The organism is Streptomyces sp. NPDC029151, from assembly GCF_055564315.1.
The window spans coordinates 467,103-688,194 of record NZ_JBVHWQ010000004.1 but is presented as its reverse complement, the minus strand read 5'-3'; the positions used below and the strand labels follow the sequence as shown (position 1 = coordinate 688,194).

The window sequence follows — 221,092 nt, the reverse complement described above, 5'->3', positions numbered from 1 at the left end:
GCTCCCCGGACCGCTCTGCACCACGGCGTCCGGGCACAGGGCGTAGTGCTCGGCGGCCAGCGTCTCGGCGTCGGCCAGGGTGCCGGGCGGCGCCGCCACGGACACCACCAGGGCGTCCGGGCCGAGCGCCACGACCCGGACACCGAATCGGTCCTCCCACGACCGCAGCACCGCGCTGATCCGCCCCACGTCCGCCTCGTAGTTCAGCGAACCCGTCCAGCCGATCGCCGCCGGTATGTCGGCGGATCGACGGGCCGGCACCAGCGCCAGATGCGGTTCCTCGATCCGCTCGGCCCACATGCCCCGGTCGCTGTGCAGTGCGTCGGCGATCTGCGCGGCACGGCTCCCCGGGTCGGCGGACAGCACACCGGCGGACGCGAGCCCGGGCCACTCGGGCCCGAACGGTTCGCTCTCGGCGGTGAGCTGACCGCCCGTCTCCTCCTGCCAGTACTCCGCGAGGATCTCCTCTACGTCGTGGTCCCCCGGATACGAGGCATCCCCGGGCGCCAGTGCCCAGTCCTCGATCCCGGACCGGCAACCGGCCAGGTCCACCAGCACCGGCACCAGCCCGGCCCGGGCCGCAGGCGCGCCCAGCGCCTGCCAGGTGCCGGGCGCGGACACCTTCTCCGCATGCCACAGCAGCGGTTCGTGCCAGTGCCCCTCGTCCGTTTCGTCCACGAGCCTGCCGGGCGGCAGCCGAAGCCCCAGGGAACGCCCACTGGGGTCGGTGGCCAGCCTGGGCAGCGGGTTGGGAAGAGTCGCCATACCCGTGACTGTAGGGCCGGCCACTGACAACGCCCTTGACCTGCCGGTTCGTTGACGACGAGGGGGGTCGGCCGGCCGTCCGCGGGTCAGACCAGCGTGGTGATGCAGAACGGGTGGCCCGCCGGGTCCAGCAGCACCCGCCACCGGTCCGGCTGCGGCTGGGACTCCGGCTTGGTCGCGCCCAGGGTCAGCAGGTGGGCCTCGGCCTCGTCCAGGTCGTCCACGCCCACCTCGATGTGGGCCTGCTTCTCCTGGGCGGGGTCCGGCCAGGTGGGACGGCGGTAGTCGGCGAGGCGGTTGAAGCCCAGGCCCGCCGTGCCGTCCTTGCCGCCGAGGAAGACGAAGTCGTCGGAGGAGAAGGCGACGGACAGGCCGAACATCTCGCCGTAGAACCGGGACAGTTCGACCGGGTCGGCGCAGTCGAAGGTGACGGCGGCGTAGCGGAACAGGGGTGCGGAAGCGGTGTCTGTGCTCATGGGGACGACCGTAGGACATGACCCGGACAGGAACGGTCCTGGTCGTGCGGCCGGTGTGGAAGACTTCCGCCGTGCTGAGCGCGTCCGCCCGTCTGCTGCGTCTGCTCGCGCTGCTCGCCGCCCGGCCCTCCTGGACCTGCGCCGAGCTGGCCGAACGGATGGCCGTCACCGACCGCACCGTGCGGCGGGACGTCGCCAGGCTGAGGGAGCTGGGCTACACCGTCGACTCCGACCCCGGCCCCTGGGGCGGTTACCGGCTGCGGGCCGGCTCGCGCGTGCCGCCGCTGATCCTGGACGACGAGGAGGCGCTGGCCGTGGCCGTGGGACTGCGGGAGGCCGCATTCGGCGGAGGACTCGGCGGGGACCAGGCCGCGCTGTCCGCGCTGCTGAAACTGCGGCAGGTGCTGCCGCCCCGGATCGCCGAGCGCCTGGGGGAGTGGGACGACGCCCTGGTCCGGCTGCCCTGGCCCGACGCGCCCCGGCTGCGGCCCGGCGTGCTGCTGGAACTGGCCGCCGCCTGCCGGCGCGGCGAACGCAGCCGGCTGTCGTACCGCGACGGGCAGGGCCGGAACACGGTGCGGGACGTCGACCCCTACCGGCTCGTGCACACCGGACGGCGCTGGTACTTCGTCGCCCGGGACGTGGACCGGGGCTGGCGCACCTTCCGCGCGGACCGGGTCGAGCGGCTCCAGCCCACCGGCCGGCCGGTGGAGATCACCGACCCGCCGGACCCGGCGCGGCTCGTCTCCCGCAACACCGCGAACGGCCCCTACCCGATGTCGGCCAGCATCCGGCTGCCGCTGCCCCTGGCGGACGCCCTGCGGGTCGTGCCCGCCACCGTCGGCACCCACCGCGCCGACGGACCGGACGCCACCGTCGTGGACATCGGCGGTCCGGACGCGGACGGCCTCGCCCGCTACCTGCTGGGCCTCGCCACGCCCTTGCGGGTCCTGGGCCCGGACGCCGTACGGGAGGCCTTCGTGCGCCGCGCGCGGGAACTCCTCGCCGCGCAGACGGCCGACGGCCCGCCCCCGGAGTGAGGGCGGGCCGCCGGCGTCGTTCCGTGCCCGGTCAGAGCTTCTCGGGCGTGCGGATGCCCAGCAGGGCCATGCCCTGGTGCAGCGTGCGGGCCGTCACGTCGCACAGGAACAGGCGGTTCTCCACCTGCTCGGGCGACCCGGCCTTCAGGACCGGGCACTTGTCGTAGAACGACGTGTACAGCGACGCCAGCTGGTACAGGTACGCCGCCAGCTTGTGCGGGGCGTACTCCGTGGCCGCCTCCCGGACCGTCTCCGCGAAGGAGTCCAGGTGGAGGCCCAGGGCGCGCTCGGCGTCGGCCAGCTCCAGCTCCGGGTGGGCCGCCGGACGGACCTCGCCCGCCTTGCGCAGGATCGACTGGATACGGGCGTAGGCGTACTGGAGGTAGACGGACGTGTCGCCGTTCAGCGAGACCATCTGGTCCAGGTCGAACTTGTAGTCCCGGTTCGCCGACGTCGACAGGTCCGCGTACTTCACCGCGCCGATGCCCACCTGGGCGCCGCGCTCGGCGATCTCCTCCTCGGACAGGTCCTGCGCCTTCTCCCGGACCACCGCCGAGGCGCGGTCGATCGCCTCGTCCAGCAGGTCGACCAGACGGACCGTCTCGCCCGCACGCGTCTTGAACGGCTTGCCGTCCTTGCCGAGGACCGTGCCGAAGGCCAGCTGCACCGCCGTCACGTCCTCGTTCAGCCAGCCGGCCCGGCGGGCGGTCTCGAAGACCATCCGGAAGTGCAGGGCCTGCCGGGCGTCCACCACGTACAGCAGGGTGTCCGCCTTCAGGTTGAAGACGCGGTCGCGGATCGCGGAGAGGTCGGTGGCCGCGTAGCCGTAGCCGCCGTCCGACTTCTGCACGATCAGCGGGACGGGGTTGCCGTCCGGGCCCTTGATGTCGTCGAAGAAGACGCACAGGGCGCCCTCCGAGCGGACCGCGACACCCGACTCCTCCAGGAGGCGGCAGGTCTCCGCCAGCATGTCGTTGTAACCGGACTCGCCGACGATGTCCGCATCCCGGATCTCCATGTCCAGCTTCTCGAAGACGGAGAAGAAGTAGATCTTCGACTCGTCCACGAACTTCTGCCACGTCGCGAGCGTGGCCGGGTCCCCCGCCTGGAGGTCGACCACCCGGCGGCGCGCCCGCGTCTTGAACTCCTCGTCGGAGTCGAACAGCTTCCGCGCGGCCTTGTAGAGGCGGTCGAGGTTCGACATCGCCTCCTCGCCGCTCACCTCGGACCGCTTGTGGTCCAGCTCGTGCGGGTGCTCGTCCAGGTACTGGATCAGCATGCCGAACTGGGTGCCCCAGTCGCCGATGTGGTGCCGCCGGACGACGTTCTCACCGGTGAACTCCAGCAGCTGGACGACGGAGTCACCGATCACCGCGGACCGCAGGTGCCCGACGTGCATCTCCTTCGCCACGTTCGGCTGGGCGTAGTCGATCACCGTCGTGCCCGACCGCTCGGCGTGCGGCACGCCGAGGCGGCCCGTCTCGTCCGCGTACCGCGCGGCCAGGTTCCCGGTGATCGCCCGGTCCGCGACCGTGATGTTGAGGAAGCCGGGGCCGGAGACCTCGACGTCCTTGATCACGTCACCCGTCGCCACCCGGGAGACGACCTGCGTGGCCAGCTCCCGGGGGTTCGCCTTCGCCTTCTTGGCCAGGGCCAGGATGCCGTTGGCCTGGAAGTCGGCCCGGTCGCTTCGTCGCAGCAGCGGGTCCGCGCCGGCGGCCTCCGGCAGGGTGGCCGAGAGAGCGGACGCGAGGTGCTGCTGGACGTTGTCGCTGAGGGACGTGACCGAGGCCATAGGAATGGGTGCCGTTCTCCTCGTGGGGATGGATAGACCCGCCCAGTATCCCACGGGGGGTAAAGCCGTTTTCCCGGGCGCGATCCGGTCTGTGAGAATGGAGTGTCACCCCGTTCAGAAAGAAGGACGTGCCGATCGTGGCTCAGAGCACCGAGACCACCGACTGGGTCTCCCGTTTCGCGGATGAGGTCATCGAGGAGTCGGAGCGCCGGGCCCCGGGCAAACCGGTCGTCGTCGCGTCCGGACTCTCACCCTCCGGCCCGATCCACCTCGGGAACCTCCGCGAGGTCATGACCCCGCACCTCGTCGCCGACGAGATCCGCCGCCGCGGCCACCAGGTCCGGCACCTGATCTCCTGGGACGACTACGACCGCTACCGCAAGGTCCCGGCCGGCGTCGCCGGCATCGACGAGTCGTGGGCCGAGCACATCGGCAAGCCGCTGACCTCCGTCCCGGCACCGCGCGGATCGTCGCACCCCAACTGGGCCGAGCACTTCAAGGCCGCGATGATCGAGTCGCTCGCCGAGCTGGGCGTCGAGTTCGACGGGATCAGCCAGACCGAGCAGTACACCTCCGGCGCCTACCGCGAGCAGATCCTGCACGCCATGAGGCACCGGAACGACATCGACGCGATCCTCGCCCAGTACCGCACCAAGAAGGCCGCGCCCAAGAAGCAGCAGAAGCCGCTGGACGAGGCCGAGCTGGAGGCCGAGGAGGGCTCCGGCGCCGCGTCCGAGGACGACGGCAGCTCCGGCGCCGCCGGGTACTTCCCCTACAAGCCGTACTGCGGCGCCTGCGGCAAGGACCTGACCACCGTCACCTCCTACGACGACGACACCACCGAGCTGGCCTACACCTGCGACGAGTGCGCCTTCGCGGAGACCGTCCGGCTCAGCGAGTTCAACCGCGGCAAGCTGGTCTGGAAGGTCGACTGGCCGATGCGCTGGGCGTACGAGGGCGTGATCTTCGAGCCGAGCGGCGTCGACCACTCCTCGCCCGGCTCCTCGTTCCAGGTCGGCGGCCAGATCGTCGGCATCTTCGGCGGCAAGCAGCCCATCGGCCCCATGTACGCGTTCGTCGGCATCTCCGGCATGGCCAAGATGTCCTCCTCCCGCGGTGGCGTGCCCACCCCGGCCGACGCACTGAAGATCATGGAGCCGCAGCTCCTGCGGTGGCTCTACGCCCGCCGCAGGCCCAACCAGTCCTTCAAGATCGCCTTCGACCAGGAGATCCAGCGCCTCTACGACGAGTGGGACAAGCTCGCCGCCAAGGTCGCCGACGGCTCCGCCCTGCCCGGCGACCTGGCCGCGTACACGCGTGCCGTCGGAACCGCCGCCGGCGAGCTGCCGAAGACCCCCCGTCCGCTGCCCTACCGCACCCTCGCCTCCGTCGCCGACATCACCGCCGGCCACGAGGACCAGGCCCTGCGGATCCTCTCCGAACTCGACCCCGAGCAGCCGCTCGGCTCCCTCGACGAGGTACGGCCGCGCTACGACCGCGCCGAGGCGTGGATCAACACGCACGTCCCCGCCGACCAGCGGACCATCGTGCGCGACGAACCCGACGTCGACCTGCTGAAGTCCCTCGACGAGGCGTCCCAGCAGTCCGTACGCCTGCTCCTCGACGGTCTCGCCGACCACTGGTCCCTCGACGGCCTCACCCACCTCGTGTACGGCGTGCCCAAGGTCCAGGCCGGCTTCCCCGCCGACGCCACGCCCAAGGAACTGCCGCCCGAGATCAAGACGGCCCAGCGGACGTTCTTCGCCCTGCTGTACCACCTGCTGGTCGGCCGCGACACCGGCCCCCGGCTGCCCACGCTGCTGCTGGCCGTGGGCCAGGACAGGGTGCGCAAGCTGCTCGGCGCCTGACGCACGAGCGGTGACGGAAGAAGGGGCCCTCCGCAGCGGCGGAGGGCCCCTTCCTTTGGTCGTTCACACCGTCACGCGATGTGGTCCTCCTGCAGTTCCGCGGTGTGGCGGTTGGTGAAACGATTGACCATCCGCTCCGCCTCCCCCTTCGGCAGCGCCACGCCGAAGGTCGCCTCCACGTCGTCCCTGAACTGACCGGCGGTCGGATAACTGCCGTCGATCGACTTCCGGAACACCAGGTAGAAGTCCTCCTCCGTCGGCTCCGCCACGGGACCACCGCCGCCTTCGCCCAGTTCGCGTGTACGGTTCGGACCCACCGGGATGGGGAAGCTGCCGGTCTCCTCCGGGGACGGCTGCTGGAACTGCTCCGGCGGCTGGTCCTCGTACCAGTCCTCGTACTGCTCCTCCGGGGCGTACTGCGGCTCCTGGAGCATCGGATCGTAGGTGGGGTCGTAGCCGCCGTGGTACTCCACCTCGCGCGGAGCCTGGAACCAGGGGCTCTGCTCGTCCGCCTGGGGCTCCTCCGACGGGCCCGGGTGCTGGCGGGGGAGCTCGGGGCGCGCCTCGCCGTGCGGTGCCGCCGGCCGCGGGGCGGGGACCGCCGCCGCGGTGGGGGCGCTCGCGGCGACGGCGGGGACCAAGGTCGCCTCGATGCCCGCCGCCGCCAGGCCCGCCGGAGCCGTCTCCGCCAGCGGCACGCCGTACCGAGCCAGCCTCAGCGGCATCAGCGACTCCACCGGAGCCTTCCTGCGCCACGCCCGGCCGAAACGGGAGCGCAGCCGCGCCTGGTAGACGAGACGTTCCTGCTCCAGCTTGATGACCTGGTCGTAGGAACGGAGCTCCCACAGCTTCATACGACGCCACAGCAGGAACGTGGGCACCGGAGAGAGCAGCCAGCGGGTGAGACGCACCCCCTCCATGTGCTTGTCGGCCGTGATGTCGGCGATGCGGCCGACCGCGTGACGGGCCGCCTCCACCGCCACGACGAACAGCACTGGGATCACCGCGTGCATCCCCACACCCAGCGGATCCGGCCAGGCGGCGGCACCGTTGAAGGCGATCGTCGCCGCCGTCAGCAGCCACGCCGTCTGGCGGAGCAACGGGAAGGGGATACGGATCCACGTCAACAGCAGATCCAGGGCGAGCAGCACACAGATGCCCGCGTCGATGCCCACCGGGAACACGTAGGAGAAGTTCCCGAAGCCCTTCTTGATGGCCAGCTCACGGACGGCCGCGTACGAACCGGCGAAGCCGATGCCGGCGATGATCAGCGCGCCGGTCACGACCACGCCGATGAGCACGCGGTGCATCCGAGTCAGCTGCAGTGGCGCGGCCACTCGCACTCCCCTCCCCTTGCGTGATGTTGCGCGCAACAGAGTGGCACACGTGTGCGGCGAACGTGGTGCCGGTCGGCCGCCACGGCCGTCCGGTCAGCTCTTCTTCGCGGCCGACTTGGAGGGGGACGCGCTGGACGAGGCCGACCCGGACGGCGACGACGAGGACCCGGAAGACGGCTTCGACGACTTCGACGGCTTCGGCGACGAGGACGACGAAGTCCCCGATCCGCCCGACCCGTTGGCCGACGACACCGCCGCCACCACTTCCTTGAGCGCCTTCTCCGCCGCCTTCGTCAGATCGTCGGCGTCAGGGGTCTTCTCGCCCGCGAGACCGGCACCGTTGTAGTCGAGCGTCACGACGACGTTCTCCACCCGGGCCACCACCGTCTGCTGCTTGAAGAGGCCTTCCTTCTTCTTCAGGTCGTACCGCACCGCCGACGCCTCCGCGCCCGTACCGGACAGCGGCACCACCTTGGTGTTCTTCGCACCGTCCACCGACTGCGCGTCCTTGACCTGCTGCCCGTAGTACGCGTGCGCCTGGTCGTCGGCGGAGCCGCGCGTGGCGTCCGAGTCGAAGCGGAGCAACGAGACGTTCAGCCAGCGGAACTGGGAGCCCTTCACACCGTTGTTGTCCAGACTGTTCCAGGCACACGAGCCACGCGCCGACAGATCGTCCGAGCCGCCCTTCTTCCCCGACCCGGCGCCCTTGGGAACGAGATCAGACAGCGTGCCCTTCGACAGCACCCCGCACGGATCGGGAAGCTTCCGGTACGCCGCCGCCCGCACCGTCGGGGACGCGCTCGCCGACGGCTGCGTGCTGCCACCGCTGGTCGCCGACGAAGCGCTCTCCGCACCGGACTTGGCCTTGGAATCGCCGGAGTCGGAGGAGCAGGCGGCCGTGATCAGGACCGCCGGGACGGCCGCCGCGCAGACAAGAGCGCGGCGAAGGCGCCTGGCTCCCCCGCCTCCCATGGCTCGCCGGGCACGGACGTCTCGCTGGGCTGCTCGCTGCATGGTTCCTTCACTCATGACGCTCGGTGTTCGTGCGGGTTCCTGCGGGGCCACGGTACGCGGTGGAGGAGCCGTGCGGATTCCGTTCTCGCGCTTCACCGGCAGGGGCGGGTGGGGCCGGCCGGGACGTCAGCCGCCCAGCGCGTCGTCCAGCCGCGAAGCCAGATCACGGGCCCTGTCCTGCATTTCCTTGCTGTCCGGGACCGCTCCCGTGGCCATCGGCTGCTCCTCGTACTGGATCGTGACGACGACGTTGGACGTGCGGAACACCACAGTCACCGTCCGCTGTTCGGCCGTCGAACCCGACGAGTTCAGCTGGTCGTCCAGATACGCCTCGTCACCGAGGTCGGAGAGCACGCGGGGCTGGAGATCGGCGGGCGCGACGCCCGACGAGGACGCGGACGAGCCCCCCGGCTCCGCCGACCCCGCCGGCGACGACGCGTCCGAGGACGGTTCGGTCCCGGCGGCGGAGGCACCGGCCTTGCCCGCGGAGCCCTTCGAGGACGCGGACGCACTGGGTGTGGCCTGCGGCGGAGCCGACGAGCCGGCCGGCTCCGGGAGATCCGCGGCCGTCTGCTTCTCCTCGAACAGCCGCTGCGCCTCGTCGTCGTCGCTGACCGCGTTGTCGTACGACACCACACGCTCGAAATCGACGGACAGACGGTCCGTGGCGTCGGTCGACTCGACCTTCCAGCGGCAGCCGACCTTGCGGTCGGTGTCGTAGGTGAGAGCGGCCTCGCCCCGGTAGGCCTTGTCCCGCTGGACCGGGTCGGTGATCTGCTGGATGCCCGGCAGCAGCCCGTCCAGGGCGTCGTGGCCGACCGCGCCACAGGGCTCGGGGAGCGTGCTGTACTTCCCCGGCTGGGCGGCGACCGTCGCCGTTCCGGCGTCGCCCGGGTTGGCGTTGTCCGTCGGACCGTCGTCCCCGGACCCGCTCGTGCAGCCGGCCAGCAGCGCCGCGAGGAGGGCGGCGGTGCCGGTTACGTACGCCTTCCGCTGCACGGTCGGGCTCCTCTCGACGGTGTGCTCGCTGGTGTCCGCTTGCTCGGTGCTCCAGTGTCCCCGCTGGTTAATCGCTTGCCGCAGCGGGGCGGTCCCCGGAGACAATGTGTATCGCACGCACCGCCGTGGACGCCGGTCCCTTGTCCTTTTCATCGACCTTGGCGCCGTTTTTGCGTTTTGCTGCTTTCAAGCCTTTTGTTGTTGCTTCCGGGGGAATGAGGAACACATGTCGTACGTGGAGATGCCGGGCGCCAAGGTCCCGATCCGGATGTGGACGGACCCGGCGACGGTCGAGGACGTGGCCCTGCGCCAGCTCCAGAACGTGGCCACCCTGCCGTGGATCGAGGGCCTGGCCGTGATGCCGGACGTCCACTACGGGAAGGGCGCGACGGTCGGCTCGGTCATCGCCATGCGGGGCGCGGTGTGCCCGGCGGCGGTCGGGGTGGACATCGGCTGCGGGATGTCGGCGGTGAAGACGTCCCTGACGGCGAACGATCTCCCCGGGGACCTGTCCCGGCTGCGGTCGAAGATCGAGCAGGCGATCCCGGTGGGGCGGGGGATGCACGAGGAGCCCGTGGAGCCGGGGGACTTCCACGGGCTGGCGACGGCCGGGTGGGACGAGTTCTGGGGGCGGTTCGACGGGGTTGCGGAGGCGGTCAAATTCCGTCAGGAACGCGCCTGGAAGCAGATGGGCACGCTCGGAAGTGGGAACCACTTTGTCGAGGTGTGCACGGATACGGACGGTTCCGTGTGGCTGATGCTCCACTCCGGCTCCCGCAACATCGGCAAGGAACTCGCCGAGCACCACATCGGCGTGGCTCAGAAGCTCCCGCACAACCAGGGCCTGGTCGACCGTGACCTCGCGGTCTTCGTCTCGGACACCCCGCAGATGGCGGCCTACCGCAACGACCTGTTCTGGGCGCAGGAGTACGCCAAGTACAACCGTACGCTCATGATGGCGCTCCTGAAGGACGTGATCCGCAAGGAGTTCAAGAAGGCCAGGCCGACCTTCGAGCCGGAGATCTCCTGCCACCACAACTACGTGGCGGAGGAGCGGTACGAGGGCATGGACCTGCTCGTCACCCGCAAGGGCGCGATCCGGGCCGGCTCCGGCGAGTACGGGATCATCCCGGGCTCGATGGGCACGGGGTCGTACATCGTGAAGGGCCTCGGCAACGAGCTGTCCTTCAACTCGGCCTCGCACGGCGCCGGCCGGCGGATGAGCCGCAACGCGGCCAAGCGGCGCTTCTCGACCCAGGACCTGGAAGAGCAGACCCGGGGCGTGGAGTGCCGCAAGGACTCCGGCGTCGTGGACGAGATCCCGGGCGCCTACAAGTCGATCGACCAGGTCATCGACCAGCAGCGGGACCTGGTGCAGGTCGTGGCGAAGCTGAAGCAGGTCGTCTGCGTCAAGGGTTAGGCACGGTGAGGGGCGCGACGGACACTCGTCGCGCCCCTCGCGTGCTCACAGCGGCTGTGGTGACAGCGAGTCCAGCCACCGCACCAGGCGGTCTCCCTCGCGGGTCATGACGGACGGGTCGCGCAGGGCGTTGGTCAGGAGGGACATGCCCTGGTAGGCGGAGACGAGGGTGAGGGCCAGGTCGTCGGGGGCGGGGTGGCCGAGTTCGCGGAACTGGGCGGCCGTCCAGTCCAGCAGGCGGCGGATCACCGCGCCGGCCTCCGCGTCGAGGGTGCCGTCCGCGCGTTTGCCGAGTTCGACGGCCAGGGTGCCGGTGGGGCAGCCGTGGCGGGCGGCCGTTTCGCGCTGGGACACCCAGGCTTCGACCAGGGCCTTGAGGCGCTCACGCGGGTCCGGTAGCCGGTCGAGGGTGCCGGTGAGTTCGTCGAGGTGGGCCCGGTGTTCCGCGAGGGCGGCCTGGACGAGCTCGTCCTTCGTCTTGAAGTAGTAGTAGACGTTTCCCACCGGGACGCCGGCCTCGCGGGCGATGTCGGCGAGCGTGGTGCGTTCGATGCCCTGTGCGTGCAGGACCCGGGCGGCCGCCGCCGTGAGTCGTCGGCGCTTCTGCGACGCTTGTGCCCGCCGATCCACTGAGTTCGTCACCTGACTGACTATAGGCAGGCGGGGTGGGGTGGTAGTGTCGTCGTTGTTAGTTAGTCGACTAACTCAATCAGGGGGTTCTGATGATCGTCGTGACGGGTGCCACCGGGAACATCGGTCGGGTGCTGGTGCGGTTGCTCGCCGGGAGCGGTGAGGAGGTCGTGGCCGTCTCGCGCGGAGAGCGGGCGGGGGAGGGCCCGGCCGGTGTGCGGTGGGCGCGGGGCGGGGTGGGGGATGCGGGGAGTCTGCGGCCCGCCCTCGAAGGGGCGCGGGCGGTGTTCCTGGTGCTGGGAGGGGAGCTGAACTTCCGGGGGGAGGCGCCGGACGTGCTGGTGGAGGCGGTCGTGGACGCCGGGGCCGAGCGGATCGTGCTCGTGTCCTCGCAGGTCGCCGGCACCCGGCCCGACGCGTCCTCGCACGACCGGCTGCGGGGGTTCGAGCGGGCGGTGCGGGCGTCCGGGCGGGAGTTCACCGTGCTGCGGCCGGCGGGGTTCGCGTCCAACGCGTTCGCCTGGGCCGGGTCCGTCCGGGCCCGGCGTACCGTCCACGCGCCCTTCGGCGAGGTCGCGCTGCCCGTGGTCGACCCGGCGGACGTCGCCGCCGTGGCCGCCGCCGCGTTGCGCGAGGACGGGCACGCGGGACGGGTGTACGAGCTGACCGGGCCGGAGCTGATCAGCCCCCGTCGGCAGACCGAGGTGATCTCGGCGGCCCTCGGCGAGCAGGTGGGGTTCGTGGAGCTGTCGCGTGCGGAGGCGCACGCGGGGATGGCCCGGTCGATGCCGGAGCAGGTCGTCGCGGGCACGCTGGACGTGCTCGGCGACCCGCTGCCCGCCGAGCAGCGGGTCGGCTCGGACGTGCAGGCGGTGCTGGGCCGGCCGGCGGCGCCGTTCTCGGCGTGGGTCGCGCGCCACCTGCCGGCGTTCGCCTAGGTGCTACTTCGCGTGCCGTACCGCGTAGATCATGATGAACGCGACGATGTGGATGCCGAACAGGAAGTAGGCCAGGAAGTACCAGACCTGGCGTTCGTCCTTGGTCTCCTGGGCCAGGCGCCGCTTCTCCGGGGAATCCGGGGAGTCCTGGGCGTTCACCGCTGTTCCCGGTGCACCTTCGTGTTGGACGCCTGGGCGCGCGGGCGCAGGACCAGGAGGTCGACGTTGACGTGGCTGGGGCGGGTCACCGCCCAGGTGATGGTCTCGGCGACGTCGTCGGCGGTGAGGGGTTCGGCGACGCCCTGGTAGACCTTCTCCGCCTTCTCCTGGTCGCCGCCGAAGCGGGTGAGGGCGAACTCCTCCGTCCGGACCATGCCGGGAGCGATCTCGATCACGCGGACGGGCTGGCCGACGATCTCCAGGCGGAGGGTCTCGGCGAGGACGTGGGCGCCGTGCTTGGCGGCGACGTAGCCGGCGCCGCCCTCGTAGGTGCCGTGGCCGGCGGTGGAGGAGACGACCACGACGACGCCGTCGCCGCTCGCGACCAGCTTGGGCAGCAGGGCCTGGGTCAGGTTCAGAGTGCCGATGACGTTGGTCTCGTACATCGTGCGCCAGTCGGCGGGGTCGCCGGTGGCGACCGGGTCGGCGCCGAGGGCGCCGCCCGCGTTGTTGACGAGGACGCCGATCGTCTCGAAGGCGGTGGCGAACTCGTCGACGGCGGCGCGGTCGGTGACGTCCAGCTGGTAGGCGACGGCGGAGTGGCCGGCCTGGGTGAGTTCCTCGGCGAGGGCCTCGATGCGGTCCTTGCGGCGGGCGGTGAGGACGACGCGGTAGCCGGCCGCGGCGAGCTGCCGGGCCGTGGCGGCGCCGATGCCGCTGCTCGCGCCGGTGACGACGGCGATGCGGGAGGCGGCGGACGGGGCGGCGGTGGCCATGGCTGCTCCTGGGGCTGCGTCGGGGTGTGCGACCTGGGTTCCGTCCAGCCTAAGTGACCTTCAGCCGCCGTTCCGCGGCGCCCACATGATCACGGCCATCCCGGCCAGGCAGATCAGCGCGCCGGCGATGTCCCAGCGGTCGGGGCGGTAGCCGTCGGCGACGACGCCCCACAGCAGGGAGCCGGCCACGAAGATCCCGCCGTAGGCGGCGAGGATGCGGCCGAAGTGGGCGTCCGGCTGGAAGGTGGCGACGAAGCCGTACGCGCCGAGGGCGAGGACGCCCCCGGTGATCCACAGCCCGCCGCGGTGTTCCCGGACGCCCTGCCAGACCAGCCAGGCGCCGCCGATCTCGAAGAGGGCGGCGACGACGAAGAGGGCGGCGGAACGGAGGACCGGCATGGGGCCAGCTTCTCAGGCGGGGGAGGTGTCACCTGTTGGAGGGCGCCTGACGGGCGGCGCGCGTGGCATACATCCGTACGACAGTCGTACCCGCGTCGGTGCGGCGCGTGAGCGAGGAGTGGTGAGGGCGTGCGGATGCGGGCGTGGGTGTTGTCCGGGGTGTGTGCCGGTGCCGTGCTGGTGCCGGGGATCGCGGTGGCCGCTCCGGCGCCGGGGGCCGATCTCGCCTTCCACGGGAGCGTGGTGCTGGAGGGGGACCGGGCGGAGGTGCTGCTGACCCCGCGCAACAACGGGCCCGACGAGGTCGCGGACGCGACGGTCCGGCTGCGCTGGTCGGTGGAGCTGGCCGACGCGCAGGAGCTGCCCGCCCGGTGTGCGCGGGAGGACGCGCGGACGGTGGTGTGCGGGACGGGGGCGCTGGCCGTGGACGCGGCGGGGGAGCGGCTGCGGGTGCCGGTGCGGCTGCGGGAGCGGCCTGCCGAGCTGACGCTGGAGATCGACACGGCGTGGAGTGCGGGGGCGGCGGACGGGGACCGGACGAACGACCGGATGGCGGTGCTCGTGCTGGCGACGGGGGACTCGTACGCCTTCTGACGCCTTCTCGGGGCGTTCTAGGCGGGGTTCTCCGCGTCGTAGCGTTCGCGGGCGGTGCGGACCTCGTCGAAGTGGGTCTCGGCCCAGTCCTTCACCGCGGTGAGCAGGCCGGCGAGGCTGGCGCCGAGCGGGGTGAGGGCGTAGTCGACGCGGACCGGGACGGAGGGGGTGACCGTGCGGCTGATGATGCCGTCCCGTTCCAGGGCGCGCAGGGTCTGGGTGAGCATCTTGGGGCTGACGCCGGCGATCTTGCGGCCGAGGTCGCTGTAGCGCAGGGGGCCGGGGGCCAGGGCGGAGACGACGAGGCTGACCCACTTGTCGCTGAGGCGTCCGAGGAGCTGGTTGGTGGGGCAGCCGCGGATGAAGGCGTCGTAGGCGGCGCGGGCCTGTTCGCGGCGCTGGGCGGCGGTCATGGTGGCCATGGCTCTCCTCCGGGTCGGCTACGCACTCCGAGGTAACTACTTACCGATGGATAGTAGCTCTCCTACGGTTGGTGGTGCGGCCGGAAAGGTGCCGCGGGAATCATCGACTGGCTTGTTATCCAGGGGAGTTGTCATGCGTGCTGCGGTGGTGAGGACGTTCGGCGGTCCGGACGCGGTGGAGATCGCGGAGGTGCCGGTGCCGGAGCCGGGGGCGCGTCAGGTGCGGATCAAGGTGGCCGCGGGGGCGCTGAACCCCGTGGACGCGGGGGTGCGCGCGGGGTTCTTCGGCGGGGCCGGCAAGACGCTCGGCCTCGGCTGGGACGTCGCCGGGACGGTGGACGCGGTGGGGGCGGCCGCGGCCTGGCAGGTCGGCGACCCGGTGGTGGCGCTGGTGCCGGGAGTGGCCGAGCCGCTGGGGGCGCACGCCGAGTACGTCGTCGTGGCCGCGGACGCGGCGGCGAAGGCGCCGGCCGCGGTGGACGCCGTGCATGCGGGCACCCTGCCGCTGAACGGGCTGACCGCGCTCCAGGCGCTGGATCTGCTGGATCTCGCGCCGGGTGGGTCCCTGCTGGTGACCGGGGCGGCGGGCGCGGTCGGCGGCTTCGCCGTGCAGCTGGCCGCGCACCGGGGGCTGGAGGTGACCGGGCACGCCCGGGCGGGCGACGAGGGGCTGGTGCGCTCGCTCGGTGCCGCGCGCTTCACGTCGGACGGGGTCGCGCCGGGGAGCGTGGACGCGGTGCTGGACGCGGCGGTGCTGGGCGGGGCGGCCCTGGAGTGGGTGCGGGACGGGGGTGCGTACGTCGGGGTGCGGCCGGGGGCGCAGCCCGGGCCGGTGCGCGGGGTGCGGACGGGGGCCGTGGAGGTGGCCGCGGACGGGGCGGGGCTGGCGGAGCTGGTCCGGCTGGTGGACGAGGGGGTGCTGACCCTGCGGGTGGCCGGGACCTACGCGCTGGAGGAGGCGGCCGGGGCGCACGCCCGGCTGGCGGAGGGCGGGGTGCGGGGGCGGCTGGTGCTGGTGCCCTGACCCCTGGCGGGGGGCCGGAATAACCGGGGAGTGCGGGCCGTTCCGGGGGTATAGTTGAACGGTCAACAACCTGGAGGGTGAGCGACCATGCAGTTCGGGATCTTCACGGTCGGCGACGTCACGCCGGACCCCACCACGGGGCGGACCCCGACCGAGCGCGAGCGGATCAAGGCCATGGTCGCCATCGCGCTCAAGGCCGAGGAGGTCGGCCTGGACGTCTTCGCGACCGGCGAGCACCACAACCCGCCGTTCGTGCCGTCGTCGCCGACCACGATGCTCGGTTACATAGCCGCGCGGACGCGGAAGCTGGTCCTCTCCACCTCCACCACGCTGATCACCACCAACGACCCGGTGAAGATCGCGGAGGACTACGCGATGCTCCAGCACCTGGCGGACGGGCGCGTGGACCTGATGATGGGCCGCGGCAACACCGGGCCGGTGTATCCGTGGTTCGGCCAGGACATCCGGGAAGGCATCAACCTCGCCGTCGAGAACTACGCCCTGCTGCGCCGGCTGTGGACCGAGGACGTCGTCGACTGGGAGGGCAAGTTCCGCACCCCGCTGCAGGGCTTCACCTCCACCCCGCGCCCGCTGGACGACGTACCGCCGTTCGTCTGGCACGGCTCCATCCGCTCGCCGGAGATCGCCGAGCAGGCCGCGTACTACGGCGACGGCTTCTTCCACAACAACATCTTCTGGCCCGCCGACCACACCCGCCGGATGGTGGAGTTCTACCGGAAGCGGTACGCCCACTACGGGCACGGCACCCCGGAGCAGGCGATCGTCGGCCTGGGCGGCCAGGTGTTCATGCGCAGGAACTCGCAGGACGCGGTGCGGGAGTTCCGGCCGTACTTCGACAACGCGCCGGTGTACGGCCACGGACCCTCGCTGGAGGACTTCACCGAGCAGACCCCGCTGACCGTGGGCTCGCCGCAGCAGGTGATCGAGAAGACCCTGTCCTTCCGCGAGTACGCCGGCGACTACCAGCGCCAGCTGTTCCTCATGGACCACGCGGGACTGCCGCTGAAGACCGTGCTGGAGCAGCTCGACATGCTCGGCGAGGAGGTCGTGCCGGTGCTGCGCGAGGAGTTCGCCAAGGGGCGTCCCGCGGACGTGCCGGAGGCACCGACCCACCAGTCCCTGCTCGCCGCGAAGGAGAAGGAGGCGGCCACCGTATGAACGAGCGCATGAACGAGCGCATGAACGAGCGCATGAACGAGCGCGTGAGCGAGCGCGTCAACGGCAGCGACCGTGCCAACGGCGGCGCGGACGGCCGTGCGCGGGACGACCGCATGAAGCTGGTCGTGGTGTCCGCGGGGCTGAGCGTCCCGTCCTCCACCCGGCTGCTCGCCGACCGGCTGGCCGCCGCGGTCGGCCGGCACACGCCGGTGGACGTCGAGGTGGTCGAGCTGCGGGAACTCGCGGTGGAGATCGCGCACCACCTCACCAACGGGTTCCCGGGCAGGGGTCTCGCCGCCGCGCAGGACGCGGTGGCGGCGGCCGACGGGCTGATCGTCGTCACGCCGGTGTTCAGCGCGTCGTACAGCGGGCTGTTCAAGTCCTTCTTCGACGTGCTGGACAGGGACGCACCGGCCGGGAAGCCGGTGCTGATCGCGGCGACCGGGGGCACGGGACGGCACTCGCTCGTGCTGGAGCACGCGCTGCGGCCGCTGTTCGCCTACCTGCGGGCCGTGGTCGTGCCGACGGCGGTGTACGCCGCCTCCGAGGACTGGGGCGCGGAAGGACTGGCCGAGCGGATCGAGCGGGCGGCGGGGGAGCTGGCCGCGCTGATGCCGCTGACTCCGCGGGGAACGGAGGAGACCGTGGTGCCCTTCGCGGAACAGCTGGCCAGGCTCGGCGGGCCGGCCCGGTGACCGGGCGCCGGTGAGAAGACGGTAGGGCGGTGGGCCGGGTTGTCCCCGTGACGGTGAGAGGCCGGTAAAAAGCGTGATCGTAGGCCCGGCGCCCCCGGTCCGACCGCCCCCGGCCTTGGCACACTGACTACGTGCCCCAGACTGTGCTGCTCGCCGAAGACGACCGTGCCATCCGTCATGCCCTGGAGCGTGCCCTGACGCTGGAGGGGTACCAGGTGACGGCGGTCGCCGACGGCGTGGAAGCGCTGGCGCAGGCCCACACGAACCCGCCGGACGTCCTCGTGCTCGACGTGATGATGCCGGGCATCGACGGCCTCCAGGTCTGCCGGGTGCTGCGCGCCGAGGGCGACCGGACCCCGATCCTGATGCTCACCGCGCTCGTGGAGACCGCCGACCGCATCGCGGGCCTGGACGCCGGCGCCGACGACTACGTGGTCAAGCCGTTCGACGTCGAGGAGGTCTTCGCCCGGCTGCGGGCCCTGCTGCGCCGCACCAGCCCGGTGCCCGCCGCCGGTGCCGTGGCGGAGAGCACCGGGCGGGAGGCGCAGGTGACCGACCGGCAGGTGGAGGCCGCCGGCATCCGCATGGACCTCCAGGCCCGCCGGGCCTGGCGGGGCCGGCGCGAGCTGGAACTGACCCGCACCGAGTTCGAGCTGCTGGAACTGCTCGCGCGCAACGCGGGCATCGTCCTCGACCACTCCACGATCTACGACCGGATCTGGGGCTACGACTTCGGGCCCGGCTCCAAGAACCTCGCCGTCTACGTCGGCTACCTGCGCCGCAAGCTGGACGAGCCCGGCGCCCCGCAGCTGATCCACACGGTGCGGGGCGTGGGTTACGTGCTGCGGGAGGACTAGGTGGGGCGCCGCTGGCGGCTGCCGGCCGGGCCCCGGCCGAAGCTCGTCTCCCTGCGCACCACGTTCGCGGTCTCCTTCGCGGCCGTCACCGCCGCCGTGACGATCCTCGTCGGCATCCTGTCGTACAACTCCGCCGCCCGGCTCGTCCGCGTCGACCAGCAGTCGGTGTTCACGCAGGTCGTGCAGGACGTGCGGGACGAGGTGCGGCAGCACGCGATGAGCCCGGACGACTTCTCCTCCTCCCGTCCCGGGCACGACGTGGTCCGCCCCGCCCGCACCGACGTGCAGGTGCTCGGCGCGCAGGGGCAGATCGTGGACCACGGCAGCCCGGTGCTGCCGGTCACCGCCCCGGACCGGGACATGGCCGTCGCGCGGACGGCCGGGCGGGTGGTCCAGCACAAGGACGTACGGGTGGACGCGGACCTGTTCCGCATCGCCACCGTCTCCCTCGGCGACGGGCGCGGAGCCGTGCAGGTGGCGCAGGAGTTCAGCGACACCGAGGACCTGCTGCGGGCGCTCCAGCGGCGGACGCTGATCCTGATGGCGGCGGTCGTGGTGGCGGCGGGGCTGTTCGGATGGTGGCTGGCCCGGCGGATCACCCGGCGCCTGGTGGTCCTCACCTCGGCCGCCGAGGACGTCGCCCGCACCCGGCAGCTGGGCATCCAGGTGCCGGTGGCCGGTCTGGACGAGGTGGGGCGCCTCGGCCGCGCCTTCGACCGGATGCTGGGGCGGCTCGCGCAGTCGGAGGAGGACCAGCGCAGGCTGGTGCAGGACGCCGGGCACGAACTGCGCACCCCGCTCACCTCCCTGCGGACGAACATCTCCCTGCTCCGGCGCATCGACGAACTCCCGCCCGGCAGCCGGGAGGAGCTGGTCGCCGACCTCTCCCAGGAGGCGAGGGAACTGACCGACCTGGTCAACGAGCTGGTCGACCTCGCTGCCGGGCAGTCCGACGCCGAGCCGCCCCAGCGGGTGGATCTCGCCGACCTCGCCGAGGACGTCGTCGGGCTGGCCAGACGCCGAGCCGGCCGGGACGTCGTGCTGAGCGCGAGCGGTGACACCACGACCGACGGACGGCCCGGGATGCTCCAGCGGGCCATCTCCAACCTGGTCGAGAACGCGGCCAAGTTCGACCGGGGCGGCAAGGCGCCGATCGAGGTCGCCGTCACCGGCCCGGCCCGGCCCGGCACGGTGCGGGTGGAGGTGCGGGACCGGGGGCCGGGGATCGCCGAGGGCGACCTCGTCCGCATCTTCGACCGCTTCTACCGCGCCGCCGACGCCCGCTCCCTGCCCGGCTCGGGCCTCGGCCTCTCCATCGTCCGCGAGGTCGCCATGGCCCACGGCGGGGCCCCGTTCGCCTACCGGCGCGAGGGGGGCGGCGCGGTCATCGGGTTCACGGTCGGGGGCGGGATCGTGCCGGGCGCCGGCCGGGGTGAGTAGGCGTGCCTGCCCGGCGACCGGTGGGCACGCACCCGCGCGCGCTCCCATCCCGGCCGTAGCGTTGCCGGTGCCCCGGGAGAGCCCGCCGGCCGCGACCACGCCCGGGGCCACGCCGTGCACGTCGACCGGGTCCGCGGCCATGCCCGGGACCATGCCGTGCACCTCGACCGGGACCGTGGCCACGCCGGGGACCATGCCGTGCAGCCCGACCGGGATCGCGGCCACGCCGGGGACCCCGCCGTGCACCCCGGACCGCGGCCACGCCCGGGGCCATGCCGTGCACCCCGACGGGGACCGCGGCCACGCCGGGGACCCCGCCGTGCACCCCGGACCGCGGCCATGCCCGGGGCCATGCCGTGCACCCCGACGGGGACCGCGGCCACGCCGGGGACCCCGCCGTGCACCCCGACGGGGACCGCGGCCACGCCGGGGACCCCGCCGTGCACCTCGACCGGGACCGCGGCCATGCCCGGGACCCCGCCGTGCACCCCGACGGGGACCGCGGCCATGCCCGGGACCCCGCCGTGTACGCCGACCGGGACCGCGGCCATGCCCGGGACCATGCCGTGTACGCCGACCGGGACCGCGGCCACGCCCGGGACCCCGGCGGCGACCGCCGCCGGACCGGCCCGTTGCGGTGTCCGTGCCCTCGGCCTCGGCTGTTCCGGATGCGGCGGGCTCGTGTTCGTCGCGGCGGCGGCCCTGTTCGTCCAGCTCGGCGTGCCGCCGGGGCCGAGCGCACCGGCGTCGGCACGCAGGACACCCTGGACGCCGGCTTGCCACGACGGTGGTCCGCTCGGACTGGAGGAGACCGTCGACGGCGCCTACCGGACGGCCCACGACCGGGCGCTGGACCACGTGCCCGCGAGCCAGGCGTGCGCGGGCTGCACCGGCGGCTGCCGGACGAGGGCTGGGAAGTCTCGTCGTACCGCGGGGGCGGCAAGAGCGGGTACTGGTCGCCGTACGTCCGGCGGGACGGCGACGAGCCGGCCCCGGCCGGCCGGGCGGCGAGGACCCCTGCCACCCCGTGACGCCGCCCGCTCCCGGGCCGGGGAGGCGGTGAGCGGTCCGGCCGCGCTCAGTCGGCCTGTCCGCGCCGGGCCGCCGTCAGGTGCCAGGCCAGATTGCCCACCGCCGCCCCGGCGGCCACGGCGGCGACGATCACCCCGCCGGTCGCGAGGCCGTCGCTGAACAGGTGCGGGCGCCGGTCCAGGCTGTGCAGCCCGAAGCCGCACAGCTCGTACACGCCGACGGCGGCGATGACCAGGCTGACGACCAGCACGGCCAGCGTCGGCGCCAGATCGCGGGCGCAGACCTCCGTACCGGGCTCCGCTTCCGTGGTGTCCTGCATGGGTCCCCCGTTGAACAGACGTGTGAACAGCCCGGTGGGCGCTGGCGATTGGGAACCTACAATACGTAGGGTCGGATAGGGTCGACGCCGTGCGGATCTACATCAGCGCGGACATGGAAGGCATCACCGGACTCGTCGACGCCGACGACGTCCAGCCGGGCGGCCGGGACTACGAGCGGGGCCGCACCATGATGGCCGAGGACGTGAACGCCGCCGTGCGGGGCGCCTTGGCCGCCGGGGCGAGAAGCGTCCTCGTCAACGACGCCCACGGGCCGATGCGCAACCTGCTCCCCGAGGCCCTGCACCCGGCGGCCCGCCTGGTCCGGGGCAGGCCCAAGCAGCTCAGCATGCTGGAGGGCCTGACCGGGGAGTACGACGCCGCGCTGTGCGTCGGCTACCACTCCCGGGCCGGGGCGCCGGGCGTGCTCAGCCACAGCTTCATGGGGCACGAGATCGAGGACATGTGGCTGGACGGCCGCCCGGTCGGCGAGATCGGCCTCGCCCATGCCACGGCGGCGGCCCTTGGGGTGCCGGTGGTGGTCCTCACGGGTGACGACGCGGCGTGCGCGGAGATGACGGAGTGGGACGCGTCGGTCGTGACCGTCCCGGTGAAGTACGCCCGTGACCGGTTCGCGGCCGAGCTGCGGCCGGCCGCGGAGGCGCGCGAGGCCGTCGAGGAGGCGGTCACCCGGGCGCTGACCCCGGCCCCGGCCCGCCCCGAGCCGTCCGCCGCCGAGGCGACCCTCACCGTGCGCTGGCAGTCCGCCTCGGTCGCCGTCACCCTGCTGGGCGTCCCCGGCGTGACCGCCGAGGACGCGCGGACGGTCCGGGCGAGCGGACCGCTGCCCGCGCTGTTCCGGCAGTTCGGGGTGTGGATGCGGGTGGCGGCCTCGCTCACGAACCAGGCGCCGTACTGCTGACCTCGTCGTGGCGGTGCCGGGCGGTGCCGGGCGGTGCCGGGCGGTGCCGGGCGGTGCTGCGGGCGCCGTAGTGGGTGGAGCACCGGTGGCGGCGGCCGTGGCGGAGCAGACAGCGGTCGCGGGGCGGTGAGCCGCAGGCGGTGAGGCGCTCGGCGTCCGGCCCGGTGAGCAGGCCGGCGGTGTCGGCGGTCGGGGCGCGCTCCACGATCCGGGGGCGGGCCGCGCTCCGGTCGGCCGGGACCGCCGGCCGTCGCGTTCACGCCTGCGCGCCGGCCCCCAGGACGTCGAGCATGGCCCGGGTGGCCGGGCCGGGGTTGAAGCGGCTCCACGCCAGACACTCCACGCGGCGCGGCCCGTCGGCCACCGGGACCAGCGCCAGCGCGGGATCACCGGCGGCCAGCGGCCGGATGAACGCCGAGGGCAGCAGCGCGACACCGAGCCCGCGCGCCACCAGCCGGGTGATCAGCTCCACCACCCCGGCCTCGTACGCCACGTCACGGACCAGGCCCGCCGCCGCGAACGCCTGATCCGACTGGGCCCGGGCGGGCGTCCCGGCCACGAAGTCCACGAACGTCTCGTCGGCGATGTCCCGCAGTGTCACCCGTCCCGCCCCCGCCAGCCGGTGCCCGGCGGCCACGACCAGGACGTGCGCGTCGTGCGCGAGGACCAGGCTCTCCACCCCGGAGGGCCGCTGGTCCTCCGGCAGTCCCAGGAAGGCGATGTCCAGGTCCCCCGCCCGGATCGCCGCCGCCAGCTCGTCACTGCGCCCGGACCGGAGCATCACCCGGACCTGCGGGTGCCGGGCCCGGTACCGCTGCAGCACCTCCGCCACGTCCACGGCGGCCGTGGTCACGATCACGCCGACGGCCAGCCGCCCCCGGACCACCCCGGCAGCGGCGGACGCGTCGGCCATCGCCCGGTCCGCCGCGGCCAGCGCCTCCCGCGCCCGGGCCACGAACGCCTCCCCGGCACTGGTGATCTCGACCCGTCGGCTGGTCCGCGCGAACAGCCGTACCCCCAACTCCCGCTCCAGCGCGCCGATCCGGTGACTGAGCGAGGACTGCACCACGTAACAGCGCTCGGCGGCCCGGGTGAAGTTACGGGTCTCGGCGACGGCGACGACGTACCGCATCTGCTGGAGGTCCACGCCGTCCATCGTTGTCGTTCATGGCTGCGATGACAACCATGTCCTGGACGCATGACGGGCCGTCCGCCGAGACTTTCCGACATGTCCCCGCCACCGCCCACCCACCGGCCGGCCACCGTCCTGCTGACCGCCCTCGCCCCCGCCGCCTGGGGCACGACCTACGTCGTCACCAGCGAACTCCTCCCGCCCGGGCACCCGTTGTTCGCCGGCCTCATGCGCTCCCTGCCCGCCGGACTGCTCGGCCTCGCCCTCACCCGCGTCCTGCCGCGCGGGGACTGGTGGTGGAAGGCCGTCGTCCTCGGCCTGCTCAACATCGGCGGGATGCCCCTGCTGTTCGTGGCCGCCCAGCGGCTCCCCGGCGGTGTCGCCGCCACCCTCGGCGCCGCCCAGCCGCTGCTGGTCGCCGCCCTGGCCATCGCGGTGCTCCACGACCGGCCGACCGCCTGGCGCTGGGCCTGGGGCGTCCTCGGCGTGGCCGGCGTCGGACTCGTCGTCCTGGGTCCGCACGCCCGGCTGGACGCGCTGGGGGTGCTCGCCGGTCTCGGCCATACGGCGACCATGGCCGGCGGGGTCGTCCTCACCAGGCGCTGGGGCCGGCCTGCGGGGGTCGGACCGCTGACCCTGGCCGGCTGGCAGCTCACCGTCGGGGGACTGCTCCTGCTCCCGCCGACCCTGATGTTCGAGGGGCTGCCCGAGCGGATCGACGCGGGCGCCGTCGGCGGTTACCTGTGGCTCGGCAGCATGGGCGGCCTGATCGCGTACACCCTCTGGTTCCGCGGCCTGGCCACCCTCCCGGTCGGCGCCTCCGCGCCCCTGGTGCTGCTCTCCCCGCTGGTCGCCACCGTCATCGGCACGGCCCGGGGCGAGTCCCTGACCCTGGCGCAGAGCTGCGGCTTCGCCCTGGCCCTGGCGGCGCTGCTGGCCGCGCAACTCGACCCACCGTGGACGAGAGGTCCAGGCGGCCCACCGCGGACGGCCGGTGACCCGAGAAGGCTCGACCATCCACCGCGGACGGGGAGATCCCTTCCGCCGCGGACGAGAAACGGAGAACGGACCCCATGAACGCAGCCATGACGATCGCGGTCCTCGGCGCCACCGGAACGGTCGGCAGCCGGGTCGCCACCGAAGCCGTCGCACGCGGCCACCGGGTGCTGGCCCTGTCCCGGAAGCCGACGAGCGAGCACCCGGCGGTGACACCCGTCCCGGTCGACGCCCGCGACCCCGACGCCGTACGCGCGGCGCTCGCGGACTCCGGCGCGGACACCGTCGTGATGACCGTACGCACCGACCCGGTGGACGAGGACTTCCTGCTCGGCACCACCCGCGCCGTCCTGGACGCGGCCGCGCGGCTGGGGGTGCGCGTCCTGGTGATAGGCGGGGCCGGCGCCCTGCGCAGCCCCGGCGCGGCCGGCCTCCTGGTCGCCGACGACCCGGCCCACGTCCCGCCGCAGTGGCGGCCGGTCGCCGCCGCCGGAGTGGCCCAGCTGCGGGCCTGCCGGGCCCACGCCCACACCGACTGGGTCTACCTCAGCCCTCCGGCCCTCCTCGAACCCGGCACCCGTACCGCCCGTTACCGGCGTGGCACCGACACCCTGCTCACCGCGGCCGACGGCCGGTCCTGGATCAGCACGGAGGACCTGGCCGTGGCCGCCCTGGACGAGCTGGAGAACCCGGGCGGCGACCGGCACATCACGGTCGTCCACGCCGGGGAGTGAGGCGCGACCGGCTTGCGCCGGCCCCGGTGGGCGCGACGGAGACGACCGTGCGGGCTCCGGCTCGCAGAGGGTCGTAGCCCGGCGCTCAGTCGACCGGCGCGCGCCCCTGGCGCGCGCTCGGCGCATCAAGTGAACCCTCCGCGCACTCTGCCCTGCTGTCCTGACAACTGCTTGTCTGGAAACAGCTGATCCGCACGGATCGGAAACGGATCACCGTTGGTGCGGAGAAGGAGAGGAGCGCCCTTGATGACGCAGTCCGAACCCCTGGACCTGGAGGGGTGGCCCGCGCGCAGCTTCCTCGGTGGCCTGCCGGAACCCGTCCGTACCGAGCTGCTCGGGATCGGGACCCGCTGTCGTTACCTGGCCGGGGACGTTCTCATCCACGAGGGTGACCTCTCCAACCACGTGGTGCTTCTGCGCTCGGGATTCGTCAAGGTCACCGCTCGCCTGGACAACGGCCACGAGGCGTTGCTCGCCATACGGGTCGGAGGGGACATAGTCGGCGAGATGGCCGCCATGGACGACGGCGCGCCGAGGTCGGCCACGGTCACCGCCTGCGGCGAGATCGTCGCCAGTATCGTCCGCGAGTCCGACCTGCGGTCCTTCCTCGCGTCCCACCCGGAGGCGGCGCGCGCCGTCAACCGGATCGTCGTGCAGCGGCTGCGCTGGTCGAACCAGCGGCGGGTGGAGTTCGGGGGCTACCCGGTCAAGGTGCGGCTCGCCCGCGTGCTCGCCGAGCTGGCGGCCTCCTACGGACACCCGGTGCCGCGCGGGCTGGTCATCAAGGTCAACCTCACCCAGCCGGAACTGGCCGCGCTCACCGGCTCGGCGGAGGTCACCATCCACAAGGCGCTCGCGGAACTGCGCAGGGACGAACTCATCACCACCGGCTACCGCCGTACCACCGTCCTCGACATGAACCGGCTGCGCGAGACCGCCCGACTGGGTGCGGCCGTCCCGTAGACGGCCCTCCCGCACCACGGGCGCCACCCCCACCGCCCGCCGAAAACCGTATTTCTACGACCCACTCGGTGTTCCCCGTCTCCGGGCGCACAGTTGACGCCCGAGCCAGCTCGACCGGCAGAAGGGTGACCCGAGTCCATGACAGCGCAACCCCATTCACAGGAGATCGTCACGCGCCATCTGTGCATGGCCGCCGACGTGGAGAAGTACAGCCGCCTCGACACCCCGGACCAGGAGGCCTTCCAGGCCGACCTGGTGCGGGTGCTGGAGGAGGCGGCGGTGCTCAGCGGCCTGGACCGCACGGCCTGGCAGCGTCAGCCGCAGGGCGACCAGGAGTTCGCCGTCCTGCCGGCCGGCACCCACGAGCCGCTGGTGCTCGGCGGCTTCGTGCGCAACCTCGCCGTCCGGCTCGGCGAGCGCAACGCCAACCGCGCCGAGGGGGAGCGGATGCGGCTCCGGCTCGCGATCGACTACGGCGTGGCGCGCACGGCCGCTCTCGGCTACAGCGGGCCCGCCCCGGTCTCCGTGGCCCGCTACCTGAACGCGGCACAGCTCAAGCGGGTGCTGGAGGTCCTGAGGTCGACGGACCTCGCGCTGATCGTCTCCGACCACGTCTACCAGGACGTCGTACGGCTCCGCGGCGAGGGCCAGGGCCTGGACCCCCAACGGTACGTCCAGGTGCACGTACGCCAGAAGGAGTTCAGCGGCTACGGCTGGATCCACGTACCGGAGCACGGCCGGGAGGAACTCCTGCCGCTCGTGACCGACCCGGAGCCGGACGACACCGCGGCCCCCGCACCCGGCACCGTGGTGCAGGGGAACACGGACGGCGTCTTCCACTTCGGCAGCGGTGACGCGGCCAGGACCATGCACAAGAAGTACTACGGGTGACGGTGCGCCAGGCATGGACGAAGAGACCGAGCTCGTGAACGAGCTCATGGACCCGCTCCCGGCCGCATCATCCGCCGACGAGGAGGAGGCCGGGCCGGCACCCGCCGGCCCGGAGCCGACCGACGAACAGGCCGATCACATCCGGCAGCTGCGGGAAAGAGGTCTGCCGCAGACCGCGGTCGACGGGGGCGTCACGGCGAGAGTCGTCGGCTTCGGCAGCGGTGACGCGGCCGGGACCATCTACAAGACCTACTACGGCACCCCGGCCGTCGACCCGGTCGACGGCCGGGTCCCGGAGGACGACCTGGACCGGCTGCGCGAGCTGTACGTGGCACCCGCCACGCACACCGCCCTGGTCGACCACCTGGTCCAGCACGGGGTCGCGGTGCTGCGCGGAACCCCCGGCACGGGGCGTTACACCGCCGCACTGCTCGCCGCGCGGCAGGCGATGGACACCGGCGTCGTCGTCCTGGACGCGGAGGCGGGCGTGCGCCGGCTGGTGACGGAGGAGGGAGGACTCCGGCCGAGCCGGGGGCACGTGATCGAGGGCGACGGCACGGAATGGGCGAACGAACTGCGCCCGCAACTGCTCATACGCCTGCGGGCAGCGACGTACGGCCGTTCCCCCCTGGTGATCGTCGTCGACGACCACGTGCCCGTCGGAGGTCTGGCCGAGCACGTCGTCACGCACGAGGTGGCGGACGGCATGCCGTTCCAGGTGCTGGAGCGGCATCTGACGGTGCTGCTCGCCGACCGGCCGCTGGACTGCCGCAAACTGCTGGAGCACGAGGGCCTGCGCGAAGACCTGCGCGGGCGCAGGTCCATGGCCGAGGTGGCCGGTCTGGCCGCTCAGCTGGCGCGCCGGGTCCGCGACGGCGACGACGTCGACCAGATCGTGCAGGGGCTGGGAGCCGAGCTGCGGGCCAAGGCGGTGAAGCTCCTCGGGCCGTCGCGGAAGAGCGCGGGCGACGGGGCCGGCCGGCAGGAGCTGTCCCTCTGGTCGCACGCGTTCCTGCTGGCCTGTGTCGTGCTCGACGGGACGACGCTGAGCCGGGTCAGCCGGGAGTCCCACCGGCTCGCGGAGCTGCTGCACGGGGTGCGCTCCCCCTCCTCGGCCCCGTCGATGCCGCTGTTCGAGGAGAGCGTGCGGGACTGGCTCGACCACTCCGACGTGGAGTTCACCGACCGGGCCGGGCAATCGGTGGGGGCCCGGCACCCGGAGTGCCTGGTGCGGCTCAGCCAGCGCGGTCTCGGCGAGGCCGTCCTGGAGGTGCTGTGGCACGACCACAGCGGGGCCCGTGGCCCTCTGCTGGAGTGGCTGGACGGCCTCGTCGTCCGGGGCGAGGAGGACATCCGGGTGTCCGCGGCCCAGACGGTCGGCCTGCTCGCGACCTTCGACTGGGCCTACGTACTGGAGGAACTCCTCGTGCGCTGGGCCTCCGAACGGGGGGAGCACGCCGACCGGCGGCGGTTCGCGGCGGCCTGGGCACTGGAACGGGCGGTGACCGATCCGCTGCTCGCCCCCCGGGTCCAGCGCCTGCTGTCGCGCTGGTCCCAGCGCCGCGATTTCCAGGCGTGCGCCCAGGCCGCGTACGGCACCCGGATCGGTGCCAGGTTCCCCGCGGAGGCGCTGACCGGCCTGGAGCGGATCGCCGGCGCGGGGACGAAGAGCGTGTGGACCGCGGTACGGGAGATCTACGCGGCCGGATCACGAGCCCAGGTCCTGGAACGGCTGGCCACCTGGTCGGCGTCGCCCCGGCACTGGCTGCGCGACGACGCGGCGAAGTGCTTCCAGGGGCTCGGCAGGTTCCGCGGCGAGCGAGCGGTCACCGCCTTCTTGAAGGAACCCGGGCCGCGCGCCCACCTGTTGCTGCTGAGCCGGCGGACTCTGCTCAGCACCAGCCGCGTGCACCGCCAGTGCGGCTGGAACTGCATGCGGCTGTGGGTGGAGCGGGCCGGGGACGAGCCGGGCCTCGACGAGCTGACGGCCGGGTTCTTCGCCGAGCTGCCCGAGCCGGGCGCCGAGGGCGACCGGCTGCGGGAGCAGCTGTTGTTCCACCTGCGGCTGTGGACCCACCAGCTCCCCGACGGTGAAGCGGCCGTACGTATCAAGTCCCTTCTGGAGGAGAGGTGGTCGATGTGAGCAGGACACCGCGTCGAGGCCGGTTCGCCTGGCTGCGAGGTCTGTTCGGCGGCCGGCCGGGGCCCGAGGTGCCCTTCGAGGCCGTGACGGTGGACGTGCCGGAGATCGTGTCGGTGCACCGCACCTCGACCGTCATGTTCGAAACCCCGGCCAGGGGCGACGGGTTCGGCTTCCGGGTCGAGATCCGCTGTGACTGGTGCGCCGAGGGGCGCCTGGACCGGGCGACGCTCGACCGTGCCGTCGAGGGCTACCAGGCGGCCATGCCCGTCCGGCTCGAGGAACGGGTCCGCGACGTCGCCCGCCGTTACGAGCCGTTCCGGGCCGAGGAGGCCGAGCACGCCGTCAACGACGTCCTGCGGGAGGGAGAGTGCTTCGAGAACGGGCTGGTGAACTGCCGTACGGTCGCCCGTCTCCAGCCCGCACCGGAGGTGCTGGAACAGCAGCGCAAGGCCGCCCTGGAACTCCAGGCGATCGAGCACCGGTACGCGAAGTCCGCGCTCCAGGTGCAGCTGCTGAGCGAGGTCACCGAGAAGTGGCGGGCGTTCCTCGCGGGCGGACTGGCGGGGGTGCGGCAGAACGGTGACGCGCTCGCCTGGCTGACGCCGTGGGCGGTGCTGTTGGCCGAGCAGCCGGACAAGGCGGCCACCGAGGTAGGCGACATGTTCCGGCAGCGACAGAACCAGGTCGACGGGTTCGTCAAGCTCCTGGAAAAGCAGTCCAAGGCGTATCAGGCACAGGACCTCTTCGAGTTCGTCGTCACCAACGAGCGGCAACTCGGCCATGCCATGCGGCTGTTCGGACTGCCGCTGCCGGGCGAGCTGGACTCCGGGCGCGGGACGGAGGAGCCCCTGCCCCGGGCCCGGCCGGCCCGGGACTGAGGTCGTGGCGCGCGGGGATCAGGCCAGCAGCGAACCGGCGAGGAAGGCGAGCCCGGCCGTCACCGCCATCAGCCCCGTCCAGACGACCCCCCTGGCGATGTACCGGTGCTTGGCCATCACCACCTGGGCGAGCACCGGGATGAGCTGCCAGATCTCCTTGCGTTCGCTGCCCTCGTCCGCCGGCGGAGGACTGCCGTCGGCGGTGGCCAGCAACGGCAGGCTGAACCTGTTGGGGGTGGGCGGCGGCCCCAGTCGGGGGCGGAGGGCCTGGACCACGCAGTACACGGCGGGCAGGAACGCCGCCACGTGCAGCGCCAGCAGGACGGGCAGGACCCAGGCGCCGGGCCCGCCCCGCTCCCACGCCTCGCGCACCACGCCGCCCTGCGGCAGGGCCGCGGCCATCAGCCCCGCTTGGACGGCACCGAGGATGCCGACCTTGGTGTCGGCGAACTGGGCCGAGGCGTGGAGCGACGTGTACACGGCCAGCCCCGACCTGAGATCGGTGCCTTGCTCCTCTCCTGCGGTGGCGTTTCCGGCGGACTGAGCGGAACTGGGCACGAAGGACCTCCTGGCACCGACGGGTCGAGACGGTCGAGGGCTTCCAGTAACTCCCCTGATGACGCCGAACAACAGTCACAAATGTGCATTTCCCTCCTTAGGAGTCCTCGTGAGCCTCTTGACCCTCCTACGCCCCGCCCGGGCCCTCGCCATGGCGTGCGCGCTGGCCGCCGTCGTGGCCGGCAGCGGCTGCGGTGCGTTCGACACGCCCCGAGCGCGGCCCTGTGCCTGGCTGGACCGCGGCCCCGACGACACCCACGAGACCCGGTCGCAGACCATCGTGCTCGTGGACCGCAGCCCGTCCGCCCGGCCGGACCGGACCACCCCGCCCGGAAGCCGGGTACCGGACTGGGCGGGCACGGCGCTGACCGCCCGCGAACTGGCGCCCCGGGCCTGGGAGGGCGGGACTCTCTCCCTCGCCTCCTTCGACGGCACGCGGGCCACCGTCGGCTGGGGGGTGGACGGTGCCTTCGCCACCCCTGTGAAGGGCACCGCCCCCCGGAAGAAGGACCGACGCGGCAAACGGCGTGACTGCCTGGAACGGCGGCTGCGGGAGCTGGCCGCCGAGGCGCCGGGCACCGGACGGACCGACGTCCTCGGTGCGCTCGCCGCGGCCGGCGACCAACTCGGCTCCCGGCGCGGCCGCCGCAGCGTCGTCGTGGCGACCGACGGGCTGACCAACACCGGCTGTGCCGACCTGCGCACCGCCGGGTTCGACGGCACGGCGGAGATCAAGGCGATGGTGGAGCGCTGTCGTACGGCAGGCGAACTGCCCGACCTTTCGGGCACCGCCGTGCATCTCGTCGGCATCGGTCACCCCGCCCGGAGCACGGCACCGTCCTCTCCGCAGATCGCCTGGCTGACGGCCCTGTGGAGCAGCCTGTGCCACGCGACGCGTGCTTCCTCCTGCGAGGTGACGGCCGCCGCCCGGGTCCACCCGGCGGGGAGGACCTCCCGGCCCCCGAAGCCGGAACCGGAGGTGACTTTCCCCGCCGTCGCCGAGCGGCGGTCCGGGCGGCAGACCACGATCGTCCTGCCCGGCTCCGTGCTGTTCGCGACGGACCGGGCGGAACTCTCCGGGTCGGCGCAGAAGGTGCTGGACGACGCCGCCCGCCGCATCACCGACCTCCACCCCGTCTCGGTCGCCGTCTCCGGCCACACCGACTCGCGTGGCAGCGAGGAGAGCGGCAGGCGGCTCTCGCTGGCCCGCGCCGAGACCGTCCGGGCCGCCCTCGTCCAGCGCGGGATCACGGTGACGTCCGCCCGTGGCTACTCCGACGACCGGCCCAGCTGCACCCCCGAGTACCACGACGGCGTACCGGACTACGCGGCCATGGCGTGCAACCGGCGCGTGGAGATCGCCGTGACGGTGCGCGGCTGATCACCTCGGCGCCGACCGCACCCCCTGGAACAGCACATCGCAGAAAAGGACGTCGTTCATGTCCCAGAACCATCGAGGCATACCCTGCCACCACGGCTGCGGATGCGATATCCGGCACCTGGTGAAAAGCGCGGAGCACGGTCCCGAACGGGACCCGGAGCACCTGGACAACGGTGAGATGCGCATGCTGTTGCGCGCGGCCCGCGAGGTCGCCGAGCTGGTCGGCCGCAACCGCGGGCAACTCGCCGCCGCCCGGGCTCGTACGATCGACACCTACGCGCGGACCGAGGAGACGATCCAGTCGCTGGCCCGTTTCGAGGCGGCCGCCTCCCTCCGCAGGACCCGGGTGGCCCAGGAGACGGTCGAATCCCGCCACGCCGAGGACGGGGCACACGACCGGCGCCGCCGTGAGATGTGGATCCGGGTCCTGCGCTGGCCGGTCGTCATCGCCATGGCCCTGTTCGACGCCTGGTACTTCATGCGGGTCTTCCAGTACCTCACCCTCGACGAGGAGGACGTCTCGACGGTCGAGCAGATGGTCTCCTTCCTGCCCGGCGTCGTCCTGGCCCTGGCCCTGATGCTGTCCGGCCACGCGATCGCGGCCCCGCTGTACCGGGTACGCGAGCGGCTGCACGCTCTCCGCGACGACCGCCCGGTAGCGGCCCTGCTCGGTTCGCTCGTCCTGCCCGTCCTCTACCTGGTCGCGGTGTTGTCCACGGTCGCCGTGTGGGCGGCGGTGAGGGCCGGTGACCCGGGAACGGACGAGTCCGACGGCGCCCGCTACGCGCCCGGCTGGGTCGCCGTGCTGCTGCTGGTGCTCGCGATCACCGCGATGGCGATGAAGGTCGTCGCCCACAACCCCTACGCCGACAGCGCGGCCGAGGCCCGCCGAGGGCTCCTGCGGGCCAGGCTGACGTACGCCTGGCTGGTACGGCGCGTCGGCGACGCCCTCCGTGAGCACGAGCGGGCCTGGAGCGACCTGTGCGCGCTGCGCGACGAACTCGCCTCGCAGGTACGTCTGGAGAGCATGCGGGTCTGGGAGGCTGCCATCCTCACGGCCCGCATGGTCCACGGTCAGGCCGGCCACCTTCCGCCCGCACCGGCCGTCTCGGCGGGCGGGGCGGAGGCGCAGGCGCCGGCGGCCACGTGGGCGGCGCCGCTCTTCTCCGGCGTCGTCGAGCCCCCACCGGAGCTCGGCCCCCTGGTCGAGGCCCACCGGATCGCCGTCACCTGTGCCCCGGTCGAGCTGCGCGCCCGTCGCACCGAGCTGATCAGCCGCCTCGACTGTCAGTTGGTCCAACCGTAGGAGCAGCGGCCGGGCCGGGCCGGGGGCCGATGAGCGGGCGGCCGGCGACCCGCTCCGGCCGGTCCGTGGCGGCTGACCGTGGAAACGCCGAAGCGGGCCCTCGGACGGCGAGGACCCGCTTCGGTGTCGCGAGGAAACGCGTCGTCAGTGCTTGAACGCGTCCTTGGCCTTTTCCTTGGCCTCGCGGGCGTCACCGGTGCTCTTCTTGGCCTGCCCCTCGGCAGCCATGCGCTCGTTCCCGACGGCGCTTCCCAGCGTCTCCTCGACCTTGCCCTGCGCCTGCTCGGTCTTCGCCTTGGCCTTCTCGCCGGCAGTCATGGAACACGCCTCCTCCTAGTTGCTGTTCCGCTGTCGCGGTGACTCGCTGGTGCCCCGGCTTTCACGGCACAAACAAGGCGCCCACCGAGGAATGGGCGGGAAATCGCAGGGCACACGCCGGTCAGGAGGTCGATAACTATGGTTCCCCTGCTTCTCGTTCTACTGCTGGCCGTGATCCTTTTCGGTGCCGGCTTCGCCGTCAAGATCCTCTGGTGGGTCGCCCTCGCCGTCCTGGTGGTGTGGCTCCTCGGCTTCGTCATGCGCTCCACCAGCGCCGGCGGCGGCCGCGGCCGCTGGTATCGATGGTGACCTGACCCGCGAGCACAACCCCCCGACAGGGCCCGGCCGTCACGGCCGGGCCCTGTGGCGTGCCGCGTCGTCGAAGGCTCGGACCGCCGTACCTCCGGAGCCGCCGGACCGCCCGGCCGACGACGCGGCCATCGCATGGGCATGAGCGGAACATGTGGGGGTAGGCGGGCTGTCGTCGGCTCGTGGCGGGCCGGCACCGTTCGGGGGCGTGACAGGGAGGGAATGCATCATGGCGACGACAGTGATCGCGTCCGGCACGGACACGGAGACGGTGAGCCTGCCGGAGGTCGCCGACCCCTCCAAGGTGGCCCCCAAGGACGCCCGTGAACTGTCCCGGCTGTTCTTCGACCAGCTTGCGGTGCTGGAGGAAGGCACCCCGGAGTACAGCTACGCGCGGAACACGCTGATCGAGATGAACATGTCCCTGGTCCGCTACGCCGCCGGCCGGTTCCGCAGCCGCGGGGCGGAGGAGATGGAGGACATCGTCCAGGTCGGCATGATCGGCCTGATCAAGGCGATCGACCGGTTCGACCTCGTACGCGAGGTGGAGTTCACCTCGTTCGCGATCCCCTACATCGTGGGTGAGATCAAGCGGTTCTTCCGCGACACCACCTGGGCCGTGCACGTGCCGCGCCGCCTGCAGGAGGCCCGCGTCCAACTGGCCCGCGCCACCGAGGAACTCCGCAGCCGCCTGGACCGCGATCCGACGGTCAAGGAGCTGTCGGAACTGATGAGCCTGTCCGAGGAGGAGGTCGTGGAGGCCCGGCTCGCCTCCAACGGCTACAACTCCGCCTCGCTCGACGCCGCGCTGAGCACGAGCGAGGACGGCGAGGCCGCCCTGGCGGACTTCATCGGCGCCGACGACCAGGCGCTGGAACTGGTGGAGGACTTCCACGCGCTCGCCCCGATGATCGCGGCTCTCGACGAGCGTGACCGGCAGATCATCCACATGCGGTTCGTCGAGGAACTGACCCAGGCCCAGATCGGTGAGCGCCTCGGCGTCTCCCAGATGCACGTCTCCCGCCTGCTCTCCCGCTGCCTGGCCCGGCTGCGCGAAGGCATGCTCACCACCAGCTGACCCGCGGCGGGCACCGCCCCTCCGCCCGTGAGGCCGCACCGGGGCCCTTCCCCGCCACGGCGAGTGCCGCACCGGAGGGGGAGCGGGACCCGGTTGCCGGCCGCGGAACGGGCCGTACCCACCCGGTCGCAGCACCTGTACGCCCTGACGGCCGCCCCCGCGACCGCGGTCACCCTCTCCGGGGTCGCGCGGGCCGTCCGGGAGGCCGCGCCGGCCGCCGCAGAACTCCACCCGCACACCGCACGCCTGATGCCACCTCCGCGACCGGGAGGACACCACCTCGGGGCGGCGGTGGACTGGACGGACCTCGGCATGGCGGCACCCGCTGCCCCGCGCCGTACGCTCCCGGGGACCGGAGCCGGACGCCTTCACCCTGCCGCTCGAGGCGGACGGCACGCATCCGGGCCGGCCGCCCGCCCACGGCGTCCGTGCGCCACGCCGCCGCCGGCACCTGCCACCGCTGCTTGTCCACGCCGACGGCAGCGGCACCCGCCACCGCTGCTCGTCCACGCCGACGGCAGCGGCGCCTGCCTCGATCGGGCCATCCGGCCACCCCTGGGCCGCCCCGTCCCGGCACCGCGTACCGCCGGCCCGCCCTCACCCGCCGAAGAAGACACCCCGCTCCGCCACACCGACGGACTGATCGAGCGCCGCCGCGCAGTCATCTCCCCTGGGGGCTGCGACGGCCGGCCGCGTGCGCCCGCACCACCACCGGCCCGTCGCCGGACGAACTGCGCGACCGCTGCCCGCACCACCACCCCGGCACCGCCTTGCCCGACGGCCGCGCCCTGCTCGCGGCACGCTTCCTCGCACCCGGATGACGCCGGTGCGCAGGCCGCGTCAGCCGGTGAGCGCGTCGGGGAGAGTGGAGCGGCAGTCGATGATCGCGTCGACACCGACGATCTGCAGGGTGCGCAGGACGGAATCGGTGGGTGCGGCCAGCCGCAGCCAGCCGCCGGCCTCGCTGAGGACGCGGTGCGCGAGCAGGAAGATGTTGATGCCGCTGGAGTCCATGAAGGCGACCTGCCCCAGGTCGGCGACGACCCGTGGGCGGTCGGTGCCGCGGACCTCCAGCGCTTCGCGCAGCGTTCCGCCGCTCTGGTGGTCGATCTCCCCGACCACCGTGAGGACACGAATGCCGTCACCGGTGACCGCGGTGCGGACCGACAGCGGGCCGGGTCGCCCGGCTTCCTCGGTATCCGCCATTGCTCCCTCAGTCATGTCGGCGATACTGGCACACCATGATCCGGGATCGGAGCATTCCCCGGGACGGCACGGACGATGCTCCGTGTGGGGAAGGCGGCAGGACCACGGGGACTTTCCCGCGTCTGCTCGGGTATGCGTGATGATGGCGGAAGGCGGCCGGTGACCGTGATGGAACCAGACCGTGGCTGAGGGCACGTCGGCACCGCACGAGCATCCCCTCCTCGCGATGACGGTCGCCTTGGACGGGGACGGCGCGGGCATCGCGCGGGCACGGCATCTGGCCACGGAATTCCTCACGCGGGCCCGGGCCGAGCACCGGCTCCCCGTCTCGCGACGCGCCGTCGATCTCACCCAGCTGGTCGTCAGCGAACTGGTCACCAACGCGTGCAAGTACGCGCCGGGCCCGGCACGGATGGATCTGCGCATCGCCGACGGCATGGTGGAGATCGCGGTCTGGGACTCCGACCCGGTGCTGCCGGTCGCGAGGGCCTCCGACGCCGGTCGGGTGGGACAGCACGGCCTGGAGATCGTGATGGCCGTCGTCCAGAGTTTCGAGGCCCGCTCGGCACCGGGCGGCAAACACATCACCGCCCGCATCGCCCTGCACGACGCTCCGCTCCCCACGCCGGAGGACTCCTCCGGGCAGTAGAACGCGGGCCCAGTACCCGGGGCCCCAGTGCCCGGGGCCGGGCCGGCGCCGGCTGACGGGCCCTCCCGGCACACGACGAGGGGGGGCTCCGAGAACCCCGCCCCTCACCCGGGACATCCCAACTCGGGGACGTACAAGGCGATAAGGCCGATGTGCCCGGGCACGTGTCCTCGGGACACGTGCCCGGGAGGCGCTCATGCCGAGCTTTCGCCTCTCGCCGGCGCCCAGGAGTCCGCCAACTGCTTCCGCGCGGCAGCGGCCTGCAGCTGCCCCGCCTGGAACGCAGGCACCCACGCCGACGGGTCCGACGGGTCCGTGCCGAGCGCCGCCGCCGACGCCTCGTCCGGGAACAGCGACACCACCGCCTCCGCGCCCGGCACGGCGATCGCTTCCTGACGCGCCATCGGCTCCACGACGACCAACGTACGTGCACCAGCCGCGAGGTCGACGTTGGTGCCTGCCCGTAGCGCGCCGTCGATGTAGTGACGTCCGCCGATCGAGACGGGAGGCGCCGCGCCCGGGAACGCGCTGGAGGCCGCGACGGCAGCCGCCAGTGGAACGCCACTGTCGCGATCCCAGACCACCGGCTCGCCGCTTTCCGCCTCCACGGCGGGGATGAGCAGGCGACGCTCGGCCGGCCAGGCGTCCGTGCCGACGAGCCGGCGTCGCACCGCGACCAGGGCCCGCTCTGCCTCCGGATCGGCCGCGTCGAGGGCGATCCCCCCGACCCGCCGACGGGCCTCCTCCGGTGGCAGGCCGGCACCGAGGACCGCGAAGACCTCACCCATGCGCTGCCGGTCGGCCTGCGGCGGCCGGGGACCGTCGCCGCCGGCGGGGTCGGCGAGGTGCGCGAGGTCCTGGCCGGCGGCCAGCGCGGCCCCCACGATCGCGCCGGCCGAGGTGCCGACGACCAGATCCGCCGCGCCCAGGTCGACGCCCAGGCCGCGCAGGCCGTGGGCGAGCCCCGCCATCCAGGCGGCACCAACGTGTCCGCCCGGGCCGAGCACGAGCGCACTGTCCACTAAATGCATCGTTCCCCCATCCGTCGCTGTGGCGGTCTCGACCCTGACGATCAACCAGCCCCTCGATGGCCGGCTCGACCCGGGCCGGCGGCGCGACGGAGCGCTTCAGCAGGGAGAAAGCACGGGACTTTCCGGAGCCTGTGGCCGGCACGGAGCGGTGACTCGGTCGTGTCACCTGGCAAGAAGGTGTGTCCCGATGGCCGACGGCCCCTCTCAGGCACCAGCGAGAGCGGAACCCGAAAGCCCCGCCCGGCCTCTCGAAACCCCGGCTCAGGGCCACACAAGGCAATAAGGCTGATGCCCCGCCTCATGCAGCCGGTGGGAGAAGTCCTGCCACTCGTGCAGCAACTGGTACACGTTGAACGCGTCCCGCGGCCCGCCCCGGTCCGGGACCGTCGACCAGATGAACGCCGCCGCGCCCACCGCCTCCTCGCCGATGCCGCGCAGGGGGTCGACGACCGTCATGGGGAGCTTGACCACGGCGTAGTCGGGGTGCAGGACGACCAGTTCCAGCGGGGGCACCTTGTGGAGCGGGACGCCCTCGATGCCGGTGAGGACCATCGCGGCCATCGTCTCCGGCTTGATCTTGGTGAACATGCCGTTCATGCCCAGCTCGTCGCCGCCGAGTTCCTCGGGGCGCATCGAGATGGGGACGCGGGCCGCGGTCGCGCCGTCCGGCGCGCCGAAGTATTTGTACGTCACCCCCACCCGACCACCATTCCTGCTCCCCGCCCGGAGACGGTCGGCCCGGGGGTCGAGCCGGCGGTCGGCCGGCCGGTCCGGCCCGCGCTCACGGCGCTGGCCGGGCTCGCTGTCGAGCTCCCGGTCGATCTGCCGGTCGTACCGCTCGGGCTCACTCGGTACACCCTGTGTCTGACGTGCGTCGCTCTGCCGTGTCTCGGTCGTTTCCTCCGCGTCGCGCCGGTGCCTTCCCCGCCGGGCACGCCGAGGACCCAGGTCATCAGTCCCCTCGCCCAGTCCGCCACCGCGATGCATATCTCCACCCGACTGCTTTTCTAGGACGCGTGGCCCCCGCCGCGCAACCCGATCATCGTGTCAGTGACCTCCCCCACGGCCGCCCGCCGAAACGTGCGGTGGAACAACAGTCCACGCGGGAAAAGCCCGGCCCCTGATCATTACGTGCGTATGAGCTGTGTGTATCAGGTCTCAGTCTCGCAGATGAGCGATGACGCCACGCGCGGCCGGGACACCGCCCCGTTCGCCGCTCCGATCCCGAGGCCGACCGCGGTCCGCCCGGGCCGCGGCCTACCCTGAGGAGGTCACCTCGCAACCAGAGTCGGAGAACCCGGAGAAGCCGCACGTCATGAGTGTCATGAGCGAAACGCCCTATCCCTACGACGCGCCCGCCTCACAGGCGCTCTTCGACCGCGCCTCCGTCGTCACCCCGGGCGGGGTGAACTCCCCGGTGCGCGCCTTCCGCGCCGTCGGCGGCACCCCCCGGTTCATGGTGTCGGGCAAGGGCGCCTACCTCACCGACGCCGACGGGCGCGAGTACGTCGACCTGGTCTGCTCCTGGGGGCCCATGATCCTGGGGCACTCGCACCCGGAGGTCATCGCCGCCGTACAGGAGGCCGTGGGCCGCGGTACGTCCTTCGGCACGCCCGGTGAGGGCGAGGTCGAGCTGGCCGAGGAGATCGTCGCCCGGGTCGAGCCCGTCGAGCAGGTACGGCTGGTCAGCAGCGGCACCGAGGCGACCATGTCCGCCATCCGGCTCGCCCGCGGCTTCACCCGGCGGTCCAAGGTCATCAAGTTCGCCGGGTGCTACCACGGGCACGTGGACTCGCTGCTCGCCGCGGCCGGCAGCGGTGTCGCCACCTTCGCGCTGCCCGACACCCCCGGTGTCACCGGGGCCCAGGCCGGCGACACGATCGTGCTGCCGTACAACGACCTGGAGGCCGTCCAGGAGGCCTTCCACCGGCACCCCGGTGAGATCGCCTGCGTGATCACCGAGGCGTCCCCGGGCAACATGGGCGTCGTGCCGCCGGACCCGGGGTTCAACCAGGGCCTGAAGGACGCCTGCCGGAAGAACGGCGCCCTCTTCATCTCCGACGAGGTCATGACCGGCTTCCGCACCAGCCGCGCCGGGTGGTACGGCGTGGAGGGCGTGAAGCCGGACCTCATGACCTTCGGGAAGGTCATGGGCGGCGGGTTCCCGGCGGCCGCCTTCGGCGGGCGCGCCGACGTCATGGCGCACCTCGCCCCCGCCGGGCCCGTCTACCAGGCCGGCACCCTCTCCGGTAACCCCGTCGCCACCGCCGCCGGCCTCGCCCAGCTGCGGCTGCTCGACGACGCCGCCTACGACAAGGTCGACGCCGTTTCGGCGCAGATCCAGACCCTGGTCACGGAGGCGCTGAGCAAGGAGGGCGTCGCGCACCGGCTGCAGACGGCCTCCAACATGTTCTCCGTGTTCTTCACGGACCGGCAGGTGCGCACCTACGAGGACGCCAAGCGGCAGGAGTCGTACCGCTTCACCGCGTTCTTCCACTCGCTGCTGGCGAACGGCGTGTACCTGCCGCCGTCGTCCTACGAGTCCTGGTTCGTGTCCACGGCCCATGACGACCGGGCCATCCAGAAGATCGCCGACGCCCTGCCGGCGGCGGCCCGGGCGGCTGCGGAGGCCACGGCGGAATGAGCACTGCACCCGAGAACCCCGTGAACAAGGACGTCACCGTCGTCCACGTCATGCGGCACGGCGAGGTCGAGAACCCGGACGGGATCCTGTACGGGCGGCTGCCCGGCTACCACCTGTCCGAGCTGGGCCGGAAGATGGCCGAGCGGGTCGCCGAGCACCTCGCGCCGCGGGACGTCACCTACGTCTGCTCCTCCCCGCTGGAGCGGGCGCAGGAGACCGCCGCCCCGATCGCCAAGGCACACGGGCTGGACCTGGACACCGACGCGCGGCTGATCGAGGCCGAGAACGTGTTCCAGGGCAAGACCTTCGGTGTCGGCGACGGCGCGCTCCAGCGGCCGGAGAACTGGAAGTACCTCGTCAACCCGTTCCGGCCGTCCTGGGGCGAGCCGTACGTGGACCAGGTCGTGCGGATGATGGGCGCGCTGAACGCGGCCAAGGACCGGGCGCGGGGCCACGAGGCCGTGCTGGTGAGCCATCAGCTGCCGATCTGGATCGTGCGCTCGTACGTCGAGCGGCGGCGGCTGTGGCACGACCCGCGCAAGCGCCAGTGCACCCTGGCCTCCCTGACGACGTTCACGTACCTGGGTGACAAGATCGTGTCGGTGGGCTACGGCGAGCCCGCCATCGATCTGGTCCCGGCCCATCTGCGGGCCGGCGCCCGGCCGCAGAAGGGCAAGGGCACGGTGCAGGGGAAGGCCTTCGGCGCCTGACCGGCCGGCCTCCGGTGCACTGACAGTCCGTTTGGTGTGACTTAGGGTGTTTTTGCCGGGAACCTTGCGAAAAACATAAGAATCACTGGAACCTCCCCGATCTTCACGCCCTCTTGCCGGGTGACCACCAGCAGGCGTGACGAATCGGGGTTTTCCATGCGCACCTTCTCCCGGACCCTCTCCCGGCGGGGGGCACTCGGCCTGGGCACGGCCGCGGCCGCCGCCTCGCTCGCCGGCTGCGGGAGTCTCACGTCCTCGGACGGCGGCAAGCGCCCGAACGGTTCCGGCCAGGGCCGGCCCGGTCACGGTGGTGGGAAGGGCGCGCGTCCGGCGCGGCCCATCGGCGACGGCTCCACCTCCTTCACGGGCGCCCAGCCGCACCAGCCGGCCAAGCCCGAGCCGCTGGAGCCGGGGCAGACCCCGCCGCAGTTCGTGATCTTCTCCTGGGACGGCGCCGGCGAGGTCGGCAACGGCCTCTTCCCGCGCTTCCTGGACCTGGCCAAGGAGCACGGCGCGAGCATGACCTTCTTCCTCTCGGGGCTGTACCTGCTGCCCGAGGCGAAGAAGCGGATGTACGAGCCCCCGAACAACCCGCGCGGCGCCTCCGACATCGGCTACCTCGCCGACGACCACATCAAGGCCACCCTGGAGAACGTGCGCCGGGCCTGGCTGGAGGGGCACGAGATCGGCACCCACTTCAACGGGCACTTCTGCGCCGGCACGGGCACGGTCGGCAACTGGACCCCGCAGCAGTGGGCGAGCGAGATCGAGCAGGCGAAGTCGTTCGTGAAGCGGTGGCGGACCAACACGGGCTGGACCGACCTGCCGTCGCTGCCGTTCGACTACGACAAGGAGCTGGTCGGCGGCCGTACGCCCTGTCTGCTCGGCCAGGGCAACCTGCTGCCGACCGCCCGCAAGCTGGGCTGGCGCTACGACGCCTCCTCGCCGGGCGGCCGTCAGACGTGGCCGGAGAAGAAGCTGGGGATCTGGGACCTCCCGCTGCAGCAGATACCTTTCCCCGGACGTTCCTTCGAGGTCCTGTCGATGGACTACAACATGCTCGCCAACCAGTCCGTGAACTCGACCAAGGCGCCCTCCTACAACTACCCGGGCTGGCGCAAGCAGTCCGCGCAGGCGTACATCCAGGGCTTCCAGCGGGCGTACGAGACGAACCGGGCGCCGTTCTTCATCGGCAACCACTTCGAGCAGTGGAACGGCGGCATCTACATGGACTCCGTCGAGGAGGCCTTCAAGCACATCGCGCGCGACAAGGAGAAGGGCGCCGACGTCCGGCTGGTCTCCTTCCGGCAGTTCGTGGACTGGATGGACGTCCAGAAGCCGGAGGTGCTCGCCAAGCTGCGCACGCTCGGTGTCGGGCAGCGGCCGGCGGGCGGCTGGAAGGAGTTCCTGCGGGACGGCAAGGGTGCCGCGTCCAACGCTGCCTGATGTCCCGAATGTCCCGTGTAAATACGCCCTGAAATGCGGTTTTCCGCCCGGCAGGGGGGCGCGCGAGATCCCCGGAACAGGCATGCGAAACTTTTCACATGAGTACCCGTAGCCGCGCCGTCCTGCTCAGCGCTGTGGCCGCCGTCGCGGCCCTGACCCTTTCCGCGTGCGGTAAGGGCGGCATCTCCGGTGGGGGTGGCGACACCAACTTCGTCACCGGCAACAACGGCATCGACACCGTCCCGGCCGGCAAGCGCGCCGCGGCCCCGGACCTGTCCGGCAAGACCATCGACGGCAAGACCCTGGACGTCGCCGACTACAAGGGCAAGGTCGTCGTCGTCAACGTCTGGGGCTCCTGGTGCGGACCGTGCCGGAGCGAGGCGGAGTACTTCGCCAAGGTCTCCAAGGAGTACGAGAACAAGGGCGTGCAGTTCGTCGGCATCAACACCCGCGACAACAGCACCACCCCCGCGGTCGCCTTCGAGAAGGAGCACGGGGTCGCGTACCCGAGCCTGTACGACCCCGCGGGCAAGCTGATGCTCCGCTTCAAGAAGGGCACCCTCAACCCGCAGCTCATCCCCTCGACCCTCGTCATCGACCGGCACGGGAAGGTCGCCGCGCGCGCCCTGGAGGCGCTCGACGACGCCACCCTGCTGAAGATGATCAAGCCGGTGCTCGCGGAGAAGTGACGTGAGCGCACTCCTCACGCTCGCCGCGGAGACGGGCAAGAACCAGACCGTGCTGCACGGCGCCCTGCTGGCCGCCCTGCCGGTCGCCCTGTTCGGCGGCCTCGTGTCGTTCTTCTCACCGTGCGTGCTGCCCCTGGTCCCCGGCTACCTCTCCTACGTCACCGGCGTCGCCGGCACCGACCTGGCCGAGGCCCGGCGGGGCCGGATGGTCGCCGGTGCCTCCCTGTTCGTCCTCGGGTTCAGCGCCGTGTTCGTCTCCGGCGGGGCGCTGTTCGGCTCCTTCGGCTGGACCCTCCAGGCGCACAAGGACGTCCTGTCCGAGGTGCTCGGCGTCCTCATGATCCTGCTGGGCGTCTTCTTCATGGGGCTGATGCCCTGGTTCACGCAGCGCGAGTTCCGCTTCCACAAGCGGCCGACCGCCGGCCTGGTGGGCGCGCCGATCGTCGGCGCCCTGTTCGGCATCGGCTGGACCCCCTGCATCGGTCCGACCCTCGCGGCCGTGAACGCCCTCGCGATCGAGCAGTCCAGCGCCGGGCGCGGCGCCACACTGATGATCGCCTACTGCCTGGGCCTCGGCGTGCCCTTCGTGCTCGCCGCCGTGGCCTTCCGCAAGGCGCTCGGCGCCTTCGGCTGGGTCAAGCGCCACTATGTCTGGGTGATGCGTATCGGCGGCACGATGATGATCGGCACCGGTCTGCTGCTGCTGACCGGCGCCTGGGACGGCCTGGTGCAGCAGATGCAGACCTGGTCCAACGGCTTCAGTGTGGGGATCTGATCGATGAGCAAGACCGACACCGACACGAGCCGGGACCGGGAGGACCTCGGAGCGGCGGGCTCCCGGCTCTCCACCGCCCCGCGGGAGGAGACCTCCCTCCCGCCCGCCTTCGGCGTCATCGGCTGGGCCCGCTGGTTCTGGCGGCAGCTGACCTCCATGCGGGTCGCGCTGCTGCTGCTCCTGCTGCTGTCGCTCGGCGCGATCCCCGGCTCGCTGATCCCGCAGACCGGAGCCGACGCCGCCAAGGTCGAGGACTTCCGCGCCGCCCACAGGACGCTCGCGCCGGTCTACGACAAGCTCGGCCTGTTCCACGTCTACAGCTCGGTGTGGTTCTCCGCGATCTACATCCTGCTGTTCGTCTCCCTCATCGGCTGCATCGTCCCGCGCACCTGGCAGTTCGTCGGCCAGTTGCGCGGCCGCCCGCCGGCCGCCCCCAACCGGCTGACCCGGCTGCCCGCCTACACGACCTGGCGCACCGAGGCCGACCCCGAGCACGTCCGCGAGGCCGCCCTCGCGCTGCTGAAGAAGCGCCGCTTCCGCGCCCACGTCGCCGGTGACGCCGTCGCCGCCGAGAAGGGCTACCTGCGCGAGCTGGGCAACCTGGTCTTCCACATCGCGCTGATCGTGCTGCTGGTCGCCTTCGCCTCGGGCCAGCTGTACAAGTCCGACGGCAACGTGCTGATGGTGGAGGGCGAGGGCTTCTCCAACACGCTCCCGCTGTACGACGACTTCAAGTCCGGCAGCCTGTTCGACACCGACGACCTGGTGCCGTTCAGCTTCCACCTGAAGGACTTCGAGGGCACCTACGAGGCCAGCGGCCCCAACAAGGGCACCCCGCGCACCTACGAGGCGAAGATCCGCTACAGCGTGGGCGCGTACGGCAAGGAGAAGCCGACCACCGTCAAGGTCAACCAGCCGCTGGAGATCGACGACTCCAAGGTCTACCTCGTCAGCCACGGCTACGCGCCCGTCGTCACCGTCCGGGACGGCAAGGGCACGGTCGTCTTCCACGCCCCCGTCCCCCTGCTGCCCCTGGACGGCAACGTCTCCTCGCAGGGCGTCGTCAAGGTCATGGACGGCTACCGCGACGCCCGCGGCAAGAAGGAGCAGCTCGGCTTCCAGTCGTTCTTCGTTCCCACCTTCGACGCGCGCAGCGGCACGATGCTCTCCCAGTTCCCGGCGCTGCTGAACCCGCTCCTCGCGGTGAACGCCTACCACGGCGACCTGGGCGTGGACTCGGGCACCCCGCAGAGCGTGTACCAGATGGACAAGAAGCACATGAAGGCGTTCAAGGACGCCAAGGGCCGGCTGCTGAAGAAGCTGCTGAAGCCGGGCGACACGCTGACGCTGCCGAACGGCGCCGGGTCCGTCACCTTCGAGAAGGACATCAAGGAATGGGCCGGCTTCGAGATCGTCCAGGAGCCGGGCGGCGGCTGGGCGCTCGGCGGTGCCCTCGCCGCGATCCTCGGTCTGGCCGGGTCCCTGTTCATCCAGCGCCGCCGGGTGTGGGTGCGCGCGGTGACCGGCCCCGACGGCGTGACCGTGGTCGAGATGGCCGGGCTCGGCCGCAGCGAGTCCGCGAAGGTGCCCGAGGAGCTGGGCGCCCTCGCCGGAATCCTCTACGACCAGGCGCCGGGGGCCCCCGATCCCGACGACGCCTCCGAATCCCCAGTCGTACCTGCCGAAGGGGCTGAGAAGTGACCCTCGCCGCCGCAACGAACGAACACCTCGCGAGCATCAGCAACACGCTGATCTACTCGTCGATGGCCGTCTACACCCTGGCCTTCTTCGCCTACATCGCCGAATGGCTGTTCGGCAGCCGCAGCAAGGTGGGCCGTACGGCCGCCGCGCTCACCGCCGACGGCGAGCGCAAGGCGGCCGCGCCGGCCGTCACCGTGCAGCGGGCCGGCGGCACCGCCGTGCTGGAGCGGCCCCGGGTCGTGGTCCGCTCGACGTCCGGCGCCCGCGACGTGCCGGACGGGCCCGGCGCGCACGGCGGCGACGAGCAGGGCGACCTGTACGGCCGGATCGCCATCTCCCTCACCGTGCTCGCGTTCCTCGTGGAGCTGGGCGGTGTCGTCACCCGCGCGGCCTCCGTGGAGCGGGCGCCGTGGGGCAACATGTACGAGTTCAACATCACCTTCTCCACGGTCGCCGTCGGCGTGTACCTCGCGCTGCTGGCCCTGAAGAAGAACGTGCGCTGGCTCGGCCTGTTCCTCGTCACGACCGTCCTGCTGGACCTGGGCCTCGCGGTCACCGTCCTGTACACGGCCAGCGACCAGCTGGTGCCGGCCCTGCACTCGTACTGGCTGTACATCCACGTCTCCACGGCGATCTTCTGCGGCGCGGTGTTCTACGTCGGCGCGGTCGCCACGATCCTGTACCTGTTCAAGGACTCGTACGAGAACAAGCTCCAGACCGGTGGCAAGCCCGGGAAGTTCGCCTCCTCGGTGCTGGAGCGCCTGCCCGCCTCCGCGTCCCTGGACAAGTTCGCCTACCGCGTCAACGCGGCCGTCTTCCCGCTGTGGACGTTCACGATCATCGCGGGCGCGATCTGGGCGGGCGACGCCTGGGGCCGGTACTGGAACTGGGACCCGAAGGAGACCTGGTCCTTCATCACCTGGATCGCCTACGCCTGCTACCTGCACGCCCGGGCCACGGCCGGCTGGAAGGGCCGCAAGGCCGCCTACCTGGCCCTGCTCGCCTTCGGCTGCTGGCTGTTCAACTACTACGGCGTGAACATCTTCGTCAGCGGCAAGCACTCCTACGCGGGCGTGTGAGTCGCCGGTCCCACACACTGGGAGTATGAGCGGTTCCATCGAACAGGGCACCAGCCAGACCCACGGGAACACGCACATCCTCCACTTCCTGGTGCGGCTCCCCAGGCCCATGGAAGAGGTCTGGCCGGCGGTGGCCACCCCCGAGGGACTCGCGGGGTGGTGCACCGCCGTCGACGTCCTCGAACCCCGGCTGGACGGGCTGGCCGGCCTGGGCGACCTGGGCACCGGGCGGGTGACGGCGTGGGACGTGGACCGCGTCGCGGAGTACACCCTGGAGGGCGGCGGCCGCATCCGGTTCCACCTGGAGCGGCACGGGGACGCGGCGAGCGCGCTGCGGTTGACCCACGAGTTCCAGGGCGAGGGGGAGACCGACCAGCGCTGGCGGAGCCGGCTCGAACGGCTGATCGAGATCCTGGCACCCTCGGAAGCCGTGCCCGGGGAGGGCGCGGAACCCCTCCCCGGACAACTCACCTAGGACGGCGGCAGACACTCCTTCCCCGGCGGCTTCCCCTCCGGCCAGGCGATCCGCACGAAGTGCGAACCACCCCCCGGGGTCAGCTCCACCACCGGCACCGCCTTGTCGTACGGGTTGCCGTGCACGTCCAGGCAGATCCAGCCGCTCGCCCCGTCCACCCGCAGCGAGCCCTTCACCTGCGGCCACTGCAGGCCGACGTCCGCGAGTGCCGGGACGGACCCGCCGGAGGGCACCGCCTCGCGGATGCCGTGCACCGCGAGCCGCAGCGCGTCGTAGCCGATGATCAGCTGCCCGTCGTCCAGGGCGGCCGTACCGATCGGACCCACCGGCTCCCGGTCCGCGTCCGCCAGCAGCCGCCGCAGCGCGGTGAAGTCGGCCGCCGAGCCGCCCGTCCGCTCCGCCGCCCTCAGCCAGGTGTCCGGGTGGGCGAGGGAGGTGTAGCGGACGGACAGGTTGTGCCGCAGCGCGCCCCGGTCCAGGTCCTTCTCATGGGTGAGGTACGACGCCTCGTCCCCGGTCAGCACCGTGAACTTCCGGTCCTGGCAGCCCCGCCCGCCCAGGGCGTTGATGAACTGGCGCAGCTGGGTGTGCCGGCCCGCGAACAGGATCGTGTCCGTCTCCCGGGACGTGTCGCACACCAGGTGCGTGATCTGCCGGAAGGTGTTCGCGGTCGTGCCCTCCTCGGTGCGGTCGGCGGGCGGCGTGAACGGCTGCGGCTCGTACGGCGACCCCTTGATCAGCGCCGCGAACGACTGCTGCAGGGTGCGCGTGTACGGGTCGCCGGGCTTGTCGTACACCAGCAGCGCCCGGCCCGCGCTCACCTTGGCGAAGGAGGCCAGCGCGCGGGCCTCGTCGGTGTTGGTCGGCGCCACCCGGGCGAGCCCCGGGAAGGGGTCCTCGCCCCGCTGCCCGTTGGCGAGGTCGTCGGCGGTGATGCTGGAGCCGACCACCGGGATCCGGTGCCGGGTCAGCTCCCGGACGGCCAGCTTGGCGGCGTTGGTGCTCTGCCCGATGCCGGCGACCGCGCGCAGCCGGTCCCCGCTCGTCGTCATCGCCGTCAGCTGCTCGACCGTCCGCCGCCAGTACGCGCCGGTCGCCCCCGGATTGGCGAGCACCAGCCGGATCCGCGGGCGTTCCCCGTTGGCGTCGTGGTTGGCCTGGTACTGGGCCAGATAGGCGCCCTGGAGCTGGTGCCGGATGTCGTTCAGGCTGGTCGTCGACGTGGAGGTGTACGGCAGCAGCAGCGCCACCGTCACGTGGTCGCCGGGCTTGAGCCGGTCGTTCTCCCGGCCGATCGCCGCGACCACGTCCCGCAGCCGGGGCTGCCCGAAGTCGTACGGCCCCGTCGCCACGCCCACGCACTCGTCGCTGCCCTCCGGCCGGGCCACCCCCGGCCCGCAGGACCGGTCCTCGTGCAGCAGCACCCGGACCGCGAACACCAGGCCGGCCACCAGCGCCGCCGCCACCAGCAGGGCCGTGTAGCGGCGCAGCGGGATCTCCCACACGCCCTCGCGGATCCACGTGCCCACACCCCTGCGCGCCATCACGCCTCCCCGCTGTCGTCGTCCGGCCCGCCGTCGCCGCCGTCCCCGCCGTCCCCGCCGTCCCCGCCGTCCGTGTTTCCGGGGTCCTCCATCGGGCGCCCGGCCAGCGCCGCCGCCGGCCAGTCCCGGGAGGCCCGCCACAGCAGCGCGTTGCCCGCCGGCCGCAGGTTGGACAGCTGCTCCAGCTCGAAGCGGAGCCGGTCGCACACCTGCGGGTCGGGCAGCACCAGCGGATCCGCGAGCAGCCACACCGCGTGCAGCAGCCGGCGTATCCGCAGGTGCAGGACGGCGTCCGCGCCCGGCGGCACCGCGTGCCCGGCGTCCGTGCGGCCGAGCGCGACCACGGTGCGCCGGTCGCCGCGGCCGGCGAAGTCGCGGCCCTCGGCGTCGTGCGCGTGGAAGTAGGGCGCGGACGCGACGAACCGCAGGCCGCGCAGCCAGGCCCGGGGTTCCGCGGTCGGGAAGGTGTCGCGGAGGTGGGCGACCGCGCCCTCGGTGTCCCCGAGCGCGAGCTCGTGGTGCAGCCGGTACGGCGCGTGCCGCTCGTCGGGGTAGTGGGCGATCAGCGTCTCGTGCGCGGTGCGCCAGGACGCGTGGTCGGCGTCCCGCAGGTGCAGCCGCAGCAGCAGCAGGGTCCGTACGAACGGGTCACCGACGAACCGGCCCGGCACGTCGGGCAGCCCCTCCTCGGCGAGCAGCGTCTGCAGCTCCCGGACGCTCGCCGGGCCGAAGGTGTCCGGCAGCAGCGCCGCCGCCAGCGCGCACGCCGACGCGTGGTCGTGGGCGGCGGCCAGCACGGTCAGCGCGTCCAGGTGCTCGGCCGGCACCAGCCGGGCCAGCAGCGCCTCGTAGGCGGGCACGGCCGGCAGGTCCTCGGCGGGCCGCACGCCCGACGTGAGCAGGCCGGCCGGCGCGGACGCCCCGGCCCCGGCCTGCGCGGCCGACTCGGCGAGCAGCACGATGCCCAGCGGGTTCCCTCCGGTCAGCCGGTGCGCGGCGGCCGGCAGGTGCGGCGGGACCGCGGTGTCCCCGCAGACCGCGCCGACGATGTGCAGCGCGTCGTCCGCGCTCAACGGCGGCAGCGCCAGCAGCAGCGCCCGCGAGGAGGGCGTCGCCTCCGGCACCCAGTCGCAGCGCCGGGCCACCTCCGGCAGCGCCCGCCGCACCGCGCCCGGCAGCTCCGCACGGCCCTCACCGCGCCGGGCCGCGACGAACGCCACCCGGTCCGCGACGCCCTCGGTGCGGTCCCGCAGCACGGCCGCGACCAGCCCCGGACCCGGCGCCGTCTGCGCGTTGTCCAGCAGCACCAGCGGCCGCCCCAGCCGCTGCATCCGCGGCAGCACCCCCGCGTACGCCTCCGTCAGGTCGGCCAGCAGCGCCCGCACCAGGTACCGCTCGGCGTGCTCGCGTGAGCTGCCGCCGTCCCGGAAGTGCTGGGAGAGCAGGATCAGCCCGCGCTGGGCGTTGCCGCCCGCGTTCGGATACGTCCGATACCACACCGACGCCTTCTGGTGCCGGCGGTGCGTGAACCCCTCGGCGAGGGACTCCAGCGTCGCCTCGATGGCGCCCGACACCAGCGGACCGGTGCCGGTGGCCGCGGCGACCACCTTGGCCGCCACCTTCCCGGCCCAGCGCCCTGCCACGGAGCCGATCCACGAGCCGCTCTCGTTCAGCAGCAGGATCCGCTCGACCTCCCGGCGGATCCGCTCCGAGTCGGCGTCGCCCCAGCCGCCGGCGGCCACCGCGACCAGCCCCGGCATCAGCCGCGGGAAGGTGATCCGCCCCGCGCCCGTCACCGGCGCGGCGAGCTGCTCGGCGAGCACCAGCAGTGCCTGCCCGAGCGGCGACCAGGAGGCGGCGGGCCGGTCCGCGGGCGGCGCCCGGAACTGCTCCTCCGCGCAGTCGACCAGCGCGACCGGCGTGTGGCCCCGGTAGGCGTCCCGAAGCTCCGCGAGCACCGCGCTCTTGCCCAGCCCGCGCGCCCCCGTGAGCACCACGAACGGCGGTTCGTCCGGATGCTCGTACGGATGTGCGCGGTGTTGGTGCGGGCGCAGGCCCACGAGTCGTGGCGCGAGGCCGGCCGGATCGACGTCGAACAGCGCTCCGCGCCCGTGCAACCGTCTGTGCACCGCATTCCCCCCTCAACGGCAGTGTAGGAAGGGGGAGTTGCTTCAGGCCAGGGCTGGTGTGTGCCGGCGTGGTGACCGTTGGGTCACGAAACCGCAGGGGATCATGAAACGGCCGGGAGGCTCCCGTCGGCCACCGAGGCGATCCGGTCCCGCAGCCGTTCCACGTACAGCCGCACGGTCTTCGCCGCGACGTCCGTGTCCGGGTACCTGCCCGCCAGCCACAGCCCCTCCGGCAGCCGGTTCACCCACACGCACACCTGGTCCCCGTACGACACCCGCATCAATCCGTACGCGTTCCACTGCGCCCACCGCCCGGCGCCCGGGATGGCGCGGGCGTCGACGTAGGACACGATCGAGTACAGGTCCGGGGAGGTCGGCCGGAAGTCCGCGCCGAGCAGGCGCAGCACCCGGGCCAGCGGCATCCGGGCCAGCGACCGGTTGGCCTGCAGCTCGGCACGGACCGCGCGCAGCGCCTCCGGGAAGCCGCGGGTGCGGCCCACCGGCACCTCGATCGGGGCGCCGCCCACGTACCAGCCCACCGAGTCGCTCCACCGCGACTTCACCCGGGTGTGGAACGGCACCACCGTCCGGTACACCGGTTGCCCGCCGAGTTCGTGCACGATCAGCCCGGTCGCGGCCAGCACCCCGACCAGGCTGCCGCCGTACGGCCGGCAGTACGCCTCGAACGCCGCCGCCGCGTCCGCGTCCGCCAGCGGCTCGCACAGCATCTGCTGCCGGGGCAGCGGGCCGTCCGGCGCCAGCCCCAGGTCGACCGGGAAGCCCGGCAGCGTGCCGTCGCAGCGGTGGATGAACTCCCGCCAGCGGTCCACGATCGCGTGCCGGTCGTCGATGCCGTCCGCGCCGGCCCGCTCGATCTCGCAGAAGTCGACGTAACTCGCGGGTGGGACACCGTGGTCCGGCTCGCTCCCGGACAGGCCCGCCGCGTACAGCTCGTGGATCTCGGAGGCGATCCGCTGGAGGGAGTAGGCGTCGACGTTGCTGTGGTCGAACGCCATGTACACGCTCGCGCCGTCGTCGCGCACGACCGCCGTGTAGATGAGGTTGGGCCAGCGCAGCGCGTCCGCGACCGTGTCGAAGCGGTGCTGGAGGTGCCGGACGAGACCGTCCGCGTCGGGGAAGTGGCCGCCCTCCTCCCGGCGCAGGGACACGTCGGCCGGGTCGAGCGTGAACCGGCGCAGCTCCTCGCCGGCCCAGCGGAAGCCGCTGCGCAGCGTCTCGTGCCGCAGGGTCCAGGTGTGCAGGGCCCGTTCCAGCACGTCGAGGTCGACGGGGCCGGGCAGGTCGAAGGCGGTACCGAGCCAGGTCGGCACGAACAGCCCGTCCTCCCGGACGGACCTGGCCGTCCTGATGTGCGACTCCTGGATGTAGGCGGGCGGCCGGGAGTCCTCCGGGAGCGCCGCCGCCGCCGCGACGGTCGCCGGGCTCAGCGTCCACTCGACGAGCCGTCCCGGCCGGACCTCGCAGCGCTGGATGTCAGTGATTCGCACGCGTCTCCCATCACAGAAGGGGGCCCCTGGATGCGGGCCCCCCCTTTAAGGCAATGCCGTGGGACGCGGCCGGGACATGCCCGTCCGGTTCATTTCAACGGAACGGGTGGCAGGCCGAACGCGGAAGTGATTAACCGTCGGTGACCACGGGGGGATCCGAGGGCCTAGCCGCCCAGCAGACCGATGACCGACCGGACCGCCTCGGCCACCGGCCGGCCGACCGTGCCGACGGTGGCGGCGATCCCGGCGATCGCCATCAGCGCCCGGTGCCGCTCCTGCGCGGGCACGGCGGCCTCGGTGCTCAGCGCGGGCAGGGACTCCTCGAGCAGCTGGGCGCTGGGGGCCGGCACCCGGGCGCGCAACTCGGCGATCTGCCGCTGCAGTTCGGCGAGGGCCGCGACCAGCGCCGGGTCGGCGCCGGCCGGGCCCGCGCCCGTCTGGGTCTTGACGATGCCCTGGTTGCCCTGGCCGCCGTACATGTTCACGTTGTCGCCGTAGTGGTAGGTGTTGCCGCTCATCGCGTGATCCCCACGTTTCCGTTGCCGCCGTACATGTTGACGTTGTCGCCGAAGTAGTAGTTGTTCGGTGAGACGGTGAGGCGTTCCACCGTCACCCGGAACTCGGCGTCGGGGTGGTCGATGGCGTACGAGATCTGCCCCACGAGCTGGTCCAGATGGCGCGGGTCCCGACTGGTGACCAGCCCGGTGGAGGCGCCGGACGTCTCGACGGCCAGCACGTAGTGGGGCGGGGCCGTCAGCACGGACATCATGTCCACGAAGAAGTAGATCGCGGCGCCGAGCGCCAGGAGCCACACCCAGGCGACATAACCCGCCCCGCCGGAGTCGGGCCCCTGGAACGTCAGCGAGGGCAGGCCGGGCAGCATGGCGATGAACCCGACGACCAGCGTCCCGGCGGCGTACCGCAGGAACCGCAGCACCGCCTCCTTGCGCCGCGGCCGCATCACGAAGGTGTAGACGCGGGCGATGCTGTGCAGCGGGTAGACGGCCGAGCCGATCCACAGGATCCGCTTGCTGACCCGGAGCTCGATCGGGGCCGGCGGGGCGGTCCGGGCCGGCGGTGGCACGTCCGGCATGGGCGGCCCCGGGTAGCCGGTGCCCACCGGCCCGGCCGGCGCACCGGACGACGGCCCGGAGGACGGCCCGGACGGCGGGCTCGCGGGCGGGGCGGCCGGTGCGGACGGCGGTGAAGGCGGCGCGGACGGCGCGTGGTCCGGGTGCTCGGGCGGTGTGCCGGTCTCCAAGAGTCCCCCAGAGGTCGAAGATCGTTTTTACTCGGTGTCGACCATTAACCCTGCTCCCGTGACCTGCCGTCCAGGGACTTACCGGAACCCGGGCCGGCTCCGCGGCGACCCGGTGACGGGGCCCGGGCAGGCGGTGGTCGATACTGGGACACATGGCTTACGACGATCTTCGCTCCCTGCTGCGGGCGCTGGAGCGCGAGGGAGACCTCAAGCGCGTCAAGACCGAGGTCGACCCGTATCTCGAAGTCGGGGAGATCGTCGACCGGGTGCAGAAGTCCGGCGGCCCGGCGCTCCTCTTCGAGAACGTGCGCGGCTCGGACATGCCCCTCGCCATGAACGTGTACGGCACCGACCGCCGCCTGCTGAAGGCGCTCGGCCTGAAGTCGTACGGCGAGATCTCCGAGAAGATCGGCGGCCTGCTGCGGCCCGAGCTGCCGCACGGCTTCGTCGGCGTACGGGAGGCCTTCGGCAAGCTGGGCGCGATGGCCCACGTCCCGCCGAAGAAGGTGAAGTCCGACAACGCGCCGGTCCAGGAGGTCGTCCTCCAGGGCGACGACGTCGACCTCGACCGGCTCCCCGCGCTGTTCACCTGGCCGAAGGACGGCGGGTCCTTCTTCAACCTGGGCCTGACCCACACCAAGGACCCCGAGACCGGCATCCGCAACCTCGGCCTGTACCGCCTCCAGCGCCACGACCGGCGCACGATCGGCATGCACTGGCAGATCCACAAGGACAGCCGCAACCACTACCAGGTCGCGGCCCGGCGCGGCGAGCGCCTGCCCGTGGCCATCGCCTTCGGCTGCCCGCCCGCCGTGACCTACGCCTCGACGGCGCCGCTGCCCGGCGACATCGACGAGTACCTGTTCGCGGGCTTCGTCTCCGGCAAGCGCATCGAGATGGTCGACTGCAAGACCGTCCCGCTCCAGGTCCCGGCGCAGGCCGAGGTCGTCCTGGAGGGCTGGCTGGAACCGGGTGAGATGCTGCCCGAGGGCCCCTTCGGCGACCACACCGGCTTCTACACCCCGCAGGAGCCCTTCCCGGCGCTGACGATCGACTGCGTGACGATGCGGAAGCGGCCGCTGCTCCAGTCGATCGTCGTCGGCCGGCCGCCCACGGAGGACGGCCCGCTGGGCCGCGCCACCGAGCGCTTCTTCCTCCCGCTCCTCAAGATCATCGTCCCGGACATCGTGGACTACCACCTGCCCGAGTCCGGCGGCTTCCACAACTGCGCGATCGTCTCGATCGACAAGAAGTACCCCAAGCACGCGCAGAAGGTCATGCACGCGATCTGGGGGGCCCACATGATGTCCCTCACCAAGCTGATCGTCGTCGTGGACGCCGACTGCGACGTCCACGACCTGCACGAGGTCGCCTGGCGGGCCCTTGGCAACACCGACTACGCCCGGGACCTCACGGTCGTGGAAGGCCCCGTCGACCACCTGGACCACGCCTCCTACCAGCAGTTCTGGGGCGGTAAGGCGGGCATCGACGCGACCCGCAAGTGGCCCGAGGAGGGCTACACCCGCGACGGCGGCTGGCCGGACATGGTGGAGTCCGACCCGGAGACGGCGGCCCTGGTGGACCGCCGCTGGAAGGAGTACGGACTGTGACCACCGCTGCCCTCACCCAGCCCGGCCGCACCCGGGCCTTCCTGCGCCTGGTGATGATCGAGCACTCGGTCTTCGCGCTCCCGTTCGCCTACATCGCCTCCCTCACGGCGATGTACGAGTGGGACCGGAACATCCACTGGGGCCGGCTGCTCCTGGTCACGGTCTGCATGGTCGGCCTGCGCACCTTCGCCATGGCGGTCAACCGGATCATCGACCGCGAGATCGACGCCCGGAACCCGCGCACCGCCCAGCGCGAGCTGGTGACGGGCGCGATGTCGGTCCGGCACGCCTGGACGGGCGCCCTGGTCGCCCTGGTGGTCTTCCTCGGCGCGGCGGCCCTGCTGAACCCGCTCTGCCTGGCCCTGGCGCCGGTCGCGGTGATCCCGATGGTGGTCTACCCCTACGGGAAACGCTTCACCAACTTCCCGCAGGCCATCCTCGGCCTCGCCCAGTCCATGGGCCCCATCGGCGGCTGGCTGGCGATCAGCGGCGAGTGGTCCTGGACGGCGGTGATCCTGGGCCTGGCCGTCGGCGTCTGGATCGGCGGCTTCGACCTGATCTACGCCTGCCAGGACGTGGAGACCGACCGCGAGATCGGCGTGATGTCGGTCCCGGCCCGCTTCGGGGTCCCGGCCGCGATCTGGGGCGCGCGGGTGTGCCACACCGTCACGACGGCCCTGTTCGTCTGGTACGCCCTGGCCACCCACGCCGGTGCGTTCTTCTGGCTGGGCCTGCTGGTCGTCGCCGGCGCGTTCCTCTACGAACACACCATCGTCCGCCCGCACGACCTGTCCCGGGTGAACAGGGCGTTCTTCAGCGTCAACGGGTTCATCGGCATCGCCCTGTTCGTGTGCGCGCTGCTGGATCTCCTCGTACGGGGTCTGACCGTCTGAGGCGGTCGGCCCCACCCGGCCTGAGCACGGTCGGGCGCGCCGGTACGCTCAAGGTGTGAACGCAGGAGAAACGCAGCGCGTGCCTTGGATCGTGGGGGTGTCCGGAGCTTCCGGTACGCCGTACGCGGCCGCCGTGCTGCGCGCGCTGCTGGAGGCCGGCGAAGCGGTGGACCTCGTGGTCAGCCGGGCCTCGCGGCTGACGCTGCTGGACGAGACGGGCATCGCGTTCCGGGACGCCCACTGGCAGGACGACCTGCGGGAATGGCTCGCCCGGGGCGCCGACGGCAAGCCGGGCACCTTCGACCCGGACATCGGCGGTGTCCGGTACTGGAACGCGGGCGACCTCGCCGCGGGCCCGTCCTCGGGCTCGTACCCGGCGAAGGGCATGCTCATCGTGCCCGCCTCCACCGCCTGCGTCGCCGGTGTGGCCCTCGGCCTGTCGAAGGACCTCCTCCAGCGCACGGCGAGCGTCACGCTGAAGGAACGCCGGACGCTGGTCGTGGCCGTACGGGAGACCCCCCTCAACGGCCAGACGCTGCGCCACCTCGTCGCCCTGGACGACGCCGGCGCCACGGTCGTCCCGGCCTCGCCCGCCTTCTACGCCGGCGCCACCCACATCCAGGACCTGGTGGACTTCGTGGCCGGCCGGGTGCTGGACGCGGCCGGTGTCACCCACGGCCTGTACCGGCGCTGGCACGGCGAGCTGGGCGGCGGCTCGGCGGCCGGCCGGCCGGGCACGTAGCAGTACGCACGCACCTCATCACTTCAGGAACTTTCACCGGAAGGCTTCGATCGCATGGACGCGGTGGACAGGCAGCTCATCCAGGCCCTGAGGGAGAACGGCCGGGCCTCGTACGCGGAGCTGGGGCGCCTTGTCGGCCTGTCCGGCCCCAGCGTCACCGACCGCATCAACCGGCTGGAGGCGGCCGGTGTCATCACCGGCTACCGCGCCACGGTGAACGCGGCCTCCCTCGGCCTCGGCGTCACCGCCCTGATCGGCATCTCGCTCTCCGACGCCGCCGACCACGAGGACGTCGCCCAGCGGCTGCGGGACCTGCCGGAGATCGAGGACTGCTGGTTCATCGCCGGCGACGACTCGTACATGCTCAAGGCCCGGGCGACGGACGTGGACGGCCTGGAGCGGATCATCCGCCGGCTCAGCGGGACCAAGGGCGTCTCCCGCACCCGCACCACGATCGTGCTCTCCACGAAGTGGGAGAACCGGGTGGGCGAGCTGCCCGAGGAGGTGTAGGCGCGCGGCGCCACCGGGCGCACCGCCCGCGCGGAAAGCGGGGGAGTACCGTTGGTCGAGTTGTCGGAGAAAGGTGTTGGCATGGACGTCGGGCTCAAGCGCGAGCTGGAGGAGAAGGTCCGCTCCGGTGAGCGGCTGACCCGCGAGGACGGCATCGCGCTGTACGAGTCGGACGACCTGGCCTGGCTCGGCGGTCTCGCCCACGAGGTGCGCACCCGCAAGAACGGTGACGTCGTGCACTTCAACGTCAACCGGCACCTCAACATGACCAACGTGTGCACGGCCTCCTGCGCCTACTGCTCGTTCCAGCGCAAGCCGGGCGAGAAGGACGCGTACACGATGCGCATCGAGGAGGCCGTCAAGCTCGCCAAGGCGATGGAGTCGGAGAACCTCACCGAGCTGCACATCGTCAACGGCCTGCACCCGAACCTCCCCTGGCGGTACTACCCCCGCTCCCTGCGCGAGCTGAAGGCGGCCCTCCCGCACGTCTCCCTGAAGGCGTTCACCGCCACGGAGATCCACCACTTCGAGACGATCAGCGGCCTGTCGGCGTCCGAGATCCTGGACGAGCTGATCGACGCGGGCCTGGAGTCCCTCACCGGCGGCGGCGCGGAGATCTTCGACTGGGAGGTCCGGCAGCACATCGTGGACCACCGCACCCACTGGGAGGACTGGTCCCGCATCCACCGCCTGGCGCACGAGAAGGGGCTGAAGACCCCGTGCACCATGCTGTACGGCCACATCGAGGAGCCGAGGCACCGCGTCGACCACGTTCTCCGGCTCCGTGAGCTGCAGGACGAGACGAACGGCTTCCAGGTCTTCATCCCGCTGCGCTACCAGCACGACTTCGTGGACATGAAGGACGGCAAGGTCCGCAACCGCCTCCAGGCCCGCACCCAGATGGCCACGGGCGCGGAGGCCCTGAAGACCTTCGCGGTGTCGCGGCTGCTGTTCGACAACGTCCCGCACGTCAAGGTCTTCTGGGTCATGCACGGCGTCCAGACCGCCCAGCTGGCCCTCCAGCACGGCGCGGACGACATGGACGGCTCGGTCGTCGAGTACAAGATCACCCATGACGCGGACAACTACGGCACGCCGAACAAGCTGACCCGCGAGGACCTCCTGGAACTGATCCGCGACGCGGGCTTCCGCCCGGTGGAACGGAACACGCGCTACGAGATCATCCGCGAGTACGAGGGCCCGGACCCGGCGCGCCGGGAGTCTCCGCAGCCGATGCGCGTCTGACTTCCCCCGCCCACCCGGCCGGCCCGGCCGGTGACAGGGGGACGGCTCGGGGTACTCGTCCGGCATGCCGGCGACGAAGGCCCCCGAGGACGCCTACACGGCCGCGCCCTTCGTACCCGAGGGCGCCGATCTCACCGCTCTGCGCCGCGCGGCGGCGGGCTGCCGCGGCTGTCCCCTGCACCTCCCCGCCACCCAGACGGTGTTCGGCGCCGGGAGCACCGACGCCCGCGTGATGCTCGTGGGGGAGCAGCCCGGTGACCAGGAGGACCGCCAGGGCACACCCTTCGTCGGCCCGGCGGGCAAACTGCTCGACCGGGCGCTTGCAGAGGCCGGTATAGACCCCGGCGAGGCCTATGTGACCAACGCGGTCAAGCACTTCAAGTTCACCCGGGCCGAGCCCCGCAAGCGCCGGATCCACAAGGCGCCGAGCCTCAGGGAGATGACGGCCTGCGGCCCCTGGCTGGCGGCCGAGCTGGCGCTGGTGGAGCCGGAGCTGATCGTGGTGCTCGGCGCCACGGCCGGGAAGGCGCTGCTGGGGTCGTCGTTCCGGGTGGGCGAGGTGCGCGGGACCGTGCTGGAGCGGGAGATCCACGGCCGGCCGGAGCGGCTGCTGCCCACCGTGCACCCGTCCTCGGTGCTGCGCGCGCGGGACGAGGAGCGCAGGGCGGCGTACGAGGGCCTGGTGGCCGACCTGAAGGTCGCTGCACGCGCCCTCGGGTAGGCGGTACGCGCCTTCCCCGTCGGCGGAGGCGCGGTATCCCCGGTGACCGGGACCCGGTAATGGATACACTCCCTCCGTGCCTCTTACCTTCACCCTGGACCCCGCCATCACCCCCGCCCTCCGCGACGGCGTCCTCGACCTGTGGTCGGACGTCTCCGAGGCGGGCGGCGCCGTCGGTTTCGTCGCCCCGGTGACCCGTGAGGAGATACGCCCGGAGCTGGTCCGGCACTTCGTGCAGATGGCCGAGGGGCGCACCCGGCTGCTCGTCGGCCACGACGAGACCGGCGAGGTCGCCGCGGCCGCCTTCCTCACCCGCAACACGCACCGGCTGATGCCGCACTGGGTGTGGCTCTACACGGTGATGGTCCACCCCCGGCACCAGGGCAGGGGCTACGGCCGCGACCTGCTGGCCGCCGCCGCGGACGCGGCCCGCGCGATGGAGGGCGTGGAGGCGATACGGCTGACCTGCCGGGGCGGGCACGGGCTCGAGCGGTTCTACGCCTCCTGCGGCTACAAGGAGGTCGGCCGCGTCCCGGACGCCATCCGGGTGGCCCCGGGCGACGACCGGGACGAGATCGTCATGCTCCTGCCGCTCGGCTGACACCGGCCCCCGCCCCACCCCCCTGCGTGATCGCCCGCCGTCCGTGCTTCACTGGACGATGACCCCTTTTGGAATCTGACGACTGGATTGAGATGCTCCGCTACACGCTGATGCGCCTCGGTATCTTCGCGGGCTGCCTCGTGGTCGTCTGGGGTGCCGTCTACTCGGGCATCTTCCCGCGCGGCTTCGGCGACTCCAACGGCCTGTGGGTCCTGCTGCTCTCCATGGTGCTCTCGGCGCCGATCAGCTGGGTGGTGCTGCGCAAGGAGCGGGACCGGGCGTCGGCGCAGATCGTGAACAAGGTCGACCGGGTGAAGGCCAACCTCGATGCCAACCGCAGCCAGGAGGACGTGGCCGACGACCGGTCGCGGACGCAGGACGGGGCTGCCGCGTCCAGCTAGTCCGGGCCCCCGGCCCCACTAGTCTTGCCGTCATGGGTGCGGTCAGGACCAAACGGATGCCGAGGGCGGTGCGGGAGCAACAGATGCTCGACGCCGCCGTACGGATCTTCGGGCAGCGCGGGTACATGGCCGCCTCGATGGACGAGATCGCCGAACTCGCGGGCGTGTCCAAGCCGTTGGTCTACCTGTACCTGAACTCGAAGGAAGACCTCTTCACCGCCTGCATCCGCCGCGAGGCCGCCGCGCTCACGGCGGCCGTGCGCGCGGCGGTCCGGTCGGGACTGCCCGCCGACCGGCAACTCTGGGACGGCCTGCGGGCGTTCTTCGCGCACACCGCCGAGCACCCCGACGGCTGGTCGGTGCTGCACCTCCAGGCCCGCACGCACGGGGAGCCCTTCGTGGCCGAGGTCGCCGCGATGCGCGCGGAGATCGTCGCGTTCGTGACCCGGCTGGTCGCGGTGGCGGCCCGGGAGGCGCACCGCGACCCCGACCTCCCCGAACACGAGGTGGCCGGCCTCGCCGAGGCCCTGGTCGGCGCGGCGGAGTCCCTGGCCGCCTGGGCCAACGCCACACCCGGGGCCACGGCCCGCCAGGCAGCGACCACGCTGATGAACTTCGCCTGGGCGGGACTGGGCAACCTGATGCGGGGCCACGTCTGGACACCGCCGGCCGATCCCGCCTGAGGGCGCGGGGCCGCGGCGGGTGCCCGCACCGCGCGGCCGCCCGCGACCCCCGTGCACCCGCACCGCGCGAGGGCGCTCACTTGCCCCGCACCTCCCCGCTCAGGTGCACCCGCCCGCCCGCGCCCCGCAACTCGAACCGCCCGCTCCCGTCGGCCCCGTACGCCACGGTCCCCGGCAGCGGCACCGGCGCCCGGAACCGCGCCCGCACCTCGGCCGCGTCGGGACTGCCGTGGGCGGCCAGGCAGCGGGCGACCGTCCACATGCCGTGGGCGATGGCCCGGGGGAAACCGAAGAGGCGCGCGGTGAGCGGAGACAGGTGGATCGGGTTGCGGTCACCGGAGGCGGCGCCGTACCGCCGCCCCACGTCGTCGCCGAGGCTCCACTCGGCCAGGACCGGCAGCCGCGCACCGGCGTCCTCGCGCGGTCGGGGTGCCGTCACCGTGCCGGTGCGGTGCCGCGCCAGATAGGTGCTCCGGGATTCCCACACCGGTTTCCCGTGCGCGTGCAGTGCGGTCGCCACGGTCGCCTCGGTGCCCCGCCGGTGCGGTACCAGCCCTTCCACCCGGACCTCCACGTCGTACACCCCGTCCGCGGCCAGCGCGGCGCTCCGCTCGATCGCGATCGACGTGTGGACGAGGCCGAGCAGCGGCAGCGGGAAGTCCCGGGCGCTCATCAGTTTCATGGCCAGCGGGAATCCGAGGACGTGCGGATAGGTGACCGGGAGGTCGGGCTCGCCGGTCGGGAAACCGCACACCCGCTCGTAGGCGGCCAGCTTCGCCAGGTCGACGCGCACGCCGGGAAGGACCAGTCGGGCGGGCGGGAAGGCGGCGCCGGGGGCCGGACGCCTGACGAGGGAGCGCAGGGCGCCCCGGGCGAGCAGGGGGGCCAGCGCGGGCGCGGCGCTGAGGGTGACGGTGTCCGTCGGGCCGCTGAGGCGGCGGTCGGCCATGCGCAACTCCCGCGCGACTCGGTTCCGGAGGGCTGAGAACTGCTTACTCCGGAGTAAGGTTACCGGAGGTAAGCCGCAACCCGCACGGTCCGTACGCCGCACGGTCCGTACGGCCGGCACCGCCCGCACGCAAAGCTGAACACCCGTCACATACCCCCCGAGGCTGCACACCCCCGGCCCCGGACCATCCCCGAACCCGCACAACCCCCTCACAGCGGAGCCGTACGATCACCTGCCTAACCAGCGGTAACCCCTTCCCCGGGCTCACCGCAGGCGCACGCACGCCAGAGGAGCCGCCCGTGACCACGCCGTACCCCACCCCGCCCGCCTCCTCCGGCACCCCGGTCTCCGCCACCGACTACGACGGCCGCCCGGTCCTCGTCGAGCCCGAGGTACGCCGGCTCGACGGAGCGGTGCGCGAGGCGGCCGTCCCCCCGTTCGCACCCCCGGTCACCCACGGCTCCCTCGCCGACCTGCCCTACGACAACGCGGAGACGGACCCCGACAAGGCCGTCCTCAGCCGCAGGCTCTCCGACGGCCACTGGCGGGACGTGACGGCGGCCCGGTTCGCCGCCGAGGTGGAGGCGGTCGCCAAGGGCCTGATCGCCGAGGGCCTGATGCCCGGGGACCGCATCGCGGTCATGGCCCGCACGACCTACGACTGGACGCTGCTCGACTTCGCGGCCTGGGCCGCCGGCCTGGTCACCGTCCCCGTCTACCCCACCTCCTCCGTCTTCCAGACCCGCTGGATCCTGCACGACTCCGGCGCCGTCGCCCTGGTCACCGAGACCCCCGCCCAGGCCGCCGCCCTCGGCCCCGAACTCCCCCACCTGCCCGACCTGCGGCACGTGTGGGTGATGGAGAAGGACCACGTGGCCCGGCTGGCGGAGGCGGGCGCACCGGTACCGGACGGGGAGGTCGGCGTACGCCGGGGCATGCTGGGCCCCGACACGCTCGCCACCCTCATCTACACCTCCGGCACCACCGGCCGCCCCAAGGGCTGCGCCCTCTCGCACGGGAACTTCTTCGCCGAGGTCGACAACGCGATCGAACTCCTCCACCCCGTGTTCAAGGCCAAGGACGACGACCTCTCGGTCCTCCTCTTCCTCCCCATGTCCCACGTCTTCGGCCGCATGGTCGCCGTCGCCTGCGTCCGCGCCCGCGTCCGCCTCGGCCACGCCCCCAGCCTGGCCCCGGCCGACCTCCTCCCGGACCTGGCCGCCTTCCGGCCGACCTGCCTGCTGACCATCCCCTACATGCTGGAGAAGATCTACAACTCCGCGCGGGCCAAGGCGGAGTCGGGCGGCCGGGCGGGCACCTTCGACCGGGCGGCGGACATCGCCCGGCGCTACGGCGAGGCGCTGGAGGCCCGCCAGACCGGCACCGGGAACGGCCCGAGCCGCGCCCTGAAGACCCAGCGCACCTTCTACGACCCCCTCGTCTACCGCCGCATCCGCTCCGCGATGGGAGGCCGCGTCCGCCACGTCATCTGCGGCGGCTCCCCGCTCGGCCGGAGCCTCGCCGCGTTCTACGCCGGTGCCGGCATCGAGATCTTCGAGGGCTACGGCCTCACGGAGACCACCGGCGCCTCGACGGTCACCCCGCCCCTGAAACCCCGCCTCGGCACGGTCGGCTGGCCGCTCCCCGGCACGAGGGTCCGCATCGCGGCGGACGGCGAGATCCTCCTCTCCGGCGACCACGTCCTGCGCGGCTACTGGGACCCCCAGGCCGGAGGCGTGGTCCCCGCGACCCGCGACGGCTGGCTCGCCACGGGCGACCTCGGCGAACTCGACGACGACGGCTACCTGACCATCACCGGCCGCAAGAAGGAACTGCTCATCACAGCGGGCGGCAAGTCGGTGGCCCCGGCCCCCCTGGAGAACTGGCTCCGCCAGCACCCCCTGATCAGCCAGGTGATGCTGGTGGGCGACGCCCGCCCCTTCGTGGCGGCCCTCATCACCCTGGACCCCGAGGGCATCACACACTGGCGCCAGATGATCGGCAAGCACCCGGTACCGCCGGAACTCCTGGTCGGGGACGAGGAGTTGCACGCCGTCCTGCAACGGGCCGTGGACGAGGCGAACCGCATGGTCTCCCGCCCCGAGTCCATCCGCCGCTTCGCGGTCCTCCCGGTGGACTTCACGGAGGCGGCCGGCCACCTGACCCCGTCCATGAAGCTCCGCCGCGACCGGATCCTGCGGGACTTCGCGGCGGAGGTGGAGGGGTTGTACGAGCGCTGAGGCAAGGGCCGTTGCCAAGTGGCGTCAAGGTCGGCACCCGCTCCGTGCTGGTCCCACCTCCTCCGGACTCGGTGGGGCGCGGAGCGGGTTGCCGCCGGGGTCGGATGCGGCCCGTTCACGATCCTCGCGCGCGGTGCCGAGCCCAGTCAATCCTTGGGTTTCCTCGCCATCCCCCAGTGCTAGCTTGGGTCTTGTGACCCTGGAAGACCTCCGCGTGTTCGTCGCCGTGTGCCGTGCGGGCAGCCTCAGTTCGGTCGCCCGTGACCTCGGCCGGACCCAGTCCGCCGTCAGCCAGCACGTCAAGCGACTGGAACGGGAGACGGGCGTGGCCCTGCTGGAACGCCGGCCGCGCGGGGTCCTGCCGACCCAGGCCGGCCGGATACTGGAGGCCGCCGCGGGCGAGGGAATCAACGCCCTGGACGTCGCCGTACGACAGCTCCGCGACCTGGTCGACGGCCACAGCGGGTACGTCCGCGTGGCCACCGGCGCGACGACCGTCCGGCACTTCATGTCCGACGCGGTCGTCACGTTCCGCCGCCGGCACCCCAAGGTCAACCTTGAGTTCCGCACGGTCAGTTCCGGCCGGGGCAGCTTCGACGCCCTCGCCGACGGCACGCTGGACCTCGCCTGGATCACCATCGGCCCACCGGTCCGGGGCATCGAGCAGCGGACGGTCGTGGAGCTGCCGTGGCTCCTCGCGGTGCGGGCAGACGACCCGCTGGCCGACCGTCCGCACCTGGACCCGGCGGAGCTGGCCCACGCCCGGGTCATCAGGCTCCCGCCGAACTCCACGTCCGCCGCCCACCTGGAAGCGGCGTGCGCCGAGCGGGGAGTCAGGTTCGCCTACGAGCCGAGCGTGGCCGACTGGGACACGGCCCTGCTGCTCGCCGAGCTGGGGATCGGAAGGGCGGTCGTACCGGCCGTACCGGGCCTGCCGGTCCCGGGCGACGGCCCCCTGCGGCTGGTCCCGCTTCCCGGCCTCCGTCCCCTCCCCGTCGGCTGGGCCGTGCGCCGCTGGGACGCGCTCAGCCCGCCGGCCCGGGCCTTCGCGGACACGGTCGCCGCGTTGCGCTGAGCGCCAACTCCACCCAGACCGTCTTGCCGACGTCCCGCTCCGCCACGCCCCACAGCTTCGCCAGCACCTGTACGACCACGAGACCGCGGCCGTTCTCGTCCTCCGGCCGCCCGTCCAGGAAACGGAGGGCGCGGTCGCCCCGGGCGTCGCTGACCTCGATACGCAGGGTGTCCTTCTCCGCCAGCAGTCTCAGCCGCAGCTCGAAGTCCCGCCCGGGCACGCGACCGTGGGTGACGGCGTTGGCGGCGAGTTCGGCCACGACGAGCTGAGCGGTGTGGCTGAGGTCGCCGTCGTACGGATACCCCCAGGCCGCCAGGGCGGTACCGGTGAGCCGACGGGCCAGACGGGCGCCACGGGGGGTGGCGCTGAGCCGTTGGACGAGTTCCGTTGCGGGGGTGGAGATTTCTACGTTCACCTCACCGAGCGTGGTCGGTTCTCCCTACCCTGACCAGGGGAGACCCGGCGACTGTGCGTAGTCGTACGGGTACGGGTCGCGTGTGTACGGGTTGGTCGGAGGTTCGTGTGACGGAGGAGCGGAGGCCGGAGACTCCGGCGGAGGAGAACGGGGCGGCAGCGGTCTTCGTCGTCATCGGCAAGCAGCTGAAGCTGCTGCGGGAGAGGGCGGGACTCAGCCAGCGGGAGTTCGCCGAGCTGATGGGGTACGGCCCGGACCTGGTCTCGGCCATCGAGCGAGGGGTACGGACACCGAGGCCGGAGTTCCTGCGCCGGGCCGATGAGATCCTCCAGGCGAACGGCCTGTTCACGGCGGTCATCCCTCAGGTGGAGGAGGCGATGTCGAGGGCACGGACGCGGCATCCCGAGTGGTATCGCAGCTATGCCGAGTTGGAAGCGGTATCCGTCGAGCTGCACTTCTATGCCAATCAAGGAGTGCCAGGTCTCTTGCAGACCGAGGACTATGCTCGGGCTGTGTTCTCCCGCCGCCGCCCCTTGCTGGATGAGGACGCCATCGAGAAGCGTGTCGCCGACCGATTGGCCCGTCAGCAGGTTCTGGAGCAGTGGCCACTGCCGATGTGTAGCTACGTCCTGGAAGAGGTGGTGCTGCACCGGCCCATCGGCGGTACGAAGGTACACAAGGAGCAGCTTCGGCGGTTGTTGCGGATCGGCGGCATGCGCAACGTGGAGATCCAGGTGATGCCCTCCAAGATGGCGGAACACCCCAACATGGACGGCCCGTTCAACCTCCTGACGCCCAACAAGCGAGCGCAGGTCGCTTACGTGGAGGCCCAGGGATACCCACGGCTGATCGCTGACCCGGAAGAAGTCCGCAAGATCGCGGACCGCTATGGGATCATGCGCGCCATGGCACTCAACCCGACGGAGTCACTGGCCATGATCGAGGAGCTGGTGGGGGAATGATGAACACCAAGGAACTCGCCTGGTTCAAGTCCAGCTATAGCGGCGGTGAGGGAGGCGAGTGCCTCGAACTCGCTTACAGCTGGCGCAAATCCAGCTACAGCAGCGGCGAGGGCGGCCAGTGCCTCGAAGTGGCCCTGCACCCCACCGCCATCCACATCCGAGACTCCAAGCGACCCACCAGCGCCCACCTCACCCTCACCCCCGAAGCCTGGTCAGCCTTTCTTCTGGGCGAGAAGGAACGCCTGCGGGACCGGTGATTCGCCGCGCGTGACCTCCGGCTCGCGCACCGTGCTGGACCGGAGGGTGAAACCGGCTCCCGCCAGCAGCTCGGCCATCCGCTCGGGGCGGCGCCGGTGGTAGTCCAGGGTCACCTCGTGGCCGAACGGGCGGTCGAGGCGGAGCGGTACGTCGCCCACCTGGAAGGCGAGCAGGAGCCGGCCGCCGGGAGCCAGTACGCGGTGGAATTCGGCGAAGAGGTCGGGGAGTTCGTCCACGGGTGTGTGGATGCTGGAGTACCAGGACACGACCCCGGCCAGGGTGCCGTCGGCCAGGGGCAGCTCCCGCATGGAGCCCTGCCCGAAGCGCAGGCCGGGAAAGTCGCGGCGGGCGACGGCGATCATCGACTCGGAGAGGTCCAGGCCGAAGACGGACAGCCCCAGACCGGCCAGGTACGCGGTGACCGCGCCCGGCCCGCAGCCGAGGTCGGCGACCCGGCCGCCCGGGCCGACCTGCTCGGCGTACGCGGCGAGCAACGCGCGCTCCAGGGGCCGTTCGGCGAGGGGGTTCCGGAAGTGCGCGGCGTAGTCCTCGGCGATGGTGTCGTAGAAGGCGCGGGTGTCGGTCATGGAGGGACGGTAGCGGGTGGCACCGACACCGCCCCTTGCCCGTTCACCCGGCGCGTTTCATCCACTGCTGGTCCTGGTCCCCGTACGCGCACTCGACGAGCTGCACCGGGCCGTTGACCCGGGTGGCGGCGAGGCACTTGTACCGGGCGGCGTTCCGGTAGACCCAGCGGTTGCCGCCCACGGCGATCTGGTGCCACCGCGTCACCGCCCCGTTGCCGTTGCAGTCCTGCATGGTCACTTCGGCGATGCCGTTGAACACGGCGGCGGCGCACAGTTCCTGCCCGCCGATCCGTTGCCTGATCTGGACGGTGTTGCCCCCCTCGGGGTTCACCTCCCACAGCTGGTTCGGCCCACCGTGCCGGTCGTAGGCCAGGACGCTGGAGTCCCGCCCCATGCCGGCGTCGTTGTCGAGGACGTAACCGGGGTTGGCGACGTTCTCCAGCACCAGCCGTGACTGTGCCGCCGCCTGACCCGTCAGGGCACTGGAGGCGAGAAACCCCGCGCATATCAGACCGACGACCGTTCCTGTCCCTGCCTTGTTCATGGATGGCTCCCTCGCTCCCGAACTGTTGCGCTACTACACGGTGAGTTTTGCCCGTGAGTCGACGGGACCGGGTGACTCGCTCTGTATGTCACCTGAAGTCGGTATTTGCCAGGACCGGGTGGAGCCGTGAGGTTGGCACCGCAGGAGGCCGCCGATCGGTGCGGCGGCTGGGGCCGGGAGGGGCCGGGCGGGAGGGAGCCTCAATTAGGCTGCTGCCCTTGGCCAAAGCATCACAACGGGGGGTACGGGGCCGATGGACCAGGCGACGGATGTCTTCCAGCCACTTCAGGCGGAAGACCCCCCGGTGGTGGGGGGTTACCGGCTCGCGGCCCGGCTGGGCGCCGGTGGCATGGGCCGGGTGTATCTGGCGCACACGCAGGGCGGCCGGCCGGTCGCGCTGAAGGTCGTACGGCCGGAGCTGGCGGACGATCCGGACTTCCGGCGGCGGTTCCGGCGGGAGATCACGGCGGCCCGGCGGGTCAAGGGCGCCTACACCGCCGAGCTGATCGACGCGGACGCGGACGGGACACCCCCGTGGCTGGCCACGCTGTACGTGCCCGGGCCGTCGCTGGCGGAGGCCGTCGTACGGCGGGGGCCGCTGCCGGTGTCGGCGGTGCTGTGGCTGATGGCGGGGGTGGCGGAGGCGCTCCAGGCGATCCACGCCGAGGACATCGTGCACCGGGACCTGAAGCCGTCGAACGTGCTGCTGGCCGCCGACGGGCCCCGGGTGATCGACTTCGGTATCGCGCTGGCCGCCGACGGGACGTCGTACACGGCCACCGGGGGGACCATCGGCACGCCGTCCTTCATGGCGCCGGAACAGGCGGCCGGGAACGAGGTGACGGCGGCGACGGACGTCTTCGCGCTCGGGCAGACGGCGGCGTTCGCCGCGCTCGGCCGGCCGTTGTACGGCGACGGTCCCGCCGTGAACGTGCTGTACCGGATCGTGCACTCCGAGCCCGACCTGGAGCTGCTGCCCGAGCCGCTGCGGCCGCTGCTCGCCCGGTGCCTGGCCGCCGATCCGGCGGAGCGGGCCACCGCGGCGGAGGTGGTGGAGTGGTGCCGGCAGCGGCTGGGCGCGGACGCCGACGGGGGCGGGGGGCCGGCCGTGTGGCGGGAGATCGCCGGGCCGGAGGTCGCGGTTCCGGCACCGGTCCCGGAGCCGACCCCGGCCTACCCGCAGCCGCTCGTCGGCTACCCGCAGCCCCCGACGGCCTGGCCGCAGCCGACGTCCGAGGAGCGCAGGGTCCGCAGACGGCGGACCGCGCTGATCTCGGTCGCCGGTGTGACGGGCGGGGCGCTGCTGGCGGCGCTGCTGGCGTGGTCGGTCCTGGACGCCGAGGGCCGGGCGGGAGCGCGGGACACGGCGGGCGCGGGTTCCAAGCCGTCGGCCACGGCACCGTCGGGGCGGTCGTCCTCGCCGGCGTCCGCAGCGGGCTCCTCGTCGGACTCCTCTTCTTCTTCCTCGGACGCGTCGTCGGACGGGTCCGGCCCGTCCGTGGAGGAGGGGACCGCGTCGGCCTCGCCCCGGGACCCGAAGCCGGAGGGGTACCCCCAGGTGTGGCTGGACGCGAAGAACTCGCTGAGCCTCAAGGACGAGGACCCCCAGCGCAAGGACCACAAGGGGGACATCCGGTTCGACTGCCGGGACCGCAGCTGTGAGCTGAAGAGCGACAGCGCCTCGTTCGTCCAGATCATGGGCGGACACGGCACCACCCTCGCCATGTGCCGTCTCATGCTCGGGAGCGGCAAGTACCACAGCTGGGGGCTGGCCGCCGCGGCGGCCGGAACCGAGATCTGCATGAAGGACGACGAGGGCAACATCGGGCTGTACGTGATCCAGACGAAGTCCACCGCGTTGCCCGACATCGCCTTCCTCACGGGCGACCTGACCGTCTGGCGGAACGCCGCCTAGTACCGACCGGCCGACGCGCCCGCCTGGCAGCCGAGGAGGCAGACCCAGAGCTGGAACGGCTGTCCTCGGTGACGTACCTCACCGAGGACCCGCCCGCTCGCTCCCAGCGGACGGGCGCAGAGGGCACACTCCATGGCCATCTGCTGGCGGGGGCGGAGCCGGGCGACGTCGGGGAGGGAGGAGGGCGCCGTGTCACGACTCTTCATTCATCACCCCCCGGTGTCCGTCCTTCGCGCCGCCGTCCTTCGTCTTCGCCTCGTCGGTGGCCGCCTCGGCGGGTTGGACCCGGTGCCGGGGCACGGTCCGCCGGGGCGGCCGGGTGAAGGTGATCTGGCGCACCACCTGCTGGAAACAGGCCAGCGAGGCGAAACTCGGCAGGGCGGCGGCCGCGGTGTCGACGATGTGTTTCGGCGCCTGTGCGATGCACAGGGTCATGGCAATCATCGAGAAAATCAGAAGTACCGACCAGGAATGGAAGGCCCGGCGCTGGTGCAGTGCCGCCCGGAGAATGGAGAGTGACGACACCAGCCAGGGGCCGAAAACCAGCAGGGGCCACCAGGAGACCACGTCGTCCGGCATGCGGGACGCTGCCACGAAACGCAGCGGGTCGTAGGAGATCAGGCCGCCGAAGATGCTGACGGCGGAAGCGATGACGGCCACCATCGCGGCGATGAGATGACTGGCGACGCGTGTGGTGCTCGGGCGTTGCCGGACCTTGCGGTGGCCCCGCGGGGGAGTCTTCACCGGGGGCAGCTCCGCGGTGATCTCCACCAGGGCGTCGCGATGAGGATCAACCCCCTGACCTGCGAGGTCCTCCTCCCTGCGGGCGGCCGGGATCCTCGGCTGCTGCTCCATGGAGTCCCGCAGCATGAAGGCCAGCTCTTCGGCGGGGTCCCAGGCCGAGTCGGGAGGGACCAGGGGCGGGTAGAAGGCTCCCGCGGGCCCCGTGTACTCAGGATGCATGAGCCCAGCGTTTCGAGACGTGTGTTTCCAGGGAACTCATTGCATCCATGAATTCCTGGAGGATTTCCTCGGTCACTTCAAGAGTGACGGAGAGACCCCCCTTCATCAGGACTCCTTTGCTGGGGCCCGTTCTGTCCGGTGCGGGCAGGTAGGTGTGGGAGCCTAGCCGCACGGGCCGCCGAGGAAGTTCCTTCGTCATGCTGCGAATAACGCGGCCATTCGATGATGGATGCGCGGCGAACGGGTGAAGGGATTAGCCGGACAAGCACTTTGTGCCGGAAAATCCGCCGAGCAATCTGTCCTGCAAGCAGATCAACGGATCTGATCTCCTCAGGCCGGTCCCGCCAGCCGCAGCAGCGCCGTCGCCGCCGCCGCGCCCAGCACCACCACGGCGAACGGCGCCCGGCGCCAGGCGAGGACGCCGCCGACCAGGACCCCGGCGGGGCGGGCCCAGCCCGCGAAGCCGCCGGACTCGGTCAGGGCGCCCGTGGCGAGCAGGGCGGCCAGGAGGACGACCGCTCCGGCGGAGGCCAGCTCCTGGACGCGCGGCGGGATCGTGACCCGGCCGTGCAGCACCGGACCGACCAGCCGGAAGGCGTACGTGCCGGCGGCCAGGGCGAGGATCACGGTGACGGTGGCGTTCACGCGGCGGCTCCCCGGGGGCTCGTGGGGCGGCGGTGGAGGAACAGGCCCGCGAGGGCGAGCAGGACCGGGACCCCGGCCGGGACGGCGGGGGTGACCGCCAGCGCCAGGGCGGCGCCGGGCAGCGCGCACCGCCGTACCGCCGCGTCCGCGCGGAGGGTGGGCAGGACCAGGGCGACCAGGACGGCGGGGAAGGCGGCGTCCAGGCCGTAGCGGGTGGTGTCGCCCAGCGCGCTGCCCGCCGCCGCACCGGCGAGGACGCCCGCGTTCCACACGGCGAACAGGCCGAGGCCGGATATCCAGAACGCCCGGCGCTGCCGTACCGGGTCGGACTGGGCCAGGGCGAAGGCGACCGTCTCGTCCGTGACCAGGTGGGCGCCGAGGAGACGGGCCGCCCGGCCGGTGCCGAGGATGTCGGCCACCGCCAGGCTGAAGGCCGCCGTCCGGGTGTTGAGCAGGAGCCCGGTGGCCACGGCGGCGGCCGGACCGCCCCCGGCGAGCAGGACGCCCACCGCGCTGAACTGCGCCGACCCCGCGTACACGACCAGGGACATGAGGACCGGTACCCACATCGGCAGGCCGCCCGCGACGGAGACCGCGCCGAAGGAGACGCCCACGACACCGCTGGCCAGCCACACCAGCGAGCTGTCCCGGAGGAGGGAGCGGTCGGTGGGGGAGACGAGTGTTGTTCGGTGTGGCGAACGCATGTTCATTAGAATGGACAGCGCCCAGCCTGTCCGTCAAGGCGAACGATCGTACCGATGGAGCGAACGAACATGTCCGAGGTGCCCGCCCGGCTCCCCCTGGAGTGGATCGCCGCGTCGCTGAAGCGCGAGCGCGGCCGTGCCGGACTGTCCCTGTCCGAGCTGGCCAAGCGTGCCGGAATCGCCAAGTCCACGCTGTCCCAGCTGGAGGCGGCGAGCGGGAACCCGAGCATGGAGACGCTCTGGGCGCTCGCGGTGGCGCTCGGTGTGCCGTTCAGCGCGCTGGTCGAGCCGCCCGCGCCGGCGGTCCGGGTGATCCGGGCGGGGCAGGGGCCAACGGTCCACTCCGACCAGTCCAGTTATCTGGCCTCACTGCTGTCCGCCTGTCCGCCCGGTGCCCGCCGGGACCTGTATGCCGTGTGGCTGGAGCCCGGGACCGTACGGGATTCCGACCCTCATATCCCGGGCACCGTGGAGCACATCGTGGTGAGCGAGGGCGCGGTGAAGGCGGGGCCGCACGGGGAGGCCGTGGAACTGGGGCCGGGGGATTACCTGTCGTACCGGGGTGACGTGCCTCACTCGTACGAGGCGCTGGCGGCCGGGACCAGGTTCGTGCTGGTGATGCAGCACGTGTGAGCGTTCACCGACAGGAAATGCTCGGGGGCAAGGCAGGAGCCCCGTCGCCGAACGGCGCGGGGCTCCTTGGGTACTGCACTCAGGTTCTGCGATCAGGCAGTGATCAGACGGGAGTGACGTTCTCCGCCTGCGGACCCTTCGGGCCCTGCGTCACGTCGAAGCTCACCTGCTGGTTCTCCTCGAGGGAGCGGAAGCCGGTGGCGTTGATCGCGGAGTAGTGAACGAAGACGTCGGGGCCGCCGCCCTCCTGGGCGATGAAGCCAAAGCCCTTTTCGGCGTTGAACCACTTAACGGTTCCGGTAGCCATAAGCCCTCCTTGGGCTCAAAAGGGTTGCCCTGCTCCAGAACCTGCAAGTGCGAAACGGTGCTGCACGACTGCATTCGTCTGAAAACGACGAGAGCCTGCGGTTACATGCTCCGCAGGCTCTGTACTGCAAGGGAAACCAAACTGCAACTTGCGGGCAAGCCTAGCATCCGGGCGGCGGAAAGCAATAGAGGTCAAGATCACTTCACCCGGAGGTTTGAACGCCCGCTAGCCCGTTTGGAGGTGGGGCCGGTCCCAGCACCGTAGCGCATGGGGTCTAGTCTCGCGATGTGGACAATTCTCGCACCCGGCCGCGTGTCGGCCACATCCAGTTCCTGAACTGCCTGCCCCTGTACTGGGGGCTCGCGAGAACCGGCACGCTCCTCGACTTCGAGCTGACCAAGGACACCCCGGAGAAGCTCAGCGAACAGCTCGTGCACGGCGACCTGGACATCGGGCCCGTCACCCTCGTCGAGTTCCTGCGCAACGCGGACGACCTCGTCGCCTTCCCCGACATCGCCGTCGGCTGCGACGGCCCGGTGATGTCCTGCGTCATCGTCTCCCAGGTCCCGCTGGACCGGCTGGACGGCGCCCGGGTCGCCCTCGGCTCGACCTCGCGCACCTCCGTCCGGCTCGCCCAGCTCCTGCTCGCCGAGCGGTACGGCGTGAAGCCCGACTACTACACCTGCCCGCCCGACCTCGGCCTGATGATGCAGGAGGCCGAGGCCGCCGTCCTCATCGGCGACGCGGCGCTGCGGGCGAACCTCCACTACGGCCCGAAGCTGGGGCTGGACGTGCACGACCTCGGCGCGCTGTGGAAGGAGTGGACCGGCCTGCCGTTCGTCTTCGCGGTGTGGGCGGCCCGCCGCGACTACGCCGAACGCGAGCCGTTCATCACCCGCAAGGTCCACGAGGCCTTCCTCGCGTCCCGCAACCTCTCCCTCGAAGAGGTGCACAAGGTCGCCGAGCAGGCCGCCCGCTGGGAGGCGTTCGACGAGGACACGCTGGAGCGGTACTTCACCACCCTCGACTTCCGCTTCGGCACCCCGCAGCTGGAGGCCGTCGCCGAGTTCGCCCGCCGGGTCGGGCCGTCCACCGGCTTCCCCGCCGACGTGAAGGTCGAACTGCTCCAGCCGTGACCCGTCGCGCTCCCCGCCCCGACCCGTCACCACCGTGTCCGCGTCGGCCCACGCGTCGACCCACGCGCCGCGCGCGCCGGTGACGGACGGGGAAGGACGGGGAACTCCGCGAGGGAGATGCTTCCGCTGGACGATCCGCGGGAGTTGGGCACCTGCCGGGTGCTGTGCAGCAGACCGGCGCCACCCGCCGGACCCTGTCCCCGGCGGACCGCCGGGGCTTCCGCACCCCCGCCGTCGTCGACGGCGTCCTCTCCGCCGGCGGCCACGACCGCGGCATCCGGGCCGTGGACGTCCGCACCGGCAGGAAGAACCGGCTCCGCGGGGAGAACGACCGGGGCGTCCGGACCGGCCGCGAGCGGTGGAGCCGGATCGGTGACAAGGGCACCGGCGCCCCGTGGCAACCCGCCCTGTCCGGCGGCCGGCTGCCGATGGCCAACGGCGAACACCCTGACGCGATGCCGGGCGTCCGAACCGGGTAGGACACGACAGACGTGAGGGGGGTGGGGCGCGTGGGCGGGGTGACCACGGGGATGCTCGTGCTGGTCGGCGTGGTGTGGGGGGCGTCGGCGGGCGCGCTGCTGCCCCGCGCCGCGTACCGCTTCGCCGTGCCCTCCGGCGACCCCTGGCGCGACCGTTGCCCGGACGGCCGCCATCCGGTCCGGGGCTGGCTGGGCGGAGCACGGTGCCGGCGATGCGCGGGGGGTGCTCACGGGGCGCCTTCGCCGTCGTACGCCCCCTCCGCGCTTCCGTTCGCCGCCGCCACGGCCCTCGTCTCGGCCGCCCTCGCCGCCGCCACCGGAACCCGCCCCGAGCTGGCGGTCTGGCTGCTGCTCGCCCCGGTCGGCGTGCTGCTCGCCGCGGTGGACCTCCGGGTGCGACGGCTGCCCGACCCGCTGACCCTCCCGCTCGCGGCCACCGCCCTCGCCCTGCTGGGACTCGCCGCCCTGCTCCCCGAACACGCCGGTCACTGGCGGACCGCCTGCTACGGCGCTCTCGCGCTCGGCGCCGGCTACTACCTGCTGTACCGCATCAACCCGGGCGGCATGGGCTTCGGCGACGTGAAGCTCGCGGTGGGGGCGGGTGCCGTCCTCGGCTGGTACGGCTGGCCCACCGTGCTGCTCGGCAGCTTCGCCGGGTTCCTGCTCGGCGCGCTCTACGGCGGCGTGCTCGTGCTGGCCCGGCGGGCGGACCGGAAGACGGCCGTACCGTTCGGCCCGTTCCTCCTCGCCGGTGCCCTCGCCGGACTGCTGATCGGCGCGTACGCGGCCTGAGGTCCGGGGGCCGAAACGGCTGGCGTAGGCTGGTTCGGTCCGTCCACACCCCTTGACGAAAGGGACCCCCTGGTGACAGAGAAGGCCGACCTCCAGTCTGTCCTCGACCGAGCCGCGGCGGGCGGACGGATCACTCCCGAGGAGGCGCTCGTCCTCTACCGCGACGCGCCCCTGCACGCCCTGGGCGCCGCCGCCGACGCCGTACGCCGCCGCATGTACGCGGGCACCGAGCACATCGCCACGTACATCATCGAGCGGAACATCAACTACACGAACGTGTGCGTCACGGCGTGCAAGTTCTGCGCCTTCTACGCGGCCCCCAAGGACACGGAGAAGGGCTGGACCCGCGACCTCGACGACATCCTGCGCCGCTGCGCGGAGACCGTCGAGCTGGGCGGCACCCAGATCATGTTCCAGGGCGGCCACCACCCGGACTACGGCGTCGAGTACTACGAGAAGCACTTCAAGGCCATCAAGGACGCCTTCCCGCAGCTGGTCATCCACTCCCTCGGCGCGTCCGAGGTCGAGCACATGGCCCGCATCTCGGGTGTCTCGGTCGAGGAGGCCATCACCCGCATCCACGAGGCCGGACTGGACTCCTTCGCGGGCGCCGGTGCCGAACTGCTGCCCGAGCGGCCGCGCAAGGCCATCGCCCCGCTGAAGGAGAGCGGCGAGCGCTGGCTGGAGATCATGGAGACCGCGCACCGGCTGGGCGTCGAGTCGACGTCGACGATGCTGATGGGCACGGGCGAGACGAACGCCGAGCGGATCGAGCACCTCCGCATGATCCGCGACGTCCAGGACCGCACGGGCGGCTTCCGCGCCTTCATCCCGTACACCTACCAGCCCGAGAACAACCACCTGAAGGGCCGCACCCAGGCGACCCTCTTCGAGTACCTCCGCATGATCGCCATCGCCCGCCTCTTCCTGGACAACGTCCGGCACATCCAGGGCTCGTGGCTCACCACCGGCAAGGAGGTCGGCCAGCTCTCGCTGCACTACGGCGCGGACGACCTCGGCTCGATCATGCTGGAGGAGAACGTGGTCTCCTCGGCCGGCGCCAGGCACCGCTCCAACCGCCTGGAGATCATCGACCTGATCCGCAAGGCCGGCCGGGTCCCGGCGCAGCGCGCCACGACGTACGAGCACCTCCTCGTCCACGACGACCCGGCGAACGACCCCGTCGACGACCGCGTGGTCTCGCACATCTCCTCCACGGCCATCGAGGGCGGCACCGCCCACCCCGAGCTGAAGCTGCTCGCTTCCAACTGAGGTGCCCGTGCTGACGATCCACGCCGACTCCAGAGGGCACGCCCTCGCCGTCGAGGGGGCGTGGATCGCCGACGCCGGGCCGCTGGAGGAGATCGTCGCCGCCCATCCACGGGCGCGGGTGCGCACGTGGCCGGGCATCCTGACGCCCGGGCTGGTCAACCCCCACGGCAACGAGCTGTTGGAGGAGGCGTACCACCCGGATCCGCGCGAGGCCGACGAACTCGGCACCGAGCCGCTGACCGGACAGGCCCTGGCGGCACTCGACATGGACGACGTCCGCTGGGGTGCGAGCGCCCGGCGGGCGGTGCAGCGCATGCTGGCGAACGGCACGGTACGGGCGGCCTGCGAGGAACTGCGCAACCGCGCGGTGCGGGACGCCGTGCGCCGCTCCGGTCTGGCGGTCACGAGCCGCCCCGGCCGCCCCGGCGGGACGCCCGCGCTCGATCCGTACGACTCCGGCCTGCCGGTGGAGTTCGCACCCCCGACCGAGCGCCGCTCCGCCGCCCGGTTCGCCGTGTTCGACGTCCGGGACGAGGCCGAGCTGGCGGAACGCGGCGCCGGCACGTGCGTGGCCACGGTGGCGGAGGGCCGGCTGGTGTTCCGGCGGCGGTGAACCCGTTGCCCCGGGCAGGCGTGCCCGCTCGGTGCGGCACGGGTGGGCCCGGCGGCGCCTCCCGGCGAGCAGCGCCGCCCCCCTTCGGCCGGAGAAGGCGCGCGCGAAGGCGCCGGGGCCGCTCTGGCTCACCCCACCGCAACGCGTCGAGGCGTCCTCCGCCGGGGATCCCTCCCCGCACGGCCGGTCCGGGAACGCCGACCACTTCGAGCCGTACCGGCCGTACCGCCGTTGCGGCCGCCGTACCGGGCCGTACCCGCCGTCCCGGCCGCCGTACCGGGCCGTACCGCCGCCCGGCCGGGAAGTCCTCCGCACGCGGACAGCTACCGGTCCTGGTCGTCGCCCTCTCGCTCGCCGCCCTCGGCCACGGCGCCTGGCACGCCTTCGCGCAGCAGGCCGGCTTCGCGACGTACGGCCTGGACGAGAACCCGCTCGCCCAGCCATCTGGTCCGCCGGGTACGCGACGCCGCCGACGCGGGCGAAGGCGTACGTCCGGATCGACTTCGCGTGGCCCACCCGGTTGCGACGCCTGGACCACACGGTCACCGCCGCCCTCAACACGCGCGCGGTGACGGTCCGCCCGCGGCGCGAGACCGCGCTGGTCCTGGCGGTCCCGCCGATCGGCCGGTGCCGGCGGGTGCCGGCCTTCGAGGCCCATCCGCCGCTGGACGGCCAGTGGTTCGTGTCCGGCGCCGGCTGTGCCCTGACCGCCGGGTTCGTGCTGCCGTGCGGGTGGGTGGAGGACGTCGCGGCACGCAGAAGCCGACGCTCCCGCCGTGAGAGGGGGCTGCAAGAATGGGCGGGTGACCCGCGCTTCCCTGAACAAGCAGCCGCACGAAGTCGCCTCGATGTTCGACGACGTGGCGGAACGGTACGACCTGACGAACGACCTGCTCTCGCTCGGCCAGGACAGGCGATGGCGCAAGGAGGTCGCGAAGGCGGTCGACGCGCGCCCCGCGCAGAAGGTCCTGGACCTCGCCGCCGGCACGGCCACCTCCTCGCTGCCCTTCGCGCGGACCGGCGCGTACGTCGTCCCCTGCGACTTCTCCCTGGGCATGCTCCAGGTCGGCAAGAAGAAGCACGCCTGGCTGCCGTTCACCGCGGGCGACGCGACGAGGCTGCCTTTCAAGGACGACACCTTCGACGCGGTGACGATCTCGTTCGGGCTGCGCAACGTGCAGGACACGGACGCGGCGCTGCGCGAGATGTACCGGGTCACCCGGCCCGGCGGGCGCGTGGTGATCTGCGAGTTCTCCCACCCCACGTGGACGCCGTTCCGCACCGTGTACACCGAGTACCTGATGCGGGCGCTGCCGCCCCTCGCGCGCGCGGCGTCCTCCAACCCGGACGCCTACGTCTACCTCGCCGAGTCCATCCGGGCCTGGCCCGACCAGCCCGCGCTCGCCGAACGGCTGCGCGAGGCGGGCTGGTCGAAGGTGGCCTGGCGCAACCTCACCGGCGGCGTCGTCGCGCTGCACCGCGGATTCAAGCAGAGCTGACGACGGCGTACGGGTCGCCGCCCGGCTCGCCCAGTTCGCGTTGCAGGCCGCCGGTGGGCGGCCGCGGGATGCGCGGTTCCCGCACGCCTCCGCCGCCCTCGCCCTCCCCGAAGTCGAACCACACGTACACCAACGAGTCCCGCGGCACCTCGGCGCCGGGCTGCGGGTACTGGCGTACGACGTAGTCGACGACGGCCAGGTGGAAGTCCGGGCGGTCGGGCGCGTTGAGGGACAGACCCCGTGCCCGGGCCGTTTCGCGCGCGTCCACGGCCATGAGACCGACCAGACGCGGGACGCGCACTTCGGGTGTTTTGGGTGTTATACGCACAGATGTCACCCCCAGCGGTACAGGAAGGGTAACCCCCGCCCGGGCCGCCCGGAAGGCGCCGATGTCTTTCTGTAACAGACGACTACTGTGCGTAGTCGACGGGTGGTTGGCGCGTGGGGATGCCGGGGCGGGTGCGGGTGCGAGGGTCGGCGCGTCGGTGGGGACGGCGTGGGTGGGCGTGTCAGTGGGGACGGCGTGGGTGGGCGTGTCAGTGAGGGTCGCCGGCCGGGGCGTCGGGACGGGCGTCGCTCGGGGCGTCGGTGAAGGCGAGCCGGAAACAGAGGGCCGGCTCGTCGAACACGGGGTGGGTGTAGGTCTCCGCCTGCTCCATGCCGAGGCGCCGGGCCACCGCCGCGGACCGCTCGTTGCCCGCCCGGACCACCGCCACCACACCCGGCACCCCCGCCGCACGCACCCGCGCGAGCGACTCCCGGGCCGCCACGGTGGCGTACCCCTTGCCCCAGTACGCGCGTCCGAGCCGCCATCCGATCTCGGTCTCGCCGACCGGGCCCCAGTCCCGCGGCCACGGCTGCGCCCCGGTGAAGCCGATGACCTCGCCCGACTCGTCCAGCAGCGTCCACAGGCAGAACCCGTGCTCCGCGTCGTGCCGCCGCTGGCGCGCGGTGAGTTCCTCGTAGACCGACAGTTCCGCCGGCCTGCCGCCGTGGAACTCCATGACCTCCGGATCGGCGAACACCCGGTGCCAGGCGACCGCGTCCTCGTGCGTGGGGACGCGCAGCCGTACCGTGGGGAGAGGTCGGTTCACAGGGCAGCCCTTCAGCCGGGTGATCAATTCTGCTGAATAGACTGCCCATGTTCAGTGCCGGTCGGCACACAGATTTCGACCCTTGGGGAGATCCCGCCGTGACCGTCGTGACCGAGCCCCTCTCCGAGAACACCGCCGACGTGATCGTCGTGGGCGCGGGGCCGGCGGGCTCCTCGACCGCGTACCACCTCGCCAAGGCCGGTCTCGACGTGCTGCTCCTGGAGAAGACCGAGTTCCCCCGCGAGAAGGTCTGCGGCGACGGCCTCACCCCGCGCGCGGTGAAGCAACTCGTCGCCATGGGTATCGACATCTCCGAGGAGGCCGGCTGGCTGCGCAACAAGGGCCTGCGCATCATCGGCGGCGGCTCCCGCCTCCAGCTGGACTGGCCGGATCTCGCCGCCTACCCGAACTACGGACTCGTCCGCAAGCGCGACGACTTCGACGAGCAGCTCGCCCGCAACGCCCAGAAGGCCGGCGCCCGCCTCTTCGAGCGCTGCAACGTCTCCGGCCCGGTCGTCGACGACCGCACCGGCCGCATCACCGGCGTCACCGCCAAGCTCGGCGAGGAGAAGCGCGAGGTCACCTTCCACGCCCCGCTCGTCGTCGCCGCCGACGGCAACTCCACCCGTCTCTCCCTGGCGATGGGTCTGCACCGACGCGAGGACCGCCCCATGGGTGTCGCCGTCCGCACCTACTTCGAGAGCCCCCGCCACGAGGACGACTACCTGGAGTCCTGGCTGGAACTGTGGGACCGCCGAGGCCCCCAGGACCGCCTCCTCCCCGGCTACGGCTGGATCTTCGGCATGGGCGACGGCACGTCGAACGTGGGCCTGGGCGTGCTGAACACCTCCGACTCCTTCAAGGAACTGGACTGGCGCGAGATCCTCAAGGCCTGGTGCGCCTCCATGCCGGAGGACTGGGGCTACACCCCCGACAACATGACCGGTCCGATCCGCGGTGCCGCCCTGCCCATGGCCTTCAACCGGCAGCCGCACTACACGCGCGGCCTGCTGCTCGTCGGTGACGCCGGCGGCCTGGTGAACCCCTTCAACGGCGAGGGCATCGCCTACGCCATGGAGTCCGGCCAGATCGCCGCCGACGTCATCGTGCAGGCCCACGCGCGCGCGACGCCCGCCCAGCGGGAGATCGCCCTCCAGCGCTACCCGCGCGTCCTCAAGGACACCTACGGCGGTTACTACACCCTCGGCCGCGCCTTCGTGAAGCTCATCGGCAACCCGAAGGTCATGCAGATCGCCGCCCAGCGCGGTCTGACCCACCCGATGCTGATGAAGTTCACCCTCAAGCTCCTCGCGAACCTCACCGACCCCACGGGCGGCGACGCGATGGACCGCATCATCAACGGCCTCAGCAAGGTGGCGCCGAAGGCGTGACTAGGCGCTGAGAGCGGCGGCGTTGGCGGTCCGGCGGGCGTACACCTCGTCCCGCCGGTCCGCCATCTGCCGCAGAGCGTCCTTTTTCTCCCGCTTGGAGAGCCGGTCGAGATAGATCTGCCCGGTGGTGTGGTCGGTCTCGTGGGCGAGACAACGGGCGAAGTAGCCGGTGCCCTCGACGACGACCGGACGGCCGTCCCTGTCCTGGCCGCGGACGACGGCCCGGTCCGGCCTGGGGACGGCCATCACGGCCCCCGGCACCGACAGGCAGCCCTCGCCCTCCTCCAGCAGCCGTCGCCCGTTCACGGGCGTTTCCAGCACGGGGTTGACGATGTGTCCGACATGCCGGACTCCGTCGTCATCGGGGCAGTCGTACACGAAGAGACGCAGATCGACCCCGACCTGGTTCGCCGCCAGTCCCGCGCCCTCGGCGACGTACATGGTGCGGAACATGTCGTCGACGAGGGCGGCGAGGTCGGGTCCGAACTCCGTGACGTCCCGGCAGGGCCTGTGCAGCACCTCCTCGCCGACCTCGGTGATACGGCGCACCGCACCCCGCCCGGCCTCGGGGGCGTACCGCGGGTAGTGGCCGACGGGGCTTCCCTGTACGAACACGCGTGGCATCGCGTGGACTCCTTCGCTCGGCTCGGACCACCGGCCGGTGGCCCGAGCCGAGCATGCCAGGGAAGCCGACGGGCGCGTCAGCAGAGCGATGGGCTGTCGGAGAGGCCGACGGGCTGTCGGAGGGAGGGGAGGACGCCGACGGGCCGTCGGGGAGGCCGCGAGGTGCTTCGGCGAAGCGATGGGCCGCAGCGGGGCCGACGGACGCGTAAAGCCGACGGGCGAGTCAGGGAAGCCGACAGACGCGCCAGGGAAGCCGGGGGACGCGCCAGAGAAGCCGACAGGCGCCCCAGAGAAGCCGGGGGACGCGTCAGGGCAGCCGACGGGCGCGCGAGGGAAGCCGGGGGACGCTTCAGGGCAGTCCGGGCCGTCGGGGAGGCCGCGAGGTGCTCCGGCGAAGCGATGGGCCGCAGCGGAAGCCGACGGACGCGTCAGGGAAGCCGACGGGCGCGCGAGAGAAGCCGACGGGCGCGCCAGGGAAGCCGGGGGACGCGTCAGGGAAGCTGACAGGCGCGCGAGGGAAGCCGGGGGACGCTTCAGGGCAGTCCGGGCCGTCGGGGAGGCCGCGAGGTGCTCTAGCGAAGCGATGGGCCGCAGCGGGGCCGACGGACGCGTCAGGGAAGCCGACAGGCGCGCCGGAGAAGCCGACAGGCGCGCCAGGGAAGCCGGGGGACGCTTCAGGGCAGCCGGCGGGCCGTCGGGGAGGCCGTGAGGCGCGTCCGGGTAGGCGCAAGGGCCGCTGCCCCCGAGCGGCTGCGGCCCTGTGCGCGTGAGAGGCGCGGAGTGTGCTCAGAGCACCCGTACGGCGCCGGTGGGCGGATCGTACGACAGCGGACGCTCCACCACGCCGGTGGAGGGGTTCTGCGCGCCCACGAACATGCCGTCGCCGACGTACACCGCGACGTGGTACGCGCTGCCGGCACCGCCCCAGTAGAGGATGTCGCCCGGCTGCAGGTTGCTCAGCGAGACCTGGGTGCCGGCGGTCGACTGGTCCTGGGAGACGCGCGGCAGGCTGATGCCGACCTGCTTGAAGGCCGTCTGCACCAGGCCGGAGCAGTCGTAGGCGGACGGGCCGGTGGCGCCGGAGACGTACGCCTTGCCGACCTGGGCCTTGACGAAGCTGACGACGGCCGCGGCCGAGCCGGTGGCCGGCGACGTGCTGGTCGAGGTGGAGGTGGAGGTGGAGGTGCCGGCGTCGGTGCCCGCCGTGGTGGAGAGCGTGGTCCGCTCCGCGGTGCGCGAGGCGCGGGCGGCCTCCTTGCGGGCGGCCTCCTCGGCCCTCTTCTTGGCCTCGGCCGCCTTCTTCTTGGCGTGGGCGAGGTCCGCCTTCGCCTGCTGAGCGGCCTTGGCGGCAGCCGCGTCACGCTCGGCCTGCAGCTGGTAGTTCGCGGCGGCCTGCTCGGTCGCGTTCGCGGACTGGGCCGCCTGAGCGGCCAGGTCGGCCGTCAGGGTGGGCAGTTCAAGGGTCTGCGTCACCGGCTCGGCCGCGTTCGCCGAGCCGGACGCACCGGCGACTGCCAGGGTGCCGAGGACGCCACCGGCAACTCCGGCCCGCACGGCGAGGGTCGACGCGCTGCGGCGGGGCTTCCGGTGGCTGCGTATGTGAGCGGTGTGGGACATGGGAACAACCGGTACCAGGGGCTCCTTCATATCTTCAAGAAACGTGTCCTGCGCCACAGTTGCTCAATCGAGACCCGAAATCCTCCGCGCGTCACTCTTTATTGACGCCGTAACGGACATTGCGGACGCCCGTGATCAAGCCCTTGATCACGGTCTTTGATCATTACGTCCGAATTGCCCGCCGCCTACCACTGGTTGCGGTCGTTGGCCAAGCCCGCTTCTCAGAGGTCTCTCATCGATGTGGCGGAGGTCACGGAACGGCGGCCGTGACCACGGCGTCCCGCGCGCACGTCGGCTCGTGAACGCGTGCACGCGCCCCGCACCCCGTCCACACCCCGCTCCGGCCTCCCCCTGATGTGTGAACGGGTCCCACTATCAGGCCTGGGAGCCCAGTGCCAATTTGCATGCAACGGAAGTCTCTTGATATTGAGACGCCCCCTCCGGCCTGCGATGACATGCAAGATTGTCACTTCTGGTGATCAACTGAACGCTTCGCGTATGAAGATCACTCATCATCCGACTTCATGATCCTTCGTCAGGTGGTGGAGATCACAAAGCTTGTGCAATACCCCGTGTCGCAGATCACAGAGCGGCAGGCATAAGATGCGAGGCAGTTGGGCTTGTGACCTGCTTCACATGTTCTCGATCTTCGCCTGGGACCGGCGGGGTCCGAGGGACCGGTGGGACAGGAGTGAGCCCAGTGCAACCGCCAGCAGTCAGCGCCGACTGAGAGGAGCGAGGAGCGGTGAACGCGTATGCGCCCATCCTCGTACTGGGAGCCCTCGGGGCAGGCTTTGCGATCTTCTCCGTGGTCATGGCCACGCTGATCGGTCCGAAGCGGTACAACCGCGCCAAGCTCGAGGCCTACGAGTGCGGCATCGAGCCGACCCCCACGCCGGCCGGCGGCGGGCGCTTCCCCATCAAGTACTACCTGACGGCGATGCTCTTCATCGTCTTCGACATCGAGATCGTCTTCCTCTACCCCTGGGCCGTCACCTTCGACTCCCTGGGGATCTTCGGGCTCGTGGAGATGCTGCTCTTCGTGCTCACCGTCTTCGTCGCGTACGCGTACGTATGGCGGCGCGGCGGCCTGGAATGGGACTGAGGGGCCTTTAACGACATGGGACTCGAAGAAAAGCTGCCGAGCGGCTTCCTGCTCACCACCGTCGAGCAGGCCGCGGGCTGGGTGCGCAAGGCGTCCGTCTTCCCGGCCACCTTCGGCCTCGCCTGCTGCGCCATCGAGATGATGACCACCGGCGCCGGGCGCTATGACCTCGCCCGCTTCGGCATGGAGGTCTTCCGCGGCTCGCCGCGCCAGGCGGACCTGATGATCGTCGCCGGCCGGGTCAGCCAGAAGATGGCGCCCGTCCTGAGGCAGGTCTACGACCAGATGCCCAACCCCAAGTGGGTGATCTCCATGGGCGTCTGCGCCTCCTCCGGCGGCATGTTCAACAACTACGCGATCGTCCAGGGCGTCGACCACATCGTGCCGGTCGACATCTACCTGCCCGGCTGCCCGCCCCGCCCCGAGATGCTGATGGACGCGATCCTCAAGCTCCACCAGAAGATCCAGTCCTCCAAGCTCGGCGTGAACGCCGAGGAGGCGGCCCGCGAGGCGGAGGAGGCGGCGCTCAAGGCCCTGCCCACGATCGAGATGAAGGGGCTGCTGCGGTGAGCGACGCGAACGGCACCGGCGCGGGCGGAGTGAACGGCTCCGCGAAGGGGGCGAACGGCTCCGCGAAGGGGGCGAACGAGACCCCGGACGCGGCGAACGGGACCGCGAAGGGAGCGAACGGTGCCCCTGACGGGACGAACGGGTCCCCGGACGCGGCGAACGGGACCGCGAACGGGGTGAACCCCGAGAAGGACCTCTCCGCCTCCAACCTCCCCGGCCGGCGTGGCCAGGGCGGCGAGGAGATCCGCGTCCAGCGCGGCATGTTCGGCGCCAACAACGGCGGCGACACCTCCGGCTACGGCGGCCTGGTCCGCTCGGTCCGCCTCCCGGGACCGGCGGTCCGCCCCTACGGCGGCTGGTTCGACGAGGTCGCCGACGAACTGGAGGGCGCCCTGGAGGAACAGGGGCTCCTCCCCGAGAACGCCATCGAGAAGACGGTCGTCGACCGCGGCGAGCTGACCTTCCACATCGAACGCGAGCACCTGCTCCGCGTCGCCCGCACCCTGCGCGACGACCCGGCCCTGCGCTTCGAGCTGTGCACCGGCGTCAGCGGCGTCCACTACCCGAACGACAAGGGCCGTGAGCTGCACGCCGTCTACCACCTGCGCTCGATCACCCACAACCGGCTGATCCGCCTGGAAGTCAGCGCCCCCGACAGCGACCCCCGCGTCCCGTCGCTGGTCTCCGTCTACCCGACCAACGACTGGCACGAGCGCGAGACCTACGACTTCTTCGGAATCGTCTTCGACGGTCACCCGGCCCTGACGCGGATCATGATGCCGGACGACTGGCAGGGCCACCCGCAGCGCAAGGACTATCCGCTCGGCGGCATCCCCGTCGAGTACAAGGGCGCCCAGATCCCGGCTCCGGACCAGCGGAGGTCGTACTCGTGAGCACGCAGTCAGCATCCGCCGCGTCGGCCGCGTCCGCACGCGAGACCACAGAAGGCACCGTATACACGGTCACCGGCGGCGACTGGGACGAGGTCGTCCAGTCCGCGGCCCGCGCCGACGACGAACGCATCGTCGTCAACATGGGTCCCCAGCACCCCTCCACCCACGGAGTGCTCCGCCTGATCCTGGAGATCGAGGGCGAGACGGTCACCGAGGCCCGCTGCGGCATCGGATACCTCCACACCGGCATCGAGAAGAACCTCGAATACCGCACGTGGACGCAGGGCACCACCTTCGTCACGCGCATGGACTACCTGACGTCCTTCTTCAACGAGACCGCCTACTGCCTCGCCGTCGAGAAGCTCCTCGGCATCGAGGACCAGATCACCGAGCGCGCCAAGATCATCCGGGTGCTCCTGATGGAGCTGAACCGGATGTCCTCCCACCTGGTGTGCATCGCCACCGGCGGCATGGAGCTGGGCGCCACCACGATCATGATCTACGGATTCCGTGATCGTGAAATGATTCTCGACCTCTACGAGCTGATCACGGGCCTGCGCATGAACCACGCGTACATCCGGCCCGGCGGACTCGCCCAGGACCTGCCGCCCGGCGCGGTGGACCGGATCCGCGAGTTCGTGAAGAAGATGAAGAAGAACCTCCCGGAGTACGACAAGCTCGCCACCGGGAACCCCATCTTCAAGGCGCGCATGCAGAACATCGGCTACCTGGACCTGGCCGGCTGCATGGCCCTCGGAGCGACCGGTCCGATCCTGCGCTCCACCGGCCTGCCGCACGACCTGCGCAAGGCACAGCCGTACTGCGACTACGAGACGTACGACTTCGACGTCCCCACCGCCGACACCTGCGACGCCTACGGCCGCTTCCTCGTCCGCCTGGAGGAGATGCGCCAGTCGCTCCGGATCGTCGAGCAGTGCCTGGACCGGCTCCAGCCCGGCCCGGTCATGGTCGCCGACAAGAAGATCGCCTGGCCCGCCCAGCTCGCCCTGGGGCCGGACGGACTCGGCAACTCCCTCGACCACATCAAGAAGATCATGGGTACCTCCATGGAGGCCCTGATCCACCACTTCAAGCTGGTCACCGAGGGCTTCCGCGTCCCGCCGGGACAGGCGTACGCGGCCGTCGAATCGCCCAAGGGCGAGCTCGGGGTCCACGCCGTCTCCGACGGCGGCACCCGCCCCTACCGGGTCCACTTCCGCGACCCGTCCTTCACCAACCTGCAGGCCATGGCGGCGATGTGCGAGGGCGGCCAGGTCGCCGACGTCATCGTCGCCGTCGCGTCCATCGACCCCGTGATGGGAGGCGTCGACCGGTGACCACCTCTTCTTCCGAGCGGGGCGTCAGCCTGGGCATGCCCGAACTGCCCGCATCCGCCTACCCGGACGACGTCCGGGCCCGGCTGGAGGCGGACGCGCGCGAGGTGATCGCGCGCTACCCCGACTCCCGGTCCGCCCTGCTGCCGCTGCTCCACCTCGTGCAGTCGGAGGAGGGCCATGTCACGCGCACCGGGATGCGGTTCTGCGCGGACATGCTGGGCCTGACCACGGCCGAGGTCACCGCCGTCGCCACCTTCTACACCATGTACCGGCGCCGGCCCTCCGGCGACTACCAGGTGGGCGTGTGCACCAACACGCTGTGCGCGGTGATGGGCGGCGACGCGATCTTCGAGACCCTCCAGGAACACCTGGGCGTCGGCAACGGCGAGACCACCGACGACGGCAAGGTCACCCTGGAGCACATCGAGTGCAACGCGGCCTGCGACTACGCACCGGTCGTGATGGTCAACTGGGAGTTCTTCGACAACCAGACCCCGGCGACCGCCAAGAGCCTGGTCGACGACCTGCGCGCGGGACGGCCCGTCCAGCCCACGCGCGGGGCGCGGCTGTGCACCTTCAAGGAGACCGCGCGGATCCTGGCCGGCTTCCCCGACGAGCGGCCCGGGGCCGTCGAGGAGGGCGGCAGTGCGGGACCCGCGTCGCTGGTGGGCCTTCGCCTGGCAAGGGGAGAGACCGCACCCGCGCGCGTGGTCCATCCGCGCGGAGGTCCGCACGAGGAACGGCAGGACAAGGCGCACGAGCCGTCACCGGCCGAGCACCTCAGCTCCCACGACGCACCGCTGGACACATCGGCCTCCGATCCCTCGCACCCCGCGGGGCCTACCGCAGAGGAGGGGGAGTGATGACCGTGGCAGCGGAACTCAAGGACTCGAGCCCGGAGAAACTGCTCGCACCCGTGCTGTCGGCCTTCTGGGACGAGGACCGGTCCTGGACCCTGGACGTCTACCGGAGGCACGAGGGGTACGAGGGGCTCCGCAAGGCCCTCGCCATGTCGCCGGACGACCTGATCGCGTACGTCAAGGACTCCGGGCTGCGAGGCCGCGGCGGCGCGGGATTCCCGACCGGAATGAAGTGGCAGTTCATTCCTCAGGGTGATGGAAAACCGCACTATCTAGTTGTCAACGCCGACGAATCGGAACCGGGCACCTGCAAGGACATCCCGCTCCTCTTCGCGAACCCGCACAGCCTCATCGAGGGCATCGTGATCGCGTGCTATGCCATCAGGTCGTCGCATGCCTTCATCTATCTGCGTGGTGAAGTCGTCCCCGTTCTGCGGCGGCTGCACGAGGCCGTGCGCGAGGCCTACGCGGCGGGCTACCTCGGCGAGAACATCCTGGGCAGCGGACTCGACCTCCAGCTCACCGTGCACGCGGGCGCCGGCGCGTACATCTGCGGTGAGGAGACCGCACTGCTCGACTCGCTCGAAGGCCGCCGTGGTCAACCGCGGCTCCGTCCCCCCTTCCCTGCGGTGGAAGGCCTCTACGCCTGTCCGACTGTTGTGAACAACGTCGAGTCGATCGCGTCGGTTCCCGCCATCCTGAAAAACGGCAAAGACTGGTTCAGGTCGATGGGGAGCGAGAAGTCCCCGGGCTTCACGCTCTACTCGCTCAGCGGCCACGTCGCGAGCCCCGGCCAGTACGAGGCCCCGCTCGGCATCACCCTGCGCCAGCTCCTCGACATGAGCGGCGGCATGCGGCCGGGCCACCGCCTGAAGTTCTGGACCCCGGGCGGCTCCTCGACGCCGATGTTCACCGACGAGCACCTCGACGTCCCGCTCGACTACGAGGGCGTCGGAGCCGCCGGCTCCATGCTCGGCACCAAGGCCCTGCAGTGCTTCGACGAGACGACCTGCGTGGTGCGGGCCGTGACCCGCTGGACCGAGTTCTACGCCCACGAGTCCTGCGGCAAGTGCACGCCCTGCCGCGAAGGGACGTACTGGCTGGTGCAGTTGCTGCGGGACATCGAGGCCGGCAAGGGCGTCATGTCCGACCTCGACAAACTGAACGACATCGCCGACAACATCAACGGCAAGTCCTTCTGCGCCCTCGGTGACGGCGCCGCATCCCCGATCTTCTCCTCGCTGAAGTACTTCCGCGAGGAGTACGAGCAGCACATCACGGGCCGGGGCTGCCCCTTCGACCCGGCCAAGTCGACGGCCTGGGCGGACCGCCCGGAGGTGAACGCATGACCGTGACCACCAGCGCCCCCACGGGAGGGGGCCAGGCGGCGGTCCCACCGGAGGACCTCGTCACGCTGACGATCGACGGCATCGAGATCAGCGTGCCCAAGGGCACCCTGGTGATCCGGGCCGCCGAGCAGCTCGGCATCGAGATCCCGCGGTTCTGCGACCACCCCCTCCTGGACCCGGCCGGCGCCTGCCGCCAGTGCATCGTCGAGGTCGAGGGCCAGCGCAAGCCGATGGCGTCCTGCACCATCACCTGCACCGACGGGATGGTGGTGAAGACCCACCTCACCTCCCCGGTCGCCGAGAAGGCCCAGCACGGTGTGATGGAGCTGCTGCTCATCAACCACCCGCTGGACTGCCCGGTCTGCGACAAGGGCGGCGAGTGCCCGCTGCAGAACCAGGCGATGTCGCACGGCAACGCCGAGTCCCGCTTCGACGGCAGGAAGCGGACCTACGAGAAGCCCGTACCGATCTCCACCCAGGTGCTGCTCGACCGCGAGCGGTGCGTGCTGTGCGCCCGCTGCACCCGCTTCTCCAACCAGATCGCCGGCGACCCCATGATCGAGCTGGTCGAGCGGGGCGCCCTCCAGCAGGTCGGCACCGGTGAGGGCGACCCGTTCGAGTCGTACTTCTCCGGCAACACCATCCAGATCTGCCCGGTCGGCGCGCTCACCTCGGCCGCCTACCGGTTCCGCTCCCGCCCCTTCGACCTCGTCTCCTCGCCGTCGGTGTGCGAGCACTGCTCCGGCGGCTGCGCCACCCGCACCGACCACCGGCGCGGCAAGGTCATGCGGCGGCTCGCCGCCCACGACCCCGAGGTCAACGAGGAGTGGATCTGCGACAAGGGACGTTTCGCGTTCCGGTACGCGCAGGTCAAGGACCGTCTCGGCACGCCGCTGGTGCGCAACGCCGACGGCGTCCTGGAGCCCGCGTCCTGGCCGGAGGCGCTGGAAGCCGCCGCGCGGGGCCTGACCGCGGCCCGCTCCCGGGCCGGCGTCCTCATCGGCGGCCGGCTGACCGTCGAGGACGCCTACGCGTACAGCAAGTTCGCGCGCGTGGCACTCGACACCAACGACATCGACTTCCGCGCGCGCGTGCACAGCGGCGAGGAGGCCGACTTCCTGGCCGCGCGGATCGCCGGCCGCGGCCGCGACCTCGACGGTACGGGCGTCACGTACACCTCCTTGGAGAAGGCGCCCGCCGTGCTGCTGGCCGGCTTCGAGTCGGAGGAGGAGGCGCCGGGCGTCTTCCTGCGGCTGCGCAAGGCGTGGCGCAAGCGCGGGCAGCAGGTGTTCGCGCTGGCCACGCACGTCACCCGGGGCCTGGAGAAGGCGGGCGGCACGCTGCTGCCGGCCGCGCCGGGCACCGAGACCGAGTGGCTGGACGCGCTCGCGAGCGGCATCGGCCTGGAGGAGCCCGGCACCCGTGCCGCGGAGGCCCTCCGCGCGGAGGGCGCCGTCATCGTCGTGGGGGAGCGGCTGGCCGGTGTGGCGGGTGCTCTCACCGCCGCGCTGCGCGCCGCGACCGCAACCGGCGCCGAACTGGTGTGGATCCCGCGCCGGGCCGGTGAGCGCGGCGCGGTCGAGGTGGGAGCGCTGCCCTCGCTGCTGCCGGGCGGCCGTCCCGCGACCGACCCGCGCGCGCGGGAGGAGGTCGCCGCCGCCTGGGGCCTGGCCGAACTCCCTCTGCGCTACGGCCGCGACACCCATCAGATCATCGAGGCCGCCGCGTCCGGCGAACTGTCCGCGCTGGTGGTCGCCGGTGTGGAGGTCGCCGACCTGCCCGACCCGGCACGCGCGCGTGAGGCGCTCGACGAGGTCGGCTTCCTGGTGTCGCTGGAGCTGCGGCCCAGCGAGGTCACCGAGCGAGCCGACGTCGTCCTGCCGGTCGCCGCGGTCGCCGAGAAGGCGGGCACCTTCCTCAACTGGGAAGGCCGGGTCCGGTCCTTCGAGGCCGCGCTCAAGCCCGACCAGATGACCCGCCGGCTCGCGCCGGCCGACGCGCGCGTGCTGCACATGCTCGCCGACGCGATGGACGTCCACGTGGGCCTGCCGGATCTGCGTACCACGCGCGCGGAGATCGACCGGCTCGGCTCCTGGGACGGCCCCCGCGCCTGCGAGCCCGTGGAGTCCGCGGGCCCGCTGCCCCGCCCGGCCGCCGGCGAGGCGGTGCTCGCCGGGCACCGTCTGCTCCTCGACCAGGGCGTCCTCCAGGAGGGCGACGAGGCGCTCGCCGGCACCCGGCACGCCGCACGCGCGCGCGTGTCCGCCGCGACCGCCGCCGAGGCAGGCGTCGAGGACGGCGGCACCCTGGCCGTCACCGGCCCGGCCGGCACGGTCGAACTCCCCCTGCAGATCACCGAGATGCCCGACCGGGTGGTCTGGCTCCCGCTGAACTCCGTCGGCACCGGCGTCGCCTCCGACACCAGGGCACGGCCCGGCTCCCTCGTCCGCATCGGTCCGGCGGCTGTCGCCGGCGAGGCCCCCAAGGAGGTGGAGGCATGAGCCCGTACCTCGCCGCTGAAGACCTCTCGATGTTCGGCCGCGACCCCTGGTGGCTGGTCGTCGTCAAGGCGGTGTTCTGCTTCGCCTTCCTGATGGTGACCGTGCTGTTCTCCATCGTCTGGGAACGCAAGGTCGTCGCCTGGATGCAGCTGCGCATCGGCCCCAACCGGCACGGCCCCTGGGGCATGCTCCAGTCGCTCGCCGACGGCGTGAAACTGATGCTCAAGGAAGACATCATCGTCAAGCGCGCGGACAAGGCGGTCTACGTCCTCGCGCCGATCGTGGCGGCCATCCCGGCCTTCATGGCGATCGCGGTGATCCCCTTCGGACCGGCCGGCAACGAGATCTCGATCTTCGGCCACCGCACCACGATGCAGCTCACCGACCTGCCGATCGCGATGCTGTACATCCTCGCGGTCGCCTCGGTCGGCATCTACGGCATCGTGCTCGCGGGCTGGAGCTCCGGATCCACCTACCCGCTCCTCGGCGGCCTGCGCTCCTGCGCGCAGATGATCTCGTACGAGATCGCCATGGGCGCCGCGTTCGCCTCCGTGTTCCTGTACTCGGGCTCGATGTCGACGTCCACGATCGTGGAGCAGCAGCACGACCGCTGGTACATCCTGCTGCTGCCGGTCTCCTTCATCCTCTACATCGTCACGATGGTCGGCGAGACCAACCGCGCCCCCTTCGACATGCCGGAGTCCGAGGGCGACCTGGTCGGCGGCTTCAACACCGAGTACTCCTCGATCAAGTTCGCGATGTTCATGCTCGCCGAGTACGTGAACATGGTGACGGTCTCGGCCGTCTCGACCACGCTCTTCCTCGGCGGCTGGCGTGCCCCCTGGCCGGTCAGCGGCTTCTGGGAGGGCGCGAACCACGGCTGGTGGCCGCTGCTCTGGTTCGTCGTCAAGGTCCAGCTGCTGCTGTTCTTCTTCATCTGGCTGCGCGGCACGCTCCCGCGCGTCCGCTACGACCAGCTGATGAAGCTCGGCTGGAAGGTCCTCATCCCGGTCTCCGTGACCTGGCTGATGCTGGTCGCGACCGTCCGCGCCCTGCGCAACGAGAACTACGACTTCGCCGACATCGCCCTCTACGTCGGCGGCGGCGTCCTCGCGCTGCTGCTGATCTCCTTCGTCGCCGACATGTTCCGCGAGAAGGCGAAGCCGGTCGAGCAGCCCGCCGAGCAGCCGGCCTTCGACCCCATGGCGGGCGGGTTCCCCGTGCCGCCGCTGCCCGGACAGGAGCTGCCGTCGGTGCCCCGGCGCAGGTCACGCCGGGAGCGGGAGCTGATTGTCAGTGGCGGGCCGGACACTGTCAGTGACGGATCTTCGGATGGAAAGGAGGCGTCCGATGGCTGAGGAGCCTCAGGAGACCGGGCGGACCGAGCCCGGCTTCCAGAACCCGGTGGCTGGCTTCGGCGTGACCTTCAAGGCCATGTTCAAGAAGCGGCTGACCGAGCAGTACCCGGAGCAGAAGAAGACCACGGCTCCGCGGTTCCACGGACGGCACCAGCTCAACCGCCATCCGGACGGCCTGGAGAAATGCGTCGGCTGCGAGCTGTGCGCCTGGGCCTGCCCCGCCGACGCCATCTACGTGGAAGGCGCCGACAACACCGACGAGGAGCGCTACTCGCCGGGCGAGCGGTACGGCCGCGTCTACCAGATCAACTACGCCCGCTGCATCCTGTGCGGGCTGTGCATCGAGGCGTGCCCCACGCGCGCGCTCACGATGACGAACGAGTTCGAGCTGGCCGACTCCAGCCGCGCCAACCTCATCTACACCAAGGAGCAGCTGCTCGCCGGCCTCGAAGAGGGCATGGTCGACACGCCGCACGCGATCTTCCCGGGGACGGACGAGCAGGACTACTACCGCGGCCTGGTGACGCAGGCCGCGCCCGGCACCGTCCGTCAGGCCGCCGTCTCCAAGGGCGAGGTCCCGCAGGAGGCCGCGTCCACCTTCGGCGAGGACGAGCCGGCCTCGGAGAAGGTGATCGGCCGATGAGCGCGCAGCACCTCGCCGCCTACACCACCTCCACCGGTGAGGCGTTCCAGTTCTGGGTCCTCGGCACCATCGCGGTGATCGGCGCCCTGTGCACCGTCTTCATGAGGAAGGCCGTGCACAGCGCGCTCAGCCTCGCCGGCACCATGATCGTCCTGGCGGTGTTCTACCTCGCCAACGGCGCCTACTTCCTGGGGATCGTGCAGATCGTCGTCTACACCGGCGCGATCATGATGCTGTTCCTGTTCGTGGTGATGCTCGTCGGTGTCACGGCGGCGGACTCCCTGAAGGAGACCATCAAGGGCCAGCGCTGGCTGGCCCTCGTGTGTGGCGTCGGCTTCGGCGTCCTGCTGTTCGCCGGCATCGGCAACGCCTCCCTGAAGGAGTTCGACGGCGCCGGCCAGGCGAACACGAACGGCAACGTGGAGGGCCTCGCGTCCTTCATCTTCACCAAGTACGTCTTCGCCTTCGAGATCACCGGCGCCCTGCTGATCACGGCCGCGGTCGGCGCGATGGTGCTCACCCACCGGGAGCGCACCGAGCGCGCCAGGACCCAGCGCGAGCTGTCCGAGCAGCGCATCCGCGAGGGCGCCCACATCCCGCCGCTGCCCGCCCCCGGTGTCTACGCCCGGCACAACGCCGTGGACATCGCGGGCCTGCTGCCCGACGGCACCCCGTCCGAGCTGACCGTCAGCAAGACGCTGCGCGAACGCGGCCAGATCCGTGACGTGTCCACGGAGGCGCTCAACGACCTGCGGGCGCTGGAGCAGCGCGCGGAGGAACGCCTGGAGCGCCGGCCGATCGAGCCGGAGACGTTCAAGCGGCCCGAGGAGGCGTCGAAGTGAACCCGGTCAACTATCTCTACCTCGCCGCCCTGTTGTTCACGATCGGCGCGACGGGCGTACTGATCCGGCGCAACGCCATCGTGGTCTTCATGTGCATCGAGCTGATGCTGAACGCCTGCAACCTCGCGTTCGTCACCTTCTCCCGGATGCACGGCAACCTCGACGGCCAGATCATCGCCTTCTTCACGATGGTCGTCGCCGCCGCGGAGGTCGTGGTGGGCCTCGCGATCATCGTGTCGCTGTTCCGTACCCGCCACTCGGCCTCGGTCGACGACGCCAGCCTGATGAAGCTGTAAGGGGTCGGAAGAATCGTGGAGAACCTGATCGCGCTGCTCATCGCGGCGCCCCTGCTCGGAGCGGCCGTCCTCCTGGTCGGCGGCCGGCGGCTCGACGCCGTCGGCCACTGGATCGGCACCCTGCTGTCGTTCGTCTCCTTCGCCTTCGGTGTCGCGCTCTTCGCCGACCTGCTGGGCAGGGGAGCCGAGGACCGGACCCTGACGCAGCACCTGTTCAGCTGGGTTCCGGTGGCCGGCTTCCAGGCCGACGTCACCTTCCGCCTGGACCAGCTGTCCATGACGTTCGTGCTGCTCATCACGGGCGTCGGCTCGCTGATCCACCTGTACTCGATCGGGTACATGGAGCACGACGAGCGGCGCCGCCGCTTCTTCGGCTACCTGAACCTGTTCCTCGCGGCGATGCTGCTGCTCGTCCTCGCCGACAACTACCTGCTGCTGTACGTCGGCTGGGAGGGCGTCGGCCTCGCCTCGTACCTGCTGATCGGCTTCTGGCAGCACAAGCCCAGCGCCGCCACGGCCGCGAAGAAGGCCTTCCTGGTCAACCGCGTCGGCGACATGGGCCTGTCGATCGCGATCATGCTGATGTTCACCACCTTCGGCAGCTTCGCGTTCGGTCCGGTCCTCGGCCACACCGGCGACACCTCCGAGGGGAAGCTCACCGCGATCGGCCTGATGCTGCTGCTCGCCGCGTGCGGCAAGTCCGCCCAGGTGCCGCTCCAGTCCTGGCTCGGGGACGCCATGGAGGGCCCGACCCCGGTCTCCGCCCTCATCCACGCGGCGACGATGGTGACCGCGGGCGTCTACCTGATCGTCCGTTCCGGCGCGATCTTCAACGCCGCCCCCGACGCCCAGCTGGCCGTCACGGTCGTCGGTGCGGTCACGCTCCTGTTCGGTGCGATCGTCGGTTGCGCCAAGGACGACATCAAGAAGGCGCTGGCCGGCTCGACCATGTCGCAGATCGGCTACATGGTGCTGGCCGCCGGCCTCGGCCCCATCGGCTACGTCTTCGCCATCATGCACCTGGTGACGCACGGCTTCTTCAAGGCCGGTCTGTTCCTCGGCGCCGGCTCCGTGATGCACGGCATGAACGACGAGGTCGACATGCGCCGCTACGGCGGCCTGCGGAAGTACATGCCGGTCACGTTCGTCACCTTCGGCCTCGGCTACCTCGCCATCATCGGCTTCCCGGGCCTGTCCGGCTTCTTCTCCAAGGACAAGATCATCGAGGCGGCCTTCGCCAAGGGCGGCACCGAGGGCTGGATCCTCGGCGGCGCGGCCCTGCTCGGCGCGGCCATCACCGCCTTCTACATGACGCGCGTGATGCTGATGACGTTCTTCGGAGAGGAACGGTGGCGCGACGCCCCGACCCCCTCCCCCGCCCAGCCCAGCGTGGAGCCCGCGGCCGAGACCCGGGGCGAGCACGCCGAGCCGCACCCGCACGAGTCCCCGAAGGTCATGACGATCCCGATGATCGTCCTGGCCGTCGGATCCGTCTTCGGCGGCGGCTTCTTCAGCATCGGTGACCGCTTCCTCAACTGGCTGGAACCGGTCACCGGGCACGACCACGGCGACTCGCCGCTCAGCGCCGGCGTGATCACCGGAGCCACCATGGTCTGCCTGGTCGTCGGCGTGGCCATCGCCTGGGCGCAGTACGGCCGCAGGCCCGTCCCCGCCGTCGCCCCGCGCGGCTCCCTGCTCACCCGCGCCGCCCGCCGCGACCTGCTCCAGGACGACTTCAACCACGTCGTCCTGGTGCGCGGCGGCGAGCACCTCACGCGCTCCCTGGTGTACGTCGACCACACCCTGGTCGACGGCGTCGTCAACGGCACGGCGGCCGGCTTCGGCGGCCTGTCCGGACGGCTGCGCCGGCTCCAGAACGGCTTCGCCCGCTCCTACGCGGTCTCGATGTTCGGCGGCGCGGCACTCCTGGTCGCCGCGACCCTGCTGATGAGGGCGGTCTGATACCGATGTCCTTTCCCCTGCTGACAGCGACGGCGGCGCTCCCGGCGCTCGGGGCCGTCGCCACGGCCGCCGTACCGGCCGCCCGGCGCACCGCAGCCAAGTGGCTGGCGCTGGTCGTCTCCCTCGCCACGCTCGCCCTGGCGGTCGCCGTCCTGGTCCGCTTCGACCCGGGCGGCACCCGCTACCAGCTCACCGAGTCCCACGCCTGGATCAAGGACTTCGGGGTGAGGTACGAGCTGGGCGTCGACGGCATCGCGGTGGCGCTGATCGCGCTGACCGCCGTACTGATCCCGTTCATCATCCTCGCCGGCTGGCACGACGCCGACCCCCTGGAGACCGGCAGCCGCCGCTGGCGGCCCACCCAGGGCTTCTTCGCGCTGATCCTGGCGGTCGAGGCGATGGTGGTCATCTCCTTCGAGGCCACCGACGTCTTCGTCTTCTACATCTTCTTCGAAGCCATGCTCATCCCGATGTACTTCCTCATCGGCGGCTTCGGGGACCGGGCGCACGAGCACGGCGAGGAGACGGCGGCCACCCAGCGGTCGTACGCGGCGGTGAAGTTCCTGCTGTACAACCTGGTCGGCGGTCTGATCATGCTGGCCGCGGTGATCGGCCTCTACGTGGTCGCCGGGAACTTCTCGCTCACCGAGATCGCCGAGGCCCGCGCCAACGGCTCGCTGCACATGGCGACCAGCACCGAACGCTGGCTGTTCCTGGGCTTCTTCTTCGCCTTCGCGGTCAAGGCCCCGCTGTGGCCGCTGCACACCTGGCTGCCCAACGCCATGCAGGAGTCCACCGCCCCGGTCGCCGTGCTCATCACGGCGGTGGTCGACAAGGTGGGCACGTTCGCGATGCTCCGCTTCTGCCTCCAGCTGTTCCCGGCGGCGTCGAAGTGGGCGACACCCGTCATCCTCGTCCTCGCGCTGATCAGCATCGTCTACGGTGCGTTGCTCGCCGTCGGCCAGCGGGACATCAAGCGCCTGGTGGCGTACGCGTCGATCTCGCACTTCGGCTTCATCGTCATGGGCATCTTCGCGATGACCAGCCAGGGCCAGTCCGGCGCCACGCTCTACATGGTCAACCACGGCATCTCGACCGCCGCGCTGATGCTGGTCGCCGGCTTCCTGATCTCCCGGCGCGGCTCGCGCCTCATCGCCGACTACGGCGGTGTGCAGAAGGTCGCCCCGGTGCTCGCCGGCACCTTCCTGATCGGCGGCCTCGCCACTCTGTCGCTGCCCGGCCTGGCGCCGTTCGTCAGCGAGTTCCTGGTCCTGGTCGGCACGTTCACGCGGTACCCGGTGATCGGCATCATCGCCACCTTCGGCATCGTGCTCGCCGCGCTGTACACCCTGGTGCTGTACCAGCGGACGATGACCGGCCCGGTGAAGCCGGAGGTCTCGGCGATGCCCGACCTCCGCGTGCGTGAGCTGGTCGTCGTCGCCCCGCTGATCGTGCTGCTGATCTTCCTGGGCGTCTACCCGAAGCCCGTCACGGACATCGTCAACCCGGCGGTCAAACAGACCATGTCCGACGTACAGAAGAAGGACCCCAAGCCCGCAGTGGAGGCGGCCAAGTGAGCGCACCAGCCGTCCACAGCCTGTGGACAACAGCGGCCGACCCGATCTCGAAGATCGACGCGCCGAAAATCGAATACGGACAATTGTCGCCGACACTGATCGTCATCGGTGCGGCACTGGTCGGGGTGCTCATCGAGGCGTTCGTGCCGCGCCGGTCCCGCTACTGGGCGCAGGTGTTCGTGTCCGTCGTGGCCCTGTGCGCCGCGTTCGCCGCGGTCGTCGCCCTCGCGGCCGACGGGTACGGCACCACCAAGGCGCACATCGCGGCCATGGGGGCGATCGCGGTCGACGGCCCGGCCCTCTTCCTGCAGGGCACGATCCTCCTGGCCGGACTGGTCGGCCTGTTCACCTTCGCCGAGCGGCGCCTCGACCCGGCCGCGCACGGCAGGCGGGTCGACTCCTTCGCCGCGCAGGCCGCCTCCGTACCCGGAAGCGACAGCGAGAAGGCCGCGGTGAGAGCGGGCTTCACCACCACGGAGGTCTTCCCGCTCCTCCTCTTCGCGATCGGCGGCATGCTGGTCTTCCCGTCGGCCAACGACCTGCTGACCCTGTTCGTGGCCCTGGAGGTCTTCTCCCTCCCGCTGTACCTGCTGTGCGCGCTGGCCCGCCGCAAGCGGCTGATGTCGCAGGAGGCCGCGGTCAAGTACTTCCTGCTGGGCGCGTTCGCCTCCGCGTTCACCCTGTTCGGCATCGCGCTGCTGTACGGCTACGCGGGCTCGGTGTCGTACGCGCGCATCGCGCAGGTCGTGGACGGCACGGCCACCGACGTCGGCCCGGCGCTCGCGAACACCATGGGCAACGACGCACTGCTGCTGATCGGCGGCGCCATGCTCGTGATGGGCCTGCTGTTCAAGGTCGGCGCGGTGCCGTTCCACATGTGGACGCCCGACGTCTACCAGGGCGCGCCCACCCCGGTGACCGGCTTCATGGCGGCGGCGACCAAGGTGGCCGCGTTCGGCGCGCTGCTGCGCCTGCTGTACGTCGTCCTGCCCGGCCTGCGCTGGGACTGGCGGCCGGTCATGTGGGCCGTGGCGATCATCACCATGCTGGGCGGTGCGATCGTCGCCATCACCCAGACCGACATCAAGCGACTGCTGGCGTACTCGTCCATCGCGCACGCCGGCTTCATCCTCGCGGGTGTCATCGCCACCTCGAAGGACGGAGTGTCGTCCGTCCTCTTCTACCTGGCGGGCTACTCCTTCGTCACGATCGGCGCCTTCGCCGTGGTGACGCTGGTCCGCGACGCGGGCGGCGAGGCGACCCACCTGTCCAAGTGGGCGGGGCTGGGCCGCCGCTCCCCGTTGGTGGCGGCGGTCTTCGCGGTGTTCCTGCTGGCCTTCGCCGGAATCCCGCTGACCAGCGGTTTCGCCGGGAAGTTCGCCGTGTTCAAGGCCGCGGCGGACGGCGGTGCGGCGCCGCTGGTCGTGGTCGGTGTGATCTCCTCGGCGATCGCCGCGTTCTTCTACATCCGCGTGATCGTGCTGATGTTCTTCAGCGAGCCGAGGCCGGAGGGCCCAACCGTCGCCGTCCCGTCTCCGCTGACCATGGTCGCGATCGGCCTGGGCGTGGCGGTGACGCTCGTGCTGGGCGTGGCCCCGCAGTACTTCCTGGACCTGGCGAGCCAGGCGGGAGTGTTCGTGCGCTGACGTTCACCGCGTCCACGCCGCTGCCCGGCGCCCACTTCGAAGGGGGTGCCGGGCAGCTGTGCGGGCGGTGCCGTCGACGAACCTGTGGATAACTCCGAGGCTGTCGGTGCGGGCCCCTATGGTGGATGCAGCGGTCGAGAGACGACACACGGGGGACCGGCGGGGGACAGGACGATGGGCGTGACGGGCGGTATCAGCGAGATGACACAGGTGACCGAGGGACCGGGCACGGTCGACGGCGAGGCGTTGGCCACGCTCCACCGGGTCTTCGGGTACGACGCCTTCCGGGGCGAGCAGCAGGCGGTCATCGAGCACGTGGTGGCGGGCGGCGACGCCGTCGTCCTCATGCCGACCGGCGGCGGAAAGTCGCTCTGCTACCAGATCCCGGCCCTGGTCAGGCCCGGCACCGGCGTGGTGGTCTCACCGCTGATCGCCCTCATGCAGGACCAGGTGGACGCCCTGCGCGCCCTCGGCGTCCGCGCCGGCTTCATGAACTCCACGCAGGACTTCGACGAGCGGCGGGTGGTCGAGGCCGAGTTCCTGGCCGGCGAACTGGACCTGCTGTACCTCGCGCCGGAGCGGCTGCGCCTGGACGCCACGCTGGACCTGCTCTCCCGCGGCAAGATCTCCGTCTTCGCCATCGACGAGGCCCACTGCGTGTCCCAGTGGGGCCACGACTTCCGCCCCGACTACCTCTCCCTGTCCCTGCTGGGCGAGCGCTGGCCGGACGTCCCGCGGATCGCCCTCACCGCCACGGCCACCCACGCCACCCACCAGGAGATCACCCAGCGGCTCAACCTGCCGACGGCCCGCCACTTCGTCGCCAGTTTCGACCGCCCCAACATCCAGTACCGGATCGTGCCCAAGGCCGACCCCAGGAAGCAGCTGCTCGCCTTCCTCCGCGAGGAGCACGCGGGCGACGCCGGCATCGTGTACTGCCTCTCGCGCAACTCCGTGGAGCGCACGGCGGAGTTCCTGACCGCCAACGGCGTCTCCGCGGTGCCGTACCACGCGGGCCTGGACGCGGCCACGCGCGCGGCGCACCAGTCCCGGTTCCTGCGCGAGGACGGCCTGGTCGTGGTGGCGACCATCGCGTTCGGCATGGGCATCGACAAGCCGGACGTCCGCTTCGTCGCCCACCTGGACCTGCCCAAGTCGATCGAGGGCTACTACCAGGAGACCGGCCGTGCGGGCCGCGACGGCCTGCCGTCCACGGCATGGATGGCATACGGCCTGAACGACGTCGTGCAGCAGCGCAAGCTCATCCAGACCGGCGAGGGCGACGAGGCGTTCCGCCGCCGGGCCGCCGCCCACCTCGACGCCATGCTCGCGCTGTGCGAGACCGCCCAGTGCCGCCGCGGCCAGCTGCTCGCCTACTTCGGCCAGGACGCCGACGCCGCGGGCTGCGGCAACTGCGACACGTGCCTCACGCCGCCCGAGACGTGGGACGGCACGATCGCCGCGCAGAAGGTGCTGTCCACGGTGGTGCGACTGCAGCGGGAACGCGGGCAGAAGTTCGGCGCGCTGCAGATCGTGGACATCCTGCTCGGCAAGCGCACCGGCAAGGTGATCCAGTTCGACCACGACCAGCTGTCCGTCTTCGGCATCGGCCAGGACCTCACCGAGGGCGAGTGGCGGGGCGTCATCCGGCAGCTGCTGGCCCAGGGGCTCCTCGCGGTCGAGGGGGAGTACGGCACGCTGGTCCTCACCGAGGCGAGCGGCTCCGTACTGCGGCGCGAGCGCGAGGTGCCGCTGCGCAAGGAGCCGAAGAAACCGGCCGCCTCCCGGTCGCGGTCCGGCGGCTCCGCCGGGGGCGCCGGCAAGGCCAAGGCAGCCGCGGCCGAACTGCCCGACGCGCTGCTCCCCGCCTTCGAGGCCCTGCGGGCCTGGCGCGCCGAGCAGGCTCGGGAACAGGGCGTCCCGGCCTACGTCATCTTCCACGACGCCACCCTGCGGGAGATCGTGTCCCGCCGGCCCGGATCGGTGGAGGAGCTGGGCACGGTGAGCGGCGTCGGGGAGAAGAAGCTGGCGACGTACGGGGAGGGCGTGATCCAGGTGCTGGCCTCACTGGACGGGCCGGCCCCGGCCGCCGCCGACGCCCCGGACAGCGACGACGCCCCGGACGCCGACTGGCCCGAGCCCTCGGACGAGCCCGAGCCCGACGACTGGATATAGCCGGACACTGCCGCGTGCGGTCGGAGGCTCACAGCCCCCGCGCCGCGTAGGCCCGGACGTCCGCGTCCGAGTCCGCCGTGGCCGTGGCGAGGGCCGCGCGGGCCTCCGCCGAGGTCCGGTGCCGGCTCAGGGCCAGGACCGCCGCCTTACGGACGTCGGCGTTCGGGTCGGCGAGGGCCTTCGCGAGGGCGGGGACGGCCGAGTCGGCGGGCGCGGCCGACAGTGCCGTCGCGGCGCCGGACCGTACCTGCCAGGCCGGGTCCGACAGCGCGGCCACGGCACGCGCGGCCAGTTCCTGCGGGCAGCCGGTGTCGGCCAGCGCACCGAGCGCGGCGCCGCGCACCAGCGTGTCGCCGTCCTCGGTGAGCCGGTCCAGCGCGGCGGTGATCAGGTCCCGGTCGGCCGTGGTGCGGACGACCGCTCCTACGGTGGCCAGGGCCTTCGCCACGGTGACCCGTACCTCCCTGGAGGGATCGTCCGCCGCGCCCGCCAGGGGCCGGACCGCGTCCACCGAGACGAGCCCCCGCACGGCCTCCGTCCGGACGGTGATGTCGGGGTCGTCCAGCGCCGCCGCGAACACCCCGCTCTCGCCGAGCCGGAGGGCCCGCAGCACATCGAGGGCAGCGGCCCGCACCACGGGGTCGGCCTGGCCGAGCGCGTCGACGAGGGCGGCGCCCAGAGCCGGCTCGGGCGGCAGCGTCTCGACGAGCTCCCGCAGGGAGGCCGCGGCCGCCGCCCGGACCCCGGCATCGGGGTCGGCGAGCGCGCCGGCGACGGCCTGACCGGTGCCGGACGGCACGGTCTCCGTGAGCACCGCGACGGCCGTACGGCGCACAGCGGGATCCGGGTCGGCCAAGTACGGCTCGATCGCCGCGAGTTCGGGCTCCGCCTCGGCCAGCCCGAGCAGCTCCAGCAGCCGGGGAGAGGCGGCGTCCTGCCCGTCCGCCCGGTCCACGGCACCGGCACCGGCGGTATGCGCGGACGCGGGCCGCACGGCCACCGGTGCCACCTCGCGGGACCCGGCCGTGGCCACGTGCTCGGGACGGACCTCGCCCAGATGCCGGGAAGGACCGCCGACAGGCGCGAACTCCTCCACCGGCACCAGATAGGGAGCCACGGGACGGGCCGTGAACTCCATCGCACCAGAGGGGGACTTGTGCAGATCGAGATGATGGAACCAGGCCGCGTCGTCGCGCTCGGGATGATCGAGACGATCATGGTAGAGACCCCAGCGGGACTCGGTACGGGCCAGAGAGGCGCGGGCGGCCATCTCCGCGCAGTCGCGTATGAAGGTGACCTCGGCACAGCGCATCAGCTCATGCGGGGTGCGGGCACCCATCGAGGCGATGTCGGCGCGCATCCGCTCGAATGCCTCCAGCGCGAGGGAGAGCCGCGCGCCGGACTTCGGCGGTGCCACGTAGTCGTTCACGAAGCGGCGCAGCTTGTACTCGACCTGGGGCTGCGGCGGGCCGTCCGGATTGCGCAGCGGGCGGTAGATCAACTCGTGGGCCTCGCGCACCTGGTCCGCGGGAAGCGGACCCTCGTACGCCCTGTACCGGGCGGCGTCCGCGCCGGCGAGGTCGCCGAAGACGAAGGCACCGATCATGTAGTTGTGCGGCACGCAGGCGAGATCGCCGGCGGCGTACAGACGGGGGACGGTCGTACGCGCGTGGTCGTCGACGCGGACACCCGAGGCGGAGTGGCCGCCGCACAGGCCGATCTCGGAGATGTGCATCTCGACGTCGTGGGTGCGGTAGTCGTGCCCGCGGCCGGCGTGGAAGGTGCCGCGGGTGGGCCGCTCGGTGGAGTGCAGGATCGACTCCAGGGCGGAGATCGACTCCTCGGGAAGATGGCTGAGCTTGAGGTAGACCGGGCCCCGGTCGCCGGCGACCTCGGCGGCGAACTCGGCCATCATCTGCCCCGACCAGTAGTCGGAGTCGACGAAACGCTCGCCGTGCCGGTTCACCTGGTAGCCGCCGAACGGGTTGGCGACGTAGGCGCAGGCCGGGCCGTTGTAGTCCTTGATCAACGGGTTGATCTGGAAGCACTCGATGCCGGTCAGCTCGGCGCCCGCGTGGTAGGCCATGGCGTACCCGTCCCCGGCGTTGGTGGGGTTCTCGTAGGTGCCGTAGAGGTAACCGGAGGCGGGCAGGCCGAGCCGGCCGCAGGCACCGGTCGCCAGGATCACCGCGCCCGCCCGGACGGTGACGAACGCGCCGGTACGGGTGTGGAACCCCACCACACCCACGGCCCGCCCGCCCGCGGTGAGGACCCGGACCGGCATCACCCGGTTCTCGATCCGGATCCGCTCCCGCATCTCGCGCCGCCGCAACTGCCGGTACAGGACCTTCTTGACATCCTTGCCCTCTGGCATCGGCAGTACGTACGAGCCGGAGCGATGGACCTGGCGGACCGCGTACTCACCGCGCTCGTCCTTCTCGAACTTGACCCCGTACGACTCCAGCCGCTGGACCATCGCGAAGCCGCGCGTGGCGGTCTGGCGGACGGTGGACTGGTCGACGATGCCGTCGTTGGCACGGGTGATCTCCGCGACGTAGTCGTCGGGTTCGGCGCGGCCGGGGACGACAGCGTTGTTGACGCCGTCCATGCCCATGGCGAGCGCGCCGGAGTGCCGGACGTGGGCCTTCTCCAGCAGCAGGACGTTCGCGCCGCGCTCCGCGGCGGTCAGGGCGGCCATGGTGCCGGCGGTGCCACCGCCGACGACGAGGACATCACAGGTCAGCTCCTCGGCATCGGTGACGGCGGGGATCTTCAGGGAGGTGGGCGCGAGGGTGGTCACCGGGATGCCTTTCAGGAGCCGAGCGAGCTGAGGACGGCGCGACGCAGCGCCACGCGGGCTGGATCGTCGAAGGCCGCACGGTCGCGGGGGCGCGGCACCTCACGTACGGCGGACACCCGCCCGGAACCGAGCAGGGCCACACGGTCGCCGAGGAAGAGGGCCTCGTCCACGTCGTGCGTGACGAACACGACGGTCGCGCCCGTCCCCCGCAGCACCTCCACCAGCAGGTCCTGCATGCCGGACCGGGTCTGCGCGTCGAGGGCGCCGAAGGGCTCGTCCATGAGGACCGCGCGCGGGCTGTCCGCCAAGGCCCGGGCCAACTGGGCACGCTGGCGCTGCCCGCCGGACACACGGTGCGGCAACTGCCCGGCCTGCTCGCTCAGTCCGACCCGTGCGAGCCACGACGCGGCCCGCGAACGCCGCTCCGCGCGCGGGACGCCCCTGATGGCCAGGGGAAGTTCGACGTTTCCGCGCAGGGTGCGCCAGGGCAGCAGCGCGTCCTCCTGGAAGACCAGCGCGCGGTCGGCGGACGGCCCGGTCAGCGGACTGCCGTCCACCTCGGCCGTGCCGCCCAGCGGCGACAGCAGCCCGGCGAGCGTCCGCAACAGGGTGGACTTGCCGCAGCCGGAGGGGCCGACGACGGTGAGGATCTCGCCGGGGGCGACGTCGAGGTCGACATCCGACAGGACCGGCGCGTCCGGGCGGCCGAGGACGGCGGAGCGGAAAGCCAGCCGGGTGCCGCGCACGTCTTCCGTTGCCGGTGCGGCGGGAGCGGTCGCGGTTTCAGACGAGGTGCTCATCACGGGCCTCCTCGGTGTGCTCCTGGCCCTGCTGCTCGGACTGGGCCTTCTGCTCGGGCTCGCGGTCGGGTCGGGCGGGGGCGGCGAGCGGCCGGGGCGTGCGGGGACGTCCTCCGGGGACGTACGAGGTGCGGGGCAGCCAGCGGGTCAGCCGGCGGCCGAGGAGTTCCACGGCCGTGGAGGTGATCCAGCCGAGCACGCCGATCGTGACCATGCCGATGAACACACCGGGGTAGTTCACCACCGTGTAGTCCTGCCAGGTGCGGTAGCCGACCCCGTACTGGCCGGAGATCATCTCCGCGGAGATCACGCAGATCCACGACACGCCGATGCCCACCGACAGCCCGCCGAAGATGCCGGGAAGGGCTCCCGGCAGTACGACCGAACCGAGGATCCGGAGCCGGCCGGCGCCCATCGTGCGCACCGCCTCCTCCCAGACCGGGGTCAGCGCGCGGACCGCGTGCCGGGTGGAGACCAGCACGGGGAAGAAGGCGGCGGTGCAGGTGATGAAGACGATGCCCTGCTCGTTCGAGGGGAACAACAGGATCGCGACCGGGACCAGGGCGATCGCCGGGATCGGCCGGACGACCTCCAGCACCGGGCCGAGCAGGTCCTCGGCAAGGCGGGAGCGGGCCACGAGCACGCCGACCGCCACGCCGAGGACGGCCGCCAGCGCGAAGCCGGTCAGAATACGGGTGAGGCTGTCGGTGAGATCGGTCCAGTAGTCGTCGCCGGCGAGCCGGCCGGCGAAGGCACGGGCCACGTCGGCGACCGTCGGGAACTGCGAGAACCGCAGCCACAGGTCGACCTTCAGGCTGGTCACCAGCTGCCACAGGCCGAGGGCGGCGGCCAGGGACACCGTCCGCAGCGCATAGCGGGAGAGAGGCCGCCGGGTCATGAGGCCCGCTCCAAAGCCTCGCGGAACGACACGGTGCGGGCGCCGCCGTGTGCGGTGAGGTAATCCCGTGCGGTCGCGGGGGCGACGAAGGGCAGCAACCGGTCGCCGTCGGCCACCCAGACCGCCTTGTCGGCGAACCAGCGGGTGCCGGTGGTGGCATCGGGCACATAGGCGGCACGGATGCGGTCCTGGTGTGCGGCCAGGTAGGCCAGCAGTTGCTTCGGGGACTTGAAGGAGAGGGTCTTCTCGCTGCCCTTGGGCCACGCCTCGCCGGCTGCCGGCGGGGGCGACGCATTGAGCGACCCGGTGTACGACGCGCCGAGGGCCTTCTTCACGTAACGGTCGTCGACGAAGGAGTCCACATCGATGTCACCGGTCAGCTTGGCGGACTTCAGCACGGACACGTCCTGCTTCAGGGCGGAGACGAGCCGGGGGCTGAGCGCCGGGCCGAACGTGGCGATGCCGTGGGCGCCGTTGTACAGGTAGACGACCTCGGCGGGCAGGCCGGTCGCCTCGGCGACCTTCTCGGCCGCGGTGACGGGATGACCGTTGAGGTAGTCCGTCGCCCGCGACTGGGCCTTGAGGAAGGCTTCCAGGACGGCCGGATGCTGCCGGGCGAAGTCCTCTCGGGCGGTGACGCCGTGGAACGTGGGCAGATTCAGCTGGGCGCCGTCGTACAGGGCCTTGGCCTTGCCCTGGTAGGTGAGCAGGCCTGGCCAGGCGACGAACTGGGACAGGGCGTCCACGCTGCCCGCCGACAGCGCGGAAGCACCCACCGCGGGCTGCTGGTTGAGCTTGGAGATCCCCTTGTCCGGGTCGATGCCGGCTCTCTGCAGGGCCCGTACGAGCGTGCCGTCGGCGGCCGAGCCGATGCTCGTGGAGACCTTCTTGCCCTTCAGGTCCTGGAGGGACGTGATCGAGGAGTCCGGTGCGGTGACGATCGTGTTGAGTCCGCCGCGCAGGTTGTAGCCGGTGACGGAGACCAGATGGGTCGGCCGGCCGAGCTGCTTGCCGCGGGCCGCGTTGAGCAGGAGGGGGAAGTCGCCCATCGAACCGATGTCGATCTTGCCGGCGGTCATCTGGGCGGTGATCGGGGCGCCGGTGGCGTAGTCCTGCCAGTCGACCTTGTACGTGTGCCCGTCGTGCAGGGAGTCGAGCTGCTTCTCGAAGTAGCCGAGGGACCGCAGCAGCGTCCCGGCGGTGACGGTGTTGATGGTCTTCGACTGGTAGCCGACGGTCACGGTGACCGTGGAGCCGCTGCCCGCCTCGGCGCTGCCGCCGCAGGCGGACAGGGGCAGCAGGAGGCCGGCGGCGGACAGGGCGACTGTCGTGCGCTTCATGATGGATGTACCTCTCACCGCAGCAGGTAGGGCATGTTGACCGTGACGGCTCCGGTGGGGCAGCGGGCCGCGCACGGGCCGCAGTACCAGCACTCGTCGACGTGCATGTACGCCTTGCCGTTGCTCTCGTCGATGGCGAGGGAGTCCAGCGGGCACATGTCCACACAGAGCGTGCAGCCGTCGATGCACTTCGACTCGTCGATGGTCACGGGCACGTCGGCCCGCTGGGGCGCCAAGGGCATGGCTGTCTCCAGGGAATGTGCAGGCGGGGCGGTTACGACCGGTGCAGCAGGCCGCTCATCGTGATGCGGTCGCCGCGGAAACGGATGAACTCCAGGTCGACGGGGCGGCCGTCGGCGAGGTGCGTGAGGCGCTCCAGCATCAGTGCGGCGGCACCGCGCGGGGCCTGGAGCACGGCTGCGGAGTGGGCGTCCGCGTTCACCGCCTCCAGGGTGATCTCGGCGTGGCCGAGGCGCTGGCCGGTGATGGCTTCCAGGAGGCGGAAGACATCGGTGTTCTCCAGGTCGGCACCGAGCAGTGCGGTACCGATGTCGAGCGGGATGTAGGTGAGGTCGAGAGAGAGCGGGAGGCCGTTCAGGCGGCGCAGGCGTTCGATGTAGAGGACGTCGGCGCCCGCTGGAACGCGGAGGCGTTCGGCCACGGGGACGGGTGCGGGGGCGGGGCCCATGGTGCGGACCTCGTTGGTGACACGGCCGTGTTCGCGGAGGGTTTCCGCGAGGCCCATCAGACGGTCGAGCCCGTGCGGGTACTTCCGGGCGACGACAACGGTGCCGACTCCCGGCAGCCGGTCCACCAGGCCCTCCGCCCGGAGCAGGTCAAGGGCCTGGCGGACGGTGTTGCGGGAGGTGCGGTAGTCGGTGGCGAGAGTGGACTCGTGGGGGAACGCGCCGTCCCCGAAGGCGCCGGTGAGGATCTGGCGGCGCAGCAGGTCGGCGAGCTGCCGGGCCCGGTCCGCCCGCAGCCGACGCCGTGCGCGATGGGCGGCGACGGTGCTCGCGGCGCCCTGCCCGGCGTGGTCTCGGGGGCGGTCGGTGGCTGGCATGGCTGGAACCATACCTATGCGGTAGGGAATGGCGTGTTGCAGAAGTGTTGCGCCATGTACGGCCACCGGGTCCGGGCCGCTGAGCTGGGTTTTCTCACGGACTGGGGCAAGATCTGCCACCCGCCGGACTGGTCGGACAGTGCCGTCAGGGCAGAGCCCGGGGCAGTGCCGTCAGAGCCGGGACGGAGCCGTCAGGACAGCGTCAGGACAATGCGTCAGGACAGTGCTGTCAGGCCCGGGGCGAAGGTGATCAGCAGCGGCAGCAGGGGGACCAGCGCGGCCACCGTCGTCGTCAGTGCCCGGTGCCGGAGCAGCAGCCGCGGCGGCGGCTCCAGCAGGCGGTCGACCCGCTCGCCCAGCAGGCGGCGGCTGGAGTCGCAGGACAGGACGCCCCGGTGCTGGTTCAGCTCGATCAGGGCGAGGGCCGTGGTGAGGTGCCCGCAGCGGCGGGACGCCGTGTCGTCGGCGGCCAGTTCGACCAGGCGGTGCGTCTGGTCGCAGAAGTGGGCGAAGAGCGGCACCCGCGGGAAGCCCGTGGCGAGGGCGGTGGACAGGTGCAGCAGCCAGTCGTGGTGGGCGCGGGCGTGCCCGCGCTCGTGGGTGAGGACAGCGTCCAGCTGGAGGTCGGTGAGACGGTGCAGCGCTCCCGTGGTGACGACCAGTTGGGGCGGGTGTCCCGGCATCCACCAGGCGTCCGGGTACTCGTCCTCCAGCACCAGCATCGGCCCGCGCGCCGCGGGGAGCCCGGCCGGCAGTTCGGGGGCGCGCTCACGCAGGTGCGCGCGGGCCTGGCCCCGGCTGCGGCGGGCCTCGACGAGTTCCCGGGCCAGCATCGCCGTCGTCCAGGCCGCCCCGCAGGCCAGCAGCACGGTGAGCGCCGCCGCCCACAGCGGCGCGGTGGACAGGTCGTAGGCCGCGGTGACCGCGGGCGGCGCGGGGGCGAACACGCGGTCGCGGACGGTGTGGAAGACGGCCGCCGCGCCCAGCACCAGCGCGGTCAGGCAGCACAGGAGCACGGTCGCGACCAGGCACTGCCACACCCACAGCGCGACCACGGGTTCCCGCTCGGGCCACGCGGCACGGGTCAGCGCGCGCGGTGCCGGTACGGCGGCCGTGAGGGCTACGACGCTCAGCAGGAGCAGGCAGACGGTCATGCCGGGGCTCCGGTTCCTGGTCGGCGAGGTGTGCGGGTGTGGGTGGTGCCGGGCATGCGGCACGCGACGGCGGCTCACGCGCGGTGCGTGTCCCCGTCAGTATGACGAAGACGGGCGCTGCGAGTCAGGTGTCGGCGGCGATACGGCCGGACCGTGGCACACGCGCGTGGACGGTTGTCGTACCGCCACGCGCGCGTGCCCGTGCCGGGCCGGCGCCGGCCCGGCACCACCGGCCGCGGGTCAGCCCGTCACGACCCGCCCGCTGACCTCGCCCAGTCCGACCCGGCGCCCGTCCGCGCCGGGAGCCCAGGCCGACAGGGTCACCACGTCCCCGTCCTCCAGGAACGTCCGCTTGCCGTCGGGGAGGTCGAGGGGATCGCGGCCGTTCCAGGTCAGCTCCAGCAGGGAGCCGCGCTGGTTCTCGTCCGGGCCGCTCACCGTGCCCGAGCCGTACAGGTCGCCGGTGCGCAGCGAGGCACCGTTGACCGTCATGTGGGCGAGTTGCTGCGCGGCGGTCCAGTACATCGTGGAGAACGGGGGCTCGGAGACCACATGGCCGTTGATCGCGACGGAGATGCGGAGGTCGTAGCCGCCGGGCTCGGTGCCGGGCGCCGAGTCGTCCAGGTAGGGCAGCAGCGGGTGCGTGCGCTCCGGGGGTGCCACGCGCGCGTGCTCCAGCGCTTCGAGCGGGGTGATCCACGCCGACACGGAGGTGGCGAAGGACTTGCCGAGGAACGGGCCGAGGGGGACGTACTCCCAGGCCTGGACGTCCCGCGCGGACCAGTCGTTCAGCAGGCACAGCCCGAACACGTGCTCCCGGAAGTCGCCGAGCGCGACCGGGTTGCCCAGTCGGGAGGGCACGCCCACGACGAAGCCGACCTCGGCCTCGATGTCCAGCCGGATCGACGGGCCGAAGACGGGCGAGGGGTCGCCGGGGCCCTTGCGCTGCCCGGACGGCCGTACGACGTCGGTGCCCGAGACGACGACCGTGCCGGAGCGGCCGTGGTAGCCGATCGGCAGGTGCTTCCAGTTGGGGGTGAGGGAGTCCTCGGCGTCCGGGCGGAAGATCTGGCCGACGTTGCGGGCGTGGTTCTCCGAGGCGTAGAAGTCGACGTAGTCCGCGACCTCGAACGGCAGGTGCAGGGTCACCTCGGACAGGGGGTGGAACAGCGGCTCGACGGTCTCGCGGTGTGCCGGGTCCGTGATCCAGGAGGTGACGGCGCGCCGTACGTCCGACCAGGTGGAGCGGCCGGCGGCGAGCAGCGGGTTGAGGGTGGGCCGGGCGAGCAGCGCCTGGTGGGGCGAGCCGAGCGCCGCGGCCGTGGCGCCCGCGTCGAGGACGTGGTTCCCGAGCCGGACGCCGATCCTCCGCTCCGTGCTGCCGGAGGGCGAGAACACGCCATAGGGAAGGTTGTGCGGACCGAAGGGGTCGCCCTCGGGGACGTCGAAGGGGGGCATGGGGTGCTGCCTCACTCTCATCCGGGCCATGCACGGCGTGGCGTTCCATGTGATCGGGCCACACGTTACGGCCGACTCGCATGTCTTGGGCAGTGACGCACTCCGGAGAGGTGTTCACCGCGCGCGGCCGTCGCGGTGCACCGGCCTGTCCCGGCCGGCGCATGTGCCGGAGGCACGTGCTCATCCCGGCGTCCGCGAACGCCCTTTGGGGCCGTACGGCGGGTAAGTGCGGGGAAAGACAGGTGAGTCGGCGGGGAACCGTGTCCGTATTCTCTGATCATGGCACCCTCCCCGGCATATGCGCTGATCGCCACTGACCTGGACGGAACGTTGCTGCGTGGCGACGACACCGTCTCCGACCGGTCGCTCGCCGCGCTCGCGCGGGTCGTGCGGGCCGGCGCCCGGCACCTGGTGGTGACGGGCCGCCCGGCGCCGCGGGTGCGGCCGTTACTGGCGGACCTCGGCTGCACGGGGCTCGCGGTGTGCGGACAGGGGGCGCAGGTCTACGACGCCGGGTCACACCGTCTGCTGTGGTCGGTCCGGCTGGACCGGGAGCTGGCCGAGACCGCGCTCGGCAAGATCGAGGCGGAGGTGGGGCAGGTCTACGCGGCGGTCGACCAGGACGGCGTGGACGGGCTCACGCTCATCGAGCCCGGCTACCGGATGCCCCATCCGACGCTGCCCGCGGTAGCCGTCGGCCGGCGGGACGATCTGTGGCGTGAGCCCATCAGCAAGGTGCTGCTGCGGCACGCCTCCCTGTCCGACGACGAGCTGGCGGCGGTGGCCCGCTCGGCGGTGGGTTCGCTGGCGACGGTCACCATGTCGGGTCCGGGGACCGTGGAGCTGCAGCCGAGGGGGGTGACGAAGGCGACCGGGCTGGCACTGGCCGCCGAGCGGCTCGGGGTGGCTGCCGACCGGGCCCTCGCCTTCGGCGACATGCCCAACGACATCCCGATGTTCGACTGGGCCGGGCGCGGTGTCGCGATGGCCAACGCCCACCCCGAACTGAAGGCGGTGGCAGACGAGGTCACCTTGTCGAACGAGGACGACGGGATCGCCGTCGTCCTCGAAGGACTCTTCCCGGCCGACCGGCCGTGACGACCGGCCGTGACGACCGGCCGTGACGACCGGCCGACGGTGACGACGGGCCGGCCGTGACGACCGGCTGTGACGACGGGCCGGCCGTAACGATCGGCCGACGGTGACGACGGGCCGGCGGCGACGGCCGGTCGACCGCGATGACCGACCGCGATGCCCGACCGTGACGCCGACCGACCGGCATATCGGCAGAGAAGGATGCGGCGGCCGGCCGGAGCCGGTCAGTACGCGCCGAAGACGTTGTCGATCGACCCGTACCGCGCGGCCGCGTAGTTGCAGGCGGCGGTGATGTTCGCGACCGGGTCGTAGATGTTGAACGAGGTTCCGGCGACGTGGTACGCGTTGAAGGTGGGGTCGATGACCTGGAGCAGGCCCTTGGACGGGATGCCCTTGGCGGCGTTGGAGTCCCAGAGGTTGATGGCCGCCGGGTTGCCCGAGGACTCGCGGATGATGTTGCGGTAGATGCCGTTGTAGGTGCCCGGGATGTGCTTCTCGGCCATGATCGCGAGCGACTCGCGGATCCAGCCGTCCAGGTTGTCGGGGTATCCGGCGGGGGTGGTGGCCGTCGTGGAGGTGCTGGGAGCCGCGGAGGCGCTGGTCGCGCCGATGAGCGGCAGGGCGAGGACGGCGACGCCGGTGCCGGCGGCGGCGAGGGCGCGGACGAGGCGGCTGTTCCGGGTGCGGCGGTGCTGAACGGCAGCGGGCATGGGGGTGTTCCTCTCCGGCGCCTGCGAGGTGAGCTGTCGGGTTCGGGCGAGGAGGTGCCCGGCCGCGCCCTGGAGAGGCACGGCTTCACCCCGAGCCGTACCGGTACGGCGTGTGCCGACCGGCCCGGCGAGTTACCTGGGGTCCCCCGCTCCTGCCGTACGAATGAGTTCGTCGATGGGTTATGCGGGCGGCGGCAGGATTCGGCGTCCGCCCGACGGCCCGGAACGTATGCGAGAGCACATGTCGGGAACAAGTACCGGATTCATACAACGTGCGATTTGACCTTGATCGACGCCGTATGGGGTGCTTGATCCTTTGCGATTGCCAAGCCTCAACTCGCTTGTGCGGCAAGGGGTCGCGGGGGCTGTGGGGTGCGGCTCGGGCATGCGGGGCGCGTGACCCAATTCACGAAATGGCAAATCGCTTCAAATCGGGCATGGGGGAATAGGGGGATTCGCCCCTAAGGTGGCGGAGAGGGCGGTGTGGAGAGGTTGCGAAACAGTGCCCGTATTGCTGTTAAGTCAATAAATGTCCGTTCTTACTATGTGATCAAGGCCATGCCGGTCGTGGTCCGATGCCGCCCGGGGTGGACCGGTGGGCGCTATCGGTGATCGAAACAGGACCGGATACGCTGACTTGAGTGAGGGCAGCGACCTATCGACAAACCGTGTAATCGCCAGCAGACACCAGCAGACAGGAGACCCCTCGTGACCGTCGTCGGGCCGTTCGGGCTGAGCGTGCGGGACCAGGCTCTGGAAGCCGATGTCCAGGCCGGATTGACGGCTGTCGAGGAAGGCTTGCTCGAAGCCACCAAGAGCGAGGTCCCGTTCATCACGGAGGCCGCGCAGCACCTCGTGCGTGCCGGGGGGAAGCGTTTCCGGCCACTCCTCGTGATGCTCGCCGCCCAGTTCGGCGACCCCTACGCGCCGGGCGTCGTACCGTCGGCCGTGGTCGTGGAACTGACCCACCTGGCCACGCTGTACCACGACGACGTCATGGACGAGGCGGCCGTACGGCGCGGCGTGGACAGCGCCAACACCCGCTGGGGCAACTCCGTCGCCGTCCTCACCGGTGACTTCCTCTTCGCCCGTGCCTCCCAGATCCTCGCCGACCTCGGCCCCGAGGCGGTCCGGGTGCAGGCGCTGGCGTTCGAACGGCTGGTCACCGGTCAGATCCTGGAGACCGCGGGCCCCTCCGACGGCCGTGACCCGGTCGAGCACTACCTGGACGTGCTCGGCGGCAAGACGGGCTCCCTGGTGGCGGTCTCGTGCCGGTTCGGCGCGATGATGTCCGGCGCCGGCGAGCGGGTCGTCGACGTGCTCACCCAGTACGGGGAACGGCTCGGGGTGGCCTTCCAGCTCGCCGACGACGTCCTGGACATCGCCTCCGACTCCCACGAGTCCGGCAAGACCCCGGGCACCGACCTGCGCGAGGGCATCGCGACCCTGCCGGTGCTCCGACTGCGCGAGCGGGCCGCCCGGCTGGGCCTGCCCGAGGACATCGCGCTGTGCGAGCTGCTCGACTCCGACCTCAGCGACGACGCCCGGCACGCGGAGGCGCTGGTCGCGCTGCGCGCGCACCCCGCGCTGGAGCAGGCACGCCGGGACACCGTCCGGTACGCGGAGGAGGCGCGGGCCGCGCTCGCCCCGCTGCCCGAGTGCGACGCCAAGGCGGCCCTGACGGAGCTGTGCGACGCGGTCGTGCACCGCGCCGGCTGACCCGAGTCGGCCAGCCAACGCCGGCGATCACGCCGGCTGATCGAGTCGGCCGAACGAGTCGGCTGGCCATGCCGGCCGACCGTGCCGGCCCACCGGCCCGACCACGCCGCCCCACCGGCCCGACCGTGCCGCCTCACCGGCCCGACCGTGCCGCCTCACCGGCCCGGCCACGCCTACGGGCGCCGGTGTCCCGCGCGACCCCTACGGGTCGGGTGGAGAGTTCGGCGCCGTGTGTCATACCGCAGGTGGACCCGGAGTTGCCTCCGTGGGCTGACGCCTCCTCACGGCCGATTTGGTCAGATGGACACCACGGAAATCACCACTCCTCACCGATTCGGGTGAGAATGGCGGCTCAGGGTGGACCAGTGAACCAGCGGACCAGCGTGAGGGCAGCCGCCGCCGACGACGGAGGTAAGGCACACATGGCACCGTACGAATCCGACGACGCAGTGGGCGCCGCGCAGGACGAGGCGTCGCGCTCCGGCCGGCGCAAGGCCGCCCGGTACGCCGTTCCGGTGGCCGTGGTGGGGGTGGCGGCGGTCACGATCGGGCTGGTCCCGGCGCTCGCCGACTCCGGTGACCCCGACCTGCCGAAGATCAGCGCACAGCAGCTCATCGAGAAGATCGCCAAGTCGGACGTGCAGCAGCTGTCCGGCACCGTGAAGGTCAGCACCGACCTTGGCCTGCCCGACCTCGGCGGCCTGGAGGACGGCCTGCTCTCCGGCGGGGGCCGGGGCGGCTCCGGTGACGGTTCCTCGGCCGACCCGCAGGCCAAGCTCACCGAGCTGGTCTCCGGCACGCACACCCTGCGCGTCGCCGCCGACGGGCCGGACCGGCAGAAGCTCTCCCTGCTGGAGCGCGGCGCCGAGTACAGCCTGATCCACGACGGCAAGGACGTCTGGGGCTACGACAGCAAGAGCAACGAGGTCTACCACTCCACCGCGGCCGGCTCGGGCAAGGACCACCGGGCCGAGCCGCCGGCCACGCCCAAGGACTTCGCCGACGAGGCCCTGAAGGCGGTGGACGACACCACGTCCGTCACCGTCGACGGCACCGCGCAGGTCGCCGGGCGCGACGCCTACAAGCTGCTGATCCAGCCCAAGCAGTCCGGCACCACCGTCGGCGCGATCAGCATCGCCGTGGACGCGAAGACGGGCATGCCGCTGAAGTTCACCCTGACCCCGAGGAGCGGCGGCGCCGCGGTGCTCGACGCGGGCTTCACCCAGGTCTCCTTCGCCAGGCCGGCCGCCTCCGCCTTCGACTTCACCCCGCCCAAGGGCGCGAAGGTCACCGAGAAGAAGGACGAGACCGAGGCGCGCGAGCACGCCCCCGGGCACGGCCGGGGCCCGCAGCACGGCGAGGACTTCGCCGGGGGCCTGAAGGGCGCGGGCGGCCCGACGGTCCTCGGCAAGGGCTGGACGTCGGTGGTGACCGTCGACACCGGCGCCAAGGGCGGCCTGCCCACCGGCTCCCAGGGCGGCGACCTCGGCGGCTTCCTCGGTTCGCTCGGCGAGCGGGTCGACGGGAAGTTCGGCAAGGGCACGGTGTTCTCCACGCGCCTGGTCAACGCCCTGATCACCGAGGACGGCAAGGTCTACGCCGGCGCGGTGACCAAGGACGCCCTGGTGAAGGCGGCCGACGCGGCGAAGTGACCCGTCGGGCACGACGCGTCGGATGATTCGAGGGGAGCCGATGGACGCACCGTCCGCCACGCAGCCGGACCCGGGGGACGCGCCGGCGAGCGTGATCGCCACGCGCGGTCTCACCAAGCGCTACCGCGGCGGACAGCTCGCCGTGGACGGTCTCGACCTGACCGTCCCGGCGGGCAGCGTCTTCGGCTTCCTCGGCCCCAACGGCTCGGGCAAGACCACCACCATCCGCATGCTGATGGGCCTGATCGAGCCGACCGCCGGCACCGCCCGCGTGCTGGGCCTGCCCATGCCCCGCTCGGCGCGCACGGTCCTCCCGCAGGTCGGCGCCCTCATCGAGGGCCCCGCCCTGTACGGCTTCCTGTCCGGCCGGGACAACCTGCTGCGCTACGACGCCGCCGACCCGACCGCCGACCCGCGCACCCGGCGCGCCCGCGTCGCCGCGGCACTGGACCGGGTCGGCCTCGCGGCCGCCGCGGGCAAGAAGGCGAGGGCGTACTCGCTCGGCATGAAGCAGCGCCTGGGGCTGGCCGCCGCGCTGCTCCAGCCGCGCAGACTGCTCGTCCTGGACGAACCCACCAACGGTCTCGACCCGCAGGGCATGCGCGAGATCCGCACGCTGATCAGGGAACTGGCCGCCGACGGCACGACCGTCTTCCTCTCCTCCCACCTCCTGGACGAGATCGAGCAGGTCTGCACCCACGCGGCGGTCATGGCTCAGGGGCGGCTCATCACCCAGGGCGCGGTGGCGGACCTCGCGGCCGGGGCGCGCGGCCGGCTGGTGGTGACCACCCCGGACGGCGCGGAGGCGACCCGCCTGCTGAAGGAACTGGGCGTCGGGGACGTGACCGCCGACGGCGACCGGGTCACCGGCGAACCGCCGGAGCGGGACCTCGCCGAGGTGACCGCGGCCCTGGTCGCCGCGGGCGTCCGGGTACGGGGACTGACGGTCGAACGCGCCTCGCTGGAGGACGCTTTCGTGGCACTGACGGGGGAGGGCTTCGATGTCGCGGGCTGAGGTGCCGGTGGCGGACTCCGGGCGCCGGACGAATCCGCTGTGGGCCCTGGGGCTGCTGCGCAGCGAGCTGGTCACCACCGTCCGCCGATGGCGCACCCTGGCCCTGCTCGGGGTGCTGGCCGCGGTGCCGGTCCTGGTCGGGATCGCGGTCAGGATCGAGACGCGGGGCGGCGGACCGGTCGGCGGCGGGAGCGGCGAGGGACCGGCGTTCATCACACAGATCACCAACAACGGGCTGTTCCTGGTGTTCACCGCGCTCGCCGCGACCCTGCCGTTCTTCCTGCCGATGGCCGTCGGTGTCGTCGCGGGCGACGCGATCGCCGGGGAGGCGGGCGCGGGCACCCTGCGCTATCTGCTGGTCGCCCCGGCCGGCCGCACCCGGCTGCTGCTCACCAAGTACGCGACCGTGCTGGCCTTCTGCCTGCTGGCCACGCTGGTCGTCGCCGTCTCCGCGCTGATCGTCGGCGCGCTCCTCTTCCCGCTGGGCGAGCTGACGACGATATCCGGCACCCGGATCAGCTTCGCCGAGGGACTCGGCCGGGCCCTGCTGATCGCGCTGGTCGTCGCCGCCTCACTGGTCGGCGTGGCGGCCCTCGGCCTGTTCGTGTCGACCCTCACCAACAGCGGCATCGCGGCGATGGCGACCACGGTCGGGCTGCTCATCACGGTGCAGATCGTCGACCAGATACCCCAGCTGCACGCGGTGCAGCCCTACCTGTTCCCGCATTACTGGCTGTCCTTCGCCGACCTGGTGCGCGACCCCGTCTACTGGGACGACCTGGTGCGCAACCTCGGCCTCCAGGGGCTGTACGCGGTGGTGTTCGGCTCGGCGGCGTGGGCGCGGTTCACGGCGAAGGACATCAGCGCCTAGCCCTGCGCGCCGGCACCGGCCCGGACGCCGTCGGTCTCGTGCGGGTAACGCGCGAGAGGCGCGTCCTGCGCGAAGAACGTCTTCGCGCGCGCCAGCGCCGCCGTGTCCTTGCGTACGTCACCGGGCGCGCTGCCGTTGCCGAGCAGGACCCCGCCGAAGCGCATCCCCAGGTAGGCGGCCGAGTTGTTGAGGGTGCCGACGTACGGGTCCGCGACCGACGGCTCGTCATGGGCCAGCGCGGCGACGCCCCACAGGGTGCGGCCGGCCATCGTCGCCATGAAGTCGACGCCCGGGGTGCGCAGCCAGGCCGACCAGTAGTCCAGGTAGCGCTTGGTGAGGCTGGACACCGAGTACCAGTACAGCGGCGAGGCGATCACGATGTCGGTCGCGGCGAGGGTGGCGTCCAGCAGCCGGCCGACCGGGGTGTCCGCGGACGGCCGTACGTGGTCCTCGTCGTGCCGCAGGTCCGCGAAGTCCGGCAGCGGGTGTTCGGCGAGGTGGATCCAGTGCTGTTCGACGCCGGTGGGCAGCTGGGCGGCGGCCTCGCGGGCCAGCTGTTCGGTGTTGCCGTCCTGGCGGGCGCTGCCCAGGACGAAGAGGAAGCGGCGGTTCATGGGTCCCCCAGGTGCGTCGTGTCGTACCCCGAATAAAGGCGTGTGCATCTTATGCATACGCAATAAAATTTGGCCAGGGTGGTGCTGGTGCGAGGCTGTGACGTGGGCGTGACGCGGAAGCCGGGGGGAACCGACACACTGGTGGCAGGACGCGTACGACCGGATCGCGACGCCGGGGGAGTGAGGACACCGATGGCTCGACTCAGCTTCGAGAAGAAGCGGCAGCAGCCCGTGGAGTATCCGGCGACGGTGCCCGTCAGGGTGTTCGGCCCGGGGTACGCGACGGTGGGCGGGACGTCGGTCGTGGCGGTGGAGGGTGAGGAGATCCAGCAGGCCGTCCTGAACCACCTCCAGCGCCTGGCCATCAGCCTCGGCGCCCCCGTACGCGCCACGGTCCAGGACGACCGGGCCGGCTGCGTCGTGCCGCTGGAGGTCTCGGCGGACGGTTCCAGCCGGATGACGGGCGAGGCGGAGCGGGTGCCCGCCGCGCCCGCTCCGGGACCGGGGGCCGTGCAGCCGGGTGCTGTGCAGGCGCCGACCGGGCGGTTCGGGCCGGCGCCCTCGATGGGCGAGACCCCGGTCCCCGCCAAACCGGCCGTACCCGTCGCCCCCGTACGGCCGGAGCCGCTCGTCGCCGTACCGGCGGAGCCCCTCATCGCCGTACCGGAGGAGGCCGCCGCGCCGGTCACGACCGCCACGCCCACTCCGCCCCGCGGGTTCGACGCGGTGGCCGAGGAGGTGCTGGGGGACGGGCCGCTGACCGAGACGGCCGAGGGTGCCGAGCTGCTCACCGAGCCGATGAGCCGTATCAACGAGGACGTACGGGCGGGCCGTATCGACGCGGCGGCGGAGCTGGCCGACCGGACCCTCACGGAGGCGTCCGCCGTGCTCGGCGAGCACCACGTGGAGGTGCTGCACCTGCGCGAACTGCGCGCCTACATCGCCTACCTGGCCGACGACCCGGTCCGTGCCTTCCGGCTGTCCCTGGACCTCGCCCGGCTGCGCAGCCGGGCGAGGGACGGGGAGGCCGCCTACGGCAACGTGCAGAGCGCGGCCACCGCCTGGCGCGCGGTGCGTGACCCGGAGGAGGGCCTGCGGCTGGGCCGCGACCTGATCGACCTGTGGACGGACCTCATCGCCGAGCCGGGCCCCGCCGCGGACGACCCGCGCCCGCTGGAGTCCGCCCGCGCCCGCATGGTCCGCCTCACCGACCGCGCGGCGAAGGCGGCGGCCCGGGGATGAACGGCCGCGCGCGCACCCGGGTCGCCTGACGGGCGGACCGTCGGCTACTGCACGCAGAACTCGTTGCCCTCCGGATCCGCCATCAGGACCCACTGGCCCGCGGGTTCCCTCACCTCGCGCAGGACCCGGGCGCCCAGCGCCTGAAGGCGTGTCACCTCGTCCGCGCGCCGCTCGGGTCCGGCGTGGAGGTCGAGGTGGAGCCGGTTCTTCACGGTCTTCGGCTCCGGTACCCGCTGGAACAGCAGCCGCCGTCCGAGCCCGGTGCCGGTCTCGGGGTCGTACGGGTCCTCGGGGTGGCGTACGGCGACCAGGTCACGGAAGGCGGGCCGGCCGTGGTACTCGACGGTGGCCTCCCCGGACAGCGCGCCGAGGGACAGCAGCCGTTCGACGAGGGCGCTGTTGTCCTCGGCGGTGTAGTGCAGGGCCGCGGCCCAGAAGTCGGCCTGGGCGTGCGGGTCGGCCGCGTCGATGACGATCTTCCAGTGCAGCGGGGCGGGTGCCTGTGTGCTCATGACCCCCACTTATAGCCGGGCACCTCGGCGGAGGGACCTCTTCCGCGTCCGCCGCGTGCCTCCCATCTGTCACGTGCCCTGGGCGGTCGTGCTCCTGCCGTGGGGCACGTGCCCGGGGCCGGTGGCGTCCTCCTGCCGGTCACGCGGCCCGGCCGGTCGCACCCCTCCCGCCCGCCACGCCTCTCGAGGCACGCCGCGTCCTTCCCGCCCGCCGCGCGCCCCATCCCGCGCGCCCCATCCCACGCGCCCCTCCCGCGCGGGTGTGCGCCGTCAGGCGTCCGCCGGGGCCGAGGCCGTGGACTCGGCCGTGCGGGCCGTCGGCACGGTGAGCCGCTCAGGTCGTCGTGCGAAGCGCAGCGCGTCCCCGGTGAGCAGGAGCAGTGCCAGCCAGACCAGGGCGAACCCGGCCCACCGCTCGACGGGCATGGACTCGTGGAAGTAGAGGACGCCGAGCAGGAACTGGAAGATCGGGGCCAGGTACTGCAGCAGGCCCAGCGTGGACAGCGGCACGCGGATCGCCGCCGCGCCGAAGCAGACCAGGGGCAGCGCGGTGACGACGCCGGTGGAGGCGAGCAGGGCGGCGTGTCCGCTGCCGTGACCCAGGAAGGTGGCGTCGCCGTGCGCGGTCAGCCACAGCAGATAGCCGAGTGCCGGCAGGAACTGGATCGCGGTCTCCGCGGCCAGCGACTCGACACCGCCGAGGGCCACCTTCTTCTTCACCAGCCCGTAGGTGGCGAACGAGAAGGCGAGGCACAGCGAGATCCACGGCGGGCGGCCGAAGCCGACGGTCAGCACGACGACGGCGGCGAAACCGATCGCGACCGCCGCCCACTGCACGCGCCGCAGCCGCTCCTTCAGGAGCAGCACGCCCATCGCGATGGTGACCAGCGGATTGATGAAGTAGCCGAGCGAGGCCTCGACCACGTGGCCGGAGTTCACGGCCCAGATGTAGATGCCCCAGTTCACGGTGATGACGCCGGCCGCCACGGCGACCAGGCCGAGCCGCCGGGGCTGGCGCAGCAGTTCTCCGGCCCAGGCCCAGCGCCGTACGAAGAGCAGTGCGACGGCGACGACCACGAGGGACCACACCATCCGGTTGGCCAGGATCTCCATGGCGCCGGCGGGTTTGAGCAGCGGCCAGAACAGGGGGACCAGCCCCCACATCCCATAGGCGGCGAAGCCGTTCAGCAGGCCTATTCGGTGCTCAGCCTCGGACGTCCCGGCCACGGCCCCTCCTCGTTGCCCGCGCGTCCTTTCTGGACGTGCGAGAACGAAGGTAACGCCGGAGCTTCCCGGCTGTCATGCCCGTATCGTCATACGGTCATGACAGCCGGGTCGGCATGCCGGTGTCAGCCCTTCAACGCGGCCGAGACCGCCTCGGCCAGCGGCGTCGTCGGACGGCCGATCAGCCGGGACAGGTCGCCGGAGGAGACGACCAGCTCGCCCTTCTCGATCGAGGCGTCCACACCCGCCAGCACCCCGGCCAGCGGGGCGGGCAGCCCGGCACCGGTCAGGATGCCGGTCAGGGTCTCCGTCGAGACCGGGTTGTAGACGATCTCCCTGCCGGTCCGCCGGCTCAGCTCGGCCGCGTACTCGGCGAAGCTCCACGCCTCGTCGCCGCCCAGCTCGTACGTCGTGTTCTCGTGTCCCTCGCCGGTCAGCACCGCGACCGCGGCGGCGGCGTAGTCGGCCCGGGCGGCGGAGGAGACCCGGCCGTCCCCGGCGGCCTGGACGACCGCGCCGTGCTCCAGGACCGGCGCCAGGTTCTCCGTGTAGTTCTCGTGGTACCAGCCGTTGCGCAGCAGGCTGTAGGGCAGGCCGGAGGCGAGCAGCACCCGCTCGGTGGCCCTGTGGTCGTCCGCCAGCGCGGCCGTCAGGCTGCCGGGCGCGCTGGTGTACGCGAGCAGGGCCACGCCGGCCGCCTTGGCCGCCTCGATGACGACCGTGTGCTGTCCGACCCGGCCCTTGTCGAACTCGTTGCCGGAGATCAGCAGGACCTTGTCGCCGGCGGCGAACAGCCCGTCGAAGGTCTCGGGCGCGTTGTAGTCGGCGACCGCCAGCCGCACTCCGCGGGCGGCGAGGCCGGCGGCCTTCGCCTCGTCGCGCACGACGGCGGTGATGTGGTCCGCGGGGACCTTCTCCAGCAGCTGCTCCACGACGTGGCGGCCGAGGTGTCCGGTGGCTCCGGTGACGACGATGCTCATGAGGGGGTCTCCTTCTCGGGTGCGTCTGGTGCTAACCATAAAGAAGGCGCTAACTGCGGGAAAGTACCCACTTTGAAGTAAGGTACGGATGTGAAGGTAAGTACGAGCAAGGGCGACGGCGAGGCCATGTGCCCCCACCGCCTCGTTCTGGAACACGTCACCAGCCGCTGGGGGGTGCTGGTGCTCATCCAGCTGCTCGACCGTCCCCATCGCTTCAGCGAACTGCGCCGTGCCATCGGCCGGGTCAGCGAGAAGATGCTCACGCAGACCCTCCAGACCCTGGAGCGCGACGGTCTCGTCCACCGGGACGCCAAGCCGGTCATCCCGCCCCGCGTCGACTACTCCCTGACCGGGCTGGGCCGTGAGGCGGCGGAGCAGGTGCGGGCGCTGGCGCAGTGGACCCAGCAGCGCATGGACGACGTGCTCAGCGCCCGCCGGGCATACGACGAGGCCCGGGAAATCCAGTCCCGGGCCTCGTGAACGGAACAACACGGAACAACGGGGAAAGACGGGCCGACCGGCTGACCGGCGGCAGGGCGCACGGGCCCCGCTAGCCGACGACCGTCCAGGTGTCCCCGCCGGCCAGCAGCGCGGCCAGGTCGCCCTTGCCGCGCTGTTCGATCGCGGTGTCGAGCTGCTCGGCCATCAGGGCGTCGTACACCGGCCGTTCGACGGAGCGGAACACTCCGATCGGGGTGTGGTGCAGGGTGTCCGGGTCGGCCAGCCGGGACAGGGCGAAGGCCGTGGTCGGCGACGCGGCGCGGGCGTCGTGCACCAGGACGTCCGCCTCGTTCTCCGGGGTCACCGTCACCACCCGCAGGTCACCGGTCTGCCGGTCGCGGACGACCCCTCTCGTCCCGTCGGCGCCGAAGCGGATCGGCTGCCCGTGCTCCAGCCGGATCAGCGCCTCCTCCGCCCGTTGCTTGTCCTTCAGGGCGTCGAAGGCGCCGTCGTTGAAGATGTTGCAGTTCTGGTAGATCTCGATCAGCGCCGTGCCCGGGTGGTCGGCGGCGGCGCGCAGCACCTCGGTCAGGTGCTTGCGGTCGGAGTCGATCGTGCGGGCCACGAAGGACGCCTCCGCGCCGATCGCCAGCGACACCGGGTTGAACGGCGCGTCCAGCGAGCCCATCGGCGTCGACTTGGTGATCTTGCCGACCTCGGAGGTGGGCGAGTACTGGCCCTTGGTGAGGCCGTAGATCCGGTTGTTGAACAGCAGGATCTTCAGGTTGACGTTGCGGCGCAGCGCGTGGATCAGATGGTTGCCGCCGATGGACAGCGCGTCGCCGTCACCGGTGACGACCCACACGCTCAGGTCGCGGCGGGAGGAGGCCAGGCCCGTCGCGATGGCGGGGGCGCGGCCGTGGATGGAGTGCATCCCGTAGGTGTTCAGGTAGTACGGGAAGCGGGACGAGCAGCCGATGCCGGAGACGAACACGATGTTCTCCCGGGCGAGGCCCAGCTCCGGCATGAAGCCCTGCACGGCCGCGAGGATCGCGTAGTCACCGCAGCCCGGGCACCAGCGCACCTCCTGGTCCGACTTGAAGTCCTTCATCGACTGTCTGGCCTCGGCCTTGGGGACCAGCTGCAGCAGCGCGTTGCCGGCGTCAGTCATCGATGGCCTCCTTCAGCGCCGCGGCGAGCTGTTCCGCCTTGAACGGCATGCCGTTGACCTGGTTGTACGAGTGGGCGTCGACCAGGTACTTCGCTCGGATGAGGGTGGCGAGCTGCCCCAGGTTCATCTCGGGGATCACCACCTTGTCGTAGCCCTTCAGCACCGTGCCGAGGTTGCGCGGGAAGGGGTTGAGATGGCGCAGGTGCACCTGGGCGATCGACTCGCCGGCCGTGCGCAGCCGCCGTACCGCCGCCGTGATCGGCCCGTAGGTGGAACCCCAGCCGAGGACCAGGGTCGACGCGCCGTGCGGGTCGTCGACCTCCACGTCGGGGACGTCGATGCCGTCGACCTTGGCCTGCCGGGTGCGGACCATGAAGTCGTGGTTGGCCGGGTCGTAGGAGATGTTGCCCGTGCCGTCCTGCTTCTCGATGCCGCCGATGCGGTGCTCCAGGCCCGGGGTGCCGGGGACCGCCCACGGGCGGGCCAGGGTCTGGGGGTCCCGCTTGTACGGCCAGAACACCTCGGTGCCGTCCGCGAGCGTGTGGTTCGGGCCGGAGGCGAACCGCACCCGCAGATCGGGCAGCTCCTCCAGGTCCGGGATGCGCCACGGCTCGGAGCCGTTGGCCAGATAGCCGTCCGACAGCAGCATCACCGGCGTGCGGTACGTGAGCGCGATCCGCGCCGCCTCCAGCGCCGCGTCGAAGCAGTCGGCCGGGGTCCTCGGCGCGACCACCGGCACGGGGGCCTCGCCGTTGCGGCCGTACATCGCCTGCAGCAGGTCGGCCTGCTCGGTCTTGGTCGGCAGACCCGTCGACGGGCCGCCGCGCTGGATGTCCACCACCAGCAGGGGCAGTTCCAGCGAGACCGCGAGGCCGATCGTCTCGCTCTTCAGGGCGACACCGGGTCCGCTCGTCGTGGTCACCGCGAGCGACCCGCCGAACGCCGCGCCGAGAGCCGCGCCGATGCCCGCGATCTCGTCCTCGGCCTGGAAGGTGCGCACGCCGAAGTTCTTGTGCCGGCTCAGCTCGTGCAGGATGTCCGAGGCCGGCGTGATCGGGTACGACCCCAGGAACAGCGGCAGGTCCGCCTGGCGGGACGCGGTGATCAGGCCGTAGGCCAGGGCGAGGTTGCCGGAGATGTTGCGGTAGGTGCCCACCGGGAAGGCCGTGGAGGCCGGCGCGACCTCGTAGGAGACCGCGAAGTCCTCCGTCGTCTCGCCGAAGTTCCAGCCCGCCCGGAACGCGGCGATGTTGGCCTCCGCGATCTCCGGCTTCTTCGCGAACTTCGACTTCAGGAACTTCTCGGTGCCCTCGGTGGGCCGGTGGTACATCCAGCTCAGCAGACCCAGCGCGAACATGTTCTTGCTGCGCTCGGCCTCCTTGCGGGACAGGTCGAACTCCTTCAGCGCCTCCACGGTGAGCGTGGTCAGCGGCACCGGATGGAGGCTGTAGCCGTCGAGCGAGCCGTCCTCCAGCGGGGAGGCGTCGTACCCGACCTTCTGCAGGGCGCGCTTGGTGAACTCGTCGGTGTTGACGATGATCTCGGCGCCGCGGGGCAGGTCGCCGATGTTGGCCTTCAGGGCGGCGGGGTTCATGGCGACGAGGACGTTGGGCGCGTCACCGGGGGTGAGGATGTCGTGGTCGGCGAAGTGCAACTGGAAGGACGAGACACCCGGCAGGGTGCCGGCGGGGGCGCGGATCTCGGCGGGGAAGTTCGGCAGGGTGGAGAGGTCGTTGCCGAACGAGGCGGTCTCCGAGGTGAACCGGTCACCGGTGAGCTGCATGCCGTCACCCGAGTCCCCCGCGAACCGGATGATCACCCGGTCCAGGCGCCGCACGTCCTTCGCGCCGCCCGGTTTGCGCTGCTCTCCCACGACGGTTCCGTCGGTCTGCTCCGCTGGGCTGCTGACCTGGCTGGTCACTGAACTGGACCTCCTTCGAGGCGGCTGTCCGGGGCCTGGTCGTCCCACGGACCATCCCAGGATCAACCCTACGTCGGTTAGGGTCGCCTTCCCGTGGTCATCCGTGGATTGGACGAATTCGAGACGGCCTGTGGCGCTGGCTTCACATCATGTCCCGCATCGCCGCGGCGCCGGTCAAGGCGCTCCCCGCGCGTTCTCACGTTCTCTCGTCCGGCTGCCGCCCGGGACCGCCCCCGTCCCCTACGGGGCTTTTCGACCTCCCGCCCGGTCTGTCCCGGTCTCCCGCCCGGGCCGGTTCCGGACCCCGGCCCGGGGGCGCCCCTCCTCCCGCAGGGGGCCTTCCGGCCTGCCCTCCGGATACGCCCGGCTCCCCGCCCCGGGGGCCGCCTCACGCGTTCCCGTGCGCCTCTCAGGAGTTCAGGTAGGTGAGAACGGCCAGAACCCGACGGTGGTCACCGTCGCTCGGCGTCAGCCCGAGCTTGAGGAAGATGTTGCTGACGTGCTTCTCCACGGCGCCGTCGCTGACCACCAGCTGCCGGGCGATCGCCGAGTTGGTCCGCCCCTCCGCCATCAGTCCGAGCACCTCGCGCTCCCGGGGGGTCAGCCCCGTCAGCACGTCCTGCTTGCGGCTGCGGCCGAGCAGCTGCGCGACCACCTCCGGGTCCAGCGCCGTACCGCCCTCGGCCACCCGCACCACCGCGTCCACGAACTCCCGCACGTCCGCGACCCGGTCCTTGAGCAGATAACCGACGCCCCGGCTGGAACCGGCCAGCAGCTCGGTGGCGTAGCGCTCCTCCACGTACTGCGACAGCACCAGCACCCCGAGCCCGGGGTGCAGCCGGCGCAGCAGCACGGCCGCCCGGACGCCCTCGTCGGTGTGGGTCGGCGGCATCCGCACGTCCGCCACCACCACGTCCGGCAGCTCGCCCAGCTCGGCCAGGTCCGAGACGGTCTTCACCAGCGCGTCCGCGTCACCGACCCCGGCGACGACCTCGTGCCCCCGGTCGGTCAGCAGCCGGGTCAGGCCCTCCCGGAGCAGCACTGAATCCTCGGCGATGACCACCCGCACCCTGTCCTCCACGATCGTCCGTTCCCCCACAGCCCGTTCCCCGTGACGACGCCGGTCCGCGCCGCTCTCCGGAGGACCAGCATTCCAGGCTTCGCGCCGGGGCGCGCTGTACCGGGGGAGAGAGCGGGGAGAGCGGCGGTCGCCGTCGTGGCCGGGGAGGGAGAGAGGGGGGCGGCGGAGTGCCGTTGGGCTCGGGAGGGGCCGGGTCCGGGGGAGTCCGTTGTGCCCGGGAGGGGCTGGGGGAGTGGCGTCGTGCTTGGGGAGAGGCGGGGGCCACTGTTGTGCGTGGGGCGGAGGCGGGGGGCCGTCGTTGTGCGGGGGGCGGGGGGCGGGGGCCTCCGTAGGGCAGGGGCAGGAACGGATGCCGGGCGCCGTCGTGCCGGGGAGGGGGCCGGGGGAACGGCCACGGGGAGCGGGCGCGAGGCCGCGGGGGTGTTCAGCCGCGCCAGGGCAGTTCCGCGATCACCCTGGTGGGACCGCCCACCGGGGAGTCCACCAGCAGGACGCCGTCCACCGCGTCCAGGCGCGCGGCGAGACCGGCCAGCCCGGAGCCGCGCGAGACGTCGGCGCCACCCACCCCGTCGTCGCTCACCTGGATGAGCAGCCGGTCCTCCGAGTGCCAGACGTCGACCGAGGCGGATCGTGCCCGGCTGTGCTTGCCGATGTTCTGCAGCAGCTCGGAGACGGTGAAGTAGGCGATGCCCTCGATGGCCGGCGCCGGCCGGGACGGCAGCTCGACCTCCACCCGCACCGGCACCGTGCAGCGGGAGGCGACCGCCGACAGGGCCGCGTCCAGACCCCGGTCCGTCAGGACGGCCGGGTGGATGCCCCGGGCCAGGTCGCGCAGCTCCTGGAGGGCCAGCTTCACCTCGCCGTGCGCCTCCTCCACCATCGCCGCCGCCGTGTCCGGGTCCTCCCGCAGCTTCTCCTTGGCCAGCCCCAGGTCCATCGCCAGACCGACCAGCCGTGCCTGCGCCCCGTCGTGCAGGTCGCGCTCGATGCGCCGCAGGTCGGCGGCGGCCGTGTCGACCACGGCGCCCCGGTCCGACTCCAGCTCCACCACCCGCGCCGACAGCGGCGACGGCCCGAGCAGCCCGCGTACCAGCAGCCCGTCCACGGTGGTCAGGGCCCGTACGAGCCACGGCGTGGCCAGCGTGAACAGCAGGCCGATCAGCGCGGTCACGGCGATCTCGAAGGGGTTGTCGACGTAGACGCTGTGGTGGGCGTCGCCGTACAGCTGGATGCCGCCCGTCCCTGCGTACGCCGGGAACACCCAGAACCACAGCGGATAGCTCAGCAGCCCCCAGCCGTAGGACCAGAAGCTCACCGCGACCGAGAACGAGAACACCGCCCACGGGAAATGGACCAGCGCGTACAGCGCGTGCCGCCAGGAGGCACCGCTCTTGAGCATCGCGCCCATCCAGGCCGCCGCGCCCGGCTTGCGCATCCGCAGCGGCTCCGGGTCGGCCACCTCCAGGCCGAGCAGTCCGCGCGCCCGCGCCCGCTCCAGCACCCCGAAGCCCCGGCAGCCGGCGAGGGCCGCCGCCAGCACCGGGATGCCGAGGAAGGTCACCAGCAGGCCCGCGCCGAGCGCGACCGTCGTCACCGTCCAGGCGAACAGCACGGCCGCGACCGGCAGGCCGAGCAGCACGTAGCCGAACTCGCGCCAGCTGCGCGCCTCGACGGGCGCCCGCAGCACGGGGGGCAGCCGGTGGTGCCGCTCGCTCCGGTGGGCGTAGCCCTGTCCGTACTCCGTGACCATCGGTGGTGTTCCGTTCTGCTCGTCCTGGTGGCGGTTCAGCCGTACGGCGGTACGTCGGGACGTCCGCCTCGTCGGGCCGTACGTCCAGGGTGGTCCGCCGCGCCGCTGTGCGACATGGAGTCCGTCGGCGTCTTGAGCGGGGGGTTTTCCCCACCCCCACCCCCGCTCACGGGAGCGGCGCGGTGGGGCGGGGTGAGGCGGACTCGGCCGGGGGCGGGGCAACTGGGAAGGCGGGGCGACCGGCGGGGCGGGGCTCAGGCCGTGCGGTCCCGCCACGGAAGCTCCGCGGTGACCACGGTCGGGCCGCCCGCCGGGGAGTCGAGCGCGAACAGGCCGTCCACCGCCCCCAGCCGCTCCGCCAGGCCCCGCATGCCGCTGCCCGCGTCCAGCCGGGCGCCGCCCCGGCCGTCGTCCCGGACCTGGATGAGCAGCCGGTCGTCGGACCGCCACACGTCGACCGAGGCGGTCCGTGCCCCGCTGTGCTTGCTGATGTTCTGCAGCAGCTCGGAGACGGTGAAGTAGGCGATGCCCTCGATGGCCTCCGCGGGCCGGGCCGGAAGGTCCACGGTCACCGCCACCGGCACCGTGCAGCGGGAGGCGACCGAGGACAGGGCCGCGTCCAGGCCGCGGTCGGTGAGCACGGCCGGGTGGATGCCGCGGGCGAGGTCCCGCAGCTCCTGGAGGGCGAGCTTCACCTCGCCGTGCGCCTCGTCGACCATCGCCGCCGCCGTGTCGGGGTCCTCCAGCAGCTTCTCCTTGGCCAGGCCGAGCCCCATGGCCAGGTTGACCAGCCGTGCCTGGGCACCGTCGTGCAGATCGCGCTCGATCCGGCGCAGATCCGCCGCCGCCGTGTCGACCACGATCCCGCGGTCGGACTCCAGTTCGGCGATCCGCCGCTCCAGCTCGTCCGAGGGCGACAGCAGCCCGCGCACCATCGCCCGGTCCACGTTCGCCATGCCCCGCGCGAGGTACGGCAGCACCGGCCACAGCACGAACAGCGAGGCCATCATGATGCAGAAGGTCAGGACACCCCACGGCAGCCGGATCGCGTCGTACAGCAGGGTCCGCCAGCCCACCGGGTCCTTCAGCGCCATCCACAGCCGCTGCACCGGGCCCCCGCCCTTCGCGAGCGGCAGCGGTGACGGCTCCTCCACCCGCACCCCCAGCAGCCTGCGCGCCCGGGCCCGCTCCAGCTTGCCCAGCTGCCGGGCGCCCAGAAGGCACAGCGCGAGCAGCGGGAGACCGATCGCGGTGAGGCTGAGGATGCCGCCGGCGACCAGCACGGTGAAGGCGTACGCGAACCCGAACACCGCCACCGGCAGGTTCAGCAGGAGATGCGCGATCTCCTTCCACGTGTGCGCGTCGAGGGCCGGGCGGGGCGACGGCAGCCGGTGCAGCGTGGCGCGGCCCTCGTACGGGACGGCGCGGTCCGCGCGGTCCGTACCGTCGCTGTGGTCGCTGTGGTCGCTGTGGTCGCTGTGGTCACTGGGGTGCATGTGGTCGCCGCGGTCGCCGTGCTTTGCGTTGTCGTTGTGCGGGCGGTGGTCGGGCCGGCCGGTGCCGGGGGGCCGGTCGGTGTCGTCCGGCCGGTCGGCGGCGGGGCTGGGAGCGGTCATGCTGAGCAGCGTGCCGTGCGGAGGCCCGTTCACGCCATGCGGTACGCCGCCCTCCGCCTCCGGGGGGAAACCCCACCCTCACAGGCGCCGTCACCGGTACCGGCTGTCCCACGGTGTGACGGGCTGCTTACCGGTTCTTTATCAGGGCCTAGACTCCCGTGCGTACACATCCTCGAATCACGTTGCATCACAGAGTTCACTAAGGTCACGAGGTCAGGGAGCGAGGGACGGACGGTGCGGGAGACGTTGGGGGACTCGTCGTTCGCCGCGGCGCACGTCGTCGCGGGCGGCTACTTCCGGTCCTACTCGGTGGTCGGACTGCTCGCCGTCATCGGCGTGCTGTTCGTCGCGGTCGCCTTCGGCGCGGGCCGCCTGCTGCGTCCGGTGGTGCCGACACCGGAGAAACTGCTGACCTACGAGTGCGGCGTCGACCCCGTCGGCGAGGGCTGGGCGCACACCCAGGTCCGCTACTACGTCTACGCCTTCCTCTACGTGATCTTCGCGGTGGACTCGATCTTCCTGTTTCCCTGGGCGACGGTCTTCGCCGCCCCCGGCTACGGCGCGACGACCCTCGTGGAGATGTTCATCTTCCTCGGCTTCCTCACCGTGGGCCTGCTGTACGCATACAAGAAGGGCGTCCTGGCATGGACGTGAACCCCTCGACCTCCGGGATTCCCGTGGCCTCCGAGTCCCCCGAGCCCGTGTACCTGCCGGAACCGAAGCGGCTGGGCGCGCTCGCCCGCCTCGCTCCCGAGCCGATGAAGGTCGTCCTGAACTGGGGCCGCCGATACTCGCTCTGGGTCTTCAACTTCGGCCTCGCCTGCTGCGCGATCGAGTTCATCGCCGCGTCGATGGCCCGCCACGACTTCATCCGGCTCGGCGTGATCCCGTTCGCCCCGGGCCCCCGCCAGGCCGACCTGATGGTGGTGTCGGGCACGGTCACGGACAAGATGGCCCCGGCCGTCAAGCGCCTGTACGAGCAGATGCCCGAGCCGAAGTACGTCATCTCCTTCGGCGCCTGCTCCAACTGCGGCGGCCCCTACTGGGACTCCTACTCGGTGACGAAGGGCGTCGACCAGATCATCCCGGTCGACGTCTACGTCCCCGGCTGCCCGCCCCGGCCCGAGGCGCTGCTCCAGGGCATCCTCAAGCTCCAGGAGAAGATCGCCCGCGAGTCGCTGGGGGAGCGGTACGGCAACGAGCCCGCCCGGCCGTCGGCTGCCGCACTGCAGAGCGGCCTGGTGAAGCCTCCCGCGCCGGCCGGTGAGGGGGAGGAACGATGAGCACGGCCGCCGGCTGGCTGCCCGCCCCCGCCGAGGAACTCTTCGGCCCGGACGCCACGGCCGAGGAGTCTTACGACCTCCTGACCGTGGACGTACCGCCGTCCTCCTGGCTCACCGCCCTGGAGACGGCCCGTACGACCCTGTCCTGCACCTACTTCGACTGGCTGAGCGCGGTCGACGAACCGGGCACCGGCTTCCGGGTCTCCGCGCACGTCGTCGCCCTGAACCCGGTCCGCCGTCTCCTCGTCCGTACGACGGTCCCGCACGACGCCCCCGCCCTGCCCTCGGCCGTGGGCGTCTACGCGGGTGCCGGGTGGCACGAGCGCGAGACCCACGAGATGTTCGGCGTCGTCTTCGAAGGCCACCCGGGCCTGGAGCACCTGCTCCTCCCGGAGACCTTCGAGGGCCACCCGCTCCGCAAGGACTTCGTCCTGGCCGCCCGCGTCGCCAAGGCCTGGCCCGGCGCCAAGGAACCCGGGGAGTCCGAGCACGGCGGGCCGAAGCGGCGCCAGATGCTGCCGCCGGGCGTACCCGACCCCAACGAGTGGGGCCCCCTGAAGGGCCAGCTCCCCCCTGCTCCGGCCCGCCCGGCCAGGGCGGCGGCGGGCCGCGCGGCGGGCGAGCGTCCGGCCCGCGCGGCGGGCGAGCGTCCGGCCCGGCGGACCCGTTCGGCCTCGGAGGGCTCGGCCAGCCAGGTCGCCCCGGCGGGCCAGCCGGACGAGGCTGCTGGTGCTGGTGCTGGTGCTGGTGCTGGTGCTGGTGCTGGTGCTGGTGCTGGTGCTGGTGCCGCCGCTGGTGCTGGTGCCCGGCCGCGGCGGACGCGGACTGCGAGCGAGGGCTCGGTGAGCCAGCAGGTCGTGCGGGCCCAGGGCACCGGGGACGCCGGAGACGGCGGGGACGCCGAGGACGCGGCGACGCGCAAGCAGGCCGCGACCGAGGGAGACGCCACCCGGGCGGCCGCGGAGGGCCCCGTGCAGGGGCCGGCCGCCGAGGCCTCGGTCGCCCACGAGCCCGGCCCGGCGCCCACGCCCGCCCGGCCCCGCCGGGCGCGCAGCGCCTCGGAGGGCTCGGCCTCGCAGCGGCCCGCGTCGGCGGACCAGGCCCCGGCCGAACCCGCCCGCCGGAGCACGCCCCCGCGCAGCTCGGACGCCCCGTGGCACCACGCCCGCCCGGCCTTCGAGGAGCCCGAGACCCCCGAACCGGAGCCACGCAAGCCCGCCGCCGAGCCCGACCGGACCCCCGGACCGAACCAGGACGGCACCCCAGGCGGCCCCAAGGCTCCCGGCACCCCCGAGGTCTCTGACGGCCCCGAGGTCTCCGATGCGCGCGAAGCGTCCGGCGCCCCCGACGGCTCCCGGGACCCCGGCACCCCCGACGACCCCCGCACCCCCGGCACCCCCGACGACCCCGCAGGAGGCCCGCAGTGAACGGCGCGCTGGACGTCGCCCTGCGACTCCTCGTCGTCTTCGTCGTCTTCCTCACCTTCCCGCTGATCGTGGGCCAGACCGAGCACAAGGTGATGGCCCACATGCAGGGCCGCCTCGGCCCGATGTACGCGGGCGGCTTCCACGGCTGGGCGCAGCTCATCGCCGACGGTGTGAAGTTCGCGCAGAAGGAGGACGTGGTCCCGGCCGGTGCCGACCGCCGTGTCTTCCAGCTCGCCCCTGCCGTGGCCCTGCTGCCGTACCTCCTCGTCCTGCTCGCCATCCCCATCGGCCCGAGCGAGGGTGCCGTCGGCCAGGTCCTGGACGCCGGCGTGTTCTTCGTGCTCGCGGTGATGGGCGTGGGCGTCCTCGGCTCGCTGATGGCCGGCTGGGCCAGCGCCAACAAGTTCTCCCTGCTCGGCGGCCTGCGTACGGCCGCTCAGCTGCTCGCCTACGAACTGCCGATGCTGCTGGCCGCGGCCAGCGTCGCGATGGCCGCGGGCACGGTCTCCCTGCCCGGCATCCTGCACTCCTTCCACTGGTGGTGGGTGCCCTGGCAGATCGTCGGCGCGGTCGTCTTCTTCGTCGCCGGACTCGCCGAGCTGCAGCGCCCGCCGTTCGACATGCCGGTCGCCGACTCGGAGATCATCTTCGGCGCGTACACCGAGTACACCGGCCTGCGCTTCGCCCTGTTCCTGCTCGCCGAGTACGCGGGCATCGTGGTCCTGTGCGGCCTGACCACCGTCCTCTTCCTGGGCGGCTGGCACGGCCCCTGGGGCGCCGACGGTCTCGGCTGGGTCTGGACCCTGCTGAAGACCGCGGTCCTCGCCTTCCTGGTCATCTGGCTCCGCGTGACCTACCCGCGGCTGCGCGAGGACCAGCTCCAGAAGTTGTCCTGGACCCTCCTCGTCCCCCTCTCCCTCGCCCAGATCGCCCTCACCGGCATCGTCAAGGTGGTGATCAGCTAGCCATGGCTGTGCCGTCCCCGCCCTCCCGTCCCGACCCGAGTTCCCGTCCCCACCCGTCCCCGCCCTCCCGTCCCCGGTTTCCCGGCAGCGGCCTCGCCAAGGGCCTGGCCGTCACCCTGCGCACGATGACGAGGAAGCACGTCACCGAGCAGTACCCGGACGCCCTCCCCGAGCTGCCGCCCCGCACCCGCGGCGTGATCGGCCTGTTCGAGGAGAACTGCACGGTCTGCATGCTGTGCGCCCGCGAGTGCCCGGACTGGTGCATCTACATCGACTCCCACAAGGAGACGGTGCCGCCCGCCGCCCCCGGCGGCCGGGAGCGCAGCCGCAACGTCCTCGACCGGTTCGCGATCGACTTCTCGCTGTGCATGTACTGCGGTATCTGCATCGAGGTCTGTCCTTTCGACGCCCTGTTCTGGTCCCCGGAGTTCGAGTACGCCGAGACCGACATCCGCGACCTCACCCACGAGCGGGACAAGCTCCGCGAGTGGATGTGGACCGTGCCGGCCCCGCCCGCCCTGGACCCCGGCGCGGAGGAGCCAAAGGAGATCGCCGCCGCCCGCAAGACAGCCGAGAAGCTGGCCGCCGCGCAGGCGGAACCGGGGGAGGAGACGTCATGACGCTCGCCCAGGCCACGCACGGCTTCCTGTCCCCGACCGGCGTCGAGATCGCGTTCCTCCTCGTCGGCCTGGTCACCCTCGGCGCCGCGGTGATCACCGTCACCACCCGGCAGCTGGTGCACGCCGCCCTCTGGCTGGTGGTCGCACTCGGCGGCCTCGCCGTGGAGTACCTGCTGCTCACGGCCGAGTTCATCGCCTGGGTCCAGGTCCTGATCTACGTCGGTTCCGTCGTCGTCCTCCTCCTGTTCGGTCTGATGCTCACCAAGGCGCCCATCGGCCGCTCCCCGGACGCCGACTCCGGCAACCGCTGGGCCGCCCTGGCCGTCGCGGTCGCCGCGGCGGTCGCCCTGGTGTGGGTGGTCACCGACGCCTTCCGGACCACCTGGCTCGACCTGGACGGCCCGGCCGCCGGCACCACCGCGGTCACCGGCGCGAGCCTGTTCCGGCACTGGGTGCTGCCCTTCGAGGCGCTGTCCGTGCTGCTCCTCGCCGCGCTGGTCGGAGCGATCGTGCTGTCCCGCAAGGCCCGGGCGGACGAGGCCGCCGCACCCGCGGCCCCCGGGAAGGAAGGCGTCCGCTGATGCACCTCGCCTATCCCGCCGTACTCTCCGCCCTCCTCTTCTGCACCGGCCTGTACGGCGTCCTCGCCCGCCGCAACGCGATCCTGGTCCTGATGTCGGTCGAGCTGATGCTCAACGCCGTCAACCTCAACCTGGTCGCCTTCGACGTCTGGCTCAGCCGCACCGCGAAGGAGACCCTGCACTCCGGCCAGGCCCTGACCCTGTTCACCATCGCCATCGCCGCCGCCGAGATCGGCATCGGCCTCGCGATCGTGCTCGCCGTCCACCGCAACCGCGGCACCTCCGACATCGACAAGCTCCGCGACACCGCCGAAGGCCCCGAGACCGCGGGCCCGGACACCGAGGGCCCCGGCACCTCCGCGGCCGAGAAGGCTGAGGCCCCCGCGTGACCACCACCACCCTCGCCGTCCTCGTCCCCCTCCTGCCGTTCCTGGGCGCCGCGGCCGGCCTGCTGCTCGGCCGCGCCGCGCCCGGGTTCGTCCGCCCCCTCGCCGTGCTGCCGCCGCTGGCCTCCCTGGTGCTGGCCGCGCTGGTCGCCGCACGGCAGGGCGGTGACGCGGCCGTCGACGCCCACACCGAGCTGACGCCCACCGGGTCCGTCCCCGTGGAGCTGGCCCTGCACATCGACGGCTTCGCCGCGCTCGTCGCCGTCCTGGTCGCCTTCGTCGCGGCCTGCGTGCAGATCTACTCCACCGGCTACCTGCGCGACGACCCCCGCTACCCCTCGTACGCCGCGCTCGTCTCCCTCTTCACCTCCGCGATGCTCCTGGTCGTCTACTCCGGCGACCTGATCGTGCTGCTCGTCGGCTGGGAGGTCATGGGCATCTGCTCCTACTTCCTGGTCGGCCACTACTGGGAGACCCCCGAGGCCCGCGCCGCCTCCCTGAAGGCCTTCCTGGTCACCAAGCTCGGCGACGTGCCCTTCCTCATCGGCCTGTTCGCGCTGGCCGGCGACGCCGGGTCGTTCCGGATCACCCGCGTCCTCGGCGCCGTCGCGACCGGGGACATCGGCCATCCCACGCTGATCGCGCTGCTGCTGCTCGCCGGTGTCGCGGGCAAGTCGGCACAGTTCCCGCTGCACACCTGGCTCCCGGACGCGATGGCGGGCCCGACGCCCGTGTCGGCGCTGATCCACGCCGCGACGATGGTCGCCGCCGGTGTCTACTTCATCGCCCGTCTCCTCCCGCTCTTCGAGTCCTCCCAGGCCGCGATGGTGGTCCTGGCCGTCATGGCCGCCGTGACGATGACCGGCTCCGGTCTCGCCGCGCTCGCCCAGGACGACATCAAGCGCGTCCTCGCCTACTCGACGGTCGGCCAGCTCGGCTACATGACCGGCGCCCTCGCCGTCGGCGACCGCGGTGCCGCCGTCTTCCACCTCCTCTCGCACGGCGCCTTCAAGGCGCTGCTGTTCCTCGCGGCCGGCGTGATCATCCACGCCGCCGGCACCAACTCGCTGGCCGCCATGTCCCGCATGCACGGCCTGCGCGACCGGATCCCGGACGCCTACTGGACGATGACCGTGGCGCTGCTCGCGCTCGCCGCGATCCCGCCCTTCAGCGGCTTCTTCTCCAAGGAGTCCGTCCTCGGCGCCGCCGAGCACGTCACCGCCGGCCACACCGAGCACGCCCCGGGCGCCGCCGGCTGGATCGTCCTCGTCGCCGGTCTGCTCACCGCGCTGCTCACCGCCGCGTACGCCACCCGGCTGTGGCTGCTGGCCTTCCGCGGCCAGGGCGCCGAGGCCCCCGATCACGGACGCCAGCCGCCGGCGATGACCGTGGTGCTGTGGGTCCTGGCCGTCCCGTCCCTGGCTTTCGGCGCGCTCACCTACCGCGCGCTGCCCGACTGGTTCGACGGCCGCGCCCTCACCCCGACCCTGCTCACCTCCATCCTCGGCACGGGCCTCGCCCTGGTCGGCGGGCTGATCACCTACGGCGCCTGGCAGCGGACCACCCGGCTCGCCACCCGGGTCCCGCTGGGCGCGGTCGCCGCCCACCCGGAGGAGGACGCCGGCCTGGTCGAGGCCGAGGCCATCGCCACCCACGAACCGGCCTACGGCGACATCGCCTACGCCCCCGATCCGGCGGACCCGTCACGGCTGCTGCTCGGCCCGCTGCGCCGGCCCGCTGCCGCCGGCTTCCACCTGGACGCCGTGTACACGGCGCTGTTCGTCCGCCCGGTGCAGGCCGGGGCGCGTCTCGTCCGGTTCCTCGACCGCGAGGTCGTCGACACCTACGTACACGGCGCCGCCGCTCTGCCCCGGCTGCTCGGGGCCGCCGTACGGCGCGCCCAGACCGGCAATGTGCAGACCTATGTGAGCGCGCTGCTCGCCGGCACCGTCGTCCTGGCGGTCGCCGTCCTCCTCGTCGCCACGGGAGCGTGAGCAGGCGTGATCGATATCAACGAGTCCGTGATGCAGTTCCTTCTGGCATTCGTCGTCGTCGGCCCGCTCCTCGGCGCCGCCGCCGCTCTCCTCCCGGCACCGCCCGGACTGAAGGGGAAGTCCCCCGAACAGGCCGTGCTGCGGCACGGCGTGACCGTGACCGGCGCGGTCCTCGTCGCCGCGATCGTCCTCGCGCTCGGCTTCGACCACGACCATCCGTCGAAGATGCAGGCCACGACCGACATCAGCTGGATCCCCGCACTCGACGTGCGGATCCACCTCGGCACCGACGGCATCTCCCTCCCCCTTCTGGTCCTGACCGCGCTGCTGACCTTCCTCTGCGCGCTCCACTCCTACTTCAAGCCGCCGTCGGGCCCGTCCCCGAAGGCGTTCGTCGCCCTGCTGCTCCTGCTGGAGTCCGGCACCCTCGCGTCCTTCGCCGTCCTCGACCTGCTGCTGTTCTTCCTCGCGTTCGAGATGGTGCTCATCCCGATGTACTTCCTCATCGCCCGCTGGGGCGGCGAGGGCCGGACCCGGGCCGCGTGGAAGTTCATCCTGTTCACGCTGCTCGGCTCCGTGGTGATGCTGCTCGGCCTGCTCCTGATCGGAATCAAGGCGGGCACGTTCGACATGGTGGCACTCGCCACTGACAACGGCCGGTCCCTGACCCTGTCCGTGCAGGTCATCGCCGTTCTGGCGATCGGGCTCGGGCTCGCCGTGAAGACGCCGATGTGGCCGCTGCACAGCTGGCTGCCCGACGCCCACACCGCCGCGCCGACCGTCGGTTCGGTGCTGTTGGCCGGCGTGCTGCTGAAGATGGGTACGTACGGGTTCGTCCGGATCCTGCTGCCGGTGGCGCCGGACGGCTTCCACACGTTCGCGCCGTACCTCGCCGCGCTCGCCGTCGTCGGGATCATCTACGGTTCCCTGGCCTGCCTGGCCCTGGCCAAGCGGGGTGCGAAGGGCGACCTCAAGCGGCTGATCGCCTACTCCTCCGTCGGCCACATGGGCTTCGTCCTGCTCGGCATCGCCAGCGCGACCCCGACCGGCGTGAACGGCGCCCTGTTCGCCAACATCGCCCACGGTCTCATCACCGGCCTGCTGTTCTTCCTGGTCGGCGCGGTGAAGGACCGTACCGGCACCACCGACCTGGACACCCTCGCCGAGAAGACCGGCGCCGCGCTGTACGGCAGGGCCCCGCGCCTCGGCGGGCTGCTCGCCTTCGGCGCCGTCGCCTCCCTCGGCCTTCCCGGACTCGCCGGGTTCTGGGGCGAGATGCTGGCCCTGTTCGGCTCGTTCCGGCCCGCCGCCGGCCTCAGCCGCCCCGCGTTCCTCACCTTCATGGCGATCGGCGCGTTCGGCACCCTCCTGACGGCCGCGTACATGCTGATCGTGGTCCGCCGCGTCTGCATGGGCGGCCCCGGACGCGAGGTGCCGGAACTCGCCGACGTCCACGGGTACGAGTTCGCCGCCTGGACCCCGCTCGTCACCCTCACCGTCCTCGCCGGACTGTGGCCGAAGGCCCTGCTCGGCCTGACCGACCCGGCCGTGCAGCAGCTCCTCGCAGGAGGCACCCGATGAGCGCCCAGCCGCTTGCCGAGTCGCTGGTCCAGTCCGTCGACTGGCTCGCGATCGCCCCGCCCACCCTCACGGCCGTCGTGGCGCTCGCCGTCCTCGTCGCCGACCTGTTCGTGCCGGAGTCCCGCAAGGCCCTGCTCGGCTGGGTCTCGGTCGCGGGACTCGCCGCCTCCGTCCTGCTGCTCCTGCCGCTCCTGGACGGCGACCGCAGCACCTTCTGCCTGACCGGCGGCACGCGCGCGTGCAGCTACACCGCCGACCACTTCACCCTCGTCATCCAGTTCCTGGTCCTCGGCGGCGCCCTGCTCGCGGCCCTGCTGTCCGTCACCCACCTGGACGACGAGCGACGGCGCGTCCCGGCAGGCGAATTCTGGTTCCTGCTGCTGTCCTCGGCGGCCGGTGCCGCCCTGCTGCCCGCCTCACGCGACCTGGCCACCCTGATCGTCGCCCTGGAGGTCGCCTCCCTGCCGGCGTTCGCCCTCGTCGGCATCCGGCACGGCGACAAGCGCTCCTCCGAGGCCGCCCTGAAGTTCTTCCTGTCCTCGGTCACCGCCACCGCGGTCAGCCTGATGGGCATCAGCTTCGTGTACGCCTCCACCGGCACCCTCCACCTCACCCTGGTCGCCCAGCGCCTCGCGCACGTCGACGGCCGGCTGCACACCCTGGCCCAGGCCGGCGTCGTCCTCACCCTCGTCGGCTTCGCCTTCAAGACGGCCGCCGTGCCGTTCCACTTCTGGGTTCCCGACACCTACGTGGGCGCGCCCCTGCCGGTCGCCGCCTACCTGTCCGTCGTCGGCAAGGCGGTCGGCTTCTCCGGCCTCATCCTCGTCACCGTCGTCGCGTTCCCCTCCTACGCCGACGTGTGGGGGCCCGCGCTCGCCGTGCTGGCCGCGCTCACCATGACCGTCGGCAACGTCGCCGCCCTGCGCCAGCAGGCCACGCGCGCGTACAGCGCCGTACGGCTGCTCGCCTGGTCCTCCGTCGGCCAGGCCGGGTACCTGCTGGTGCCGATCGCCGCCGCCGGGTACACCAAGGACGCCCAGAAGACGATCGGCTCCACGGTCGCGTACGCCCTGATGTACGCCGCCGTGAACCTCGGCGCCTTCGCCGTGGCCGCCCTGGTGGGCCGCGGCCGCACCCTGAACCGGGTCAGCGACTACCGGGGCCTGTACGCCACCAACCCGCTCAGCGCGCTCCTGCTGGCCTTCTTCCTGCTCTGCCTGGCCGGGCTGCCGCCGGGTGTCGTCGGGCTGTTCGCGAAGGTCACCGTGTTCTCGGCGGCCGTCGACGCGGGCCTCGGCTGGCTCGCCGTCGTCATGGCCCTCAACGTCGTGATCGCCCTGTTCTACTACCTGCAGTGGACGGCCCTGCTGTTCCGCGCCTCCGAGGGCGAGCCCGTCAGGCACCGCGTGCCGGCGCCTGTCACGGCCGCCCTCGCCGTCACCGGCGTCCTCGGCGTCGTCCTGTCCGGCGCACCGCAGCTGGTCCTCCGTTTCGCGGCCACCGGACTGTTCTGACGCGTCGCCACGCGCGTGCGGGGCACTCGTGCCGCCACGCGCGCGTGAGGCCGAACCCGCACGTCACCCGTACGGCCGATCCGTGCCGCCGCACACACCGGGGAACTCCGGACCGCCGCCTGACGTTGTCGGAAGCGGGAGGGTCCACTGGATCAGAGTGTTCCCCAGCTGTACGACTTGGAGGGCGCACCGTGCACCGCCGGCACAACGGGCTCAGGACCGCCGTACTCCTCGGGGGGCTGTCCGCACTCATCATCGTCATCGGCGGCTTCTTCGGCCGCACGGGACTGGTCGTCGCGGTCCTGGTCGCCCTGGGCACGAACGCGTACGCGTACTGGAACAGCGACAAGCTGGCGCTCCGCGCGATGCGGGCCCGCCCGGTCAGCGAGTTCGAGGCCCCGGCGCTGTACCGGATGGTGCGGGAGCTGTCCACGCAGGCCCGCCAGCCCATGCCCCGGCTGTACATCTCGCCGACGGAGGCCCCCAACGCCTTCGCCACGGGCCGCAACCCGCGCAACGCGGCCGTGTGCTGCACGGACGGCATCCTGCGCCTGCTGGACGAGCGGGAGCTGCGCGGCGTCATCGGCCACGAACTGAGTCACGTCTACAACCGGGACATCCTGATCTCCTCGGTCGCCGGCGCGCTCGCCTCCGTGATCATGTTCCTGGTGAACTTCGCCTGGCTGATCCCGGTCGGCCGCTCGGACGACGACGACGGTCCCGGTCTGGTCGGCATGCTGCTGATCATGATCCTCGGTCCGCTCGCCGCCTCCCTGATCCAGCTGGCCATCAGCCGGTCCCGGGAGTACGAGGCGGACGCCTCCGGCGCCCAGCTCACCGGCGACCCGCTCGCCCTCGCCAGTGCCCTGCGCAAGCTGGAGACGGGCACCAAGCAACTTCCGCTGCCCCCCGAGCCCCGGATCGAGACGGCGAGCCACATGATGATCGCCAATCCCTTCCGCCCGGGCCAGGGACTGTCCAAGATGTTCTCCACCCACCCGCCGATGGCGGAGCGCATCGCCCGCCTGGAGAAGATGGCAGGACGCCCGTGAAGACCATCCTGAACGTCATCTGGCTCGTCCTGAGCGGCCTGTGGCTGTTCCTCGGCTATCTGCTGGCCGGCGTGCTGCTGTGCATCACGGTCATCGGCATCCCCTTCGGGATCGCCGCCTTCCGCATCGGCCTCTACGCCCTCTGGCCCTTCGGCTACACCACGGTCGAGCGCCGCGACGCGGGCGGCCCCTCCTGCGTGGGCAACGTCCTGTGGCTGCTCCTGGCCGGCTGGTGGCTGGCGCTCGCGCACATCGTCACCGGCATCGCCCTGTGCGTCACGGTCATCGGCATCCCGTTCGGCATCGCCAACTTCAAGCTGATACCGGTTTCCCTGCTGCCGCTGGGCCGCGAGATCGTCCCCACCGACGAGCCCTTCGCGACCCGCTGAGCCCACCGGCGCACTCGCAGGCAGCCCGCCGTACGCCGAGCCGCCCACCGACGCCGTACGCCGTGCCGGCGCCTCACACCTCGCGCCGCGCCGCCCACCACCGGCGCACGCCGTACGCCGCCACGCCCACCGCGAGCACGCCGGCGCCCACCGCCACCGAGGCGGCGGGCAGCGCGAACGCCAGCGTGGTGCAGCCCAGCAGGCCCACCGCGGGCACCACACGCGCGCGTGCGGCCGTTCCGAGGGTCCAGGCCGAGGCGTTGGCGACGGCGTAGTAGGCGAGCACACCGAAGGACGAGAAGCCGATCGCGCCGCGCAGGTCCACCGTGGCGGCCGGCACGGCGACCACCGCGCCCACGGCGAGTTCCGCCCGGTGCGGCACCCGGAACCGCGGGTGCACGGCCGCCAGCGCGCCCGGCAGATACCCGTCCCGGGCCATGGCGAGCGTCGTACGGGACACCCCGAGGATCAGCGCGAGCAGCGAGCCCAGCGCGGCCACCGCGGCCCCCAGCCGCACCACGGGCACGAGCCCCGGCGCCCCGGCCGCCCGCACCGCGTCGGCCAGCGGCGCCGCCGTGTGCCCCAGGCGTCCCGCGCCCAGCACGGCGAGCACCGCGACGGCCACGCACGCGTACACCACCAGGGCGATCCCCAGGGCCAGCGGGACCGCCCGCGGGATCGTGCGCGCCGGATCGCGCACCTCCTCCCCGAGGGTGGCGATCCGCGCGTACCCGGCGAACGCGAAGAACAGCAGACCGGCCGCCTGGAGCACGCCGCCGGCCCCCGACGACAGCCCGATGTCCAGCCGCCCCGCGGCGGCCCGCCCGGAGGCCAGGCACACCACGACCACGGCCGCGAGTACCGCGAGGACGACCGCCACGACCGCCCGCGTCAGCCAGGCCGACTTCTGGATCCCGCCGTAGTTCACCGCGGTCAGCGCCACCACGGCCGCGACCGCCACCGCGTGCGCCTGCCCCGGCCACACGTACGCGCCCACGGTGAGTGCCATGGCCGCGCAGGAGGCCGTCTTGCCGACCACGAACGCCCAGCCGGCCAGATACCCCCAGAAGGCGCCCAGCCGCTCCCTGCCGTACACGTACGTCCCGCCGGAGGCCGGATAGCGGGCGGCGAGCCGGGCCGAGGACACGGCGTTGCAGTAGGCCACCACGGCGGCGACGGCGAGCCCCGCCAGCAGCCCCGAACCGGCCGCCCGCGCGGCCGGCCCCAGCGCGGAGAAGACGCCCGCGCCGACCATCGAGCCCAGGCCGACGACCACGGCGTCCCATACGCCCAGAGTGCGGCGCAGACCGTCATCGGTACGTGTCATGCGCCGCACCCTACTGACGGCGGCAACCGGCGGGCGTCCCCGTGACGTCCTCTTCGACGACACGGCACGCACACGCGCGCGACGCCGGCGGATCCGCAGCGCACACCCTTGGATCCGGCCGTGCGGACACGGCGCGGAAGGGCAGGTTCACGGTATGAGCATCATCGGCTGGATCATCCTGGGCCTGCTGGCCGGAGCCATCGCCAAGGTCCTGCTGCCGGGACGCGACCCCGGCGGCTTCGTCGGTACGACCCTCATCGGCATCGCGGGCGCGTTCGTCGGGGGCTGGATATCGGCCCGCTGGCTCGACCACCCGGTCAGCAGGCACTTCTACGACGGCGCCACCTGGGCCGCGGCCGTCGGCGGCGCCCTGGTGCTGCTGATCGTCTACCGGATCCTGTTCGGCAACTCACGCGACTGAGCGCGCGGTCACGGCAGCACGAAGGGCGGGCACCACCGGGTGCCCGCCCTTCCCAGGCTCACCTGTAGTTCACGAACTGCAGCGCGAAGTCGAAGTCCTTGCCCTTCAGGAGGGCGATCACGGCCTGCAGGTCGTCGCGGCTCTTGGAGCTGACGCGCAGTTCGTCACCCTGCACCTGGGCCTTCACGCCCTTCGGGCCCTCATCGCGGATGATCTTCGCCACCTTCTTCGCGTTCTCCTGGGAGATGCCCTCCTCGATCGACGCGAAGATCTTGTACTCCTTGCCGGAGAGCTGCGGCTCGCCCGCGTCCAGCGCCTTCAGCGAGATGCCGCGCTTGATGAGCTTGGACTGGAAGACGTCGAGGACGGCCTTCACCCGGTCCTCGGAGTTCGCCTCCATGAGGATCTTCTCACCGGACCACGAGATCGAGGCCCCCACGCCCTTGAAGTCGTAGCGCTGCGAGATCTCCTTGGCGGCCTGGTTGAGGGCGTTGTCGACCTCCTGCCGCTCGACCTTCGAGACGATGTCGAAACTGGAGTCGGCCATGTCCTGTGGCTCCTTGTATCGGGTGTTGTCGGGGTGCCGGTCGGGTGCGTGCGGCGTGCGCGGCGGCGACCGCCGGGCCCGGGCCGCACCGGGCCGCATCCGCACCAGCCTAGCCACCCTCCGCGTCCGGGGGCGGAGATCAACCGGGTGGCGGAGCACCCCTGTGCATCGGGTATTGTTTACGTCGTTGCCGGGGAACACCGCCGAAAAGCGGGGTTCGAGAACGGCAGCACTACCCGGCGGTGTGCCCGAGCGGCCAAAGGGAGCAGACTGTAAATCTGCCGGCTCAGCCTTCCCAGGTTCGAATCCTGGCGCCGCCACACGGGAGCAAAGGCCCCGTGATCTGCGAGAGCAGATCACGGGGCCTTTGTCGTTGTCGTGCCCCGGTCCCGGCCGTCGTGCCCCGGTCCCGGCCGTCGTGCCCCGGTCCCGGCCGTCGTGCCCGGGTCCCGGCCGAACGCGTCCGTGCCCTGGCCGGGCGGTCCTGGTCGCGCTCACGCCTCCGACATCACTAGAATCGAACGTGTGAACGAGGACCGTCCGCTGACGCGTCTCGACATGCTGCGTTTCGCGCGCCGCGTCGTCGAACACCAGGCCGCCAGGCAGCTCGCCCTGATGGACCGGTGGATCGCCGACGAGGAACGCCGGGAAGCCGAGCGGCAGCGCCGCCTCGCCGCCCGGCGGAACGCTCCGGAATGGGCCGTCGAGCACGGTCTGAACGGCCGCAGCGCGGTGTACGTCCACGTCGGCGGCTGTACGGGCGCCGGCGGACGCGCGAAGGGCGTCGGCCGGGAGCAGGCGGTACGGGCCCTCACCGAGGGAGGTGTCCCCGCATGCCCGCTGTGCCGGCCGGACACCGCGCTGGGAATTGTCGAATGACCGGCCCGGGTGCGGTCCCGGGCGGTCCGGATGATGCTGGAGCCATGGCCGGGAAACGTCCCATCATCGTGCACCTGCCGTCCCCGACCGGCGGTCGCCGGGTGCGGGTGGACGGCGAGATCCTGGGCCTCGCGCACAACGTGCGGGACCTGGTGGAGTTCCTGCGCCGGGCGGGGCTGGAGATCGAACCGGAGGAAGTGGCCGACTCGCCGCTGATCGACTGGCGCGGAGTCGGGCCCGACCGGTGGGAGGCGGAGACCAGGACCTGACTCCTGCGCCGCTTCCGCGCGCATCCGCCGCCTGCCCGTGCATCCGCCGCCTCGCCCGCGCGCGGAGGCGCGCGGACGGCGCGTTCCGGGCACACTGACGGCATGTCCTCCCGACGCAGAACCTGTCCCGTGTGCCGCCGCGAGATCGCCGTCGTGGCGGGCCGCTTCGCGCGGCACGATCCGCCCGGGTCGCGGGGGAGCGGGGACCTCGTCTCGTGCGCCGGGTCGCGGCAGCCCGCGCAACTCGGCGCGGTCCAGCCGTCGTTGGACGGGTACGCCGTGCCGGACTTTCCCGGACAGCTGCCGCTGTTCTGACGCCTGACGGGCCCTGACGGAGTGTTCGGGGTGTTCGGGTCCGCACTCCGACGGGTCGTCCGCAGGCTCCTCGGTTCTGACGGCCGGTCGGTTCCCCGCGCGGGCCCACGGCTCGTCGTCGGGTCGCCGACCGGCAGCCGGCCTCAGTTCCCGGCGACCGACTTCACCGCGACCGACACCGGCGTCGAGCCGCTGATCAGCTCCAGGGTGAGACCGGCCGTCGCCGGGGTGTCCACCAGCTCCGCGAGGACGGCCGCCACGTCGTCCCGGGGAACCGGGCCGCGCCCCGTGTGCGCCTCCAGCCTGACCAGACCGGTGCCCGCCTCGTCCGTCAGCGAGCCCGGGCGCAGGATCGTCCAGTCGAGCGTCTCCTGCCGGGTGACGTACGCGTCGGCCTCGCCCTTCGCACGCAGGTACACGTCGAAGACGTCGTCCCCCTGGTGCGCGGGATCCGCACCCATCGAGGACACCACCAGAAAACGCCGCACACGCGCGCGTACGGCCGCGTCCGCGAACAGCACCGCGGCGCCCCTGTCCACCGTGTCCTTGCGGGTCGCGCCGCTGCCCGGGCCCGCACCGGCCGCGAAGACCGCCGCGTCCGCGCCCTGCAGATGCGCCGCGACCTCCTCCACCGAGGCGGACTCCAGGTCGAGCAGGACCGGTTCGGCGCCCGCCGCCCGCAGATCGTCGCCCTGTTCGAGTGTGCGGATGATCCCCGCGACCTCGTCCCCGCGCGCGGAGAGCAGCCGCTCCAGCCGCAGCGCGATCTGACCATGACCACCAGCGATGACAATGCGCATGAAACCGACCGTACGCCCGAAGGGCCGCATTCGCCGCACGAGTTGCCGGCAGTCTCGGCGGGCGCCGCGCGCCCGCTCAGGACAGCTCCCCACGCCCCTGCCGCGGCAGCCCCAGTTCCGCTGCCGCCGCCGAGTTGCAGTACTCGCGCACGGCGCTGGTACGGGCCACCACCCGGCCCCGGTGCACCACGATCCGGCTGTACGCCAGGGAGAGCGCGCCGGCGAGATGGTCGCCGCGCACCGCCAGCAGCTCCGCGGGGAAGCCCGCCTCCACACGCACCTCCGGCAGGCCCAGGACCGCACGGGCGGAGGCGCACACGGCGTCGTAGGCGTCCTCCGGGCGCAGGCCGTGGGCGGAGGCGAGGAGGTAGGCGGCCTCCAGCGGGTCGCCGCGGCCGACGGGGTTCGAGACGTCGCGCAGGGCCCCGCTGCCGGCCGCCACCCGCACTCCGGCCGCGCGCAGCAGGCGTACCGGCGCCGTGCCGCGCCGGTCGGCGCCGCCGCAGCCGCCCTGCGGCAGGCACACCACCGTCACACCGGCCGCCGCGAGCTGGTCGGCGACGCGCGCGGCGGCCTCGGCGGGCAGGCGCGCGAGGCCCGCGCACGGCCCGATCGCCACGCCGGGGCGCAGGCCGCCCGCCATGGCCGCGAGCCGGGACAGCCTGGCCGGGTCGGCCGCGTCCGTGTGCAGGTCCACCGGACAGCCGTGCTCGGAGGCCACCTCCAGGACCGTCTCGACGTAACCGGTGGGGTCCGGGTCCAGGTCGGGGCAGCCGCCCACCACGGAGGCGCCCATCTTCACCGCGTCCCGCAGCATCGCGAGCCCGTCGGCGCCGGCCGCCCCGGTCAGCAGCCTCGGCATCGCCACCGTCGTCAGCTCCGCCAGTCCCCGCAGCGACCGCCGTGCCTGCAGGACCGCCCCCAGCGCGCCGAGCCCCTGGACGTCGCCCACGCGCACGTGCGCGCGCAACGCCGTCGCTCCGTGCCCGAGCTGCAGCAGGGCCGCCTCCGTCGCCCGGCGCTGGACGTCCTCGGGGGCGTACGACACCGGGCCGGGGCGCTCGGCGGACAGGGCGGTGTCGCCGTGGGCGTGCGGCTCGGCGGGGGCCGGCAGCAGCAGGTAGCCGCTCAGGTCCACGCGTGCGGCGCCCTGCCGGGCCGGTCCCGGGGCGAGACTCCCGGCCGTGCCGACCGCCTCGATACGCCCGCCGCCCAGCCGTACGTCCACGGTCCGGCCGTCGGTGAGCCGCGCCCCGCAGAGCAGGAGGGCCGCCGGGTCGGACGGTCCGGAGGACCCCGACGGGTTCGACGGCGGTGGCGGCTGCGGCCTGCTGTCGGGCATCGCGCTCCAGGGTGGGGCCGGGGAGGGCTCGGGCGGGACGGCGTGAGTGGTCCGGGGCCACGAGTGGCCCCAAGATCACGCAGAGTGAGTCGAGCCTAGGACGGCGAACCGTGCGGGTCCCGCAGGAGCGCAATAGTCGTACCGGCGTGGTCCGCCCCGGGCGGTACACGTGTCGCCCCCGCGCGCGGGGCGGGACGCCGCCTCGGCGACTCCCACGCGCGCGTGGGAGTGCCGGGATGCCCCACGGCGGATCCGCCCAGGCCGCAGGGTGTCACGCGGGGTCCGCGCAGCTCGCCGGACGGCCCCCGCGGGGGAGGCCGGGAGGCTGCCGGGAGCCCTGGGGCAGGGGTGGTCGCGGGCGCCGGGATACGGATTTGGGTGAACGGCGGCAGACCGTGTAATGTCTTCATCGCTCGCCCCAATAGCTCAGTCGGCAGAGCGTCTCCATGGTAAGGAGAAGGTCAACGGTTCGATTCCGTTTTGGGGCTCTGGTGGGAGAGGTTCCCGTCGCGAGGCGGGAACTGATCTCATCAAAGCGGTGTAGCTCAGTCGGTAGAGCAAGCGGCTCATAATCGCTGTGTCACCGGTTCAAGTCCGGTCACCGCTACTGACAGTAGCCGATTGTGGGGTCGGTCCTTCGATCGGCTACTCTTTCTTGCGTTGAATCAGTCCATCCGTTCGTCTTAGGAGCACTCACGTGGCTGCCACCGACGTCCGCCCGAAGATCACGCTGGCCTGCGTGGAGTGCAAGGAGCGGAACTACATCACCAAGAAGAACCGGCGTAACAACCCGGATCGTCTGGAGATGAAGAAGCACTGCCCGCGTTGCAACGCGCACACCGCGCACCGCGAAACGCGATAAATCAGGCTCGTCCGTGAGGCCGTCCCCTTCCGAGGGGGCGGCCTCACGGCGTTTCCATGGCCCGGCACACACCGGGCCCCGGCCCCGCCCGCATTCCGCGACCGGTTTCCGGCTAATTTGGGGCCATCACAGCAGACGTCAGGAGGTGCCGGGCCATGGCGCTCGACCAGTCCTTCGTGGGACGGACCTACCCGCCCACCGCGCCCTATGAGGTGGGCCGGGAGAAGATCCGTGAGTTCGCCGAGGCGGTGGGCGAGACCAACCCGGTGTACACGGACCCCGAAGCCGCCAAGGCGCTCGGCCATTCCGATGTGATCGCCCCGCCGACCTTCGTGTTCTCCATCACCTTCCGGGCCGCCGGACAGGTCATCCAGGACCCGCAGCTGGGCCTGGACTACAGCCGCGTCGTCCACGGCGACCAGAAGTTCGCCTACGCCCGCCCCGTGCGCGCCGGCGACCGGCTCACGGTCACCTCCACGATCGAGCGAATCAAGTCCCTCGCGGGCAACGACATCCTGGACATCCGCGGTGAGGTGCACGACGAGGCCGGCGAGCACGTCGTGACCGCCTGGACCAAGCTCGTGGCCCGTGCGGCCGAGGAGGCGTGAGTACCCGATGACGGCGAAGATCGCGTACGACGACGTGGAGGTCGGCACCGAGCTGCCGGCCCAGACCTTCCCCGTGACCCGCGACACCCTGGTGCGCTACGCGGGCGCCTCCGGCGACTTCAACCCGATCCACTGGAACGAGAAGTTCGCCAAGGAGGTGGGCCTGCCGGACGTCATCGCGCACGGCATGTTCACCATGGCCGAGGCGATCCGTGTGGTCACCGACTGGGTCGGGGACCCGGGCGAGGTCGTGGAGTACGGCGTCCGCTTCATCAAGCCCGTCGTCGTCCCGAACGACGACCAGGGCGCCCTGATCGAGGTCAGCGGCAAGGTCGCCGCCAAGCTGGACGACAACACCGTCCGCGTGGACCTGACGGCGACGAGCGACGGCCAGAAGGTGCTCGGCATGTCCCGGGCGGTCGTACGCCTGGCCTGACCGGCGCGTGGCCACCTCGGCCGGCGTAAGGGGCGTCCTCCCGTGAGGGCGCCCCTTACCCGTACGCGGCGGCGCCGGCGTCACCCGCGCGATGACCGCGCAGACCCCGCAGGCCCCCGGTGAACCGCACCGTCACCCCCCCCCCGCCCTTGCCAAGTTAGTGATTGAGCACTAACTTATCCGCATGCCCAGGATGAGCGCAGAGGAGCGGCGCGAGAGCGTCATCCGTGCCGCGACCGCCGAGTTCGCGCGCGGCGGATACCACGGCACCTCCACGGAGGCGATCGCCAAGCGGGTCGGCGTCTCGCAGCCGTACCTCTTCCGGCTCTTCCCGGGCAAGAAGGCGATCTTCCTCGCGGCGGTCGAACGCTGCGTGGAGGACACCGTCCGGACCTTCGCGGAGGCCTCCGAGGGGCTGCAGGGCGAAGAGGCCCTGCACGCCATGGCGAACGCGTACACCAAGGTCATCGCGGAGCGGCCCGAGCGGCTGCTGATGCAGATGCAGATGTACGCCGCCGTGGCGGCGGCCGAGGAGGAGGGCGACCGCGAGTTCGGCGAGAGCGTGCGCGCCGGTTGGATGCGGCTGTGGGACACGGTCCACCTGCCGCTCGGCGCGGACGTCGACGAGACCACCACCTTCATGGCCTACGGAATGCTCATCAACTGTCTGGTCGCCATGGGGTTCCCGCCCGACCACCGGGTGTGGCAGGGGTTGTACCCGTCGGCCCGGCTGAAGGGGCGCCCGGAGTCCTGACTCCGGCGGGGGGTGGGGCGCGCCTTTTCCTGGGCGCCGAAGTTAGTCATCAATAACTAACTGGTGGTCGCCGGCCGGCGACCACTTACTGGGGGAGCGATGTCGCAGCAGACAGCAACAGCCGGTACCACCTCCACACGCGCGCGTGCCGTGTGGGCCCTCGTCATCACCAGCGTCGCCGGGTTCATGGCGGCCCTGGACAACCTCGTCGTCACCACCGCCCTGCCCTCCATCCGCGAGGACCTCGGCGGCGCGCTGGACGACCTGGAGTGGACCGTGAGCGCCTACACGCTCACCTTCGCGGTGCTGCTGATGTTCGGCGCCGCGCTCGGCGACCGCTTCGGCCGCCGCCGGCTCTTCATCGCCGGACTCGCCGTGTTCACCGCCGCCTCCGCCGCCGCTGCCATGGCACCCGGCATCGGTTCCCTGATCGCCGCCCGCGCGGTGCAGGGCGTCGGCGCGGCGGTGATGATGCCGCTCACGCTCACCCTGCTGACCGCGGCCGTGCCCGCGGCCAGGCGCGGAATGGTCTACGGCATCTGGGGCGCCGTCAACGGGCTGGCCGTCGCCTCCGGGCCGCTCATCGGCGGCAGCCTCACCGAGCACGTCTCGTGGCACTGGATCTTCTGGCTGAACGTTCCGCTCGGCCTGGTCGCCCTGCCGCTCGCCCGGCTGCGCCTCGCCGAGTCCCACGGCACCTGCGCCCGGCTCGACGTCCCCGGCACCCTGCTGGCCAGCGGCGGGCTCTTCGGCATCGTGTACGGCCTCGTCCGCGGGCCCGCCGACGGCTGGACCGACCCCGTGGTGCTGACCGCGCTCGTCGGCGGCGGCGCCCTGCTGCTGGCCTTCGTGGGCTACAGCTCCCGCGCGGCGCACCCCATGCTCCCGATGCGCCTGTTCCGCTCCCGGGCCTTCTCCGGCATCAACGCGGCCAGCCTGCTGATGTTCGTGGGGATGTTCGGCTCGATCTTCCTGCTCAGCCAGTACATGCAGGGCGTCCTCGGATACTCGCCCACCGAGGCGGGGCTGCGGATGCTGCCGTGGACCGGGATGCCGATGCTCGTCGCGCCCGTCGCCGGGATCCTCTCCGACCGGATCGGCGGCCGTCCGGTCGTCGCCGCGGGCCTGTTCCTCCAGGCCGCCGGCCTCGGCTACATGGCCTGGGTGGCCACCGCGGACGCCTCCTACACCGTCCAGCTCCCCGCCCTGGTCATCAGCGGCGTCGGCATGGCGCTGTACTTCGCGCCGGCCGCCAACCTGGTCATGTCCAGCGTCCGCCCGCAGGAGCAGGGCATCGCCTCCGGCGCCAACAACGCGCTGCGCGAGGTGGGCGGGGCGCTCGGCATCGCGGTCATGTCCTCGATCTTCTCCGCGCAGGGCGGCTACGAGTCCGCGCAGAGCTTCGTGGACGGTCTGCGGCCGGCCCTGGTCACCGGCTCGGCGGTGGTCGCCCTCGCCGCCGTCGCCGCCCTGCTGATCCCCGCCCGCCGAAACGCCGGGCGGACCGCCACGGCGGACGGGCAGGCACCCGCACCCGCCCTGGAGACCGCCTCCCGCTGACCCTCTGCCCCCGCCGGCCCGTCACACCCACCGAGGAGCCCCGCGATGCCCACGCTTCCCTGGACCGCTCCGCGCACCCCGCCACCCGGCACCGAGGTGCACGTCTTCGCCTCCCGCTTCCGGACCCGCACCCTGTGGGGAGCCGTCCGCTTCCTCGCCCGCACCCCGGCCGTGTGGCGCCAGGTCGGCCGCGCGCCCGGTGCCTACGGGGCCACCCTCAGGGCGCGGCCCCTGCGGCGCACCTTCTGGACGCTGTCCGCCTGGGAGTCGGCCGACGCGCTGCACGCCTTCGCCCGCTCCGGCGCCCACCGGCCGACCTCCCGCGCCCTGGCGGCCGAGATGCGGGACGTCGCGTTCGCCGGCTGGAGCACCTCCGCCGACGAACTGCCGGTGCGCTGGGAGGAGGCGGTACGGCGGCTGACGTAGCCGGCCGGGCGGCGGCACCGGGCACGCGCGCGTGGACCTCCGGCACAGTCGGGTGGGTCCACGCGCGCGTGCGTGCTTCCGTGCGGGCGTGCACGCCCGGCCGTCCGGTGCCGGGCGCGGCTCGTGACGGAAGGGGTGAGGGGCGCGGGACTGTCCGAGGGGTCTCGTAGTCTTGGGCGCGTGCAGGTACTCCACGACGCCCCCCTTGCCCCGCTGACCACCTTCCGGCTGGGTGGTCCCGCGACGCGGCTGGTGACCGCCGCGACCGACGCCGAGGTGATCGCCGCCGTCCGTGAGGCCGACGACAGCGGTACGCCCCTGCTGGTCATCGGCGGCGGATCGAACCTGGTCATCGGCGACAAGGGCTTCGACGGCACTGCCCTGCGCATCGCCACGCGCGGGGTCGAGCTGCGCGGCACGACGCTGGAGGTCGCGGCCGGCGAGGTGTGGACCGACGCCGTCGCCCGCACCGTCGAGGCCGGCCTCGCCGGAGTCGAGTGCCTGGCCGGCATCCCCGGATCCGCCGGCGCCACGCCGATCCAGAACGTGGGGGCCTACGGCCAGGAGGTCTCCTCGACGATCACCGAGGTGATCGCCTACGACCGGCGGGCCGGCGAGACCGTCACGCTGACGAACGAGGAGTGCGCCTTCTCGTACCGCCACAGCCGCTTCAAGGCCGACCCCGAGCGCTACGTCGTGCTCCGGGTCCGCTTCGGGCTGGAGGACGCGGGCGGGCTGTCCGCGCCCGTCCGGTACGCGGAGGCGGCCCGCGCGCTGGGCGTGGAGCCCGGTGACCGGGTGCCGCTGGCCGACGCCCGCGAGACCGTGCTGAAGCTGCGCGCGGGCAAGGGCATGGTGCTCGACCCCGAGGACCACGACACCTGGTCGGCCGGGTCGTTCTTCACCAACCCGATCCTCACCGACGAACAGTTCGCCGCGTTCCACGCGCGCGTGCGCGAGCGGCTGGGCGAGGGCGTCGAGCCGCCCGCCTACCCGGCGGGTCAGGGCCGTACGAAGACCTCCGCGGCCTGGCTGATCGACAAGGCGGGCTTCACCAAGGGCTACGGCACCGGCCCCGCCCGCATCTCCACCAAGCACACCCTCGCCCTCACCAACCGGGGCGCCGCCACCACGGAGGACCTGCTGGCCCTGGCCCACGAGGTGGTCGACGGGGTGCGCGAGGCCTTCGGGATCACGCTGGTCAACGAGCCGGTGACCGTCGGCGTGAGTCTTTAGCGGCGCCGGTTCAGTACGCGACCCCGACCCCCTGCTTCAGGGTCTCCTCGGCGTCGATCATCGACAGCATCGCGTGCGCGACGTCCGCGCGCGCGATGAAGCGCCCCCGGGGCGGGAAGCCGCCCACGACGGTGCGGTAGCGGCCGGTGAGCGGCTTGTCCTGCAGGCGCGGCGGACGCACGGACGTCCAGTCCGTGCCGCTGCCGGCCAGCGCGTCCTCCATCTCGCGCAGATCGGCGTAGACGTCCTTCAGGATCGCCGACACCAGGCCCCGCACCGCCCGGTCCAGCGGACCGTCGCCCACCGGAGCCGGGCCGACCGGGCCGGCGCTGACCACCAGCAGCCGGCGCACCCCCTCGGCCTCCATCGCGGCGAGGACGGTACGGGTCAGCCGGGTCGCCACCCCGGCGTCCTTGCGGCTGCGCGCGCCCAGCCCCGACAGCACGGCGTGCCGGCCCCGGACGGCACCGCGCAGCTCCTCCGGGTCGGTCAGGCTGCTGCGGACGACCTCCAGCCGGTCGCCGGTGACACCGAGCCGGGCCGGGTCGCGTACGACCGCCGTGACCTGGTGACCGGCGTCCAGGGCCTGGCGGACCAGCTCCCGGCCGATCCCTCCCGTGGCACCGAGAACAGTGAGCTTCATGCTGGCCTTCCCCCTGCGTTCCGCTGGTGGGTGAGTACTTACTCACCCGTCTCGTGTCTAGAGTGGGTAAACACTCACCCACCCGTCAAGGCCCGAACGGAGCCCCATGGAGACGAAGCCGGCGCGTGTCCGCATCCTCGACGCCGCCCACGAGCTGATGCTCACCGTCGGACTCGCCCGCGCCACCACCAAGGAGATCGCCCGCGCGGCCGGCTGCTCCGAAGCCGCCCTCTACAAGCACTTCGACAGCAAGGAAGAGCTGTTCGTACGGGTCCTCACCGAACGCCTGCCCCGCCTCACCCCGCTCCTCGACAGCCTCGCCGCCCAGCCCGGCCGGGGCACACTGGAGGCGAACCTCACCGAGATCGCCCGCCAGGCCGCCCTCTTCTACGAGCAGAGCTTCCCGATCGCCGCCTCCCTGTACGCCGAGACCCAGCTCAAGCGGCGCCACGACGACGCCCTGCGCACCCTCGGCTCCGGCCCCCACCTGCCCATCCAGGGTCTGGACGCCTATCTCCGCGCCGAACAGGCCGCCGGCCGCGTCCGTGCCGACGCCGACACCTACGCCGCCGCCTCCCTGCTCATCGGCGCCTGCGCCCAGCGCGCGTTCGCCTACGATGCCACCGACAGCGGTGAACGCCCGCCCGTGGACGAGTTCGCCGTCCGGCTCGCGCGGACCCTGCTGGGCGGAATCTCCGTTGCCCCCGGGCCCGCACAGTCGTGATCATGCTGGTCATGAGGTTCCGTCCATGCGGCTGAGGCTGCGCGAGTTCCGGCCCCGCACCGGGCCGCACCAGTACCGGATCGTCCAGCCCCGGCACCCCCTGCGCCACACCTCGCTGCGCGCACCCGACCCCATCGGTCTGCTGCTCGGCGACCACGACGGACTGAACCGGCTCGCCGGCCTGTTCTCCTTCGCCGCCTGCTCCCGGCGCACCGTCGTCCACGTGCCGCTGCGCGACGGGGTCCCGCCCGACGAGGGGGTCGGCGAACCGGTCGACCTGGTCCTCGCCCACCACGGCCTCGGACTGCGCCCCAGCCAGTGGCCCGGACTGCGGCGCAGGCTACGGCAGGGCACCCCGCTCACCGTCCGCACCGACGAGGCGCGCACCGCGCGGGACGCCGCCGCCTGGCGCGCCCACCAGGAGCGGACCGGCTCCCAGGACGAGCTGAGGCACGCCACGCACGCGCGTACGCTCTTCTTCTTCGGCGACCGGGACATGTTCGCCGACATGGCGGTCTGGCTCGCCGAGGCGGCGGGCCACGGCCCGCACGAGGAGGGCGTCGGCGAGGGACGCATGGCCTACATGGGATCGATGTTCCCGCTGGCCGACACGCCCGGCGGCGGCCACCGGATCGAGCTGATGCTCTGCTTCAAGGCCTATCCGCCATACGCCCACTTCAGGCCGCCGGGCGCGCCAGCCAGTCGTCCACGCCGGCCAGCAGCCGCTTCCTGACCTCCTCCGGAGCGGCCGAACCGCGCACCGACTGCCGGGCCAGTTCCGCGAGTTCCGCGTCCGTGAAGCCGTGGTGGTGGCGGGCGATCTCGTACTGGGCCGCCAGCCGGGAGCCGAACAGCAGCGGGTCGTCGGCGCCCAGCGCCATCGGGACGCCGGCCTCGAAGAGCGTGCGCAGCGGGACGTCCTCCGGCTTCTCGTACACGCCGAGCGCCACGTTCGAGGCCGGGCACACCTCGCAGGTCACGCCCCGGTCGGCCAGCCGCTTCAGCAGCCGCGGGTCCTCCGCGGCCCGCACCCCGTGCCCGATCCGCGCGGCGTGCAGATCGTCCAGGCAGTCCCGCACCGACGCGGGACCGGTCAGCTCGCCACCGTGCGGCGCCGACAGCAGACCGCCCTCCCGCGCGATGTGGAAGGCCCGGTCGAAGTCCCGCGCCATGCCCCGCCGCTCGTCGTTGGAGAGCCCGAAGCCCACCACGCCCCGGTCCGCGTACCGCACCGCCAGCCGGGCCAGCGTGCGCGCGTCCAGCGGGTGCTTCATCCGGTTCGCGGCGACCAGCACCCGCATGCCGAGCCCGGTCTCCCGGGACGTCGTGTCCACCGCGTCCAGGATCACCTCCAGAGCCGGGATCAGACCGCCCAGCCGGGGCGCGTACGACGTCGGGTCCACCTGGATCTCCAGCCAGCCCGAGCCGTCCCGCAGGTCCTCCTCGGCGGCCTCCCGGACCAGGCGCCGGATGTCCTCCGGCTCGCGCAGACAGGAGCGCGCCGCGTCGTACAGCCGCTGGAAGCGGAACCAGCCGCGTTCGTCCGTGGCGCGCAGCTTCGGTGGTTCCCCGCCGGTGAGGGCGTCCGTCAGCGCGTCGGGCAGACGGATGCCGTACTTGTCGGCCAGTTCCAGGACCGTTCCCGGCCGCATCGAGCCGGTGAAGTGCAGGTGCAGATGGGCTTTCGGCAGCTCGGACAGATCACGTACACGCTCCATTCCCAGATCCTGCCGTACGTCCCTGCCGTCCCGGTAGCCGTTTCCCCGTACGTGGTCTTGCTCGCACACAGAAGCGGGCCGCCTCCCCGCAGGGAGACGGCCCGCACGCGCGCGTAGCGGCCGGGAACTAGTCCCGCGCCTCCGCCAGCAGCTTCTGCATCCGGCTCACGCCCTCGACGAGGTCCTCGTCGCCGAGCGCGTACGACAGCCGCAGGTAGCCCGGCGTGCCGAAGGCCTCGCCCGGGACGACCGCGACCTCGGCCTCCTCCAGGATCAGCGCGGCCAGCTCGACGCTGTCCTTCGGGCGCCTGCCGCGGATCTCCTTGCCGAGCAGCGCCTTGACCGACGGGTAGGCGTAGAACGCGCCCTCGGGCTCCGGGCAGACCACGCCGTCGATGTCGTTGAGCATCCGCACGATCGTCCTGCGGCGCCGGTCGAAGGCCTCGCGCATCTTCGCCACGGCCTCCAGGTCACCGGAGACGGCGGCCAGGGCGGCCACCTGGGCGACGTTGGAGACGTTCGAGGTGGCGTGCGACTGGAGGTTGGTCGCGGCCTTGACGACGTCCTTCGGGCCGATGACCCAGCCCACGCGCCAGCCGGTCATCGCGTACGTCTTCGCCACACCGTTGACGACGACGCACTTGTCGCGCAGCTCGGGGAAGAGCCCCGCCAGGGACACGGCGGCCGCGTCGCCGTAGACCAGGTGCTCGTAGATCTCGTCGGTGAGCACCCACAGGCCGTGCTCCAGGGCCCAGCGGCCGATCGCCTCGGTCTCGGACTCGGAGTACACCGCGCCGGTCGGGTTGGACGGGGAGACGAAGAGCACGACCTTCGTCTTCTCCGTGCGCGCGGCCTCCAGCTGCTCGACCGAGACCCGGTAGCCGGTCGTCTCGTCGGCGACGACCTCGACCGGGACACCGCCGGCCAGGCGGATCGACTCCGGGTACGTCGTCCAGTACGGCGCCGGGACGATGACCTCGTCACCCGGGTCGAGGATCGCGGCGAACGCCTCGTAGATGGCCTGCTTGCCGCCGTTGGTGACCAGGATCTGCGAGACGTCGGGCTCCCAGCCGGAGTCGCGCAGCGTCTTCGCGGCGATCGCGGCCTTCAGCTCGGGCAGGCCGCCGGCCGGGGTGTAACGGTGGTACTTCGGGTTCTTGCAGGCCTCGACGGCCGCCTCGACGATGTAGTCCGGGGTCGGGAAGTCGGGCTCACCGGCGCCGAAGCCGATCACCGGACGCCCGGCGGCCTTCAGGGCCTTGGCCTTGGCGTCCACGGCGAGGGTGGCGGACTCGGAGATCGCGCCGACTCGGGCGGAGACCCGGCGCTCGGTGGGTGGGGTTGCAGCGCTCATGCGGCCCATCGTTCCAGACACGAAAAGCGCCCGGCACACGGGTTTCACAGACTGAACAGGAAGGGTCGAGGCGTGAACACGGGTCCGAATCCTGCCCCCGGCCAGGACGATCTTTGGTCACCGCGCTCCCGACGGGCACTTTCTGTTCGACGCCGGGCCGCGGACCACGTACACTCTCACCTCGTTGGCCTCAGCGGCCGCCGCACAGCCGGTGCACACCGAGCACCCGGTCGGATGCGGTACGTTGGGGACACACAAAGGGTCGTAGCTCAATTGGTAGAGCACCGGTCTCCAAAACCGGCGGTTGGGGGTTCAAGTCCCTCCGGCCCTGCTACACACACCGCCAGGATGTGTGCGCATGTACGTACAGCATTGCACCGCCGTGCGGCTCAGGAACCGGGCGCGGCACGGCCACGACCCGGGATCAGGTGAGGACAATGACGGACGCCGTGGGCTCCATCGACACGCCTGATGCCCAGGACGAGGTGCCCGAGTCCCAGAAGAAGGCCCGCAAGGGCGGCAAGCGCGCCAAGAAGGGCCCGCTGAAGCGCCTCGCCACCTTCTACCGCCAGGTCATCGCGGAACTCCGCAAGGTCGTCTGGCCGACGCGCAACCAGCTGACGTCGTACACCACCGTGGTGATCTTCTTCGTCGCCATCATGATCGCCCTGGTGACCGTGATTGACTATGGGCTCGACCACGCGGCCAAGTACGTCTTCGGCTGAGCCAAGAGCGAAGGGCGCCGTGGCACCGGCGCCCGTTTTCGCATGTTCCACCCCTATGTATCCAGGAAGAAGCAGCCATCGTGTCTGACCCGAACCTGAACGACGACGCCACCGAGCCCCGCGGGCTGGCTGCCGAGACGGCGGACGACGAGCTCGACATCGTCGAGGGCGCGGACGAGCAGGACGAGTTCGAGGCTGCCGAGGCCGAGGCGGGGGAGCCGGCCGAGGAGGCCGCCCTGCACGCCGAGGGCGAGGACGAAGAGGCCGGCGAGGACGTCGAGACCGACGAGGACGCCGAGGCCGATGAGGATGCCGAGGCCGGCGAGGACACCGCCGTCGAGGAGGCCGCCGAGGAGCCGGCCGCCCCGGTGGACCCGATCCAGGCCCTCCGCGAGGAACTGCGCACCCTGCCCGGCGAGTGGTACGTCATCCACACCTACGCCGGCTACGAGAACCGCGTGAAGACCAACCTGGAGCAGCGCGCCGTCTCGCTGAACGTCGAGGACTACATCTTCCAGGCCGAGGTGCCGCAGGAAGAGGTCGTCCAGATCAAGAACGGCGACCGCAAGACGATCAAGCAGAACAAGCTGCCGGGTTACGTGCTGGTCCGCATGGACCTCACCAACGAGTCCTGGGGCGTCGTCCGCAACACCCCGGGCGTCACCGGCTTCGTCGGCAACGCCTACGACCCGTACCCGCTGACCCTGGACGAGATCGTCAAGATGCTCGCCCCGGAGGCCGAGGAGAAGGCCGCCCGCGAGGCCGCCGAGGCCGAGGGCAAGCCCGCTCCGCAGCGCAAGGTCGAGGTCCAGGTCCTGGACTTCGAGGTCGGCGACTCGGTCACCGTCACCGACGGCCCGTTCGCCACGCTCCAGGCGACCATCAACGAGATCAACCCCGACTCGAAGAAGGTCAAGGGCCTCGTCGAGATCTTCGGCCGCGAGACGCCGGTCGAGCTGTCCTTCGACCAGATCCAGAAGAACTGAATCCGTCCCCCGAGAGCGCCCCGCCGGTCAGTACCGCGCCGGGGCGCTCTCGCCGTGTCCGGCCCGCCGCCCTCGGTGCCGTGGCCGTCCTGGCGCTGCTCGTGGCGGTGTACGCCGTCTTCCTCCCCGCGGCCTGGCTGCGGACCGAGCTGCGGGGCGCGGAGCCGGCCGAGGCCACCTTCCACGCCGGGACCTGCGTCCTGGGCCGGTGCAGCGTCACCTTCCCGCTTCAGGGCGAAGAGGTCACCGCCGGACTCCCGCTCGGCACGCGCGCGCGTGGTCACGCCGAGGGTGACACCGTGGAGGTACGGCACGCGCCGGGCGAGCCGGGGCGGGTCGTGCTCGCCGAGGACACCGGACGCGGGACCGTGGCCGCGCTGCTCGCCGTACCGGGCGGCGCGACCGTGGTCACCCTGCTGGCCGCGGCCGCGCACGTGCGGCGCGACCGACGGACCGAAGACCCCACCGACCCCACGAACCCCGTCTGACCAGGGCGATTTCCTCTCTCGTGGTAAGAGCGGCTATCGTGGTGCGGTATGCCATCTGTGTGATCTTGCCCCCATGGGTGCAGGTCCTAGGCGCGGATGGCAGTCAACCTCTCAGTAAGGACCCGGAGAGAGCATGCCTCCCAAGAAGAAGAAGGTCACGGGGCTCATCAAGCTCCAGATCCAGGCCGGCGCCGCCAACCCGGCTCCGCCGGTCGGCCCGGCGCTGGGTCAGCACGGCGTCAACATCATGGAGTTCTGCAAGGCCTACAACGCCGCGACCGAGTCGCAGCGCGGTTGGGTCATCCCGGTGGAGATCACGGTCTACGAGGACCGCTCCTTCACCTTCATCACCAAGACGCCGCCGGCCGCGAAGATGATCCTCAAGGCCGCGGGTGTCGAGAAGGGCTCGGGCGAGCCGCACAAGACCAAGGTCGCCAAGATCACCGAGGCGCAGGTCCGCGAGATCGCCCAGACCAAGATGCCCGACCTCAACGCCAACGACCTGGACGCCGCGGCGAAGATCATCGCCGGTACCGCGCGCTCCATGGGCGTCACGGTCGAGGGCTGACCTCGACCCACTCGTAGTCATGCGGCTGCCGGCGAAACGTAGCCGCACGTGGCAGGGCCTGCTCGGCCCAAGGACCACGACTCCTTTCAGAACACACAGGAGCAAGTTGTGAGCAAGCGCAGCAAGGCTCTCCGCGCTGCGGACGCCAAGGTCGACCGGGAGAAGCTGTACGCCCCGCTCGAAGCCGTCCGTCTCGCCAAGGAGACCTCCACGACCAAGTTCGACGCCACCGTCGAGGTCGCCTTCCGTCTGGGTGTCGACCCGCGCAAGGCCGACCAGATGGTCCGTGGCACCGTGAACCTTCCGCACGGCACCGGTAAGACCGCCCGGGTCCTGGTCTTCGCGACCGGCGACCGTGCCGAGGCCGCGCGTGCCGCGGGCGCCGACATCGTCGGCGCCGACGAGCTGATCGACGAGGTCTCGAAGGGCCGTCTGGACTTCGACGCCGTCGTCGCCACCCCGGACCTCATGGGCAAGGTCGGCCGCCTCGGCCGCGTCCTCGGCCCGCGTGGTCTGATGCCGAACCCGAAGACCGGCACCGTCACCCCCGACGTCGCCAAGGCCGTCACCGAGATCAAGGGCGGCAAGATCGAGTTCCGCGTCGACAAGCACTCGAACCTGCACTTCATCATCGGCAAGTCGTCCTTCGACGACGCCAAGCTGGTGGAGAACTACGGCGCCGCGCTGGAGGAGATCCTCCGTCTGAAGCCGTCCGCCGCCAAGGGTCGCTACATCAAGAAGGCCGCCATCACCACCACGATGGGCCCCGGCATTCCGGTCGACCCGAACCGCACCCGCAACCTCCTGGTCGAGGAGGACCCGGCCGCCGTCTGAGCCTGAGGCTCTGCCCCGGTAGCCGCGTCAGCGACGCGTAAAGAACAGGGCGGGCCCTGGAACCTCCGAGGTTCCGGGCCCGTCCTTTCTTTGTACGACCTTTCGTACGACTGTCAGTGGCCTGAGTTACGGTGCAGGCACAGGACACGCAATTGGGGTGGGAGCAGATGAACAGCACGACCGCGCGCCGGACGGCCCTTTCCATCGCGGTGGTGGCCGCGCTGACCGGAGTGGCCGCCTGCGGCTCCTCCGACTCGGACAAGGGCGGTGACAAGACGGCCGGCAAGACCATGACCCACGTCAGCCCCATAGCCGCCCTGCGCTCCGCCGAGAAGTCCACCGACAAGGCCGACTCGGCCAAGGTGCGCTCGACGACCTCCGTCGGCGAACTGATGGCGATGACCGCGGACGGCGCCCTCACCTGGGGTGACGGTCTCAAGGGCAACCTCACCATCACGTACACCGGCGGCAAGATGGCCGAGCTGATGAAGAAGGCCGGCACCTCCTCCATGGAGGCCCGGTACCTGCCGGACGCCTACTACGCCCACATGAGCGACGCGTACGCCCAGCAGGCGGGCGGCGGCAAGCACTGGATCAAGTACTCCTACGACGACCTCGCCAAGCTCGGCGGCGCCTCCGGGTCGTACATGAAGGACCAGCTCCAGAACTCCACGCCGAACCAGTCCGTGAAGCTGCTGCTGGCCTCCGGCGACGTCAAGAAGGTCGGCGAGGAGACGGTCTCCGGCGCCCACACCACGCACTACTCGGGCAAGGTCGACGTCGCCGACCTCGCCGAGAAGTCCAGCGACCTCAGCGCCGACCAGATATCCGCCCTGAAGAAGCAGCTCACCCAGGCCGGCGTCACCACCGAGACCGTCGACGTCTGGATCAACGACCAGGACCTGCTGGTCAAGAAGACCGAGAAGGCCGACACGGCCAACGGCGCCATGACCAACACGACGCTCTACAGCGACTACGGCGTGAAGGTCACCGCCGAGGCGCCCCCGGCGAGCGACACCAAGGACTTCGCGGACATGATGAAGTCCGGCGGACTGACGGGCGGCACGGGCACTACCTCCTGATCCGTCCGCAACGGTCGATCCCGACCCACGGCCCTCCGGCCCCCTCGGAAGCGCTCCGCGCCCCTGAGGGGGCCTGGCTGTCCCCGGGCGGGGTGGACCGGCGGCGGGCTCGCGTCACCCGCACCGGCGGACCCTCGTTGGCTGGGTCGGTGGCCTGCGGTCGTCCGGACCGGCAGGCCCCCGGTCGCCCTGCCCTGCCGTCCCCCATTGCCCCAGTCGGACCCGGTCCAAACGGTCGATTTGCTCGACCGAGCCTGCGTCCCGTACTCTCTTGGAGAAGCCAAAGACCGCTGGTCGTTGCCGTGCGCTCGAACGAGGGTGCGGTGGCCGAAGGATCCGCTGAAAAGTGGGCGACCCGCGCAGGTGACTGTGGAAGAACTCCCGGAGTGCGCGCGCCGAGCGCGTGTGCGGCCGGTCGAGTCCGCCCCGTGCGCCTGCGCCGGGGCGTTTCGTTTTACCCAGTCCTCCTTCGGGTCCGCGCGGTCCGAATCACCCGGAAGGAGGCCGAGGCTCTATGGCGAGGCCCGACAAGGCTGCCGCGGTTGCGGAGCTGACGGACAAGTTCCGCAGCTCCAACGCCGCCGTGCTGACCGAGTACCGCGGTCTCACCGTGGCGCAGCTCAAGACGCTGCGCCGGTCGCTCGGTGAGAACGCCCAGTACGCCGTGGTGAAGAACACGCTGACCAAGATTGCGGCCAAGGAGGCCGGGATCACGCTGGAGGACCAGCTCTTCGCTGGCCCGACGGCCGTTGCCTTCGTCACCGGTGACCCGGTGGAGTCGGCGAAGGGTCTGCGTGACTTCGCCAAGGACAACCCCAATCTCGTCATCAAGGGCGGTGTCCTGGAGGGCAAGGCCCTCTCCGCCGACGAGATCAAGAAGCTTGCGGACCTCGAGTCCCGCGAGGTTCTGCTCAGCAAGCTGGCCGGTGCCTTCAAGGCGAAGCAGTCCCAGGCTGCCTCCGTCTTCCAGGCGCTGCCGTCGAAGCTCGTCCGCACCGTGGACGCGCTGCGCGCCAAGCAGGCCGAGCAGGGCGGTGCCGAGTAATTCGGCTCGCTTTCTGACCCGCACCCACGGCGCGGGTCGCAGCGGGCCGACGTACGCCCGCCTTACCCAGTACATCCGGCACCTGCCGATTTGAGTGGAAGGACCGCCATCATGGCGAAGCTCAGCCAGGAAGACCTGCTCGCCCAGTTCGAGGAGATGACCCTCATCGAGCTCTCCGAGTTCGTGAAGGCCTTCGAGGAGAAGTTCGACGTCACCGCCGCCGCTGCCGCGCCGGTCGTCGTCGCCGGTGGTGCCGCTGGTGGCGCCGCTGCCGAGGCCGAGGAGGAGAAGGACGAGTTCGACGTCATCCTCACCGGTGCCGGCGACAAGAAGATCCAGGTCATCAAGGTCGTGCGTGAGCTGACCTCCCTGGGTCTGAAGGAGGCCAAGGACCTCGTGGACGGCACCCCGAAGCCGGTCCTGGAGAAGGTCAACAAGGAGGCCGCGGACAAGGCCGCCGAGGCCCTCAAGGGCGCCGGCGCGTCCGTCGAGGTCAAGTAAGACCTTCGCGACCGCAGAAACGGCCCGCTAGGGCTGTAACGCGAACGCACCGAAGGGCGATCATCCATCCGGGTGGTCGCCCTTCGGCGTTCCCCGGAGCCCGGCGAGGGCTGCCTTGCACCTGTGTTCGTGGGGGGTAAGGTGATCTTCGTCGTGTCTCCGGATGACCCGGTTCCGGCAAGGAACCCTTGACGAACCGCACGCAGCGCGCAATTCTCAGGACGCGTCGTCACAAGGATCCGAATCCGAGGCATGGATCGACGACGAAGAGGGCAGTATCAACGTGCGTTGAGGGCAGGATGCCGAGGGCGTTGACAAGGGCGTTGAGGACAACGAGGGTCTTCGAAAACCCGCACTGGACATCAGTGTGCCAAGTGGCTACACTGACCCTTTGCGCTGCCTGTTAGCTGTCCCCTGCCCGTCACCAGGGGTCTGCCCTCACTTGAGCACAGTCGACCGAGCCCCCCTGACCTGGGGTTTCCGTCCCTGTGCGCGGGAGAGGGACCGGTACGCGCGTAGTGAGTCCGAGCCCTCGGAAGGACCCCCTCTTGGCCGCCTCGCGCACTGCCTCGACCGCGAATACGAACAACGGCGCCAGCACCGCCCCGCTGCGCATCTCCTTTGCAAAGATCAAGGAGCCCCTCGAGGTTCCGAACCTGCTCGCGCTGCAGACCGAGAGCTTTGACTGGCTGCTCGGCAACACCGCCTGGCAGACTCGGGTCGAGGAGGCTCTGGAGAACGGTCAGGACGTCCCCACCAAGTCCGGTCTGGAGGAGATCTTCGAGGAGATCTCCCCGATCGAGGACTTCTCCGGGTCGATGTCGCTGACGTTCCGGGACCACCGCTTCGAGCCGCCGAAGAACTCGATCGACGAGTGCAAGGAGCGCGACTTCACGTACGCCGCCCCGCTCTTCGTCACCGCCGAGTTCACCAACAACGAGACCGGTGAGATCAAGTCCCAGACGGTCTTCATGGGCGACTTCCCGCTCATGACGAACAAGGGCACTTTCGTCATCAACGGCACCGAGCGTGTCGTGGTGTCGCAGCTGGTCCGTTCCCCCGGTGTCTACTTCGACTCCTCCATCGACAAGACGTCCGACAAGGACATTTTCTCCGCCAAGATCATCCCGTCCCGGGGTGCCTGGCTGGAGATGGAGATCGACAAGCGCGACATGGTCGGTGTCCGTATCGACCGCAAGCGCAAGCAGTCGGTCACCGTGCTGCTGAAGGCGCTCGGCTGGACGACCGAGCAGATCCTCGAGGAGTTCGGCGACTACGAGTCGATGCGCGCCACCCTGGAGAAGGACCACACCCAGGGCCAGGACGACGCGCTGCTCGACATCTACCGCAAGCTGCGTCCGGGCGAGCCCCCCACGCGTGAGGCCGCGCAGACGCTGCTGGAGAACCTCTACTTCAACCCGAAGCGCTACGACCTCGCCAAGGTCGGCCGCTACAAGGTCAACAAGAAGCTGGGTACGGACACCCCGCTGGACGCGGGCATCCTGACCGTCGAGGACATCATCGCGACGATCAAGTACCTGGTGAAGCTGCACGCCGGCGAGACCGAGACCAGCGGTGACAACGGCGAGACGGTCGTCGTCGAGACCGACGACATCGACCACTTCGGCAACCGGCGCCTGCGCAGCGTCGGCGAGCTGATCCAGAACCAGGTCCGCACGGGTCTGGCGCGTATGGAGCGTGTCGTCCGCGAGCGGATGACCACCCAGGACGTCGAGGCGATCACGCCTCAGACCCTGATCAACATCCGGCCGGTCGTCGCCTCCATCAAGGAGTTCTTCGGCACCAGCCAGCTGTCGCAGTTCATGGACCAGAACAACCCGCTGTCGGGTCTCACCCACAAGCGCCGTCTGTCGGCTCTTGGCCCGGGTGGTCTCTCCCGTGAGCGGGCCGGCTTCGAGGTCCGTGACGTGCACCCGTCGCACTACGGCCGCATGTGCCCGATCGAGACCCCCGAAGGCCCGAACATCGGTCTGATCGGCTCGCTCGCCTCCTACGGCCGGGTCAACGCGTTCGGCTTCGTCGAGACCCCGTACCGCAAGGTCATCGACGGCCAGGTCACCGACGAGGTCGACTACCTGACCGCCGACGAGGAGGACCGCTTCGTCATCGCGCAGGCCAACGCGCCGCTGACGAACGACCTCCGGTTCGAGGAGAGCCGCGTGCTCGTCCGCCGTCGTGGCGGCGAGGTCGACTACGTCGGCCCCGAGGACGTGGACTACATGGACGTCTCGCCGCGCCAGATGGTGTCGGTCGCGACCGCCATGATCCCCTTCCTCGAGCACGACGACGCCAACCGTGCCCTCATGGGCGCGAACATGATGCGCCAGGCCGTCCCGCTGATTAAGTCGGAGGCCCCGCTCGTCGGTACCGGCATGGAGTACCGCTCCGCCGTCGACGCCGGCGACGTCGTCAAGGCCGAGAAGGCCGGTGTGGTCCAGGAGGTCTCCGCGGACTACATCACCACCGCCAACGACGACGGCACGTACATCACGTACCGCCTGGCCAAGTTCGCCCGCTCCAACCAGGGCACCTCGGTCAACCAGAAGGTCATCGTCAACGAGGGCGACCGGATCATCGAGGGCCAGGTCCTCGCCGACGGTCCGGCCACCCAGAACGGTGAGATGGCCCTCGGCAAGAACCTGCTCGTGGCGTTCATGCCGTGGGAGGGTCACAACTACGAGGACGCGATCATCCTGTCGCAGCGCCTCGTGCAGGACGACGTCCTCTCCTCGATCCACATCGAGGAGCACGAGGTCGACGCCCGTGACACCAAGCTCGGCCCCGAGGAGATCACCCGGGACATCCCGAACGTCTCCGAGGAGGTCCTCGCCGACCTCGACGAGCGCGGCATCATCCGCATCGGTGCCGAGGTCATCGCCGGTGACATCCTCGTCGGCAAGGTCACCCCGAAGGGTGAGACCGAGCTGACGCCCGAGGAGCGCCTGCTGCGCGCGATCTTCGGTGAGAAGGCCCGTGAGGTCCGTGACACCTCGCTGAAGGTGCCGCACGGTGAGACCGGCAAGGTCATCGGCGTGCGCGTCTTCGACCGCGAGGAGGGCGACGAGCTGCCGCCGGGCGTGAACCAGCTGGTCCGCGTCTACGTCGCGCAGAAGCGCAAGATCACCGACGGTGACAAGCTCGCCGGCCGTCACGGCAACAAGGGCGTCATCTCGAAGATCCTGCCGATCGAGGACATGCCGTTCCTGGAGGACGGCACCCCGGTCGACATCATCCTCAATCCGCTGGGTGTGCCGTCCCGAATGAACCCGGGACAGGTGCTGGAGATCCACCTCGGCTGGCTCGCCAGCCGCGGCTGGGACGTCTCCGGCCTGGCGGACGAGTGGGCCCAGCGTCTGCAGGTCATCGGCGCCGACCAGGTCGCCCCCGGCACCAACGTCGCGACCCCGGTCTTCGACGGTGCCCGCGAGGACGAGCTGGCGGGTCTGCTGCAGCACACCATCCCGAACCGTGACGGCGAGCGCATGGTGCTCCCGACCGGTAAGGCGCGGCTGTTCGACGGCCGTAGCGGTGAGCCGTTCCCGGACCCGATCTCGGTCGGCTACATGTACATCCTCAAGCTGCACCACCTGGTCGACGACAAGCTGCACGCCCGTTCGACCGGTCCGTACTCGATGATCACCCAGCAGCCGCTGGGTGGTAAGGCCCAGTTCGGTGGCCAGCGGTTCGGTGAGATGGAGGTGTGGGCCCTCGAGGCCTACGGCGCCGCGTACGCCCTCCAGGAGCTGCTGACCATCAAGTCCGACGACGTCACCGGCCGCGTGAAGGTCTACGAGGCCATCGTCAAGGGCGAGAACATCCCTGAGCCCGGCATTCCCGAGTCCTTCAAGGTGCTCATCAAGGAAATGCAGTCCCTGTGCCTCAACGTGGAGGTGCTGTCCTCGGACGGCATGTCCATCGAGATGCGCGACACCGACGAGGACGTCTTCCGCGCTGCGGAGGAGCTCGGTATCGACCTGTCCCGGCGCGAGCCGAGCAGCGTCGAAGAGGTCTGACGGGAGTCCGGCGGGGCCCTCACCCTTGAGGGCCCCGCCGACCCCCAGGCCCCCGTTTCAGACCACAGACTTTCGACCCTGAGAGGGATTGACGCATAGTGCTCGACGTCAACTTCTTCGACGAGCTCCGGATCGGCCTGGCCACCGCTGACGACATCCGTCAGTGGAGCCACGGCGAGGTCAAGAAGCCCGAGACCATCAACTACCGCACCCTCAAGCCCGAGAAGGACGGACTCTTCTGCGAGAAGATCTTCGGTCCGACCCGGGACTGGGAGTGCTACTGCGGCAAGTACAAGCGCGTCCGCTTCAAGGGCATCATCTGCGAGCGCTGTGGCGTCGAGGTCACGCGCGCCAAGGTGCGCCGTGAGCGGATGGGCCACATCGAGCTGGCCGCGCCCGTCACCCACATCTGGTACTTCAAGGGTGTGCCGTCGCGTCTCGGCTACCTGCTGGACCTGGCGCCGAAGGACCTGGAGAAGGTCATCTACTTCGCCGCGTACATGATCACGTACGTGGACGAGGAGCGCCGTACCCGCGACCTGCCCTCCCTGGAGGCGCACGTCTCGGTCGAGCGGCAGCAGATCGAGAACCGCCGGGACGCCGACCTGGAGGCCCGCGCCAAGAAGCTCGAGACCGACCTGGCCGAGCTGGAGGCCGAGGGCGCCAAGGCCGACGTGCGCCGCAAGGTGCGCGAGGGTGCCGAGCGCGAGATGAAGCAGCTGCGCGACCGCGCGCAGCGCGAGATCGACCGCCTCGACGAGGTGTGGAGCCGGTTCAAGAACCTCAAGGTCCAGGACCTGGAGGGCGACGAGCTGCTCTACCGCGAGCTGCGTGACCGCTTCGGCACGTACTTCGACGGTTCGATGGGTGCCGCGGCGCTGCAGAAGCGCCTGGAGTCCTTCGACCTGGAGGAGGAGGCCGAGAGGCTCCGCGAGATCATCCGCACCGGCAAGGGCCAGAAGAAGACCCGTGCCCTGAAGCGGCTGAAGGTCGTCTCCGCGTTCCTGCAGACCTCCAACAGCCCCAAGGGCATGGTCCTGGACTGCGTCCCGGTCATCCCGCCGGACCTGCGTCCGATGGTGCAGCTGGACGGTGGCCGCTTCGCGACCTCCGACCTGAACGACCTGTACCGCCGTGTCATCAACCGCAACAACCGCCTGAAGCGGCTTCTCGACCTCGGCGCGCCCGAGATCATCGTGAACAACGAGAAGCGCATGCTCCAGGAGGCCGTCGACGCGCTCTTCGACAACGGCCGTCGTGGCCGCCCGGTCACGGGCCCCGGCAACCGCCCGCTGAAGTCCCTCAGCGACATGCTGAAGGGCAAGCAGGGTCGATTCCGTCAGAACCTGCTCGGCAAGCGTGTCGACTACTCGGCGCGTTCCGTCATCGTCGTCGGCCCGCAGCTGAAGCTGCACCAGTGCGGTCTGCCCAAGGCGATGGCGCTGGAGCTGTTCAAGCCGTTCGTGATGAAGCGCCTGGTCGACCTGAACCACGCGCAGAACATCAAGAGCGCCAAGCGCATGGTGGAGCGCGGCCGTACGGTCGTGTACGACGTCCTCGAAGAGGTCATCGCCGAGCACCCGGTTCTGCTGAACCGTGCTCCCACCCTGCACCGCCTCGGCATCCAGGCCTTCGAGCCGCAGCTGGTCGAGGGCAAGGCCATCCAGATCCACCCGCTCGTCTGCACCGCGTTCAACGCGGACTTCGACGGTGACCAGATGGCCGTGCACCTGCCGCTGTCCGCGGAGGCGCAGGCCGAGGCCCGCATCCTGATGCTGTCCTCGAACAACATCCTCAAGCCGGCCGACGGCCGCCCGGTGACAATGCCGACCCAGGACATGGTCCTCGGTCTGTTCTTCCTCACCACCGACGGCGAGCTGCGTGACACCAAGGGCGAGGGCCGCGCGTTCGGCTCCACGGCCGAGGCGATCATGGCGTTCGACGCCGGCGAGCTCGCGCTGCAGTCGCCGATCGACATCCGCTTCCCGGTAGGCACCATCCCGCCGCGCGGCTGGACCCCGCCGGCGCGCGAGGAGGGCGAGCCCGAGTGGCAGCAGGGTGACTCGTTCCGCCTGCGCACCACCCTGGGCCGCGCGCTCTTCAACGAGCTGCTGCCCGAGGACTACCCGTTCGTCGACTACTCGGTGGGCAAGAAGCAGCTCTCCGAGATCGTCAACGACCTGGCCGAGCGCTACCCCAAGGTCATCGTGGCGGCGACGCTCGACAACCTGAAGGCGGCCGGCTTCTACTGGGCGACCCGTTCCGGTGTCACCGTGGCCATCTCCGACGTCGTCGTTCCCGAGGCGAAGAAGGAGATCGTCCGCGGGTACGAGGCGCAGGACGAGAAGGTCCAGAAGCAGTACGAGCGCGGTCTGATCACCAAGGAAGAGCGCACGCAGGAGCTCATCGCGATCTGGACCAAGGCGACCAACGAGGTCGCCGAGGCGATGAACGAGAACTTCCCCAAGACCAACCCCATCTTCATGATGGTTGACTCGGGTGCCCGAGGAAACATGATGCAGATGCGGCAGATCGCCGGTATGCGTGGTCTGGTGTCGAACGCGAAGAACGAGACCATCCCGCGTCCGATCAAGGCCTCGTTCCGTGAGGGCCTGTCCGTGCTGGAGTACTTCATCTCCACGCACGGTGCCCGTAAGGGTCTGGCGGACACCGCCCTGCGTACCGCCGACTCGGGTTACCTCACCCGTCGTCTGGTCGACGTCTCCCAGGACGTCATCATCCGCGAGGAGGACTGCGGCACCGAGCGCGGTCTGAAGCTGAAGATCGCCCACCGCGGTGCCGACGGCGTGCTGCGCAAGGCGGACGACGTCGAGACCAGCGTCTACGCCCGCATGCTCGCCGAGGACGTCGTCATCGACGGCAAGGTGATCGCGCCGGCCAACGTGGACCTGGGCGACGTGCTCATCGACCAGCTCGTGCGTCACGGTGTCGAGGAGGTCAAGACCCGCTCGATCCTGACCTGCGAGTCGCACGTCGGCACCTGTGCCATGTGCTACGGCCGTTCGCTGGCCACCGGCAAGCTGGTCGACATCGGCGAGGCGGTCGGCATCATCGCCGCCCAGTCCATCGGTGAGCCCGGTACCCAGCTGACGATGCGTACCTTCCACACCGGTGGTGTGGCCGGTGACGACATCACCCAGGGTCTGCCCCGTGTCGTCGAGCTCTTCGAGGCCCGTACCCCGAAGGGTGTCGCCCCGATCTCCGAGGCCTCCGGCCGCGTGCGGATCGAGGAGACCGAGAAGACCAAGAAGATCGTCGTCACCCCGGACGACGGCAGCGACGAGACGGCGTACCCGATCTCGAAGCGTGCCAAGGTCCTGGTCCGCGAGGGCGACCACGTCGAGGTGGGCCAGCAGCTCACCGTGGGTGCAACCAACCCGCACGACGTGCTGCGCATCCTGGGCCAGCGTGCCGTCCAGGTCCACCTGGTCGGCGAGGTCCAGAAGGTCTACAACTCGCAGGGTGTGTCGATCCACGACAAGCACATCGAGATCATCATCCGGCAGATGCTGCGCCGTGTGACGATCATCGAGTCCGGTGACGCCGAGCTGCTGCCCGGCGAGCTGGTCGAGCGCTCCCGCTTCGAGCAGGAGAACCGTCGTGTGGTCCAGGAGGGCGGTCACCCGGCCTCCGGTCGTCCGCAGCTGATGGGTATCACCAAGGCCTCGCTGGCGACGGAATCCTGGCTGTCGGCCGCCTCCTTCCAGGAGACGACCCGAGTCCTGACGGACGCGGCGATCAACGCCAAGTCCGACAGCCTCATCGGCCTGAAGGAGAACGTCATCATCGGTAAGCTCATCCCGGCCGGTACGGGTCTGTCCCGCTACCGCAACATCCGGGTGGAGCCGACCGAGGAGGCCAAGGCCGCGATGTACTCGGCCGTCGGCTACGACGACATCGACTACTCGCCGTTCGGCACGGGCTCCGGCCAGGCCGTTCCGCTGGAGGACTACGACTACGGTCCGTACAACCAGTAAGGCGTACGTCCACTGAAGGGCGGTCACCCTCCGGGGTGGCCGCCCTTCGGCGTTGCACGGGCCCGGCGTTCGAGTGATCACCTCGTGTCAACGACGGCCGTCGGCGCGTACCCCGGGCCGGTGTGCGCCGTGGCGTGGCCGCCGAGTGCGAACGGAGGTGCCGGCGCCATGACGTCGGCGAGGGACGGGCGGCTCGCCGCGGTGCCGGAGCCCACGCCCGTGTGGGGGGAATCGCGGTGGACGGTGAGCAGGGTCGAGATCACCCGGAGCTGTGCGGGGAGGTGTCCGTCGTGCCGGGTGACGTTGTTCCCCGGACGCCCTGTACGAGCGCACCGGCGCCTCGGAGGCCGGTGCGCCGGTGCAGCCGCAGGTGAGCGGCTCAGAGCGCCAGGACGGCCCCCGGACCGCCCTCAGGGCCGGCATGGGGACGAGCGGCCGGCCCGCGGGGCGAGCGCGGGGGCGGTGGCTCTGGGCGGCTCGGTGGTCGCTGCGGCACCGGCATGGACCTCGGTGTGGCCGCGTGCCCCCGGCCCCGCACGCGGGCCGCTCCGCCCGGCTGACGGGGTGCGGGACGCCCCGGCGGTGGCTGCAGTTCTTCCGAATCGAAGATCACGTAGGGTACGGCGACTTGACATGCTCCGCAGCCCGGGGCCTCCGGACCCCATTTGTTTTGACCGCAGCGAATGAGGTAGGTACGCTCAGACCTTGTGCCTGGGGTGTGCCCTGGCCCTCGTGCGTGCCTACAAACCGCATTCGGGCCGGCAGCGGCCACCGTAATTCGCGCCCTTTCCGCCTCGCGGCGGGAGTCTGGCGGATTCGACACACCCGACCGCGTGGGTCGGCGACGTTCCAGGTTAGCTGTACCTATCGGCACACAGAAACCGGAGAAGTAGTGCCTACGATCCAGCAGCTGGTCCGTAAGGGCCGGCAGGACAAGGTCGAGAAGAACAAGACGCCCGCACTCGAGGGTTCCCCTCAGCGTCGTGGCGTCTGCACGCGTGTGTTCACGACCACCCCGAAGAAGCCGAACTCGGCCCTCCGCAAGGTCGCGCGTGTGCGTCTGACCAGCGGCATCGAGGTCACTGCTTACATTCCGGGTGAGGGACACAACCTGCAGGAGCACTCCATCGTGCTCGTGCGCGGCGGCCGTGTGAAGGACCTGCCGGGTGTTCGCTACAAGATCATCCGCGGTTCGCTCGACACCCAGGGTGTCAAGAACCGCAAGCAGGCTCGCAGCCGTTACGGCGCCAAGAAGGAGAAGTAAGAATGCCTCGTAAGGGCCCCGCCCCGAAGCGCCCGGTCATCATCGACCCGGTCTACGGTTCTCCTCTGGTGACCTCCCTGATCAACAAGGTGCTGCTGAACGGCAAGCGCTCCACCGCCGAGCGCATCGTCTACGGCGCCATGGAGGGCCTGCGCGAGAAGACCGGCAACGACCCGGTCATCACGCTCAAGCGCGCTCTTGAGAACATCAAGCCGACCCTCGAGGTCAAGTCCCGCCGTGTCGGTGGCGCCACCTACCAGGTGCCGGTCGAGGTCAAGCCCGGCCGCGCCAACACCCTGGCGCTGCGCTGGCTGGTCGGTTACTCCCGCGCCCGTCGCGAGAAGACCATGACCGAGCGTCTCCTCAACGAGCTTCTCGACGCCTCGAACGGCCTCGGTGCGGCCGTGAAGAAGCGCGAGGACACCCACAAGATGGCCGAGTCCAACAAGGCCTTCGCGCACTACCGCTGGTAGTCGCTACCCACATCGAGACCGAGAGAAGACTGAAGCCTTATGGCTACCACTTCACTTGACCTGGCCAAGGTGCGCAACATCGGCATCATGGCCCACATCGACGCGGGCAAGACGACCACCACCGAGCGGATCCTGTTCTACACCGGTGTGTCCTACAAGATCGGTGAGGTCCACGACGGCGCTGCCACCATGGACTGGATGGAGCAGGAGCAGGAGCGTGGCATCACGATCACCTCTGCTGCCACCACCTGTCACTGGCCGCTGGAGAACGTCGACCACACCATCAACATCATCGACACCCCGGGTCACGTCGACTTCACCGTCGAGGTGGAGCGCTCCCTGCGCGTGCTCGACGGTGCCGTGACGGTGTTCGACGGTGTCGCCGGCGTGGAGCCCCAGTCCGAGACGGTGTGGCGTCAGGCGGACCGCTACGGCGTTCCGCGTATCTGCTTCGTCAACAAGCTCGACCGGACCGGTGCCGAGTTCCACCGTTGCGTCGACATGATCAGCGACCGCCTGGGTGCGCAGCCGATCGTCATGCAGCTCCCGATCGGTGCCGAGGCCGACTTCAAGGGCGTCATCGACCTCGTGACGATGAAGGCCCTGGTCTGGTCCGCCGAGGCCACCAAGGGCGAGATGTACGACGTCGTCGACATCCCGGACACGCACACCGAGGCTGCCGAGGAGTACCGCGGCAAGCTGCTCGAGGCCGTGGCCGAGAACGACGAAGAGATCATGGAGCTGTACCTGGAGGGCGAGGAGCCCTCCGTGGACCAGCTCTACGCCGCGATCCGTCGTATCACCATCGCGTCCGGCAAGGGCACCGGCACCACCGTGACCCCGGTGTTCTGCGGTACCGCGTTCAAGAACAAGGGCGTCCAGCCCCTGCTCGACGCGGTCGTGCGCTACCTGCCGTCCCCCGTCGACATCGAGGCCATCGAGGGCCACGACGTCAAGGACCCCGAGGTCGTCGTCAAGCGCAAGCCGTCCGACGACGAGCCGCTGTCGGCGCTGGCGTTCAAGATCATGAGCGACCCGCACCTCGGCAAGCTCACCTTCGTCCGGGTCTACTCGGGCCGCCTGGAGTCCGGCACCTCGGTGCTGAACTCCGTCAAGGGCAAGAAGGAGCGCATCGGCAAGATCTACCGCATGCACGCCAACAAGCGTGAGGAGATCGAGTCGGTGGGCGCCGGCGACATCGTCGCCGTCATGGGCCTGAAGCAGACCACCACCGGTGAGACGCTGTCCGACGACAAGAACCCGGTCATCCTGGAGTCCATGGACTTCCCGGCGCCGGTCATCCAGGTCGCCATCGAGCCCAAGTCGAAGGGCGACCAGGAGAAGCTCGGCGTCGCGATCCAGCGCCTGGCCGAGGAGGACCCGTCCTTCCAGGTCCACTCGGACGAGGAGACCGGCCAGACCATCATCGGTGGTATGGGCGAGCTGCACCTCGAGGTGCTGGTCGACCGTATGCGCCGTGAGTTCAAGGTCGAGGCCAACGTCGGCAAGCCGCAGGTGGCGTACCGCGAGACGATCCGCAAGGCCGTCGAGCGCGTCGACTACACCCACAAGAAGCAGACCGGTGGTACCGGTCAGTTCGCGAAGGTGCAGATCGGCATCGAGCCGCTCGAGGGTGGCGACACCTCGTACGAGTTCGTGAACAAGGTGACCGGTGGTCGTATCCCGAAGGAGTACATCCCTTCGGTGGACGCCGGTGCGCAGGAGGCCATGCAGTTCGGCATCCTCGCCGGCTACGAGATGACCGGTGTCCGTGTCATCCTCCACGACGGTGCCTACCACGAGGTCGACTCCTCCGAGCTCGCCTTCAAGATCGCTGGTTCGCAGGCCTTCAAGGAGGCCGCGCGCAAGGCCAGCCCTGTGCTCCTTGAGCCGATGATGGCCGTCGAGGTCACCACGCCCGAGGACTACATGGGCGAGGTCATCGGCGACATCAACTCCCGCCGTGGCCAGATCCAGGCCATGGAGGAGCGGGCTGGTGCCCGCGTCGTGAAGGGCCTCGTGCCCCTGTCGGAGATGTTCGGCTACGTCGGCGACCTCCGCAGCAAGACGTCGGGTCGCGCAAGCTACTCGATGCAGTTCGACTCCTACGCCGAGGTTCCGCGGAACGTCGCCGAGGAGATCATCGCGAAGGCCAAGGGCGAGTAACGCACCGCGTTCACACGCCGTAGGCTTGACTCCGGAGCCTCCAGGGGCAAACGTCCGCAATAGTGAGCGTTTGCCCCGGGTTCCGGGCCTTTACAGCAAAGATCACCTGGCGCCGATGAAGTAAGGCGTACAGAACCACTCCACAGGAGGACCCCAGTGGCGAAGGCGAAGTTCGAGCGGACTAAGCCGCACGTCAACATCGGCACCATCGGTCACATCGACCACGGTAAGACGACCCTCACGGCCGCCATTACCAAGGTGCTGCACGACGCGTACCCGGACCTGAACGAGGCCACCCCGTTCGACAACATCGACAAGGCGCCCGAGGAGCGTCAGCGCGGTATCACCATCTCCATCGCGCACGTCGAGTACCAGACCGAGGCGCGTCACTACGCCCACGTCGACTGCCCGGGTCACGCGGACTACATCAAGAACATGATCACGGGTGCGGCGCAGATGGACGGCGCCATCCTCGTGGTCGCCGCCACCGACGGCCCGATGCCGCAGACCAAGGAGCACGTGCTCCTGGCCCGCCAGGTCGGCGTTCCGTACATCGTCGTCGCCCTGAACAAGGCCGACATGGTGGACGACGAGGAGATCCTGGAGCTCGTCGAGCTCGAGGTCCGTGAGCTCCTCTCCGAGTACGAGTTCCCCGGCGACGACGTTCCGGTCGTCAAGGTCTCCGCGCTCAAGGCCCTCGAGGGCGAGCAGGAGTGGGTGGACTCCGTCCTCAACCTGATGAAGGCCGTCGACGAGTCGATCCCGCAGCCGGAGCGCGACGTCGACAAGCCGTTCCTCATGCCGATCGAGGACGTCTTCACCATCACCGGTCGCGGTACGGTCGTCACCGGCCGTATCGAGCGTGGTGTCCTCAAGGTCAACGAGACCGTCGACATCATCGGCATCAAGACCGAGAAGACCACCACCACGGTCACCGGCATCGAGATGTTCCGCAAGCTGCTCGACGAGGGCCAGGCCGGTGAGAACGTCGGTCTGCTCCTCCGTGGCATCAAGCGCGAGGACGTCGAGCGCGGCCAGGTCATCATCAAGCCGGGCTCGGTCACCCCGCACACCGAGTTCGAGGCGCAGGCCTACATCCTGTCCAAGGACGAGGGTGGCCGCCACACGCCGTTCTTCAACAACTACCGTCCGCAGTTCTACTTCCGCACGACGGACGTGACCGGCGTGGTGACCCTCCCCGAGGGCACCGAGATGGTCATGCCGGGTGACAACACCGAGATGAAGGTGGAGCTCATCCAGCCCGTCGCCATGGAAGAGGGCCTGAAGTTCGCCATCCGTGAGGGTGGCCGCACCGTGGGCGCCGGCCAGGTCACCAAGATCGTCAAGTAAGTTCCGCTTGCTTGAAGGTCACCTGACCTAGGGGAAGGCCCGTACGACTGAGGTCGTACGGGCCTTTTCCGTTTCTCCGGTCCTCCGGTCCTCCGGTCTTCCGGTCCTTCGAAACTATTCGGCGGCCCCGACCGGTTCCCCCCGCTGTCCGCGCCCTCCACTATTTGTCATGGCTCTGAGCAAATAGGAGTGACCCGGGGTGCGGGAGGGGACGTATGTCTGTGGCGCGCAGGACGGTGCTGGGGGCCGGGCTCGGGGCCGTGCCCGTGCCGGCCTCGGGGACGGCCCGGGCCGGTGAGGCGGCGGGCGGCCAGGCGGTGACCGCGGCGGCGGGCGGCCCGACGGTGACGGACCCGGGGGCGTACGTCTCCTTCACGGGCGGGGCGTTCTCGCTCGTGGGCGCGCCGGTGGTGGTGAGCCCGGAGGATCATCCCGGAGTCGTACGGGTCGCGGGGGACCTCCGGGACGACCTCGAACGGGTGACCGGCGTCCGGCCGGGCACGGGTATCGGCCGCTTCCCGGTGCTGCTCGGCACGATCGGCCGCAGCCCTCTGATCGACGGGCTGATCCGGTCCGGGAAGCTCGACGTGACGGGCGTGCGGGGCAGGTGGGAGACCTCGCTGCAGACGGTCGTGGACCACCCGCTGCCCGGGGTGGAGCGGGCGTTCGTGATCGCGGGCAGCGACCCGCGGGGCACGATCTTCGGCGCGTACGACGTCTCCTACGGCATCGGCGTCTCCCCGTGGCACTGGTGGGACGACGTGCCCCCGGCGCGGCGCGACCACGTGTGGGTGAAGCCCGGCCGCTTCACCCAGGGGAGCCCCGCGGTGAAGTACCGGGGCGTCTTCGTCAACGACGAGAATCCCGCGCTCGGCACCTGGGCGCCGGCGTACTTCGGCCCGGGGAAGGCGCCGGGCCACCCCGGAGGCTTCACCGCGGACTTCTACGCGAGGGTCTTCGAGGTGCTGCTGCGCCTGAAGGGCAACTACCTGTGGCCGGCGGTGTGGGGCCGGGCGTTCGCGGAGGACGACCCGGAGAACCACCGGCGGGCCGCCGAGTACGGCATCGTCATGGGCACGTCCCACGAGGCGCCGATGATGCGGGGCATCGAGGAGTGGAACCGGCACGCCGGCTCCGGGACCGACCCCTACGGGGGCACGGGCGAATGGTCGTACCGCCGCAACGCGGAGGCGATCCGCGCGTACTGGCGTGCCGGCATCCAGCGCATGGTCGACCAGGGATTCGAGGGCGTCGTCACGCTCGGCATGCGCGGCAACGGCGACACGAGCCTGCCCGACGGCGACGGCATCGAGCTGATGCAGCAGATCATCGCCGACCAGCGCCGCATCATCGAGGAGGTGACCGGCCGGCCGGCGGCCGAGACGCCCCAGGTCTGGACGCTCTACAAGGAGGTCCAGCGCTACTGGGACCGCGGGCTGCGCGCCCCCGACGACGTCACCGTGGTCCTCACGGACGACAACTGGGGCAACATCCGCAAGCACCCGGACGGTCCGCGGCCCGGCGGCTACGGCCTCTACTACCACTTCGACTACGTCGGCGCCGGCCGCAACTACAAGTGGGTCGACACCGCCAACCTCAGGAACGTCTGGGACCAGCTCCACCAGGCGTACGCCCACGGCAACCACGGCCTGTGGGTGGCCAACGTCGGCGACCTGAAGGGCAACGAACTGCCCACCGAGTTCTTCCTGACGTACGCCTGGAACCCGTCCCGCCTGCCGCTCGACCGCCTCACCGCGTGGGAGGAGCGCTACGCCCGCCAGAACTTCGGCGCGGCCCAGGCCAAGGAGATCGCCTCGCTGCTGGCGGAGTACGGCCGGCTCCAGGGCCGCCGCAAACCCGAGCTGCTCAACCGCCGGATCACCCTCTCGGGCGACCGGGTCGTGTACGACGACCAGCAGACGCCGTACTACTTCGCGCACCGGGAGCTGGAGCGGGTCACCGAGGAGTGGCGCGAGCTGGGCCGCCGCGCCGAACGCGTCGAGCGGAGGCTGCCCGGGGAGCTGCGGGACGCGTGGTTCGAGCTGGCCGGCTACGCGGTCACGGCGACCGCGAACCTGTACGCGCTGCGGGCGGCCGAGTTCACCAACCTGCTGTACGCGGCGCAGGGCCGGGCCGCGACGAACGACCGTGCGGCACAGGCGGAAGCGGCCCTCGACCGGGACCTCGCCCTGGCCGACCGCTTCGGCTCGCGCGTGGCGAACGGCAAGTGGCGGGGCTTCCAGACCCAGCCGCACATCGACTACGGCGACGTGGAGCGCTACGGTCCGAACGCGCCCTGGCAGCAGCCGGAGAAGGACGACGTGGCCCTCCCGGACGTGCTGTTCCCCGCGGTCAGGCGCATCGAGGTGCCCGCCGGGGCGGAACTGGGCGTGTCCGTGGACGGGGCCGAGGACGCCGGTCGGTGGTGGCCCGGAGGCGCTTCCTCGGCCGCGTCCCTGCCGCCGTTCAGCCCGTACCAGACTCGCCCCCGGCAGTACGTGGAGATCTTCAACCGGGGCCGCACGCCCTTCCCCTACGAGGTGTCCGTCTCGGCGCCGTGGCTGCGGGTGGACCGCCCTCGGGGCCGGGTGGAGCAGCAGGTCCGCCTGGAGGTGGAGGTGGACTGGTCCCGGGCACCGGAAGGGCGGGCGGAGGCGACGCTGACGGTGCACGGCGCGGGCGCGTCGGTGCCGGTGCGCTGCGTGGCGGAACGCCCCACGGGCGTGCGGGTGCGGGGCTTCGTGGAGGCCGGCGGCTACGTGGCGGTCGACGCCGATCACTACGACCGCGCCGTCGGCGGGTGGCGCCGCATCGACGGCATCGGACGGACCGGAGCGGGCATGACCCCCTGGCCGGTGACGTCCCCGAGCCGGACCCCGGGCGGCGGCTCACCCCACTTGGAGTACGAGGTGACGCTGCTGTCCGCCGCCACCGAGGTGACCGTGTGGGCCCACCTCTCGCCCCGCAACCCGGCGGTCCCGGGCGTGCGGGGCCTGCGCTACGGCGTCTCGCTGGACGACGGCCCGATCCGCACGGTGGACATCACCGCGGGCGCGGACGACGGCGCCCTGAACACGGTCTGGGCCCGCCACACCTCGGACAACGTCAACGCGACGGCCACCACGCACCCCGTGACGGGGCCGGGCGTCCACCGGCTGAGGTTCTGGATGGTGGACCCGACGGTGGTGGTGCAGCGGCTGCTGATCGACACGGGCGGGCTGCCGGAGCTGTACCTGGGGCCGCTGGAGAGCATGCGGGTGGGGGAGGGTCACTCGTAGAGCGGCAGACCGTCCGTCGCGATCGTCCAGTCGGCGATGGTCACGTCCTCCCCGTAGACGAAGTCCTTACGGGTGGCGTAGCGGGGGCCGTCGGGGGTGGGGTGGATGTCGGTGAGGACGGCGCCGGTGCCGGTGCGGGGGTCGAAGACCGCGTAGACCGGGATGCCCATCAGGGGGTAGTCGCGCATCTTGGTGACCCAGTCGTTGTCCGGGTTGGAGCGGGAGACGATCTCCACGGCGGCGATCAGCGTACGCGGGTCGAAAGCCCCCTTTCCTTCCATGTCCGCCTCGGCGATCACCATGATGTCGGGGCGGCGCATGATGCCTTCCGGCTCCATCTCGACGTCGGGCTCGCCCGTGTGGGCCACGATCTCCTCGGGCATGACCTTCTCCAGTCGTTTCCGGAGACGGAGCGCGGTGAGCTCGTGCGGCCGCACAGGCGACATCATGTCGAGGACGATTCCTTCTTTGGTGATCTCGAACTTGCCGGGGAGGGTGCCGTCCGTGGACTCCACGAAATCGCGCATGGCCCGGTACAGGTGAGAGGTGCCCTGCCGCGCGTTGTCCGGGGCGATGGTCATGGCGCTCGCTCCTCGTCGTCTGTGCCCGGGGGCAAGGATCGTCGCCTTCATGCTAGGCCTCCTCCAGGAGATCGATCGGCTCGGCAGTCGCGGCAGCGACCGGGGGCCGGCGCCCGGAAAGCACGCTCGCAGCCGTCGCAGGTCTGCAGGGGGTGCCGGGCGGCCGGGGGTGGCTCGGGTGCGCGGTACGGGGGCAGGGGCGGAAGCCCGGCCGTCAGGCGGTGGGCCAGGAGGGCGGCCGGGCGGATCAGGGGTTCCTCCGGCAGACCCGTGGTCAGGGCGTGGCGTACGGCGGTGGGGGTGAGGTCCCGCTCCAGCCAGGCCGCGACACCGGGGGCGAGGTGCGCGGCGTCGGTGGCGGACAGCAGCAGGCGGGGGTCCGTGCGGCGCAGGCCGGCCAGGATGTCGGTGGCCGCGCGCAGCAGTGCGGGGGAGGGGTACACCGGTTTCGGCACGGCGGGGAGGGCGGCGCGGCGTGCGGGCTTCTGCTGCGCCGAGGTGGCCGCGCGGCGGCTTCGCGGGGCCTCGGACGCCGCACGCCGCCCGCCGGGCTGGTTGCAGGAGATGGTGCGGGTGACGATGCGGCCGCCGGGGACCCGGGCACGCTCGCGGCGCAGGTAGCCGTGGGCCTCCAGCTCGCGCAGGGCGGCGGCGATACGGGTCGCGCCCTCGGGGAAGCGGGCGGCGAGGGTCTTGATGTCGACGCGGGCGCCGGGCGGCAGCGACTGGATGTGGCAGGCCAGGCCGATGGCGAGCAGCGAGAGGTCGGGGTGCTGGGCGAGGTGGTTGCCGATCACCGTGAACCGGCTGGTGTGGCGGGTGTGGTCGTGGATGAGCCCGCCGCCGTGACCCCGGTTCGGGTGGTTGTCGGCGGTAACGCGGGACTGGGCGCAGGGGGGCGCGCTAGGGTTCTCGTTATCCATCAGGAAGTTGGAGCCTTCCTCGGTGGTCAGGCCCTCGCATGGGATCGCTAGTCCCGGCGAGGGCCGTCGCATGTCTGCGGTGGTGTCGCGCCGAGCGTAAGGCAGACAACCCGCCCCAAATCCAGCCGAGTTGCCGATGTTCACCCTCTGGGGTGAGTCTGCGCCGCGGGCGGGAGGGGTGGGGCTTGGCGGGGTTCTTTCACCCTGGTGTTCCTTGGGGAGGAGCCGCCCGTGCCACCGGAGCGGGGGGCGCCGGGTTCCGGTGCCGGGAGAGCGACCTCCGCCCAGACGGTCTTGCGCGGATGCCGTCCCTCGGTGACGCCCCAGCGGTCGGCCAGGGCCGCGACGAGCACGAGCCCGCGGCCTGATTCGCCGTCCTCGGCCGGGGTGGCGAGCCGGGGCAGCCGGTCACCGCGCGTATCGGTGACCTCGATGCGGAGCGTGCCGCCGACGACGTAGAGCAGCAGCTGGAAGTCACGGCCGGGGACACGGCCGTGGGTGACGGCGTTGGCGGCGAGTTCGGCGACGATCTGGGTCGGCGTCTCCGACGGCAACCCCCATGTGCGCAACTGCTGCTCCGTGAGCAGCCGGGCCAGGCGGGCACCGCGTGGCGTGGGGGACAGGCGGACGCGGAAGTGCGGGATGCGGCCGTCGAGTCGGTTCTCAGGGGCGCCCGTTTCTTGATTCATGTCACTGAGCGTGGCGGAGTCTGCTTCCGTGAAGGGGTCACTACGCCTGCACGTACGGTGACTGTCCCGGGTTTGTCCCGGCTGTCCCACCTGTCTTGGGCGTTGTAGGGGTACGAGTGCGCGCCGGAGGAGGAGCGATGGGTGAGGGAGTGGACGAGGCCGGCTGGGACGTCGAGCCCGGCGACGAGATTGAGCCGGTGGTCCAGGCGGTGGGGCGCCTGCTCAAGGTCTGCCGGGAGGCGGCCGGGGTCTCGGTGCCGGAGCTGGGCGAGGCCATGGGCTACGGCGAGGACATGATCCGCAAGATCGAACGCGGGGCCCGGATCCCCCGCCCGGAGCTGCTGGACAGGGCGGACACGTTCCTGAAGGCCCAGGGCCACCTGAGGGCCTTCACGGAGGACATGAAGAAGGCCCGCTATCCGAAGAAGGTGCGGGAGCTGGCGGAGATGGAGGGGCGGGCGGTGGAGATGTTGCTCTACGGCACCCACAACATCCATGGCCTGCTGCAGACGCCAGAGTACGCTCGGGCGCTGTTCGAAATGAGGCAGCCGGCGCTAAGTGAAGACGTCGTAGAGCGGGAAACTGCGGCACGCATGGCTCGTAAGGCCGTCTTCGAGCGCGAGCCTGCGCCGACGCTCAGCTTCGTCCAGGAACAGGTGACGCTCGAACGTCCCTACGGTGGGAAGATGGTGCTGCGCCGACAGCTGGAACTCCTCATGGAGGTAGCACAGTTGCGGAACGTGACGCTTCAGGTCATGCCGACCGGGCGAGAGGAGAACGCCGGGGCGTCGGGCCTGGTCGAGGTGCTGAAATTCGCCGACGGCACGGCGATCGGACGCTCCGATGGCGCGTTCAACGGTCGCCCGGTCTCCAGCCCCAAAGACCTTCGGATCCTCGAACTACGCTATGGAATGATCCGGGCGCAGGCTCTCACGCCGAGGGAGTCACAGGCCTTCATCGAGCAAGCGCTGGGGAGACTATGAGCACTGCCGAACTCCACTGGTTCAAGAGCAGTTACAGCAGCAGCAGTGAACCCGGCGACTGCCTTGAAGTGGCCCTTGCCTGGTTCAAGAGCAGCTACAGCGACAGCAGCAACGGCAACGACTGCCTCGAAGTCGCCCCCACCCCCACCACCATCCACATCCGCGACTCCAAGCGCCCCCAAGGTCCCCGTCTCACCGCCACCCCGGCCGCCTGGGCGGCGTTCGTCGGTCTGGCCCGGCGGGGCTGAAGGGCAGCGAGCCGGAATCAGCAGCAGTCGGGGCAGTCCGTCAGGGGCGGCGGCTCGGGGAAGGAGCGGTTGCCGTCCAGCCAGTCGCTCAGCCACTGCGCCAGGGTGAACCGCTCCGGGAAGAAGCAGTGGCGCTCGCAGCGTGCGTTCGGTTCCCAGCCCCACATGCGGCCTTCGGCCGTGCTGAAGTCGACGAACCACCAGACGGCGCAGCCCAGCGTCATCAGGGGCACTGTGTGACGCGGGGGCTGCGTGGGTTCCGGCTCGGCCGATCCGAAGTCGCGAGCGAGCTGGAGGAGCGACTCCTCGTCGCTGAACCACCGACCGGTGTCGGTGAGGGACAGGACGTGGAAGCCGGGTCCGAACCCGCCGTCGGCGACTTCGAGGTACAGGCGCCGCAGCAACGCGGGCATGGGCCACCCGACGATGGTCTCCAGCTCGGCGACGGCCTCCGCGGGCGCGGGGGGAGGCAGGCGGTGCGTCCGCGCGAAGTCCCGGACCCGTTCGACGATCTCGTCCTCACTCACCGGCCGATGATCGAGCCGGCGTCCCCGCTTGTCCAGGTCTCGCCGGTCGCCGGCTCTCCTCGGCCCCGCGCAAGGGCTGAGTAGCTGTACTCAGGTGCCTCCCGGACGACGTCGCTACGCTCGCCGCAGCAGTCGTACGGCGCTCTCGGGATGGACGTGGACACCAGTGCTCACAGCGCAATCGCCCCGCCGCCTCGGTGATCGTCCGAGGCTTCACCGGGTGGGCGTCGCCGTCGCCTGTGGCCTCGCCCTCCTCGCGGGAACGGGGTGTTCGAGCGCGATGGATCAGGATGAATCCACCCTGGATGTCGGCGAGGCCAGGGACAAGGCGAAAGCGGTGTCCGGCCGGATCCACGAACTGATCGACATCCGGAAGGGGAAGGTCACCCAGCCGGGTCCCGGTGTCGCCACCTGCGACGAAGACCCTGGTCATCTCTACCGGACCGTGCACGCCTGGTCCGTCTACGGCGTCTCGGAGGACGAGCTGAAGGCCGGTTTCCGGCGTCTCAGGGAAGGTCTTCCGGGGAAGGGCTGGAAGATCGTCCGGTACGGACCGAACAAGAGCGAGGACCGGACGCTCGAGATGACGGCGGACTCGCGGTCCGAGCCCTTCTCGGTGAACGCGGAACTCTGGGTGTCCAGCCCGACGGCCGGCCGCGAGAAGGAGCCCAAGATCCTCGTCAACGTCGTGTCCGGCTGCCGGCGAGCGCCCGAGGGCACGGACCTGAACACGGAGTACTGATCCGCGCCCGGTGACGCCACTGCCCTCCGCAGGGGACCGGCCCCCGCTCGGCCCGCCCGGCGCTCCACCGGTTTGACCTACATCACTTCCGGGGTAATCTCTTCGGCTCGATTGGCGGATGACCTGCCCCATATGGCAGACTGTCCGAGTTGCTCGGTCGAGTGTTGATGCTGCGCGCCTCCCGCCGGGAGGACCGGAAGCGAGTCCCACAGTACTCGTCGTCCTAACTGCCTTCGGGCAGCACTGGGACGGACGTACGGGAATCTTCCGGGAAGTGTGAGCGCGGCACCGGCCAGGCACCCGGTGGGCCTGAGGTCCCCGGCCGCGGTTCCGGAAGGGCCGTGTGCATTCCCGCAGGGATGTTCGAACAAGGGACATTCATGTCAGCGGGAGCGCGACACGCCCGACCGCGTGGGTCGGAGGAACGAAGGCAGCAGAGGGAATCCGCCGGGTTCCAGAGCGTAAGAAGAGACAGGACTACTGAGTAGCCATGGCGGGACAGAAGATCCGCATCCGGCTCAAGGCCTACGACCACGAGGTCATCGACTCCTCGGCGAAGAAGATCGTCGAGACGGTGACCCGCACTGGTGCGTCGGTCGCGGGCCCGGTGCCGCTGCCCACTGAGAAGAACGTGTACTGCGTCATCAAGTCGCCGCACAAGTACAAGGACTCGCGCGAGCACTTCGAGATGCGCACGCACAAGCGCCTGATCGACATCCTCGACCCGACGCCCAAGACCGTTGACTCTCTGATGCGACTCGACCTCCCGGCCGGTGTCGACATCGAGATCAAGCTCTGAGGGCTGGTGATCTGAGAATGGCTAAGCAGATCAAGGGCATCCTGGGCGAGAAGCTCGGCATGACGCAGGTGTGGGACGAGAACAACCGTGTTGTTCCGGTCACCGTCGTCAAGGCCGGCCCCAACGTCGTGACCCAGGTCCGCACGAACGACGTCGACGGCTACGAGTCGGTCCAGATCGCCTTCGGCGAGATCGACCCGCGCAAGGTGAACAAGCCCCTCAAGGGCCACTTCGCCAAGGCCGACGTCACCCCGCGCCGCCACCTCGTCGAGATCCGTACCGCTGACGCCAGCGAGTACACCCTCGGCCAGGAGATCACCGCTGCGGTGTTCGAGGCCGGCGTCAAGGTCGACGTCACCGGCAAGAGCAAGGGCAAGGGCTTCGCCGGTGTCATGAAGCGCCACAACTTCCGTGGCCTCGGCGCCGGACACGGCACCCAGCGCAAGCACCGCTCGCCCGGTTCCATCGGTGGCTGCGCCACCCCGGGCCGCGTGTTCAAGGGCCTCCGCATGGCGGGTCGCATGGGCAACGAGCGGGTCACCACCCAGAACCTGACCGTCCACGCCGTTGACGCGGAGAAGGGTCTGCTGCTCATCAAGGGCGCGGTTCCCGGTCCGAACGGCGGCCTCGTCCTGGTCCGCACCGCGGCCAAGGGGGCCTGAGGTAACCGATGAGCACTGTTGACATCCTTTCGCCGGCTGGCGAGAAGGCCGGTTCCGTCGAGCTCCCCGCGGAGATCTTCGACGCCAAGGTCAGCGTTCCGCTGATCCACCAGGTCGTCGTCGCGCAGCTGGCCGCTGCCCGTCAGGGCACGCACAAGACCAAGACCCGTGGCGAAGTCCGTGGTGGTGGCAAGAAGCCGTACCGCCAGAAGGGCACCGGTCGCGCCCGTCAGGGTTCGACCCGCGCGCCGCAGTTCGCCGGTGGTGGCGTCGTGCACGGTCCCGTGCCGCGTGACTACTCGCAGCGCACCCCGAAGAAGATGAAGGCCGCCGCCCTGCGCGGTGCCCTCACCGACCGGGCGCGTCACAACCGCATCCACGTCGTCTCCGGCGTGGTCGAGGGCGAGACCCCCAGCACCAAGGCCGCCAAGTCGCTGTTCGGCAAGATCTCGGAGCGCAAGAACCTGCTCCTGGTCGTCGACCGCGCCGACGAGGCCGCGTGGCTGTCCGCCCGCAACCTGCCCCAGGTCCACATCCTGGAGCCGGGCCAGCTGAACACGTACGACGTTCTCGTCTCGGACGACGTGGTCTTCACCCAGGCCGCTTTCGAGTCCTTCGTCGCCGGCCCGAAGGCCAACGACACTGAAGGGAGCGAGGTCTGATGGCCATCCGTCACCCCGCTATCGCCTCGAAGGCCGCCAAGGCCGCCAAGGCCGCGCGCGTCGCCAAGGCGCGTCGTCACGCCGCCGAGGGCAAGAACACCGTCGAGACCCCGCTGAGCAAGTCGTACACGGACCCCCGTGACGTCCTGCTGAAGCCGGTCGTCTCCGAGAAGAGCTACGCGCTCCTCGACGAGAACAAGTACACGTTCATCGTCGACCCGAACGCCAACAAGACCCAGATCAAGCAGGCCGTCCAGGCGGTCTTCGACGTCAAGGTCACCGGGGTCAACACGATCAACCGCCAGGGCAAGCGCAAGCGGACCCGCACCGGCTTCGGCCAGCGCGCGGCGACCAAGCGCGCGATCGTGACCCTCGCCGAGGGCGACCGTATCGACATCTTCGGCGGTCCGACCGCGTAAGCGGGTCGGATCGTCCGATATCGGACGAGGACTGAGAAATGGGAATCCGCAAGTACAAGCCGACTACGCCGGGCCGTCGTGGCGCCAGCGTTGCCGACTTCGTCGAGGTCACGCGGTCCACGCCGGAGAAGTCGCTGGTCCGTCCCCTGCACAGCAAGGGCGGCCGTAACAACGCCGGTCGTGTGACCGTTCGCCACCAGGGTGGCGGACACAAGCGCGCCTACCGTGTGATCGACTTCCGTCGTCACGACAAGGACGGCGTGCCGGCGAAGGTCGCGCACATCGAGTACGACCCCAACCGCACCGCGCGCATCGCGCTGCTGCACTACGCCGACGGCGAGAAGCGCTACATCCTCGCCCCGCGCAACCTGCAGCAGGGCGACACCGTGGAGAACGGTCCCGGGGCCGACATCAAGCCGGGCAACAACCTGGCCCTCCGCAACATCCCGGTCGGTACCACGATCCACGCGATCGAGCTCCGTCCCGGTGGCGGTGCCAAGTTCGCCCGCTCCGCCGGTGCCTCCGTGCAGCTGCTCGCGAAGGAGGGCGCCTACGCCCACCTGCGCATGCCGTCCGGTGAGATCCGCCTGGTCGACGTGCGCTGCCGCGCCACCGTCGGCGAGGTCGGCAACGCCGAGCAGAGCAACATCAACTGGGGCAAGGCGGGCCGCAAGCGGTGGCTGGGCGTTCGCCCGACCGTCCGTGGTGTGGTCATGAACCCGGTTGACCACCCGCACGGTGGTGGTGAGGGCCGGACCTCCGGTGGTCGCCACCCTGTGTCCCCGTGGGGCAAGAAGGAAGGCCGTACTCGTTCGCCCAAGAAGGCGTCGAACAAGTACATCGTCCGCCGCCGCAAGACGAACAAGAAGCGCTAAGGACGGGTTGAGATGCCTCGTAGCTTGAAGAAGGGGCCCTTCGTCGACGACCACCTGATGAAGAAGGTGGACACGCAGAACGAAGCCGGCACCAAGAACGTCATCAAGACCTGGTCCCGTCGCTCGATGATCGTCCCGGCCATGCTCGGCCACACGATCGCGGTGCACAACGGCAAGACCCACATCCCGGTGTTCGTCACCGAGTCGATGGTCGGCCACAAGCTCGGCGAGTTCTCGCCGACGCGCACCTTCCGGGGTCACGTCAAGGAAGACCGGAAGTCGAAGCGCCGCTAGTAGCGGATCGCATTCAGACACGTAAGTAACTGAAGGGACAACCATGGAAGCCAGGGCCCAGGCGCGGTACATCCGCGTCACGCCCATGAAGGCCCGCCGCGTGGTGGACCTCATCCGTGGCATGGACGCCACGGAGGCCCAGGCCGTCCTGCGATTCGCTCCGCAGGCCGCCTCGGTGCCGGTGGGCAAGGTGCTGGACAGCGCCATTGCCAACGCCGCGCACAACTACGACCACACCGATGTCGACAGCCTCTTCATTTCCGAGGCCTACGTCGACGAGGGCCCGACCCTGAAGCGGTTCCGTCCGCGCGCCCAGGGCCGTGCCTACCGGATCCGCAAGCGGACCAGCCACATCACCGTGGTCGTCAGCAGCAAGGAAGGAACCCGGTAATGGGCCAGAAGGTAAACCCGCACGGGTTCCGGCTCGGTGTCACGACCGACTTCAAGTCGCGTTGGTACGCCGACAAGCTGTACAAGGACTACGTCAAGGAAGACGTCGCCATCCGTCGGATGATGACGTCCGGCATGGAGCGCGCCGGCATCTCCAAGGTCGAGATCGAGCGCACCCGTGACCGCGTGCGTGTGGACATCCACACCGCTCGCCCGGGCATCGTCATCGGCCGCCGTGGCGCCGAGGCCGACCGCATCCGCGGTGACCTGGAGAAGCTGACCGGCAAGCAGGTCCAGCTGAACATCCTTGAGGTCAAGAACCCGGAGACGGACGCTCAGCTGGTGGCCCAGGCCGTCGCCGAGCAGCTGTCCTCCCGCGTCTCCTTCCGTCGGGCCATGCGCAAGAGCATGCAGTCCGCCATGAAGGCCGGCGCCAAGGGCATCAAGATCCAGTGCGGTGGCCGCCTCGGCGGCGCCGAGATGTCCCGCTCGGAGTTCTACCGCGAGGGCCGCGTGCCCCTGCACACGCTCCGCGCGAACGTGGACTACGGCTTCTTCGAGGCCAAGACGACCTTCGGCCGCATCGGTGTGAAGGTCTGGATCTACAAGGGCGACGTCAAGAACATCGCCGAGGTCCGCGCCGAGAACGCCGCCGCCCGTGCGGGCAACCGCCCGGCTCGCGGTGGCAACGACCGCCCGGCCCGTGGTGGCCGCGGTGGCGAGCGGCGCGGTCGCAAGCCGCAGCAGGCTGCCGGCGCCGAGGCCCCCAAGGCCGAGGCCCCCGCGGCTGCCGCTCCGGCTGAGAGCACCGGAACGGAGGCCTGACCGAAATGCTGATCCCCCGTAGGGTCAAGCACCGCAAGCAGCACCACCCGAAGCGCAACGGTATGTCCAAGGGTGGAACGCAGGTTGCGTTCGGCGAGTACGGCATCCAGGCGCTGACCCCGGCCTACGTCACGAACCGCCAGATCGAGGCGGCTCGTATCGCGATGACCCGTCACATCAAGCGTGGCGGCAAGGTCTGGATCAACATCTACCCGGACCGTCCCCTCACCAAGAAGCCCGCCGAGACCCGCATGGGTTCCGGTAAGGGTTCCCCGGAGTGGTGGATTGCGAACGTCAAGCCCGGACGCGTGATGTTCGAGCTGTCGTACCCCAACGAGAAGATCGCCCGTGAGGCGCTGACTCGTGCGGCCCACAAGCTGCCGATGAAGTGCCGGATCGTCAAGCGCGAGGCAGGTGAAGCGTGATGTCGGCCGGTACCAAGGCGTCCGAGCTGCGCGAGCTGGGCAACGAGGAGCTTCTGGCGAAGCTCCGCGAGGCCAAGGAAGAGCTGTTCAACCTCCGCTTCCAGGCGGCGACGGGTCAGCTCGAGAACCACGGTCGGCTGAAGGCCGTCCGTAAGGACATCGCGCGGATCTACACCCTGATGCGTGAGCGCGAGCTGGGCATCGAGACGGTGGAGAGCGCCTGATGAGCGAGAGCAACGTGACTGAGAACACCGAGGCACGCGGATTCCGCAAGACCCGTGAGGGTCTGGTCGTCAGCGACAAGATGGACAAGACCGTCGTCGTCGCCGTCGAGGACCGTGTCAAGCACGCGCTGTACGGCAAGGTCATCCGCCGTACGAACAAGCTCAAGGCCCACGACGAGCAGAACGCTGCGGGCGTCGGCGACCGCGTCCTCCTCATGGAGACCCGGCCGCTGTCCGCGACGAAGCGCTGGCGCGTCGTCGAGATCCTCGAGAAGGCCAAGTAATTCTCCTGCGGGGCGCCCCTCGCAGGACAGTTCCGCCAGGCTCCGGGGGACCGCTCGCTGAGCGGCCCCCGGGGAACCGGCAGACATTCAGGAGATAGACGTGATCCAGCAGGAGTCGCGACTGCGTGTCGCCGACAACACTGGTGCGAAGGAGATCCTTTGCATCCGTGTGCTCGGTGGCTCCGGTCGCCGCTACGCGGGCATCGGTGACGTCATCGTCGCCACCGTCAAGGACGCGATCCCCGGTGGCAACGTGAAGAAGGGTGACGTCGTCAAGGCGGTCATCGTTCGCACCGTCAAGGAGCGCCGCCGTCCGGACGGCTCGTACATCCGCTTCGACGAGAACGCCGCCGTCATTCTGAAGAACGACGGCGACCCTCGCGGCACCCGCATCTTCGGCCCGGTCGGCCGTGAGCTGCGCGAGAAGAAGTTCATGAAGATCATCTCGCTCGCGCCGGAGGTGCTGTAAGCATGAAGATCAAGAAGGGCGACCTGGTCCAGGTCATCACCGGCAAGGACAAGGGCAAGCAGGGCAAGGTCATTGCCGCTTACCCGCGCGAGGAGCGTGTCCTGGTCGAGGGTGTCAACCGGGTCAAGAAGCACACCAAGGCCGGTCCGACCGCCAGCGGTTCGCAGGCCGGCGGCATCGTGACCACCGAGGCCCCGATCCACGTGTCCAACGTCCAGCTGGTCGTGGAGAAGGACGGCCAGAAGGTCGTCACGCGCGTCGGTTACCGCTTCGACGATGAGGGCAACAAGATCCGCGTTGCCAAGCGGACGGGTGAGGACATCTGATGGCTACCACCACCACTCCGCGTCTGAAGACGAAGTACCGCGAGGAGATCGCGGGCAAGCTGCGTGACGAGTTCAAGTACGAGAACGTCATGCAGGTTCCCGGCCTCGTCAAGATCGTGGTCAACATGGGTGTCGGCGACGCCGCCCGTGACTCGAAGCTGATCGAGGGCGCGATCCGCGACCTGACCACCATCACCGGTCAGAAGCCGGCCGTCACCAAGGCCCGCAAGTCCATCGCGCAGTTCAAGCTGCGTGAGGGCCAGCCGATCGGTGCCCACGTCACGCTCCGTGGCGACCGCATGTGGGAGTTCCTGGACCGCACCCTGTCGCTCGCGCTCCCGCGCATCCGCGACTTCCGCGGCCTGTCCCCCAAGCAGTTCGACGGCCGTGGCAACTACACCTTCGGTCTCACGGAGCAGGTCATGTTCCACGAGATCGACCAGGACAAGATCGACCGTGTCCGGGGTATGGACATCACCGTGGTGACCACGGCGACCAACGACGAAGAGGGCCGCGCCCTTCTCCGTCACCTCGGCTTCCCGTTCAAGGAGGCGTGAGCGAGATGGCGAAGAAGGCTCTCATCGCGAAGGCTGCTCGCAAGCCCAAGTTCGGTGTGCGTGGCTACACCCGCTGCCAGCGCTGCGGTCGTCCCCACTCCGTGTACCGCAAGTTCGGTCTCTGCCGCGTGTGCCTTCGTGAGATGGCTCACCGTGGCGAGCTGCCGGGCGTGACCAAGAGCTCCTGGTAATCCCGACTTTTAGGGATTCCTGGACCTCTCGGTAAGCAACCCGGACGGCAGGGGCCCCTCCCCCCATGGCTTAGGCTAGGAGGGTTGGGCCTCTGCCGCCCGTACGACTTACTACGCCGTAGGTCCCCGCACCGCACCCGTCCCGTCTGAACAAGTACGGGGAGAGGGATGGCGCATATAGGAAACCCCGGCGAGAAAGGCCACAGGCCAATTCATGACCATGACTGATCCGATCGCAGACATGTTGACGCGTCTGCGGAACGCGAACTCGGCGTACCACGACTCGGTGTCGATGCCGCACTCCAAGATCAAGTCGCACATCGCGGAGATCCTCCAGCAGGAGGGCTTCATCACGGGCTGGAAGGTCGAGGACGCCGAGGTCGGCAAGAACCTCGTCCTGGAGCTGAAGTTCGGCCCCAACCGTGAGCGCTCCATCGCGGGCATCAAGCGGATCTCCAAGCCCGGTCTCCGGGTCTACGCGAAGTCCACCAACCTGCCGAAGGTGCTCGGCGGCCTGGGCGTGGCGATCATCTCCACGTCGCACGGGCTCCTCACCGACAAGCAGGCCGGCAAGAAGGGCGTGGGTGGGGAAGTCCTCGCCTACGTCTGGTAGCAGAAGGGAACGGAGGAAACAGCTATGTCGCGCATCGGCAAGCTCCCCATCGCGGTTCCCGCCGGCGTGGACGTCACCATCGACGGCCGTACGGTTTCGGTCAAGGGCCCCAAGGGCTCGCTGACCCACACCGTTGCCGCGCCGATCGACATCGCTAAGGGCGAGGACGGCACCCTCCAGGTGCTGCGCCCGAACGACGAGCGTCAGAGCAAGGCCCTGCACGGCCTCTCCCGCACGCTGGTGGCGAACATGATCACCGGCGTGACCCAGGGTTACGTGAAGAAGCTCGAGATCAGCGGTGTCGGTTACCGAGTGACCGCCAAGGGTTCCAACCTGGAGTTCGCTCTCGGTTACAGCCACCCGATCCTGGTCGAGGCCCCCGAGGGCATCACCTTCAAGGTGGAGACCCCGACCCGTTTCTCGGTCGAGGGCATCGACAAGCAGAAGGTCGGCGAGGTTGCGGCCAACATCCGCAAGCTGCGCAAGCCTGACCCGTACAAGGCCAAGGGCGTCAAGTACGAGGGCGAAGTCATCCGCCGCAAGGTCGGAAAGGCGGGTAAGTAAGCCATGGCATACGGGCAGAAGATCCTCAAGGGCGACGCCTACAAGCGCGCCGCGATCAAGCGCCGTCACATCCGGATCCGCAAGAACCTTTCCGGTACGGCGGAGCGTCCCCGTCTGGTCGTGACCCGCTCCAACCGCCACATCGTGGCGCAGGTGATCGACGACCTGAAGGGTCACACCCTGGCTTCGGCGTCCACTCTGGACAGCTCGATCCGCGGTGGCGAGGGCGACAAGTCCGCGCAGGCCAAGCAGGTCGGCGCCCTGGTCGCCGAGCGTGCCAAGGCCGCCGGTGTCGAGGCCGTCGTGTTCGACCGTGGTGGCAACCAGTACGCCGGGCGCATCGCCGCCCTGGCGGACGCCGCCCGCGAAGCCGGGCTCAAGTTCTGAGCCGCTTGTAGCTAGCGGAAAGAGAGAGGTAATCCAATGGCTGGACCCCAGCGCCGCGGAAGCGGTGCCGGTGGCGGCGAGCGGCGGGACCGGAAGGGCCGTGACGGCGGCGCTGCTGCCGCCGAGAAGACCGCGTACGTTGAGCGCGTCGTCGCGATCAACCGCGTCGCCAAGGTTGTGAAGGGTGGTCGTCGCTTCAGCTTCACCGCGCTGGTCGTGGTGGGCGACGGTGACGGCACCGTGGGTGTCGGTTACGGCAAGGCCAAGGAGGTGCCGGCCGCCATCGCCAAGGGTGTTGAGGAGGCCAAGAAGCACTTCTTCAAGGTCCCCCGGATCCAGGGCACCATCCCTCACCCCATCCAGGGTGAGAAGGCCGCCGGCGTCGTGCTGCTCAAGCCCGCGTCCCCGGGTACCGGTGTTATCGCCGGTGGTCCGGTGCGTGCCGTGCTCGAGTGCGCCGGTATCCACGACGTGCTGTCGAAGTCGCTCGGCTCCGACAACGCGATCAACATCGTGCACGCGACCGTGGAGGCCCTGAAGGGCCTGCAGCGTCCCGAGGAGATCGCGGCCCGCCGTGGTCTGCCGCTCGAGGACGTCGCTCCCGCGGCTCTGCTGCGTGCGCGTGCCGGGGCGGGTGCGTAATCATGGCGCAGCTCAAGATCACGCAGGTCAAGTCCTACATCGGCAGCAAGCAGAACCACCGCGACACCCTGCGCTCCCTTGGTCTCAAGGGCATCAACACGCAGGTCGTCAAGGAGGACCGCCCCGAGTTCCGCGGCATGGTGCACACCGTCCGCCACCTCGTGACGGTCGAGGAGGTCGACTGATCATGGCGGAGCAGAACCCGCTCAAGATCCACAACCTCCGTCCCGCCCCGGGCGCCAAGACCGCCAAGACCCGTGTCGGTCGTGGTGAGGCGTCGAAGGGTAAGACGGCCGGTCGTGGTACCAAGGGCACCAAGGCCCGCTACCAGGTTCCGGAGCGCTTCGAGGGCGGCCAGATGCCGCTCCACATGCGCCTCCCGAAGCTGAAGGGCTTCAAGAACCCGTTCAAGACCGAGTTCCAGGTCGTGAACCTCGACAAGCTGGCCGCGCTCTACCCCGAGGGTGGCGAGGTCACGGTCGAGGGTCTGGTGGCCAAGGGTGCCGTTCGCAAGAACAGCCTCGTCAAGGTCCTCGGCCAGGGCGAGATCTCCGTGGCGCTGCAGGTGACGGTCGACGCCGTCTCCGGCTCCGCCAAGGAGAAGATCACCGCCGCCGGCGGTACGGTCACCGAGCTCGTCTGAGTCCTTCAGGCGACGCGTCGATGACGTAAACGATCCCGACCGGGGATACCTCACAATGGGGTATCCCCGGTTGGTCGTTCCTAGGGAGGCAGTGTCGCCGGTAAGGTGGCCTGCACTGTTCTTTTTCGTATTCGTCGAACCTCAGACCGTCACCCTTGACGCAGTTGCGCGGGGGTCGCAGGAGGCACCGTGCTCACCGCGTTCGCCCGGGCGTTCAGGACGCCCGACCTGCGCAAGAAGCTGCTCTTCACGCTGGGCATCATCGTGGTCTACCGGGTCGGTACCCACATCCCGATCCCCGGCGTGAACTACAAGGCAGTCCAGACCTGTGTGAACGAGGCAGGGGCCAACCAGGGCCTGTTCGGCCTCGTGAACATGTTCAGCGGTGGTGCGCTGCTGCAGATCACGATCTTCGCGCTCGGCATCATGCCGTACATCACGGCCAGCATCATCCTTCAGCTGCTGACCGTGGTCATCCCGCGCCTGGAGGCCCTGAAGAAGGAGGGCCAGGCCGGTACGGCGAAGATCACGCAGTACACCCGCTACCTCACCGTCGCGCTCGCCATCCTGCAGGGCACCGGCCTGGTCGCCACCGCCCGCAACGGCGCGCTCTTCAACGGCTGCTCGGTCGCCACGAGCATCGTCCCGGACCAGGCGATCTTCACCACGATCACCATGGTCATCTGTCTGACCGCCGGCACGGCCGTCGTCATGTGGCTCGGTGAGCTGGTCACCGACCGCGGCATCGGCAACGGCATGTCGATCCTGATGTTCATCTCGATCGCCGCGACCTTCCCGTCCGCGCTGTGGGCCATCAAGAAGCAGGGCACGCTGGCCGGCGGCTGGATCGAGTTCGGCACCGTCATCGCGGTGGGCCTGGTCATGGTCGGGCTCGTCGTCTTCGTCGAGCAGGCCCAGCGGCGCATCCCGGTGCAGTACGCGAAGCGCATGATCGGGCGCCGCTCCTACGGCGGTACGTCCACCTACATCCCGCTCAAGGTGAACCAGGCGGGTGTGATTCCCGTCATCTTCGCCTCCTCGCTGCTCTACATTCCGGCGCTGGTGGCACAGTTCGCGGGGGGCAAGTCGGACTGGAAGGCCTGGATCGAGGCGAACCTCACCAAGGGCGACCATCCGATTTACATCGTTTCGTACTTCTTGCTCATCGTTTTCTTCGCGTTCTTCTACGTCGCTATCTCCTTCAACCCCGAGGAAGTAGCCGACAACATGAAGAAGTATGGTGGCTTCATCCCGGGCATCCGGGCTGGCCGACCGACCGCTGAGTACCTCAGCTACGTGCTCAACCGGATCACCTGGCCGGGTTCGCTGTATCTGGGTCTGATCGCTCTCGTACCGACAATGGCGTTGGTGGGCTTTGGGGCAAGCCAGAACTTCCCCTTCGGCGGGACCAGCATCCTCATCATCGTGGGTGTCGGCCTTGAGACGGTGAAGCAGATCGAGAGCCAGCTCCAGCAGCGCAATTACGAAGGGTTCCTCCGCTGATGCGTATCGTCCTCGTCGGGCCGCCGGGTGCCGGTAAGGGAACGCAAGCCGTCCGGCTCGCAGAGAAGCTGGCCGTCCCGCACATCTCCACGGGCGACCTCTTCCGGGCCAACATCAGCCAGCAGACCGAGCTGGGCAAGCTCGCGAAGTCCTACATGGACGCCGGCAACCTCGTCCCGGACGAGGTGACCATCGCGATGGCCAAGGACCGCATGGAGCAGCCCGACGCGGAGAACGGCTTCCTGCTCGACGGCTTCCCGCGCAACGTCTCGCAGGCCCAGGCGCTGGACCAGCTGCTGCAGGACGAGGGCATCACGCTGGACGCCGTCCTGGACCTGGAGGTCCCCGAGGACGAGGTCGTCAAGCGGATCGCCGGCCGGCGCATCTGCCGCAACGACTCCTCCCACGTCTTCCACGTGTCGTACAACGCGCCGAAGCAGGAGGGCGTGTGCGACGTCTGCGGCGGCGAGCTGTACCAGCGCGACGACGACCGCGAGGAGACCGTCCGCACGCGGCTGGAGGTCTACCACACGCAGACCGAGCCGATCATCGACTACTACAAGGCACAGGGCCTGGTCGTGACGATCTCCTCCCTGGGCCCGGTGGCCGAGATCACCGAGCGGGCCCTGGAGGCCCTCAAGCGCGAGAAGGCCGGGAAGTAGCTTCCGGGCCCTACGGCCGCGGTGCCCTGCCGGGCGCCGCGGCCGTACTGTTGTACAGGTACCCCCAGTCGACGTGAGTGACGGAGAGCGCAGGCCCCCATGGTGCAGATCAAGACCCCCGAGCAGATCGCGAAGATGCGGGCGGCGGGCCTGGTCGTAGCCGCCATCCACGCGGCGACGCGTGAGGCCGCGGTGCCGGGCGCCACCACGAAGGACCTGGACGAGGTGGCCCGCAAGGTCCTCGCCGAGCACGGCGCGAAGTCGAACTTCCTGGGCTACGGCGGCTTCCCGGCCACCATCTGCACCTCCGTGAACGACGTGGTCGTGCACGGCATCCCCTCCGACGACGTCGTCCTCAAGGACGGCGACATCATCTCCATCGACTGCGGCGCGGTCGTCGACGGCTGGCACGGCGACGCCGCCTACACGGCCTTCGTCGGCTCCGGTCACTCCCCGGAGCTGGTCGAGCTCTCCCGGGTGACGGAGGAGTCGATGTGGGCCGGCATCGCGGCCATGAAGCAGGGCAACCGCCTGGTCGACGTCTCCCGGGCGATCGAGACGTACATCCGCCGCCAGCCGAAGCCGGGCGGCGGTCGCTACGGCATCATCGAGGACTACGGCGGCCACGGCATCGGCACCGAGATGCACATGGACCCGCACCTGCTGAACTACGTCGACCGCCGCCGCGGCAAGGGCCCCAAGCTGGTCCCCGGCTTCTGCCTCGCCATCGAGCCGATGGTCTCCCTCGGCACCCCGCGGACCGAGGTCCTCTCCGACGACTGGACGGTCATCACGACCGACGGCACCTGGTCCTCCCACTGGGAGCACTCGGTCGCCCTGACGGAGCAGGGCCCCCTCGTCCTCACCGCCCCCGACGGCGGCAAGGCCAAGCTCGCCGAGTACGGCGTCACGGCGGCACCGGATCCGCTTGCTTAACGATCACCCCGAAGGGCAGACTTCCTCGATTCGCCTTTCGGGGTGCGCCGACGTAGACTGACTCGTCGGCTCTCGTGCACCCGCATGTCCGCATGCTTGAAAGTGTGACGGAGTCGATCAAGGTAGTCGATTCGAAGGGCGAAGCGTGGCCAAGAAGCAAGGTGCCATCGAGATCGAGGGCACTGTCGTCGAGTCTCTGCCGAACGCCATGTTCAAGGTCGAGCTCCAGAACGGCCACCAGGTCCTGGCACACATCAGCGGCAAGATGCGTATGCACTACATCCGCATCCTCCCTGACGACCGGGTCGTGGTGGAGCTGTCTCCGTACGACCTGACGCGTGGCCGGATCGTCTACCGGTACAAGTAGATCTTGCCCGCGCCCCGGGCCCGCCCGGTGCGATGGCACTGACCCGGAGAACCTCACCCCATGAAGGTCAAGCCGAGCGTCAAGAAGATCTGCGACAAGTGCAGGGTGATCCGCCGTCACGGCCGGGTCATGGTCATCTGCGAGAACCCGCGCCACAAGCAGCGCCAGGGCTGACGCACGACCATCACCCTCTGCACCTCTATCGCAGAGTTTCGCGCGACGCGAGCTGAATATGTTCATACGCAGAGCCCGAGCCATCCAGCTCGACACCCCCGGTTCGGAGGCCGGGGACCCGGTTCGTACCTAGTACGGCGGCCGGGAGCCGGCTCTGTGGAAGACCTCCGAAAGACTCACCAGGAGCCATTGAATGGCACGCGTTTCCGGTGTCGACATCCCGCGCGACAAGCGCGTGGAGATCGCCCTCACCTATGTGTTCGGCATCGGCCGGACCCTCTCGAAGGAGACGCTGGCTGCGACCGGCGTCGACCCGAACACCCGCGTCCGTGACCTGTCCGAAGAGCAGCTGGTCGCGATCCGCGAGTACGTCGACAACAACATCAAGACCGAGGGTGACCTCCGTCGCGAGATCCAGGCCGACATCCGCCGCAAGGTCGAGATCGGTACCTACCAGGGTCTCCGTCACCGTCGCGGTCTGCCCGTCCGCGGTCAGCGCACCAGCACCAACGCCCGCACCCGCAAGGGCCCGCGTCGCGCCATCGCCGGCAAGAAGAAGCCGGGCAAGAAGTAGTCCGCAGCGGACACCCTGTCCACGGTCTTCGCTGTAGGACCGACCACCTCCATAGGAGTTAGTAGATGCCCCCCAAGGGTCGTCAGGGCGCTGCCAAGAAGGTGCGCCGCAAGGAAAAGAAGAACGTCGCTCACGGCCACGCGCACATCAAGAGCACGTTCAACAACACGATCGTCTCGATCACGGACCCGTCCGGCAACGTGATCTCCTGGGCCTCCGCCGGCCACGTCGGCTTCAAGGGCTCCCGGAAGTCCACGCCGTTCGCCGCGCAGATGGCCGCCGAGTCGGCTGCCCGCCGCGCCCAGGAGCACGGCATGCGCAAGGTCGACGTGTTCGTCAAGGGCCCGGGCTCCGGTCGTGAGACCGCGATCCGCTCCCTGCAGGCCACGGGCCTCGAGGTCGGCTCCATCCAGGACGTCACCCCGACCCCGCACAACGGCTGCCGCCCGCCGAAGCGCCGTCGCGTCTGACGCACCGGCTGCTTCAGGGTTTTTCGGGCGGTACGGCCCCGTGAAAAGGGCCGTATCGCCCGTACCCTTGCAGTACCCGCACTTCTCACGGGTGCGGTTTCCGTCGGACGTCAAATAGCGGGCGTCCACGAAAGAAGGATCTGATCCACACATGCTGATCGCTCAGCGCCCCTCGTTGACCGAAGAGGTCGTCGACGAGTTCCGCTCCCGGTTCGTGATCGAGCCGCTGGAGCCGGGCTTCGGCTACACCCTCGGCAACTCCCTCCGCCGTACCCTCCTGTCCTCGATCCCCGGTGCCGCTGTCACCAGCATCCGGATCGACGGCGTGCTGCACGAGTTCACCACCGTGCCGGGCGTCAAGGAGGACGTCACCGACCTGATCCTGAACATCAAGCAGCTGGTCGTCTCCTCGGAGCACGACGAGCCGGTCGTGATGTACCTGCGCAAGCAGGGCCCGGGTCTGGTCACCGCCGCCGACATCGCGCCCCCGGCCGGTGTCGAGGTGCACAACCCCGACCTCGTCCTCGCCACGCTCAACGGCAAGGGCAAGCTGGAGATGGAGCTGACCGTCGAGCGCGGTCGCGGCTACGTCTCCGCCGTGCAGAACAAGCAGGTGGGCCAGGAGATCGGCCGTATCCCGGTCGACTCGATCTACTCGCCGGTTCTGAAGGTCACGTACAAGGTCGAGGCCACGCGTGTCGAGCAGCGCACCGACTTCGACAAGCTGATCGTCGACGTCGAGACCAAGCAGGCGATGCGTCCGCGTGACGCCATGGCCTCCGCGGGCAAGACGCTGGTCGAGCTGTTCGGTCTCGCCCGCGAGCTGAACATCGACGCCGAGGGCATCGACATGGGCCCGTCCCCGACGGACGCCGCCCTGGCCGCCGACCTCGCGCTGCCGATCGAGGAGCTGGAGCTCACGGTCCGCTCCTACAACTGCCTCAAGCGCGAGGGCATCCACTCCGTGGGTGAGCTCGTGGCGCGCTCCGAGGCCGACCTGCTGGACATCCGCAACTTCGGTGCGAAGTCCATCGACGAGGTCAAGGCGAAGCTGGCCGGCATGGGCCTGGCCCTCAAGGACAGCCCGCCCGGATTCGACCCGACCGCCGCCGCGGACGCCTTCGGCGCCGACGACGACGCGGACGCGGGCTTCGTGGAGACCGAGCAGTACTGACAGCTCGGGCTCGACGGTCCGTTTTCGGCTGCCGGCCCGCTGTCGGCTGGTCGCGCAGTTCCCCGCGCCCTTCCGGGCGCGGGGTCTCCGACAGGCAACCGCCTGCTCGGATACTGACCCCGGTACCTGATACGGCCAGGGCAGACACACAGGAGAAGAACCATGCCGAAGCCCACCAAGGGTGCCCGTCTGGGCGGCAGTGCCGCGCACGAGAAGCTGCTCCTCGCGAACCTCGCGAAGAGCCTCTTCGAGCACGGCCGCATCACCACCACCGAGGCGAAGGCCCGTCGCCTGCGCCCGTACGCCGAGCGTCTGATCACCAAGGCGAAGAAGGGCGACCTTCACAACCGCCGTCAGGTGCTCCAGGTCATCACGGACAAGAGCATCGTCCACACGCTCTTCACCGAGATCGGCCCGCGGTACGAGAACCGTCCCGGTGGCTACACCCGCATCACCAAGATCGGTAACCGCCGTGGCGACAACGCGCCCATGGCCGTCATCGAGCTGGTCGAGGCGCTGACGGTGCAGCAGAACGCCGTGGGTGAGGCCGAGGCCGCCACCAAGCGTGCGGTCAAGGAGGCCGATGAGGCCAAGGTTGCCGAGACCACCGAGGCCCCGGCCGAGGAGGCCGCTGCCGAGGAGTCCAAGGACGCCTGAGGCTCCGCCTGACACGGAAAGCGGGTCCGCCCTTCGGGGCGGGCCCGCTTTCCCGTTTCTTTCACAGGGCGCGGCCCTGAGAGGATTCCCACGTGAGTGACGAAGTACAGCCCGGTCACGTCCGGCTCCGGCTCGACCTCTCCTACGACGGCACCGCCTTCCACGGCTGGGCCAAGCAGGCCGGCGGGAAGCGGACCGTGCAGGGGGAGATCGAGGACGCCCTGCGGACGGTGACGCGGTCGCGGGAGACGTACGAGCTGACGGTCGCCGGCCGCACCGACGCCGGGGTGCACGCCCGGGGGCAGGTGGCGCACGTCGACCTGCCGGAGAGCGTCTGGCGCGAACACCACGAGAAGCTGCTCAAGCGGCTCGCCGGCCGGCTGCCCAAGGACGTCCGGGTGTGGGCGCTCAGGGAGGCGCCGAGCGGTTTCAACGCCCGGTTCTCCGCCATCTGGCGGCGGTACGCGTACCGGGTCACCGACAACCCGGGCGGGGTGGACCCGCTGCTGCGGGGCCACGTCCTGTGGCACGACTGGCCGCTCGACGTGGACGCGATGAACGAGGCCGCCCGGGCGCTGCTCGGGGAGCACGACTTCGCGGCCTACTGCAAGAAGCGGGAGGGGGCGACCACCATCCGCACCCTCCAGGAGCTGAGCCTGGTCCGCGGTGACGACGGGATCGTCACCGCCACCGTGCGGGCCGACGCCTTCTGCCACAACATGGTGCGCTCGCTGATCGGCGCGCTGCTGTTCGTCGGGGACGGGCACCGCGGGCCGGAGTGGCCCGGGAAGGTGCTGGCCGCGGGCGTGCGGGACTCCGCCGTGCATGTCGTACGACCGCACGGGCTGACCCTGGAGGAGGTCGGCTACCCGGCCGACGAGCTGCTCGCGGCGCGGAACAGGGAGGCGCGGAACAAGCGCTCGCTTCCCCGCGCCGCCGGCTGCGCGGCCTGTTAGCCGCCGCTCGGTCGCACTTCCTGTCGGCTACCGCTCCGCCGCGGCCGAGGCCTGGGCCTGGCCGCGGCGGTGGATCTGGTTCGCGGTGAACTGGGCGAGGTCGTTGCCGGTGCGGAAGACCTTGGTGTCCTTGTTGGTGACGTTCTTGCCGTTGGTGAAGCCGGAGATCGTGAAGTAGGCGTAGCGGCCGTAGGAGTTCCGCGTCGAGCGGCAGAAGGCGCCGTCGCAGAACGGCTTGACGCCCTTGCCGAACAGCGAGCGCACGATGCTGCGGTCGTCGGTCTGGGCCCTGGCCTTCGCGGCCCGCTCCGCGGTGTCGAAGACCGCGACGCCCACGGTGGCCGCGACACCCCCGTTGGTGTAGGTGACCCGCATCAGGCGGGTGCAGCCGTTGGCGGTGAGGATCCCCGGCAGGGTGCCGCCGGCGACGCCGGCGCAGTTCTTGGTGTCGGCCGTCGGGCCCTTCTTGTACACCGTGCCGTCCATGGTCAGCTGCGTACCCGGGAACAGGGTGTCGGGGCTGAGCGGCGCGGTGTCCTTCTTGGCGCTGGAGATGAAGTCCTTCGGGTCCAGCGGCGGCGGGGCGCTGGTGGGCGCGAAGGACGGCGTCGCGGTGGCGGAGCCGGGGATGGAGGCGCTGGCGGGCAGATTGCTCGGGCCTGCCTCCGGATCACCACCGTTCGCGGAGACGACGGCCATGGCGACCGCCGTGCCTATCGCGACCGTGGCGAGGGCGCCGCCGGCTATGAACAGCAGCTTGCGGCGCTTGTTCCGCGTCTCCGAGGCCTCGGCGAGCGCGGCCCAGTCCGGAGTTCCGTCGTCGGCTGCGCTGTTCCACGGCTGCTGGGATTGCGGTTTCCAGGGATCCCACTGAGACTGGGGTCCCCCCTGCCCGTTACTCATGGGGCGCATCTTAGACGGGGGGCCGGTGGTGCGGGGTCCGTCCGGCGGCCTGCCTCGTTTTGACCCGCCCGGGGGCCGCCCGGTAACCTACTTCTTCGTTGTGTATTGGCTTGCTCATTCTCACGGGACGGGCCCTTACACCGGTCCACCGGGCCGATGACCAGCGACCCCACGCACGCGGTATGCGTCGCCGCCGTGGGCCAAGGCTGTCGTGATCGTTTCGGTGACCTTGTTTAGGACCATTCACTCGAAGCGAAGGCTACGAACCGTGCGTACGTACAGCCCCAAGCCCGGCGATGTGACGCGCCAGTGGCACGTCATCGACGCTCAGGACGTTGTCCTGGGTCGTCTCGCCACCACCGCTGCGACCCTCCTGCGGGGCAAGCACAAGCCGATCTACGCGCCGCACGTCGACGCTGGTGACTTCGTCATCATCATCAACGCCGACAAGGTGCACCTGTCCGGCAACAAGCGGACCCAGAAGATGGCGTACCGCCACTCCGGCTACCCGGGTGGTCTGCGCTCCGTCCGCTACGACGAGCTGCTCGACAAGAACCCCGAGAAGGCCATCGAGAAGGCCGTCAAGGGCATGCTCCCCAAGAACACGCTGGGCCGTCAGATGCTCTCGAAGCTGAAGGTCTACAAGGGTGACCAGCACCCGCACGCTGCCCAGCAGCCGGTGCCGTTCGAGATCACCCAGGTCGCGCAGTAAGTCCGGCCACCCCCTAAGACTGAACAGAATCTGAGGAGAATCGTGGCCGAGACCACTGCCGAGCAGCCGCTCGAAGAGCTTGACATCGACAGCTACACCACCGAGTCCGAGGTTCCGGTGGAGGGTGAGTACACCTCCGAGTCCCTCGCCTCGCGCTTCGGTGAGCCCCAGCCGGCCGCCGGCCTGGGCCGTCGCAAGAACGCCATCGCCCGCGTCCGGATCGTTCCGGGCACCGGCAAGTGGAAGATCAACGGTCGCACCCTTGAGGACTACTTCCCCAACAAGGTGCACCAGCAGGAAGTCAACGAGCCGTTCAAGGTCCTGGAGCTTGAGGGTCGTTACGACGTCATCGCCCGCATCGCCGGTGGCGGTGTCTCCGGTCAGGCCGGTGCCCTCCGTCTCGGTGTGGCCCGTGCGCTGAACGAGGCCGACGTCGACAACAACCGCGGCCCGCTGAAGAAGGCCGGCTTCCTCAAGCGCGACGACCGTGCGGTCGAGCGCAAGAAGGCCGGTCTGAAGAAGGCCCGCAAGGCCCCGCAGTACAGCAAGCGCTAACCAGCAGCTGCCTGCTCGTACTCCGAACGCCCCGGCGGCACGCCACATGTGCCGTCGGGGCGTTCGTTTATCCCGGCCAAGGGCGTATAACGACACAAGGCGCTCAAAGGCTTGTGTGATCGGATCGCATGGCGTCTGCCATCATTCCCGGCAGCAAGGACGCTTCCTCAGGAGGACAAGTGGGACGACTCTTCGGCACGGACGGCGTGCGCGGTGTCGCCAACGCGGATCTGACGGCCGAGATGGCGCTCGGCCTCTCCGTCGCCGCGGCGCACGTGCTGGCCGAGGCGGGCACCTTCGAGGGCCACAAGCCGAAAGCGGTGGTCGGTCGGGACCCGCGGGCGTCCGGGGAGTTCCTGCAGGCGGCGGTGGTCGCGGGCCTCGCGAGCGCGGGCGTGGACGTCCTGTGCGTCGGGGTGCTGCCGACGCCGGCGGTGGCGCACCTGACCGGCGCGCTCGGCGCCGACCTCGGTGTGATGCTCTCCGCCAGCCACAACGCCATGCCGGACAACGGCATCAAGTTCTTCGCCCGCGGCGGCCACAAGCTCGCCGACGAGCTGGAGGACAGGATCGAGGCGGTCTACGACGCGCACCGGCACGGCGAGCCGTGGGAGCGGCCGACGGGCGCCGGCGTCGCGCGTGTGCGGTCGTACGAGGAGGGCTTCGAGAGGTACGTCGCCCACCTCCTGTCGGTGCTGCCCAACCGGCTCGACGGGCTGAAGATCGTCCTGGACGAAGCGCACGGCGCGGCCTCGGGGGTCTCGCCGGAGGCGTTCGCCCGGGCCGGTGCCCAGGTCGTCACGATCGGTGCGGAGCCGGACGGCCTCAACATCAACGACGGCTGCGGCTCGACCCACCTGGACAAGCTGAAGGCCGCGGTCGTCGAGCACGGCGCGGACCTCGGCATCGCGCACGACGGCGACGCCGACCGCTGCCTGGCCGTGGACCACACGGGCGAGGAGGTCGACGGCGACCAGATCCTCGCCGTGCTCGCGCTGGCGATGCGGGAGCGTTCCGCACTGCGCTCCGACACCGTCGTCGCGACCGTGATGTCCAACCTCGGCTTCAAGCTGGCCATGGAGCGCGCGGGCATCCGGCTCGTGCAGACGGCCGTGGGCGACCGGTACGTGCTGGAGGAGATGAAGCAGCACGGCTACGCCCTCGGCGGCGAGCAGTCCGGGCACGTCATCATCCTCGACCACGCGACCACCGGTGACGGCACGCTGACCGGGCTGCTGCTGGCGGCGCGGGTCGCGGAGACCGGCCGTTCGCTGCGAGAGCTGGCCTCCGTGATGGAGCGGCTGCCGCAGGTGCTGATCAACGTGCCGGACGTGGACAAGTCGCGGGTGAAGACGTCCGCCGACCTCGCCGCCGCGGTCGCCGAGGCGGAGCGGGACCTGGGGACGACCGGGCGGGTGCTGCTGCGGCCCTCCGGGACCGAGCCCCTGGTCCGGGTCATGGTCGAGGCCGCCGACATCGAGCAGGCCCGGTCGGTGGCGGGGCGGCTCGCCGATGCGGTGAAGTCGGCTCTCGGATAGTTCCGGGCCCCGGTGTCCGGGTCCGGGATCCGGATCCCCGACCCGGACACCGGGCATCGCGCGGTGCGGGCCGCCGGTCCGCCGTGACGTGTCGCGCCCGCGCGGCGCAACCGCGGGGGACACCGCCCGCGCCCCGGCCAGGCTGCGCCGCCCTACGGCAGACGCCCCCGCTGTCTCGCCCAGAACCACTTCTGCGCCAGCAGTGTCAGCGTGCCCGCCATCACGATCCCCGCCAGGTTCACCAGCAGCTGGACGGACGAGCCCAGGGTCTGGTCCGTGTCGCCGTAGGCCAGGGCGACCGCCGCGTTGGCCGCGGCCGGCACCGTCGTCACCGAGATCGCCACGCCCACCAGGGCACCGGACTTGGCGGAGGTCAGGGAGAGGGTACCGGCGACGCCGGCCAGGATCGCCACGACGAGGGAGAAGGCGTCGGGGGCGTAGATGAAGGCCGTGTTGGGGCGCTCGCCCTCCAGGCCGGACCGGTGGAAGAGGTCGATGGCGTCCATGAAGACGCTGAAGCCGACCGTCACCGCCATCGCCACCGCGAAGCCCACCAGCAGGGCGATCAGCGAGCGCCAGGCCAGGCGCGGGTGGCGTCGGACCAGAGCCGTGCAGATGCCGGCCAGGGGGCCGAACTCGGGGCCGACCGCCATCGCGCCCACGATCAGGATGGCGTTGTCCAGCACCACACCGCAGGCCGCGATCATCGTGGCCAGGGTGATGAAGGCGACGTAGGTGACCGACAGCGTCGACTCCTCGTGGGTGGCCTCGGTCAGGCCCTCCCACAGGACCGCGTCCGCGCCCTCGCCCGGTGCCTCCGCCTCGGCCTCGCCGGCGCGCCGGGACAGGGAGAGGCCGATGTCGTCGACGGCGATCGAGCCGGTCTCGTCCAGGCCCAGCCGACGCAGACCGCTGATGAGCGCGTCGCCCGCCTCCCGGGCCACGTCGCACAGGACGAGGTCGCCGGCGGGATCGCGGGCGGTCCCCGGGAGGACGACGAGGTGGGTGGTACCGATCGTGTTCTCGATCAGGCGGACCACCTCGTCGGTCCGCTCCGCGGGGCTGATCAGGCGCAGGTGCAGCATGACCCCCATCCAACAGGGGCGGCTACAGCTTGCGCAGCCTGAGGCGCTGCACCTTGTGGTCCGGGCCCTTGCGCAGGACGAGGGTGGCCCGGCCGCGGGTCGGGGCGATGTTCTCCACCAGGTTGGGCTTGTTGATGGTCCGCCAGAGGGTGCGCGCGTAGTCCAGTGCCTCCTCCTCGGAGACCTGGGTGTACTTGCGGAAGTACGAGGACGGGTTCTGGAAGGCGGTCTGGCGCAGCTTCCTGAAGCGGTTGAGGTACCAGCGCTCGATGTCCTCGGCGCTCGCGTCGACGTAGACGCTGAAGTCGAAGTAGTCGGCGAGACCGACCCGGGTGCGGCCGTCCTTGCCGGGCAGGGCGGGCTGGAGGACGTTGAGGCCCTCCACGATCAGGATGTCCGGGCGGCGCACGGTGAGCCGCTGGTCCGGGACGATGTCGTAGATGAGGTGGGAGTAGACGGGGGCCGTCACCTCGTCCTTGCCGGCCTTGATGTCGGCGACGAAGCGGGTGAGGGCCCGGCGGTCGTAGGACTCGGGGAATCCCTTCCGCGACATCAGGCCCCGGGCCTGGAGCTCCCGGGTGGGCAGCAGGAAGCCGTCCGTCGTGACCAGTTCCACGCGCGGGTGCTCGGGCCAGCGGGAGAGCAGGGCCTGGAGGAGACGGGAGACGGTGGACTTGCCGCAGGCCACCGAGCCGGCGACCCCTATCACGAACGGGGTGCCGGACTGGGAGCCCTTCTCCCCGAGGAAGGTGTTCAGCGCGCCTCTGAGGCCGTCGGTGGCACCGACGTAGAGGTTGAGGAGCCGGGAGAGCGGGAGGTAGATGTCCCGCACCTCGTCCAGGTCGATGACGTCACCGAGACCGCGGAGCTTCTCCACCTCCTCGGCGGTGAGCGGCAGCGGTGTCTTGTCGCGCAGCGCGCTCCACTCGGCGCGGGTGAGATCGACGTAGGGAGTCGCCTCCGGCCTGTGCCGGTGGGCGCTCCGGGGCATCGAGGAGACCGGTGAGATCACAGTCCATTGTTAACGGAGTTTGAACGGCGCGGCGGGTGGGGTCCGTCACGCCGGGCCCGGCGCGGGAACCGGGCCCGGCAGGGCTGCGTACGACGGTGGGAATTTCCGAATTCGGGCAGGCGGAGGCCGTTTCTGATCATGACCGGCCCGTAGGCTGCCGCCCATGTGCGGAATCGTGGGATACGTGGGGTCACAGTCGGCGCTCGATGTCGTGATGGCCGGACTGAAGCGGCTGGAGTACCGGGGGTACGACTCGGCGGGCGTCGCCGTGCCGGCGGACGGCGGACTGGCCGCCGCGAAGCGGGCCGGGAAACTGGTCAACCTGGAGAAGGAACTGGTCGACCGGCCGCTGCCGACCGGCTCGACCGGCATCGGGCACACCCGCTGGGCCACCCACGGCGGTCCCACGGACGCCAACGCGCACCCGCACCTGGACAACGCGGGCCGGGTCGCGGTGGTCCACAACGGCATCATCGAGAACTTCGCGGTGCTGCGCGCGGAACTGGCCGAGCGCGGCCATGAGCTGCACTCCGAGACGGACACCGAGGTCGTCGCCCATCTGCTGGCCGAGGAGTTCTCCTCCTGCGCGGACCTCGCGGAGGCCATGCGGCTGGTGTGCCGGCGGCTGGAGGGCGCGTTCACGCTGGTCGCGGTGCACGCCGACGAGCCGGACGTGGTGGTCGGCGCCCGCCGCAACTCCCCGCTGGTGGTGGGCGTCGGCGAGGGCGAGGCGTTCCTGGCCTCCGACGTCGCCGCGTTCATCGAGCACACGCGCTCCGCGATCGAGCTGGGCCAGGACCAGGTGGTGGAGCTGCGCCGGGACGGCGTCACCGTGACGGGCTTCGACGGCCGCCCGGCCGAGGTCCGCTCCTACCACGTGGACTGGGACGCCTCCGCCGCCGAGAAGGGCGGCTACGACTACTTCATGCTCAAGGAGATCGCCGAGCAGCCCAAGGCGGTCGCCGACACCCTGCTCGGCCGGATCGACCCGTCCGGCTCGCTCACCCTGGACGAGGTGCGGATCAGCCCCTCCGAACTGCGCGAGATCGACAAGGTCGTCATCGTCGCCTGCGGTACGGCCTTCCACGCCGGCCTGATCGCCAAGTACGCCATCGAGCACTGGACGCGGATCCCGTGCGAGGTGGAGCTGGCCAGCGAGTTCCGTTACCGGGACCCGATCCTGGACGGGCGGTCGCTGGTGATCGCCATCTCCCAGTCCGGCGAGACGATGGACACCCTGATGGCGCTGCGGCACGCCCGCGAGCAGGGCTCCAAGGTGCTGGCGATCTGCAACACCAACGGCTCGACGATCCCCCGCGAGTCCGACGCGGTGCTGTACACGCACGCCGGCCCGGAGGTCGCGGTCGCCTCCACCAAGGCGTTCCTCACCCAGCTGGTCGCCTGCTACCTGGTCGCGCTGTACCTGGGGCAGGTGCGCGGCACCAAGTGGGGCGACGAGATCCAGGCCGTGATCAAGGACCTGTCCCGGATCTCGGAGGAGGTCGAGCGGGTCCTGGAGACCATGGAGCCGGTACGGGCGCTGGCGCGCACCCTCGCCGAGAAGGACACCGTGCTCTTCCTCGGCCGGCACGTGGGCTACCCGGTGGCCCTGGAGGGCGCGCTCAAGCTGAAGGAACTGGCCTACATGCACGCCGAGGGCTTCGCCGCGGGCGAGCTGAAGCACGGCCCGATCGCGCTGATCGAGGAGGACGTGCCGGTGGTCGTCGTCGTACCGTCCCCGCGCGGCCGGTCGGTCATCCACGACAAGATCGTCTCCAACATCCAGGAGATCCGGGCGCGGGGCGCGCGCACCATCGTGATCGCGGAGGAGGGCGACGAGGCGGTGGTCCCGTACGCCGACCACCTGATCCGCATCCCGGCCACACCGACCCTGCTCCAGCCCCTGGTGGCCACGGTGCCGTTGCAGGTCTTCGCGTGCGAACTGGCCACCGCCCGGGGCAACGAGGTGGACCAGCCCCGCAACCTCGCCAAGTCGGTCACGGTGGAGTAGCCACCCGCGCGCCCGCTCAGTGCACCGAGAAGCCGCCGTCCACGAAGATCGACTGGCCCGTGACGTACGCGGAGGCGCGGCTCGCCAGGAAGACGGCCGCGCCCTCGAAGTCCTCGGCGAGGCCGTTGCGGCCGGTCATCGTGCGCGCGGCCAGGGCGGCCACCCGCTCGGGGTCGGAGGACAGCCGCGTGTTCAGCGGGGTCATCACGAAGCCCGGCACGAGGGTGTTGACGGTGACCCCGTACGGTGACCAGGCCTCGGCCTGGGAGCGGGCCAGGGACTCCAGCGCGCCCTTGGAGACGCCGTAGGCACCGCTCCGCACGAAGGCGCGGTGGGCCTGCTGCGAGGTGATGTGGATGATCCGTCCGAAGCCCCGCTCCGCCATGCCGGGCCCGAACCGCCGGCCCAGCAGGAAGGGCGCCTCCAGGTTCACCGCCATCGTGCGGTCCCACACGTCCTCGTCCATCTCGTCCATCGGCGGCCGGAGGTTGATCCCGGCGGAGTTGACGAGGATGTCGGGCTCGCCGAAGACGGCCGCGGCCTCCTCGGCCGCCGCGCGCACCCCGTCCCGCGACCCCAGGTCACCGCTGACCCAGGCCGCCCGGCAGCCGGCGTCCGTCAACTCCTCCACCGTGGCCGACAGTTCCTCCGGCCGCCGGGCCACGACCACCACCCGGGCGCCGGCCCGCGCGAGCGCTCCCGTGATGGCCCGTCCGATACCGGAACTGCCCCCGGTCACCAGGGCGACCCGGCCGTCCAGGGAGAAGAGGCCGGAGAGATAGGCGTGTGACGAGTTCATGCCGGAAGCCTAGAACGCGGCCCGCCGTCCGGTTCGGCCCGTCTCCGCGGCCGGGGTCGTAGGGTGCTCGGCATGAGCATCATCGGGGTGGGCATCGACGTCGCCGAGATCGACCGCTTCCGGGCGTCCCTGGAACGGACGCCGGGGCTGGCCGACCGGTTGTTCCTGGAGCGGGAGCTGCTGCTGCCCAGCGGCGAGCGGCGCGGTATCGCCTCGCTCGCGGCCCGGTTCGCCGCCAAGGAGGCGCTGGCGAAGGCGCTGGGCGCGCCGCCCGGGCTGCAGTGGACCGATGCCGAGGTGTACGTGGAGGACAGCGGGCAGCCGCGGCTGCGGGTGAAGGGGACGGTGGCCGCGAAGGCCGCGGAGCTGGGCGTGCGGTCCTGGCACGTGTCGCTCAGTCACGACGCGGGCGTGGCCTCGGCCGTGGTGGTCGCCGAAGGCTGACCGGGCCGGGGCCCCGACGGCGGCCCGGTCTGTCCGCGCCCGCGGGTCCCGGGCCCTTCGAGCACGACCGCGAGCCCGGGGCGGGGTCCTCTGCGAGGGGAAGACGGAGATCGCCTCCGGGCAGGGCGGGTGTGGACCGCGGGGATTGCGGGGCAGACTCGACCGCATGCGTACTGCGTACAGCGTGGAGACGGTAAGGGCGGCCGAGCGGGCGCTGATGGCACGGCTGCCGGAGGGCGCGCTGATGCAGCGGGCCGCCGCCGGGCTGGCCGCCGCCTGCGCCGAACTGCTCGGGCGGGTGTACGGCAGCCGGGTGGTGCTGCTCGTCGGCAGCGGCGACAACGGCGGGGACGCCCTGTACGCGGGGGCCCGGCTGGCCCGGCGCGGCGCGGGCGTGACGGCGGTCCTGCTGACGCCGGGACGGGCCCACGCCGGGGGGCTCGCCGCCCTGCGCCGGGCGGGCGGTGCCGTCGCCCCGGCGGACGGTGCCGGCCCGGTCGAGGACCTGCTCCTGCGGGCCGACCTGGTCGTGGACGGCATCGTCGGGATCGGGGGCAAGGGCGGGCTGCGGCCGGACGCGGAACGGCTCGCCGGGGTGGTGGCGCGGTCCCGGGCCGCCGTGGTGGCCGTGGACCTGCCCAGCGGCGTCGACGCGGACACCGGGGAGGTGCGCGGGGCCGCGCTGCGGGCCGACCTGACCGTCACCTTCGGCACGTACAAGCCGGGGCTGCTGGTGGATCCCGCCCGGGAGTACGCCGGGGTGGTGCGGCTCGTCGGCATCGGTCTGGAACCGCCGCCCGCCGACGCCGTGCTCCAGTCCCTGCAACACGCCGACGTGGACCGGCTGTTGCCGGCGCCGACGGGGGAGAGCGACAAGTACCGGCGCGGGGTGGTCGGGATCGCCGCCGGGTCGGCGCGCTATCCCGGGGCGGCCGTGCTGGCGGTGTCGGGCGCGCTGCGCGGCGGGGCCGGGGCCGTACGGTACGTCGGGCCGGCCGGCGACGCGGTCATCGCCCGTTTCCCGGAGACCCTCGTCTCCGACGCGGGGCCCGCCAGGGCCGGCCGGGTGCAGGCCTGGGTGGTCGGACCCGGCGCCGGGGACGACGCGGCGACCGTGGCGGAGGTGCTGGAGGCGGACGTGCCGGTGCTGCTGGACGCGGACGGGCTGCGACTGGCCGAACGGGACGCGGTACGGCGGCGTACGGCGCCGACGCTGATGACCCCGCATGCCGGCGAGGCCGCCGCGCTGCTGGGCGTGCGGCGGGAGGAGGTCGAGGGGGCCCGGCTGGCCGCGGTGCGGGAACTGGCGGCGGTGTACCGGGCGACGGTGCTGCTCAAGGGCTCGACCACGCTGGTCGCCGACTCCGCGGGCGGGCCGGTACGGGTGAACGCCACGGGGACGCCCTGGCTGGCCACGGCCGGGAGCGGCGACGTGCTGTCCGGGCTCGCGGGGTCCTTGCTGGCGGCGGGGCTGGGCGCGGCGGACGCGGGGAGCGTGGCGGCGTACCTGCACGGACTGGCGGGCCGCTTCGCGGCGAAGGGCGCGCCGACGGGGGCCCATGACGTGGCGTCACACATTCCGGAGGCCTGGAGGGACGTGCGGGGCTGAGGGGGGCGGGACGCGCGGGGACTGGATGCGGGGTGGTGGGACGTGCGCGGCCGAGGGGGTGGTGGGACGTGCGGGGTTTGGACGAGGGGTGGCGGAACGTGCGGGGCCGAGGTGGCTGCGGGACCGTGCGGGGCTGAGGGGGCGGGGCCGGGGCAAGGGCGGCTCGGCAGGGGTGGGCCGCCTGCCCGCGGTCGTGAGCGCCCGAAGGGGCACGCAGCCGGGCCGGCCGGGAGACGCGGCTGCCGCCGCGGGGCTGCGGCCCGGTCCCGGCACCCGGTTGCGGTACGGCGGCGGTCCGCGCGGCGGCGGTCCGCGCGGCGGCGGTCCGCGCGGCGGTGGGGCCGACTTGGCCTCGGTCGCCCGTGTGATGGGCGGTCCGGCCGGGCTTCGGTCGCGGTAGGGCGTCGGCCGCGCGTGCGGTGGTGGGGAGCACCCGGTCCATGCCCCGCGTTACGCGCGGCGGTGGGGCCGACCGGGCTCCGGTCGTCCGCTTGACGGCCGGTCCGGTGGGGCCGAGCGGGCCTCGGTCGCCCGTGTGATGGGGGGTCCGGCCCGGCTTGGGCCGCGGTACGGCGTCGGCCGCGCGTGCGGTGGTGGGGAGCACCCGGTCCATGCCCCGCGTTACGCGCGGCGGTGGGGCCGACCGGGCCCCGGTCGTCCGCTTGACGGCCGGTCCGGTGGGGCCGAGCGGGCCTCGGTCGCCCGCGTGACGGCCGGACCGACCCGGCCCACGCCCCGTGCAGGGCGGCTCTGAGAGACTGGGGGCGCGATGAGTGAGACAGCTGCTGAGCCGACCGCCGCCCTGCGCGCCCGCGCCGAGATCGATCTGGGTGCCCTGCGCGCCAATGTGCGGGCCCTGCGCGCCCGGGCCGAGGGCGCCGCCGTGATGGCCGTCGTCAAGTCCGACGGATACGGCCACGGCGCGGTGCCGTGTGCCCGCGAGGCCCTCGCCGCGGGCGCGAGCTGGCTCGGCACGGCCACGGCCGAGGAGGCCCTCGCGCTGCGCGCGGCCGGACTGCCCGGCCGGATCCTGTGCTGGCTGTGGGTGCCGGGCGGGCCCTGGCGGCAGGCGATCGAGGCGGACATCGACGTCTCTCTGAGCGGCATGTGGGCCCTGCGCGAGGTCGTGGCGGCCGCCCGGGCGGCGGGCCGCCCCGCGCGCGTGCAGCTCAAGGCCGACACCGGTCTCGGCCGCAACGGCTGCCAGCCTGGCGAGGACTGGGCCGAACTCGTCGCCGCGGCGCTGCGGGCCGAGGCCGAGGGGCTGGTCCGGGTCACCGGGCTGTGGTCGCACTTCGCGTGCGCCGACGAGCCGGGGCACCCGTCCATCGCCGCCCAGCTCGCCCGGTTCCGGGAGATGACGGCATACGCCGAGGAGCGGGGCGTCCGGCCCGAGGTGCGGCACATCGCCAACTCGCCGGCCACCCTCACCCTGCCGGAGACCCACTTCGACCTGGTCCGCACCGGCATCGCCATGTACGGCGTCTCGCCCAGCCCCGAGCTGGGCACCCCGGCGGACTTCGGGCTGCGCCCGGTGATGACGCTCAGCGCCTCGCTGGCCCTCGTCAAGCGCACCCCGGGCGGTCACGGCGTCAGTTACGGCCACCACTACGTCACCCCCGGCGACACCACCCTCGGCCTGGTGCCGGTCGGTTACGCGGACGGCGTCCCGCGGCACGCCTCGGGCACCGGCCCGGTCCTGGTCGACGGCAAGTGGCGGACGATCGCCGGGCGGGTCGCCATGGACCAGTTCGTGGTGGACCTGGGCGGCGACGAACCCCCGGTGGGCAGCGAGGCCGTGCTGTTCGGACCCGGCGACCGGGGCGAGCCGACCGCGGAGGACTGGGCGCAGGCCTGCGGCACGATCGCGTACGAGATCGTCACACGCATCGGCAGGCGCGTTCCCCGCGTCTATGTGAACGGGCAGGAACGCGAGTAAGCCGTCCGGGAACGGCACTTCGCGTTCCCGGACGCACCGGTCACGTCCGTCGCACCACAGCACTGCGGCACCGGCACGGCGGCACCATCCGTATCACCATCCAGGCGAACTGCAGTACGGCGAAGAGGAGCGGTACGTGAGCGAGAGCAGCGCGGAGGCCGTGGCGGACGTCGTCGCCTCGGCGGCCGCCGCCTCCGCCGCGGGGGCGGCCGGGAGCTGGCGCAGGGCGACCGGCATCGCCGGTGCCGCGATAGGCGTGCTCGCCGCGGGAGCGGCGGCCGGCGTGGCCGTCGAGCGGATGACGGTGGGCCGCGGGATGCGCCGCAAGGCCCGGCTGGCGCTGGACTCGGCGGGCCCGTACGGCACCCTGCGCGGCACCCCCGGCAAGGCGTACGCCGACGACGGCACCGAGCTGTACTACGAGGTCGACGAGGCCGAACCCGACCACGGCCCGAACGTCTCCCCGCGCCGGCGCCGGCTCTTCGGACGCAAGGCGCCCGCCCCGGTCACCGTCGTCTTCTGCCACGGCTACTGCCTCAGCCAGGACTCCTGGCACTTCCAGCGGGCGGCCCTGCGCGGGGTGGTGCGGACCGTGCACTGGGACCAGCGCAGCCACGGGCGGTCCGAGCGGGGAGTTGCCCAGACCCGGGACCGGGTGCCGCTCACCATCGACCAGCTCGGCCGCGACCTGAAGGCCGTGCTGGACGCCGCCGTACCGGAGGGGCCGGTGGTGCTGGTCGGTCACTCGATGGGCGGAATGACGGTGATGGCCCTCGCCGCGCAGTACCCCGAGCTGATCCGGGACCGGGTCGTCGCCACCGCCCTCGTGGGGACCTCCTCCGGGCGGCTCGGCGAGGTCAACTTCGGGCTTCCGGTGGCCGGCGTCAACGCGGTGCGCCGGATCCTCCCCGGTGTGCTGAAGGCGCTCGGGCAGCAGGCGGAGCTGGTGGAGAAGGGGCGCCGGGCCACCGCCGACCTGTTCGCCGGGATCATCAAGCGGTACTCGTTCGCGGGGCGGGACATCGACCCGGCCGTGGAACGCTTCGCCGAGCGGATGATCGAGTCCACACCGATCGACGTGGTCGCCGAGTTCTACCCGGCCTTCAGCGACCACGACAAGACCGAGGCGCTCGCCTGCTTCCGGGACATGCCGGTGCTCGTGCTGGCCGGCGTGCAGGATCTCGTCACGCCCAGCGAGCACAGCGAGGCCATCGCCGACCTGCTGCCCGACGCCGAGCTGGTGCTGGTACCGGACGCCGGGCACCTGGTGATGCTGGAGCACCCGGAAGTGGTCACCGACCGCCTCGCCGACCTGCTCACCCGCGCGGGCGCGGTGCCCGCAGGAGCTACCGTAAGTGGCTATGGAAGCACCAGCAGCACCGCACGACCCCGCTGAGACCCAGCTGACCGTCACCTCCCCGGAACAGATGCGGGAGCTGGGCCTCCGCCTGGCCGGACTGCTGCGCGCGGGCGACCTCGTGATGCTCAGCGGAGAGCTCGGCGCGGGCAAGACCACGCTGACCCGCGGGCTCGGCGAGGGCCTCGGCGTGCGCGGCGCGGTCACCTCGCCGACCTTCGTGATCGCCCGGGTGCACCCGTCCCTCGGCGACGGACCGCCCCTGGTGCACGTCGACGCCTACCGGCTGGCCGGCGGCCTGGACGAGATGGAGGACCTGGACCTCGACGTCTCGCTGCCCGACTCGGTGATCGTGGTGGAGTGGGGCGAGGGCAAGGTGGAGGAGCTGACCGAGGACCGCCTCCAGGTCGTCATCCACCGCGCGGTCGGCGACACCACGGACGAGGTACGGCACGTGACCGTCACCGGTCTGGGGGAGCGCTGGACCGGCGCGGGCCTGGGGACGCTGGCGGGCTGACGCGCCCTCGAAGGGGCCGCGGTGACCTGCGTCCGGCGGTGACCTGCGCGCTTCAGTGACCCGTGCCCGGCGGTGACCTGCGCCCTTCAGCGACCCGTGCCCGGCGGTGACCTGTGCCCGGCGGTGACCTGCGTCCGACGGTGACCTGTGCCCTTCGGCGACCCGCGCCGGCGGTGACCTGCGCCCGGCGGTGACCTGTGCCCGGCGGTGACCTGCGCCCGGCGGTGACCTGCGTCCGGCGGTGACCTGCGTCCGGCGGTGACCTGTGCCCGGCGGTGACCTGTGCCCGGCGGTGACCTGCGTCCGACGGTGACCTGTGCCCTTCGGCGACCCGCGCCCTTCGGCGACCCGCGCCGGCGGTGACCTGCGCCCGGCGGTGACCTGCGTCCGACGGCGACCCGCGCCCGACGGCGACCTGCGTCCGACGGTGACCTGCGTCCGACGGCGACCTGCGCCCTTCAGCGACCCGTGCCCGGCGGCGACCCGTGCCCGGCGGCGACCCGCGCCCGGCCGCGACGGACCCGTCGCCGGAGGACGGCGTCCTCCGCCGGCGGGTGACGATCACCGGATGACGATCACCCGCACCCCGATCGTCGCGAACCTCCACATCGCGTCCCCGTCGGCCCGCGTCTCGCGGATCCCCCCGGTCTTCACGCCCGCGTCGGCCCCCATGCCCGCCGCCGCGCCGTCCACCGCCGCGCTGAACCCGATGGTCACCCCGTCCACGCTGGTGAACCGCACGACGTGCTCGACGGGGACGCCGTCGGTGCCGGTGGCCGCGTTGGAGCGGGACGTCACCCAGTACGTGCCGGCCGGCGGGTCGACGGTGCCCGGCCGCACCCGGAACGTGCGCTCCACCCGGTTGCCGGGTGCGACCAGCCAGACCCGGTCGTCGTCCACCGAGTACACGACCCGTTCACCCGTTCCGGAGCCGTTCGGCAGCGCGGTCGGGTTGCGCCGGTCCCGCGGTGCCTTCGAGGCCGCCGTCGCGTGCGCCGCCGAACCCTCGCCCAGGTGCGCCGGTACCGTCGCCTGGGCCCGGTAGGCGAGGAACCCGACCGTTCCCAGAGCCGCCGCGGTGAGGCCGGCCACGATCCCCGAGCTGGTCCCTGCCACCTGCGCCCACCTCTGCTTCGTGCGATATGTCGTACTTCGTACCGACCGTAGCAGTCGGTGACCGTCCGCCCCGGACGGCGATGCGCGAGCCGCGGGCGCCGTAGGCTGTTCGCGTGCTCTTGCTCGCTCTGGATACCGCAACACCCGCCGTCACCGTCGCGCTGCACGACGGCACGGACGTCATCGCCTCGTCGAGCCAGGTGGACGCGCGCCGGCACGGAGAGCTGCTGCTGCCGGCCGTCGACCGGGTCCTCGCCGAGGCCGGCCTGAAGCTGGAGGC

Annotated in this window: 228 protein-coding genes, 4 tRNA genes, 1 pseudogene and 1 riboswitch (2 of these 234 only partly in view); of the genes and pseudogenes, 163 read left to right on the top strand and 70 right to left on the bottom strand. The window is 71.3% G+C overall.

Features of this window, described 5'->3' with window-relative positions; genetic code table 11:
* On the bottom strand, nucleotides 1-765 hold the 5' portion of the coding sequence (locus tag ACZ4VF_RS19735) for a DUF4253 domain-containing protein (protein WP_467927322.1). Its footprint begins 60 nt before the window's first position; the window shows 765 of its 825 coding nt (coding positions 1-765); it begins with the start codon at nucleotides 763-765; the stop codon falls past the left edge of the window.
* An 86-nt stretch (nucleotides 766-851) separates the two neighbouring features.
* On the bottom strand, nucleotides 852-1,241 hold the full coding sequence (locus tag ACZ4VF_RS19730; RefSeq protein WP_467927320.1) for a VOC family protein: 390 nt from the start codon (nucleotides 1,239-1,241) through the stop codon (nucleotides 852-854).
* A 17-nt stretch (nucleotides 1,242-1,258) separates the two neighbouring features.
* Here ACZ4VF_RS19730 and ACZ4VF_RS19725 point away from each other — a divergent pair, with 17 nt between their 5' ends.
* A complete protein-coding gene (locus ACZ4VF_RS19725; protein WP_467927319.1) occupies nucleotides 1,259-2,281 on the top strand; it encodes a helix-turn-helix transcriptional regulator in 1,023 nt (340 codons plus the stop codon).
* A gap of 31 nt (nucleotides 2,282-2,312) precedes the next feature.
* On the opposite strand, the gene argS is transcribed toward ACZ4VF_RS19725, so the two are convergent.
* Nucleotides 2,313-4,076, bottom strand: coding sequence for an arginine--tRNA ligase (argS, locus tag ACZ4VF_RS19720; RefSeq protein ID WP_467927318.1), 1,764 nt, complete (start codon nucleotides 4,074-4,076; stop codon nucleotides 2,313-2,315).
* Between the two features lie 128 nt (nucleotides 4,077-4,204).
* On the opposite strand from argS, the gene lysS reads away from it, so the two are divergent.
* Nucleotides 4,205-5,944, top strand: a complete 1,740-nt coding sequence (gene lysS, locus ACZ4VF_RS19715) for a lysine--tRNA ligase (RefSeq protein WP_467927317.1) — start codon at nucleotides 4,205-4,207, stop codon at nucleotides 5,942-5,944.
* A gap of 71 nt (nucleotides 5,945-6,015) precedes the next feature.
* On the opposite strand, the gene ACZ4VF_RS19710 is transcribed toward lysS, so the two are convergent.
* The 3 genes from ACZ4VF_RS19710 to ACZ4VF_RS19700 all read right to left on the bottom strand — a co-directional run bounded on the left by ACZ4VF_RS19710 (nucleotide 6,016) and on the right by ACZ4VF_RS19700 (nucleotide 9,294).
* Nucleotides 6,016-7,254 carry a DUF2637 domain-containing protein gene (locus ACZ4VF_RS19710; protein WP_467927390.1) on the bottom strand — a complete coding sequence of 413 codons (1,239 nt, stop codon included), beginning with the start codon at nucleotides 7,252-7,254 and terminating at the stop codon, nucleotides 6,016-6,018.
* Nucleotides 7,255-7,374: 120 nt separating this feature from the next.
* A complete protein-coding gene (locus ACZ4VF_RS19705) occupies nucleotides 7,375-8,295 on the bottom strand; it encodes a DUF3558 domain-containing protein (RefSeq protein WP_467927315.1) in 921 nt (306 codons plus the stop codon).
* Between the two features lie 126 nt (nucleotides 8,296-8,421).
* Nucleotides 8,422-9,294 carry a DUF3558 domain-containing protein gene (locus ACZ4VF_RS19700; RefSeq protein WP_467927314.1) on the bottom strand — a complete coding sequence of 291 codons (873 nt, stop codon included), beginning with the start codon at nucleotides 9,292-9,294 and terminating at the stop codon, nucleotides 8,422-8,424.
* Between the two features lie 226 nt (nucleotides 9,295-9,520).
* On the opposite strand from ACZ4VF_RS19700, the gene ACZ4VF_RS19695 reads away from it, so the two are divergent.
* Nucleotides 9,521-10,714 carry an RtcB family protein gene (locus ACZ4VF_RS19695; protein ID WP_467927313.1) on the top strand — a complete coding sequence of 398 codons (1,194 nt, stop codon included), beginning with the start codon at nucleotides 9,521-9,523 and terminating at the stop codon, nucleotides 10,712-10,714.
* 45 nt (nucleotides 10,715-10,759) lie between these two features.
* On the opposite strand, the gene ACZ4VF_RS19690 is transcribed toward ACZ4VF_RS19695, so the two are convergent.
* The gene (locus tag ACZ4VF_RS19690) at nucleotides 10,760-11,356 is read right to left on the bottom strand and encodes a TetR/AcrR family transcriptional regulator (protein WP_467927311.1); all 597 of its coding nucleotides are present in this window, start codon (nucleotides 11,354-11,356) and stop codon (nucleotides 10,760-10,762) included.
* Between the two features lie 80 nt (nucleotides 11,357-11,436).
* Between ACZ4VF_RS19690 and ACZ4VF_RS19685 the strand changes: the two genes are divergently transcribed.
* Nucleotides 11,437-12,282, top strand: coding sequence for an SDR family oxidoreductase (locus tag ACZ4VF_RS19685; RefSeq protein ID WP_467927310.1), 846 nt, complete (start codon nucleotides 11,437-11,439; stop codon nucleotides 12,280-12,282).
* Between the two features lie 3 nt (nucleotides 12,283-12,285).
* On the opposite strand, the gene ACZ4VF_RS19680 is transcribed toward ACZ4VF_RS19685, so the two are convergent.
* The 3 genes from ACZ4VF_RS19680 to ACZ4VF_RS19670 are packed head-to-tail and all read right to left on the bottom strand — an operon-like array spanning nucleotide 12,286 to nucleotide 13,616.
* The gene (locus tag ACZ4VF_RS19680; protein WP_467927308.1) at nucleotides 12,286-12,441 is read right to left on the bottom strand and encodes a hypothetical protein; all 156 of its coding nucleotides are present in this window, start codon (nucleotides 12,439-12,441) and stop codon (nucleotides 12,286-12,288) included.
* A complete protein-coding gene (locus ACZ4VF_RS19675; RefSeq protein ID WP_467927306.1) occupies nucleotides 12,438-13,217 on the bottom strand; it encodes an SDR family NAD(P)-dependent oxidoreductase in 780 nt (259 codons plus the stop codon). The genes ACZ4VF_RS19680 and ACZ4VF_RS19675 overlap by 4 nt, the downstream gene beginning before the upstream one ends.
* Nucleotides 13,218-13,277: 60 nt before the next feature.
* The gene (locus ACZ4VF_RS19670) at nucleotides 13,278-13,616 is read right to left on the bottom strand and encodes a YnfA family protein (protein WP_467927305.1); all 339 of its coding nucleotides are present in this window, start codon (nucleotides 13,614-13,616) and stop codon (nucleotides 13,278-13,280) included.
* Nucleotides 13,617-13,751: 135 nt separating this feature from the next.
* On the opposite strand from ACZ4VF_RS19670, the gene ACZ4VF_RS19665 reads away from it, so the two are divergent.
* Nucleotides 13,752-14,210, top strand: a complete 459-nt coding sequence (locus tag ACZ4VF_RS19665; RefSeq protein ID WP_467927389.1) for a hypothetical protein — start codon at nucleotides 13,752-13,754, stop codon at nucleotides 14,208-14,210.
* 17 nt (nucleotides 14,211-14,227) lie between these two features.
* Here ACZ4VF_RS19665 and ACZ4VF_RS19660 read toward each other — a convergent pair whose 3' ends face one another.
* A complete protein-coding gene (locus ACZ4VF_RS19660; RefSeq protein ID WP_467927304.1) occupies nucleotides 14,228-14,632 on the bottom strand; it encodes a winged helix-turn-helix transcriptional regulator in 405 nt (134 codons plus the stop codon).
* A gap of 133 nt (nucleotides 14,633-14,765) precedes the next feature.
* Here ACZ4VF_RS19660 and ACZ4VF_RS19655 point away from each other — a divergent pair, with 133 nt between their 5' ends.
* The 6 genes from ACZ4VF_RS19655 to ACZ4VF_RS19630 all read left to right on the top strand — a co-directional run bounded on the left by ACZ4VF_RS19655 (nucleotide 14,766) and on the right by ACZ4VF_RS19630 (nucleotide 20,858).
* Complete coding sequence (locus ACZ4VF_RS19655) at nucleotides 14,766-15,656, top strand: NADP-dependent oxidoreductase (protein ID WP_467927302.1); 891 nt, start codon at nucleotides 14,766-14,768, stop codon at nucleotides 15,654-15,656.
* A gap of 87 nt (nucleotides 15,657-15,743) precedes the next feature.
* Nucleotides 15,744-16,835, top strand: a complete 1,092-nt coding sequence (locus tag ACZ4VF_RS19650; protein WP_467927301.1) for an LLM class flavin-dependent oxidoreductase — start codon at nucleotides 15,744-15,746, stop codon at nucleotides 16,833-16,835.
* Between the two features lie 113 nt (nucleotides 16,836-16,948).
* Entirely contained in the window at nucleotides 16,949-17,530 is a 582-nt protein-coding gene (locus ACZ4VF_RS19645; protein WP_467927388.1) for an FMN reductase, read from the top strand.
* 131 nt (nucleotides 17,531-17,661) lie between these two features.
* Complete coding sequence (locus ACZ4VF_RS19640) at nucleotides 17,662-18,387, top strand: response regulator transcription factor (RefSeq protein ID WP_467927300.1); 726 nt, start codon at nucleotides 17,662-17,664, stop codon at nucleotides 18,385-18,387.
* Nucleotides 18,388-19,827: a sensor histidine kinase gene (locus ACZ4VF_RS19635; protein ID WP_467927299.1), complete on the top strand. Its 1,440-nt coding sequence runs from the start codon at nucleotides 18,388-18,390 to the stop codon at nucleotides 19,825-19,827.
* A gap of 875 nt (nucleotides 19,828-20,702) precedes the next feature.
* The gene (locus ACZ4VF_RS19630; protein ID WP_467927297.1) at nucleotides 20,703-20,858 is read left to right on the top strand and encodes a hypothetical protein; all 156 of its coding nucleotides are present in this window, start codon (nucleotides 20,703-20,705) and stop codon (nucleotides 20,856-20,858) included.
* A gap of 47 nt (nucleotides 20,859-20,905) precedes the next feature.
* Here ACZ4VF_RS19630 and ACZ4VF_RS19625 read toward each other — a convergent pair whose 3' ends face one another.
* Nucleotides 20,906-21,178, bottom strand: coding sequence for a hypothetical protein (locus ACZ4VF_RS19625; protein WP_467927296.1), 273 nt, complete (start codon nucleotides 21,176-21,178; stop codon nucleotides 20,906-20,908).
* Between the two features lie 89 nt (nucleotides 21,179-21,267).
* Here ACZ4VF_RS19625 and ACZ4VF_RS19620 point away from each other — a divergent pair, with 89 nt between their 5' ends.
* Complete coding sequence (locus ACZ4VF_RS19620; protein WP_467927295.1) at nucleotides 21,268-22,098, top strand: M55 family metallopeptidase; 831 nt, start codon at nucleotides 21,268-21,270, stop codon at nucleotides 22,096-22,098.
* On the opposite strand, the pseudogene ACZ4VF_RS19615 reads toward ACZ4VF_RS19620, so the two are convergent.
* Nucleotides 22,073-22,285: pseudogene (locus tag ACZ4VF_RS19615) on the bottom strand (hypothetical protein); the annotation flags it as partial. The gene ACZ4VF_RS19620 and the pseudogene ACZ4VF_RS19615 overlap by 26 nt on opposite strands.
* A gap of 69 nt (nucleotides 22,286-22,354) precedes the next feature.
* A complete protein-coding gene (locus ACZ4VF_RS19610) occupies nucleotides 22,355-23,245 on the bottom strand; it encodes a LysR family transcriptional regulator (RefSeq protein WP_467927293.1) in 891 nt (296 codons plus the stop codon).
* Between the two features lie 81 nt (nucleotides 23,246-23,326).
* Between ACZ4VF_RS19610 and ACZ4VF_RS19605 the strand changes: the two genes are divergently transcribed.
* The 6 genes from ACZ4VF_RS19605 to ACZ4VF_RS19580 all read left to right on the top strand — a co-directional run bounded on the left by ACZ4VF_RS19605 (nucleotide 23,327) and on the right by ACZ4VF_RS19580 (nucleotide 29,835).
* On the top strand, nucleotides 23,327-24,307 hold the full coding sequence (locus tag ACZ4VF_RS19605; RefSeq protein ID WP_467927292.1) for an EamA family transporter: 981 nt from the start codon (nucleotides 23,327-23,329) through the stop codon (nucleotides 24,305-24,307).
* Complete coding sequence (locus tag ACZ4VF_RS19600; RefSeq protein ID WP_467927291.1) at nucleotides 24,304-24,960, top strand: NAD(P)-dependent oxidoreductase; 657 nt, start codon at nucleotides 24,304-24,306, stop codon at nucleotides 24,958-24,960. The genes ACZ4VF_RS19605 and ACZ4VF_RS19600 overlap by 4 nt, the downstream gene beginning before the upstream one ends.
* A 246-nt stretch (nucleotides 24,961-25,206) precedes the next feature.
* Nucleotides 25,207-25,923, top strand: a complete 717-nt coding sequence (locus ACZ4VF_RS19595; RefSeq protein ID WP_467927289.1) for a Crp/Fnr family transcriptional regulator — start codon at nucleotides 25,207-25,209, stop codon at nucleotides 25,921-25,923.
* 138 nt (nucleotides 25,924-26,061) lie between these two features.
* Entirely contained in the window at nucleotides 26,062-26,814 is a 753-nt protein-coding gene (locus ACZ4VF_RS19590; RefSeq protein ID WP_467927288.1) for a hypothetical protein, read from the top strand.
* 13 nt (nucleotides 26,815-26,827) lie between these two features.
* Nucleotides 26,828-28,957: a hypothetical protein gene (locus tag ACZ4VF_RS19585; protein ID WP_467927286.1), complete on the top strand. Its 2,130-nt coding sequence runs from the start codon at nucleotides 26,828-26,830 to the stop codon at nucleotides 28,955-28,957.
* Nucleotides 28,954-29,835, top strand: a complete 882-nt coding sequence (locus ACZ4VF_RS19580) for a hypothetical protein (protein ID WP_467927285.1) — start codon at nucleotides 28,954-28,956, stop codon at nucleotides 29,833-29,835. The genes ACZ4VF_RS19585 and ACZ4VF_RS19580 overlap by 4 nt, the downstream gene beginning before the upstream one ends.
* Before the next feature lie 18 nt (nucleotides 29,836-29,853).
* Here the strand turns inward: ACZ4VF_RS19580 and ACZ4VF_RS19575 are convergent, their stop codons facing one another.
* The gene (locus ACZ4VF_RS19575) at nucleotides 29,854-30,393 is read right to left on the bottom strand and encodes a Pycsar system effector family protein (protein WP_467927284.1); all 540 of its coding nucleotides are present in this window, start codon (nucleotides 30,391-30,393) and stop codon (nucleotides 29,854-29,856) included.
* Nucleotides 30,394-30,502: 109 nt separating this feature from the next.
* Here ACZ4VF_RS19575 and ACZ4VF_RS19570 point away from each other — a divergent pair, with 109 nt between their 5' ends.
* Both ACZ4VF_RS19570 and ACZ4VF_RS19565 read left to right on the top strand, forming a co-directional pair.
* The gene (locus tag ACZ4VF_RS19570) at nucleotides 30,503-31,774 is read left to right on the top strand and encodes an OmpA family protein (protein WP_467927282.1); all 1,272 of its coding nucleotides are present in this window, start codon (nucleotides 30,503-30,505) and stop codon (nucleotides 31,772-31,774) included.
* A 121-nt stretch (nucleotides 31,775-31,895) separates the two neighbouring features.
* Nucleotides 31,896-33,080 carry a hypothetical protein gene (locus tag ACZ4VF_RS19565; RefSeq protein ID WP_467927281.1) on the top strand — a complete coding sequence of 395 codons (1,185 nt, stop codon included), beginning with the start codon at nucleotides 31,896-31,898 and terminating at the stop codon, nucleotides 33,078-33,080.
* Between the two features lie 144 nt (nucleotides 33,081-33,224).
* Here the strand turns inward: ACZ4VF_RS19565 and ACZ4VF_RS19560 are convergent, their stop codons facing one another.
* Nucleotides 33,225-33,398, bottom strand: a complete 174-nt coding sequence (locus ACZ4VF_RS19560; RefSeq protein WP_467927279.1) for a CsbD family protein — start codon at nucleotides 33,396-33,398, stop codon at nucleotides 33,225-33,227.
* A gap of 138 nt (nucleotides 33,399-33,536) precedes the next feature.
* Here ACZ4VF_RS19560 and ACZ4VF_RS19555 point away from each other — a divergent pair, with 138 nt between their 5' ends.
* Nucleotides 33,537-33,707, top strand: a complete 171-nt coding sequence (locus ACZ4VF_RS19555; RefSeq protein WP_055495969.1) for a hypothetical protein — start codon at nucleotides 33,537-33,539, stop codon at nucleotides 33,705-33,707.
* Nucleotides 33,708-33,936: 229 nt separating this feature from the next.
* Nucleotides 33,937-34,785: an RNA polymerase sigma factor SigF gene (locus ACZ4VF_RS19550; protein WP_467927278.1), complete on the top strand. Its 849-nt coding sequence runs from the start codon at nucleotides 33,937-33,939 to the stop codon at nucleotides 34,783-34,785.
* Between the two features lie 840 nt (nucleotides 34,786-35,625).
* On the opposite strand, the gene ACZ4VF_RS19545 is transcribed toward ACZ4VF_RS19550, so the two are convergent.
* Nucleotides 35,626-36,006, bottom strand: coding sequence for an STAS domain-containing protein (locus tag ACZ4VF_RS19545; protein ID WP_467927276.1), 381 nt, complete (start codon nucleotides 36,004-36,006; stop codon nucleotides 35,626-35,628).
* Nucleotides 36,007-36,217: 211 nt separating this feature from the next.
* Between ACZ4VF_RS19545 and ACZ4VF_RS19540 the strand changes: the two genes are divergently transcribed.
* Complete coding sequence (locus ACZ4VF_RS19540) at nucleotides 36,218-36,640, top strand: ATP-binding protein (protein ID WP_467927387.1); 423 nt, start codon at nucleotides 36,218-36,220, stop codon at nucleotides 36,638-36,640.
* A 194-nt stretch (nucleotides 36,641-36,834) separates the two neighbouring features.
* Here ACZ4VF_RS19540 and ACZ4VF_RS19535 read toward each other — a convergent pair whose 3' ends face one another.
* Entirely contained in the window at nucleotides 36,835-37,716 is an 882-nt protein-coding gene (locus tag ACZ4VF_RS19535) for a patatin-like phospholipase family protein (RefSeq protein ID WP_467927275.1), read from the bottom strand.
* Between the two features lie 216 nt (nucleotides 37,717-37,932).
* On the bottom strand, nucleotides 37,933-38,370 hold the full coding sequence (locus tag ACZ4VF_RS19530; protein WP_003974483.1) for a hypothetical protein: 438 nt from the start codon (nucleotides 38,368-38,370) through the stop codon (nucleotides 37,933-37,935).
* Nucleotides 38,371-38,995: 625 nt separating this feature from the next.
* Between ACZ4VF_RS19530 and hemL the strand changes: the two genes are divergently transcribed.
* The 8 genes from hemL (at nucleotide 38,996) to ACZ4VF_RS19490 (ending at nucleotide 47,190) form a co-directional block, all read left to right on the top strand.
* A complete protein-coding gene (gene hemL, locus ACZ4VF_RS19525) occupies nucleotides 38,996-40,315 on the top strand; it encodes a glutamate-1-semialdehyde 2,1-aminomutase (protein ID WP_467927273.1) in 1,320 nt (439 codons plus the stop codon).
* The gene (locus tag ACZ4VF_RS19520) at nucleotides 40,312-41,025 is read left to right on the top strand and encodes a histidine phosphatase family protein (protein ID WP_467927271.1); all 714 of its coding nucleotides are present in this window, start codon (nucleotides 40,312-40,314) and stop codon (nucleotides 41,023-41,025) included. The genes hemL and ACZ4VF_RS19520 overlap by 4 nt, the downstream gene beginning before the upstream one ends.
* 156 nt (nucleotides 41,026-41,181) lie before the next feature.
* Entirely contained in the window at nucleotides 41,182-42,471 is a 1,290-nt protein-coding gene (locus tag ACZ4VF_RS19515; RefSeq protein ID WP_467927270.1) for a polysaccharide deacetylase family protein, read from the top strand.
* Between the two features lie 98 nt (nucleotides 42,472-42,569).
* Nucleotides 42,570-43,160 carry a TlpA family protein disulfide reductase gene (locus ACZ4VF_RS19510; protein WP_467927268.1) on the top strand — a complete coding sequence of 197 codons (591 nt, stop codon included), beginning with the start codon at nucleotides 42,570-42,572 and terminating at the stop codon, nucleotides 43,158-43,160.
* A 1-nt stretch (nucleotide 43,161) separates the two neighbouring features.
* Nucleotides 43,162-43,935 carry a cytochrome c biogenesis CcdA family protein gene (locus ACZ4VF_RS19505; RefSeq protein ID WP_467927267.1) on the top strand — a complete coding sequence of 258 codons (774 nt, stop codon included), beginning with the start codon at nucleotides 43,162-43,164 and terminating at the stop codon, nucleotides 43,933-43,935.
* 3 nt (nucleotides 43,936-43,938) lie between these two features.
* Nucleotides 43,939-45,636, top strand: a complete 1,698-nt coding sequence (gene resB, locus ACZ4VF_RS19500) for a cytochrome c biogenesis protein ResB (RefSeq protein WP_467927266.1) — start codon at nucleotides 43,939-43,941, stop codon at nucleotides 45,634-45,636.
* Complete coding sequence (gene ccsB / locus ACZ4VF_RS19495; RefSeq protein ID WP_467927264.1) at nucleotides 45,633-46,715, top strand: c-type cytochrome biogenesis protein CcsB; 1,083 nt, start codon at nucleotides 45,633-45,635, stop codon at nucleotides 46,713-46,715. The genes resB and ccsB overlap by 4 nt, the downstream gene beginning before the upstream one ends.
* 25 nt (nucleotides 46,716-46,740) lie before the next feature.
* Nucleotides 46,741-47,190: an SRPBCC family protein gene (locus tag ACZ4VF_RS19490; RefSeq protein WP_467927263.1), complete on the top strand. Its 450-nt coding sequence runs from the start codon at nucleotides 46,741-46,743 to the stop codon at nucleotides 47,188-47,190.
* On the opposite strand, the gene ACZ4VF_RS19485 is transcribed toward ACZ4VF_RS19490, so the two are convergent.
* The 5 genes from ACZ4VF_RS19485 to ACZ4VF_RS19465 all read right to left on the bottom strand — a co-directional run bounded on the left by ACZ4VF_RS19485 (nucleotide 47,187) and on the right by ACZ4VF_RS19465 (nucleotide 53,464).
* Nucleotides 47,187-48,734, bottom strand: a complete 1,548-nt coding sequence (locus ACZ4VF_RS19485) for a hypothetical protein (RefSeq protein WP_467927262.1) — start codon at nucleotides 48,732-48,734, stop codon at nucleotides 47,187-47,189. The genes ACZ4VF_RS19490 and ACZ4VF_RS19485 overlap by 4 nt on opposite strands.
* Complete coding sequence (locus ACZ4VF_RS19480) at nucleotides 48,734-50,863, bottom strand: hypothetical protein (RefSeq protein ID WP_467927260.1); 2,130 nt, start codon at nucleotides 50,861-50,863, stop codon at nucleotides 48,734-48,736. Before ACZ4VF_RS19480 ends, ACZ4VF_RS19485 begins: the two co-directional genes overlap by 1 nt.
* Nucleotides 50,864-50,964: 101 nt before the next feature.
* Nucleotides 50,965-52,371, bottom strand: coding sequence for a condensation domain-containing protein (locus ACZ4VF_RS19475; RefSeq protein ID WP_467927259.1), 1,407 nt, complete (start codon nucleotides 52,369-52,371; stop codon nucleotides 50,965-50,967).
* Nucleotides 52,372-52,535: 164 nt separating this feature from the next.
* Nucleotides 52,536-52,889, bottom strand: a complete 354-nt coding sequence (locus tag ACZ4VF_RS19470) for a hypothetical protein (protein WP_467927258.1) — start codon at nucleotides 52,887-52,889, stop codon at nucleotides 52,536-52,538.
* The gene (locus ACZ4VF_RS19465; protein ID WP_467927257.1) at nucleotides 52,886-53,464 is read right to left on the bottom strand and encodes a DUF6232 family protein; all 579 of its coding nucleotides are present in this window, start codon (nucleotides 53,462-53,464) and stop codon (nucleotides 52,886-52,888) included. The genes ACZ4VF_RS19470 and ACZ4VF_RS19465 overlap by 4 nt, the downstream gene beginning before the upstream one ends.
* A gap of 320 nt (nucleotides 53,465-53,784) precedes the next feature.
* Between ACZ4VF_RS19465 and ACZ4VF_RS19460 the strand changes: the two genes are divergently transcribed.
* From ACZ4VF_RS19460 to ACZ4VF_RS19420, 9 genes are all read left to right on the top strand, one after another.
* The gene (locus tag ACZ4VF_RS19460; protein ID WP_467927255.1) at nucleotides 53,785-55,242 is read left to right on the top strand and encodes a menaquinone biosynthesis decarboxylase; all 1,458 of its coding nucleotides are present in this window, start codon (nucleotides 53,785-53,787) and stop codon (nucleotides 55,240-55,242) included.
* Complete coding sequence (gene mqnP, locus ACZ4VF_RS19455) at nucleotides 55,239-56,135, top strand: menaquinone biosynthesis prenyltransferase MqnP (protein ID WP_467927254.1); 897 nt, start codon at nucleotides 55,239-55,241, stop codon at nucleotides 56,133-56,135. Before ACZ4VF_RS19460 ends, mqnP begins: the two co-directional genes overlap by 4 nt.
* Before the next feature lie 79 nt (nucleotides 56,136-56,214).
* Nucleotides 56,215-56,877: a UbiX family flavin prenyltransferase gene (locus ACZ4VF_RS19450; RefSeq protein ID WP_467927386.1), complete on the top strand. Its 663-nt coding sequence runs from the start codon at nucleotides 56,215-56,217 to the stop codon at nucleotides 56,875-56,877.
* A 54-nt stretch (nucleotides 56,878-56,931) separates the two neighbouring features.
* Entirely contained in the window at nucleotides 56,932-57,387 is a 456-nt protein-coding gene (locus ACZ4VF_RS19445; protein ID WP_467927252.1) for an Lrp/AsnC family transcriptional regulator, read from the top strand.
* A gap of 81 nt (nucleotides 57,388-57,468) precedes the next feature.
* A complete protein-coding gene (gene mqnE, locus ACZ4VF_RS19440; RefSeq protein WP_467927251.1) occupies nucleotides 57,469-58,632 on the top strand; it encodes an aminofutalosine synthase MqnE in 1,164 nt (387 codons plus the stop codon).
* A gap of 64 nt (nucleotides 58,633-58,696) precedes the next feature.
* A complete protein-coding gene (locus ACZ4VF_RS19435) occupies nucleotides 58,697-59,353 on the top strand; it encodes a UdgX family uracil-DNA binding protein (protein WP_467927249.1) in 657 nt (218 codons plus the stop codon).
* Nucleotides 59,354-59,429: 76 nt separating this feature from the next.
* A complete protein-coding gene (locus ACZ4VF_RS19430) occupies nucleotides 59,430-59,954 on the top strand; it encodes a GNAT family N-acetyltransferase (protein ID WP_467927248.1) in 525 nt (174 codons plus the stop codon).
* A gap of 92 nt (nucleotides 59,955-60,046) precedes the next feature.
* Nucleotides 60,047-60,355, top strand: coding sequence for a DUF4229 domain-containing protein (locus tag ACZ4VF_RS19425; protein WP_467927247.1), 309 nt, complete (start codon nucleotides 60,047-60,049; stop codon nucleotides 60,353-60,355).
* Between the two features lie 32 nt (nucleotides 60,356-60,387).
* Entirely contained in the window at nucleotides 60,388-61,038 is a 651-nt protein-coding gene (locus ACZ4VF_RS19420; protein WP_467927245.1) for a TetR/AcrR family transcriptional regulator, read from the top strand.
* A gap of 76 nt (nucleotides 61,039-61,114) precedes the next feature.
* Here the strand turns inward: ACZ4VF_RS19420 and ACZ4VF_RS19415 are convergent, their stop codons facing one another.
* On the bottom strand, nucleotides 61,115-61,987 hold the full coding sequence (locus ACZ4VF_RS19415) for a MaoC family dehydratase (RefSeq protein ID WP_467927244.1): 873 nt from the start codon (nucleotides 61,985-61,987) through the stop codon (nucleotides 61,115-61,117).
* A 299-nt stretch (nucleotides 61,988-62,286) separates the two neighbouring features.
* Here ACZ4VF_RS19415 and ACZ4VF_RS19410 point away from each other — a divergent pair, with 299 nt between their 5' ends.
* Both ACZ4VF_RS19410 and ACZ4VF_RS19405 read left to right on the top strand, forming a co-directional pair.
* Nucleotides 62,287-64,227 (top strand): AMP-dependent synthetase/ligase, encoded by a 1,941-nt coding sequence (locus ACZ4VF_RS19410; protein WP_467927243.1) that lies wholly within the window; start codon nucleotides 62,287-62,289, stop codon nucleotides 64,225-64,227.
* 193 nt (nucleotides 64,228-64,420) lie between these two features.
* Nucleotides 64,421-65,302: a LysR family transcriptional regulator gene (locus ACZ4VF_RS19405; RefSeq protein ID WP_467927241.1), complete on the top strand. Its 882-nt coding sequence runs from the start codon at nucleotides 64,421-64,423 to the stop codon at nucleotides 65,300-65,302.
* Here ACZ4VF_RS19405 and ACZ4VF_RS19400 read toward each other — a convergent pair.
* Nucleotides 65,253-65,717 carry an ATP-binding protein gene (locus ACZ4VF_RS19400; protein WP_467927240.1) on the bottom strand — a complete coding sequence of 155 codons (465 nt, stop codon included), beginning with the start codon at nucleotides 65,715-65,717 and terminating at the stop codon, nucleotides 65,253-65,255. The two genes, ACZ4VF_RS19405 and ACZ4VF_RS19400, sit on opposite strands and share 50 nt — an antisense overlap.
* Nucleotides 65,718-65,824: 107 nt before the next feature.
* On the opposite strand from ACZ4VF_RS19400, the gene ACZ4VF_RS19395 reads away from it, so the two are divergent.
* On the top strand, nucleotides 65,825-66,679 hold the full coding sequence (locus tag ACZ4VF_RS19395) for a helix-turn-helix domain-containing protein (RefSeq protein ID WP_467927239.1): 855 nt from the start codon (nucleotides 65,825-65,827) through the stop codon (nucleotides 66,677-66,679).
* On the top strand, nucleotides 66,679-66,936 hold the full coding sequence (locus ACZ4VF_RS19390) for a DUF397 domain-containing protein (protein WP_467927384.1): 258 nt from the start codon (nucleotides 66,679-66,681) through the stop codon (nucleotides 66,934-66,936). Before ACZ4VF_RS19395 ends, ACZ4VF_RS19390 begins: the two co-directional genes overlap by 1 nt.
* Here ACZ4VF_RS19390 and ACZ4VF_RS19385 read toward each other — a convergent pair.
* Both ACZ4VF_RS19385 and ACZ4VF_RS19380 read right to left on the bottom strand, forming a co-directional pair.
* Nucleotides 66,892-67,524 carry a class I SAM-dependent methyltransferase gene (locus ACZ4VF_RS19385; protein WP_467927237.1) on the bottom strand — a complete coding sequence of 211 codons (633 nt, stop codon included), beginning with the start codon at nucleotides 67,522-67,524 and terminating at the stop codon, nucleotides 66,892-66,894. The genes ACZ4VF_RS19390 and ACZ4VF_RS19385 overlap by 45 nt on opposite strands.
* 43 nt (nucleotides 67,525-67,567) lie before the next feature.
* Nucleotides 67,568-68,068 (bottom strand): RICIN domain-containing protein, encoded by a 501-nt coding sequence (locus ACZ4VF_RS19380; protein WP_467927236.1) that lies wholly within the window; start codon nucleotides 68,066-68,068, stop codon nucleotides 67,568-67,570.
* 253 nt (nucleotides 68,069-68,321) lie between these two features.
* Here ACZ4VF_RS19380 and ACZ4VF_RS19375 point away from each other — a divergent pair, with 253 nt between their 5' ends.
* Nucleotides 68,322-69,983, top strand: a complete 1,662-nt coding sequence (locus ACZ4VF_RS19375; protein WP_467927235.1) for a serine/threonine-protein kinase — start codon at nucleotides 68,322-68,324, stop codon at nucleotides 69,981-69,983.
* A 192-nt stretch (nucleotides 69,984-70,175) separates the two neighbouring features.
* Here the strand turns inward: ACZ4VF_RS19375 and ACZ4VF_RS19370 are convergent, their stop codons facing one another.
* From ACZ4VF_RS19370 to ACZ4VF_RS19360, 3 genes are all read right to left on the bottom strand, one after another.
* A complete protein-coding gene (locus ACZ4VF_RS19370) occupies nucleotides 70,176-70,838 on the bottom strand; it encodes a DUF2637 domain-containing protein (protein ID WP_467927233.1) in 663 nt (220 codons plus the stop codon).
* Nucleotides 70,839-71,276: 438 nt separating this feature from the next.
* Nucleotides 71,277-71,591, bottom strand: a complete 315-nt coding sequence (locus ACZ4VF_RS19365; RefSeq protein ID WP_467927232.1) for an AzlD domain-containing protein — start codon at nucleotides 71,589-71,591, stop codon at nucleotides 71,277-71,279.
* Nucleotides 71,588-72,295 carry an AzlC family ABC transporter permease gene (locus ACZ4VF_RS19360; protein WP_467927231.1) on the bottom strand — a complete coding sequence of 236 codons (708 nt, stop codon included), beginning with the start codon at nucleotides 72,293-72,295 and terminating at the stop codon, nucleotides 71,588-71,590. The genes ACZ4VF_RS19365 and ACZ4VF_RS19360 overlap by 4 nt, the downstream gene beginning before the upstream one ends.
* Before the next feature lie 69 nt (nucleotides 72,296-72,364).
* On the opposite strand from ACZ4VF_RS19360, the gene ACZ4VF_RS19355 reads away from it, so the two are divergent.
* Entirely contained in the window at nucleotides 72,365-72,928 is a 564-nt protein-coding gene (locus tag ACZ4VF_RS19355; RefSeq protein WP_467927383.1) for a helix-turn-helix domain-containing protein, read from the top strand.
* A 103-nt stretch (nucleotides 72,929-73,031) separates the two neighbouring features.
* On the opposite strand, the gene ACZ4VF_RS19350 is transcribed toward ACZ4VF_RS19355, so the two are convergent.
* Nucleotides 73,032-73,235 (bottom strand): cold-shock protein, encoded by a 204-nt coding sequence (locus tag ACZ4VF_RS19350; RefSeq protein WP_004984723.1) that lies wholly within the window; start codon nucleotides 73,233-73,235, stop codon nucleotides 73,032-73,034.
* Nucleotides 73,236-73,522: 287 nt separating this feature from the next.
* On the opposite strand from ACZ4VF_RS19350, the gene ACZ4VF_RS19345 reads away from it, so the two are divergent.
* From ACZ4VF_RS19345 to ACZ4VF_RS19320, 6 genes are all read left to right on the top strand, one after another.
* Complete coding sequence (locus ACZ4VF_RS19345) at nucleotides 73,523-74,371, top strand: menaquinone biosynthetic enzyme MqnA/MqnD family protein (protein WP_467927229.1); 849 nt, start codon at nucleotides 73,523-73,525, stop codon at nucleotides 74,369-74,371.
* 164 nt (nucleotides 74,372-74,535) lie between these two features.
* Nucleotides 74,536-74,850 (top strand): hypothetical protein, encoded by a 315-nt coding sequence (locus ACZ4VF_RS19340; RefSeq protein WP_467927227.1) that lies wholly within the window; start codon nucleotides 74,536-74,538, stop codon nucleotides 74,848-74,850.
* Nucleotides 74,851-74,889: 39 nt separating this feature from the next.
* Nucleotides 74,890-75,642, top strand: a complete 753-nt coding sequence (locus ACZ4VF_RS19335; protein WP_467927382.1) for a prepilin peptidase — start codon at nucleotides 74,890-74,892, stop codon at nucleotides 75,640-75,642.
* Between the two features lie 72 nt (nucleotides 75,643-75,714).
* On the top strand, nucleotides 75,715-76,914 hold the full coding sequence (gene mqnC / locus ACZ4VF_RS19330) for a cyclic dehypoxanthinyl futalosine synthase (RefSeq protein WP_467927226.1): 1,200 nt from the start codon (nucleotides 75,715-75,717) through the stop codon (nucleotides 76,912-76,914).
* Between the two features lie 7 nt (nucleotides 76,915-76,921).
* Nucleotides 76,922-77,527 carry a hypothetical protein gene (locus tag ACZ4VF_RS19325; RefSeq protein ID WP_467927225.1) on the top strand — a complete coding sequence of 202 codons (606 nt, stop codon included), beginning with the start codon at nucleotides 76,922-76,924 and terminating at the stop codon, nucleotides 77,525-77,527.
* Nucleotides 77,528-78,330: 803 nt separating this feature from the next.
* Entirely contained in the window at nucleotides 78,331-79,026 is a 696-nt protein-coding gene (locus ACZ4VF_RS19320; protein ID WP_467927223.1) for a demethylmenaquinone methyltransferase, read from the top strand.
* Here ACZ4VF_RS19320 and ACZ4VF_RS19315 read toward each other — a convergent pair.
* Nucleotides 79,013-79,327, bottom strand: coding sequence for a PASTA domain-containing protein (locus ACZ4VF_RS19315; protein WP_467927222.1), 315 nt, complete (start codon nucleotides 79,325-79,327; stop codon nucleotides 79,013-79,015). The two genes, ACZ4VF_RS19320 and ACZ4VF_RS19315, sit on opposite strands and share 14 nt — an antisense overlap.
* Nucleotides 79,328-79,562: 235 nt before the next feature.
* Complete coding sequence (locus ACZ4VF_RS19310; RefSeq protein WP_467927220.1) at nucleotides 79,563-80,120, bottom strand: GNAT family N-acetyltransferase; 558 nt, start codon at nucleotides 80,118-80,120, stop codon at nucleotides 79,563-79,565.
* A 98-nt stretch (nucleotides 80,121-80,218) separates the two neighbouring features.
* Here ACZ4VF_RS19310 and ACZ4VF_RS19305 point away from each other — a divergent pair, with 98 nt between their 5' ends.
* Nucleotides 80,219-81,511, top strand: a complete 1,293-nt coding sequence (locus tag ACZ4VF_RS19305; protein ID WP_467927219.1) for a geranylgeranyl reductase family protein — start codon at nucleotides 80,219-80,221, stop codon at nucleotides 81,509-81,511.
* Here the strand turns inward: ACZ4VF_RS19305 and def are convergent, their stop codons facing one another.
* Nucleotides 81,512-82,135: a peptide deformylase gene (gene def, locus ACZ4VF_RS19300; RefSeq protein ID WP_467927217.1), complete on the bottom strand. Its 624-nt coding sequence runs from the start codon at nucleotides 82,133-82,135 to the stop codon at nucleotides 81,512-81,514. It lies immediately after the preceding gene.
* Between the two features lie 786 nt (nucleotides 82,136-82,921).
* On the bottom strand, nucleotides 82,922-83,752 hold the full coding sequence (locus tag ACZ4VF_RS19295; protein WP_467927215.1) for a C40 family peptidase: 831 nt from the start codon (nucleotides 83,750-83,752) through the stop codon (nucleotides 82,922-82,924).
* A 745-nt stretch (nucleotides 83,753-84,497) separates the two neighbouring features.
* On the opposite strand from ACZ4VF_RS19295, the gene ACZ4VF_RS19290 reads away from it, so the two are divergent.
* From ACZ4VF_RS19290 to recQ, 15 genes are all read left to right on the top strand, one after another.
* A complete protein-coding gene (locus ACZ4VF_RS19290) occupies nucleotides 84,498-84,857 on the top strand; it encodes an NADH-quinone oxidoreductase subunit A (protein WP_030379754.1) in 360 nt (119 codons plus the stop codon).
* A gap of 15 nt (nucleotides 84,858-84,872) precedes the next feature.
* Nucleotides 84,873-85,427 (top strand): NuoB/complex I 20 kDa subunit family protein, encoded by a 555-nt coding sequence (locus ACZ4VF_RS19285; protein ID WP_007383964.1) that lies wholly within the window; start codon nucleotides 84,873-84,875, stop codon nucleotides 85,425-85,427.
* A 176-nt stretch (nucleotides 85,428-85,603) separates the two neighbouring features.
* Nucleotides 85,604-86,320, top strand: coding sequence for an NADH-quinone oxidoreductase subunit C (locus ACZ4VF_RS19280; protein WP_467927381.1), 717 nt, complete (start codon nucleotides 85,604-85,606; stop codon nucleotides 86,318-86,320).
* Nucleotides 86,317-87,657 carry an NADH-quinone oxidoreductase subunit D gene (locus ACZ4VF_RS19275; RefSeq protein WP_467927214.1) on the top strand — a complete coding sequence of 447 codons (1,341 nt, stop codon included), beginning with the start codon at nucleotides 86,317-86,319 and terminating at the stop codon, nucleotides 87,655-87,657. The genes ACZ4VF_RS19280 and ACZ4VF_RS19275 overlap by 4 nt, the downstream gene beginning before the upstream one ends.
* Nucleotides 87,654-88,520 carry an NADH-quinone oxidoreductase subunit NuoE gene (gene nuoE, locus ACZ4VF_RS19270; RefSeq protein ID WP_467927212.1) on the top strand — a complete coding sequence of 289 codons (867 nt, stop codon included), beginning with the start codon at nucleotides 87,654-87,656 and terminating at the stop codon, nucleotides 88,518-88,520. The genes ACZ4VF_RS19275 and nuoE overlap by 4 nt, the downstream gene beginning before the upstream one ends.
* Nucleotides 88,517-89,866, top strand: coding sequence for an NADH-quinone oxidoreductase subunit NuoF (gene nuoF, locus ACZ4VF_RS19265; protein WP_189298033.1), 1,350 nt, complete (start codon nucleotides 88,517-88,519; stop codon nucleotides 89,864-89,866). Before nuoE ends, nuoF begins: the two co-directional genes overlap by 4 nt.
* The gene (locus ACZ4VF_RS19260; RefSeq protein ID WP_467927211.1) at nucleotides 89,863-92,367 is read left to right on the top strand and encodes an NADH-quinone oxidoreductase subunit G; all 2,505 of its coding nucleotides are present in this window, start codon (nucleotides 89,863-89,865) and stop codon (nucleotides 92,365-92,367) included. Before nuoF ends, ACZ4VF_RS19260 begins: the two co-directional genes overlap by 4 nt.
* Nucleotides 92,364-93,725, top strand: coding sequence for an NADH-quinone oxidoreductase subunit NuoH (gene nuoH / locus ACZ4VF_RS19255; protein ID WP_467927209.1), 1,362 nt, complete (start codon nucleotides 92,364-92,366; stop codon nucleotides 93,723-93,725). Before ACZ4VF_RS19260 ends, nuoH begins: the two co-directional genes overlap by 4 nt.
* On the top strand, nucleotides 93,718-94,368 hold the full coding sequence (gene nuoI / locus ACZ4VF_RS19250; protein WP_392817782.1) for an NADH-quinone oxidoreductase subunit NuoI: 651 nt from the start codon (nucleotides 93,718-93,720) through the stop codon (nucleotides 94,366-94,368). Before nuoH ends, nuoI begins: the two co-directional genes overlap by 8 nt.
* Complete coding sequence (locus ACZ4VF_RS19245) at nucleotides 94,365-95,210, top strand: NADH-quinone oxidoreductase subunit J (RefSeq protein ID WP_467927208.1); 846 nt, start codon at nucleotides 94,365-94,367, stop codon at nucleotides 95,208-95,210. The genes nuoI and ACZ4VF_RS19245 overlap by 4 nt, the downstream gene beginning before the upstream one ends.
* Nucleotides 95,207-95,506, top strand: a complete 300-nt coding sequence (gene nuoK / locus ACZ4VF_RS19240) for an NADH-quinone oxidoreductase subunit NuoK (RefSeq protein ID WP_023547474.1) — start codon at nucleotides 95,207-95,209, stop codon at nucleotides 95,504-95,506. The genes ACZ4VF_RS19245 and nuoK (ACZ4VF_RS19240) overlap by 4 nt, the downstream gene beginning before the upstream one ends.
* Before the next feature lie 15 nt (nucleotides 95,507-95,521).
* Nucleotides 95,522-97,468, top strand: a complete 1,947-nt coding sequence (gene nuoL, locus ACZ4VF_RS19235; protein ID WP_467927206.1) for an NADH-quinone oxidoreductase subunit L — start codon at nucleotides 95,522-95,524, stop codon at nucleotides 97,466-97,468.
* Between the two features lie 5 nt (nucleotides 97,469-97,473).
* Nucleotides 97,474-99,045: an NADH-quinone oxidoreductase subunit M gene (locus ACZ4VF_RS19230; RefSeq protein WP_467927204.1), complete on the top strand. Its 1,572-nt coding sequence runs from the start codon at nucleotides 97,474-97,476 to the stop codon at nucleotides 99,043-99,045.
* Complete coding sequence (gene nuoN, locus ACZ4VF_RS19225) at nucleotides 99,042-100,691, top strand: NADH-quinone oxidoreductase subunit NuoN (RefSeq protein WP_467927202.1); 1,650 nt, start codon at nucleotides 99,042-99,044, stop codon at nucleotides 100,689-100,691. The genes ACZ4VF_RS19230 and nuoN overlap by 4 nt, the downstream gene beginning before the upstream one ends.
* Before the next feature lie 174 nt (nucleotides 100,692-100,865).
* Nucleotides 100,866-102,866 (top strand): DNA helicase RecQ, encoded by a 2,001-nt coding sequence (recQ, locus tag ACZ4VF_RS19220; protein WP_467927201.1) that lies wholly within the window; start codon nucleotides 100,866-100,868, stop codon nucleotides 102,864-102,866.
* A 28-nt stretch (nucleotides 102,867-102,894) separates the two neighbouring features.
* Here recQ and ACZ4VF_RS19215 read toward each other — a convergent pair whose 3' ends face one another.
* From ACZ4VF_RS19215 to fahA, 8 genes are all read right to left on the bottom strand, one after another.
* On the bottom strand, nucleotides 102,895-105,666 hold the full coding sequence (locus ACZ4VF_RS19215; RefSeq protein ID WP_467927199.1) for a fumarate reductase/succinate dehydrogenase flavoprotein subunit: 2,772 nt from the start codon (nucleotides 105,664-105,666) through the stop codon (nucleotides 102,895-102,897).
* An 11-nt stretch (nucleotides 105,667-105,677) separates the two neighbouring features.
* Nucleotides 105,678-106,466 (bottom strand): ABC transporter ATP-binding protein, encoded by a 789-nt coding sequence (locus ACZ4VF_RS19210; RefSeq protein ID WP_467927198.1) that lies wholly within the window; start codon nucleotides 106,464-106,466, stop codon nucleotides 105,678-105,680.
* Nucleotides 106,450-107,364 carry an ABC transporter permease gene (locus tag ACZ4VF_RS19205; RefSeq protein WP_467927197.1) on the bottom strand — a complete coding sequence of 305 codons (915 nt, stop codon included), beginning with the start codon at nucleotides 107,362-107,364 and terminating at the stop codon, nucleotides 106,450-106,452. Before ACZ4VF_RS19205 ends, ACZ4VF_RS19210 begins: the two co-directional genes overlap by 17 nt.
* Nucleotides 107,361-108,704, bottom strand: coding sequence for an ABC transporter substrate-binding protein (locus ACZ4VF_RS19200; RefSeq protein ID WP_467927195.1), 1,344 nt, complete (start codon nucleotides 108,702-108,704; stop codon nucleotides 107,361-107,363). Before ACZ4VF_RS19200 ends, ACZ4VF_RS19205 begins: the two co-directional genes overlap by 4 nt.
* 14 nt (nucleotides 108,705-108,718) lie before the next feature.
* Nucleotides 108,719-108,946: a 4Fe-4S dicluster domain-containing protein gene (locus ACZ4VF_RS19195; protein ID WP_010986276.1), complete on the bottom strand. Its 228-nt coding sequence runs from the start codon at nucleotides 108,944-108,946 to the stop codon at nucleotides 108,719-108,721.
* A 32-nt stretch (nucleotides 108,947-108,978) separates the two neighbouring features.
* Nucleotides 108,979-109,767: a GntR family transcriptional regulator gene (locus tag ACZ4VF_RS19190; protein ID WP_467927194.1), complete on the bottom strand. Its 789-nt coding sequence runs from the start codon at nucleotides 109,765-109,767 to the stop codon at nucleotides 108,979-108,981.
* Between the two features lie 215 nt (nucleotides 109,768-109,982).
* A complete protein-coding gene (locus ACZ4VF_RS19185; protein WP_467927193.1) occupies nucleotides 109,983-110,921 on the bottom strand; it encodes a M56 family metallopeptidase in 939 nt (312 codons plus the stop codon).
* Nucleotides 110,922-111,161: 240 nt separating this feature from the next.
* Nucleotides 111,162-112,379 carry a fumarylacetoacetase gene (gene fahA / locus ACZ4VF_RS19180; protein WP_467927191.1) on the bottom strand — a complete coding sequence of 406 codons (1,218 nt, stop codon included), beginning with the start codon at nucleotides 112,377-112,379 and terminating at the stop codon, nucleotides 111,162-111,164.
* A 279-nt stretch (nucleotides 112,380-112,658) separates the two neighbouring features.
* Here fahA and ACZ4VF_RS19175 point away from each other — a divergent pair, with 279 nt between their 5' ends.
* Nucleotides 112,659-113,477, top strand: a complete 819-nt coding sequence (locus ACZ4VF_RS19175; RefSeq protein WP_467927190.1) for an HAD family hydrolase — start codon at nucleotides 112,659-112,661, stop codon at nucleotides 113,475-113,477.
* Nucleotides 113,478-113,698: 221 nt separating this feature from the next.
* On the opposite strand, the gene ACZ4VF_RS19170 is transcribed toward ACZ4VF_RS19175, so the two are convergent.
* On the bottom strand, nucleotides 113,699-114,184 hold the full coding sequence (locus tag ACZ4VF_RS19170; protein WP_467927189.1) for a transglycosylase SLT domain-containing protein: 486 nt from the start codon (nucleotides 114,182-114,184) through the stop codon (nucleotides 113,699-113,701).
* Nucleotides 114,185-114,189: 5 nt separating this feature from the next.
* Nucleotides 114,190-114,369: riboswitch (cyclic di-AMP (ydaO/yuaA leader) on the bottom strand.
* A 523-nt stretch (nucleotides 114,370-114,892) separates the two neighbouring features.
* On the opposite strand from ACZ4VF_RS19170, the gene ACZ4VF_RS19165 reads away from it, so the two are divergent.
* The 4 genes from ACZ4VF_RS19165 (at nucleotide 114,893) to ACZ4VF_RS19150 (ending at nucleotide 119,441) form a co-directional block, all read left to right on the top strand.
* Entirely contained in the window at nucleotides 114,893-115,903 is a 1,011-nt protein-coding gene (locus tag ACZ4VF_RS19165) for a polyprenyl synthetase family protein (RefSeq protein WP_467927188.1), read from the top strand.
* Between the two features lie 422 nt (nucleotides 115,904-116,325).
* Complete coding sequence (locus ACZ4VF_RS19160) at nucleotides 116,326-117,555, top strand: LolA family protein (RefSeq protein ID WP_467927186.1); 1,230 nt, start codon at nucleotides 116,326-116,328, stop codon at nucleotides 117,553-117,555.
* A 40-nt stretch (nucleotides 117,556-117,595) separates the two neighbouring features.
* The gene (locus tag ACZ4VF_RS19155) at nucleotides 117,596-118,570 is read left to right on the top strand and encodes an ABC transporter ATP-binding protein (protein ID WP_467927185.1); all 975 of its coding nucleotides are present in this window, start codon (nucleotides 117,596-117,598) and stop codon (nucleotides 118,568-118,570) included.
* Nucleotides 118,557-119,441, top strand: coding sequence for an ABC transporter permease (locus ACZ4VF_RS19150; RefSeq protein WP_467927184.1), 885 nt, complete (start codon nucleotides 118,557-118,559; stop codon nucleotides 119,439-119,441). The genes ACZ4VF_RS19155 and ACZ4VF_RS19150 overlap by 14 nt, the downstream gene beginning before the upstream one ends.
* Here the strand turns inward: ACZ4VF_RS19150 and ACZ4VF_RS19145 are convergent.
* On the bottom strand, nucleotides 119,438-120,055 hold the full coding sequence (locus ACZ4VF_RS19145; protein WP_467927183.1) for a flavodoxin family protein: 618 nt from the start codon (nucleotides 120,053-120,055) through the stop codon (nucleotides 119,438-119,440). The genes ACZ4VF_RS19150 and ACZ4VF_RS19145 overlap by 4 nt on opposite strands.
* Before the next feature lie 192 nt (nucleotides 120,056-120,247).
* On the opposite strand from ACZ4VF_RS19145, the gene ACZ4VF_RS19140 reads away from it, so the two are divergent.
* Nucleotides 120,248-121,297 carry a hypothetical protein gene (locus ACZ4VF_RS19140; RefSeq protein WP_467927181.1) on the top strand — a complete coding sequence of 350 codons (1,050 nt, stop codon included), beginning with the start codon at nucleotides 120,248-120,250 and terminating at the stop codon, nucleotides 121,295-121,297.
* Between the two features lie 44 nt (nucleotides 121,298-121,341).
* Here ACZ4VF_RS19140 and ACZ4VF_RS19135 read toward each other — a convergent pair whose 3' ends face one another.
* From ACZ4VF_RS19135 to ACZ4VF_RS19125, 3 genes are all read right to left on the bottom strand, one after another.
* On the bottom strand, nucleotides 121,342-121,809 hold the full coding sequence (locus tag ACZ4VF_RS19135; RefSeq protein WP_467927180.1) for a VOC family protein: 468 nt from the start codon (nucleotides 121,807-121,809) through the stop codon (nucleotides 121,342-121,344).
* 270 nt (nucleotides 121,810-122,079) lie between these two features.
* Nucleotides 122,080-123,036 (bottom strand): EamA family transporter RarD, encoded by a 957-nt coding sequence (rarD, locus tag ACZ4VF_RS19130; protein WP_467927178.1) that lies wholly within the window; start codon nucleotides 123,034-123,036, stop codon nucleotides 122,080-122,082.
* A gap of 122 nt (nucleotides 123,037-123,158) precedes the next feature.
* Entirely contained in the window at nucleotides 123,159-124,013 is an 855-nt protein-coding gene (locus tag ACZ4VF_RS19125; protein ID WP_467927177.1) for an SDR family oxidoreductase, read from the bottom strand.
* A 126-nt stretch (nucleotides 124,014-124,139) separates the two neighbouring features.
* Between ACZ4VF_RS19125 and ACZ4VF_RS19120 the strand changes: the two genes are divergently transcribed.
* Entirely contained in the window at nucleotides 124,140-124,493 is a 354-nt protein-coding gene (locus ACZ4VF_RS19120; RefSeq protein ID WP_356147518.1) for a winged helix-turn-helix transcriptional regulator, read from the top strand.
* Nucleotides 124,494-124,563: 70 nt separating this feature from the next.
* Here ACZ4VF_RS19120 and ACZ4VF_RS19115 read toward each other — a convergent pair whose 3' ends face one another.
* The 5 genes from ACZ4VF_RS19115 to ACZ4VF_RS19095 form a co-directional block, all read right to left on the bottom strand.
* The gene (locus tag ACZ4VF_RS19115) at nucleotides 124,564-125,625 is read right to left on the bottom strand and encodes a 2-oxoacid:ferredoxin oxidoreductase subunit beta (protein WP_467927176.1); all 1,062 of its coding nucleotides are present in this window, start codon (nucleotides 125,623-125,625) and stop codon (nucleotides 124,564-124,566) included.
* Nucleotides 125,618-127,546 (bottom strand): 2-oxoacid:acceptor oxidoreductase subunit alpha, encoded by a 1,929-nt coding sequence (locus ACZ4VF_RS19110; protein WP_467927174.1) that lies wholly within the window; start codon nucleotides 127,544-127,546, stop codon nucleotides 125,618-125,620. The genes ACZ4VF_RS19115 and ACZ4VF_RS19110 overlap by 8 nt, the downstream gene beginning before the upstream one ends.
* Before the next feature lie 409 nt (nucleotides 127,547-127,955).
* Nucleotides 127,956-128,615: a response regulator transcription factor gene (locus ACZ4VF_RS19105; RefSeq protein WP_305809435.1), complete on the bottom strand. Its 660-nt coding sequence runs from the start codon at nucleotides 128,613-128,615 to the stop codon at nucleotides 127,956-127,958.
* 436 nt (nucleotides 128,616-129,051) lie between these two features.
* Nucleotides 129,052-130,377 (bottom strand): sensor histidine kinase, encoded by a 1,326-nt coding sequence (locus ACZ4VF_RS19100; RefSeq protein WP_467927173.1) that lies wholly within the window; start codon nucleotides 130,375-130,377, stop codon nucleotides 129,052-129,054.
* Between the two features lie 254 nt (nucleotides 130,378-130,631).
* A complete protein-coding gene (locus ACZ4VF_RS19095) occupies nucleotides 130,632-132,026 on the bottom strand; it encodes a sensor histidine kinase (RefSeq protein ID WP_467927171.1) in 1,395 nt (464 codons plus the stop codon).
* Between the two features lie 201 nt (nucleotides 132,027-132,227).
* Here ACZ4VF_RS19095 and ACZ4VF_RS19090 point away from each other — a divergent pair, with 201 nt between their 5' ends.
* The 12 genes from ACZ4VF_RS19090 (at nucleotide 132,228) to ACZ4VF_RS19035 (ending at nucleotide 143,785) form a co-directional block, all read left to right on the top strand.
* Nucleotides 132,228-132,647, top strand: coding sequence for an NADH-quinone oxidoreductase subunit A (locus tag ACZ4VF_RS19090; protein WP_467927170.1), 420 nt, complete (start codon nucleotides 132,228-132,230; stop codon nucleotides 132,645-132,647).
* Entirely contained in the window at nucleotides 132,638-133,276 is a 639-nt protein-coding gene (locus ACZ4VF_RS19085) for an NADH-quinone oxidoreductase subunit B (RefSeq protein ID WP_467927169.1), read from the top strand. The genes ACZ4VF_RS19090 and ACZ4VF_RS19085 overlap by 10 nt, the downstream gene beginning before the upstream one ends.
* On the top strand, nucleotides 133,273-134,703 hold the full coding sequence (locus ACZ4VF_RS19080; protein WP_467927167.1) for an NADH-quinone oxidoreductase subunit C: 1,431 nt from the start codon (nucleotides 133,273-133,275) through the stop codon (nucleotides 134,701-134,703). Before ACZ4VF_RS19085 ends, ACZ4VF_RS19080 begins: the two co-directional genes overlap by 4 nt.
* Nucleotides 134,700-135,668 (top strand): complex I subunit 1/NuoH family protein, encoded by a 969-nt coding sequence (locus ACZ4VF_RS19075; protein WP_356147257.1) that lies wholly within the window; start codon nucleotides 134,700-134,702, stop codon nucleotides 135,666-135,668. The genes ACZ4VF_RS19080 and ACZ4VF_RS19075 overlap by 4 nt, the downstream gene beginning before the upstream one ends.
* A 125-nt stretch (nucleotides 135,669-135,793) precedes the next feature.
* Entirely contained in the window at nucleotides 135,794-136,288 is a 495-nt protein-coding gene (locus ACZ4VF_RS19070; RefSeq protein WP_467927379.1) for a 4Fe-4S binding protein, read from the top strand.
* Entirely contained in the window at nucleotides 136,285-136,869 is a 585-nt protein-coding gene (locus ACZ4VF_RS19065) for an NADH-quinone oxidoreductase subunit J family protein (RefSeq protein WP_467927166.1), read from the top strand. Before ACZ4VF_RS19070 ends, ACZ4VF_RS19065 begins: the two co-directional genes overlap by 4 nt.
* Nucleotides 136,869-137,258 carry an NADH-quinone oxidoreductase subunit NuoK gene (gene nuoK / locus ACZ4VF_RS19060; protein WP_467927164.1) on the top strand — a complete coding sequence of 130 codons (390 nt, stop codon included), beginning with the start codon at nucleotides 136,869-136,871 and terminating at the stop codon, nucleotides 137,256-137,258. Before ACZ4VF_RS19065 ends, nuoK (ACZ4VF_RS19060) begins: the two co-directional genes overlap by 1 nt.
* Nucleotides 137,255-139,249 carry an NADH-quinone oxidoreductase subunit 5 family protein gene (locus ACZ4VF_RS19055; RefSeq protein ID WP_467927163.1) on the top strand — a complete coding sequence of 665 codons (1,995 nt, stop codon included), beginning with the start codon at nucleotides 137,255-137,257 and terminating at the stop codon, nucleotides 139,247-139,249. The genes nuoK (ACZ4VF_RS19060) and ACZ4VF_RS19055 overlap by 4 nt, the downstream gene beginning before the upstream one ends.
* Nucleotides 139,250-139,255: 6 nt before the next feature.
* Entirely contained in the window at nucleotides 139,256-140,830 is a 1,575-nt protein-coding gene (locus ACZ4VF_RS19050; RefSeq protein WP_467927162.1) for an NADH-quinone oxidoreductase subunit M, read from the top strand.
* On the top strand, nucleotides 140,827-142,344 hold the full coding sequence (locus ACZ4VF_RS19045) for an NADH-quinone oxidoreductase subunit N (protein WP_467927160.1): 1,518 nt from the start codon (nucleotides 140,827-140,829) through the stop codon (nucleotides 142,342-142,344). The genes ACZ4VF_RS19050 and ACZ4VF_RS19045 overlap by 4 nt, the downstream gene beginning before the upstream one ends.
* Before the next feature lie 191 nt (nucleotides 142,345-142,535).
* Nucleotides 142,536-143,396 carry a zinc metalloprotease HtpX gene (htpX, locus tag ACZ4VF_RS19040; protein ID WP_467927159.1) on the top strand — a complete coding sequence of 287 codons (861 nt, stop codon included), beginning with the start codon at nucleotides 142,536-142,538 and terminating at the stop codon, nucleotides 143,394-143,396.
* A complete protein-coding gene (locus ACZ4VF_RS19035; protein ID WP_467927158.1) occupies nucleotides 143,393-143,785 on the top strand; it encodes a YccF domain-containing protein in 393 nt (130 codons plus the stop codon). Before htpX ends, ACZ4VF_RS19035 begins: the two co-directional genes overlap by 4 nt.
* A 73-nt stretch (nucleotides 143,786-143,858) precedes the next feature.
* On the opposite strand, the gene ACZ4VF_RS19030 is transcribed toward ACZ4VF_RS19035, so the two are convergent.
* Complete coding sequence (locus ACZ4VF_RS19030; protein WP_467927156.1) at nucleotides 143,859-145,112, bottom strand: APC family permease; 1,254 nt, start codon at nucleotides 145,110-145,112, stop codon at nucleotides 143,859-143,861.
* A gap of 154 nt (nucleotides 145,113-145,266) precedes the next feature.
* On the opposite strand from ACZ4VF_RS19030, the gene ACZ4VF_RS19025 reads away from it, so the two are divergent.
* Nucleotides 145,267-145,533, top strand: coding sequence for a GlsB/YeaQ/YmgE family stress response membrane protein (locus tag ACZ4VF_RS19025; RefSeq protein ID WP_467927155.1), 267 nt, complete (start codon nucleotides 145,267-145,269; stop codon nucleotides 145,531-145,533).
* A 58-nt stretch (nucleotides 145,534-145,591) separates the two neighbouring features.
* On the opposite strand, the gene ACZ4VF_RS19020 is transcribed toward ACZ4VF_RS19025, so the two are convergent.
* On the bottom strand, nucleotides 145,592-146,080 hold the full coding sequence (locus tag ACZ4VF_RS19020) for a YajQ family cyclic di-GMP-binding protein (protein WP_030174428.1): 489 nt from the start codon (nucleotides 146,078-146,080) through the stop codon (nucleotides 145,592-145,594).
* Nucleotides 146,081-146,318: 238 nt separating this feature from the next.
* On the opposite strand from ACZ4VF_RS19020, the gene ACZ4VF_RS19015 reads away from it, so the two are divergent.
* From ACZ4VF_RS19015 to ACZ4VF_RS19000, 4 genes are all read left to right on the top strand, one after another.
* Nucleotides 146,319-146,400 (top strand) — tRNA-Tyr (locus ACZ4VF_RS19015).
* A gap of 205 nt (nucleotides 146,401-146,605) precedes the next feature.
* Complete coding sequence (locus ACZ4VF_RS19010) at nucleotides 146,606-146,959, top strand: DUF6233 domain-containing protein (protein WP_467927154.1); 354 nt, start codon at nucleotides 146,606-146,608, stop codon at nucleotides 146,957-146,959.
* A gap of 44 nt (nucleotides 146,960-147,003) precedes the next feature.
* On the top strand, nucleotides 147,004-147,228 hold the full coding sequence (locus ACZ4VF_RS19005; protein ID WP_030641125.1) for a hypothetical protein: 225 nt from the start codon (nucleotides 147,004-147,006) through the stop codon (nucleotides 147,226-147,228).
* A gap of 102 nt (nucleotides 147,229-147,330) precedes the next feature.
* Nucleotides 147,331-147,543 carry a hypothetical protein gene (locus ACZ4VF_RS19000; RefSeq protein WP_467927153.1) on the top strand — a complete coding sequence of 71 codons (213 nt, stop codon included), beginning with the start codon at nucleotides 147,331-147,333 and terminating at the stop codon, nucleotides 147,541-147,543.
* Between the two features lie 143 nt (nucleotides 147,544-147,686).
* Here ACZ4VF_RS19000 and ACZ4VF_RS18995 read toward each other — a convergent pair whose 3' ends face one another.
* Nucleotides 147,687-148,343, bottom strand: coding sequence for an SDR family oxidoreductase (locus tag ACZ4VF_RS18995; RefSeq protein WP_467927151.1), 657 nt, complete (start codon nucleotides 148,341-148,343; stop codon nucleotides 147,687-147,689).
* Between the two features lie 76 nt (nucleotides 148,344-148,419).
* Nucleotides 148,420-149,685, bottom strand: a complete 1,266-nt coding sequence (locus ACZ4VF_RS18990) for an amidohydrolase family protein (protein ID WP_467927150.1) — start codon at nucleotides 149,683-149,685, stop codon at nucleotides 148,420-148,422.
* A 415-nt stretch (nucleotides 149,686-150,100) separates the two neighbouring features.
* On the opposite strand from ACZ4VF_RS18990, the gene ACZ4VF_RS18985 reads away from it, so the two are divergent.
* The 9 genes from ACZ4VF_RS18985 (at nucleotide 150,101) to ACZ4VF_RS18945 (ending at nucleotide 155,567) form a co-directional block, all read left to right on the top strand.
* A tRNA-Thr gene (locus ACZ4VF_RS18985) sits at nucleotides 150,101-150,173 on the top strand.
* A gap of 46 nt (nucleotides 150,174-150,219) precedes the next feature.
* A tRNA-Met gene (locus tag ACZ4VF_RS18980) sits at nucleotides 150,220-150,292 on the top strand.
* A gap of 90 nt (nucleotides 150,293-150,382) precedes the next feature.
* On the top strand, nucleotides 150,383-150,547 hold the full coding sequence (gene rpmG / locus ACZ4VF_RS18975) for a 50S ribosomal protein L33 (protein WP_003948671.1): 165 nt from the start codon (nucleotides 150,383-150,385) through the stop codon (nucleotides 150,545-150,547).
* 155 nt (nucleotides 150,548-150,702) lie between these two features.
* The gene (locus ACZ4VF_RS18970) at nucleotides 150,703-151,155 is read left to right on the top strand and encodes an FAS1-like dehydratase domain-containing protein (protein WP_467927148.1); all 453 of its coding nucleotides are present in this window, start codon (nucleotides 150,703-150,705) and stop codon (nucleotides 151,153-151,155) included.
* A 7-nt stretch (nucleotides 151,156-151,162) separates the two neighbouring features.
* Nucleotides 151,163-151,591 carry a MaoC family dehydratase gene (locus ACZ4VF_RS18965; protein ID WP_467927147.1) on the top strand — a complete coding sequence of 143 codons (429 nt, stop codon included), beginning with the start codon at nucleotides 151,163-151,165 and terminating at the stop codon, nucleotides 151,589-151,591.
* A 184-nt stretch (nucleotides 151,592-151,775) separates the two neighbouring features.
* Complete coding sequence (locus ACZ4VF_RS18960; protein ID WP_467927145.1) at nucleotides 151,776-152,345, top strand: TetR/AcrR family transcriptional regulator; 570 nt, start codon at nucleotides 151,776-151,778, stop codon at nucleotides 152,343-152,345.
* A 99-nt stretch (nucleotides 152,346-152,444) separates the two neighbouring features.
* Nucleotides 152,445-153,905, top strand: coding sequence for a DHA2 family efflux MFS transporter permease subunit (locus tag ACZ4VF_RS18955; RefSeq protein ID WP_467927143.1), 1,461 nt, complete (start codon nucleotides 152,445-152,447; stop codon nucleotides 153,903-153,905).
* Between the two features lie 45 nt (nucleotides 153,906-153,950).
* On the top strand, nucleotides 153,951-154,331 hold the full coding sequence (locus ACZ4VF_RS18950; RefSeq protein ID WP_467927142.1) for a DUF3291 domain-containing protein: 381 nt from the start codon (nucleotides 153,951-153,953) through the stop codon (nucleotides 154,329-154,331).
* A gap of 180 nt (nucleotides 154,332-154,511) precedes the next feature.
* Nucleotides 154,512-155,567 (top strand): UDP-N-acetylmuramate dehydrogenase, encoded by a 1,056-nt coding sequence (locus tag ACZ4VF_RS18945; RefSeq protein ID WP_467927140.1) that lies wholly within the window; start codon nucleotides 154,512-154,514, stop codon nucleotides 155,565-155,567.
* Between the two features lie 10 nt (nucleotides 155,568-155,577).
* Here ACZ4VF_RS18945 and ACZ4VF_RS18940 read toward each other — a convergent pair whose 3' ends face one another.
* Nucleotides 155,578-156,210 carry an NAD(P)-dependent oxidoreductase gene (locus ACZ4VF_RS18940; protein ID WP_467927138.1) on the bottom strand — a complete coding sequence of 211 codons (633 nt, stop codon included), beginning with the start codon at nucleotides 156,208-156,210 and terminating at the stop codon, nucleotides 155,578-155,580.
* A gap of 106 nt (nucleotides 156,211-156,316) precedes the next feature.
* Between ACZ4VF_RS18940 and ACZ4VF_RS18935 the strand changes: the two genes are divergently transcribed.
* Nucleotides 156,317-156,934 carry a TetR/AcrR family transcriptional regulator gene (locus ACZ4VF_RS18935; protein ID WP_467927136.1) on the top strand — a complete coding sequence of 206 codons (618 nt, stop codon included), beginning with the start codon at nucleotides 156,317-156,319 and terminating at the stop codon, nucleotides 156,932-156,934.
* Between the two features lie 25 nt (nucleotides 156,935-156,959).
* Nucleotides 156,960-157,667 (top strand): hypothetical protein, encoded by a 708-nt coding sequence (locus ACZ4VF_RS18930; RefSeq protein WP_467927135.1) that lies wholly within the window; start codon nucleotides 156,960-156,962, stop codon nucleotides 157,665-157,667.
* Here ACZ4VF_RS18930 and ACZ4VF_RS18925 read toward each other — a convergent pair.
* Nucleotides 157,612-158,652, bottom strand: a complete 1,041-nt coding sequence (locus ACZ4VF_RS18925) for an adenosine deaminase (RefSeq protein ID WP_467927134.1) — start codon at nucleotides 158,650-158,652, stop codon at nucleotides 157,612-157,614. The two genes, ACZ4VF_RS18930 and ACZ4VF_RS18925, sit on opposite strands and share 56 nt — an antisense overlap.
* A gap of 127 nt (nucleotides 158,653-158,779) precedes the next feature.
* Nucleotides 158,780-160,006 carry a pyridoxal phosphate-dependent aminotransferase gene (locus ACZ4VF_RS18920; RefSeq protein ID WP_467927132.1) on the bottom strand — a complete coding sequence of 409 codons (1,227 nt, stop codon included), beginning with the start codon at nucleotides 160,004-160,006 and terminating at the stop codon, nucleotides 158,780-158,782.
* Nucleotides 160,007-160,264: 258 nt separating this feature from the next.
* Between ACZ4VF_RS18920 and ACZ4VF_RS18915 the strand changes: the two genes are divergently transcribed.
* From ACZ4VF_RS18915 to ACZ4VF_RS18840, 16 genes are all read left to right on the top strand, one after another.
* A tRNA-Trp gene (locus ACZ4VF_RS18915) sits at nucleotides 160,265-160,337 on the top strand.
* Nucleotides 160,338-160,443: 106 nt separating this feature from the next.
* Complete coding sequence (gene secE / locus ACZ4VF_RS18910; protein WP_467927131.1) at nucleotides 160,444-160,731, top strand: preprotein translocase subunit SecE; 288 nt, start codon at nucleotides 160,444-160,446, stop codon at nucleotides 160,729-160,731.
* Between the two features lie 80 nt (nucleotides 160,732-160,811).
* Nucleotides 160,812-161,717 (top strand): transcription termination/antitermination protein NusG, encoded by a 906-nt coding sequence (gene nusG, locus ACZ4VF_RS18905; protein ID WP_467927130.1) that lies wholly within the window; start codon nucleotides 160,812-160,814, stop codon nucleotides 161,715-161,717.
* An 80-nt stretch (nucleotides 161,718-161,797) separates the two neighbouring features.
* Entirely contained in the window at nucleotides 161,798-162,205 is a 408-nt protein-coding gene (locus ACZ4VF_RS18900) for a hypothetical protein (RefSeq protein WP_467927128.1), read from the top strand.
* 133 nt (nucleotides 162,206-162,338) lie between these two features.
* Nucleotides 162,339-162,773: a 50S ribosomal protein L11 gene (rplK, locus tag ACZ4VF_RS18895; RefSeq protein WP_055493153.1), complete on the top strand. Its 435-nt coding sequence runs from the start codon at nucleotides 162,339-162,341 to the stop codon at nucleotides 162,771-162,773.
* A 108-nt stretch (nucleotides 162,774-162,881) separates the two neighbouring features.
* Complete coding sequence (gene rplA, locus ACZ4VF_RS18890) at nucleotides 162,882-163,607, top strand: 50S ribosomal protein L1 (protein ID WP_467927127.1); 726 nt, start codon at nucleotides 162,882-162,884, stop codon at nucleotides 163,605-163,607.
* 167 nt (nucleotides 163,608-163,774) lie between these two features.
* Nucleotides 163,775-164,689 carry an SCO4651 family lipoprotein gene (locus ACZ4VF_RS18885; RefSeq protein WP_467927125.1) on the top strand — a complete coding sequence of 305 codons (915 nt, stop codon included), beginning with the start codon at nucleotides 163,775-163,777 and terminating at the stop codon, nucleotides 164,687-164,689.
* Nucleotides 164,690-165,203: 514 nt separating this feature from the next.
* Nucleotides 165,204-165,734, top strand: a complete 531-nt coding sequence (gene rplJ / locus ACZ4VF_RS18880; RefSeq protein WP_014674354.1) for a 50S ribosomal protein L10 — start codon at nucleotides 165,204-165,206, stop codon at nucleotides 165,732-165,734.
* 111 nt (nucleotides 165,735-165,845) lie between these two features.
* Entirely contained in the window at nucleotides 165,846-166,235 is a 390-nt protein-coding gene (gene rplL / locus ACZ4VF_RS18875; RefSeq protein WP_230919653.1) for a 50S ribosomal protein L7/L12, read from the top strand.
* A gap of 548 nt (nucleotides 166,236-166,783) precedes the next feature.
* Nucleotides 166,784-170,269, top strand: a complete 3,486-nt coding sequence (rpoB, locus tag ACZ4VF_RS18870; RefSeq protein WP_467927124.1) for a DNA-directed RNA polymerase subunit beta — start codon at nucleotides 166,784-166,786, stop codon at nucleotides 170,267-170,269.
* Nucleotides 170,270-170,367: 98 nt separating this feature from the next.
* Nucleotides 170,368-174,267 (top strand): DNA-directed RNA polymerase subunit beta', encoded by a 3,900-nt coding sequence (locus ACZ4VF_RS18865; protein WP_467927122.1) that lies wholly within the window; start codon nucleotides 170,368-170,370, stop codon nucleotides 174,265-174,267.
* An 892-nt stretch (nucleotides 174,268-175,159) separates the two neighbouring features.
* Nucleotides 175,160-175,531, top strand: coding sequence for a 30S ribosomal protein S12 (rpsL, locus tag ACZ4VF_RS18860; RefSeq protein WP_003948652.1), 372 nt, complete (start codon nucleotides 175,160-175,162; stop codon nucleotides 175,529-175,531).
* Nucleotides 175,532-175,533: 2 nt separating this feature from the next.
* On the top strand, nucleotides 175,534-176,004 hold the full coding sequence (gene rpsG / locus ACZ4VF_RS18855) for a 30S ribosomal protein S7 (protein ID WP_003998848.1): 471 nt from the start codon (nucleotides 175,534-175,536) through the stop codon (nucleotides 176,002-176,004).
* Between the two features lie 39 nt (nucleotides 176,005-176,043).
* Nucleotides 176,044-178,170, top strand: coding sequence for an elongation factor G (gene fusA, locus ACZ4VF_RS18850; protein WP_467927121.1), 2,127 nt, complete (start codon nucleotides 176,044-176,046; stop codon nucleotides 178,168-178,170).
* A gap of 156 nt (nucleotides 178,171-178,326) precedes the next feature.
* Nucleotides 178,327-179,520: an elongation factor Tu gene (gene tuf / locus ACZ4VF_RS18845; RefSeq protein WP_014674366.1), complete on the top strand. Its 1,194-nt coding sequence runs from the start codon at nucleotides 178,327-178,329 to the stop codon at nucleotides 179,518-179,520.
* Between the two features lie 215 nt (nucleotides 179,521-179,735).
* A complete protein-coding gene (locus tag ACZ4VF_RS18840) occupies nucleotides 179,736-182,798 on the top strand; it encodes a glycosyl hydrolase 115 family protein (RefSeq protein WP_467927119.1) in 3,063 nt (1,020 codons plus the stop codon).
* Here ACZ4VF_RS18840 and ACZ4VF_RS18835 read toward each other — a convergent pair.
* From ACZ4VF_RS18835 to ACZ4VF_RS18825, 3 genes are all read right to left on the bottom strand, one after another.
* Nucleotides 182,789-183,379: a Uma2 family endonuclease gene (locus ACZ4VF_RS18835; protein WP_467927118.1), complete on the bottom strand. Its 591-nt coding sequence runs from the start codon at nucleotides 183,377-183,379 to the stop codon at nucleotides 182,789-182,791. The two genes, ACZ4VF_RS18840 and ACZ4VF_RS18835, sit on opposite strands and share 10 nt — an antisense overlap.
* A 47-nt stretch (nucleotides 183,380-183,426) precedes the next feature.
* The gene (locus ACZ4VF_RS18830) at nucleotides 183,427-184,302 is read right to left on the bottom strand and encodes a helix-turn-helix domain-containing protein (RefSeq protein ID WP_467927117.1); all 876 of its coding nucleotides are present in this window, start codon (nucleotides 184,300-184,302) and stop codon (nucleotides 183,427-183,429) included.
* Between the two features lie 140 nt (nucleotides 184,303-184,442).
* Entirely contained in the window at nucleotides 184,443-184,991 is a 549-nt protein-coding gene (locus ACZ4VF_RS18825) for an ATP-binding protein (RefSeq protein ID WP_467927116.1), read from the bottom strand.
* A gap of 137 nt (nucleotides 184,992-185,128) precedes the next feature.
* On the opposite strand from ACZ4VF_RS18825, the gene ACZ4VF_RS18820 reads away from it, so the two are divergent.
* Nucleotides 185,129-185,974 (top strand): helix-turn-helix domain-containing protein, encoded by an 846-nt coding sequence (locus ACZ4VF_RS18820; protein ID WP_467927114.1) that lies wholly within the window; start codon nucleotides 185,129-185,131, stop codon nucleotides 185,972-185,974.
* Nucleotides 185,971-186,222, top strand: a complete 252-nt coding sequence (locus ACZ4VF_RS18815) for a DUF397 domain-containing protein (protein WP_467927113.1) — start codon at nucleotides 185,971-185,973, stop codon at nucleotides 186,220-186,222. The genes ACZ4VF_RS18820 and ACZ4VF_RS18815 overlap by 4 nt, the downstream gene beginning before the upstream one ends.
* A 17-nt stretch (nucleotides 186,223-186,239) precedes the next feature.
* On the opposite strand, the gene ACZ4VF_RS18810 is transcribed toward ACZ4VF_RS18815, so the two are convergent.
* The gene (locus tag ACZ4VF_RS18810; RefSeq protein ID WP_467927111.1) at nucleotides 186,240-186,749 is read right to left on the bottom strand and encodes a hypothetical protein; all 510 of its coding nucleotides are present in this window, start codon (nucleotides 186,747-186,749) and stop codon (nucleotides 186,240-186,242) included.
* Between the two features lie 280 nt (nucleotides 186,750-187,029).
* On the opposite strand from ACZ4VF_RS18810, the gene ACZ4VF_RS18805 reads away from it, so the two are divergent.
* From ACZ4VF_RS18805 to truA, 32 genes are all read left to right on the top strand, one after another.
* Nucleotides 187,030-187,491: a hypothetical protein gene (locus ACZ4VF_RS18805; RefSeq protein WP_467927110.1), complete on the top strand. Its 462-nt coding sequence runs from the start codon at nucleotides 187,030-187,032 to the stop codon at nucleotides 187,489-187,491.
* A 490-nt stretch (nucleotides 187,492-187,981) separates the two neighbouring features.
* A complete protein-coding gene (gene rpsJ, locus ACZ4VF_RS18800) occupies nucleotides 187,982-188,290 on the top strand; it encodes a 30S ribosomal protein S10 (protein ID WP_003948644.1) in 309 nt (102 codons plus the stop codon).
* Between the two features lie 17 nt (nucleotides 188,291-188,307).
* Entirely contained in the window at nucleotides 188,308-188,952 is a 645-nt protein-coding gene (rplC, locus tag ACZ4VF_RS18795; RefSeq protein WP_059252066.1) for a 50S ribosomal protein L3, read from the top strand.
* A gap of 8 nt (nucleotides 188,953-188,960) precedes the next feature.
* Nucleotides 188,961-189,614, top strand: coding sequence for a 50S ribosomal protein L4 (rplD, locus tag ACZ4VF_RS18790; RefSeq protein WP_103812795.1), 654 nt, complete (start codon nucleotides 188,961-188,963; stop codon nucleotides 189,612-189,614).
* Complete coding sequence (rplW, locus tag ACZ4VF_RS18785) at nucleotides 189,614-190,033, top strand: 50S ribosomal protein L23 (RefSeq protein ID WP_189298177.1); 420 nt, start codon at nucleotides 189,614-189,616, stop codon at nucleotides 190,031-190,033. The genes rplD and rplW overlap by 1 nt, the downstream gene beginning before the upstream one ends.
* Nucleotides 190,034-190,071: 38 nt before the next feature.
* Nucleotides 190,072-190,908, top strand: coding sequence for a 50S ribosomal protein L2 (gene rplB, locus ACZ4VF_RS18780; protein ID WP_030601203.1), 837 nt, complete (start codon nucleotides 190,072-190,074; stop codon nucleotides 190,906-190,908).
* Between the two features lie 12 nt (nucleotides 190,909-190,920).
* Complete coding sequence (rpsS, locus tag ACZ4VF_RS18775) at nucleotides 190,921-191,202, top strand: 30S ribosomal protein S19 (RefSeq protein ID WP_030641188.1); 282 nt, start codon at nucleotides 190,921-190,923, stop codon at nucleotides 191,200-191,202.
* A gap of 43 nt (nucleotides 191,203-191,245) precedes the next feature.
* Nucleotides 191,246-191,593 carry a 50S ribosomal protein L22 gene (gene rplV, locus ACZ4VF_RS18770; RefSeq protein WP_006130776.1) on the top strand — a complete coding sequence of 116 codons (348 nt, stop codon included), beginning with the start codon at nucleotides 191,246-191,248 and terminating at the stop codon, nucleotides 191,591-191,593.
* Nucleotides 191,593-192,417: a 30S ribosomal protein S3 gene (gene rpsC / locus ACZ4VF_RS18765; RefSeq protein WP_467927108.1), complete on the top strand. Its 825-nt coding sequence runs from the start codon at nucleotides 191,593-191,595 to the stop codon at nucleotides 192,415-192,417. Before rplV ends, rpsC begins: the two co-directional genes overlap by 1 nt.
* A gap of 5 nt (nucleotides 192,418-192,422) precedes the next feature.
* Nucleotides 192,423-192,842: a 50S ribosomal protein L16 gene (rplP, locus tag ACZ4VF_RS18760; protein WP_009190136.1), complete on the top strand. Its 420-nt coding sequence runs from the start codon at nucleotides 192,423-192,425 to the stop codon at nucleotides 192,840-192,842.
* The gene (gene rpmC / locus ACZ4VF_RS18755; RefSeq protein ID WP_003974259.1) at nucleotides 192,842-193,066 is read left to right on the top strand and encodes a 50S ribosomal protein L29; all 225 of its coding nucleotides are present in this window, start codon (nucleotides 192,842-192,844) and stop codon (nucleotides 193,064-193,066) included. The genes rplP and rpmC overlap by 1 nt, the downstream gene beginning before the upstream one ends.
* Nucleotides 193,066-193,350 (top strand): 30S ribosomal protein S17, encoded by a 285-nt coding sequence (rpsQ, locus tag ACZ4VF_RS18750; protein ID WP_014674375.1) that lies wholly within the window; start codon nucleotides 193,066-193,068, stop codon nucleotides 193,348-193,350. Before rpmC ends, rpsQ begins: the two co-directional genes overlap by 1 nt.
* Nucleotides 193,351-193,450: 100 nt before the next feature.
* Nucleotides 193,451-193,819 carry a 50S ribosomal protein L14 gene (rplN, locus tag ACZ4VF_RS18745; protein ID WP_003998823.1) on the top strand — a complete coding sequence of 123 codons (369 nt, stop codon included), beginning with the start codon at nucleotides 193,451-193,453 and terminating at the stop codon, nucleotides 193,817-193,819.
* A 2-nt stretch (nucleotides 193,820-193,821) separates the two neighbouring features.
* Complete coding sequence (gene rplX / locus ACZ4VF_RS18740) at nucleotides 193,822-194,145, top strand: 50S ribosomal protein L24 (RefSeq protein WP_086726220.1); 324 nt, start codon at nucleotides 193,822-193,824, stop codon at nucleotides 194,143-194,145.
* Nucleotides 194,145-194,702 carry a 50S ribosomal protein L5 gene (gene rplE / locus ACZ4VF_RS18735; protein WP_014674377.1) on the top strand — a complete coding sequence of 186 codons (558 nt, stop codon included), beginning with the start codon at nucleotides 194,145-194,147 and terminating at the stop codon, nucleotides 194,700-194,702. Before rplX ends, rplE begins: the two co-directional genes overlap by 1 nt.
* A gap of 5 nt (nucleotides 194,703-194,707) precedes the next feature.
* Nucleotides 194,708-194,893, top strand: a complete 186-nt coding sequence (locus ACZ4VF_RS18730) for a type Z 30S ribosomal protein S14 (RefSeq protein WP_003948630.1) — start codon at nucleotides 194,708-194,710, stop codon at nucleotides 194,891-194,893.
* A gap of 214 nt (nucleotides 194,894-195,107) precedes the next feature.
* Nucleotides 195,108-195,506: a 30S ribosomal protein S8 gene (rpsH, locus tag ACZ4VF_RS18725; protein WP_014674378.1), complete on the top strand. Its 399-nt coding sequence runs from the start codon at nucleotides 195,108-195,110 to the stop codon at nucleotides 195,504-195,506.
* A gap of 24 nt (nucleotides 195,507-195,530) precedes the next feature.
* Nucleotides 195,531-196,070: a 50S ribosomal protein L6 gene (gene rplF / locus ACZ4VF_RS18720; RefSeq protein ID WP_467927106.1), complete on the top strand. Its 540-nt coding sequence runs from the start codon at nucleotides 195,531-195,533 to the stop codon at nucleotides 196,068-196,070.
* Between the two features lie 3 nt (nucleotides 196,071-196,073).
* Nucleotides 196,074-196,457 carry a 50S ribosomal protein L18 gene (gene rplR / locus ACZ4VF_RS18715; RefSeq protein ID WP_030745253.1) on the top strand — a complete coding sequence of 128 codons (384 nt, stop codon included), beginning with the start codon at nucleotides 196,074-196,076 and terminating at the stop codon, nucleotides 196,455-196,457.
* Nucleotides 196,458-196,493: 36 nt separating this feature from the next.
* The gene (rpsE, locus tag ACZ4VF_RS18710) at nucleotides 196,494-197,099 is read left to right on the top strand and encodes a 30S ribosomal protein S5 (RefSeq protein WP_019753099.1); all 606 of its coding nucleotides are present in this window, start codon (nucleotides 196,494-196,496) and stop codon (nucleotides 197,097-197,099) included.
* 2 nt (nucleotides 197,100-197,101) lie between these two features.
* Nucleotides 197,102-197,284, top strand: coding sequence for a 50S ribosomal protein L30 (gene rpmD, locus ACZ4VF_RS18705; RefSeq protein WP_003974250.1), 183 nt, complete (start codon nucleotides 197,102-197,104; stop codon nucleotides 197,282-197,284).
* 2 nt (nucleotides 197,285-197,286) lie between these two features.
* Nucleotides 197,287-197,742 (top strand): 50S ribosomal protein L15, encoded by a 456-nt coding sequence (gene rplO / locus ACZ4VF_RS18700; protein WP_023547373.1) that lies wholly within the window; start codon nucleotides 197,287-197,289, stop codon nucleotides 197,740-197,742.
* 189 nt (nucleotides 197,743-197,931) lie between these two features.
* On the top strand, nucleotides 197,932-199,245 hold the full coding sequence (gene secY / locus ACZ4VF_RS18695; protein ID WP_467927105.1) for a preprotein translocase subunit SecY: 1,314 nt from the start codon (nucleotides 197,932-197,934) through the stop codon (nucleotides 199,243-199,245).
* Nucleotides 199,245-199,907, top strand: a complete 663-nt coding sequence (locus tag ACZ4VF_RS18690) for an adenylate kinase (protein WP_356147380.1) — start codon at nucleotides 199,245-199,247, stop codon at nucleotides 199,905-199,907. Before secY ends, ACZ4VF_RS18690 begins: the two co-directional genes overlap by 1 nt.
* A 99-nt stretch (nucleotides 199,908-200,006) precedes the next feature.
* Nucleotides 200,007-200,843, top strand: coding sequence for a type I methionyl aminopeptidase (gene map, locus ACZ4VF_RS18685; RefSeq protein WP_467927103.1), 837 nt, complete (start codon nucleotides 200,007-200,009; stop codon nucleotides 200,841-200,843).
* A 145-nt stretch (nucleotides 200,844-200,988) separates the two neighbouring features.
* A complete protein-coding gene (gene infA, locus ACZ4VF_RS18680; RefSeq protein ID WP_003948620.1) occupies nucleotides 200,989-201,210 on the top strand; it encodes a translation initiation factor IF-1 in 222 nt (73 codons plus the stop codon).
* A 60-nt stretch (nucleotides 201,211-201,270) separates the two neighbouring features.
* Complete coding sequence (rpmJ, locus tag ACZ4VF_RS18675; RefSeq protein ID WP_003998809.1) at nucleotides 201,271-201,384, top strand: 50S ribosomal protein L36; 114 nt, start codon at nucleotides 201,271-201,273, stop codon at nucleotides 201,382-201,384.
* A gap of 193 nt (nucleotides 201,385-201,577) precedes the next feature.
* Nucleotides 201,578-201,958, top strand: a complete 381-nt coding sequence (rpsM, locus tag ACZ4VF_RS18670; protein ID WP_014674386.1) for a 30S ribosomal protein S13 — start codon at nucleotides 201,578-201,580, stop codon at nucleotides 201,956-201,958.
* A 65-nt stretch (nucleotides 201,959-202,023) separates the two neighbouring features.
* Nucleotides 202,024-202,428, top strand: coding sequence for a 30S ribosomal protein S11 (rpsK, locus tag ACZ4VF_RS18665; protein ID WP_003956432.1), 405 nt, complete (start codon nucleotides 202,024-202,026; stop codon nucleotides 202,426-202,428).
* Between the two features lie 151 nt (nucleotides 202,429-202,579).
* Nucleotides 202,580-203,602, top strand: coding sequence for a DNA-directed RNA polymerase subunit alpha (locus ACZ4VF_RS18660; RefSeq protein WP_003966937.1), 1,023 nt, complete (start codon nucleotides 202,580-202,582; stop codon nucleotides 203,600-203,602).
* Between the two features lie 162 nt (nucleotides 203,603-203,764).
* The gene (gene rplQ / locus ACZ4VF_RS18655; protein ID WP_467927101.1) at nucleotides 203,765-204,259 is read left to right on the top strand and encodes a 50S ribosomal protein L17; all 495 of its coding nucleotides are present in this window, start codon (nucleotides 203,765-203,767) and stop codon (nucleotides 204,257-204,259) included.
* Nucleotides 204,260-204,351: 92 nt separating this feature from the next.
* A complete protein-coding gene (gene truA / locus ACZ4VF_RS18650; RefSeq protein ID WP_467927100.1) occupies nucleotides 204,352-205,215 on the top strand; it encodes a tRNA pseudouridine(38-40) synthase TruA in 864 nt (287 codons plus the stop codon).
* A gap of 27 nt (nucleotides 205,216-205,242) precedes the next feature.
* On the opposite strand, the gene ACZ4VF_RS18645 is transcribed toward truA, so the two are convergent.
* The gene (locus tag ACZ4VF_RS18645) at nucleotides 205,243-206,118 is read right to left on the bottom strand and encodes a hypothetical protein (protein ID WP_467927099.1); all 876 of its coding nucleotides are present in this window, start codon (nucleotides 206,116-206,118) and stop codon (nucleotides 205,243-205,245) included.
* A gap of 268 nt (nucleotides 206,119-206,386) precedes the next feature.
* Here ACZ4VF_RS18645 and rplM point away from each other — a divergent pair, with 268 nt between their 5' ends.
* The 3 genes from rplM to glmM all read left to right on the top strand — a co-directional run bounded on the left by rplM (nucleotide 206,387) and on the right by glmM (nucleotide 208,923).
* Entirely contained in the window at nucleotides 206,387-206,830 is a 444-nt protein-coding gene (rplM, locus tag ACZ4VF_RS18640; protein WP_030345455.1) for a 50S ribosomal protein L13, read from the top strand.
* Between the two features lie 42 nt (nucleotides 206,831-206,872).
* Nucleotides 206,873-207,385: a 30S ribosomal protein S9 gene (rpsI, locus tag ACZ4VF_RS18635; RefSeq protein ID WP_103812805.1), complete on the top strand. Its 513-nt coding sequence runs from the start codon at nucleotides 206,873-206,875 to the stop codon at nucleotides 207,383-207,385.
* A 179-nt stretch (nucleotides 207,386-207,564) separates the two neighbouring features.
* The gene (gene glmM / locus ACZ4VF_RS18630) at nucleotides 207,565-208,923 is read left to right on the top strand and encodes a phosphoglucosamine mutase (protein WP_467927097.1); all 1,359 of its coding nucleotides are present in this window, start codon (nucleotides 207,565-207,567) and stop codon (nucleotides 208,921-208,923) included.
* A gap of 152 nt (nucleotides 208,924-209,075) precedes the next feature.
* On the opposite strand, the gene ACZ4VF_RS18625 is transcribed toward glmM, so the two are convergent.
* The gene (locus ACZ4VF_RS18625) at nucleotides 209,076-210,008 is read right to left on the bottom strand and encodes a DUF389 domain-containing protein (RefSeq protein WP_467927096.1); all 933 of its coding nucleotides are present in this window, start codon (nucleotides 210,006-210,008) and stop codon (nucleotides 209,076-209,078) included.
* A gap of 22 nt (nucleotides 210,009-210,030) precedes the next feature.
* Entirely contained in the window at nucleotides 210,031-210,999 is a 969-nt protein-coding gene (gene coaA, locus ACZ4VF_RS18620; protein ID WP_467927378.1) for a type I pantothenate kinase, read from the bottom strand.
* A 184-nt stretch (nucleotides 211,000-211,183) separates the two neighbouring features.
* On the opposite strand from coaA, the gene glmS reads away from it, so the two are divergent.
* Nucleotides 211,184-213,031 carry a glutamine--fructose-6-phosphate transaminase (isomerizing) gene (glmS, locus tag ACZ4VF_RS18615; RefSeq protein WP_467927095.1) on the top strand — a complete coding sequence of 616 codons (1,848 nt, stop codon included), beginning with the start codon at nucleotides 211,184-211,186 and terminating at the stop codon, nucleotides 213,029-213,031.
* 16 nt (nucleotides 213,032-213,047) lie between these two features.
* Here glmS and ACZ4VF_RS18610 read toward each other — a convergent pair whose 3' ends face one another.
* Nucleotides 213,048-213,830 carry an SDR family NAD(P)-dependent oxidoreductase gene (locus tag ACZ4VF_RS18610; RefSeq protein ID WP_467927094.1) on the bottom strand — a complete coding sequence of 261 codons (783 nt, stop codon included), beginning with the start codon at nucleotides 213,828-213,830 and terminating at the stop codon, nucleotides 213,048-213,050.
* A gap of 72 nt (nucleotides 213,831-213,902) precedes the next feature.
* On the opposite strand from ACZ4VF_RS18610, the gene ACZ4VF_RS18605 reads away from it, so the two are divergent.
* The 5 genes from ACZ4VF_RS18605 (at nucleotide 213,903) to tsaE (ending at nucleotide 219,696) form a co-directional block, all read left to right on the top strand.
* A complete protein-coding gene (locus ACZ4VF_RS18605) occupies nucleotides 213,903-214,274 on the top strand; it encodes a holo-ACP synthase (protein ID WP_467927093.1) in 372 nt (123 codons plus the stop codon).
* A gap of 166 nt (nucleotides 214,275-214,440) precedes the next feature.
* Nucleotides 214,441-215,883 carry an NAD(P)H-hydrate dehydratase gene (locus ACZ4VF_RS18600; protein WP_467927091.1) on the top strand — a complete coding sequence of 481 codons (1,443 nt, stop codon included), beginning with the start codon at nucleotides 214,441-214,443 and terminating at the stop codon, nucleotides 215,881-215,883.
* A gap of 769 nt (nucleotides 215,884-216,652) precedes the next feature.
* Entirely contained in the window at nucleotides 216,653-217,822 is a 1,170-nt protein-coding gene (alr, locus tag ACZ4VF_RS18595) for an alanine racemase (RefSeq protein WP_467927089.1), read from the top strand.
* Between the two features lie 136 nt (nucleotides 217,823-217,958).
* Entirely contained in the window at nucleotides 217,959-219,218 is a 1,260-nt protein-coding gene (locus ACZ4VF_RS18590) for an alpha/beta fold hydrolase (protein WP_467927088.1), read from the top strand.
* Nucleotides 219,184-219,696 carry a tRNA (adenosine(37)-N6)-threonylcarbamoyltransferase complex ATPase subunit type 1 TsaE gene (gene tsaE, locus ACZ4VF_RS18585; protein WP_467927086.1) on the top strand — a complete coding sequence of 171 codons (513 nt, stop codon included), beginning with the start codon at nucleotides 219,184-219,186 and terminating at the stop codon, nucleotides 219,694-219,696. The genes ACZ4VF_RS18590 and tsaE overlap by 35 nt, the downstream gene beginning before the upstream one ends.
* 561 nt (nucleotides 219,697-220,257) lie before the next feature.
* On the opposite strand, the gene ACZ4VF_RS18580 is transcribed toward tsaE, so the two are convergent.
* Complete coding sequence (locus ACZ4VF_RS18580; RefSeq protein ID WP_467927085.1) at nucleotides 220,258-220,812, bottom strand: hypothetical protein; 555 nt, start codon at nucleotides 220,810-220,812, stop codon at nucleotides 220,258-220,260.
* A gap of 113 nt (nucleotides 220,813-220,925) precedes the next feature.
* Between ACZ4VF_RS18580 and tsaB the strand changes: the two genes are divergently transcribed.
* Nucleotides 220,926-221,092: the 5' end (the start) of a tRNA (adenosine(37)-N6)-threonylcarbamoyltransferase complex dimerization subunit type 1 TsaB gene (gene tsaB / locus ACZ4VF_RS18575; protein ID WP_467927083.1), read on the top strand. The gene runs 490 nt beyond the window's last position; 167 of the gene's 657 nt are visible here — the first part of the coding sequence; its start codon is at nucleotides 220,926-220,928; its stop codon lies off the right edge, out of view.

Coding starts and splice junctions, on each gene's coding strand:
- ACZ4VF_RS19730 (WP_467927320.1), bottom strand. CDS start 1,241: ATGAGCACAGACACCGCTTCCGCACCCCTGTTCCGCTACGCCGCCGTC.
- ACZ4VF_RS19725 (WP_467927319.1), top strand. CDS start 1,259: ATGACCCGGACAGGAACGGTCCTGGTCGTGCGGCCGGTGTGGAAGACT.
- argS (WP_467927318.1), bottom strand. CDS start 4,076: ATGGCCTCGGTCACGTCCCTCAGCGACAACGTCCAGCAGCACCTCGCG.
- ACZ4VF_RS19710 (WP_467927390.1), bottom strand. CDS start 7,254: ATGCACCGCGTGCTCATCGGCGTGGTCGTGACCGGCGCGCTGATCATC.
- ACZ4VF_RS19705 (WP_467927315.1), bottom strand. CDS start 8,295: ATGCAGCGAGCAGCCCAGCGAGACGTCCGTGCCCGGCGAGCCATGGGA.
- ACZ4VF_RS19695 (WP_467927313.1), top strand. CDS start 9,521: ATGTCGTACGTGGAGATGCCGGGCGCCAAGGTCCCGATCCGGATGTGG.
- ACZ4VF_RS19685 (WP_467927310.1), top strand. CDS start 11,437: ATGATCGTCGTGACGGGTGCCACCGGGAACATCGGTCGGGTGCTGGTG.
- ACZ4VF_RS19675 (WP_467927306.1), bottom strand. CDS start 13,217: ATGGCCACCGCCGCCCCGTCCGCCGCCTCCCGCATCGCCGTCGTCACC.
- ACZ4VF_RS19670 (WP_467927305.1), bottom strand. CDS start 13,616: ATGCCGGTCCTCCGTTCCGCCGCCCTCTTCGTCGTCGCCGCCCTCTTC.
- ACZ4VF_RS19665 (WP_467927389.1), top strand. CDS start 13,752: ATGCGGGCGTGGGTGTTGTCCGGGGTGTGTGCCGGTGCCGTGCTGGTG.
- ACZ4VF_RS19660 (WP_467927304.1), bottom strand. CDS start 14,632: ATGGCCACCATGACCGCCGCCCAGCGCCGCGAACAGGCCCGCGCCGCC.
- ACZ4VF_RS19655 (WP_467927302.1), top strand. CDS start 14,766: ATGCGTGCTGCGGTGGTGAGGACGTTCGGCGGTCCGGACGCGGTGGAG.
- ACZ4VF_RS19650 (WP_467927301.1), top strand. CDS start 15,744: ATGCAGTTCGGGATCTTCACGGTCGGCGACGTCACGCCGGACCCCACC.
- ACZ4VF_RS19645 (WP_467927388.1), top strand. CDS start 16,949: ATGAAGCTGGTCGTGGTGTCCGCGGGGCTGAGCGTCCCGTCCTCCACC.
- ACZ4VF_RS19625 (WP_467927296.1), bottom strand. CDS start 21,178: ATGCAGGACACCACGGAAGCGGAGCCCGGTACGGAGGTCTGCGCCCGC.
- ACZ4VF_RS19605 (WP_467927292.1), top strand. CDS start 23,327: ATGTCCCCGCCACCGCCCACCCACCGGCCGGCCACCGTCCTGCTGACC.
- ACZ4VF_RS19600 (WP_467927291.1), top strand. CDS start 24,304: ATGAACGCAGCCATGACGATCGCGGTCCTCGGCGCCACCGGAACGGTC.
- ACZ4VF_RS19595 (WP_467927289.1), top strand. CDS start 25,207: ATGACGCAGTCCGAACCCCTGGACCTGGAGGGGTGGCCCGCGCGCAGC.
- ACZ4VF_RS19590 (WP_467927288.1), top strand. CDS start 26,062: ATGACAGCGCAACCCCATTCACAGGAGATCGTCACGCGCCATCTGTGC.
- ACZ4VF_RS19585 (WP_467927286.1), top strand. CDS start 26,828: ATGGACGAAGAGACCGAGCTCGTGAACGAGCTCATGGACCCGCTCCCG.
- ACZ4VF_RS19560 (WP_467927279.1), bottom strand. CDS start 33,398: ATGACTGCCGGCGAGAAGGCCAAGGCGAAGACCGAGCAGGCGCAGGGC.
- ACZ4VF_RS19555 (WP_055495969.1), top strand. CDS start 33,537: ATGGTTCCCCTGCTTCTCGTTCTACTGCTGGCCGTGATCCTTTTCGGT.
- ACZ4VF_RS19550 (WP_467927278.1), top strand. CDS start 33,937: ATGGCGACGACAGTGATCGCGTCCGGCACGGACACGGAGACGGTGAGC.
- ACZ4VF_RS19545 (WP_467927276.1), bottom strand. CDS start 36,006: ATGACTGAGGGAGCAATGGCGGATACCGAGGAAGCCGGGCGACCCGGC.
- ACZ4VF_RS19540 (WP_467927387.1), top strand. CDS start 36,218: ATGACGGTCGCCTTGGACGGGGACGGCGCGGGCATCGCGCGGGCACGG.
- hemL (WP_467927273.1), top strand. CDS start 38,996: ATGAGCGAAACGCCCTATCCCTACGACGCGCCCGCCTCACAGGCGCTC.
- ACZ4VF_RS19520 (WP_467927271.1), top strand. CDS start 40,312: ATGAGCACTGCACCCGAGAACCCCGTGAACAAGGACGTCACCGTCGTC.
- ACZ4VF_RS19515 (WP_467927270.1), top strand. CDS start 41,182: ATGCGCACCTTCTCCCGGACCCTCTCCCGGCGGGGGGCACTCGGCCTG.
- ACZ4VF_RS19510 (WP_467927268.1), top strand. CDS start 42,570: ATGAGTACCCGTAGCCGCGCCGTCCTGCTCAGCGCTGTGGCCGCCGTC.
- resB (WP_467927266.1), top strand. CDS start 43,939: ATGAGCAAGACCGACACCGACACGAGCCGGGACCGGGAGGACCTCGGA.
- ACZ4VF_RS19490 (WP_467927263.1), top strand. CDS start 46,741: ATGAGCGGTTCCATCGAACAGGGCACCAGCCAGACCCACGGGAACACG.
- ACZ4VF_RS19485 (WP_467927262.1), bottom strand. CDS start 48,734: ATGGCGCGCAGGGGTGTGGGCACGTGGATCCGCGAGGGCGTGTGGGAG.
- ACZ4VF_RS19470 (WP_467927258.1), bottom strand. CDS start 52,889: ATGAGCGGCAACACCTACCACTACGGCGACAACGTGAACATGTACGGC.
- ACZ4VF_RS19465 (WP_467927257.1), bottom strand. CDS start 53,464: ATGCCGGACGTGCCACCGCCGGCCCGGACCGCCCCGCCGGCCCCGATC.
- ACZ4VF_RS19460 (WP_467927255.1), top strand. CDS start 53,785: ATGGCTTACGACGATCTTCGCTCCCTGCTGCGGGCGCTGGAGCGCGAG.
- ACZ4VF_RS19445 (WP_467927252.1), top strand. CDS start 56,932: ATGGACGCGGTGGACAGGCAGCTCATCCAGGCCCTGAGGGAGAACGGC.
- mqnE (WP_467927251.1), top strand. CDS start 57,469: ATGGACGTCGGGCTCAAGCGCGAGCTGGAGGAGAAGGTCCGCTCCGGT.
- ACZ4VF_RS19435 (WP_467927249.1), top strand. CDS start 58,697: ATGCCGGCGACGAAGGCCCCCGAGGACGCCTACACGGCCGCGCCCTTC.
- ACZ4VF_RS19425 (WP_467927247.1), top strand. CDS start 60,047: ATGCTCCGCTACACGCTGATGCGCCTCGGTATCTTCGCGGGCTGCCTC.
- ACZ4VF_RS19420 (WP_467927245.1), top strand. CDS start 60,388: ATGGGTGCGGTCAGGACCAAACGGATGCCGAGGGCGGTGCGGGAGCAA.
- ACZ4VF_RS19415 (WP_467927244.1), bottom strand. CDS start 61,987: ATGGCCGACCGCCGCCTCAGCGGCCCGACGGACACCGTCACCCTCAGC.
- ACZ4VF_RS19390 (WP_467927384.1), top strand. CDS start 66,679: ATGAACACCAAGGAACTCGCCTGGTTCAAGTCCAGCTATAGCGGCGGT.
- ACZ4VF_RS19385 (WP_467927237.1), bottom strand. CDS start 67,524: ATGACCGACACCCGCGCCTTCTACGACACCATCGCCGAGGACTACGCC.
- ACZ4VF_RS19380 (WP_467927236.1), bottom strand. CDS start 68,068: ATGAACAAGGCAGGGACAGGAACGGTCGTCGGTCTGATATGCGCGGGG.
- ACZ4VF_RS19375 (WP_467927235.1), top strand. CDS start 68,322: ATGGACCAGGCGACGGATGTCTTCCAGCCACTTCAGGCGGAAGACCCC.
- ACZ4VF_RS19370 (WP_467927233.1), bottom strand. CDS start 70,838: ATGGAGCAGCAGCCGAGGATCCCGGCCGCCCGCAGGGAGGAGGACCTC.
- ACZ4VF_RS19360 (WP_467927231.1), bottom strand. CDS start 72,295: ATGCGTTCGCCACACCGAACAACACTCGTCTCCCCCACCGACCGCTCC.
- ACZ4VF_RS19355 (WP_467927383.1), top strand. CDS start 72,365: ATGTCCGAGGTGCCCGCCCGGCTCCCCCTGGAGTGGATCGCCGCGTCG.
- ACZ4VF_RS19350 (WP_004984723.1), bottom strand. CDS start 73,235: ATGGCTACCGGAACCGTTAAGTGGTTCAACGCCGAAAAGGGCTTTGGC.
- def (WP_467927217.1), bottom strand. CDS start 82,135: ATGCCACGCGTGTTCGTACAGGGAAGCCCCGTCGGCCACTACCCGCGG.
- ACZ4VF_RS19295 (WP_467927215.1), bottom strand. CDS start 83,752: ATGTCCCACACCGCTCACATACGCAGCCACCGGAAGCCCCGCCGCAGC.
- ACZ4VF_RS19285 (WP_007383964.1), top strand. CDS start 84,873: ATGGGACTCGAAGAAAAGCTGCCGAGCGGCTTCCTGCTCACCACCGTC.
- ACZ4VF_RS19260 (WP_467927211.1), top strand. CDS start 89,863: ATGACCGTGACCACCAGCGCCCCCACGGGAGGGGGCCAGGCGGCGGTC.
- nuoH (WP_467927209.1), top strand. CDS start 92,364: ATGAGCCCGTACCTCGCCGCTGAAGACCTCTCGATGTTCGGCCGCGAC.
- nuoI (WP_392817782.1), top strand. CDS start 93,718: ATGGCTGAGGAGCCTCAGGAGACCGGGCGGACCGAGCCCGGCTTCCAG.
- ACZ4VF_RS19245 (WP_467927208.1), top strand. CDS start 94,365: ATGAGCGCGCAGCACCTCGCCGCCTACACCACCTCCACCGGTGAGGCG.
- ACZ4VF_RS19230 (WP_467927204.1), top strand. CDS start 97,474: ATGTCCTTTCCCCTGCTGACAGCGACGGCGGCGCTCCCGGCGCTCGGG.
- recQ (WP_467927201.1), top strand. CDS start 100,866: ATGGGCGTGACGGGCGGTATCAGCGAGATGACACAGGTGACCGAGGGA.
- ACZ4VF_RS19210 (WP_467927198.1), bottom strand. CDS start 106,466: ATGAGCACCTCGTCTGAAACCGCGACCGCTCCCGCCGCACCGGCAACG.
- ACZ4VF_RS19205 (WP_467927197.1), bottom strand. CDS start 107,364: ATGACCCGGCGGCCTCTCTCCCGCTATGCGCTGCGGACGGTGTCCCTG.
- ACZ4VF_RS19200 (WP_467927195.1), bottom strand. CDS start 108,704: ATGAAGCGCACGACAGTCGCCCTGTCCGCCGCCGGCCTCCTGCTGCCC.
- ACZ4VF_RS19195 (WP_010986276.1), bottom strand. CDS start 108,946: ATGCCCTTGGCGCCCCAGCGGGCCGACGTGCCCGTGACCATCGACGAG.
- ACZ4VF_RS19190 (WP_467927194.1), bottom strand. CDS start 109,767: ATGCCAGCCACCGACCGCCCCCGAGACCACGCCGGGCAGGGCGCCGCG.
- ACZ4VF_RS19185 (WP_467927193.1), bottom strand. CDS start 110,921: ATGACCGTCTGCCTGCTCCTGCTGAGCGTCGTAGCCCTCACGGCCGCC.
- fahA (WP_467927191.1), bottom strand. CDS start 112,379: ATGCCCCCCTTCGACGTCCCCGAGGGCGACCCCTTCGGTCCGCACAAC.
- ACZ4VF_RS19175 (WP_467927190.1), top strand. CDS start 112,659: ATGGCACCCTCCCCGGCATATGCGCTGATCGCCACTGACCTGGACGGA.
- ACZ4VF_RS19170 (WP_467927189.1), bottom strand. CDS start 114,184: ATGCCCGCTGCCGTTCAGCACCGCCGCACCCGGAACAGCCGCCTCGTC.
- ACZ4VF_RS19160 (WP_467927186.1), top strand. CDS start 116,326: ATGGCACCGTACGAATCCGACGACGCAGTGGGCGCCGCGCAGGACGAG.
- ACZ4VF_RS19155 (WP_467927185.1), top strand. CDS start 117,596: ATGGACGCACCGTCCGCCACGCAGCCGGACCCGGGGGACGCGCCGGCG.
- ACZ4VF_RS19150 (WP_467927184.1), top strand. CDS start 118,557: ATGTCGCGGGCTGAGGTGCCGGTGGCGGACTCCGGGCGCCGGACGAAT.
- ACZ4VF_RS19145 (WP_467927183.1), bottom strand. CDS start 120,055: ATGAACCGCCGCTTCCTCTTCGTCCTGGGCAGCGCCCGCCAGGACGGC.
- ACZ4VF_RS19140 (WP_467927181.1), top strand. CDS start 120,248: ATGGCTCGACTCAGCTTCGAGAAGAAGCGGCAGCAGCCCGTGGAGTAT.
- ACZ4VF_RS19135 (WP_467927180.1), bottom strand. CDS start 121,809: ATGAGCACACAGGCACCCGCCCCGCTGCACTGGAAGATCGTCATCGAC.
- ACZ4VF_RS19125 (WP_467927177.1), bottom strand. CDS start 124,013: ATGAGCATCGTCGTCACCGGAGCCACCGGACACCTCGGCCGCCACGTC.
- ACZ4VF_RS19120 (WP_356147518.1), top strand. CDS start 124,140: ATGTGCCCCCACCGCCTCGTTCTGGAACACGTCACCAGCCGCTGGGGG.
- ACZ4VF_RS19115 (WP_467927176.1), bottom strand. CDS start 125,625: ATGACTGACGCCGGCAACGCGCTGCTGCAGCTGGTCCCCAAGGCCGAG.
- ACZ4VF_RS19100 (WP_467927173.1), bottom strand. CDS start 130,377: ATGGTCACGGAGTACGGACAGGGCTACGCCCACCGGAGCGAGCGGCAC.
- ACZ4VF_RS19085 (WP_467927169.1), top strand. CDS start 132,638: ATGGACGTGAACCCCTCGACCTCCGGGATTCCCGTGGCCTCCGAGTCC.
- ACZ4VF_RS19080 (WP_467927167.1), top strand. CDS start 133,273: ATGAGCACGGCCGCCGGCTGGCTGCCCGCCCCCGCCGAGGAACTCTTC.
- ACZ4VF_RS19070 (WP_467927379.1), top strand. CDS start 135,794: ATGACGAGGAAGCACGTCACCGAGCAGTACCCGGACGCCCTCCCCGAG.
- ACZ4VF_RS19065 (WP_467927166.1), top strand. CDS start 136,285: ATGACGCTCGCCCAGGCCACGCACGGCTTCCTGTCCCCGACCGGCGTC.
- nuoK (WP_467927164.1), top strand. CDS start 136,869: ATGCACCTCGCCTATCCCGCCGTACTCTCCGCCCTCCTCTTCTGCACC.
- ACZ4VF_RS19045 (WP_467927160.1), top strand. CDS start 140,827: ATGAGCGCCCAGCCGCTTGCCGAGTCGCTGGTCCAGTCCGTCGACTGG.
- ACZ4VF_RS19030 (WP_467927156.1), bottom strand. CDS start 145,112: ATGACACGTACCGATGACGGTCTGCGCCGCACTCTGGGCGTATGGGAC.
- ACZ4VF_RS19025 (WP_467927155.1), top strand. CDS start 145,267: ATGAGCATCATCGGCTGGATCATCCTGGGCCTGCTGGCCGGAGCCATC.
- ACZ4VF_RS19020 (WP_030174428.1), bottom strand. CDS start 146,080: ATGGCCGACTCCAGTTTCGACATCGTCTCGAAGGTCGAGCGGCAGGAG.
- ACZ4VF_RS19005 (WP_030641125.1), top strand. CDS start 147,004: ATGGCCGGGAAACGTCCCATCATCGTGCACCTGCCGTCCCCGACCGGC.
- ACZ4VF_RS19000 (WP_467927153.1), top strand. CDS start 147,331: ATGTCCTCCCGACGCAGAACCTGTCCCGTGTGCCGCCGCGAGATCGCC.
- ACZ4VF_RS18995 (WP_467927151.1), bottom strand. CDS start 148,343: ATGCGCATTGTCATCGCTGGTGGTCATGGTCAGATCGCGCTGCGGCTG.
- ACZ4VF_RS18990 (WP_467927150.1), bottom strand. CDS start 149,685: ATGCCCGACAGCAGGCCGCAGCCGCCACCGCCGTCGAACCCGTCGGGG.
- ACZ4VF_RS18970 (WP_467927148.1), top strand. CDS start 150,703: ATGGCGCTCGACCAGTCCTTCGTGGGACGGACCTACCCGCCCACCGCG.
- ACZ4VF_RS18965 (WP_467927147.1), top strand. CDS start 151,163: ATGACGGCGAAGATCGCGTACGACGACGTGGAGGTCGGCACCGAGCTG.
- ACZ4VF_RS18960 (WP_467927145.1), top strand. CDS start 151,776: ATGCCCAGGATGAGCGCAGAGGAGCGGCGCGAGAGCGTCATCCGTGCC.
- ACZ4VF_RS18955 (WP_467927143.1), top strand. CDS start 152,445: ATGTCGCAGCAGACAGCAACAGCCGGTACCACCTCCACACGCGCGCGT.
- ACZ4VF_RS18950 (WP_467927142.1), top strand. CDS start 153,951: ATGCCCACGCTTCCCTGGACCGCTCCGCGCACCCCGCCACCCGGCACC.
- ACZ4VF_RS18940 (WP_467927138.1), bottom strand. CDS start 156,210: ATGAAGCTCACTGTTCTCGGTGCCACGGGAGGGATCGGCCGGGAGCTG.
- ACZ4VF_RS18935 (WP_467927136.1), top strand. CDS start 156,317: ATGGAGACGAAGCCGGCGCGTGTCCGCATCCTCGACGCCGCCCACGAG.
- ACZ4VF_RS18930 (WP_467927135.1), top strand. CDS start 156,960: ATGCGGCTGAGGCTGCGCGAGTTCCGGCCCCGCACCGGGCCGCACCAG.
- ACZ4VF_RS18925 (WP_467927134.1), bottom strand. CDS start 158,652: ATGGAGCGTGTACGTGATCTGTCCGAGCTGCCGAAAGCCCATCTGCAC.
- ACZ4VF_RS18920 (WP_467927132.1), bottom strand. CDS start 160,006: ATGAGCGCTGCAACCCCACCCACCGAGCGCCGGGTCTCCGCCCGAGTC.
- secE (WP_467927131.1), top strand. CDS start 160,444: ATGACGGACGCCGTGGGCTCCATCGACACGCCTGATGCCCAGGACGAG.
- rplK (WP_055493153.1), top strand. CDS start 162,339: ATGCCTCCCAAGAAGAAGAAGGTCACGGGGCTCATCAAGCTCCAGATC.
- ACZ4VF_RS18885 (WP_467927125.1), top strand. CDS start 163,775: ATGAACAGCACGACCGCGCGCCGGACGGCCCTTTCCATCGCGGTGGTG.
- rplJ (WP_014674354.1), top strand. CDS start 165,204: ATGGCGAGGCCCGACAAGGCTGCCGCGGTTGCGGAGCTGACGGACAAG.
- rplL (WP_230919653.1), top strand. CDS start 165,846: ATGGCGAAGCTCAGCCAGGAAGACCTGCTCGCCCAGTTCGAGGAGATG.
- rpsG (WP_003998848.1), top strand. CDS start 175,534: ATGCCTCGTAAGGGCCCCGCCCCGAAGCGCCCGGTCATCATCGACCCG.
- fusA (WP_467927121.1), top strand. CDS start 176,044: ATGGCTACCACTTCACTTGACCTGGCCAAGGTGCGCAACATCGGCATC.
- ACZ4VF_RS18840 (WP_467927119.1), top strand. CDS start 179,736: ATGTCTGTGGCGCGCAGGACGGTGCTGGGGGCCGGGCTCGGGGCCGTG.
- ACZ4VF_RS18835 (WP_467927118.1), bottom strand. CDS start 183,379: ATGACCATCGCCCCGGACAACGCGCGGCAGGGCACCTCTCACCTGTAC.
- ACZ4VF_RS18830 (WP_467927117.1), bottom strand. CDS start 184,302: ATGGATAACGAGAACCCTAGCGCGCCCCCCTGCGCCCAGTCCCGCGTT.
- ACZ4VF_RS18825 (WP_467927116.1), bottom strand. CDS start 184,991: ATGAATCAAGAAACGGGCGCCCCTGAGAACCGACTCGACGGCCGCATC.
- ACZ4VF_RS18820 (WP_467927114.1), top strand. CDS start 185,129: ATGGGTGAGGGAGTGGACGAGGCCGGCTGGGACGTCGAGCCCGGCGAC.
- ACZ4VF_RS18815 (WP_467927113.1), top strand. CDS start 185,971: ATGAGCACTGCCGAACTCCACTGGTTCAAGAGCAGTTACAGCAGCAGC.
- ACZ4VF_RS18805 (WP_467927110.1), top strand. CDS start 187,030: ATGGATCAGGATGAATCCACCCTGGATGTCGGCGAGGCCAGGGACAAG.
- rpsJ (WP_003948644.1), top strand. CDS start 187,982: ATGGCGGGACAGAAGATCCGCATCCGGCTCAAGGCCTACGACCACGAG.
- rplC (WP_059252066.1), top strand. CDS start 188,308: ATGGCTAAGCAGATCAAGGGCATCCTGGGCGAGAAGCTCGGCATGACG.
- rplD (WP_103812795.1), top strand. CDS start 188,961: ATGAGCACTGTTGACATCCTTTCGCCGGCTGGCGAGAAGGCCGGTTCC.
- rplW (WP_189298177.1), top strand. CDS start 189,614: ATGGCCATCCGTCACCCCGCTATCGCCTCGAAGGCCGCCAAGGCCGCC.
- rplB (WP_030601203.1), top strand. CDS start 190,072: ATGGGAATCCGCAAGTACAAGCCGACTACGCCGGGCCGTCGTGGCGCC.
- rpsS (WP_030641188.1), top strand. CDS start 190,921: ATGCCTCGTAGCTTGAAGAAGGGGCCCTTCGTCGACGACCACCTGATG.
- rplV (WP_006130776.1), top strand. CDS start 191,246: ATGGAAGCCAGGGCCCAGGCGCGGTACATCCGCGTCACGCCCATGAAG.
- rpsC (WP_467927108.1), top strand. CDS start 191,593: ATGGGCCAGAAGGTAAACCCGCACGGGTTCCGGCTCGGTGTCACGACC.
- rplP (WP_009190136.1), top strand. CDS start 192,423: ATGCTGATCCCCCGTAGGGTCAAGCACCGCAAGCAGCACCACCCGAAG.
- rpmC (WP_003974259.1), top strand. CDS start 192,842: ATGTCGGCCGGTACCAAGGCGTCCGAGCTGCGCGAGCTGGGCAACGAG.
- rpsQ (WP_014674375.1), top strand. CDS start 193,066: ATGAGCGAGAGCAACGTGACTGAGAACACCGAGGCACGCGGATTCCGC.
- rplX (WP_086726220.1), top strand. CDS start 193,822: ATGAAGATCAAGAAGGGCGACCTGGTCCAGGTCATCACCGGCAAGGAC.
- rplE (WP_014674377.1), top strand. CDS start 194,145: ATGGCTACCACCACCACTCCGCGTCTGAAGACGAAGTACCGCGAGGAG.
- ACZ4VF_RS18730 (WP_003948630.1), top strand. CDS start 194,708: ATGGCGAAGAAGGCTCTCATCGCGAAGGCTGCTCGCAAGCCCAAGTTC.
- rpsH (WP_014674378.1), top strand. CDS start 195,108: ATGACCATGACTGATCCGATCGCAGACATGTTGACGCGTCTGCGGAAC.
- rplF (WP_467927106.1), top strand. CDS start 195,531: ATGTCGCGCATCGGCAAGCTCCCCATCGCGGTTCCCGCCGGCGTGGAC.
- rplR (WP_030745253.1), top strand. CDS start 196,074: ATGGCATACGGGCAGAAGATCCTCAAGGGCGACGCCTACAAGCGCGCC.
- rpsE (WP_019753099.1), top strand. CDS start 196,494: ATGGCTGGACCCCAGCGCCGCGGAAGCGGTGCCGGTGGCGGCGAGCGG.
- rpmD (WP_003974250.1), top strand. CDS start 197,102: ATGGCGCAGCTCAAGATCACGCAGGTCAAGTCCTACATCGGCAGCAAG.
- rplO (WP_023547373.1), top strand. CDS start 197,287: ATGGCGGAGCAGAACCCGCTCAAGATCCACAACCTCCGTCCCGCCCCG.
- ACZ4VF_RS18690 (WP_356147380.1), top strand. CDS start 199,245: ATGCGTATCGTCCTCGTCGGGCCGCCGGGTGCCGGTAAGGGAACGCAA.
- map (WP_467927103.1), top strand. CDS start 200,007: ATGGTGCAGATCAAGACCCCCGAGCAGATCGCGAAGATGCGGGCGGCG.
- rpmJ (WP_003998809.1), top strand. CDS start 201,271: ATGAAGGTCAAGCCGAGCGTCAAGAAGATCTGCGACAAGTGCAGGGTG.
- rpsM (WP_014674386.1), top strand. CDS start 201,578: ATGGCACGCGTTTCCGGTGTCGACATCCCGCGCGACAAGCGCGTGGAG.
- rpsK (WP_003956432.1), top strand. CDS start 202,024: ATGCCCCCCAAGGGTCGTCAGGGCGCTGCCAAGAAGGTGCGCCGCAAG.
- ACZ4VF_RS18660 (WP_003966937.1), top strand. CDS start 202,580: ATGCTGATCGCTCAGCGCCCCTCGTTGACCGAAGAGGTCGTCGACGAG.
- rplQ (WP_467927101.1), top strand. CDS start 203,765: ATGCCGAAGCCCACCAAGGGTGCCCGTCTGGGCGGCAGTGCCGCGCAC.
- ACZ4VF_RS18645 (WP_467927099.1), bottom strand. CDS start 206,118: ATGAGTAACGGGCAGGGGGGACCCCAGTCTCAGTGGGATCCCTGGAAA.
- ACZ4VF_RS18625 (WP_467927096.1), bottom strand. CDS start 210,008: ATGCTGCACCTGCGCCTGATCAGCCCCGCGGAGCGGACCGACGAGGTG.
- coaA (WP_467927378.1), bottom strand. CDS start 210,999: ATGCCCCGGAGCGCCCACCGGCACAGGCCGGAGGCGACTCCCTACGTC.
- glmS (WP_467927095.1), top strand. CDS start 211,184: ATGTGCGGAATCGTGGGATACGTGGGGTCACAGTCGGCGCTCGATGTC.
- ACZ4VF_RS18610 (WP_467927094.1), bottom strand. CDS start 213,830: ATGAACTCGTCACACGCCTATCTCTCCGGCCTCTTCTCCCTGGACGGC.
- ACZ4VF_RS18605 (WP_467927093.1), top strand. CDS start 213,903: ATGAGCATCATCGGGGTGGGCATCGACGTCGCCGAGATCGACCGCTTC.
- ACZ4VF_RS18600 (WP_467927091.1), top strand. CDS start 214,441: ATGCGTACTGCGTACAGCGTGGAGACGGTAAGGGCGGCCGAGCGGGCG.
- alr (WP_467927089.1), top strand. CDS start 216,653: ATGAGTGAGACAGCTGCTGAGCCGACCGCCGCCCTGCGCGCCCGCGCC.
- tsaE (WP_467927086.1), top strand. CDS start 219,184: ATGGAAGCACCAGCAGCACCGCACGACCCCGCTGAGACCCAGCTGACC.